Genomic DNA, 230686 nt, shown 5'->3' on the forward strand with positions numbered 1-230686 from the left:
TGCGCACCAGACGCGCAGAGGCTCAACAGCGCCCGCCCACCGCGGGTTTGTTATGCGGTGAACGTAACGTTCACCGGGTGTTGCGGGCCGGTCTCCGGGCTCACGAGGGGGCAGGCTGTCGCCTGGACCTGTAAGCGTCACCTTCCCATGCCGAACTGCAGGCACAGTGGATCTGACGCTTCGCTCGCTTACCGTTGCGGGGGCAGCACCGGACTGACATGGCCTTGAGTAAAGCACATGATTCACCGGTTTCCCGTTTCACCCTGTGAAGGGCACCCGTAACAAGGCGTGTAGGAGAGCATGGGCGGGGGTTGGGCGTCAATTGGCAGGGGTTCTCATTCGAGACCGAGGCGCTCCATTCGCGGGCGAGCCTCGCTCCTACAGGTCGGCGGCGCTCTTGTAGGAGCGAGCGGTGCGGCGATCCGACTTGCCCGCGAAGGTGTCCTGACGGCTGACCACAAGACATTGACCCGCCCCCACACCATGCGTAGCCTTGCGCTTTCGAGGTTCTTCGGCATCTGCCGAAGCTAAGAAGGGAACGCGGTCGATGCCGCGGCTGCCCCCGCAACTGTGAACGGTGATGTTCGCTGCCACGCCACTGCAAACCCTGATCCGTCAGGTTCGCGGGAAGGCGCAGCAAACGCCAGTCGAACGACTGGCACACCGTCAGCCAGGAGACCTGCCTCGTTACAGATTCTCACTACAACCGGGCGGGGTGATCCGGTGGCGGAACTCTTGCGCGCGTGCACCTGCACGCTGCGATTGTCGTCCCGTATGCCCGCCACCTTGCCAAAGGGCATCCAATGAAAACACTGGCCAAACTCCCCGTCACCATCGTTACCGGCTTCCTCGGCTCGGGCAAGACCACCTTGCTGCGGCACATGCTCGACAACGCCCAGGGCCGTCGCATCGCGGTGATCGTCAACGAGTTTGGCGAACTGGGCATCGACGGTGAAATCCTCAAGCAGTGCACCATCGGCTGCACCGAGGAAGAAGCCAGCGGCCGTGTCTACGAACTGGCCAACGGCTGCCTGTGCTGCACCGTCCAGGAAGAATTCTTCCCGGTGATGCGCGAACTGGTGGCCCGTCGTGGCGACCTCGATCACATTCTCATCGAAACCTCGGGCCTGGCCCTGCCAAAACCACTGGTGCAAGCCTTCCAGTGGCCGGAAATCCGCAGCGCCTGCACCGTTGACGCGGTGATCACCGTAGTCGACAGCCCGGCCGTCGCTGCCGGCACCTTCGCCGCCTTCCCGGACCAGGTCGACGCCATGCGCAAACTCGACCCGAACCTGGACCACGAATCGCCGCTGCACGAACTGTTCGCCGACCAACTGGCCAGCGCCGACCTGGTGATCCTCAACAAGGCCGATCTGATCAGCCCTGAAGATCTGGCCCGGGTGCGCCTGGAAGTCGCCGAAGAACTGCCGCCCGCGGTGAAAGTCATCGAAGCCAGCAGCGGCCGCCTGCCACTGGACGTACTGATCGGCCTCGGTGCCGGTTCCGAAGAACACATCGACAGCCGTCACAGCCATCATGATCATCACCACGAAGGCGAGGACGACCACGACCACGACGCCTTCGATTCGATTTCCATCGAACTGCCGCAAGCCGACGAAAGCCTGCTGCTGGATGCCTTGACCCAACTGGTGGTCCAGCACGGCATCCTGCGCGTCAAGGGTTTCGCCGCGATCCCGGGCAAGCCGATGCGCCTGTTGATCCAGGGCGTGGGCACGCGCTTCGACAAGCATTTCGACCGTCAGTGGGGTGCCGATGAAGCTCGCACCACGCGCCTGGTGTTGATTGGCCAGGAACTGGACGCGGCACTGCTCGAAGCGCAATTGCGCGCCGCACTCAGCGTTTAAGCCATGCACCTGCTCAGGACCCAGCCCGGCGGTTTCGTGTCGGATGACAACATCGCCGACCTTGGACAGACCCCCGCCGAGCTGGTGATCCTGTGCAGCGGCGACTCCAGCCTGGCGCTGCTCGCCGAAGCGGCGCAGCAATTGCCGGACGATTACCCGAGCGTGCGCCTGGCCAATCCGATGCAGGTGCAGAATCACGCCTCGGTCGACCTGTATGTCGACGAAGTGCTGCGTCACGCCAAGGTCATCCTGATTTCACTGCACGGCGGCATTGCCTATTGGCGCTATGGCGTCGAGCAGTTGGTGGCGCTGTCCGAGCGCGGTGTGCAGCTGATCCTGGTGCCCGGCGATGATCGTCCGGATCCGGAACTCAGCGACCTGAGCACCGTGGATGCGCAAGACCGCGACCGGCTCTGGCATTACCTGCGTCAGGGCGGCATGGCCAACGCACTCGACCTGTTTCGCTGCCTCGCCAATCGTTGGCTGGATCGCGACTACGCCTGGGCCGAGCCGCAGACCTTGCCGCGCACCGCGATCTATCACCCACAAAAAAGCCCCGCCGCACTGCAGGATTGGCAAGCCGACTGGCAAGCCGGTCAACCGGTAGCGGCCGTGCTGTTTTACCGCTCGCACCTGCAGGCGGCGAACACCGCTTTCATCGACGTTTTCTGCCAGCGGTTGCAGGCGACGGGGCTTAACCCGCTGCCGATTGCCGTGGCCAGTTTGAAAGAGCCCGGCTGCCTGGCCGTGGTCGAAGACCTGCTGGATGAAGTCGCTGCCGAGGTGATTCTCAACACCACCGGTTTCGCCCAGTCGAGCCCCGAAGCGCCGCAGCTGCGACCGTTTCGCCGCAACATTCCGGTGATCCAGGCCATTTGCGCCCAAGACAACGAACCCGGTTGGCGCGCCAGCGAGCAGGGCCTCGGTCCGCGTGACCTGGCGATGCACATCGCGCTGCCGGAACTGGACGGGCGGATCATCAGCCGGCCGATCAGTTTCAAGGACCTGGCCTGGCGCAGTGAGCGCAGCCAGTCGGACGTGGTGTGTTATCGACCACAACCGGAACGCATGGATTTCGTCGCCGAACTGGCCCGACGCTGGATCGATCTGGGGCGGGTACCCAATGGCGAGAAACGCATTGCGCTGATCCTGGCCAACTACCCGACTCGCGACGGTCGCATCGGCAACGGGGTCGGTCTCGACACACCTGCCGCGGCGCTGAACATCCTGCGTGCGCTGCATAAAGAAGGTTATCCGCTACCGGCCGAACTGCCGGACAGCGGCACCGCGTTGATCCAGCAGTTGCTCGGCGGCGTCAGCAACGACCTCGACACCCTGGACCAGCGACCGTGCCATCAAAGCCTGGCACTGGACGACTACCGTCTGATGTTCGACGCGCTCCCCGAAACCAACCGTCAGGCCGTGCTGGAACGCTGGGGCAGCCCCGAAACCGATCCAATGTTCCGCGGCGGGCGGATGATGATTGCCGGGTTGCGTTTCGGCCTGACCTTCGTCGGCATTCAACCGGCCCGGGGTTATCAGGTCGATCCGAGCGCGGTCTACCATGACCCGGACCTGGTGCCGCCGCACGGCTATCTCGCGTTCTATTTCTGGCTGCGCAACACCTATGGCGCCCACGGGGTGATTCATGTCGGCAAGCACGGCAACCTCGAATGGCTGCCGGGCAAGGGCGTCGGTCTGTCGGAGAATTGCTGGCCGGATGCACTGCTCGGCCCACTGCCGAACATCTATCCGTTTATCGTCAACGATCCGGGCGAGGGCGCCCAGGCCAAGCGTCGTACCCAGGCGGTGATCATCGATCACCTGATGCCACCGCTGACCCGCGCAGAAACCTACGGGCCGCTGCGCAACCTCGAGCTGCTGGCCGACGAATATTACGACGCGCAATTGCTCGATCCGCGGCGCGCCCGGGAGTTGCAGCGGGACATTCTGCAACTGGTACGCGACAGCCACATCGACCACGAACTGCAACTGGATGAACACCTCGACAGCGATGCCGATGCGGCGATCTGGCTGCCGCGCCTGGACACCTATTTGTGTGACTTGAAAGAGTCGCAAATCCGCGATGGCCTGCACATCTTCGGCGAGTCGCCGACCGGGCGTCTGCGTATCGATACCTTGCTGGCCCTGCTGCGAATTCCTCGTGGCGATGGGCGAGGGGCGCAATCGAGTGTGTTGCGGGCCTTGGCCAAGGCCTTCGAACTGGGTTTCGATCCGCTGGATTGTGCGCTGGCGGAACCCTGGACCGGGCCCCGTCCGATTGAACTGCAATCCCTCACCGATGAAGTCTGGCGCACGGCGGGCGACACCCGCGAACGCCTGGAATTGTTCGCCGCTCAACTGATCTCGCAGACAGTAAATCCTCCTCAAGCCAACCCCGAACCCTGTGGGAGCGGGCTTGCTCGCGAAAGCGGTGTATCAGGCAAATCAATGTCGACTGAACTCTGTGGGAGCGAGCTTGCTCGCGATAGCGGTGTGTCAGGTAAAGCAATGTCGACTGACACTCCGCTATCGCGAGCAAGCTCGCTCCCACAGGGTCCAGGTTGGTCTGAGGTCAGCGCCATCATCGACAATCTGCGCGAAGTCGTCGCGCCGCGCCTGGATGCCTGCGGCCCGGCGGAAATGCGCGGATTGCTCGATGCCTTGAGCGGTCGTTTCGTCATGGCCGGGCCCAGCGGTGCACCCAGCCGCGGGCGCCTGGACGTGCTGCCGACCGGGCGCAACTTCTATTCGGTGGACGTGCGCAACCTGCCTACTACCACCGCCTGGCGCATCGGTTTCCAGTCGGCGAACCTGATACTGGAACGACATCTGCAGGATCACGGCGACCACCTGCGCCAGCTCGGCCTGTCGGTCTGGGGTACCGCGACCATGCGCACCGGTGGCGACGACATCGCCCAGGCCATGGCGCTGATGGGCGTGCGCCCGGTCTGGGCCACCGGCAGCCAGCGGGTCGACGATTTCGAAATTTTGCCACTTGGCCTGCTCGACCGGCCGCGGGTGGACGTGACCCTGCGCGTGTCCGGCTTCTTCCGGGATGCCTTCGCCAACCTGATCCGCCTGTTCGACGCGGCCGTGCAAGCGGTTGCCGCCCTCGACGAGCCGGACGACCTCAACCCGTTGGCCGCCAAGGTCCGCGCCGAGCGTGAAACGCTACTTCGATCAGGTCTGGATGAAGAGTCGGCTCGCCGTCAGGCCGGTTGGCGCATCTTTGGTGCCAAACCCGGTGCATACGGCGCGGGCGTGCAAGGCGCGATCGACGGTCGGCTGTGGCAAAGCCGCGACGACCTGGCCGAGGTTTACCTGAATTGGGGCGGTTACGCCTACGGCGGTTCCGACGAAGGCACCGCCGCCCGAGAACAGTTCGCCCAGCGCTTGAGCCAGGTGCAAGCAGTGCTGCAAAACCAGGACAACCGCGAGCACGACTTGCTCGATTCCAACGACTATTACCAATTCCAGGGCGGCATGCTCGCCGCCGTGGAAAGCCTTAGCGGCGAAGCGGCGGCCAGTTACCATGGCGATCACAGCCAGCCGGACCTGCCGAAGATCCGCACCTTGAAAGAAGAATTGAACCGGGTAATCCGCTCCCGGGCGGCCAACCCCAAGTGGATCGACGGCGTGAAGCGTCACGGCTATAAAGGCGCGTTCGAACTGGCGGCTACGGTCGACAATCTGTTTGCTTTCGACGCGACGACGCAGTTGATTGACGATCACCAGTACGCATTGCTGGCGGACGCTTATCTGCTGGACCCGGCGACCCGGGATTTTGTTCGCGAGCACAATCCCCATGCACTGCGCGACATGACCGAGCGCATGCTCGAAGCGCAGCAACGGGGCATGTGGCAGGAGCCGGGCGAGTATCGCGAGGCGCTGGAGAATTTGTTGCTGGACATAGAAGAAGATAGCTAATGCGCCGCAAAACCCTGTGGGAGCGAGCTTGCTCGCGATAGCGGTGGATCATTCAATATTAATTTTGGCTGACACACCGCCATCGCGAGCAAGCTCGCTCCCACAGGGATTAAGGTGCTGCTGATGGATCACCGACCATGACCGAGTATTAAAGATGACCGACACCCCGCATTTCCCCCTCTCCGCCGTGGTCGGCGCCGACGACTTGAAACTCGCCCTCTACCTCACCGCCATTGACCCGAAAATCGGCGGTGTGCTGATCGAAGGCCCGCGCGGCATGGCCAAATCAACCCTGGCCCGAGGCCTGGCGGACCTGCTCGCCAGCGGCCAATTCGTCACCTTGCCCCTGGGGGCTACCGAAGAACGACTGGTCGGTACCCTCGATCTTGACGCCGCGCTGAGCGAAGGTCGCGCGCAATTCTCCCCTGGCGTGCTGGCCAAGGCGGACGGCGGCGTGCTGTATGTCGATGAGGTCAACCTGCTGCCCGATCATCTGGTGGATCTGCTGCTCGACGTCGCCGCCAGCGGCACCAACCTGATCGAACGCGATGGCATTTCCCATCGGCATTCGGCGAAGTTCGTGCTGATCGGCACCATGAACCCGGAGGAGGGCGAGCTGCGGCCGCAATTGCTCGACCGCTTTGGTTTGAACGTCGCCCTCAGCGGTCACACAGTGCCGGCTGAACGCGGCCAGATCATTCGCCGGCGACTGGATTTCGACAGCGATCCGCAACTCTTTTGCGTCGAGTGGGAAAGCCGGCAGCAGTCACTGCGTGAACGTTGTCAGACAGCGCGCAGCACACTGGCGAGCATCCCCCTCGACGATCAGGCACTGGCGCAGATTACCGAGCGTTGTTTTGCCGCCGGTGTCGATGGCCTGCGCGCCGATCTGGTGTGGTTACGCGCGGCCCGGGCCCACGCTGCCTGGCGCGGTGCGAGTGCCATCGCCGAGGAAGATATCGACGCCGTCGCCGAGTTCGCCCTGCGCCACCGCCGTCGCGAACAGGCGCCACCTGCGCCGCAACACAATCAACCCCAGGCTGGCCAGCATGCCAACCCTGGGGAAAGCCAGGGCCAATGGGGCGAAATGCCCGCCCAGGCCTTGCCGGTCGGCGCCCGACGAGAAGTGCCGAGCTGGCCAAAAAAGCCCTAGGCATTCGCCCTCGATCTGACGCGGGGGCGAATGCCAGGCCCCGCGCCGGACGGTTGGACAATGGCAGGCAAGGCAAGCGTCACGCCGCGCGCAACGGCTCGATCAATTGGCCCGGCACGTTGCTGGGTGGCCGCCCCCGGCAGCGCGACGATGTGCTGTTTCACCTGCGCACCCGTTCCCCCCATGAACTGTGGCTGGTGATCGTCGATGCCTCGGCTTCGACTCGGCGTCATCAGGCGTTGAGCGATGCGAAGGGGCTGTTGGCACAATTGTTCGATGACGCCTACCGCCAGCGCGCGCGCCTGGCCTTGCTGACCGCCAGCGGTCATGTGCCGAAATGGCAGGTGCAGGGGTTGAAGGCGTCCGCCGGTTTGCGTACCTGGCTGGATGGCCTCGGAGCCGGCGGCGGCACGCCCTTGCTGGCAGCGCTGGGTGAGGCGGGACACTGGTTGGCCGCTCGTCGGAAGCGTTTCCCGGCGGAGCGACAGCGACTGTTGCTGGTGACCGATGGCCGATTGAAAGACTTCACGATGTTGCCGACCCTTGATTGTCCGGGGCTGTTGATTGACATTGAGCGAGGGCCGATTCGGCTGGGGCGGGCCAAGGTGTTGGCGAGCGGGTTGGGTGCAGATTATCGGCATATCGACGAGCTGATTCCAGGCTGACCTATGCCCAATCAGCAACCCCATCACAGGAGTGAACCGTGCGCGTACTAGCCGCCAACCATCAGGACGATTTCCGCGTCAAAGCCTACGCCGGCACCAACGGCGTGTTGTTGGCCATGGACCTGGCCGAACCCCGGCGCAAAGGTCTGCTGGGATTCGCCATCGAAAAGCAGCAAGGCAGCAAGCCCTGGCTGTTTCTGTTCAACAGCCTGACCTTCCCCGGCAAGGTTCACACCTTTGCCCATTTTCGCGCCACTCCGAGCAATATTGCGCCGCTGCAGAAATTTCGCTGGGCCGATTACGCGGTCAATCCGGGGATGACCATCCACTATCGAGTCCACCTGGCCTACGGCAGCGCCGATGCGCCGCAATTGGGTGAATACCTGGAACTGACGGTCACCTCCGACAACGGCCAGCCGCAGAACCAGAGCGTGATTTTCAACCGCGCAGTGGCCGCCAGCCAGGCGTTCCAGCGCAAGTTTCCCGACCTCGACGCGATGATCAGCGCCAACAAGAACCTGCCCATCGAAGCCTGGCCCGACGCCCCGCGACAATGGTTGGAAAACGGGCTGCTGGGGCGTTTGCTGGGGTTTATCGAGCGTGCCGTGGACGATCAGTGGGCACTGGACATCGCCATTTACGAATACGAGTTGCGGGTCATTGTCGACGCCATCGACGCAGCCTTCGAGCGTGGTGTGAAGGTGCGGGTGCTGTATCACGCAAAATCCGGTGATAAAGGCACCGCCAGGAACGAAGAAAGCCTGGAAAAAATCCCGCAAACGAGCAAGCGCGGGCGAGTCACCCACAAGATTTTCCACAACAAGTTCATGGTCCTGAGCCGGCTCGACGACACAGGACAGCATCAGCCCGAAGCGGTACTGAGTGGCAGCACCAATTTCACCGCCAATGGCGTTTACCGACAGGCCAACGTGGTGCATGTGCTGGACGACGCGCAAGTCAGCGCCAGCTATCTGCAGACCTTCGAGCAGGTCTGGGCCACACCGGAAAATGTCGGCGCCACCCGAAAATGGCTGACGCACCATAACCCTATGGACTCGCTGCAACCCTTGTTCAGCGGGTTTTCTCCGCGTTCGGGTCGGGGTGATCTGCAAGCGTTTGTCGATATCATCGACGCGGCGAAAAAGGATGTGCTGTTCGTGACCGCATTCGCCTTGCCTGACGACATCCTCAACGCCTTGCTGGGCCAGCCCGAGGACGACATCTTGCGTTACGGCCTGCAAAACACCACCAGCCGCATCACCGGTTTCCATGCCGACCGCACCGCCGAGTTCGCCGCCACCGCCTTGCTCAATACCGGGCTGGAAGGCTGGCTCAGGGAGAACATGAAAGGCCAGAAGGGCAACCTGCTGGTGCATACCAAAGCCGTGGTCACCGACTTCACCAGCGACGCGCCGACGATCATCAGCGGCAGCCACAACCTCAGCGCGTCGGCCAGCAATGGCAATGACGAAAATTACCTGATCATTCGCGGCAATACCGACCTGGCAGACCGTTATGGGCTGGAGTTGCTGCGGTTCTACGAGCATTACCGTTTTCGCTACTTCGCGAAGAAGCTGGCGCTCAAGCAGGTCCAGCCGTTGGCGGCGGATGACAGCTGGACCGATGATTACTACCGCGCGGGGGATTTGCGCAGGTTGTCGCGGTTGCGCTTTTCCGGACGCTGAACAGGCTCGCTCCCACATTGATCACCTCGTCTCCATGGCCTGCGATGCGAATACCGAGCGGGTGCTGGCATCGTTCACGCAGGAGTCCTGTGGGACGCGGCCGAGACTGAAGCGTTCGCCGCCGGAATCGGATGGCGCATCAGCGTGCCCACCACCAGTGCCCCGAGCAAGGCCAGCAAACCCGCGACCCACAGCAACAGACTGAAGCCGCCGACGAACGCCTGGCGGGCCAGCGGCTCAACCAGCGAGCGCGCGGTGTCCGGCACCAGGCCCATGGCGGCGCTCATGTCGCCGGCCACTACCCGCGAGGCGATGCCCTGGGTCTGGTCGAGCCATGGCGCACCCTGGGCCGACAGGCTGCTGCGCAGTAACAGCTCGGTATGGCTGGACAGCAACGCGCCGAACACGCCGATGGCCAGCACAATCGCGCTGAAACGCATGGTGGTGCTCATGCCCGAAGCCATGCCGGTACGCGCCCGTGGCACGCAGGCCATGATGTTCTTTTGCGTGTCGCCGTTGAGCAGCCCGGCACCGGCACCGGTCACGGCAATCGCCAGGGCGAAGGGCAGGTAGCCGCCGCTGCCGACGGCCCAGGCACTGAGCAGATTGCCGCTGCCGACCAGGGTCAAACCGGCGGCCATCATGGTCGCGGGCGCAAATCGACTGGCCAGGCGCACGCCGATACGTGGGCAAATCAGCATGGTCAGGGCGAAGGGCAACATCCCCAGGCCCGATGCAATGGCCGAGAAGCCCAGGCCGTTTTGCAGGTAAAACGGCAGGAGGGTCATCATCACCTGGGCGCAACCGGCGTAGGCGAACATACCCAGCAGCGCGCCGATGAAGCGCGGATGCTTGAACAATTGCAGATCGACCATCGGTCGCTGCTGCAGCCGTTCGATCACCACGAACAGCCCCAGCAGCAGGGCGCCGCCGATCAGTCGGGCGTAGGTCAATGGGTTGCTCCAGCCGATGCGGTTGGCTTCGATCAGGCCCCAGATCAGGCACAGCAAACTTGCGCTAAAGGCCAGGCTGCCCCAAGGGTCCAGGCGTGCGGACTGGGTGTCGCGAGATTCCGGCACGGCCCGCCAGACCATCGCCATCAGGAACAGGCCCACCGGCAAATTCAAGTAGAAGATCCAGCGCCAGCCCATGTACTCGGTGATCAGCCCGCCGACCGTCGGCGCGGCGGTCATGGCCACGCCCATGCAGGCGCCCCAGAACGCCCAAGCCTTGGCCCGTTCCACTTCGTCGTGAAAGGTATGGCCGATGGAGGCCAGGGCCGAGGTCAGCAGTAACGCGGCGCCGACACCCTTGATTGCCCGGGCGATGTCGAGCAACAACGCGTTGGGCGCCGCGCCGCAGCCGATGGACGCGAGGATGAAGATGCCCAGGCCCCAGAGCAGGGTTTTCTGCCGGCCGAAGCGATCGGCGATGCTTCCGGCGGGCAATAGCAGCGCGGCGAAGGCCAGCATGTAAGCGCTGACCACCCATTCGATGTCGGCAAAGTTCGCCCCCAGGTCCCTTGCGATCGTGGGGAGGGTGACGGCAACGATGTTGGTGTCGAGGACAATCAGCGAACAAACGCCGGAGGCCGTCAGCAACGTGAGGCGAGGGCTTACCCGGCTCATGACAGGATTGCCTTTTGCGCAAGATGATGGCGAAGGAGCGCGATAAGGGGTTTGACGTACATGGCGTGGGCTCTCTACTGTGATTGCCAGGGGAGCTTAACGCGCCCGAATGCAGGCTTCGTTAGCCGTAAAACGGGTTTTCATTACCTTTGAGCTAATACACCGATGGACATACGGCATTTCCGCTATTTCCTGGCCGTCGCCCGGCAAGGCAACTTCACCCGCGCCGCCGAACAACTCGGTATCGCACCGCCGACCTTGACTCGACAGATCCAGGACATGGAGAACGAACTCGGCACGCGATTGTTCGTGCGCCAGACCCGGGAGGTCAGCCTGACCGAGGCCGGCACCGCGTTGCTGATCGAGGCCGAGGCGACGGTGCGGCAATTCGAATACGCCCAGCACAACGCCCAGCGGGCCGGGCGCGGCGATATTGGTCATATCGAACTGGGTTACGTGGCGTCGGCGGTGTACTCGGGCTTGCTGCAGAAACAGGTGCAAGCCTTCAGCCGCGAGTGTCCGGACGTCAGCCTGAACGTACGGGAAAGCCCCATGGCGTCATTGCCGATGATGGTGGTGGAGGGGCGTTTCGATATTGGCTATGTGCGCTCACCCATGACCTTCCCAGAAGGCCTGGAGGCCATTCGCCTGGATGCAGAAGGCTTCGTGCTGGCGCTGCCGTCCGAGTCCTGGTTGTGTCGTTTGCCGGAAATCGCCCCGGAGCATTTGCAAAACGAGACGTTCATCCTGCCGGAGCAAATCAGCGGCACCCTGCAAGTCGCCGCCGAGGGTGGCTTTGCGCCGAAGCTGGGGGCACAGCCAGGCGGGCTGGTGGCGGTGATTGCCCTGGTGTCTCTGGGGCAGGGCGTGGCGGTGGTGCCGGAATCGGTGGTCGGGCATGTCGGTTTGCCGGGTGTGTTGTATCGGTCGATCAAGGGGTGTGAGGCGAGTTCGTGGTTGTCGTTGATTCATCGGCGGTTCGAGAAGTCGGCGGCGGTGGCGAGGTATATCGAGCAGGTTAAAAACCGCTAAGAGCAAGAGCAAGAGCTTCGCGAGCAAGCCCGCACACATTGGACCGCGTCCGTCCGGACAACTCGGTCAACTGTGGGAGCGGCGGTGCGACGATTCGACTTGCTCGCGAAGGCGGCCGACGGAACAACGAAAATCCAGAGGCTTACAGATTTTGTAATGATTTCCGGCTGTAGGAAAAGTCCCATCTACCTGTACGCTCCAAGGCCTTCTTTCTTTCAGGACCTGCATGAACACCCTCTTGGAGCCCCCCGGTTATCCTTACTCCTCGCGCTACCACGCGTTCTTGATGCACGCGAAACACCCGGTCTTCCGAATCCCGAACGTCCTTGCCTCTGCAACCCCACGGCCTCCGCGCCGCACCTTGCCGTGCCCGGCATTCTGACAATCACTGAAGAGAGCGAGACGTTTTCATGGAATGGATAGCTGACCCCACCGCCTGGCTGGGCTTGTTGACCCTGATCGTGCTGGAGCTGGTGCTGGGCATCGACAACCTGGTGTTTATCGCCATCCTCGCCGACAAACTGCCGCCCGAGCAGCGCGACCGTGCGCGAATCATCGGCCTGTCCCTGGCCTTGTTGATGCGCCTGGGCCTGCTGGCGAGTATTTCCTGGCTGGTCACCCTGACTCAGCCGCTGTTCGAGGTGTTCGACAAGAGTTTCTCCGGCCGCGACCTGATCATGCTGTTCGGTGGTGTGTTCCTGTTGTTCAAGGCCACCATGGAATTGCACGAACGTCTCGAAGGCCATGTCGGCGAGCGCTCGTCCAACACGGCTTACGCCCTGTTCTGGCCGATCGTGGCGCAGATCGTGGTCCTCGATGCCGTGTTCTCCCTGGACGCGGTGATTACCGCCGTGGGCATGGTCGATGAGTTGGCGGTGATGATGATCGCGGTGATCATCTCCATTGGCCTGATGATCGTTGCCAGCAAACCGTTGACCCGATTCGTCAATGCGCACCCGACGGTGATCATGCTCTGTCTGGGCTTCCTGATGATGATCGGCTTCGCCCTGACCGCCGAAGGCCTGGGCTTTCACATACCCAAGGGCTACCTGTACGCGGCCATCGGCTTCTCGATCCTGATCGAAGTCTTCAACCAGATCGCCCGGGCCCGGCGCAAGCGCTCCATGCAGGGCCTGCGGCCAATGCGTGAACGCACGGCCCACGCGGTGATGCGTTTGCTCGGTGGTCGCAAGCTGGCGGCAGAGGAAGTCGGCGAGGAAATCGCCGATATGCTGGACAACGGTGAAGTGCCCGGCGGCGAGCTGTTCGACCGTCGTGAACGGGTGATGATCAGCGGCGTGTTGCAACTGGCCGAGCGACCGATCCGTACCCTGATGACCGTGCGCGCCGACGTCGATCATATCGACCTGGCCGACGATGCCGAGACCATTCGCACACGGCTGATGCATTCGTCCTACTCGCGCCTGCCGCTGATCCGCGACGGGGCGGTGGATGAGCCATTGGGTTTCGTGCATAAAAAGGAACTGCTCAAGGAATACCTGGCCGGCAACGAACCCGGCCTGGAGGACCTGGCGCGCAAGACCATCAACTTGCTGGACAGCTACTCGATCCTCAATGCCCTGGAACAGATGCGCAAGGCCTCGACCCACATTGCCTTCGTGGTCAATGAGTTCGGCGACTTCGTCGGCGTGCTGACCATGACCGACATTCTCGAATCGATCGCTGGCGAACTGCCCGATGCTAGCGAAATCGAAGGTCCGGATGTGGTCGAAGAGCAGGGCGGGTTTGTGGTCAGCGGTGCGTTGAACCTGGCGCGGGTGCGCCAGCGCACCGGCTTTGCGGCAGAACCGACCGACGACTACCAGACCCTTGCGGGACTGGTGGTGAGCGTGCTGGATCGGCTGCCGATGATCGGTGACAGCCATGAATGGGAAGGCTGGCGATTGACGGTGATGGCGGTTGAAGAGCGGCGGGTGACAAGGGTGTTGCTGGCACCTGTCGGCGGGTAAATCTGCGCCGCTTGTGAAGGCCCCTTCGCGAGCAAGCCCCCTCCCACATATGACCGAGTCTTACTGGCGAACGCGGTCAAATGTGGGAGCGGGCTTGCTCGCGAATGCGACCTTTCAAACGACGCATGCCGCAGGTCAGAGCGCCAAATGTGAACCTGATACCCGCCCTGCGTAGCCATCGGTAGCGTTTCCAGATTGTGGTTTCGTAACATCCTTTTCCTCGTTTCTATCCATCACCCTGTTTCCCAACACTTTTCAATCTCCCCAACATTCCCCGCACATCCTATGGCACACTTTCTGCTGCTTATTCCGTTGTTACATACCATGTTCCGGCATAGCGGAATACACATCATCCTGGAGTGCTTGCCATGCATCGTCGACCTTCCTTGTTCAAAGCATGTGTTTTTCTCTTCGCGGCTTCGGCTGCTGCCGTTGGGGTTGCCCAGGCTGCAGATAACAAGCTCGACAGTGTGCTGGCCCGCGGGAAGTTGATCGTCGGTACGGGCAGTACCAATGCGCCGTGGCACTTCCAGGGCGCGGACGGCAAGTTGCAGGGGTTCGATATCGATATCGCGCGGATGGTCGCCAAGGGCTTGTTCAACGATCCGAGCAAGGTTGAGTTCGTGGTGCAGTCGTCCGATGCGCGGATTCCGAATCTGCTGACTGACAAGGTCGACATGAGTTGCCAGTTCATTACCGTGACCGCCAGCCGGGCGCAGCAAGTGGCGTTTACACTTCCGTACTACCGCGAAGGTGTCGGCTTGTTGTTGCCCGCCAACAGCAAGTACAAGGAGATTGAAGACCTCCGGGCCGCCGGCGACGACGTGACCGTAGCGGTGCTGCAGAACGTGTATGCCGAAGAATTGGTGCACCAGGCGTTGCCCAAGGCCAAGGTCGATCAGTACGACAGCGTGGACTTGATGTACCAGGCGGTAAATTCCGGCCGTGCCGATGCTGCGGCGACCGATCAGTCGTCGGTCAAATACCTGATGGTGCAGAACCAGGGGCGCTATCGCACCCCGGCGTACGCATGGAGCCCGCAAACCTACGCCTGTGCAGTCAAGCGCGGCGATCAGGACTGGTTGAATTTCGTCAACACCGCCTTGCATGAAGCCATGACCGGCGTTGAATTCCCGACCTACGCGGCGTCGTTCAAGCAATGGTTTGGTGTCGATCTGCCCACCCCGGCCATTGGTTTTCCCGCCGAATATAAATGATCCCGTGGGAGTGGGGCGCCCATGACGCGCCCCGCTCAAGGTATTGCTGACCATGAACTATCAGTTGAATTTTGCCGCCGTGTGGCGCGATTTCGATACCTTGCTGGTGGGGCTCGGCCTGGGTCTGCAGCTGGCGCTGGTGTCGATCGCCATCGGCTGCGTGATCGGCCTGTTGATGGCGTTTGCCTTGCTGTCCAGGCATCGCGCGTTGCGGGTGCTGGCGTCGGTGTATGTGACGGTGGTTCGCAATACGCCGATCCTGGTGTTGATTCTGTTGATCTACTTCGCCTTGCCGAGCCTGGGCATTCGCCTGGACAAGATCCCGTCGTTCATTATCACCCTGTCGCTGTATGCCGGGGCTTACCTGACCGAAGTGTTCCGCGGCGGGCTGTTGAGCATTCCCAAGGGGCAGCGCGAAGCCGGGTTGGCCATCGGACTCGGTGAGTGGCAGGTCAAGGCCTATGTCACGGTGCCGGTGATGTTGCGCAATGTGCTGCCGGCGCTGTCGAACAATTTCATTTCGCTGTTCAAGGACACCTCGCTGGCGGCGGCGATTGCCGTGCCGGAGCTGACCTATTACGCGCGCAAGATCAATGTCGAGAGCTACCGGGTGATCGAGACCTGGCTGGTGACCACGGCGCTCTATGTGGCGGCCTGTTACCTCATTGCCATGCTGCTGCGTTACTTCGAGCAACGCCTGGCGATTCGCCGATAGGAGGTCCCATGTACGAATCCCCCAGTTGGTTGCATGAGTTGTGGGTGGCGCGGGAAGTGCTGTGGCAGGGCTTTTTGACCAGTGTGCAGGTGTCGGCCCTGGCGATTGTGCTGGGCACGATGGTCGGCATCGTTACCGGTCTGGTGCTGACCTACGGCAAGTTCTGGATGCGCGCACCGTTTCGGTTTTACGTCGACGTCATTCGCGGCACGCCGGTGTTCGTTCTGGTGCTGGCCTGCTTCTACGTGGCGCCGGCGCTGGGTTGGCAGATCAGTGCATTCCAGGCGGGTGCGTTGGGGTTGACGCTGTTCTGCGGCTCTCACGTGGCCGAGATCGTGCGCGGCGCCTTGCAAGCGTTGCCCAGCGGCCAGATGGAAGCGAGCAAGGCCATCGGCCTGACGTTCTTTCAATCTCTCGGTTACGTGCTGTTGCCTCAGGCGCTGCGGCAGATCTTGCCGACCTGGGTCAACTCGTCCACCGAGATCGTCAAAGCCTCGACCTTGCTGTCGGTGATCGGCGTGGCCGAGTTGCTGCTCAGCACCCAGCAGATCATCGCCCGTACCTTCATGACCCTGGAGTTTTACCTGTTCGCCGGTTTGCTGTTTTTCGTCATCAACTACGGCATCGAATTACTCGGCCGGCACATTGAAAAGCGGGTGGCCCTGCCATGACTCAAACTCAACGCTCCAATGCAACAGACCCCAGGGCGCAAAACGGCCAGCCCCTGCTGGACATTCGTGGCTTGCACAAACAATACGGCCAACTCGAAGTGCTCAAGGGCGTCGACCTGACCATGCAGCGCGGCAACGTCGTGACGCTGATCGGCTCCAGCGGCTCGGGCAAGACCACGCTGCTGCGCTGCGTGAACATGCTCGAAGAGTTCCAGGGCGGACAGATCCTGCTCGACGGCGAATCCATCGGTTATGACGAAGTCAACGGCAAGCGCGTGCGCCATCCAGAGAAAGTCATCGCCCGTCATCGGGCCATGACCGGCATGGCGTTCCAGCAGTTCAACCTGTTTCCGCACCTCACGGCGTTGCAGAACGTTACCCTCGGGTTGCTCAAGGTCAAGAAGCTGCACAAGGACGAGGCGGTGACCCTGGCGGAAAAATGGCTGGAGCGGGTCGGGCTGCTGGACCGCCGTGACCACTACCCCGGTCAGTTGTCCGGCGGCCAGCAACAGCGCGTGGCGATTGCCCGGGCGATTGCGATGAACCCGAGCCTGATGTTGTTCGACGAAGTGACCTCGGCCCTCGATCCGGAACTGGTGGGCGAAGTGTTGAACGTGATCAAGGGCCTGGCCGAAGACGGCATGACCATGCTGCTGGTGACCCACGAAATGCGCTTCGCCTTCGAGGTGTCGGACAAGATCGTGTTCATGAATCAGGGGCGGATCGAGGAGCAAGGGCCACCGAAGGAATTGTTCGAGCGCCCGCAATCACCACGCCTGGCGGAATTTCTCAAGAACACGCGGTTCTGATTTTTTTTAAAAACACCTTCACTTGCAAATCAGGAGAAACACTCATGAGCATTACTCGTTACGGCACCGGTAGCACCGCCGCTGGCGGTCAGCCTCGCCCTTTCGCCCGCGCCGTTGAAGCCGATGGCTGGTTGCACGTTTCCGGGCAGGTGCCGGCGGTGGACGGCGAGATCATTACTGGCGGCATCGCCGAGCAGACGCACCAGACCATGAAGAACCTGGTCGCGATTCTCGAAGAGGCCGGTTATGGCTTGGAAGATGTGGTGCGTGCAGGCGTGTGGCTGGAGGATCCGCGGGATTTCACGAGTTTCAACAAGGTCTTCTCTGAATACTTCAAACCGGAACACGCCCCGGCTCGTGCCTGCGTGCAGGCGAACATGATGGTCGACTGCAAGGTCGAGATCGACTGCATCGCCTACAAGAAAAAGGCCTGAGATCTGCGGTGAGTTCTTCGCGGGCAAGCCTCGCTCCTACAAACGACGATTACCTGTAGGAGCGAGGCTTGCCCGCGATGGCGGCCTCACGGTCGCCGCTACACCCTGGGTAAACTCCCGGCCAAATTGAATGGGAACCTGAAGACATGATCGAAGACACCATCAAGCGCCGGGCGCGCGGTCTGGACCGGGCGTTCGATATCCTCGATTTCCTCAAGGAGATCGGCCAGCCCCTGCGCCCGAATGAAATCGCCAGTGGCATCGGCAGTCCGAAATCCACGGTGTACGAGCTGGTCGCCTCACTGCTCGAACGGCGCATCCTCGAGCCCGTGGGCAAGGACGGGCACGTCTACCTTGGCCGTCAGCTGTACTTCCTAGGGCAGGCTCATTTGCGTCATTTCGACCTGACCCGCGAGGCTGATCACGCCCTTCAGGAGATCGTCAGCCAGACCCATGAAACCGCGCAGATGTGCCTGCTTAACGGGCGCAAATACACGGTGGCGCTGATGAAGGAGGGCGAGCGGCATTTTCGCATTTCCTCGGACATCGGCGAAAACGCGCCGATCCCCTGGACCGCTTCCGGGCGCTTGCTGCTGGCGCACCTGAGTGACCAGGCCATCGTCGACCTGATCGACCCTGACGACTTCATCCTGCCCAACGGCGAGCGTTTGCCGCTGGAACAATTTTTCAAGGAAATTCGTCAGGCCGGCATCGATGGGTTCTTCTCCTTCGACAGCGTCGCCGACACCTTCACCCATTGCTTCGCCGCCCCGGTCAAAGACCCCGCCGGCGTGGCCATCGCGACCCTGTGCATCGTCGCCCCCCGGGCCGATGCCAGGAACAACTACCATGACTATCGCCGGGTGCTGATCGCCAGCGCCAACAGCCTGGCCCGTCGCATCAACGAATAACCGAGGCTGCTCGCGGCCGCGAATGTGAGGAGTTCGACCATGTATTCTGCCAAAAATACTGCCGCCGTGGAGAAGGGCTTTGCCCATACGGGTGCCAACCTTGTGCGCGACGTCAGCCTGCCGGCGCTGGTGCTGCATCGCGAGGCGCTGGAACACAACATTCGCTGGATGCAGGCGTTTGTCAGCGACAGCGGCGCGGAACTGGCGCCCCACGGTAAAACCAGCATGACGCCTGCGCTGTTCCGCCGCCAACTCGACGCCGGTGCCTGGGGCATCACACTGGCCAGCGCCACTCAGACCCGTGCGGCTTACGCCCACGGAGTGCATCGGGTGTTGATGGCCAACCAGTTGGTCGGCACGCCGAACATGGCGCTGATCGCCGACCTGCTGGCGGACCCGGCGTTCGACTTTTATTGCATGGTCGATCACCCGGACAACGTCGCTGACCTGGGCGCGTATTTCGCCTCCCGCGGCGTGCGCCTGAATGTAATGATCGAGTACGGCGTGGTCGGTGGTCGTTGTGGTTGCCGCAGCGAAGGGGAAGTACTCGCGCTGGCCAAGGCCATCGCCGCGCAACCGGCCCTGGCGCTGACCGGGATCGAAGGTTACGAAGGGGTGATTCACGGTGATCATGCAGTGACGGGCATCCGTGAGTTCGCCGCTTCCCTGGTGCGTCTGGCGGTGCAACTGCAGGACAGCGGCGCGTTTGCCATCGCCAAGCCGATCATCACCGCCTCGGGCTCGGCCTGGTACGACCTGATCGCCGAATCCTTCGAAGCCCAGAATGCCGGCGGACGTTTCCTCAGCGTGCTGCGTCCCGGCAGCTATGTGGCGCACGACCACGGTATCTATAAAGAAGCGCAGTGCTGCGTGCTCGACCGTCGCAGCGACCTGCACGAAGGCCTGCGTCCGGCGCTGGAAGTCTGGGCGCATGTGCAGTCGCTACCGGAACCGGGGTTCGCGGTGATCGCCCTGGGCAAGCGCGACGTGGCCTACGACGCCGGCCTGCCGGTGCCGCTGTTGCGCTATAAGGCCGGTGTGTTGCCGGCGACGGGCGATGACGTCAGCGCCTGCAAGGTGACGGCGGTGATGGACCAGCATGCGTTCATGACGGTGGCGTCGGGGGTCGAGTTGCGGGTGGGGGATATTATTTCCTTTGGTACTTCCCATCCGTGCCTGACGTTCGACAAGTGGCGTATCGGGTGTCTGGTGGATGAGCAGTTGCATGTCATCGAGACCATGGAAACCTGTTTTTAAGGCTCCAGACCGAGGCGCGGCCATCGTCGGAATGCCGCCCAGACCAAGCCCGCTCCCACAGGTTCAGTGTTCTGCGCAAATTCGCGGACAAACACAAACCCTGTGGGAGCGTGCTTGGTCTGGGCGGCATTCCGACGATGGCGTTCTGACAGACAACAACGAACCCCCAGAGACCCCACAACATGAGCACCATCAACACCCTCGGCCCCCACACTCCACGCATCGCCCTGATCGGCGAATGCATGATCGAATTGCAGCAACGCGCCGACGGCAGCCTGCAACAAAGCTTCGGCGGTGACACCTTGAATGCGGCGGTCTATCTGGCCCGGGAACTGGGGGAGGGCGGCGCGGTGGATTACGTCACGGCCTTGGGCGACGACAGTTTCAGCGACGCCATGTGTCAGGGCTGGGCTGACGAAAACATCGGCCTGGGAATGGTCCAGCGCTTGCCCGGGCGCTTGCCCGGCCTGTATTGCATCCAGACCGATGCGGCCGGCGAGCGACGATTTCTGTATTGGCGCAACGAGGCGGCCGTGCGCGATTGCTTCACCACCCCGGCCGCGGCACCGATCCTGGCGGCGCTACCGGATTACGATATTCTGTATTTCAGCGGCATCACCCTGGCGGTACTCGGTGCGCAGGGGCGGGAAAAGCTGCTGGCCACCTTGATCGAGGCCCGGCAACGGGACGCGCGGATCGTGTTCGACAACAACTACCGGCCGCGCTTGTGGGCCTCGGTCGAGGACGCGCGCGTGGCCTATCGCAGCGTGCTGCCGTATGTCGACCTGGCGTTGCTCACTGTCGACGATGAGCAGGCGTTGTTTGGTTTTGCCGATTGTGCGGCGGTGTTTGCCGCTTACGAGCAGGTCGGCACGCCGGAGGTGGTGCTCAAGCGCGGTGCCGAAGCGTGTCTGATTCGCTGTGGTGGCGAGTCGTTTGAAGTGCCGGCGCAGCAGGTCGAGCGGGTGGTGGATACCACGGCGGCGGGGGATTCGTTCAGTGCGGCGTATTTGGCCAGTCGGCTCAAGGGTGGGAGCCCGGCCGAGGCAGCCGAGGCCGGGCATCGGTTGGCGAGTCGGGTGATTCAGGTGCCGGGGGCGCTTATCCCGAAGTAAAGGGTGAATGGCCGCTGGCTGCGCCATCGGTTCGCGAGCAAGCCCGCTCCCACACTCGATCGTCAGTGGACACAGCATTTGTGACACCACCGAACCCATGTGGGAGCGGGCTTGCTCGCGAAGGGGCCCTCAAGCCAACCAATCAATCCCGATAAAACACCTGCACCAGATGATACCCAAACTTGCTCTTGACCGGCCCATGCACCACCCGCAGCGGTTTTTTGAAGATCACCGCATCGATCACGCCGACCATCTGCCCGGGCCGCACTTCACCCAGGTCGCCGCCGCGCTTGCCGGACGGGCAGGTCGAGTACTTCTTGGCCAGCACATCGAACGCTTCACCCTTGGCGATGCGTTGTTTGAGCTGTTCGGCTTCTTCCGAGGTTTTCACCAGAATATGGCGGGCTTGAGCTTTCATTGGAGGTACCTTGTAACGGTGATGGCTATGTTGATGCCAGCGGGGGGGCGCGCGATTATGCCTGATCTCACTCGGGTCGACCGATCATCGTGCGAATCTTGTTGGCCAGCAATTCGATGGAAAAGGGCTTGGCCACCATGTCCATGCCTTCTTCAAGGAAACCCTGGCGTTCGGCAGCCTTCTCCGCATATCCGGTCATGAACAGCACTTTGAGATCAGGCCGGTGCTGACGGGCGATTTCCGCCAGTTGCCGTCCATTCATGCCCGGCAGCCCGACATCGGTCACCAGCAGATCGACCCGCAGGTCGGATTCGAGCAAGGGCAGTGCGGTATTCGCGTCTTCGGCTTCATGGGCGTCATAACCCAACTCGTTGAGCAGGTCGAGCACCAACATGCGCACCGCCGGATCGTCTTCCACCAACACCACGGTTTCACCGGCAATCGCCGCTGGCGCCTCGCTGGTGACCGGCGACACGTCAGGGTCCGGCACTGCGAGGTGCAACCGCGGCAAGTACAGGCGAACACTGGTGCCCTGGCCCGGCAGGCTGAACAGGCTGACATGGCCGCCGGACTGCTGGGCGAAACCGTAGATCATCGACAGCCCGAGACCGGTGCCCTGGCCGATGGGCTTGGTGGTGAAAAACGGATCGAAAGCCTTGGCCAGGACCGACGGCGTCATGCCGGTACCGTTGTCGCTGACGGCGATCATCAGGTAATCCCCGGCCTTGACCGGCTCCAGGGTGGTGAGGTCGCTGCTGTCGAGGTATACGTTGGCGGTTTCGATCAGTAATTGGCCGCCATCGGGCATCGCGTCCCGGGCGTTGATCACCAGGTTGAGCAAGGCGTTTTCCAACTGACTGACGTCGGTGCTGACCCGCCAGATTTCCTCGGCCAGTTGCAGTTTGAGCTCGATATGGTCGCCTTTGGTGCGGCTGAGCAGGTCTTCCAGGGAATGGATCAGCTCATTGGCATCGAGCGGTTTGCGGTCCAGCGACTGGCGCCGGGAAAACGCCAGCAACCGATGGGTCAAGGCGGCGGCGCGGTGAGCCGAAGACACCGCCGCCTCGGTGAAACGGCCGATTTCCGCGGCGCGCCCTTCGGCGATGTAACGCTGCATCAGGTCGAGGCTGCCGATGATCCCGGTGAGCATATTATTGAAGTCATGGGCGATGCCGCCGGTGAGCTGGCCCACCGCTTCCATTTTCTGCGCATGGCGTAGCGCCTCTTCGGCGCGTTCGCGTTCGAACATCTCGTTGAGCAGTTTCTCATTGGCTTCGGCCAGTTGCCGGGTGCGGGCGCTGACGCGTTCTTCGAGGGTTTCATTGAGATTGCGCAGGGCTTCTTCGGTCTGTTTGCGCTCGGTTTCGTCGATCACGAAGATGTAGAAGCCATTTACCGCGCCATCCGGACCGTGACGTGGCAGGTAATTCATCAACGCCTGACGGATGCTGCCATCGCGATGGGCGGCGCTGATGCTGAAGCAGCAGGCTTTTCCCGACAGTGCCTCGGCGATGTATACGGCACGCAGTTTGTAGGCTTCTTCGCCCAGTACCTCGCGAATCGTCCGACCATAGAGTTCCTGGGGTGTCAGACCGTACCAGTCGAGGTAAGCGGCGTTGTTCAGGCGAAAGCGCTCGCTGCTGTCGACGTAACTGATCAGGATCGGCATCGCGTTGATGATCAGTTGCAGCTCGGTCTGGCTCTGGCGCAAGGCCTGCTCGGTGAGTTTGCGTTCGGTCAGGTCCAGGGCGGCACCCAGGAAACGGATCGGCCGGCCATGGTGGTCCTTGTAGCAACGACCCCGGGCGAACACCCAGCGCAACTGGCCGTCTGGCTGCAGCAGGCGGTATTCCTCGGCATATTCGGTGCCGTGGGTAATGGAATGCTTGATGCTGCGGGTGACCATGGCGCGGTCTTCCGGGTGTACCGCATGCAGATAGTCACTGATGGGCAACTGGCTGGCGAGCAAGGGGTCGACGCCGTGCAACTGAGCGAAATGGGTGTCGGCAATGAAACGGTCTTCGCTGATGTCCCAGTCCCAGGTGCCGACGGCATCGGTGGCGGCCAGGGCCAGTTGCAGGCGCTCCTCGGTTTCATGCTGGGCCTTGAGGCTGGCCGCCGAGCGCTGTTCCAGTTCCAGCGCGATGCGTCGACGCTCGTTGGTTTCGATGGCGGTGACCAGAATCCCGGCCACCTGGGCGCTTTCATCACGGATGGGGCTGTAGGTCAGGTCCAGCCAGAAGTCGGAATCATGGCCATCGCGTTGTAAGGTGAAGCGCTGCTCGCTGTAGGTGCGCACTTGTCCTTGTAGGACAGCGCTGTAAATCGGGTCGGTAAAGTCTTTGAGTTCCGGCCAGATCTGGTGCGTGGGTTGTCCGAAAGCGTGTGGATGCTTGCTGCCGGCCAGCAGGGCGAAGCCATCGTTGTAGATCTGCGTGAGTTGCGGCCCCCACAGCAACAGCATGGGCATCGGCGAATGAATTACGATGTCCACGGCGGTGCGCAGGCTCTGTGGCCAGGTACTGGCGGTGCCCAGCGGCGTGCATGTCCAGTCCAGCCTGGCGATCAAGGCCTGGGCATCGCTGCCGGTCGGTGATGGGTTCATCAAATTGTCCTGCACTAAGTCGGTGAGGCGGCGTCTACTATCCTTGCATGGCGGTAGACGCTGTATGACCTGTTTTGGGTCATTTTTATCCATTGAATGCTTCGCGGATGCTTTTTGCCATGGAAATCGATGCATTGTTGAAGGTCCTGGCCCACCAGGATGGCTCCGATCTTTACCTGTCCACGGGCGCGCCACCCTGTGCACGGTTCGATGGCGTGCTCAAGCCCCTGTCCGATCAGCCGTTCAAACCCGGGGAAATTGCCGCCATTGCCGCGTCCATCATGGACGCCGAACAGCGTCTGGAGTTTGATCGGGAACTGGAGATGAACCTGGCGATCTCGTTGGCGGGTATCGGGCGCTTTCGGGTCAATATCTTCAAGCAGCGCAACGATGTGTCCATCGTGGTGCGCAACGTCAAACTCGACATTCCGCGCTTCGAAGACCTCAAGTTGCCTTCGGTATTGCTCGAAGCGGTGATGCTCAAGCAAGGCCTGATGCTGTTCGTCGGTGCGACGGGCTCGGGCAAATCAACTTCGCTGGCGGCACTGATCGACTATCGCAACCGCCACAGCAGCGGCCATATCATCACCATCGAAGACCCGGTCGAGTACATCCATCGGCACAAGAAGTCGATCATCAACCAGCGTGAGGTCGGCGTCGATACCCGCAGTTTCCATGCCGCACTGAAAAATACCCTGCGCCAGGCGCCGGACGTGGTGCTGATCGGCGAAATCCGCGACCGCGAAACCATGGAGCATGCGCTGGCGTTTGCCGATACCGGCCATCTGGTGATCTCGACGCTGCATGCGCACAACGCCAATCAGGCACTGGACCGGATTATTAATTTCTTCCCCGAAGAACGTCGCGCGCAACTGCTCAATGACCTGGGGAATAACCTCAAGGCCTTCGTTTCCCAGCGGCTGGTGCCGACCCGCGACGGCCACCGCCGGGCTGCGGTGGAGGTGATGCTGGGCTCGCCGACGATCGGCGACCTGATCCGGCGCAACGAGTTTTCCGAACTCAAGGGGATCATGGAAAAGTCGCAGGACGCGGGGATGCAGACCTTCGATGGTGCGCTTTATGCGTTGGTCATCGAAGGAGCGATCGATGAGGAGGAGGCGCTCAAGCATGCGGATTCGGTGAACAACTTGCGATTGCGCTTGAAGTTGCACGCCGAAGCGTCACCGGGGCTCCATGCCCCTCCCGGCGAATGGGGACTGATGGACTGACCCGTACCCTGTAGGAGCCAGGCTCCTACAGGGCCCCTTCGCCGGCAAGCCTGGCTTCCTACAGGGCCCCTTCGCCGGCAAGCCTGGCTCCTACAGGGACGGGTTTCAGTCTTTGAGTTCGCGGCGATCGCGAAATTGCTCCAGCGCCTCGGGATTGGCCAGGGCATCGGTGTTCTTCACCGGTTGCCCATGCACCACATTGCGCACCGCCAGCTCGACCACCTTGCCGCTGATCGTCCGTGGAATGTCCGTCACCGCCACAATCTTCGCCGGCACATGCCGTGGCGTGGTGTTGGCGCGGATGACTTGGCGAATCTGCTGTTGCAGGGCATCGTCCAGCTCGACGTCGTCGCGCAACCGTACGAACAGCACCACCCGCACATCATCCTGCCACTGTTGGCCGATGGCCACGCTGTCGAGCACCTGGGGGACTTTTTCCACCTGACGGTAGATTTCCGCCGTGCCAATGCGCACGCCGCCCGGATTGAGCACCGCGTCCGAGCGCCCATGGATCAGCATCCCGCCGTGGGCCAGCTGTTCGGCGTAATCGCCCTGGGCCCAGACCCCGGGGAACTGGCTGAAGTACGACGCGCGCAGCTTTTCCCCGGTGGGGTCATTCCACAGACCGATCGGCATGGCCGGGAAATGCCGGGTGCAGACCAGCTCGCCTTTTTGCCCGATGACAGCGATCCCCGCATCATTCCAGACCTCGACGGCCATGCCCAGGCTCTTGCCCTGGATTTCCCCGCGACGAACCGGGAGCAGCGGGTTGCCGTTAACAAAGCACGAAACGATGTCGGTTCCGCCGGACATCGACGCCAGGCACAGGTCGCGCTTGAAGTCGCGGTAAACATAGTCGTAGCTCTGGGGCGACAGCGCGGAACCGGTGCACAGCAGGGTTTTCAGACTGCCCAGGTCATGGCTCTGCCGCGGCTTCACGCCGTTGCTTTCCAGGGTCGCCAGGTACTTGGGGCTGGTGCCGAAGACGCTGATGCGCTCGTCGTCGATCAGGTCGACCAGACGCTCCGGCCCGGGATGAAAGGGTGAGCCGTCATACAGCACCACGGCACTGTCCACGGCCAGGGCCGAGACCAGCCAGTTCCACATCATCCAGCCGCAGGTGGTGTAGTAGAACAACCGGTCGCCGGGACCCAGGTCGCAATGCAGCCCATGTTCCTTGACGTGTTGCAGCAGCACACCGCCGGTGCTGTGGATGATGCATTTGGGGATGCCGGTGGTGCCGCTGGAATAAAGGATGTACAGCGGATGAGCGAAGGGCACGGGCACGAAATCCGGCTCGCCGCCAGGTTCGTAGAAATCATCCCAGAGCGTGACGTTGGCCGGGGTATGGAATGCTTCGATTCGTGCCTGTGGCCGCGCGTAAGGGACGACGACCAGCTGCTGCAGGGAGGGCAGTTGAGCGAGTATTTCGTTGATCTTGGCCGTCTGGTCGATCTCCTTGCCGGCATAGCGATAGCCGGCGCAGGTGACCAGTACTTTCGGTTCGATCTGGCCGAAGCGATCCACCACCCCCTGGGTGCCGAAGTCCGGCGACGAACAGGACCAGATTGCCCCGAGGCTGGTGGTGGCGAGCATGGCCACCAGGGTTTGCCAGGTGTTCGGCATGCACGCGGCCACGCGGTCGCCGAGGCCGACACCGGCGGCGATCAACCCGTACTGAAAACCGGCGACGTGTTCCGCCAGCTCGGCCCAGGTCAACTGTTCACGCTGACCGTTTTCACCGATGGCCACCACCGCCACGGCATCGTCGCGACGCCGTAGCAGGTGTTCGGCGAAGTTCAGGGTAGCGCCGGGAAACCACTGGGCGCTGGGCATTTGCACGCCTTCGACCAGCACCGCGTCGGGTTGGTCGTGAAAGCGGATGTCGAAGAAATCGACGATGGCCTGCCAGAAGTCGACCCGCTGCTCGATGGACCATTGATGCAGGGCGGGGTAGTCGGCGACGTCGAGGTGATGGCGTTTATTGATGAAGCGCCGGAAGGCGTCCATGCGGGTCTTGCCAATGCGCTCGGCGCCGGGTTGCCAGAGGATGTCGGACATGGTTTGCCTCTTTTTCTATCTTCAGATCCCCTTCGCCGGCAAGCCGGTCTCGCTCCCACATAAAAATGCGATCCCCCTGTGGGAGCGTGGCTTGCCCGCGAAGAACGATAACGCGGTCTAACGGCTGGTTACTGCGCCAACCACCCACCATCGATATTCCACGCCGCGCCCCTTACCTGGCTACCGGCTTCGCTGCATAGAAACAGCACCAGCTCTCCCAATTGCGGCGGTGTCACGAACTCGCCGGACGGCTGCTTCTCGGCCAGCAAATCATGCTGCGCCTGTTGTGGCTCGATCCCGGTCGCGATGCGGGCGTCGATCTGTTTCTGCACCAGCGGCGTCAACACCCAGCCGGGGCAGATGGCGTTGCACGTCACATTCGACCGGGCCGTTTCCAGGCCGACCACCTTGGTCAGGCCGATCACCCCATGCTTGGCCGCCACATACGCCGCCTTGCCCACCGAGCCGACCTGACCGTGCACCGAAGCGATGTTGATGATCCGCCCCCAACCCTTGGCGCGCATGCCCGGCAGGCTCAAACGGGTGCCGTGGAACACCGACGACAGGTTGATCGCAATGATCGAATCCCAGCGCTCCACGGGGAAGTCCTCCACCGCAGCCACATGCTGGATGCCGGCGTTGTTGACCAGAATGTCCACGCCGCCGAACTCGCGCTCGGCGTAGGCAATCATTTCGGCAATCTGTGCCGGGTCGCTCACGTCAGCCGGGTGATGCCCGACCTTGCCACCGAATTGCTCTACTTCGGCAATCACCGTGGAGGCATCGCCGAATCCATTGAGGATCAGGTTGGCGCCAGCCTTGGCCAGGCTCAGGGCGATGCCCAGGCCAATGCCGCTGGTGGAACCGGTGACCAGTGCAGTCTTGCCCGAAAGAGTTGTCATGAATACCTCACACAATGCCAGTGGCGTAGAAAGTACCGATCACTACGAAGACCGCCAGGGTCTTGATCAGCGTAATACAGAAAATGTCTTTGTAAGCTTCGCGGTGGGTCAGGCCGGTGACGGCCAGCAAGGTAATCACCGCGCCGTTGTGCGGCAGGGTGTCCATGCCGCCGCTGGCCATCGCAGCCACCCGGTGCAGCACTTCCAGGGGAATGTCGGCCGCATGGGCCGCCGCGATGAAGTCATTGGCCATGGCCGCCAGGGCAATGCTCATGCCGCCCGAGGCCGAACCGGTGATGCCCGCCAGCAGGGTCACGGTGATCGCTTCATTGACCAGCGGGTTGGGAATGCTCTTGAGCCAGTCGGCCAGTACCAGGAAGCCCGGCAAGGAAGCGATCACCGCCCCGAAGCCGTACTCCGATGCGGTGTTCATCGCCGCCAGCAACGAACCGCCGACCGCACTGCGACTGCCTTCGGCCAACTTGCCGCGAATCGCCTGGAAGCCGAACACCAACACCATGATGATACCGACCAGCAAGGCGGCCTGGACCGCCCAGATCGCCGTGAGCTTGGCGATTTCGGTGGTCACCGGTGCGGCCATGCCCGGCAGCGCGAGGCTGTGGGTCTTGCCGTACCACTGCGGAATCCACTGGGTAAACAACAGGTTCATGATGCCGACGGCCAGCAATGGCGACAGCGCGATCCACGGATTGGGCAGCTTGATATCGGCAGCGGTTTCCGGCTCGTTGCGCAGTTCGGTGCCATAGCCTTCACCGGCCACTTGGGCCTTGTTGCGCTGGCGCTGCAGGAACAGCATGCCGGCGCAGACCACGAAGATCGAGCCGATCAGGCCCAGCCAGGGCGCGGCCCAGGCGGTGGTGTTGAAGAAGGTGCTGGGGATGATGTTCTGGATCTGCGGGGTGCCGGGCAGGGCGTCCATGGTGAACGAGAACGCGCCGAGGGCAATGGTCGCCGGGATCAGGCGCTTGGGGATATTGCTCTGGCGGAACATCTCGGCCGCAAACGGATAGACCGCAAACACCACCACAAACAGCGATACGCCACCGTAGGTGAGCAACGCGCAGACCAGCACGATCACCAGCATCGCCTGGCGAGTGCCAAGCAGACGAATGGCCGCCGCTACGATGGAACGCGAGAAGCCCGACAGCTCGATCAGCTTGCCGAACACCGCGCCAAGCAGGAACACCGGGAAGTACAGTTTGATGAAGCCGACCATTTTTTCCATGAATACCCCGGTGAAGGCAGGGGCGACGGCGGAAGGGTCGGTGAGCAGAACGGCGCCGAGGGCGGCAATCGGGGCAAAGAGGATAACGCTGTAGCCACGGTAGGCCGCGAGCATCAGCAGCGCGAGGGCTGCCAAGGCAATGATCACACTCATGGTGTGTCTCCTGGATTGTTATTTTTTTTAGGTGGATCTGTTGTGGGAGAGGGCTATAGCGAGTTTCGTGCCAGACACGCAAGCTATTGAAATATAAGGATATATGTAGAGTGTTTGAGTTGAGTTTCAGTTAGGTGTCTCTAGTTAGAGACTTATGTCGGTAATGCCGGCCTCATCGCGAGCAAGCTCGCTCCCACAGGTTGACCGAATTACCCGCAAGAATGCGGTCAAATGTGGGAGCGAGCTTGCTCGCGAAGTTCTGTCTATAAATGGAGATTTGTGTCTCATTATGAAGACTCTGCAATCCCCAAAGCCACCATCTTCTTGTACAGCGTCGATCGCCCCAGCCCAAGCCGCGCCGCCGCTTCAATCACTTTCCCTCCGCACTGCGCCAGGGCCGATTCAATCAACTGCCGGTCAAACCGCTGCCGAGCCGCGCTAAAGGTCTCCTGGGCAACCACCTCGGGATTCAACGGCGCCACCCGTTCCACCGGCACGAACGTACCGATCGCCGCGCGGATATCCGTGGCATTGAGCATCAAGTCATCACTGAGCAAGGCCGCCCGCTCCAGCACATTGCGCAATTCACGGATGTTCCCCGGCCAGGCGTGTTGCGCCAATAATTCAAGCGCCTCGCGGTTCAGTTCATGCTGGCTGCGCAGTTCTTCCAGGATCGCTTCGCTGAGCGCCGGTAGATCGTCAAGGCGATCGCGCAAGGGCGGGACCTGAATCGGCAGCACATTGAGGCGATAATACAAATCGGCCCGGAACTCGCCGCGTCGGATCGCCGCTTCCAGATCCGTCGACGTGGCGGCGATCACCCGCACATCGCTCTGGATCACTTCGTTGGAGCCCACCGGTTCGAATTCCTTTTCCTGCAACACCCGCAGCAGCTTGCTTTGCAGGGGTAGCGGCATGTCGCCGATTTCATCGAGGAACAGCGTGCCGCCCTGGGCGATCTGCAATTTGCCGGCGCGGCCCTTGCGCTCGGCGCCGGTAAACGCGCCGGGGGCGGTGCCGAAGAATTCGGCCTCCAGCAGCGACTCGGGAATCGCCGCGCTGTTGATGCTGACGAAGGCTTTGTGCGCGCGGGGCGACGCACCGTGGATTGCCTGGGCCAGCAATTCCTTGCCGGTCCCGGTTTCGCCAAGCAGCAGCACCGGCGAGTCGGTGCTGGCGCTGCGCCGGGCACGACGCTTGACTTCCAGGCTGGCGGCGCTGGTGCCGATGAAGTGGGCGAAGTTGTATTTGGTCTGCCGCGCCCGCAACAGTGAACGCGTGGAAGCAAGCTCTTCCTGCATGCTCATGTAGCGCTTGAGCATCGGCGACAGGCTGCGTAATTCGTCGAACAGGGCAAAGCCGATGGCGCCGATCACCACGCCCGCATCGTCGTGAATCGGCAGGCGCATCACCACCAGCGGTTCCTTGGGGGTGTCCTGCATGTCGAGCAAAATCGGCCGGCCGCTGCGTACCACTTCACGCAGCAGGCTGCCGGGGATCACACTTTCGCAGGCTTTGCCGATGGCGACTTGCGCCGACTCCAGGCCAAAACGCTTGGCGTAGCGTTCGTTCATCCAGACGATATTGGCGTCGCGATCGACGATCACCGTGCCTTCACTCGACTGCTCGATGATTTCGAACAATGAACGGATCGCCAGCAGGCGGACCTGCTGGTAGTCCTTGAGGCTTTCGGTGGTGTTCATGGGTGCTGATCCTGATAATTTATCGCCTGTGCCGGCCTCTTCGCGGGCAAGCCTCGCTCCTACAGGTCATGCATCGATCATAAAAACACCGATAACCTGTAGGAGCGAGGCTTGCCCGCGAAGGCCGCGACGCGGTCCTGTGCCAAGCACCGAATTATGCCCACCCCAACTGCGCCGCCGCCAACAGCTCTTTGGTATAGGCATGCTGTGGCGACTCGAATACCTCGTGGCTGGCACCGCTTTCCACCACTTTGCCGTCCTTGATCACGATCATGTCGTGGGCCAGTGCGCGCACGACTGCCAGGTCGTGACTGATGAACAGGTAGGTCAGCCCGTGCTTTTCCTGAAGCTGGCGGAGCAGGGCGACCACTTGTTTTTGCACGGTGCGGTCCAGCGCCGAGGTCGGTTCGTCCAGCAGGATCAGCGCCGGTTTCAGCACCAGCGCCCGGGCGATGGCGATGCGCTGGCGTTGGCCGCCGGAGAACTCGTGAGGGTAACGATCGCGGCTTTGCGGGTCGAGGCCGACTTCTTCCAGCGCCCGAATCACCTCGGCATTGCATTCGTCCGCGGTCAAGCGGCTATGCACTTCCAGGCCTTCACTGATGATCTGCGCCACCGACATCCGCGGACTGAGGCTGCCGAAAGGGTCCTGGAACACCACCTGCATTTTCTTGCGCCAAGGCCGCAGCTGCTTTTGCGACAAGCCATCCAGCGGCTCACCCTGGAAGCGAATGCTGCCGTCGGAATCGAGCAGGCGCAGGATCGCCTGGCCCAGGGTCGATTTGCCGGAACCGGATTCACCGACGATGCCCAGGGTCTTGCCGCGCTGGACATTCAGGCTGATGCCGTCCACCGCGTGCAAATACGTCTTGCGTTGGAACAGTCCGCCGCCGAGGGCAAACCGCACGGACAGGTTGGCCACTTCCAGCACATTCTCGCGCTCGTCCCGGGGCAGGGCTTCACCTTCGGGTTCAGCGTTGAGCAGCACGCAGCTGTAGGGATGTTTCGGCTCGGTGAACAGCGTCTCGCAGGGCGCTTGCTCGACGATTTCCCCGGCCTTCATCACGCACACGCGCTGGGCGATGCTGCGCACCAGATTCAGGTCGTGACTGATCAACAGCAGCGACATGCCGAGCCGCTTCTGCAAGGATTTGAGCAGCAGCAGAATCTTGCGCTGTACGGTCACATCCAGCGCGGTGGTAGGTTCGTCGGCGATCAGCAGTTCCGGCTCGCAGGCCAGGGCCATGGCGATCATCACCCGTTGTCGCTGGCCGCCGGACAATTGATGGGGATAAGCCTTGAGCCGCTCCTGGGGTTTCTGGATGCCCACCAGGTGCAGCAACTCGAGAGTCCGCGCCTGCGCCGCCTTGCCGGTCAGGCCCTTGTGCAGCAGCAGGGTTTCACCGATCTGTTTTTCGACGCTGTGCAGCGGGTTGAGGGACGACATCGGCTCCTGGAAGATCATCGCGATCCGGTTGCCGCGCAACTCGCGCAATGCAGTGGAGGACGCGCCGAGCAGTTCCTTGCCGCGATAGCGAATGCTGCCGCGGGTGTCGGTGCCGGTCTCGGGGAGCAGTTGCAGGATCGAGTGCGCGGTCACCGACTTGCCGGAGCCCGACTCGCCCACCAGGGCCAGGCACTCGCCGGGGCGGATGTCCAGGCACAGGTTACGGACTACGGTCTGGCCGCTGAAGGCCACACAGAGGTCACGGATTTCGATCAGGTTGCCACTCATATCAACTTCCGCCGTGGATCAAGATCGTGGATCAAAGGCGTCACGCAACGCCTCACCGATAAACACCAGTAAAGAAAGAATCAACGCCAGGGTGAAGAATGCAGTCAGTCCCAGCCACGGCGCTTGCAGGTTCTGTTTGCCCTGACCGATCAACTCGCCCAGGGACGCACTGCCCGCCGGCATGCCGAAACCGAGGAAATCCAGGGCCGTGAGGGTCGAGATCGCCCCGGTCAAAATGAAGGGCAGATAACTGAGGGTCGCATTCATCGCGTTCGGCAGGATGTGCCGCACGATGACCTTGCGGTCGCTCAGGCCCAGGGCTCGGGCCGCCTTGACGTATTCCAGGTTACGCCCGCGCAGGAACTCGGCGCGCACCACGTCGACCAGGGCCAGCCAGGAAAACAGCGCCATGATCCCCAGCAGCCACCAGAAATTCGGCTCGACGAACCCCGAGAGAATGATCAGCAGGTACAACACCGGCAAACCGGACCAGACCTCCAGCAGCCGCTGGCCCAAAAGGTCGACCCAGCCGCCGTAATAGCCTTGCAGTGCGCCGGCCGCGATACCGATCAACGCGCTGACCAGGGTCAGCATCAAGGCGAACAGGATCGACACCCGGGCACCGAAAATCACCCGGGCCATCACGTCCCGGGCCTGGTCGTCGGTGCCCAGCCAGTTGACCTTCGACGGCGGGCTCGGTGCCGGTTTGGCCAGATCATAGTTGGGCGTATCGTCACTGAACGGGATCGGCGGAAACAGCAGCCAGCCGCCGTCCTTCTTGATCAGGTTCTGCACATAGTCGCTGCGGTAATCCGCCTGGAACGGCAGCTGTCCGCCGAACTCTTGCTCGGTGTAGCGTTTGAAGGCAGGGAAGTACAACGAACCCTGGTAGCCGACCACCAGCGGTTTGTCGTTGGCGATCAGTTCGCCGCCGAGGGTCAGCAGGAACAGGCCGATAAACAGCCACAGCGACCACCAGCCACGGCGGTTTTTCTTAAACCGTTCGAAACGGCGACGGCCCAGCGGCGAGAGCTTGAACATCAGGCGTTCCTCGCGGCGAAGTCGATACGCGGGTCGACCAAGGTGTAGCACAGGTCGCCTACCAGTTTTATCAGCAGCCCGAACAGGGTAAAGATGAACAGCGAGCCGAACACCACCGGATAGTCCCGCGACACCGCGGCTTCGTAACTCATGCGGCCCAGGCCATCGAGGGAGAAAATCACTTCGATCAGCAGGGAGCCTGCAAAAAATACGCTGATAAAGGCCTGGGGTATCCCCGACACCACCAGCAACATGGCGTTGCGAAACACATGGCCGTACAGCACCCGGCGTTCGCTCATGCCCTTGGCGCGGGCGGTGACCACGTATTGGCGGGTGATTTCATTGAGGAAGGAGTTCTTGGTCAGGATGGTCAGGGTGGCGAAGCCGCCGATCACCAGCGAGGTGACCGGCAACACCAGGTGCCAGAAGTAATCGGCGATCTTGCCCAGGGTCGACAGCGACTCGAAGTCGTCCGAGACCAGGCCTCGCACCGGAAACCAGTTCAACGAAGTGCCCCCGGCGAACACCACGATCAGGAACATGGCGAACAGGAACGCCGGCATGGCGTAGCCGATGACGATCGCGGTACTGCTCCAGACATCGAAATGGCTGCCGTGATGCACGGCCTTGCGGATGCCCAGGGGAATCGACACCAGGTAGGTGATCAGCGTGGCCCAGAGCCCGAGGGAAATGGTCACCGGCATTTTTTCCAGGATCAGGTCGGTGACCGTGGCGCCGCGGAAGAAACTCTTGCCGAAGTCCAGTTGCGCATAGCTCTTGAGCATCAGCCACAGGCGTTCAGGGGCCGGCTTGTCGAAGCCGTACTGTTTTTCGATCTCCTTGATCAGCTGCGGGTCGAGGCCGCGGCTGGCCCGGGAACCGCCATGACTGATGGCGTCGCTTGCGCCACCGCCGACACTGGCGCCGCCGATGCCTTGCAGGTTCGCGATCGCCTGTTCCACCGGACCGCCCGGCGCCGCCTGGACGATGACGAAGTTGACCAGCAGGATGATCACCAGCGTCGGAATGATCAGCAGCAGGCGCCGCAGGATGTAAGCCCACATCAGTGCGGCCCTCCGGGTGCGCCGCGCTTGATGAGTTCGGCAGTCATCTGCTGGTTGGTCAGGGGTATGGAGCTCACCTCCCACCAACTCTCGATGGCTTCGTCATTGCTGGCCTGCACACTGGGAATGCCGAAGCGGTTCCACCACACGGTCGAACTGCCTGGCGGGTAATAGTTGGGAATCCAGTAATAATTCCATTGCAATACCCGGTCCAGGGCATGGGCATGGCGCAACATGTCGGCCTGGGTGTTGGCGCGAACCAGACCGTTGAGCAGCGTATCGACCGCCGGGTTCTTCAATACCATGTAATTGTTGGAACCCGGATCGTTGGCCGCCACCGAGCCGAAGTAGTTGTATAGCTCATTGCCCGGCGAGGTGGTGACCGGGTAGCCGGTCACTATCATGTCGTAGTCCCGGGACATCAGGCGATTGACGTACTGCGACGAGTCGATGCGGCGGATGTTCAAATCGATGCCGATCTGTTTCAGCGTGCGCTTGTAGGGCAGGAGCAAGCGGTCCATGCCGTTCTGGCTGACCAGGAAGGTAAAGCTCAGCGCCTTGCCTTCGGCGTTCACCAGTTGATCGCCATCCGGCTTCCAGCCTGACGCTTCCAGCAGCGCCAGGGCCTGCAACTGTTTGTCGCGAATCACGCCGCTGCCGTCGGTTTTCGGCGCTTCGAAGACTTTAGTGAACACCTCGTCCGGGATCTGCCCGCGCAGGGGCTCGAGAATCGCCAGCTCGGCGGCATCGGGCAGGTTGCGCGCGGCGAGGTCGGTGTTGGAGAAGAAGCTCTGCTGACGGATATAGAGGTCGCGCATCATCTGCCGGTTGCTCCACTCGAAATCCCAGAGCATGGCCAGGGCCTGGCGGACGCGCCGGTCCTGGAACAGCGGATTTTGCAGATTGAATACGAAGCCTTGCGCCGTTTGCGGGGCGTTTTGAGCCAGGTGGGCCTTTTGCAGGCGTCCGTCACTCAGCGCCGGGCTGTCGTAGCCGATCGAATAGGCGGTGGCGGAAAATTCACGGTTGTAGTCGTAGGCACCGCCGCGCAGCACCTGGCGCGCCACGTCGGTGTCGCCAAAGTACTCGATGCTGAAATGGTCGAAATTATACAGGCCGCGGCTGACCGGCAGGTCCTTGCCCCACCAGTCGGGGTTGCGCTTGAAGGTGATGCTGCGCCCGGAGTCGACCTTGGCGACCTTGTACGGGCCGCTGCCCAGCGGCGGCTCGTAACCGCCGCCACCGGCGAAGTCGCGGGTCTTCCACCAGTGCTCGGGAAATACCGGCAAGGTCGCAATGTCCAGGGGCAGGGTACGGTTCTGGTTGTTCTTGAAGTCGAAACGCACGGTGCGTGGCGACTCCACTTCGACGCCCTTGACGTCGGCGAATTGCGTGCGATAACGCAGGCTGCCCTGGGTCATCAGCAGGTCGAAGGTGTAGCGCACGTCTTCGGCGGTGATCGGCTGGCCATCGGCAAACCGGGCCTTGGGGTTGAGGTTGAAACGCAGGGACAGGCCGTCATCGGCGCGCTCCATCGTCTGCGCCACCAGGCCGTAGACGGTGTAAGGCTCGTCCAGCGAGCGCTGGGCGAGGGGCGAATAGATCAAGCCGTCGACCTGCGTCACGCCGATGCCCTTGTCGATGTACGGCAGGATATGGTCGAAATGGCCGATTTCAACCGCCGAACGACGCATGGCGCCGCCCTTGGGGGCTTGCAGGTTGGTGTAGGCAAAATGACTGAAGTCGGCGGGATACTTCGCCGGTTCGCCATACACGGTCAGCGCATGTTGCGGCGTTGCATTCACCTCGGCAGCACCCGTTAGCAGGGTCACGGCAGTGAACAACAAAGTAGGGAAAGCCAATCGCATTGTCAGCCTTTGAGCCGGGTGGTCGATAACCGCAATTTGTACGCTAGCGGCGCGTCCCTCGCCAGCCGTATCACGTAACCGAAACATAACGGCCCACCAAATGGCGGGCCGTTATGTTGCAAACTGCGGATCGATCAGTCCTGACGACTGGTCACTTCCAGCAAGTGGTAACCGAATTGGGTCTTTACCGGGCCTTGCACCACGTTGATCGGTGCGCTGAAGACCACGGTGTCGAATTCCTTGACCATCTGGCCCGGACCGAACGAGCCCAGGTCGCCGCCCTGACGGCTGGACGGGCACGTGGAGTTGGCTTTGGCGACTTCGGCGAAATCGGCGCCAGCCTCGATTTGGGCCTTGAGCTCGTTGCACTTGGCTTCGCTGGCAACCAGGATGTGGCGGGCAGTGGCTTTAGCCATGGGAAAATACTCCTTTCAATATTCATAAAAGTGGTGAGCCTACCGGATTCAGTAGCCTTTTTCTTCCCAAAGTTCCCTTCGTGGGGCGCCGGGCGGGCGGCAATGCTCACAGGCCGGCCTTTTTCAAGCGTTCGGCATGCTCTACGTAAAGCTCGACCGGGTCGATGCCTGTGCGGACCCGACCGGCCATCTGACTGATGCTGTCGAAGTGATCCAGCGGATAGTCGGAGCGGATCACTGTGCCCAGATGAGAGCTGTAGCGCCCGACCAGGCCGTCGTTCTGCCTGGCTTCGGTGGTGAAATAACGGGAGAAACCCCGGCAAAATCCGTGCAGCGGGTCCAGTGCGTTGCGCCCTTGATCGAGCAGGCTCCCTTGCAGCGTGCCGCTCCAGGAGTAATAGCGAACTCCGTTGACCAGTTCCCGGCCCTTGCCACCCCAGGTGTGCGGCAGCCCTTGAGGGTATTTGGCATTGAATGCGCCCACACCCTCGGTGGTCAGCGCATTCAGCGCGGCAATGGCGTCTTTGGGCAACTGGCGGTTGCCGGTGAGCAAGGATAGAAAGTCGGTGAACAGGCCGGCGACGGTCTCGGCGACCTGCTCTGACAGGCGTCCGGGCGTCAGGGCCTTGCGCAGGACGTCGGCCAGCTCCGAACCGTGGTTCGGTCCGCTGACGGAGGTCACCGACGCGACGGCCCCGGGTGCAATCGCCGCCGCATAACGCGCGGCCAGCGCACCCTGGCTGTGACCGATGAGGTTGACCTTGTTCGCACCGGTGCCTTCCAGCACCCGCTCGATCTGCGCCAGAAGCTGGTCACCGCGGACTTCGTTGCTATGGGCGGCCGACAGGTGTGGGACAAACACCCTGGCGCCCGCGTTTCTGAGGGCTTGCTTGATGTCATGGAAGAGCTCGAACTGGCCGATTCGATCGAAACCGAAGAGCCCATGGACCAGCAGAATCGGGTAGAGAGTCGTTGCATTCCGTTGCATTGTTCATACCTTTTTCACAGGAGATTGTGGGGTGCCTGCGCCTCACTCTAAAGCACTCCAACGCGTGCGCGATGTATGAAAAAGCCGCGGGCGCCTGGTGAAAACGGAATAGGGGAAGTACGAATGCTCAAAGGGATATGAGGTCTTTGTCGCAATGTCTGGACAGACTTGCGCCGGAGGCAGTGCACAGGTGCGCAATGGCCTACCTCCGGCGTGTCATGAGTCGGTCAGTCGCGTTGAGCCCGCAACCGGATTGCCGCCTGGCGCAACAGGTCTTCGGTCCCGTCCCATCCCAGGCAGCCGTCGGTGACCGACACCCCGTAGCGCAGCGACGGGCTCAACGCCTGGCAACCGTCGAACAGATGGCTCTCGAGCATCATGCCGATCAGCGATCGATCACCTTGCAGGCGCTGTTCGAGCACGTCGTTGAACACCGCCGGCTGGCGCAACGGATCCTTGCCACTGTTGGCATGGCTGCAGTCGACCATGATTCGCGCCGGAATTTTCAGTCTGGTCAAATCGCTGTGCACCCGGGCGACGCTCTGGCGGTCGTAGTTCGGCCCGCCATGCCCGCCGCGCAACACCAGGTGGGTGTCCGCATTGCCCGGGGTCTGAATGATCGCCGGATGGCCCTGACTGTCGACGCCGAAGTGACGATGGGGATGGGCCGCCGAGCGCATGGCATCGCTGGCCACGGTCACACCGCCATCGGTGCCGTTCTTGAAACCGACCGGCATGCCCAGGCCGCTGGCCATTTCCCGGTGGATCTGCGACTCGGTGGTGCGGGCGCCGATCGCCACCCAACTGAGCAGGTCGTCGAAGTAACCGGCGGCCATCGGTTGCAGCAGTTCGGTGGCAATCGGCAAGCCCAGCTGAAGCATGTCGCGCATCAACTCGCGAGACAGGGTCAGGCCGCCCGCCATGTCGTCGCTGCCATCCAGGTGCGGATCGTAGGCCAGGCCTTTCCAGCCGACTGTGGTGCGGGGTTTTTCGACATAGGCGCGCATCACCAGCAGCATCTCATCGCTGACTTCAATGGCCAGGCGAGCAAGGTGAGTGGCGTATTCGAGGGCTGAGCGGGGATCGTGAATCGAACAAGGGCCGACGATGACCAGCAGGCGGGAGTCTTCGCCATTGAGGATCGCGCGAACTGCCTGGCGCTGGGCAGCGACTTGCCGGGTCAGGGTGTTGGTCAGGGGTAATTGTTGCTTGAGTTGCAACGAGCTGGGCAGACGCAGGGTCAGCGCTTCATTGGCAGGGCTCAGGGTGGACAGCGGCAGAGCGGAGACGGACGAGTTCATGTTCAGGCTTCCTGGGCAGGTGGCGGGTTCGGTCCCGCGCACTCGGCCCTACTGGGGTGTTCGACAATTGGCCGGATTGGCTGCGTGTGTGTGCTTGCCACCTGTGGGTGACCGATCGGAGGCGGCAGGCTGTCCCGAGCGGAGGCTGCTAAATCGCCAGGCGGTAAAACTGTCGTAACGGTAATAAGTGGCGTAGTTCATGTTCGTAATCCTCGAGTTGTCGGCTGTATCGCTGAAAATGTGCAGCGCTGAAAAAACAAAACCCCCGGTCGGGAAGCCGGCCGGGGGTTGAGAATTCTCTGGTGGCGACCCGTTCAAAGTGGGCGCCGTGTGGGTATCAGGCGCGCCAGTGGCTAAACCAATACCCAAAATAAAAGTTGACCGGAGCACAGACGTCGTTCACCCGGGCAGCCGCGATCGAGCGCAGGGCGCTGGCGATCTGAAGCGGTGAGAGGGTGTCGGGCATGATCTGTCTCCAATGAATGCGTCGAGCTTACTAGAGGCCGGTAGGCAGATTCAATCAGAAAATGCTATCGGTGGCCGACAATGTTCTCTATCGCTCGAGTGCGTCAAAGGAAGAACTATTGATACTGTTTATATAGCGCGTGCCGCTAGGTCTGCCAGTCGCTTTTTGCTAAGGTGTCGGGCAATCCAATAAGTCCATGTCGCGAGGTGTCTGCTTGATTAGGGTGCTAGTAGTCGATGACCATGATCTCGTTCGTACAGGCATTACACGAATGCTGGCTGACATCGATGGCCTGCAAGTGGTCGGCCAGGCTGAATCAGGTGAAGAATCCCTGCTCAAGGCGCGTGAGTTGAAACCCGATGTGGTACTGATGGACGTCAAGATGCCGGGAATCGGTGGTCTTGAAGCCACGCGTAAACTATTGCGCAGTCATCCGGATATCAAAGTTGTCGCAGTCACCGTGTGTGAAGAGGATCCGTTTCCTACCCGGCTGCTGCAGGCCGGTGCCGCGGGATACCTGACCAAGGGCGCCGGGTTGCCGGAAATGGTCCAGGCGATCCGCCTGGTGTTTGCCGGGCAACGCTACATCAGCCCGCAGATTGCCCAGCAATTGGCGATCAAGTCCTTCCAGCCGACCAACGATTCGCCCTTCGATGCATTGTCGGAGCGGGAAATCCAGATCGCGTTGATGATTGTCGGCTGCCAGAAAGTCCAGATCATTTCCGACAAGCTATGCCTGTCGCCAAAAACCGTGAACACCTACCGTTACCGCATTTTCGAAAAGCTTTCGATCAGCAGTGATGTCGAGTTGACGCTGTTGGCGGTTCGTCACGGCATGGTCGATGCCAGCCTCTGAAAATGACTGAAGCCTTTGATCCAGGCGCTTTTCTCTCGACGGTCAGTGGGCGCCCAGGTGTGTATCGCATGTTCGACAGCGATGCGCGCCTGCTCTACGTCGGCAAGGCCAAGAACCTCAAGAGTCGTCTGTCGAGCTACTTCCGCAAGTCCGGGCTCGCCCCCAAGACCGCAGCGCTGGTAGCGCGTATCGCCCAGGTCGAAACGACGATCACCGCCAATGAAACCGAAGCCCTGTTGCTCGAGCAGACGCTGATCAAGGAGTGGCGCCCGCCCTACAACATCCTGCTGCGCGACGACAAATCCTACCCCTACGTGTTTCTCTCCGATGGCCAGTTCCCGCGCTTGAGCATCCATCGCGGCGCGAAGAAAGCCAAGGGTAAGTATTTCGGTCCTTACCCCAGCGCCGGGGCCATTCGCGAAAGCCTCAGCCTGCTGCAGAAGACCTTTTTCGTGCGCCAGTGCGAGGACAGTTACTACAAGAACCGCACGCGACCCTGCCTGCAATACCAGATCAAACGCTGCAAGGCGCCCTGCGTCGGCCTTGTGGAGCCCGAGGTCTACGCCGAAGACGTACGGCACTCGGTGATGTTCCTCGAGGGGCGCAGCAATGCATTGACGGACGAATTGTCCGTTGCCATGGAGGAGGCGGCGATCAACCTCGAATTCGAGCGGGCCGCCGAATTGCGCGACCAGATCTCGTTGCTGCGCCGGGTCCAGGACCAGCAGAGCATGGAAGGCGGCTCGGGCGATGTCGACGTGATCGCCGCGTTCGTCAACCCGGGCGGTGCCTGCGTGCACTTGATCAGCGTACGCGGGGGGCGGGTGCTGGGCAGCAAGAACTTCTTCCCGCAGGTAGGCATTGAAGAGGACGTGTCCGAGGTCATGGCGGCGTTCCTCGGCCAATATTACGTCAGCAGCCCCGAACGCGACTTGCCGAGCGAACTGATCGTCAACGTGGTTCATGAAGACTTCCCGGCCCTGATCGCGGCCATCGACAAGCTGCGCGGTCGCGAACTGACCATCAGTCACAGGGTCCGTGGTACCCGGGCGCGCTGGCAGCAATTGGCTGTCACCAATGCCGAACAGGCCCTGGGCGCGCGGCTGGCCAACCGGCAGCATGTTGCAGCACGTTTCGATGCCTTGGCCGAAGTGCTGAACCTTGACGAGCCACCCCAGCGGCTGGAGTGTTACGACATCAGCCACTCCAGCGGCGAAGCGACCGTGGCCTCCTGTGTGGTGTTCGGCCCGGAAGGCCCGATCAAGTCCGACTACCGACGCTACAACATCGAAGGCGTCACCCCCGGCGACGACTACGCCGCGATGCACCAGGCCCTGACCCGACGCTTCAGCAAACTGAAGGACGGGGAGGGCAAGCTGCCGGACATTCTGCTGGTGGACGGCGGCAAGGGCCAGCTGTCCATGGCCCGGGATGTGCTCAACGAGCTGGCGGTGCCCGACCTGATCCTGCTGGGCGTGGCCAAGGGCGCGACACGCAAGGCCGGTTTCGAAACTTTGTACCTGAATGATGCCGCCCACGAATTCACCTTGCGCGGCGATTCCCCCGCGCTGCACTTGATTCAGCAGATACGCGACGAAGCTCACCGTTTCGCGATTACTGGGCACCGCGCCCGTCGCGGCAAAACCCGCCGTACGTCTACGCTTGAGGGCGTAGCCGGCGTCGGCCCGACACGTCGGCGCGATTTGTTGAAACATTTTGGTGGATTGCAGGAGCTGTCTCGTGCCAGCATCGAAGAGATCGCCAAAGCACCCGGGATCAGTAAAAAGCTCGCAGAGTTGATTTATGCAAATCTGCACAGCGAGTAGAATGCCACCTCACCTCGTAGCCAGTTGTGCCGATGAATATCCCTAATCTGATTACCGTTCTACGCGTCCTGCTCATTCCGATCTTTATTTTGCTGTTTTACCTGCCTTACCATTGGAGCTACCTGGCGTCCGCCTCGGTATTCGCCTTTGCTGCGGCCACAGACTGGCTGGACGGGTACCTGGCCCGCCGTCTGGAACAAAGCACGCCATTCGGGGCGTTCCTCGATCCGGTGGCCGACAAGCTGATGGTCGCCGTGGCACTGGTGCTGCTGGTGCAGGAACACGGTAACCTGTGGCTCACGCTGCCGGCCGCCGTCATCATCGGTCGCGAGATCGTGGTCTCGGCGCTGCGCGAGTGGATGGCCGAACTCGGCGCCCGGGCGCACGTCGCGGTATCGAACCTGGGCAAATGGAAAACCGCCGCGCAGATGGTGGCGCTGGTGATCCTGCTGGCCAACCCGTCGGACTTCTCGTTCTGGGTGCTGGTGGGTTACGCCTTGCTGCTGGTCTCCGCCGCCCTGACATTGTGGTCGATGATCCAGTACCTGCGGGCTGCCTGGCCGCATCTGAAGACCGATGCAGAAAAGAAATAAAACTTTTTTGAATCAAAGGCTTGACGGCGCTTCTGAATTCTATAGAATGCGCCACACCAAGACGCGGGAATAGCTCAGTTGGTAGAGCACGACCTTGCCAAGGTCGGGGTCGCGAGTTCGAGTCTCGTTTCCCGCTCCAAATATAGCGCTGCAGAGTTCCACTGAATTCTGTAAGTGATTGAAATCAGGACCTTCGGGTCCTTTTTTCGTTCCGGCGGGAACCACTGAAATCCACGCCCGAATCATCGGTATTGACTACACGCAACTTGGCGCTGCCTGGTTTTCGCGAGGCTGGCAGGCAAATCCCGCGATCAGATCAATCGCGATATCAAGTCTCGACGTCTTCTGTCCCTGAGCTTGGGGAATCGACAATATCATTGCGCAGTCGAAATCCAGCCCTGAATATCCGCAACAGTCGGAATCTTCCCGCTGCTTACAACCTTCTCGTTGATCACCAGAGCCGGCGTGGCGAGGATGTCATAAGTCATCATCTTGCCCATGTCGGTGATCTTTTCGAATTCGGCCTGGATATTCAGATTCTGCGTGGCTTGACGGGCTACGGCCTCCAGTTTTTTGCAGTTGGCGCACCCTGAACCGAGGATTTTGATGTTCAGCATTGGAAGCTCCTTGGTGTGAAAGTCAGCTTGCTGTTTGTTTACGTTGATAACGGCTCAATTGGTAAATTGCACCGGTTATGGCCAGCGAGGCCGCCATTCCTGCACCAAGGGTAAGCCAGCCGGTGCCATCGACCCAGGCACCATAGAGCAGGCCTGCCACGATGCTGAACGAAGCGACTAACCCAACATAGGCAGCGGTCTTCTTCCGACCAATCACAGCCGCCACCATCAGCATGCTCTGCAAGCTAAGTTCAGGATCCGCCATCAGGTACGCCAAGAGCGGGCCAGGATGCATACCTAGATCAAGGAACATGCGGGCGACGGGCACTTCGACCAAGGTTGGGAAGTACATGAACACGCCGAACCCTACTGCTATGGCATTGGCGGGCAATGAGTTGCTGCCTGCAAGGCTTTCAATCCACTCGGGTTGAATAACCTGGCGAACCATACCGACGATGAATACACCCACCACCAGCACAACAAATATCTGCTTGACGAAGCGCCAGGCTTCCCATAACCAGCCTTGCCAGTCTTCGGCTGGCAGTTTTCGGGCAAAGTACCAAACAGACAGTATGGTCAATGCGACCCCGAATAAACGACCCGTGAAGGTGAAGGCTAATGTGCCAGGTTCTGGCGTCAGGCGCATCGAGGCGATCAGCAAAGTGCTTGCGGTCAGACCCAGCGCAACCCATGTCCAGCCATTGGCACCTTCGGTGATGTTATCCAGACCACGCTTGGCCGTGGCGGCAATCATCAGGAGCAGGATGATGAGTACAGACCCTTGGAAGCTCACGCCTTCTTCCCCTTTGCTGACGTCGTATGGAACCCAGTCAAACAGGGTGTCCTGCCACGCTTGGGCCCAGAAAAGCGGGACTTTGATACTGATCAGGTCTGCAGTCAGGGGCCACAGTTTCAAGGTGCCCGCAATCAGCAAGGCCAGCAAAGATAGAAGTACGCCCAGTGCGGGCCCGGAAACGCTGGCCTTCTCTGCGAACAGGGCATCCGCCTGTGCGTCGTGGGTCAGGTCGTCTTTCCAGAATAGGGTAGCCATCAGCAAGCCAATACCGATGCCAAAGACCAGGCAGAGGATCAAACGGGCGATTGCAAACTCCGCTCCCAGAATGCTGCCGGTATAGGCGAGTGCCATGATATTTCCTGCCGGAGCAAAAAACAGAAAGGTGATCGCCGGGCCGATACCCGCGCCTTTGCGGTAAACGCCCGCGAACAAAGGAACAATCGTGCATGAGCAGACGGCAATCAGTGATCCCGCCAGTGCCGCCGCCGGGAAGGAAACATAGACAGGTGCATGTCGACCTAGCCAGTGAGTGATGCTGGCTTTAGGAATAAGTGCTGCCATGGCCCCGGCAATGAAAAACGCTGGCAACAGGCAAAGCAGGACGTGGGCCGCCAAGTAGGAAGCCAGACTGCCAGCTCCACCATTGATTAACTTAAGTACGAGGTCCATGGCGACCCTTGGAATATTATCATTAAAGGTTAGGATTTAAGGTATTTGCTGTGCGTTGAACGGAGTTGACGTAGATCAGTTGTAGGCAGAAAAATTTTACGTAATTCGCTAGACGACAGCGTGGCGTTGCAGCAGCGAACCGTCGAAGTTACCCGTCAGGCCGCCCCATTTCCCGGAGTGCACCATCAGGTAATAAACCAGCGCGAAGCACCAGACCTCTATCGCGTGTGCGAAAAGAGCTGCTGATTAGTTGATAAAAGTCAGATCCCCCACGGCAAAACACCAAATAATCGAGCTGCAATTTCTCCACTCGCAACACGTTGACGGGACGATTTTAAAGACGCACTTGTACTTTGATTGCCGGATATTTTGCTGGCCGCGGCCGCAGCCGCGGCCATGAGCATGATCGCAGTCAGCAAGTCGACGTAACAAGCGTTTGACTCAAGGCCCCTGACAAGGAGTCGGGCTTGCACACGGGCAGGAAGGTTTCAGGGCGAGGTATGTGATGCTCAAGCTCAAACGCATTCTATTGATAGCCTCCAGCGAAATGGCCCTGACTCCGGCGTTTGCGCGTGCGCGTGCCTTGGCGTGTGCAACCGGTGCCTTGTTGCACATTGTCGCGTTCGATTATGTCCAGGCCCTGGCGGTAGCTGGTCTGCTTGACCATGATGCGATGGCTCAGGCGCGGGAAGGTTATCTGCGGGTACACCGTCATTGGCTGGAGCAGCAGGCCCGATTTTACCGATGTGGCGGCATGCTGGTGAGCACCGAAGTGGTCTGGGCCAAGTCGAGCTTGACCAACCTGCTTGAGTACGTGAATGACTTTCATCCGGACCTGGTCATCAAGGATACCCATTACGTGCCGGCACTTGACCGTGCCTTTCACAGGCCTCTGGACTGGCGACTGCTGCGCGAGTGTCCGACCCACCTGCATCTGGTGACCAGTGTCAGAAACCCCAAGCCATTGAACATTCTTGCGGCGATCGATCTGTCCCATCTGGAAGAGATGACGCAGGGTTTAAATGACCGAATACTCGATCTGGCCTCGACTCTGGCAGCCAGCTGCGATGCGGCGCTGCACTTGCTTAATGTCTGTCGTTGGTCAGAGATTAGCGATGCGCCGATGAGTGTGCCAACAGGCAGTCTTTATGAAAGTTTTAGAGACGCGGTTGAAGATGCCCAGCAAGAGGCTTTCGATGTGCTTGCCGAACGCTATTGCATCAAGAATACCCGCCGACACTCACTGACGGGCATCCCCCACAAGGTCATCGGCCTTTTCGCTCAACAAAATGCCTTCGACATCGTGGTGCTGGGCACGGTTTATCACCATAGGCCTGACCGGTTTATCGGGGATACCGCCGAGAGCGTGTTAAACCGGGCACCGTGCAGTTTGATGATCGTTAAACCCTTACCCCCCACCCGGTTGAACGAGGCACCATCGAGCCTGCAGTTGATAAAAATCAACTGACCTTGAGCCAAAAAGAGCGATCAATAGCGTTCCTCTGAATGTTCAAGGAAAATGGCCATGCGAATCACATTTCTTGGTGCCGCGGGCACGGTCACGGGCAGCAAGTACTTGCTGGAACACCGTAACCAACATGTGCTGATCGATTGCGGTCTGTTCCAGGGCTATAAGCAACTGCGATTACACAATCGGGACCCGTTCCAGCTTCCGGTCAGCGACCTCAATGCCATTGTCCTGACCCATGCCCATCTCGATCACAGCGGATATTTACCCGTATTGGTGCGCAATGGTTATCGCGGCCCGGTGTACGCCACGCCCGCCACCTGTGAGTTGGTAAAAATTCTGCTGTTGGACAGTGGCCGCTTGCAGGAAGAGGAGGCTGAGTTCGCCAATCGGCACGGCTTCTCAAAGCACAGCCCGGCGTTGCCGCTTTATACTGAACAAGATGCCGAGCGAGCACTGAAACTGTTGCGGCCGGTGGAGTTGCACCACAAGGTGGAAATCGCCGCGGACATGACGATCCTGCTTCGTGGCGCCGGGCATATTCTGGGTGCCGCTACGGTGGAAGTGAATGCCGACGGCCTGGCCCTGGTGTTTTCAGGGGATTTGGGGCGGCCGGACGATCCTTTGATGTTCGCTCCGGAACCTGTCGAGCAGGCGGATTACCTGTTGGTGGAGTCGACCTATGGTGATCGTCAACATCCGGGCGAGGCGCCACAGGCGCAATTGGCCGAGGTCATCACCCGCACGGCGCTGCGCCGAGGGATTACCCTCGTGCCATCCTTCGCGGTTGGGCGCGCTCAACTGCTGATGTATCACCTGTATCAGTTGAAGCGCAAACGGGCAATTCCCGATATTCCAATCTACCTCAACAGCCCCATGGCCACCGATGTCACGCTTTTGTACCAGCGTTTTCGCAGCGAGCACAGATTATCGCTGGAGGAGTGCGAAGGCATGTGCCATGTGGCGCAATTCGTACGCACCGTCGATGACTCGAGAGAACTTGATCAGCAACGCACCCCAGCGGTGATCATAGCTGCCAGCGGCATGGCGACAGGAGGGCGAGTGGTACATCACCTCAAGGCACTGGCTCCCAATCCAATTAACACGCTGCTGATGCCTGGTTTCCAGGCCGGTGGCACCCGTGGCGCGCAAATTGTTGCGGGAGCGCCTTCAGTGCGTATCCATGGTAAAGACGTGCCGATCCGGGCTGAAGTCGTGCCGATGGAAACCTTGTCCGCGCACGCCGATGCCGATGAAATCATGCAGTGGCTGCGCGGGTTCAAGCAGCCGCCAAAACATACATTTGTCGTCCACGGGGAGCCTAACGCGTCGGATGTGCTGCGCCGACGCATCAGCCAGGAGTTGGGGTGGTCGGTTTCGGTGCCGGAGTATCGCGATAGCGTTGAACTCTCCAGCATTGATCTCACTGCAAGCTCATCCAGGTAACAAAAAAACCACCGCCGTTTGAGACATGGTTCCTTGCAGGTCAAGAAGACGGACCAGTTGCATCTGGGTTGATCCAGATCAAACGGCATTTTTCGGGCCGCGCCATTATTTTGATAAAGACGGCGAGAGTCCAGTCATGGCAAACAACAAGCTTTTCGGCGGGTATCACGCGGTTCAGGACAGGAGCAGAGTTGCGGTGCACAGGTACCTGCACTGGACGGGCACAGGTTCCTGGAGGCGGGAAGCGACCATCCTGCTGTCGGTCTTGGTGGCGCTGATGGCGGGATATTTCACGGTGTTTCACTTCGCCTCTCTCGCGGTGCAGGACTTGGTAGACACGTGCACAGCGCGTTTAGAGATCGAGCTTGAGAATGCCGATACAGATCCCCTCACAAAAGCCCTGGCTCGGCCATTGTGTGAATGTGTGGCACATTCCTTCCTCGACAAAAACGGTATCGTGCGTCTGGCCATGGTCAACATGCGCATGCTTGATTCGATGGCTCTTGAACCCGTGACGGAAAAGGACGAGGAGGCCTGCATCAGCGCCCTGTGGCTGCCCAATGTCGAACTGGCCAAGCGCCTGACCCTTGAAGGAGGGGGGCGCTAGCACTTGCCCGCGATCTGTTCCAACGCATTCTTGGGTGCCATAGGGGTCATGGCTTCAGGCTTTTTAGGCAGCGAGATGCCCAGTTACTGTTGCAGGTTGGCTGGCTCGGTCAGGCGGAGGGCATCGAGCGCTGTGACCCATTCTTCGTTGGTGGGCTCGACCACCACCTTGACTCGGCTGGCCGGGGTCGAGATCACTGAGGCATTGGCCTGGTTCGCCGTTTCGTTCAGTTCGACGCCCAGATACTGCAGGCCAGCGCACATACGAGAGCGAATCGCCGCGTTGTGTTCGCCAATACCTGCCGTGAACACCAGCATGTCCAGACCACCCAGTGCCGCGACAAGGGCGCCGGCTTCGTGGATGAAGCGGCGCAGGTACAACGCAAGGGCCATGGCCGCGCGAGGCTCAGTGGTTTCGACTTTGAGCAATTCGCGCGGGTCGCTGGATATGCCGGAAATTCCCAGCAGACCAGACTCGTGATACAGAATATGGCTGACCCGCTCGAGGCTCAGCTTCCAGATTTCCATCAGGAAAATCACCGCACCAGGGTCCATCGCCCCGCAGCGGGAGCCCATCATCAAACCGTCCAGCGCTGAGAAACCCATGGTGGTGGCGACGCTTTTCAAGTCTTGCATGCCGCACAGGCTGGCACCGCTGCCCAAGTGCGCGACCAGCGTCCGGCCACGCGCCTGATCGCCATAGCGCTCGGCCAGCGCAATGGATTGGTAGCAATAGGAAAGCCCGTGAAACCCGTAACGACGCAGGCCGTTTTCCCAGGCCGACCAAGGCAGCGGCAGGATTTTCTCCACGTCTGGCAGGGTTTGGTGGAATGCGGTATCGAAACACACCACTTGTGGCAGGTCGGGGCGGGTTTGCAGCAGTATTTCGATGGACTCCAGCGCGAAGGGCTGATGCAGAGGGGCTAGCGGGATGTAGCTTTTAAGGTCGGCCAGCACTTGCGTGTCGATCAATACCGGTTTTGAGTATTTAATCCCTCCATGCACGACGCGGTGGGCGATAGCCCTGATCGAACGGCCTACCAGCTGAGTTCGCAGCCGTTCACGAATATACCCAAGGGCATCGTGATAAGGATGGCTTTCATCGAGGGTCAGTGGCTGATCGTCGCCGCCGTTTTCGCTGACCACCGAGTTTGGCCCCGTGATGCCGTCGACCTTCCCGCGCCACAGCGGTGTGCGAGCCAAAGGGCTGCAGGTGGCGTCGAACAAGGCGAACTTGATGCTCGACGACCCCGCATTAAGGACCAGAATCACTTCACCGTTCTCCGTGTCGTTCATGGCGGGGTTACCCGATAGTGATGGGCGACCAGCGCGGCGATGGCACAGGACGCGATGCGCGATTCGACGGAGTCGGCGCGGCTGGTCAGGACAATCGGCACTTTGGCACCAAGCACGATACCCGCGCTGGCGGCACCGCCCAGGTATTCCAGTTGTTTGACGAGCATATTGCCGCTTTCCAGATCAGGCACTACGAGAATGTCGGCTTTACCGGAAACAGCTGAGTGAATGCCCTTGATACGCGCCGCCGCCAGGGAGATGGCGTTGTCGAACGCCAGCGGCCCGTCAAGGACCGCACCAGTGATCTGGCCGCGATCAGCCATCTTGCACAGCGCTGCGGCATCAAGGGTGGCGGGCATGTTGGCATTCACCGTTTCCACGGCAGCGAGGATCGCCACATGGGGATTACTGACGCCGAGGATATGCGCCAGATCGATGGCGTTACGCACGATGTCCAGTTTGTCGAGCAGGGCTGGCACGATATTGATCGCTGCATCGGTGATGATGAAGGGGCGCGGATAAAAAGGCGTCTGCATCACGAAACAGTGGGTGATGCGCCGCTTGGTACGCAATAGGGCCGCGGACGGCACCACGGCGGACATCAATTCGTCGGTGTGCAGGCTGCCTTTCATCAAGGCTTCGACTTGACCGTCACGGGCCATTTGCGCACCACGCAGGGCGGCAGCGTGGCTGTGGGGCACGTCTTCGATGGTGAGACCGCAAAGGTCGTGGCCGCCCTTGGCCGCCAATGCTTCGAGTTTGGCTCTTGGGCCAATCAGGATCGGGTCGATCAACCCTGCATTGCGGGCATCAAGGACCGCCTTGATACTCACGTCGTCGCAAGGATGTACCACCGCAACGCGAATCGGCTCCAGCGTCTGGCAGGCTTGCAACAAACGATTCAGACCGTCGGCGCTGTGGCGCAGTTCTATGCCCGGCAGGCTGGCTCGACGCACATCGATATGCTCGCCGGCCGCGTGGACCAGGGATTCACCTTCCAGCACTACCACGCCTTCCTGATTGATGCCGGTACAGGCCAGTGTGAGCAGATATCGCGCCGCGTCGCGAGCAGTAACCGTCACCGAGACCGTCAGTGTGTCACCGATGCGTACCGGGGCAAGGAACTTGAGGGTTTGCCCCAAGGGCACCGAACCGGGTCCTGGCAACCGCGTACCAATCAGCGCCGAAATCAACGCGCCCCCCCACATGCCATGGGCGAAAACAGTGTTGAAGTGGGTGGTGGCGGCAAATTCCGGATCGACGTACAGCGGGTTCACATCGCCGGAAACCAGTGCGAACAGCTGAATGTCTTGAGCTGTCAGGGTGCGCTCCAGAGAGGCCGACTCGCCGATAATGATTTCCTCGAACGATCGATTATGTATTCGCTCCAGATCGTCGGTGTTTACAGGAATAGAACGGGTCATGGGTTTGATCCTGGACAGGATTGCGGATGGCGTGGGTTTTAGCTGCTGTAAACGCTGCTCCAGAGGCGTCTCCCGTCGGGAACCGATGGGTTAACCATGTCAGCATAATCCTTCTCGGCCCGTCCCTATTGATATTGATCAAGCGCAATGAACTGAAAATTCAATCGTGTTTTGCGAAAGCACCCCCTGGCGACTTGAGCTGGGTTGGCGCAGGGATTTGATATAAATCAACGCCAGGGCGACATCAACAGAGGACTCTGGATAAACGCTGGTGCCTGATCCGGCGCAGGCGTTACCGCCGGCCTCGGCAATGGGGCGGCGGTGGACGTCGAGTTCCATCTGTCTGGAGTCAGATCATGAGCCAATATCAACGCTTGTTACTCATCATCAACCCGACCCTGCATTCTGTACCAGGTGCCATCCAGCGTTCTGGGTCTGGATCGGACAAGGCCTTGTTGTAACGAAACGCCAGGCGTCATCGCCTGAGGAGGTTTTTCATGAGTCAAAGCCCCTCATTGCATACCACCTTGAAGGACCGGGCAGAAGCCGGTCGTCGTCTGGTGGAACCGTTGCTCAAATACGCGCATCGAAACGATGTCATCGTCCTGGCCTTGCCCCGTGGCGGCGTACCGGTCGCCTATCAAGTGGTCAAGGCCCTGAACGTGCGCCTGGACCTGATGCTGGTGCGCAAACTGGGCGTGCCATCCAACCCGGAGTTCGCCATGGGCGCCATTGCCAGTGGCGGTATCCAGATCCGAAATGAAGAAGCGCTGCGTACTCATCCGATTTCTGCGGCCGCATTCGAGGCGGTGGTCGAGCGCGAAACACGGGAATTGCAGCGGCGCGAGCAGCTCTACCGGGGCGCCCGGCCACCCGTGCAGCTCAAGGGGCAGGTGGTGATACTGGTCGATGACGGTCTGGCGACGGGCGCCTCGATGATGGCGGCAATCCGCGCGGTGCGCATGCAAGCACCTGCTCGCATCGTCGTTGCCGTGCCGGTTGCGCCACTGGAAACGGTGGAGACGCTGAGCTTCGAAGTCGATGAGGTGATTTGCCCACTCATGCCTGAATGGATGATGTCGATCGGTTATTGGTACTTGCACTTCCCCCAGACCTCGGATGAAGAAGTGAATGATTTGTTGCAGCGGGCCTGGCTACGAGAGGCCCACGGCGATTCCTCCTCTCAGGAGCCTCTCGATGATTGAGCCTCAATCTCGACAGCTGGAATTGCAAGACGTCGAGTTATCCGCCGATTTACGGCTGCCGCTCCATGCTGACGGTCTGGTGATCTTCGTACATGGCAGCGGCAGTGGCCGTTTGAGTCCGCGTAATCAGTTTGTCGCGCAGACGCTGGCCAGACGGGGATTGGGGTCGCTGTTGTTCGACCTGCTTACGGAGCCAGAGCAACGCCTGGATAACCTCACCGGCGAGCTACGGTTCGATATCGACTTGCTTGCCGGGCGGCTGGTGGAGGTGATCGATTGGGTAGGCCGGGACGCGGATTTGCGCTCGCCGACTGTTCACAGGGCATCAGGCCGGCGCGTTTGACGAAGTGACCGTACAGCGCCGGGTCATCCTGCCAATCTGCATCGTGGCTGCAGGATGATTACAGGTACAGGAGGTGAACGACCTTGCGGGTTTCGAAGGGATCGTCGCGCGTCTCGAAGCCCAGGGATCTGGCCAGGGCGCGCATGGGCGCATTGCTGGATTCGTCAACCGCGTAAATGTGGTGGAAAGCATTCTTGCGCGCGGCCGTGATCAAATGTTCCATCAGTAGCGTACCCAATTCCAGCTGCTTCCATTCTTCGGCGACTGTCACGGTACATTCACATTTGTGCTCGTCCGTGGCGCCATAGCGGCTGACGCCAATCTCGATCAGTTGGCCATCCTCGTGAACCAGTGCGATGTACGCCGTGCGCTGTTTGCTATCGATGTCCAACCTGGGGCCAGCCATGGCTTTTTGAGGTTCGTTGACCCGCGAGAGAAAGCGCATGTGCCGGGACTCGGGGGACAGAAGTTTGATGAAGGCGTATTCACGCTCGCGGTCTTTATCCGTCAACTGCCGGATCAACACGTGACCGCCATCCTGAAGGGTTTCGATCCAGTATTGGCCTTTGACTTTGGCACAGGCTTCAGCAGCCCGATAATGATGATTTTTGACAGTGAACATCGGGCGATCCTCCGTCCGGTATCAAGGGTGGGCGCGCAGTGATGAACGACGCGGTTCACTTGTTTCTACACTGTTGGCCGCTGGCGAACATGATCTGGATCAGAACTGAACACCACAAACAGGATGTCTGGACCGGTAGCCGTACTCTGTGTTCGATGCCACCGCCAGCGTGAGCAGCCTGATCGCGGCGCTGATCAATCATCCAGTCGCCTCGTGCTCATCTGATCGCGGCTCACCGATAACTGACAAATATCAAGTCGGCTGAAGGTGACGCGCTCATTCTGAAGGCGTGTTCCATGCCATTGTCCGCATGCCGAGGTGTTCCATGTCGCAACTCCAGCGCTTACTGTTGATTGCTCCCCAAGCCATGACCCGTACACCGGCATTCGACCGGGCTGCCGCATTGGCACATGCCCTGCAATTACCCTTGCACATTGTGGCGTTTGATTATGTCCAGGCCCTGGCGGTGGCCGGCTTCTTTGCCCCCGAGCAGATCAGCCAGGCCCTTGAAGGCTACCTGCAAGCCCATCGGCAATGGTTGACGGAGCAAACCGGGTCGATGAGTAAACTCGGCATCCAGGTCACCAGCGAAGTGGTGTGGGTCCAGCATCCCTACGAGGAGATTGTGCAATTCGTCAATGAGATGCCGCTGGCGCTGATCATCAAGGATGCGCAGGAAGAACCGGCCTTGAAACGGGTGTTCTTCACGCCGCTGGATTGGCAACTGTTGCGCGACTGTCCGGTACCGGTGCATTTGGTGACCCATGCGCTCAACCCGCGTCCACGCAATGTGTTGGCGATCATCGATGTGCTGCGCAGTGAAGAGCAGGATCATGAATTCAACGACCAGATCATCGACGCCGCCGTGAAGTTGGCCGAGGTCTGCGATGCCCGGCTGGAACTGCTGCATGTGTTTGACTGGACGTCCTTGTATGCCCAGGACATAGGCTTTGGCGCACTGCCGCTGGCCACCGGAATTTATGAAGCGTTGGGAGTGGCTCAGAATGAGGCGTTTGCGGCCATCGCCGAACGTCACGGCGTGCCACCCGAATGTCGCCACTTCAAGGAGGGCATGCCGGTACCGAGCATTTGTGAGTTCGCCGCCGAGCACCACTGCGATGTCATTGTCATGGGCACGGTACAAAACAAGGGCCTGGACAAGTTACTGGGGACCACGGCCGAACAGTTGTTGCATCGGGCGCCGTGCAGCGTGTTGGCGATCAAGCCGGGCCAGATGTTGCAATCCTGAGCAATGGGGCACGAAGACGTCTATCAGTGGGTTGGGCTGCGGCGGAGAAGGACATGAGCGATTTTCTGAATGCTGAGCAACTGGAGGGGTTGGATGCCTATTGGCGGGCCTCCAATTATCTGGCCGTGGGGCAGATTTACCTCAAGGACAACCCGCTGCTGAAGCTGCCGTTGTCCCTGGAGCACATCAAGCCGCGCCTGCTCGGCCATTGGGGCACGACGCCCGGGTTGAACCTGATCTACACACACCTCAATCGCTTGATCAAACAGCACGATCTGAACATGATTTTCATCGCCGGTCCCGGTCATGGCGGCCCGGCGGTGGTCGCCCAGACCTACCTCGAAGGCACGTACACCGAGTTCTGTCCGTCGGTGGAGTGCAACAGCAACGGCCTGGTTCGCCTGTTTCGGCAGTTTTCCTGGCCTTATGGCATTTCCAGCCATGTATCGGCACAGATTCCCGGATCGATCCATGAAGGTGGCGAACTTGGCTATAGCCTGGCCCATGCCTATGGTGCCGCGTTTGACAATCCGGAGCTGATCGTCGCCTGCGTTATCGGTGACGGTGAGGCGGAAACAGGCACGCTGGCCGCCAGTTGGCATTCCAACAAGTTCCTGAATCCGGTGCGTGACGGTGCGGTATTGCCGATCCTGCACCTTAACGGCTACAAGATCGCCAACCCCACCGTACTGTCCAGAATCAGTGAGGATGAACTGTCAGCCCTGCTGTATGGCTATGGCTACGATCCCTATTTCGTCGAAGGCGACGACCCGATGCAAGTGCATCAGGCCCTGGCCCAGACGCTGGACACCATGGTCGTGAAGATTCGAGGCATTCAGCTCGACGCGCGCCGCTCCTCGCGATCCGCGCCGCCGGAACGGCCCCTGTGGCCAATGCTGGTGTTACGAACCCCCAAAGGTTGGACCGGTCCGAAATTCGTCGATGGCCATCGAGTCGAGGGCACCTGGCGTGCGCATCAGGTGCCGCTGGCCGATTTCCAGCAACCGGCTCATCTGTGCCAGCTGGAAGAATGGCTCAACAGCTATCGCCCCGACGAACTGTTCGATGCCGATGGAGCGTTGTTGCCCGAAATTGCCGCGCTGGCACCGACCGGTCATCGACGCATGAGCGCCAACCCCAATGCCAACGGTGGCGTACTGTTGCGAGCGCTGGATCTGCCGCGCTTTACCGACTATGCCGTGCCGTTCGAAGTGCCTGGCAGCCAGCGGGCGGAGGCCACACGGGTGATGGGCACGTATTTGCGCGACGTGATGAAAAACAACCTGAGCGCCAGCAATTTTCGCCTGTTCGGCCCGGATGAAACCGCCTCGAACCGGCTGGATGCCGTCTATGAGGTCAGCGCCAAGGCCTGGATGGAGCCGCTGGAGCCGGACGACCTCAACCTGGCGGCCGATGGCCGGGTGATGGAGATCCTCAGTGAACAGGTGTGCGAAGGCTGGCTGGAGGGCTATTTGCTGACCGGACGCCATGGTCTGCTGTCCTGTTACGAGGCCTTTATCCATATCGTCGATTCGATGGTCAACCAGCATGCCAAATGGCTGAAGACCGCCGCCGAGGTGCCGTGGCGCAAACCGGTCGCTTCGCTCAATTACTTGCTGACCTCCCATGTCTGGCGTCAGGACCATAACGGGTTCTCCCACCAGGACCCGGGGTTCATCGATCTGGTGGCCAATAAAAAGTCGGACGTGGTACGCATCTACTTGCCACCCGATGCCAATTGCCTGCTGTCCGTGACTGACCACTGCCTGCGAAGCCGCAACTACATCAATGTCATCGTCGCCGGCAAGCAACCGGAATGGCAATGGCTGGATATTGATGCCGCCATCCGCCACTGCCAGACGGGTATCGGTCGCTGGAGCTGGGCGTGTCGTGATGATGGCGACCCGGACGTGGTGATGGCCTGCGCTGGTGACGTGCCGACTCTGGAAACACTGGCCGCCGTGACCCTGTTGCGCGAGTACGTGCCGGACTTGCGGGTGCGGGTGGTCAATGTCGTGGACTTGATGGTTTTGCAATCCTCGTTCCAGCACCCCCATGGTCTGCCGGACCGCACTTTCGATGAGTTGTTTACGTGCGACAAGCCGGTGATTTTTGCCTTCCACGGCTACCCGGCACTGATCCATCGACTGATCTACAAGCGCACCAATCATGAGAATTTTCACGTGCGCGGGTTCAACGAGGAGGGCGCGACCACCACGCCGTTCGATATGGCGGTGCTCAACAACCTGGATCGTTATCAGTTGGCACTGGACGTCATCGAACGCGTACCCCGGCTGCACGATCAGGTGCAAAGCGCGCGGTCGCGCTACTGGTCGACCATGGAGAAACACAAGCTCTACCTCATAGAAAATGGGCAGGACATGCCGGAAGTACTGAACTGGCAGTGGACGCCCGTGGCAGCCCGCAATTGATTGTTCACCTGGCTGACACCGGGCACCGCCAAGGCCACCCGGTCCGCGATCTGATGACAAAATTCAGAGTGCGCAGGCGCTGACGCCCGATACTCGGTTCAGAGGTCCGAGACTTTTCAGCCGCATTCAACCGAGGGAATAACCATGAACAAGTATGTGTCCGTTGCATTGCTGAGTGTTTTGATGGCCGCGACGGCCGGGTGCAGCAATAAGCACGCCCAGGAAATCGATGCCCGGCTGGAGTCCGCCGAAAACAATGCCGCTACCGCACGGCTCAGGGCCGATGAGGCCTACAACAAGGCCGAACAGGCAGCGCAAGCGGCCAGCCAGGCGCAACGCACAGCCGATGAGGCGAATATGCGCGCCAGCCGGATGCTGCAGAAGGCTACGCGCAAGTGATGAGTGATTGCCCCTGGACCCGACAGGACATCGGGTGGGCATTACACCCGGTTTCAGGGGCAGGGTGAGGACTGCGATGGTGAAAATTAAACGTATTCTGTTGAATGCCCCCTAGAGATGGTTCGTACCCCGGCATGCGAATGACATTTCTTGGCGTGGCGGGCACGGTCACCGGCTCGCTGGAACATCGTGAGCAACAAGTACTGATGCACACAAGGTGCGCATCGATGGGGGAGACATGATCAATCCATCCGCTCAGACGCAATCAAATGCTCCATTTTCTGCCAGAAAGGTGGCAATCAGGGCGGTACTGTCCAGTACCTGCAACTGACGCGTTACGCAGTCAGGGGGCAGGCGAAACGGCGGCACGGTGTCTGTGATCGCGATGTGTTCAAAGATCGGCGGGTCGAACAGTTGACTGCCAGTGGTAAATAACCCATGGGTGGCGGCTGCGAACAAGCGTCCGGCGCCAGCCTTCCGACAGGCATTGCCGGCATGCTTGAGCGTTTCCCCCGTGCTGATCAGGTCGTCGAAAACGATGGCTATCTTGTTGCAGACATCGCCGACCAGGAGGGTGCCCGTCAGCGTGGTATCGGCACGGTGCTTTTCCATCAAAGCGCTGCCGACAGAACGTCCCAGTTGTCGCTCCAGGGCCTGACGAAACTGCTCGGTTCGCTTGATGCCCCCTGAGTCCGGGGAAACCGCAACCAATTCGGCGTCCCCGACCAGAGGGGCGAAATGCTCGGCGAACAGTTCCGCACACTGCAGATTCCACGCAGGCATGCGAAACGCGTTGTCGAACGCCGCCGGATTATGCACCTCCAGGGTGATCAGGCGATCTACGCCACTGGCTTCAAAAAAGGCCGCTACATAGCGCGTAATGGTCGGATCCTGAGGCTGACTGCGGCGATCCTTGCGCCCGTAGCAGAGGTAGGGTGCCACCACCACCACCTGGCGAGCGCCGGCATCCTTGAGTGCACCGCAGAAAAACAACAGACGACATAGCTTATCGTTGGCGCTCTGTCGGCCATCTCCATACAAGGCGTGGAACACCACGACTTCGCGGCCGTTTACCGGATCCAGCGGACGGCATTTATGCTCACCGTCTTCATAGTCTCGCTCTTCATGGCGTGCCAATTGGCAGCCAAGCCGCTGCGCCACGCGTACGGCATAGGACTCGCTGCCTTGCAGGGCAAAAAGAAGCGGGGGCAGGGTGAGCATGCAGGGCTCCTGGGAGGCCGTTGGTAAATGTGCTTCATCGCAGTGGCACGTGTCGCTGACCTTTTGCCGCGTTGCCGACCTGAAGCCCGAGAGACAAGGCTACGCCTTGAGCGGTTACACCGTCAGCTGGCGGCGCCATGCCGCACAACTTCAATGCAAAACTCCGGTTCAAAGGGCGGTACGTTACATTCGACGATGTCGGTGGCAGCGACTTGCAGATGCACACCGACAATGTCGGCGCGGATCGGCTGCTGACAGGTATGCCGGTCGACCAGAACTGCAGTGTAGACCCGACGTGCCCCCAGTTGTGCCAGATACGCGCAAGTACGCAACAGTGAATGGCCTTCGAACAGCACGTCATCGACCACCAGCAAAGTGGTATTGGCCAGGTCCAGACTGCCCAGAGCCGGGTTTTCGGTCAATTGCGGGTAACGATGCAGCACTTGCAGGTCGTCGGCGTAGCGCTTGACCTTCAGAGGGTAAAGAGGCAGTTCCGGCTGGCCGGTTAGATGCGCAATGTGCTGGCGCAACCGTTGAGCCAGAGGTTCGCCGCGTCGTTGGATGCCAATCAGTGCCGCATGAGCGGGGGGCAGCAGGGTGGCGGCTTTGCGCGCCATCGCCTGCAGCACATCATCAAGCTCATTGCTGTCATACAGGCGCACCCGCTGGCTTGCCAATAGGATCGTCATTGCCTTCTCCTGGCACCGCACCTTACGCGTGCGTTTTCGGTCAATGTAGACCGCTTGGCTCCGGCGCGATTGATATTGATCAATAATCAAATCAAACGTCGTTTGCTTAGCGAATGCGTTTCACCGATTACTTCTGATGGGCATGAGCCGCAACTGCCCCGGGTGAATGTCTTGCGCAATCTGGGCGATATGGGCCCGCGTAATCAATGTGTGGCCGATGCCCTGGCTCGGCGTGGACAGGGCTCGCAGTTGTTCGACCAGCTCACGGAATCGGAGCCGCGTCTGGACAACCCGACCCAGGAACTGCGTTACGATATCCCCCGGTTGGCCAGGCGACTTATCCTGCACGTGGACTTACACGCCAAACGGATAGGTTTCGTCTTCCGGCTCCAGCTGCTGGCTTTTCGGCAGGGGCAGCGCGGTGACCGGCGTGGTTTGCTCGATCCAGATCATGGCATCGAATTGTTCGGCCAGCATCGACTCGAAGTAGTGACTGAACCGCTCGCTTTCGGGGCGGTAAATCACTCCGATGGCCCGTTCCAGCAAGGGCGCGGACAGAACGCTGCGCAGTACTTTGCGCTGCGGGTCTCGCCAGTCGGTCAGAGACGCCGCCACCCCGGCCTTGAGAAACTGATGCTCCCAGCTGTCGGGTAGGGAGGGGCGGACGTCTTTGATCAACATCTCGCCGTCCCAGTCATCGGCGGCAGCCACTTGGCCTCGGTCGGTGGCCATGCCAATCAGCACGACATCGCGCCCAAAGGCGCTTCGGCACAGTTGACCGATATTAAACTGACCCTTCCAGCCCATTTCCGTGGCGCCCGCATTGCCGATATGGGAGTTATGGGCCCAGACCACAGCCTTGGCTTGGGGCCCCCGGTGTTCGAGCAATGCACGCAAGGTATCGAACATGTGCCGATCACGCAGGTTCCAGGAAGCCGTCGACCCTCGATAAATCGCCCGGTAATACTGTTCCGCCGCCATCACCACCCGTGCATTCTGCGTCGCATTGAAGAACGCTTCGTCGTCGCGGATGAGCCCGGCCAATTGTTCAGTCAGCATGGCATTGAGCTGCTCGACCACCGGCTGTTCACAGGGCATCACACCGGCACGTTCGACGAAGTGGCCGTACAGCGCCGGATCATCCTGCCACGGCGTCAAACAGCCATAGCGTCGCCGGGCTTCATGGGCCAGACGCGGGTCGACCCGGTCCAGATAGCCCAGCACTTCATGAATGGAGTTGCGCAAGCTGTAGACGTCCAGGCCGCGAAACTCGACGCGCTGGTCAGGGACCTGTTGGTGATTGTACTGATGCAGCCAGTGGGCGAATGCCTTCACCTCGCTGTTGCGCCACATCCAGGTCGGGAAGCGGCTGAAGATGTGGCGCTTCCAGGCTGAATGCGCCACCCCCCGGACATACTGGTCGACATGACCGGCGTCCGGCCAGTCGGCCTCCACTGCCACGATATTGAACCCGTGCCGCTCGATCAGCCCCTGGGTGATCGCCGCCCGGGTTCGATAGAAATCGCGGGTTCCATGGCTCGCTTCGCCGATCATCACCACACGTGCATCGGCGTAGCGATCGAACAGCTTGGCAAAATCGGGGGAGTCCAGCTCTGGCAGGGGTTCAGCGTATTGGCGTAACACTGGGGCTATGTGCGCCGTGTCAACGTGATGTTGTTGGCCGTAGGGCTTTTCCGGAAATTTCTGCGAAGGTGAGTTCATGAGCTCATCCCCCAAAAGGTGGGTTGCTGGCGGCGGCAGGGCGCTCGGGTTGTACCAGACGCTCACCCGCCCGAGATCATTGCGCAGGTTCTCGACACAGGTCATCAACGCTTCGAAGCCCCTGTGTCCTTCTGTCTGATTATTCATACACCGCGACCAAGAGGATTGGTTGAGGTTTATCAATAAAGAGCGCAATTCCTCAGGCGAAGATAGTGATCCGCCAACGCCAGGGATAACAGCCATGAACGTATCCAGCATGCGACCTACCAATAGCCGGACACCTCATGTTCTGGCCCTTTGCCTGGCTACGCTAATGGGTTGTTCGGGTACAAGCGAAGAGGCGCTCCAGCAAACGTCCACCCTGTCGGGGATCGCCATGGCGGACAGCGTTTGTTCGCTGTGCCATGGGCTGACGGGGGAGTCTGTCTCGCCCATGTTTCCCAAGTTGGCGGGCCAGCAAAACGAGTATTTGCAGTTGCAACTGACCGATTTCAAAAACCATGGACGTAGCGCTGCAACTGACAGCCGGTACATGGGAGGATTGTCCCATTTGACCAAGACTCAGATTGCCGAACTGGCCGACTATTTTGCGAGTCAGCGAGCCATGCAGGCTGACACCGGGACGTCAGATGCGCGAGGTGAAGTGATCTTTCGCCAGGGCTTGCCTGAGAGGGGCGTCCCACCGTGCAGCGCTTGCCACGGGACGGACGGCGGGGGCAATGGGGTGATTCCACGGGTGGCGGGCCAGCATGCCAGCTATATGAGCCAGCAGATCATGGTGCTTCAGCAGACCGGGCAACGCCCCAACGGTGCTCCGATGTTGCCGGTGGATCATGCACTTTCCCAGGCCGATGCCGAATCCGTCGCCCGATACATGGCGGCACTCCGGACAAAGCAATGATTGCCCTGCGGGGGATCCGTCATGGTCCGTACGCACATGGCTCGCATCATGATGTCCGGTTCACCGGGATCAACAGACAGGAGGGCGATGGCAGCCGGCAATCAACTGCTTGAGGCCTTCCAGATTAAGGATTTTGACGTCACGGCCTGAAACTTCCACGAGTGCTTGATCCCGCAGATGTGCGATGCCACGACAAATGGTTTCCAGGCGCAGTCCCAGGTAGGAGCCGATTTCCTCACGGCGCATTTTCAACACGAAATCTGTCGATGAATATCCACGGATATTCAAGCGTTGCGACAGATTCAGTAAAAAGGCTGCCAGACGTTCGTCCGAGTTCATGTTGCCCAGCATCATCAGCATGTCGTGATCGCGCACGATTTCGCGGCTGAGAATTTTGTTCAGATTGTGCTGCAGGGATGGCAGCTCATGGGCAAGTTCTTCCAGGTGAGCAAAGTGGATGGGGCAGACCTCGCTATCTTCAAGGGCAATCGCATTGCACGCATGTAGGTCCGTGCTAATAGCGTCAAGGCCGAGCATTTCACCAGGAATCTGAAAGCCAGTGACCTGCTCGCGACCATCGACCGAGAGAACGCTGGTCTTGAAGGAACCGATTCGCACCGCATAAAGCGAGCGCAGCGGATCGCCTGCACGGTAAAGCGTCGCGCCTTTTTTGACCTTGAAGCGTTGCACGATCAACGTGTCCAGACGCTCGACTTCCTGGCCGGTCATGCCGATGGGCAGGCATAACTCCATCACACTGCAGCTTGAGCACGCAGCTTTCAGGAAATGGACTTGCTGAGCGCGGACGTCTGGCATCAGAAGTGAGGTCAATTGGGAGGTCTCACTAAGGATAGGCGGCGTGGGGACTGACACGCGCCGGATTCTCAGGATTGCGGGTTGTAATAGACGAACGGAACATCCTTTGCACTCCCTCAGTACACATCATCTTGCCTGACAGGGTCGGTGCGGGTAGGCGACTGAACGGCTAATATCGATTAGCTATTGGTCTATGTATTTTCCTCAAACCTCTGATCAAGAGGTCATCAATCTATTGCAGCGCGCTTGGTGGAAGGATAGGTGCCGACCGGGCTCCACCGTTGATTTCTCTTCATGGCCTTGGCTCGTGAGAAGGCAATGTAGAGGGGGCAACGTCAAGAATACAGGGTCAGTAACAGGAACAGTTGAATGCAGCCGTTGCCGATCCAGGCGCTGATCCAATAGCCCCAAGCTGAATTGAAGCTGAGGTATTCGCCACCCAGGGCGCGGGCGTAGGCGAACACGCCGTTGTCCAGCGCCGGTTGGCGGTTGGACAAGGTCTGATAGACCAGTGCCAGAGACAGCATGCCGACACCGGTGATCAGCCAGCCAATCAGGATCGCCCCGGCACCCGCACTGGCTGCCATGTTCTGCGGCAGGCTGAAAATGCCGCTGCCGATCATCGAACCGACCACCAGGGCAATCAGCAGGCTCAAGGACAGGCGCTTGGGTTCCACCTTTCGCAAACTGCCTGCAAGTGGATGGGCAGCCGGCGGGACTACCGGCTGGGTGCCTTGCAGGTGCGTAGCCATGGGAGCCTCCACGAAACGAGCGTTTCTGCACTCATCGAATGCGATGGTGCGAATGCTGACTGTAATTTCTGCGTGAACGTCCAACGCCTGGTTGATTTAGATCAGAAAGAGCGAAAACAGCCGATTTATCCGGGCACAGCCATGACCTCTGTTGTGTCCAACGCCTCAATTGCTGCGTTTCGGCGGACACGAAAGACATTCGAGTCCTAAGCTCTACCTCGATGAGCGGCAGATGTTTTTATAGCGAGCCATGCAAATCGCTTTTTTAGGAACTTACTTCGATGCTCAGTAAGTGGCTGGACCCCCTACTATTGCTGCTCACCGCACTGACGCTGCTGGCCGGGGGCGTTGCGCATGTCGCGCACAAACCCGATTGGGCATCGATGTGCTGGGCCGCGGGCAGTCTGGTGATGTCCGCGGTGCTGCTCATCGAGATCGTCAGGCGTCTGGCCCGGCGCGAGGCCGGTGTGGACCTGATCGCCCTGTTGTCGATTACCGCCGCTCTGGTCTTTGAGCAGACACTGGTGGCGGCGGTGATTGCCTTGATGCTGGCGACCGGACGAACCCTGGAGTTTTTCACCAGGCAACGCGCTGACCGTGAGCTTCGTGCGCTCATCGACCGGGCGCCACGTTTTGCCTGGCTGCAGGAGGAGGGCGGCTTACGCAAGATCCCCGTTGAGCAGGTCCAGCTGCATCAAACTTTGCTGGTGCGGCTGGGGGAGGTGATACCGGTCGATGGTCGCCTGCTGAGTCCTGCGGCCATTCTCGACGAATCTGCGCTCAGCGGTGAGTCGTTGCCCGTAACCCGTCGAGAAGGTGAGCAAGTGCACAGCGGCGTTTCCAACGTCGGTGCGCCCATCCTGCTAATCGCCACGCGAACGGCCGCGCAGAGTACCTATGCGGGCATAGTGCGGCTGGCCGAGGCGGCACGCCGTTCACGCGCACCTTTCGTGCGCCTGGCCGACCGCTATGCAGTGTTCTTCATCCCGCTGACGTTGCTGATTGCCGGATTGGCCTGGCAGTTAAGTGGTGATCCCTTGCGAGCGCTGGCGGTTCTGGTGGTGGCCACGCCTTGCCCTTTGATTCTGGCGGTACCGATTGCCTTCATGTCAGGTATTTCGAGGGCAGCGCGGCGCGGGATCCTGATCAAGGACGGCGCGACCCTGGAAGCACTGGCCGGGGTCAAGCAGGTATTCCTCGACAAGACCGGCACTCTGACCAGCGGCCACGCCCGCCTGCAGTCGATAGAGGTCAATGGAATGGGCGATCCGCAGTGCCTGCTTGGCCTGGCCGCTTCGCTGGCGCAGGCCTCGACGCACCCCATCTCCCAGGCAATTGTTGAAGCGGCGCATCAGCGTCAGTTGCCGCTCAGCGTTCCGCAGGAAGTAGAAGAAATCCCGGGCTCTGGACTTTGTGGGCGGGTCGATGGTGTGCGGGTGCGTTTCGGCACGTTGTCTTTTGCTCACAAAGAAGCCCCAGTTGCCGACTGGGTCGCCGCCATGCTGCGCCACATGGACTACCTGGCGTGCAGTGGAAGCTTCATCGACGTGGATGGGAAACTCGCTGGCCTGCTGGTTTTCTCGGACAACGTTCGGCGCGAAACTCCGCAGACGCTACGTCGACTGCGTGTTAGAGGTATCGAAAAGATCGTCATGCTCACCGGCGATCGCCTGGAAACCGCGGAGATGATCGCGCTGTCTGCCGGGATTGACGAGCTGCGAGCCGGGTTGACCCCCGAGGATAAAGTGCGTGCCGTACAGCAAGGTTGCCTGCGCACTAGCACACTGATGGTCGGTGACGGCATCAACGACGCCCCCGCGCTGGCGGCGGCGAATGTCGGCGTGGCCATGGGGGCCAGCGGTGCCACTGCTTCTGCACAAGCCGCTGGTGTCGTGCTGCTGGTGGATCGGCTGGATCGTCTGGTGGAGGCGCTGGACATTGCCCGACGCACCCGTTACATCGCGCGCCAGGGTGTGCTGGTCGGCATGGGGCTGTCGTTGCTGGCCATGGCGGTGGCGGCCTTCGGTTACCTGCCGCCGCTGATTGGCGCTGTGGTGCAGGAGGGCATCGATGTGGTGATCATCCTTAACGCCTTGCGGGCACTGGGGCCGTTGTGGGGGCTGAGGAAACGAAGGCTTACCGCAGAGCATATCGATCGCCTGCAAGACGAACACCAGCAACTCTCCACCGTACTGAGCGATCTGCACCAACTGGCCAGCGACTTTGCCCAGCGCCCACTTGCGCAAGCACAGACCGACTTGGTGGAGCTGGTCAACAAGCTTCAAACATCACTGGCGCAGCATGAGCACGAAGATGAAAACACACTGTACCCGCTGCTGACGCTAAGCATGCCGGGCGAGGACCCGATGTCGGCCATGAGCCACGCTCACCGGGAGATTTTTCGCCTTATCCATTTACTGGCGCGCATGAGTAGCGACTTCAGTTCCGACCCCGCGACGGCATCAGCTGATGAGATTCAGCATCAGCTGATACGTCTGGATACCCTCGTGCGACTGCACTTTGATCAGGAGGAGGAACTGTTTCGTTATCTGGATTGGCGCTAGGAAATCAAGTCCGGAAAAAGGGGATGAAATGAGTAAGATTGATGGGAGTGGTAAGCGTTGTATCGCCGCTGCATACCTCGAAGACGTCGAAACGATTGTCCGTGAGCTGGATTCTGACACCCGCGCAGGCTTGTCCAGTGCACAGGCTCAACTGCGTCTGAGCCGTGACGGGGCCAATGAATTGCGTACTCAACCGGTCAAACCCGCCTGGCATTACTTGCTGGCGCAATTTCGGGATCCGCTGGTTTATCTGCTGCTTGTCGCAGTGGCCATTACCTTGGTCACCTGGTTACTTGTAGAGGGTCGTGAATGGCCTGTTGATGCCGTGGTCATCACACTGATTGTGCTGGCTAATGCGCTGTTGGGGTTCATCCAGGAAACCCGCTCGCAACGAGCGGTTGCGGCCTTGGCCAAACTGACTCAAACCACCTCCTCAATCATCCGCGATGGAGTGTTGTCGCGCATCCCCAGTCACCAACTGGTGATCGGTGATCTGCTGGTGTTGTCCGAGGGCGATTCTGTGGGCGCCGATGCTCGACTTATTCAGGCCAATGCCTTACGCGTACTGGAAGCATCGCTGACCGGAGAAAGTGAAGCGGTCTCAAAAAATGCAGTGCGTTTGCGCATCGAAGTGCCTTTGGCAGAGCGCTCCAATATGGTGTTCAAAGGCACTGCCATCGCCCAGGGTTCGGGGCTCGGCGTCATAACTGCAATCGGTATGGCGACTGAACTCGGGGCAATCGCTCATCTGCTGGATGTGACGCCTGAAGAGGTAACGCCGCTGCAAAAGGAAGTGCGCGAAATAGGGCGGATGCTCGCCATTGCCGTTCTGGTTATCGCTTCGTTTGTTGTCGTGGCTGTGCTGATGCTCACACAGATTCACAGTGTAGACGATGTATTACGGGTGCTCCTCTTGGGGGTGTCGCTGGCGGTGGCCGCGGTGCCTGAAGGGCTGCCCGCCGTTCTGTCACTGGTGCTCGCGTTCGGCGTGCAGCGGATGGCTCGCAACAAAGCCATCATCAAGCAGCTTTCTTCCGTCGAAACCCTGGGGTCGGCATCAGTCATCTGCACCGACAAGACTGGCACGCTGACGCGTTCCGAAATGACCATCCAGCAAACCAGGACGGCATCCGGCAACGTGGCGGTCAGCGGTGTCGGTTACGCCCCGCAGGGCCAGATACATCACCAGGATCAGCCCATGACCTGCGGCCCGGTGCACAGCGAAAATGTTCTGTTGTTACGTGGCGGAAGCCTGGCCGGCAATGCCGCGCTTGCGCAGCAGGAAGATGGCACCTGGGTGATTCAGGGAGATCCTACCGAGGGTGCCTTTCTGGTGGCAGAGCGCAAACTTGATGCACCCCCACGCAGCATCGAACGCTTCGAACGCGTGGCGGAAATACCGTTTACTTCCGATCGAAAAATGATGTCGGCACTGGTCATCGATCATGAACACAACGATGAGCGACTGCTGATCAGCAAGGGGGCGCCGGATGTACTCCTTCAACATTGCACACAGGTTCAAGTCGGGATGGATGTCGTGCCACTGACCGATGACCTTCGCGCAAAGGCCGTGGCTGATGTGAACGAGTTGTCGGGTGCCGCGTTGCGCACACTTTCCGTGGCGTACCGCCCTTTGGCGACCAGTGAAGATGGTGCAGCCGGTGAAGCCCTTGAGACAGGGCTTATTTTCATCGGTACGGTCGGCATCATCGACCCACCGCGCAAAGAAGTCGCCCCGGCCATTACCGAGGCCCATCGAGCAGGCATCCGCATCATTATGATTACGGGCGACCATCCGCGAACGGCGACCCGCATTGCCGAGGATCTGGGCATCATCCAGGCGGGTGCCGGTGCGTTGACCGGTGCCGATCTGGATAAGCTGGACGATGCGGCGTTGGCCGAGGCGGTTAAATCGAACTCGGTTTATGCACGTGTTGCGCCCTCGCATAAGCTGAGGATTGTCGACGCGCTTCAGGCGCAGGGGCATGTGGTGGCGATGACCGGCGATGGGGTGAATGACGCACCGGCATTGAAGTCAGCCAATATCGGCATTGCGATGGGCATAACCGGAACGGAGGTAACCAAGCAGGCGGGAAAAATGATCCTGGCAGACGATAATTTCGCGACCATTGTGTTGGCCATTCGCGAAGGGCGCGGGATTCTTGACAATATCCGCAAGTTTCTTCGTTACTTGCTGTCTTCCAATATGGGTGAAGTACTGACGGTCTTTCTGGCCGTTGTCGGGGCTGGTGTCATCGGCCTGGTGGATGAAAAGGGCGGGATCATCCTGCCGCTACTGGCTACCCAGATTCTGTGGATCAACTTGATCACGGATGCGGCGCCTGCCATCGCCATGGGCATTGACCCGCACAGCGAGGATCTGATGACGCGCAGCCCGCGCAGGCCTACGGATCGAATCATCGACGCACGCATGTGGGGCGGCGTGCTGCAGGTGGGGCTGGTCATGGCGTTGGCGAGTTTATTGACGGTCGACTGGATGTTGCCGGGAGGGTTGATTGCGGGTAATGAGTCGCTGGTCGAGGCACGTACTGCCGGTTTTACGGTCCTTGTATTGGCTCAGCTGTTTAATGCCCTATGTGCTCGCTCGGAGTCGGCCAGTGCGCTCGTCGGGCTGTTCGCCAATCGATGGCTGTGGGGGGCAATTGCCTTGGCGACGGCCTTGCAGATTGCAGTGGTGCACTGGTCGCCACTCAACAAGGCTTTCGACACGAGTGCATTGACGCTGAGCCAGTGGGGACTTTGTTTGGCAATGGCCAGCGCAGTCTTCTGGTTTAGCGAGCTGCGCAAGCTGGGTATGCGTTTGCATCAGGGAAAAGCCATCCGGCACCAGAAGCTGAGGTTCTTCTAACCGCCAGTGTTAAAAGTGTCTTGGTTGCAACCAAGCGGCTGCGCCAAAATTGGCCTCGGCCAGAAGCGGTCATAGACATGAGCGCGGATCGGCTAGCGTAACCTTCAGCCACTTGCGAACGACATTGGTGTTGATGCCGTGGGCAATGGCAAACGAATGGCGAAATTTTGATACTACACGTCGAGTTGGCGGGAGCGACGAAGCCCTGACGACGATTATTGTTTTCCCACAAAAGCAGGAAACAATAATCATGCTGCCGTCGATCAAAAGAATAGACAGTCACGTTCATTTTTATACTTCGCAAGATCTGCGTCGGGTGGCCGGTTCGCTGCCCTTTTGATTCGCGGTGGCGTTGAAGTCGCCCGGTTTGATCATGACTGTCCGGGCCAGCTGAATATCGCTGGCCTCTTTTTATCCTGCTTAGGTGTGACGCTCATCCCGATCGTTTGGGGCGTGAGCTCATTGACTGACCGCCCACCGGCGGTTATGGCTATCAGAAAAGGCTGATGTTATAGCTGAGGATCAGCCGGTTCTCGTCAATGTCGCTACGGTAGTTGGAGCGTGCAGTCACATTGCGGATGCGGATGCCCACTCCGCGCAGCGATCCACTCTGGACAACGTAGCCAATATCCAGGTCGCGCTCCCAGTCCTTGCCTTCGAAGCCCTGTCCAGTGCTGACGTTATCCCCAGTCACGTAGCGCAGGGTGGTGGTCAGGCCGGGAATGCCGAGGGCGGCGAAGTCGTAGTCGTGACGCACCTGCCAGGAGCGTTCGTCCGGTGCGGCGAACTCGTAGGTGGGCAGGGTGTTGCCAAGCGGGTTGGTGTTGGCGCCGATCTGGATGAAGCCGTCGTCACCCCCGATCTGCTGGTAGCCCAGGTAGAAGGTATGGCCGCCGTGTTTCGCGGAAAGCAGGTTGGACAGTGCGTGGTTGTCGAGTTTGCCCGCGATGCTCTGGCCATCGTCGCTGGCGTCGAAGTAGCCGAGACTCACACCGAGTGTCCAGTCTCCCACAGGTTCGGCGTGCTTGAAGCTGTAGTAGCGCTGCTGGTAGATGTCCTCCAGTTGCGCCTGCCAGAGGCCGACGCTGGTGCGGTTCGAGTTGAAGCTGTAATCGGCGCCCAGGTAGTTGAAGCGGTCACTGGTGAACCTGGCGATACGCGCCGGGTTGATCGGGTCGTTGATCAGCGCATACATGTCCTGGGTGTTGGTCGAGTCGCGCAGGCTGGTGGAGTGCAGCTGGCCGGCGTTGATGGTCAGGCCTGTCCACTCCTTGGATACCAGCGAGGCGCCCTGGTAGGTCGGCGGCAGCAGGCGCAGGTCGCTGTGCACCAGTACCGGCAGGTTGGGCCGCAATTCGCCAATCTTCAACTCGGTGCTGGAGGCCTTGAATTTGACTGCTGCACCCAGGCGGCCGTATTCATCGGCGGACTTGCCGTCGTCGTGTGTCGGCAGCAGTCCGCTCCTGGCCCGGCTCGGGCTGCTGTCGAGCTTGACGCCGTAGAGGCCGAGCACGTCCACGCCGACACCGATACTGCTCTGGGTGTAGCCTGAACGGACATCGAGGATAAAGCCCTGGGCCCATTCCTCGGCCTTGGATTGCTTGTTGGGGCCGACGATGTCGGAGAAGTCGCGGCTAAAGTAATAGTTGCGCAGTTGCAGGTTGGCCGTCGCGCCTTCGATGAAGCCGGCTTCTTCGGCCAGCAGTGGCGAGGCCAGGCCCAGTGTCAGGCAGCCGCCGAGGGTGCCGCTGATTGCATGGGCTTTGCGCAGTGCAGGAGTGTGCATGCTGGTGATCTCTGGAATGAGGACAAAGCGCCTCCCGTCAGACGAGGTCGAGGCCTGTCCGCAGGAGGGGGCTTGAACATGGGGTTTTTACTGATGGCTCGCGGGCCTGGCTTGAGCTGCTCGCGTCGGTGGCATCAGCCGCAAGGGGGCTGTATGAGATCCCCTTGCGACTTACACCAGGACACGCAGTCGCCTGGCTGACGTGTCTCAGCGATTGACCAGCTTGGCCGGCAGGGCGATCACCAGGAAGCTGCTGAGAATCAGGCAGCCGGCGAAGAACCACAGTGCGCCGGCACTGCTGCCGGTGACGTCGATGGCCACGCCCATCAGCGAGTTGCTGACCAGCCCGGCGATGTTCGCCACCGAGCAGGCGAGGGCGAAGCCGGTGGCCGCCGCGGTGCCTTTGAGAAAGGTTGCCGGCAGGCTGAAGAACACCGGCACCGCGCCGATGATCGCCGCCGACGCAACAGCGAACAGCGCCACGGTCGCCACCACATTGTCGACAAAGAAGGGCGCACTGGCCATGGCTGCCGCGCCCACCAGGAAGGGCACGATGATGTGCCAGCGGCGTTCGCGGTGTTTGTCGGAGCTGGCGCCGATCAACAGCATGCCCAGCAACGCGGCGATGCTCGGCAGCGCGGTGAGCACGCCGATGTGGAAGGTATCGACCACGCCGGCGTTGCGGATGAAGGTCGGCATCCAGAACCCCATGGCGTAGGCGCTGAGCAAGATCGAGAAGTCGATGCCGCCGAGCATCCACACCTTCAGGTTGAAGAAACCGTCGCGAAAGCTGTGCTTGCTGCCGGTGGAGTCGGCGTCGTCGGCGCGCAGTTCCTGTTCCAGCAGGTTTTTCTCGTCATCGTTGAGCCATTTGGCCTGGCGGTAGTTGTTCGGCAAGGCCCAGAAGGTCAGCACACCGAGCAGTACGCTGGGTATCGCTTCGAGGAGGAACAGCCACTGCCAGCCGCGCAGGCCGCCAGCGTTATCGAAATGCCCCATGATCCAGCCGGACAGCGGGCCGCCGAGCACGCTGGACAACGGCAGGCCGATCATGAACAAGGCGATGATGCGGCCGCGGCGATAGGTCGGGAACCAGGTGGTCAGGTAATACAGCACCCCCGGCAGAAAGCCCGCTTCGGCGGCGCCGAGCAGGAAGCGCAGGATGTAGAACTGCGTGGTGGAAGTGACGAGCATGGTGCAGGCCGAGAGCAGGCCCCAGGTGATCATGATGCGGGCGATCCAGATCTTCGCCCCGACTTTTTCCAGGACCAGATTGCTCGGAACCTCGAAAATGATATAGCCGACGAAAAACAGACCGGCGCCCAGGCCGAAAGCGGTTTCGCTGAACTGCAGATGCTCGAGCATTTGCAGTTTGGCGAAGCCGACGTTGATCCGGTCCAGATAAGAGGCCAGATAGCAGAAGCAGAGGAAGGGGATAAGCTTCCAGGTGATCTTGCGGTAAAGCGCCTGGACTGGGTCGGCGACGGTGGTCGCAGTGGGTGTACTTACATTTGCAGAGGGCATCGGGGTGTCTCCTGGCGGTGACTTTGTGATTGTTGTTTAGCCGCGGATCAATGCTTTGGCAGCACCGGTCGGCGGCTTCCAAAGGCAGTGTCAGAAGACTGGGCAGGGTGTGATGTCGACCCTTGCTCAGTATTTGGCGACCAGTGCTCTACGGCCTGGTTCGACGGCAGATATCCATTTCTGCCGGTTATTCGGTAAAAGCGTGAATCTGTGGAGGTTGCAGGCTTGCCCGGAGGACGCTGTGCCAGCCCGGGAAAACCAATGGCCCTCTCATTTCCTGAACTGCTTCATGGCCTCCTGTTTACTCACCACATCGCCATACTTGCTATCAATGTCGAACAGGTTGGCTTCGTGTGGCGCGGGGTGTCGATCGCCGACGCATTCGCGAACAACGATGGTCCGGAATCCATGCTGCACGGCATCTACCGCCGTCGCGCGAATACAGCCACTGGTCGAGCAGCCAGCCAGTACCACGGTGTCGATGCCTTGGGCGTGCAACATCGACGCCAGGCTGGTGCCGAAAAACGAGCTGGCGTATTGCTTGCTGATCACCACTTCATCGGGGTTGGGCAGCACCGGCTCGCAGAAGGCTGCCAGTGGGTTGCCCTCGACCATGTCTTTCATCACGGGGGCTTTTTTGACCCATATACCGCCGTCGGCAAAGTGCCCTGGGTGGTAGCGAATGTTGGTATGCACGACCAGGATTTCATGTTGGCGGGCGCAGGCCAGCAGTTCGACGCTCTCGGCGACAGCGCTGACCACGCCTGGCGCGTACAGCGGTGCGCCTTCTTGGGTATAGCCCTGCATGAAATCGATCATCAGCAGCGCAGGCTTGTTGCCAAAGCCGATGCGCTGGCCCCACACACCCTGATAGTTGGCGTCGGCGCTTTGTTCTTGGCTCATGATACGCTCCTATTTATAAGCGCCAGACAGCAACGCGCCCGCACCCGGAACGATGGGCTCCAGGTCCAGTGCCTTGAGCATGGCGTAGGTGGTGGCGATGGCGGCGGTGAGTACCGGTTTGCCGGTTTCGGCCTCGACTTGCGAGACCACTCCCAGCGATTGCATCTGCACGCAGGCCGACAGGACGATCACATCCACGCCTTCAAGGTTCATGTCGCGCACAATGGCGGGCAGGTTGGACGGATCGTGGCGGGCGACGGCCAGATTGTCGGGAATTTCCAGGGCGCGCCAGTCCACCACCTCGAAACCTTCTTCGCGAATGTAATCCACCACCAGTTCGGTCAGCGGCTTCATGTACGGCGCGACAATGGCAATGCGTTTGGCGCCCATGACTTTCAAGCCTTCGATCAAGGCGCCGGCGCTGGTGATGACCGGCGCATTGGCGTCGTTGTCGGCGGTGGCCTTGCGCAGCCGCTGCTCGGACTGGCGGTGATAACCCAGGCCCATGGCCATGATCGCCACCAGGCACGCATAACCCAGCACGTCGACCTTGGCGTCAGACAGCTCGACCGCGCAGCGATCGGATTCGCCATCCATTGCCGCCAGCTCTTCCTTGCGCACCTGCTTCATGCGCATGCGGCTGGAGTGAAAGGTGAAACGTTCGGGGCGGATCAGTTGGCGTGCTGCCAGCATCGCCGGGATCTCGGTTTCCATGGTGGTGTTGGAACTTGGCACAATCTGGCCGATACGATAAGGCTTGATCACAAAATGTCTCCTTTGCAACGTGCGTTGAATTCAGGTCAGGGGCTGGCCGAGGAAATCGCCGAAAGCCGCGAAAAAACCTTCGAGGTCATCCCACGGAATCATGTGTCCCGCGTTTTCAACGCGAGCAATCTGGATGCCGGGTTGCAGATCGCGAATTTCTGCTTCGTCCCCGGCCTGAATCACGCCGCCGCGGCCGGCAACGATCAGCAGGGCAGGGACAGGCAGGTGCGGCAGATCTTGATGAAAGTCCACCTCGTGGAAATCGTTGAAGGCGCGGACGACGGCAGGTTCGTAGCAGGTGTGCAGCCACTCGGCGCGGACTTGCAGCTGCTCCTCGGTCCAGGTCGGGCAGAAGGTGCGCATGGCGGTAGCGTCCATCCCGGTCAGTGACTGGCGGATCGAGTCCACGTACCACGCCAGCTTGCTCGGGTACTCGCGCCGACCCGGGCCGGAAACGGGCGGATCGATCAGTGCCAGGCTTTGCAGGCCTGCCGGATTACGCACGGCGCTGCGTACGGCAAAGCGCGCGCCCATGGAGTGGCCCACCAAGTGATAGGCATTGATGCCCAAGGCCTTGGCAAATGCGCCGATGTCATCGGCGCAGGCGTCGGTGCCGTAATCCAGGCCCGGTCCGGTGGAGGACAGGCCGCGGCCACGAGCGTCCAGTACGTAGGTATCGAAATGCTGACCCAGGCGCTCGGCGACGAACCCCCAGGTGATGGCCGGGCTGGTGATGCCGGGAATCAGCAGCAGGACTGGTTTGCCGGTGCTGCCCTGGCCGCCATAACGCAGGTAATGCTGGCGGATACCATTGGCTTGAACGTTGCCGCCATGAATGAACGTGCTCATGCGGCCACTTCCGATTTCAGTGGGTGACTGTAGAGGTCATAACCGTAGACCCAGGCCGGATCTTCCTGGGTGCGCAGCCAGGTGTTGGCATTGGACACGGCCTGTACTCGCGAGGCGCGGTCCTTGCGGTTGGCTTCGTACAGCTTGAACGCGGTGCGGTAATCGGTGAGGCCGGTTTCCTGCAGGCAGCGGGTCAGCATGGCGGCATCTTCGATGGCCATGCCCGCGCCTTGCGCCATGTGCGGCTTCATCGGGTGACAGGCATCGCCCAGCAACACCATCCGGCCACGGCTCCAGAGCGGCAGTGGATTGCGATTGAGCAGCGGCCATTTGGTCACGCTTTCACTGGATTCTATCAACGCTTGAACGGTGGGGTGATAGCCCTGGAAGGCGTCGTACATTTCGTCGCGGCTGCTATCGACAAAGCTGCCCTGGAAGTCCCAGGCCGGGTGCGGTACGCCGGTGACGTAGTAGTACTCATCGCGCTTGCTGGTGGTGTGGTAGACCATCATGTGACGATCTTCGCTCCACCACTTCACGCAGTTTTCAAAGTCCATGTCGTACTTGGCCAGCGCCTCGCTGCGAATCAAGGCGCGATGCGCAACCCAGCCGCTGTACAGCGGTCTTTCCGCTCCGAGCAACTCTTCGCGAATTCTGGAGTTGATGCCATCGGCACCGATGACGATGTCGACCTCGGTGGTGGTGCCGTCGCTGAAGCGCAGGCGCACCAGTTCATCGGTTTCCTCTATCCCGGTCAGGCGCTTGTTGAAGTGCACAGTGCCCGGCGCAATGGTCGACATTTGCAGGGCATGCAGGTCCCCGCGGTGCACGGTGATGTAAGCCGCGCCGTATTCCTTGCGAGCGAATTCACCCAGGGGGATGCGGGACAGGTAGTCACCGCTGGCGCCGTCGCGGCTGAACCAGAAGTCGGGGTGCGAACCCATGTCGCTCAGCTTCTGCTCAATGCCCATGCGGCGGAAGATTTTCATGATGTTCGGGCCCATATGAATGCCCGCACCAATACGGGAAAACTCTGGCGCCTGTTCATAAATATCGACCTCGAACCCGGCTTTCTGTAACAGCGTGGCAGCAGCAGCGCCACCTAGACCGGCGCCGACGATTGCGATTTTTTGTTTGTTTCGCATGGGGCTTTTCCTTCGATTTGAATATGTGGCCGGTGAGATCAGGTTGTCGTCTCGCCGTGATTTGCAGTGTATACGCTATTCTTTTTCAATTGGAATAGCACAATTGAAAAATAAAAAATCAACGATAAACGGCGCGCGTAACGCTTTGTAACCATTGGTTATTGGGGTTGTGTTGCTTTGTAACGTTTAGCCCCCTCTCATCAAGCGCCCGTCAATTTGATGTTTTATCGTTAATAAATAGCGTATACACTTCAAATTCGTGCAGGCGCCAGGCTCGTTGCCTTGCTTTGGTGCACAGGGCGCGAGGCGTCGAACCAACTCAACAGGTTAAGAGGAAGACAAAAAAATGCCGGTAAGCGATTGCGAACTGACCCAGATGTTTGAACACGTGTTGCAACTGTCGAAAGTGGACTCGACCCAAAGCGTTGCGGTGCTGAAAAGCCACTACTCCGACCCGCGGACCGTGCGGGCAGCCATGGACGCCGCCCAGCGTCTTGGGGCCAAGGTCTATGCGGTCGAGTTGCCGTCGTTCAACCACCCTATGGCCATGGGCAATGACATGACCGCTTACTGCGGCGACACCGCGCTGACCGGCAATATCGCCGCGCAACGGGCGTTGGAAGCGGCGGACCTGGTGATCGACACCATGATGTTGCTGCACTCGCCGGAGCAGGAGCAGATCCTCAAGACCGGGACGCGCATACTATTGGCGGTCGAACCACCGGAAGTGCTGGCGCGGATGCTGCCTACGCTGGCGGACAAAGAACGGGTGATGGCGGCCGAGAAGCTGCTGAAGCAGGCGCGCTCGATCCACGTGAAGTCCAGGGCCGGCAGCGATTTCAAGGCGTTGCTCGGGCAATACCCTGCGGTCACCGAGTACGGTTTTGCCGATGAGCCGGGGCGTTGGGATCATTGGCCCAGCGGGTTTCTATTCTCCTGGCCAAACGAGGAAACCGCCGAGGGCGTACTGGTGATCGACGTCGGCGATATCCTGTTGCCGTTCAAGAATTACTCGCGAGAGAAGATCACCCTGGAAATCGAAAAGGGCTTCATTACCTCGATCCATGGTGGCTTCGAGGCCGAATACCTGCGCGACTACATGAAGTACTTCAACGACCCCGAGGTGTACGGCATCTCCCATATCGGCTGGGGTTTGCAACCGCGTGCGCAGTGGACCGCCATGGGCTTGCATGACAAAAACGACGGCATGTGCATGGATGCCCGGGCGTTCTACGGCAACTTCCTGTTCTCCACCGGGCCCAATACCGAGGTGGGCGGCACCCGAAAAACCCCGTGCCACCTGGACATCCCGCTGCGCCATTGCGATATCTACCTCGATGATCAGGCGGTGGTCCTGGGCGGTGATGTGGTCGCGCCGCAGGCCTCTATCGCGCGGTGATATAAAAGAGGGGGGCCGGGACAGTGACCCACCACGATTGAGTTACCTTGATCCCCCTCGCAGGTTAATGTAAACGCCACTTACTTTTTTTTGATAGAGCCCGCCGTGCCGGATACGACAGACAACACCCCACAGACAACCGCGCCCTATGCCTTTTCCGAGCAGGTCGGTCATTTGCTGCGCAAGGCTTACCAGCGCAATATGGCGATCTTCCAGCAGAACATCGACGATTCGCAGCTGACCGCCGTGCAGTTCATCACGCTGTGCGCCGTGCGTGACAGCGGGCCGAGCTCATTGACCGAGCTGGTCAAGGCCACTGCGGTGGATCAGGCGACCATTCGAGGCATCGTCGAGCGGCTCAAGGCGCGCGACCTGATCACCCTGGAACCAGACCCTCAAGATCGGCGCAAAGTCATCGTTGGCCTGTCCGACAGTGGTCATCAATTGGTGCGTGACACCGAGCCCCATGCTGCCCGCGTCAGCGAACTGACCATGGGTAACCTCAACCCGGCCGAGCGCGTCGCGATGCTGTATCTGCTGCGCAAAATGATCGATGACGCCGACGATTAACGACTGACAAGCCGCCCCTGGCATTCTTCTTGCCTCTGATTCATGAAGTGGTCACTTCATGAAAAAATGTAGTCAGGGGTAACGTGAAGAGTCGGTAGCCAACCCCCTCTTCAAGCTCTGTAACCCGCAATGGCACTGCGCTCGATCTGCGCAGTACGCACATGCGGCCCCGGTCACGCCTTTTTCATGTAGTGGTTACTTAATAAAAAAAGCCGCACCTAAAGAGGGCGGACGGTAACACCCAGGGAGTGCGACATGAGTGAGCAAGCACGAGTGCCGGAAAAGACCGTGACGCTGCGAGTCAATGGCCAGACCACTACGGTCTGTGCCATGGCCGATACGCCGCTGTTACTGGTACTGCGTAACGATTTACAGCTCAACGGCCCGAAATACGGTTGTGGCCTGGGCGAGTGCGGTGCCTGCACGGTGATCATCGATGGCGTTGCGGCGCGGGCGTGTGTGTTCCCGTTGTCCGGCGCCGAAGGCAGGGAAATCACCACCCTCGAAGGCATCGGTACCCGCGAGCACCCGCACCCGGTGCAGCAGGCCTTCATTGATGAGCAGGCGGCGCAGTGTGGCTACTGCATGAACGGCATGATCATGACGGCCAAGGCCTTGCTCGACCGCAATCCGCACCCCAGCGAGGCGCAGATTCGCAACGAGTTGTCGGCCAATCTCTGCCGCTGCGGCACTCATATCGAAATTCTTCGTGCGGTACTGCGTGCCGCCCGTCAAACGTCTTGAACGGATCGATGACCATGACCCATGCAACGCTCACCCGTGCTCAGCTGTTGACCAAGTCCGGCGTCTTGTTGATCGTCGATCAGATCCAGCCACCGTCCGGCCCCCTGGCCAAAGGTGGCGTGCCCGTGATCAAACCCCAGGAGCTGGCGTTGTTCATTGCGGTCAACGACGACGGCAAAGTCTATGGGTTCAACGGCCACGTGGATCTGGGCACCGGGATTCGTACTTCGCTGGCACAAATCGTCGCTGAAGAGCTGGACCTGGCGCTGGATCAAGTCTGTATGGTCCTTGGCGATACCGACAGCGCGCCGAACCAGGGCGCAACCATCGCCAGTGCGACCATCCAGATTTCGGCCATCCCCTTGCGTAACGCGGCAGCTGAAGCCCGGCGATTTTTGCTGGCTCGGGCGGCCCAGCGTTTAGCCGTTGCGGCTGACACCTTGCGTATAAACAGCGGGGTCGTCAGCAGCGAAGACGGTCGCCAGTTCACGTTTGCCGAATTGGTGGAAGGCGAGCGTGACCAGTTGACGATTTCTGGCGATGCGCCACTCAAGCGTCTGGAAGATTATCGGCTGGTGGGCAAGGGCGCAGCGCGGGTGGACATTCCCGGCAAAGCCACCGGTGAGCTCACCTACGTGCATGACATGCGGCTGCCGGACATGCTTCATGGCCGGGTGATTCGCCCGCCTTATGCCGGGCTCGACAGCGGTGATTTCGTCGGCAACAGCCTGCTGGAGGTGGACGAGTCCTCCATCGCGCACATTCCCGGCATCGTGCGGGTGGTGGTGATTCGCGATTTTGTCGGCGTGGTCGCCCTGCGTGAAGAACAGGCCGCCAAGGCCGCCCAGGCGCTGAAAGTCACCTGGAAAGCCTGGAACCACAAACTGCCGGACATGGGTGACATCGCGCAGGCCATTCGCGACAACCCCCGGGTGCAGCGCGTCGTGCTGGACAAGGGCAATGTTGATCAAGCGCTGGAGCAGGCCAGCGAGCGCATGGCCCGCACCTACCTGTGGCCGTACCAGCTTCACGCCTCCATTGGTCCGTCCTGCGGGCTGGCGGACTATCACGAGGACGGCATTCGTGTCTGGTCCGGCACGCAAAACCCGCATTTGCTGCGCGCTGACCTGGCGTGGCTGCTGGAGTATCCGGAAGAGCGGATCGAGATCATCCGCATGGAAGCGGCCGGTTGTTACGGGCGCAACTGCGCCGACGACGTGTGTGCCGATGCGGTGTTGCTGTCCCGGGCCGTCGGCCTTCCCGTACGGGTGCAACTGACCCGCGAACAGGAGCATGTCTGGGAGCCCAAGGGCACGGCGCAACTGATGGAAGTCGATGGCGGCATCAATGCCGAGGGTGGTGTGGCCGGTTACGATTTCCAGACCAGCTACCCGTCCAACGGTGCGCCGACCTTGGCACTGCTGCTGACAGGGCGGGTCGAACCGGTAGCGGCGATGTTCGAGATGGGTGACCGCACCTCGATCCCACCCTACGACTTCGAACACATGCGCGTGAGCGTTAATGACATGGCGCCCATCGTTCGGGCGTCGTGGATGCGGGGCGTGTCGGCGCTGCCCAATACCTTCGCCCATGAGTCGTATATCGATGAGTTGGCCTTTGCCGCGGGCGTCGACCCTGTCGAGTACCGCCTGCGCTATCTGAATGATGAACGCGCCTCGGATCTGGTCAAGGCCACGGCTGCCCGCGCCGAATGGACGCCGCGTACGCAGCCGATGCAAATCCCGGAACAAGACAACATCCTGCGTGGCCGTGGATTTGCCTATGCCCGTTACATTCACAGCAAATTTCCAGGCTTCGGCGCTGCGTGGGCGGCGTGGGTCGCGGACGTGGCGGTGGACAAGCGCAGCGGCGAAGTGTCCGTCACCCGGGTCGTGATCGGTCATGACGCCGGGATGATGATCAACCCGGCCGGCGTGCAGCATCAGATTCACGGTAATGTGATTCAGTCCACCAGTCGCGTGCTCAAGGAGCGCGTGACCTTTGAAGAGTCCGCCGTTGCCAGCAAGGAATGGGGCGGTTACCCGATCCTGACATTCCCCCAGGTGCCGGAAATCGACGTGCTGATGATGCCGCGCCAGAATGAAGCACCCATGGGCGCGGGTGAGTCGGCGGCAGTGCCGAGCGCGGCAGCCATAGCTAATGCGATCTACGACGCCACCGGGATTCGCTTTCGTGAACTGCCGATCACCGCTGAGCGTGTGCTGGCCGCGCTCAAAGGCTCGGCGGACGAAGCGAATGCCAATCCCCCGGATTCGCCAAAGGCCAACCGCTCGAAATGGTTATTCGGCTCATTGTTCGCCGCATTCGGCGCGATACTGGGCGTGGCTGCCACGGCTTTGCCCTGGCGTGCGGAAATCGCACCGATCACGCCACCCGGCGCGGGCACCTGGTCTGCGGCGACCCTGGAGCGAGGGCGTTTGCTGGCGGCAGTCGGCGATTGCGCGGTATGCCATACAGCGCCAGGCGGCGCGACCAATGCGGGCGGGTTGCCCATGCAGACGCCTTTCGGAACGCTGTACAGCAGCAACATCACACCTGACCCGACAACCGGGATTGGCAATTGGTCCTACCCCGCATTCGAGCGGGCGATGCGCGATGGCATCAGTCGCGATGGCAAGAATCTGTATCCGGCATTTCCTTATACGGCCTTCAGAAATATCAACGACGCCGATATGCAGGCACTGTACGCGTACCTGATGTCCCAGGCCCCGGTGAGCCAGCCCGCCAAGGTCAACGACATGCAGTTCCCGTTCAACATGCGCCCGCTCATGGCGGGCTGGAACGCGTTGTTCCTGCGCAAGGGTGAAATCCAGGTGCAGCCGCAACGCAGCGAGCAGTGGAATCGCGGCGCCTACCTGGTCAATGGCCTGGGTCACTGCGCGGCCTGTCATTCACCGCGCAACCTGATGGGGGCGGAGAAGGGCGGCAAAAATTTCCTCGCGGGCGGCATGGTCGATGGCTGGGAAGCCCCTGCGCTCAATGGCTTATCCAAGTCGCCTACGCCGTGGACTGAAGATCAATTGTTTACCTACCTGAGCAGCGGTTATTCCGATGCCCACGGTGTCGCTGCGGGACCGATGGGGCCAGTGGTGAGTGAATTGGCGAAGTTGCCGAAGACAGACATACGGGCGATGGCGGTGTACCTCGCGTCGCTCGATGGCACGGCGCAAGCACAGACTCGCTCAAGCACCCAGACCGTAGCGCAACCCAGTGTCACAGCCGTGTCGTTGAGCAATGGTCGGCGGGTGTTCGAAGGTTCCTGCCAGGGCTGTCACGCCGATGGCCTTGGGCCGAAACTCTTTGGTGTCAGCCCGTCGCTGGCAACCAATACCAACCTTCACAGCACACTGCCAGACAATCTGCTGAAGGTCATTTTGCAAGGCATCTCCAACCCGGCGACGCCGGACCTTGGTTATATGCCCGGCTTCAAGGACAGCCTGTCCAACCGGCAGATCGCCGAACTGACGGCCTACCTGCGCAATCGCTTCGCCTCGGCTGAACCTGCGTGGCAAGGGCTGGAGCAGAAGGTCGCGCACTTGCGAGCCAACCCCGGCACTCATTGATCAGAGGGTAACTGAGGCGCAGGTAGTGTCAGCACACCGCGCACCACCAGATCGCTGATGAACGCCAGCCAGCCCTGCTGCTGGCCTTGATCCGCCAGGTCTTGACCCAGGAATGAGGTGAGGGTGTGCCGGTTGGAATTATAGAAATAGCAGAGCGAGGCGATCATCAGGTAAACGTGATTGATGTCGATGTCCTGGCGAAACACCCCCTGGCGCTGACCCGCTTCGATGATCGGTTTGATCACGCCCAGCGTGGTGCCGGACAAGCGACGAAGCTCACTGGACTGCCTGGCGTGCGTGCCCTCGTGCAGGTTTTCGATATTGAGGATAGCGACGAATTCCGGATGCTTTACGTAGTAATGCCAGACGAATGCTACCCGATCACGCAGGGCCTGCACGGGGTTCGAAAGGTCCGGGCGCAGCATGCTTTCGGCTTGGTTGAAGGCTTCATAAGTGTGTTCAAGCACCCGGACAAAGAGGTTTTCCTTGCTGCCGAAATAGTAATAGATCATCCGGTCGTTGGATTCGGCCTCGCTGGAAATCTGTTCGATCCGCCCGCCCGCATAACCATCACGGGTGAAGACCTTGACTGCGGCCTTGAGAATCCGAGCCTTGGTCTGGTCGGCCTGCTGGGCTCTGATACCTGTTTTTTTGTTCACGCTGTTGTCCTTGAGGATGATGCGTAGCGCTGAATGCAAGGGGATGAATAGTACTCCCGTTCAATGCATTGAGCGGGTTGTTGGTAACCCTGGTGTTTGCCCCGCAAACGCGTGGCAGATCCAGAGCCTGTTGCTCGATGTGCTGCAACGGGTAAAGGCGAGCCCGCTCTGGCAAGCAATTGCTCTGCACATCTCCTATCGCGTCTTTGATCAATTCGCGTAGCCAGGTAACGGCCGGGTCGGCGTGATTTCGGGGATGCCAGGCCAGACGCAGGGTGAAGTCTGGCGCTAAAAGCGGCAGCTCGAAGGTGTCCAGCACGTTCCGGCGGGGGCTAATCCACCTGGCCGCAGGTAGAACTCGGTAGCCTTCGAGGCGAGCAGGATTGAGCAGCGCAAGGCGTTCGTCATGCTGCTGCTTTCGTCCGCCTTACAATGTTTTCAGGTATTCCACCAGGGCGTCCTTGTCTTGCGCCGGCAGCCCGGTGCCGAACGTGTGGCCCTGGTTGCCGCCGCCCTTCGCACTGACCTCGTGGCGGGTGCCGATGCGCTGGGCCTCCGGGCTCTGGGTTACGAAGCCTACGCGGATCGGATCGTAGACGTCATAGCCGCGCCAGAACACGGCGGGGCGTTGCTCCGGCGGCTCGAGCAGGTCGCGCAGTGTCGGCACGGAGCCGTTGTGCAGGTAGGGCGCGCGCAGCCAGATGCCGTCCAGGAAGGCGGCGATGTAACCGCGCAGCGGCTCCTCGACCAGACCGGGGCGCTCGATGCCCATCTCCCTCACCACCTTGTTGGCTTCGATGGCAGCCTTATCGCTCCAGGTATCGAGGCGGTCGCGGTTGGTGCCGACCTCTGCCAGCGGCACTATGGTGCCGGTACGGGCCGAGGCGTGGCAGGCGGCGCAGGTGCTGTCGAACACCGCCTTGCCGCGCCCGGCCTTCGTTGCATCCACCGGGAAAGGATATTCCGGTGCCGGCTTGTTCGAGACGTAGTCCTGCAGCCAGCGCACCTGGGCGAGAAACGCGTCGTTGTCCTTCGGTGCGGCGCCGAGAAGCCCCAGCGCCGAGTCGATGATCACCGAATACGGATCGTGGCTGTCTCCTGCGAAGTTCATGCGCATGCCTTGTTCCGGCCGATATTTCTTCAGGTTCCACAGCGAGGGCATGTCGGTGGGACCGAAACTGTTGTCCATTGGCCAGCGGATCATGAAGTATTTGGTCAGGTTCATGGCGTCGTCGCGCCCGCGCCCCCAGGGCGGAAAGTCTTCGCGGTAGAGCCAGGCGAACTGCTCTTCGCGCTCAAGCAGGGTCTTTTTCGTGATCGGGATGAGCAGGAAACGGTAGATCACGCGATCGATGAAGGACAGATCCGTGACCAGCCGGATCTCGGCCATCAGGTTGTCGGCGTTGAAGCGCGGGTCCTTCGCGCAGTCGACCAGGAAGCGGAAGAAAGCCCACAGGTTGAGTGTATGGTTCGGTCCGGTTGGCACGAAGACCGGCGTGGAATCGGCATCAGTGCGATAGCTGGCGGTGTGGCAGGCGGCGCAGTTGTTGGCGACACGCGCAAAACCGACCACCTTCTTCGAGAAGCCCACCGGCAACTCCTGGCCTTCCTCCCACGCCACGCCGAGTGAAGCATAGCCGCCGGGGCCAGGCAGCTTGTCGGGGAAGATGCGCGGCAGCACGTAGAAGATCCAGTAGGGGATGCCGGCGTCGCGCTCCGCGCCGATCGAGCCGTACTTGAAGCGCATGTCCGGATCGTTGGTAACCCATTCGGGTTGCGGCTCCTCGCGGAAGAACTTGTACCAGGTGAAGACCCCACCGCCGGCACCCAGTACCAGCAGCACGACGAGCACCGCGAGCAGGCTGCGGCCGAGGTTGCGCGCGAAGCCGGGACCGCCGTGGCGGCCCGGGTCACGCGTACGGAAGGTAGGTTGCATGATCAGTCTCCTATGGCGCTCAGAAGGTCTTCAGATGCTCGATCAGGGCGTCCTTGTCGGCCGCCGGCAGTTCGGTGCCGTAATCGTGTCCCTCATGACCGGCATTGCTGTTACCCGGTTGACGGGTGTCGAACAGGAGCAGGCGCGGGCCATCGGCCAACGCGGGTGCCGACGGCGTGGCCGCCGGAAGGTCGGCGAAGAAGCCCACCCGCTGCGGCTCGTACACATCGTTGCCGCGAATGAAAGTGATCGGCCGGGCGGCAGACGGCTCGAGCAGGTCGCGCAGGGTCGGAACGGAACCATTGTGCAGGTAGGGCGCGCGCAGCCAGAGGCCGTCCAGAGGCATGTTGGCGTAGCCCCAGGTCTTGCGGAAATGACGGAAGCGGTGCGGATAGCCGGCGTACAGCGTGGCCTGGTTGACGGCAAGATCGCGGGTGTAGGAATCGAGCCGCGCGCGGTCGGTGCCGATCTGTGCGAGCGCAGTCACATGGCCGACCTTCGCGCCCTTGAAGTCCTGCCCGCTGGCTCCGTGACAGCCGGCGCAGTACTGCGTATAGAGCGGTGCCCCGCGTGCCGCCAGCGCGTGGTCGATGGGGTAGGGGTAGGGCGGTGGCGCCAGATCCAACAGCCAGTCTTCCACCCGCCCGATGGCGGCGAGGTCGATCGTCGGCGGCGTGGTGCCTGTGCCGAAGGCAGCGCTCTTGTTGCGTTCCTCAGTATGGGAATTGTTGCCGTCCCAGTGCAGCTCCATACGCCCGCCGTCGTCGCGCGTCATGCGCTTGCGCTGGTTCCAGATTGACGGAAAGTCGGACGCGCCGAGCCGTTCCTGCGGTGGCAACTGCATCATTGGGAAGTTGAACAGCACCTTCGCTGAGTTGAAGGTATCGACCCGGCCCGGGCCCCATTCGGGTTGGTCGAAGACGAACTCGAAGCGCCCGCGCAGCATCAGCAAGCGCTCGCGCATCAGCGCGATGGCCACCGGATAGACCACGTAGCGGTCGAGAGGGTTGAGGCCGCCGGCGAGGCGGTCGATCTCCGGTACGATGAATTCCCTGGTGAACTTCGGCCCGGCGGCGCAGTTGAAGAAGAAAATTTCGAAGGCGCGGATGTCGAAGCGGTGAGCCGGCATGCCGACGATCAGTCGCGGTTCGCCGTTGACTGCATCGCGCACCGTGCTGGTGTGACACGCCGCGCAGTTCAGAAATACGCGGTCCAGCCCGAGATTGCGTCGCTTTGACACGCCGACCGGCAGGTCGCGGCCGGGTTCGTAGATCAGGCCGAGCGAGGCGTAGCCGCCAGGCAGATCGTCGGCGCAGACCTGAGGCAGGGCCTGCCAGATCCAATAGGGAAAGCCGGATTCACGCTCGCCGCCCGTGGAGCCGTATTTGAAGTGCTCTACGGGGTCGCTGTACTGCACCGCAACATCAGGCAGGAAGCGCACTGCGGCGTAGAGACCGCCGAGCACCAGGAGAATCCAGGGCAACAGCAGGAGGGCTCGGCCTGACCAGCGCAGCAGGGCCGGGTGGCGGGATGGGTCGGTCACCTGCGTTCTCCTTGGTCCGGGTCAATGGGTGGGGCGCAAGGTGCCAAGCTTGGGTAAGGGCGCTCGAGTACAGCGTCGCCGCCCAGGCCACCGCGCGCGCGCGTCAGGGTTTCCAGTGTGCTCAGCATCGCCGGGAGATCGGCGGACTGGGCGAAGCCGGGAGCATGGGCGGCGGCCGGTGGCGGCATCGGCGTTTTCAGCTGCGCGGCGGCCGTCAGGTGGTTCATCTGCAGGCGGTACAGGATGCGTTCCGCGCAGTCGGCCAGGTTGGCGCGCACGCGGCTATCGTCGCCGTGCAGGAATCCTGGCGGAAATCTGCTCGCTGCGCTGTGGCATAAACCGCACTGCCGAACGAAAGGCAGCAGGTCCGCTGCCATCGCCATGTCGCGACCGGACGCGACATCGGCCAGCCGCGCCGGCGGCAGCGGGGGCCGTTGGCCTGCCGGTAAAGGAACGCCGAGCCGGGCAAACAGGGGTGTCAGCAGCGCGTCCCGGCGTAGCGCTTGCGCATCGAAGGCATCGCTGTCACCTGCCAGGGTGGTCTGCGCCAGCGCATCGATAGCGGCGTCCAGCGGGGCGAGATCCGCCACGAGCTCGAGCCTGGCGGTCGCTGGCGTATCGCCGCGCGCGCGGGTCAGCCACAGCCTGCGGATGCCTTCGCCACGGGCACTGCGCACACCGTCGGCGTGCTCTGCGAGGGTGAAGCCGATCTCCGCGGCGTCTGCGCGCGGCGTGCCATGACTGAGTGTGATAGGGCCGCTATGGTCAGCACCTGGCAGGCTCAGGCGGTCGATGCTGCCCGCGGCAATGAGTCCACCTTGCAGGTTGAGCCGTGCCAGCAGGCGGCTGCCCTCGGCACCGTCGCAGTCGAGATCGAGCCGGGCAGTGCCCACGCGCTCGCGACAGATCAAGGTGACACTGTGTCGCGGCGCATCGGGTGCTGCGGCGAGTTGCCGGCCCAGCAGGCCGATATCGGTTTGCGAGAAGAACAGTGACAGAGCGTGGACGAAGCGGGCAACGTCGGCGCTATCTTGCCCGCGCCAGATCGCCAATGGCGGGCGCAGCGTCAACGGGTCGAACGCGGCGCCGATGTCGGCGATGCTGCGGGCGGCCAGGCCGCTCGGTAGAGCAGCAGTGACTGTGCCGGAAAGGTCGATGGCAGAGAACGGCTGACGGTTGGGCAGTTGAGGGTCGGGTAAGGGCAGGCCGGACGGCCAGCGTGCACGCCAATGGGTCAGTAGGGGTTCGACCAGATCGCGCCGGGCGGTCGGCGTGTCGAGCGTCATCGTGCGGCCGCCGCCGAGTCGGTAGCGCAGCGCCACGCGTAGAGCCTCGGCGCGGCAGGCGATGGCCTTCGCGCGCGTTGTCACGGCACAGCCCTCGCGCCACAGACGCTGGGCAAGGGTGAACTGGTTGGAGCGGGCAGTCGCGGCGTCGATCGCATCAGGCAAGTCCACACCGTGGCGCCAGGCGATGCCGTAATAGGGTTGGCCGGTGGCTGCGAGGCGCGCAGCCACTGCCGGGCTGGCGGAGGTTTCGTCCCAGGAGGGGCGCGAGAAGATCGGCGCGGCATTCTGATGACAGGCCAGGCACAGCGCACGGTTGGCGTAGCGCAGCGTGGGACGATTGTCCGCGCGGTAGTTGTGCACGACCTGGAACTCGAAGCGGCCAGCGGTTTCATTGTAGCTGATCACCTCTAGCGCAGCCGCGCCTTCGTGGTAGCCGATATACAGGCGGTCCTTCAGGTAGAGGTGGCCGGCCGCTGCAGCGGCGGGTGGTTCGCCCGTGACGGCGGCGACTACGCGCGGCTGGTGAAACGCCTGTATGTCCGCCACGGCAGGGCGCTGCAACGATCGGCCAAGCGGAATCAGCACCACGGTCAATCCTCCCGAAGCCTGGTTCGCATCCAGCTCGGCACGGATACGCCCGAGCAGGGCCGCGAACGGAAAGGGCACCACTGCCTCCCCCATCGGCCCAGGCGGGCCGAGCAGGATATCGAACAACGAGCGCCCGGCCGACGGCAGGGGGTCGCCCGGCGCTTCGACCGCCTCCAGCGGCGTGGAGGCCGGCGTTTCACCGGCCATGACCGATAGCGTCGCCAGCCAGCCGAGCAGCGCCAGCATTGTCATCTGCCATGCTGTCTGGACCATCATCCGCTTCGGGTTACTGGCCACCGGGAGCGCGAGCGACTTGCGTGCCAGTCCAGCAATCTTGCTGTGCCTGGCCACTTTCCATGAACGCATCGCGGGCGCGCTCGGCGATCTCCTTGTTGTACAGCACAAAATTCACCACGAAGCTGCGGTCCATGTAGGCGCGGCCTAAATAGAAACCGGGATGCACCATACGGATCTCGTCGCGGATCGCGAAGCCGTCGCGCCCGGCCATCATGTCTGGCAGACGACGGTAACCTGGCAGCTCGTCGGTGAAGGCGTAGTCGATGATGATCGACTCGCGCCGGCTGTCGAGCAGGCTTTGCCCGCAGTGCAGCTTGGCCGGGAACAGCAGCCATTGATCCTTGCCGTTAAACTTGATGGATTGCAGCGGTTGGTCGGCGCTTTCCTCGACCAGTCCCAGCTTCTTCAGCGTACCGAGATCCTCGATGCGATTGCGCAGCAGGCGCTCGTCGCGATAGAACACCTTGCCCTTCCACAGCGTTTCACCGACCAGGTCGAGTTTGTGCCCGGCCATATTCACCAATAGCTCCCGCAGCCCGCCGCCGGCGATTTCCGACAGGCGCAGCTTGCCGCTGCCACCGCGCGCAAAGAACAGGTCGCCTTCGAAAGGCCCGTCCGGAATCGGCCCGGCTGACAGCCGGGCATAGATCTGGTCGACCTGCTCCTGATCGAGGAAAGACAGGTTCTTCGGTGTGATCTTGTAGAGATCCTTCGGCGACAGCGGGTACTGGTACTCCAGCTGGGCGAAATCCGGTTTCTCGGAATAGCCTTCGCCATAGGGGGCGAAGCTGATGTCCGGGGGCTTTTTGTCGGAATCGAAGAACCCGCAACCGGATCCGCCGAGGGCGATGACGGCACAGATGGCGAAGGTGGCGATCCTCATGGCGGCTCCCCTTGCACTTAGAAGGTGGCAAGGAAGGCGATCAGCGCCTTCTTGTCTGCTTCGGACAGATCCTCGCCGAAGCGGTGACCGTCGTTTTCGATCTCGGCGGTGCAGCTGCTGTAGATCTGCTTGATCAGATAGGGGCGTGCCTTCAGTGCCGCCACCAACGCATTCGGCTTGCCGACCAGTTCGCCGGTGATGACCTTCAGGTCGGCGAGCACCTTGGCGCCGGTGTCCTTGCCGAAACGTTGGGTCAGACTCGCCTCGAGCTCCTGTGGCGCGGTCTTGGCGCGCACCAGATCGACGATGAAGCGTTTGTGCTGGAAGTTACCGATGGTGCCGGCGGTGACGCCGCGGCCGTCGATTTCGCTCGGGATGGTGAGTTCGAAGCCAAGCAGCCTTTCCTTCGCAGTGCCGTCCCACAGGCGTGGGCCGATGCGCAGGGTGACATCCTCGCTCAGCAAGGTAACTTTCGGGATGCGCTGCGCCGGGTTCAGCAACTCCTGCATCGACATCTTGTACAGTCGGTAGCGGCCCTCGACGCTGGGGTCGTATTCGAAGCAGGCCGGTTGCTGCCCGGCGGGCAGCAGCTTCACGCTGCTGCCGTCCACGTAGCGCGGGCGCATCGCATAGAAGTCGTTCGCGGCGTGCTGCGGCTTGCCGCACAGCTCGGGGCCGAGCGCGTTGTTGTGCAGGAAGGGGGCGTGTGCCCACAGGTTGAGCAGTGAGATGTTGCGATAGTGGCCGCGTCCGCCGTCTCCGGGCTCTCTGACGTTGGGGTCGGGCGGCTGCGCCCGCAGGGTCTCGGAGCCGTATTCCTGCCAGATGTGGCCGGTCATGTGGTTGGAGTGCAGGGCGCGGCAGCGGAAGGTGCCGACTTCGGAGACCGGGGTGCTGCGGTCGTTGCCCAGCCAATCCTCGCGCATGCCGCTGCCGAGGTCGATTTTGTGGAAGTCGAGGCTGGCGAACTGCCCAGCCGCCGCTTCCGGCTGGCTGGAATGGCAGCGTGCGCAGGTGTTGGCGAAGATCTCCCTGCCACGCGCCACCGCATTGTCGCCGAATTCGTGTTCAAGGGTGTCGATCAGGTCCTGCTCGGTATAGCGGGCGTCCGGTGTCGTGGCGCGCAACTGGTTTTCGCGCGCGGCACGCAGATCGGTGACGTGTGCTTCGGCCGACATGAAAAAATCGAGGATGTTCGGCAGCCGGTCCTCGATGGCGCGGAAGTTGGGACAGTCGCGCCGGCACTGGCCGATGTTGAACGGCGTCTGGCCGAAGCCACGCTGCTGAGGGTCGATCTGGCGCAGGTCGGAGAGGTGGTTCATCCAGCATTGTTCCGAGCATGAACCGATGTTGAAATACACGCGCTGGATCGCTTCGAGCGCGCCGATCGAGTCTTCGCCGCCCTTCAGGATGTGGTGTACGGTTTCCGGAGCGAGGGACTTCTTCCAGCACTTGCCGTCGCGTCCCGGTTCGCACCAGCAACGGGTTTCGTCGCGGTCGTCGCCGCAAGCGTCAACCTTGCGCCATTTCAGCACCTGCTCGTCGGCGAAGGTCGGCCGTTTGGCGATGTTGATCAGAGCGTTGATCGTGCCCGGGTTGTTCAGCTGGTCGGTCGGAATCGCCGAGGTGTCGCTGGCGCCGGGTCGCGCATGGGCGAACATCTGCCATTCCAGTGTGTTTGAGGGCATGCCCGAGACCATGATTTCGGAGATGCGCGAGTACTGGTTACCGACCAGGCCCTTGATGTTTTCCCACTTGGGGTTCGCAGGGTCGGCGGGTGGGTTGAGCGGATCGAAGGCGATGTGGCAGGAGCCGCAGGCGGTGCCTATCAGAAAGGGCGGCTCGATGGCGCCATCCTGCAGGTGCGAGCGCGCCGCCTCGCCTGCGCCGGCGGCCGCAATCGGCCGGTTGTAGCCTTCCCAGCTGCCGGGGTTGCCATTGAGCCGCTGCCAGGCCGCCTTGTCGAAGCGCGGGTTGGGAAACTTGCGAATGCCGAGCGCGCCGGTGGAAGTGCCGAATTTCAGATCGCAGGCCGATTGGCGCTGGTCGGCTGGCCCATGCACGTCGTCTTCCTTCAGGAGCGCGTCGCGAAAGTCGCATGCCGGATCGGTATACCCGCTGCGTCCGACGTAGCCGAGCATCTCCTCGTCGCCCGGGCACCAGTCCATGCCGTAGGTCTCATCCAGGTTCTTCGCCGGGCAGTCCGGCGAGCCCGGTGTGCAGCAGGCCGGATCATTGATAATGCCCCAAGCGCGGAAGCGGTCGCCACGCTGGTCGCTGCGCAGTACGCGGTACCAGTCGATCAGTACGCCGACGCGCTGCTGGAAGACGGAGGTGTGGAAACGGTCGTTGCCTGCCGTGGCCTTGAACCAGATCAGGCGGCCGGCGCATTCCGATTCGTTCAGCCCTTCGCGTGCACAAGCCGCAAAATAGGGCGCATCCTGCGCGTGCACACGGCGTGTTTCGGTCGTCGTCTGCGCGACCGCGGTCAGCGGGATGGCAATGAGGAGAGACACCAGGAAGGAAATGAGAACGAGCAGCGCACGTTTCACGGGGCGACCTCCTTGCGGTCGGACCAACATCAAGACACGACGGGAAGCCCCGAAGCACTGCTGGTGACAACGTTTGGGTCATCGACTGCACCCGGCGAGAGGAGAGATGCAGGAAGGCATACTGTCGATCCGCAAGGCGCATCGCACCCAGGGGCGATTCGCCGTTCAATATGTCCAATTAAGGCTTAGCAGGCCGCAGCCCATTTGCAAGAATTTTTACATTGCTAATTACCTGACCCATCCAGAATGCGTACGAATCGAAACGGCCTGCGCCCGTTTCGGCACTTCCCGCGCCAGGAAATCCCGGGAGTCCTGGACTACGTCAACTTCTTGCGTGCAACCCGGATGTGCACCAATGACGTTGGAGAGAAAGCCATCGCGTTCGAGCGTGCATCAGGTTTCAGCTTTTCACCAGAGGCTGCCGAGGATGTGGACTTGGAAATGCCCGTTCATAGGCCCGGCATACGCGCAGCACCTGATCATCGGCAAAGCGCGCACCGACCACGTGCAAGCCGACGGGCAACCCGTCCTGTGCGAAGCCGCACGGCACTGACGCTGCCGGTTGTTGGGTCAGGTTGAAGGGGTAACTGAAGGGTGTCCACTCCATCCATTCGCCCAGGCCAGAGTCCGGTGGAACGTTGTGCCCGGCGGCGAAGGCGGTGATCGGCAACATGGGTGACACCAGCACGTCGTAGCGGCTATGGAACTCAGCCATATGCGCCACCAGCGCCGCGCGGGCTTCCAGCGCTAGCGTGTAGTCGTGCAGGCTGATGCGTTCGCCCTGTTCGGCAATGCGCAGCAGGCCCGGGTCGAGTTGTGCCCGTTGCGCCGGGCTCAGTTGTCCGGCCAGTCGTGCGGCACCGGCGAACCACAGGGTGTTGAACAGTTCCAGCGGATCGCTGAAACCCGGGTCGACCTGTTCGACGTGGGCACCCAGTTGCGCCAGGCGCTCCACTGCCTGGGCCACCACCCGGGCCACCTGCGGATCGACCTTCACGTAGCCGAAATCCGGGCTGTAGGCGATGCGCAGGCCTCTGAGATCAGTGCTCTCAGCTAACCAGGGCGTGCTGCGTGGTGCTCCGGCCAAGCCGTCCCGGCTATCCGGTCGCGCGACGGTTTGCAGCATCAATACCGCATCGTCGACGGTGCGGGTCATCGGCCCCAGGTGCGAGAGCAGGGTCATGGCGCTGGCCGGCCACTGGGGGACGTAACCGAAGGTCGGCTTGATCCCGAAGGTGCCGGTGAAGGCGCAGGGGATGCGAATCGAACCGCCGGCATCGCTGCCCTGGTGCAGCACCCCGAGGTTCAGCGAAGCCGCCGCGGCCGCACCGCCGGAGGAACCGCCGGCCGTCATGCGCGTGTCCCAGGGGTTGCGGGTGATGCCGTAGAGCGGGTTGTCGGTCACACCTTTCCAGCCGAATTCCGGGGTGGTGGTCTTGCCGAGCAGCACCGCGCCGGCGTTGCGCATAAAGGCCGGGAAGGGCGCATCCACTTCCCAGGGGCCCGTGGCAGAGGTGGTTCTGGAACCCTTGCGCGTGGGCATGCCACGGGTCAGGGTCAGGTCCTTGATCGACGCCGGCACACCGTCCAGTGCGCCGCACGGCTGGCCCTTGAGCCAGCGCTGTTCGGAGGCCCGCGCCGCGTCGAGCGCGCCTTGCTGATCAACATGGCAATAGGCGTTGACCTGCGGGTTGAAGCGCTCGATGCGCGCCAGGGCGTCCTCGGTCACCTCCACCGGTGACAGGCGCTTGTCGCGGTAACGGGCCAGTAGCTCGACGCCGCTCATCTCGGCGATTTCGGTAGGTTGCTTCATGCCGCGTGTCCTCCTTGGCCTTGTGCCGCATTGACCATGGCGCGCAACAATACGGCGCAACCGTCAGCCAGGTCCTGGGGCGCGGCGTTTTCAATTTCGTTGTGGCTGATCCCCCCCTCGCAGGGTACGAAGATCATCCCGGCCGGGCCCAGTTCGGCGACGAAGATCGCGTCGTGTCCGGCACCGCTGACGATGTCCATGTGGCTCAGGCCCAACTGCTCGGCGCCCTGGCGCACGGCGGCGACACAGGCGGGGTCGAAGTCCAGCGGCGGGAAGTCGGCGGTAGGGGTCAGCTCGTAGCTCAGACCGTGCTGCAGACAAGTGTCTTCGATCACCTGGCGCACCTCATCGACCATGGCTTGCAGCTTGTCGGCATGCAAGTGGCGCAGATCGATGGTCATCTGCACTTGACCTGGAATCACATTACGCGAGCCAGGGTGCAGGGTCAGGCAGCCGACGGTACCGCAAGCGTGAGGCTGTTGCGCATGGGCGATGCGGTTGACCGCGCTGACGACTTGCGCGGCGCCGACCAGGGCGTCCTTGCGCAAGTGCATCGGCGTCGGCCCGGCATGGGCCTCCACCCCGGTCAGGGTCAGGTCGAACCATTTCTGCCCAAGGCAACCCATGACCACGCCGATGGTGGTCTCACGGTCTTCCAGAACCGGGCCCTGTTCGATGTGTGCCTCGAAATAGGCACCCACCGGATGGCCAAGCACCGCCCGCGACCCGGCATAGCCGATGCGCTGCAACTCGCTGCCCACCGACAGCCCGTGTTCATCCTGCTTGCACAGGGTGTCCTCGAGGTCGAACTTACCGGCGAACACTCCCGAGCCCATCATGCACGGCGGGAATCGTGAGCCTTCTTCGTTGGTCCAGACCACCACCTCGATCGGCGCCTCGGTCTGCACGCCGAGGTCATTGAGGGTACGGATCACCTCCAGTCCGGCCATTACCCCGTAGCAGCCATCGAACTTGCCGCCGGTGGGCTGGGTGTCGATATGGCTACCGGTCATCACCGGTGCTCGCTCGGGGTTTCGTCCGGCGCGGCGGGCAAAAATGTTACCGATGCCGTCGATGCTGACGGTGCAACCGGCCTCTTCGCACCAGCGCACGAACAGGTCGCGGGCCTGCCGGTCCAGGTCGGTCAGGGCCAGGCGACAGACGCCGCCCTTGGCGGTGGCGCCCAGCTGCGCAAGGTCCATCAGCGATTGCCAGAGACGTTCGCAGTTGATCAGGGGGGCGCTGTTTTGCAACTGGGGTGCAGACACTATCGGGTTGTTCATTGCATCTCTCCAGTCAGGCGCTCAGGGCCAGGTAGCGGTTCTTGATGGTCGGGTCGGCACGGAAGTCAGCGGCGCTGCCTTCGTAAACCACACGGCCCTGTTCGAGGACGTAATGGCGGTCGGCGAGCTTGTCGCAGACCATCAGGTTCTGCTCCACCAGCAGTACCGGCAGACCGTCGTCCTTGATCTTGCGCAGGATCTTCACCAGCTCATCGACGATCACTGGCGCCAGGCCTTCGGTGGGCTCATCGAGGATCAGCAGCTTGGGGTCGTTGAGCAGGGCGCGGGCGATGGCCAGCATTTGCTGTTCGCCGCCGGACAGCGCGTGGCCGGCGTTTTTGCGCCGTTCCTTGAGGCGCGGAAACATGGTGTAGACATCCTCCAGCTGCCAGCGGCTGGTCTTGCGCTGGGCAATACGCAGGTTTTCCTCGACGCTGAGCAAGCGGAAGATGCCACGGTGTTCCGGCACCAGCGCCAGCCCCTGACGGGCGATCTCGAAGATCTTCTGGCCAACCAGTTGCTTGCCATTGAAACGGATCTGTCCCTGGCGTGGGCAAATGATCCCCAGGATGCTGCGCAGGGTCGTGGTCTTGCCCGCACCGTTGCGTCCCAGCAGGGTCACCAGTTCACCGGCGTTGACCTGCAGCGAGACGCCTTCGAGGACGTGGCTCTTGTCATAGTAGGAATGGATATTCTCGACGGTCAGCATCAGGCGGCTTCTCCCAGGTAGGCGATACGCACGCGCTCATCGGCGCGGACGAATTCCGGTGTGCCCTCGACCAGGATCTGGCCGTGGCTCATGACGGTGATGCGTTGGCTGATGGACATGACGATGCTCATGTTGTGCTCGATCAGCAACACGGTGTGATCGCGGCCCAGGTCGCTGATCAGTTGAGTCATGATCGGGATGTCATCGATGCCCATGCCGGACGTGGGCTCATCGAGCATCAGCAGTTTTGGTCTGGAGCAGATCGACATGCCGACTTCCAGCACCCGCTGCTGGCCGTGGGACAGTTCGCCGGCGAGGGTGTCGGCGCGTGTCGTCAGTTGCAGGCGTTCGAGTACCTGATCAGCCATCTCCAGATGTTCGCGGCGACTGTCGACGTGACGCCAGAAGTTCAGCGCCGCCAGCCCATCGCGACCCTGGGCGGCCAGGCGCAGGTTTTCCCGTACGCTGAGGTTCTGGAACAGGCTGGTCAACTGGAACGAGCGAGCCATGCCCAGGCCGACCCGGCCGTGCGCCGGTTTCTTGATGATGTTTTTGCCGTTGAACAGGATGGCCCCGGCGGTGGCCTGGCGTTCACCGGTCAGGCAGTGGAACAGGCTGGTCTTACCGGCGCCGTTGGGGCCGATGATGGTGTGAATGGTGCCGGCCTCGACCTTCAGGTTGACGCCATTGACCGCGCGGAAGGCGCCATAGGCCAGTTCCAGGTCGCGGGTTTCCAGCAGGTACTGAGGGTTGGTCATGACAATTTCTCCTCGGTCGGCGCGGCCGTCTTGCGTTGACCCTTGAGGCGTTCGAACAGACTCGACAACCCGCCCCACAACCCGCCGCGCATGAACACCACTACCAGGATCAGGATGATCCCCAAGAGCATCAGCCAGCGTGGCCAGAGATCGGAGAGGAACTCGCCGAGCAGGACGATGGAGCCGGCGCCCAGCAAGGAGCCGAACAGCGAACCGGTGCCGCCGACAATGGTCATGATCAGGATGTTTTCCGACATCGCCAGGTCAATGTTCGACAGCGGTACGAAATGCAGGAGCATGGCGTACAGCGCCCCGGCGATCCCGGTCACTGCGCCGGACAACATGAACACCAGGATCTTGAAATGCCGGGTGTCGTAGCCGATGGCGGCGGCGCGGGTTTCGTTCTCGCGGATCGCCATCAGCGTACTGCCGAATGGCGAGGCGATTACCCGGCGGGCGCCGATGAAGATCAGCAGGAACAGCACCGCGACGAACCCGTAGAAGTAACGGGCGTCGCTCAGCGACAGCAGCACGGTGTCGCCGATGCGGATTTCCGGGCGCGGCACGCTGAGCAGGCCATTGTCGCCGCCGGTCCAGTCGCTCAGGGTGTAGGCGATGAAGTAGGCCATCTGGCTGAACGCGAGGGTCAGCATCACGAAATAGATGCCGGTGCGACGAATCGCCAGGGCGCCTACCAGCAACGCCAGCACTGCGCCGGCCAATGCGGCACCGAGCAGGGCGCTTATCAACCCCAGTTCCAGGTGGATCATCAACAACGCGGCGCAGTAGGCGCCCGCACCGAAGAAGATGCCCTGGCCGAATGACAGCAGCCCGGTGTAGCCCAGCAGCAGGTTACAGGCCAGCGCCGCCAGGGCGAAAATCAGGATTTCCGTGGCCAGGGTCGCCGATGGCAGCACCAGCGGCAGGCCAATCAATACCGCAATCACCAACAGCAGCATGGAGCGCGACTGAGTCTTGGCGAAGGGCAGGGGGTTTTTTTCGCTCATGATCATGCTCTCCCGAACAGGCCGTAGGGACGGACCAGAATGACCGCCGCCATGGCGCCGTAAATCATCAGGCTGGCGCCTTGGGGCCAGATGGTGGTCATCAGGCTTTGCACCACACCGACCAGCAAACCGCCGACCAGCGCACCGCTGAAGGAACCCATGCCGCCGATCACCACCACCACGAACGCGACCCCGAGAATCTCCGGGCCGACAAAGGGTTGGGCGCCGCGCAAGGGTGCAAACAGCACACCGGCGATACCCGCCAGGGCGACACCGAGGGCGAAAGTCATGGAGAACAGCCGGAAGATGTTGGTGCCCAGCAGCGACACCGTTTCAGTGCTTTCACTGCCGGCACGTACCAACGCACCGAAACGCGTGCATTCCAATAGCAGCCACAATGTCAGCCCGATCAGTCCGGAAAAGACGATCAGGAACAAGCGGTAGTAGGGATACACGAAGTCGCCGATGATCAATACGCCGCGCAGCAGTTCCGGCACCGCGACGCTCTTGCCCACCGGACCCCAGATCAGCACGCTGGCTTCCTGGATAATCAGCGCGATGCCAAGGGTCACCAGAATCTGGAAGGTGTGGGGTAAGTGGTAGATCCTCTGGATCAATAATCGCTCGATGGCCCAGGCCAGGGCGGCTACCACCAACGGCGCCAGGAGCAGTGCCAGCCAGAAGCTTCCGCTCAGGCTGACCACGGTGTAGCAGATGTAGGCGCCGAGCACGAAAAACGCGCCGTGGGCGAAGTTGACGAAGTTCAGCAGGCCGAAAATGATCGTCAAGCCGACGGCGATCAGGAAGTAGATCATCCCCAGGCCAAGGCCATTGAGGATCTGGAACAGGTAAAGATTGAGCATGCAGGTACCCTCTGCAGGAGGCCGGCCGACTGAGGCGTCACCCGGCCCGCTGCCTGCGGCAAGCGGTAGAAAGGTTTCTGGTGTCAGCCCAGGACGCAGCCGGTCGCGTCTGCCGGCGGGAACGAGCGGCCGGAACTGACGACCTGCGCCAGGTCATCCTTGTCGCGCATGTCGGCGGTGGCCTTGCCCACTAACAGGTAGTAATCCTTGATCACCTGATGATCGTCGGCGCGGATCGACTCCTGGCCAGTCGGGCCTTCGTAGCTCAAGCCCTGCATGGCCTTGGACACGGTAGGGCCGTCGAAGCTGCCGGTGGCGATGATGCTCTCGAGCATGATCCGGGTGCCGATGTAATCGGCCGCCAGCGGGTAGGTGGGATTGATCCCGTATTTAGCCTGGGTGATCTTCACCAGCTCGCGGTTGAGCGGGGTATCGACCTGGTGCCAGTACTGGGCGCCGAGGTAGACGCCTTCGAGCACATCGCTGCCCAGCTCCTGGAACTGGTCGAGCCCGGCGGACCACACCAGCAGCACTTTCATGCGCTCCTTGATGCCGAAATTCACGGCCTGGCGCAGGGCGTTGGAGGACTGGCTGCCGAAGTTGAGCAGCACCAGCACGTCAGGTTGCGCGGCGATGGCGTTGGTCAGGTAGCCGGAGAATTCCTGTTCCTGCAATGAGTGATAACTGTTGCCGATGTGTTCGATGCCATGCTCGGCGCACACCTGCTTCGCACCGGCGAGCAGCGCTTCGCCGAACACGTATTGCGGGGTGATGGTGTACCAGCGTTTGGCGTTGGGCAGCAGCTTGATCAGCGGCACCATGGTTTCGCGAATGGCGCCGTAGGTCGGCACCGACCAGCGAAAGGTCGAGGCGTTGCAGTCCTTGCCGGTGACCTCATCGGCGCCCACCGGCGTCATGAACACTCCACCCACCTTGCCCACTTCCTTGGACACCGCCAGCGCTGAAGACGATAGGGTGCAACCCTGGAAAAATCGCGCGCCATCCTGGGCAATTGCCTCCTGGACTTTGCGCACTGCCTTGCCGGCGTTGCCTTCGGTGTCGATTACCTTGTAGTTCAGCGGTCGGCCGAGCAAGGTCGGATGTTGCTCTACTGCCAGGCGCGAGCCCATGTCGGCGAACTTGCCGTAACTGGCGAACGCACCGGACATCGATTTGAGCCCATAAAAGGTAAAGGGCTCGGCGGCAAACGCATGACGTACACCCAGCGGAAGGCTGAGGGCTCCGGCTACGGTCAGACTGGCTTTCAACAACGTACGACGCTGCATGGGGTAACTCCCTGGTTTAATTATTGGCAGGAGTGGCAATGGCAAAACGGCGCATCACGGCCTGTGGGCAGGCCTTTTATTGGAGGTCGGAGCGGACTTCAGTGGGTGTGATCGAACTCCAGTAAAAAGTGGCGGGTGACTTCCCCTTCGAGGGCGCTCATGTGGTGCTCGGCATCGCACATGTGTTCATGCATCAGTGTGCGCACGCTGTTTTCGTCCTCGGCTTGCAGGGCGTTCAGCAGGCGTTTGTGGTAGTCGAGGTTGGCGGCGTCGAACTGCTTGCGTTTGGGTTTGTAGGCTTTCTTCAACACCACCAGGTCGCGCAGCAGGTCGTTGAGAAACTGCGCCATGAACGCGAGCAACGGGTTGGGACAGGCACGGGCCAGCAGGTTGTGGAACTCCAGTTCGGCCAGGCGCTGTTCGCGCTGGCCGGCTTCGCTGTCTTCCGGTGCGCTGCAGAAATCGACGTTGTCTTGCAGGGCTTTGAAGTCAGTCGCGCTGAGGCGGCCGATCACCGATACCGCCAGTTCCACCTCGATGACCTTGCGCAGTTGGTACACCTGCTCGCCATCCAGGTGCTGGAAGTGCAGGTAGTTGCGCAAGGCGCGGCTGGCCGGTTCGGTGCCGGCCTCATTCAGGTACGCACCGCCGCTGGGGCCGGTGCGGGTGTTGACCAGGCCTTCGACCTCAAGGGCCTTGAGCGCTTCACGCGCCGAGCCCTTGGAGCACTGGAAGCTTTCCATCAGCTCGCGCTCGGTTGGCAAACGGTCGCCAGGGCGCAGCGCGTCGGTGACGATGGAGCGCTTGACCGACTCGACAATCACATCGGAAAGCTTCTGGCGTTTGCGGCGGATCGGGCGACTGAGCATGCTGTTCTATTGATCCTATTAATGCGGATAAATAGTACTTAATAGGACATGGCCTGGTGCGTCAATCGCCCAGCGGACGAGGTGTCGCTTTCGGTGTCCAAGGGTCGTAATCAGATACAGGCACTCAGGGTTTTTCCGCCACCCGCCCTGGATAATTCAACACAAACTGCACATGCGCCTTCACCCCTGTAGCCAGGGTCGCATCGTCCGCGGTGAAGTAGGGGCTGTGATTGTTCGGGACCTTCTGCATGTCCTGGTCTGCAGGCGTTGCCCCCAGGAACACGAACAGCCCCGGCACCTTCTCGGCGTAGAAGGAAAAATCCTCGCTCGGCGACAGCGATGATTCCAGCCGCTCGACCTTGCCCGGCGCCGCCAGCTCCAGCGCCGGGACCATGGCTTCGGTCAGCGCAGGATTGTTGATGGTGACCGGGGCGATGTTCACCAGTAGCAGGTTGGCCTTGGTTTCATAGGCGCTGGCAATGCCGTTCACCAGCGGCGGCATCTTCTGCAGGATGGTGTCGCGGATCGAGGCGTTGTTGGTGCGGATGGTGCCAGTGAGCTCGGCAGTCTCGGGAATGATATTGCTTGCCGCGCCGGCATTCATTGTGCCGACACTGATGACGCCCATGCCCTTTGTCATGTCTATCCGCCGGCTGACCAGGGTCTGCAGGCCGCCGACGATGTTCTCGCTGGCGATGATCGGGTCCACGCCGCTCCACGGCGCCGACCCGTGGGTCTGCTGGCCTTTGACGGTGATGCGGAAGGCGTCGTTGCTGTTGAGCACCGTCCCGGATTTGTAATACAGGTGGCCGGTCGGGTAGCCGGCCATGACGTGTACCCCGAATATGGCTTCGACCTTCGGCGAGTCCAATGCTCCGTCGCGGATCATTGCCCGCGCGCCGATCACTGCGTCTGCCTCGAACTCGTCCACGTCGGCGGCGCCTTCTTCGGCCGGCTGGAACAGGAAGACCACCGTTCCCGCAACTTCGTTGCGATGCTCGGCAAGCACCTTGGCTGCGCCCAGGAGCATCGCCGTGTGCGTGTCATGCCCGCAGGCATGCATGACCGGCACCGTTTTGCCCCGGCGCACGCCGGTTGCCGTGCTGGCGAACGGCAAGCCGGTCATTTCCTTGACGGGCAGGGCATCCATGTCGGCGCGCAAGGCCACCACGGGGCCGGGTTTGCCGCCCTTGAGGACGCCGACCACGCCGGTCTTGCCGATGTGGGTGCGCACCTCCATTCCCAGTGCCTTGAGCTGCTGCGCGACCAGTTCCGAGGTTTTCACCTCCATGTTTCCCAGTTCGGGATTCTGGTGAATGGTGTGGCGCAGCTCGATAACGTCCTGGCTGACCGAGGCGACGGCGGGGTCGACCCAACTGAAGTCGGAAGCCTGGCAGAAGGCTGTCGAGAAGGTGCTTAGGAGAGCAATACCCAAAGGCAAGGATGATATACGCATGAGGAATTTTCCTTGTGGCCGGATGGTGGTCGGAAGACTTGGTGTTGTGCGTCTGACGAAGACGTTGAGCGATGCGCGATCAATGGCTCATGTGCCGGGTCACGGCGAACCGATTGAGAAATCCATGGGTCACGAATACCAGCGTCAGGGTCAGGACGACCGAGACCGATACAGAGGTGAGTCTATAAAAGATATCGAACATGATGTCGTGGGAGGGCGTCAGGTATTGGCCGAATAAAATGGCCAGTGTGGTGATCGCACCAAATCCTATTCCCGGCAGCCCTTTTTCCATGGAGTGCCAACGGGCGCAAATCATCAGGGCCACCCAGAACATCACGAGCACCAGGGGCAGGATGTCGTGATGGTTGTAGAGCAACAACTGCATGACAAAGCCCACGGCGCAGCCCATGAGCGTGCCTATCGCACGTATCCGCCCGGCGAAATGCGCGCCTTTCCAGTGCATGGGAAACAGGATCAGGATGCTTGCCACTTGTGCGGACAATGAGTCTTTCAGGTCCAGGCATTGAAAGGCGACAAACGACGCGGTAGCCACCGTTGCCCCCAGCAGGGCTTCATGGCGCTGGCTGGGAAGGTCTTTGTCCATCGGTTGCCTGGGGCTGCGGGGTGCGGCATCTGGAAACAGGTAAAACATCAGGCCGGCGATCCCCGCCGAGAGCCAGATCGCCGCGCCATTGCACCACAGCAGATCGATGACATCGGTTTGCGGATAGCTGGAAAAGTGCAGCAGAATCGAGAGGAACACCGCGCTCAGGGCGCTGAAGAAAAACAACGGGCCTCTGGCCATCAGCGCAAAGCGATAGAGGAACAACAGGAAGACGATGGGCACCGCCAACACCGGTCGATCACCGAACAACCCGTAAAGCACCCCGACCTCCACGCTGACGACCACGCCCTGTGCCAGGAACTGGCGCACCAGATGGGCATTCAAGGTCGGGACCAGGCCCAGGACCAACATCGGGTAGACACAAAAAAAAGCGCCGTACTCCAGGTTGAACACCTTGCAGATAAACAGCCCCAACGTTCCACCGCCGGCAATGCGCAGGCATTGGCGCAGGTCGTTTTCGCTCAGTCGATGGGGGCCGGACTCAGTAGACATAATGGATAATGCTGACGAGGCGGATTTGCAGCGCACCCATGAGGCGCGCCACGGCATTGTCGCTGGAAAACAGCTGCACGGTCGCCTTCGCCCCCGAAGGTAACGTGGGCGGAAGATCGGTATTGAACACCAGGTGAATACGTTGGCGTTGCGCATCCCTTACCCAGCGATCCGATTGCAGGGGGGCGGCCAGATCGCCGTTTGCATCGATCTGTCCTTCTTTCACCCCCGAGTCCAGGTGGCTGACTTTCGCCGGGAAAATTTCCCCTGGGCGGGCATCGAACACCACTGAGGCCGCCGTGCCTGGCTGGGCATAACGCAAGGCCTTTTCCCTGAAGTCGGCCGTGACATCGGCATTGTCTTCCACCAGCGCCATGACGGATGCGCCGGCCTGGAGGTAAGCCCCGGGACTGAGCTGCAAGTTGCCGACCACGCCGGCACGTTCAGCCCGGACTTCGCTGTAGTCCAGTTGCAGGCGGGCCTGTTCCAACGCGTTATGCGCCTGGCGGACGTGAACATTGTCGTCGCCGGGGCCACCTCTGCGTGCCCTGATTTCCTCGATGGTGCTGGACGCCGCCCTGACTTGCGACTGGGCGATCGTCAGGCTGGCGTTGATCTGATCCCGCAGCTGGGTGGAGACGAAGTTTCGGTCATGCAAGGTTCGAATCCGTGCCGCCTGCGCCGATAGCTCCTGAACCTTGGCCTTGGCGGCTGACAAGTCGGCCTGTGCGGCGCCGAGATTGGCATCACGCTCGGAGTAATCCTGGCGGGCGCGCTCGATCATCAGCTGCGCTTCCTTGACCTTTAAAACAAAAGGGCGGGGATCGAGCCGGAACAGCAACTGCCCGGCCTCGACATGCTGATTATTGGCCACGGTCACTTCTATCACCTGGCCAGACACGCGAGGCGCGATACGCACAACGGAACGGGTTAACTGCGCCTGGGGGGTGAGCGGCATGTACAGGTCTGCTGCCAGGAAATAGACGAACAAGGCGGTCAAAATCAAAATGGCGAAACGCACGTGACGGGCAAATCGTTGGTCAGGGGTCATGGCAACTTGCGTAAAGCGTTCATGGGCAATCCGTTGATTGATAGTCGAGCCAGTCTCGTCGTGTTGATTCAAGTGCGAGCGGCCACGCGACCATCAAGCATGCAACGAACAGGGGGAGGGCATGGCGACGGATGTTACCCAGTGCAGGCAGAACGGCAATATTGAAAATCCTGATAGTCCCAATCCATGCAAGCGATAGTCTGGGCTTGGTACACGCGGATAGCCTGGCGCCCGGTACCTTCGCGGCGAGTCAGGGGCCAGACACGTTGCTGGCCCGTGCTTCGACGCTGGCCGACCAGGCGCGGAGCCTGGGGTATCGGGCAACCAGCGTGATCCCGGCTTACTTCGTTCCTGCACCGATCTGCCAGACATAGGGCGGTTCGGTGCCGTTGATTTCCCAGTCGCCGATGATGCGTTCCTTGTAGATCAGCGGGTTGTGTGAGGCCGCGGTGCGCGCGTTGCGCCAGTGCCGATCGAAGGCCTTGCCGGTGCTGGTGGCGACAACGAGAATGTGCAGGGAGAAAGTCAATAAAATGTACTTTTGTGTACATATTAAGGGCGTCAGCGTACATTTAAGTTACGCATTTTGAGAAAGGCAGTGAGATGTCCCAGTTAGGGAAAGCACGTGGCAAGGCCCAGGATTCAGGTTGGCGCGGGTCGCCGGAGGGCTGGCTGGAAGCGGCCTATGATGCGCTGAAGGAGTCGGGCATCGATGCCGTGCGAGTCATGCCGCTCGCCAAGCGTCTTGGGCTTTCCCGCACCAGTTTCTACTGGTTCTTCGAGGACCGCGAACAGTTGCTCGCCGCCTTGCTTTCCCGCTGGCGAGACACCAATACGGGTGGGTTGATCCGCCAGTGTGAAAGCTATGCGGAAAGCATTTCCGAGGCGATCCTGAATGTCTTCGAATGCTGGCTCAATCCACAGCTGTTCGACTCGCAATTCGAATTTGCGGTGCGTAGCTGGGCGCTCCAGTCGGCCGAGGTTGCTGCCGAAGTCGCTATCGTCGACGAGCAACGAATGAGCGCGCTGGCCAGCATGTTCAAGCGCTTCGGCTATGACAGCAAAGGCGCTGATGCGCGGTCCAGGACGATTTACCTGACTCAAATCGGCTACATCACCATGAACGCCAGAGAAGAGATCACCGTGCGTTTCGAACGCATACCGCACTACGTCAGCATTTTCACCGGGAAGGTACCCAAACAACGCGAGCTGGATCGTTTTTACGGCAAGTTCGGTTATGCCGAAACGGCTCCCGGGGTGTTTGTTCCCTTGACGGACACCTTCGGCGAGACGGCAGAAAATGTGTAATGTTGGTGTCCGCCGGCAACCTGGTCATTTCCAACCGGGCCGGTAGCCACCCGAGCCGAACACCCTACCTTCAGGCAATCCCCCCTGTAGGAGCTAGCTTGCTGGCGATGGTCTCCAGGGCTACGCGTTCATTCAGAAAAAACGCGTTATCGTTGACGTCCATCGCGAGCAAGCTCGCTCCTGCAGGGGCATGGCTTCAAATGTCTTTCAGCAGCCGCAATGCATCGTAAATGGCGGCATGGGTGTTACGTGCCGAGACCGCGTCGCCGATCCGGAACAACTGGAAACGGCCGTCAGGGTTGGTCACGATATTCTGCACATTCCCGGCGATCAGATTGTGCTGTTCGACCGCACCGTTGTTGCTCGAATGGGGGCGCAGGTCGAAGTACAGATCGTCCAGGGGGAGGGTGCCATGGTTGATCACGACCTGGTCGACCACTCTGTGCTTGTTCACCCGGCCATAATCGCTGCCGAAGTGGGCAATCAATTTGCCGTCACGCTGTTCTACCGAGTCGACCCGATACGTGACAGTAAAGGTAACGGCCAGGTCTTGCAGGCTGCGCATGTAAGGCACCAGGTTCATCGCCATCACCTCCGGCGAAAACGACCGGTCGGGGGTGACGATTTCCAGTGTTGCGCCGCTGTTGGCGATGACCTCGGCCGCCTGTAACGCCGCATGGTCGCCAGCGTCGTCGAAGATCAGCACATTCTTGCCGGGCTTGACGTCGCCGGAAATGATGTCCCAGGTCGATACCACCAGTTCGTTGCCCCGGTTGAGTATCTCGGTGTGCGGCAAGCCGCCGGTGGCGACTATCACCACGTCCGGTTCTTGAGCCAGCACCGTCTCGGCATCGGCCCAGGTGTTGAAGTGGAACTTCACCCCCAGGCGTGCGCATTGCGCCATGCGCCAGTCGATGATGCTGATCATCTCGCGGCGACGCTCGCTCAGCGCGGTCAAGCGGATCTGCCCGCCGGGCTGGTCAGCCACCTCGAATACCGTGACGTCATGGCCGCGTTCACCGGCGACGCGTGCTGCCTCCAGGCCCGCCGGGCCGGTGCCGATCACCACCACCTTGCGTTTGGCCGGTGCCTTGGGGATTTCGTGGGGCATGGTGGTTTCGCGCCCGGTCGCGGCGTTGTGGATGCAGTACGCGGCGCCGCCCTGATAGATGCGATCCAGGCAGTAGTTGGCGCCCACACAGGGGCGGATCTCTTCTTCGCGCTTTTCGATGATCTTGCGCACGATGTGCGGATCGGTCATGTGCGCCCGGGTCATCCCCACCATGTCGATCTTGCCGGAGGCGATGGCATGCCGGGCAGTGGCGACGTCGGGAATCTTGGCCGCATGGAAGGTCGGGAAACCCGTCGCCGCGCGGATTTCGCCAGCAAAATCCAGATGAGGAGAGTTGCGCATGCCCTGGATCGGTATCACATCGGTCAGGCCGGCATCGGTGTCGATGTGTCCGCGCACCACGTTGAGAAAATCGACCAGGCCGCTGTCCTTGAGCATGTGCGAGATCGTGAGGCCTTCCTGCGCGTCGAAGCCACCGGGCAAATCCTCATCGCCGGTGTAGCGCACCCCCAGCAGAAAATCCTCACCGCATTGCTTGCGGATGCCTCGCAGGATATCGAAGGTAAACCGCAGACGATTTTCCAGGGAGCCGCCGTAAGGGCCCTCGAGATCGTTGGTCAACGGCGACCAGAATTGATCCATCAAATGCCCGTAGGCCTGCAGTTCCAGACCGTCGAGGCCCGCCGCTTTCATGCGTTCGGCGGCATCCACGTAATCCTTGATGATCCGCTCGATGTCCCACTCTTCCATCTTCTTGGGGAAGGAGCGGTGCGACGCCTCGCGGCGGTGGGACGGCGATACCACGGGCAGCCAGTCGGCTTTATCCCAGCGGGTGCGACGACCCAGGTGGGTCAGCTGGATCATCACCGCAGCGCCATGTTCGTGGCACTCGTCCGTCAGGTCTTTCATCCATCCGACCACCTCGTCCTTGTACGCCAGGATGTTGTTGAAAACCGGCGGGCTGTCGCGCGACACCGCGGCGGAACCGGCAGTCATGGTCAAGGCTACGCCCGCCTTGGCTCGCTCGACGTGATAGGCCCGATAAAGCTCCTTCGGCATGCCATCGACCGGATAAGCCGGTTCGTGGGAGGTGGTCATGATGCGATTTCGAAGCGTCAGGTTTTTGATTTTATAAGGTTGCAGCAAGGGATCGCTGGACATGTGTTGCGCTCCTGGATCAGAACATCAGGCTGGGTTCTGACACAACGGTATGTCGAGTGTTCATGCGTGTCAACTGATGGGACACAGGTGTACATTTTACTTGCGCAGCAAAAAAACCGGGTTTAACATCCGTCGAACAAGGACTGATCTGCTTCTACTTCTGCTGCCCTGCCTATAACCATTAAAACAGTACGCGGAGATGCACCATGATGAGGAATACGTTATCGGGTAAAACCTTTGTCGGCTGGCTTGCGGGCGTGGCGATGGCCTCGTGCAGTCTGATGGCTCACGCCGAAGAACCCGCGCCGATCCGTATCGGCTGGGTTAACTGGTCGGATACCGAGATCGCGGTAAAGCTGGCAAATACCGTACTTCAAGACCAATTGAAGCAACCGGTAAAACTGGTGCTGGCAGACATCGGCATCCAGTTTCAAGCGCTGGCCAACGGCAATATCGACCTGATCCCGATGGTCTGGCTGCCCAGCACTCACAAGGCGTTCTACGACAAATACCGCGACAAGCTGGAAGATCTTGGCGTGCTGTATGAAGGGCGGATCGGCATGGCGGTGCCGACTTCGATACCGGTCAGCGAAATCGCCAGCGTCGAAGACCTCAACAAGCCAGAGGTGAGGGAGAAACTCGGCGGCAAGATCCTGACGTCCGAAGTCGGCAACGGCCAGTACAAGCTGACGGAAAAGGCTATCAAGGAGTACAAGCTCGATGGCTACAAGATGGTTGCGTCTTCAGAGTCCGGCATGTTGAGTGAGCTGGATCGCAATCTGAAACGTGACAAATGGTCGTTGATCAACGCCTGGAGCCCGCACTGGATGTTCTCCAAGTGGCCGCTGCGCTATCTGGACGATCCGAAGCAGATTTTCGGTGGTGCGGAGAAAATCCATGCTGTAGCCCGCAAGGGCTTTAGCGCGGAGCATCCCGACGTGGCCCGCTTCTTTGCCAATTTCACGATTCCTCAAGCTGACCTTGAAAAACTGATGTTTACCGCGCGTGAAAGCTCGGCAGACAAGGTGGTTGCTGACTATTACGCGGCCAACAAGCCCCGTTTTGCGGCCATGTTCAACGGCACGACCGCTGCCACAACTGCGGGGCAGTAATTGCCGCCGCTGAGAGAAAGACCCGCCAGGGCGGCGGGTCCGGAAGAGGATCAGAGCTTCGGCAACTGCCCGATGCGCCCCAGCATCTCGGTCACGATCTGCAGGTCCAGCAGGAACTGGTCGACCGTCTTGAACTCGTTGTCGGTGTGGCCGGTGTACTTCAACTCGGGCCTGGCCAGGCCGAACTGCACGCCATTGGGCAGGTCATGGACCGAAGTGGCGCCGGCGGAGGTGCCGTACTTGTGCTCCATGCCCAGGTTTTCGCTGGCCACGGACAGCAGGGCCTTGACCCATTCACCCTCGGGGTTGCGGTACATCGGCTCGGCGATCGAATAGTCGAAGGCCGGCGCGATGTGGCTGTGCTTGCTCCAGGCGTCCAGCTTGTCGGCGATTTCAGCCTTTAGCACGTCCGGCGACTTGCCCTTCGGCACCCGCAGGTTGACCGCGAGCTTGAAGGCTTTTTCATCCATCCCGACAAAGGTCAGGGAAGCTGTAAGCGGCCCCATGAAGGCATCGGAAAAGCCCACCCCCAATTTGCCGCCCAGGTAATCCAGGCCCCAGTTGTCGGCGGCGTAGCGCGCGGCATCGGTGATGTGGTTGTGCTTGAACGCGACCTTGCCGTCGAGGCTGTTGAGCAAGTCCAGCATCCTGGCCACCGGGTTGACGCCGGATTCGGGCTCGGAGGAGTGGGCGGAAACGCCGGTGACCGTCAGCTGCACGTCCTGGCCGACGACCTTGGCGGACACCTCGAAGTTGCCGCCATTGCGCCGGGCATAATCGGCGCCGGCCTGCTGCAGGCTGGCGGCCAGCTCGGCGGGTTGGTCGGTCAACAGGGTGGCGACCGAGGTCGACGGAATCTGGTTGGTGGCCAGCCCGCCCGTCATCGCCGTGATTTCGGCGCCTTTGCCCTCTGCGGCCCGCCGGGTAAAGCTGGCCATGACAGTGCCGTAGCCTTTCTCGGCGATCACCACCGGGTAGCTGCCATCGAGTGCCAGGTTGTAGTTGGGCGTCGGGTTGCGTTCGAAGTAGTACGGGATCGCGTCGCCGGTGGTTTCCTCTGTGGTGTCCACCAGCAGCTTGAAATTCCTCGCCAGCGGCAGCTTTTCTTCCTTGATGACCTTCATCGCGTAGAGCGCGACCACGATGCCGTTCTTGTCATCCTCGGTGCCCCGGCCATACATGCGATCGCCGATCAGGGTGACCTTGAACGGATCAAGCCGGGTGCCGTCTTTGAGCACCCAGTTTTCCGGCGTCACGGGCACCACATCGGCATGCGCGTGAATGCCCACGACTTCATCGCCACGGCCTTCGAGGGTGATCTCATAGACCCGGTTGTCAATGTTGCGAAAGGTCAGGTTGAACGCCTGGGCCAGGCCCTTGAGCTTGTCGGCGATCCTGATGAACTCGGGGTTGTCGTGCTGGGCCACGCCTTCCACGCGGAAAGTCGGGATGGCCACCAGTTCGCGCAGGGTCTCGTTGGCAGCGTTGCCGTATTTCACCCGTGCATAAATGCCCAACAGGCGATGGATGTCGTTCTGCTGTTCAGGGGCAAGGGTCTTGTTGCCGAGGAAGGCGTTGATGGCCGCGCCGAGGTCGGCGGTTTTGGCCAGGTCGCTCTTGGCCAGGCCGCCCAGGAACTGTCGGAAATCCGTGACCGGTGCGTCACTGAAGGTCTTGAGGATCGCCGTGCTCTGCTGCGGGGTGATGTTGGCGTACGCTGGGGTGGTGAATGACGAAAGGCTGGCGAGTATCAGGGTGGCTGCGGCCAGGTGCTTGAGTGAACAATTCATTGCTGGGCATTCCTTTGCAGGCTGGTTGGGAAGTCTGATCGAAGTAACAGAACATTTCCAAAATTAACACCATTCGTCAGTCCGAAGGGCACCAGGGCTGCATTTTCGATTCAAACAACCGGGTAGCCGCCACCCGACAATCGGCAAACTGCGCATTCTGCTCTTTCGATATGGAATAAGTGAAGGCACAATGCGCATCCTTTTTTGGCTGGCCTTGCCGGAGGCGCCTCGAAATGATCAAAACGCCGTATTACCTCATCGATAAACAGAAGCTGCTGGCGAACATGCAGAAGATCGCCTATGTGCGCGAACAGTCCGGGGCCAAGGCCCTGCTGGCGCTCAAGTGCTTCGCCACCTGGTCGGTGTTCGACCTGATGCAGCAGTACATGGACGGCACCACCTCGTCGTCGCTCTACGAACTCAAGCTCGGTCGCCAGAAGTTCGCCGGCGAGACCCATGCCTACAGCGTGGCCTGGGCCGACGACGAGATCGAGGAGATGCTCGAGAACTGCGACAAGATCATCTTCAACTCCATCGGCCAGCTGCAGCGCTACACCGAAGCGTCGGCGGGCAAGGTCCGCGGGCTGCGGGTCAATCCGCAGGTGAGCAGCTCGGATTATCTGCTGGCCGACCCGGCGCGTCCGTTCAGCCGCCTGGGCGAATGGGACCCGGTGAAGATCGAACAGGTCATCGGGCAGATCTCCGGTTTCATGTTCCACAACAACTGCGAGAACGGCGACTTCGGCCTGTTCGACCAGATGCTGTGCACCATCGAAGAACGCTTCGGTCATCTGCTGCACAAGGTCGAGTGGGTCAGCCTCGGTGGCGGCATTCACTTCACCGGTGAAGGCTATGCGCTGGACGAATTCTGCGCGCGCCTCAAGGCCTTCTCGCAGAAGTACGGCGTGCAGGTCTACCTGGAGCCGGGCGAAGCCGCCATCACCCAGAGTGCGTCGCTGGAAGTCACCGTGCTCGACACCCTCTACAACGGCAAGCACCTGGCGGTCGTGGACAGCTCCATCGAAGCGCACATGCTCGACCTGCTGATCTATCGCCTGAACGCCAAGCTGGCACCCAGCGAGGGCGAGCACACCTACATGGTGTGCGGCAAATCCTGCCTGGCCGGGGATATTTTCGGCGAGTATCAATTTGCTCGGCCGCTGGCCATTGGCGATCGGCTGTCGTTCGTCGATGCAGCGGGATACACCATGGTCAAGAAGAACTGGTTCAATGGCTTGAAAATGCCGTCCATCGTAGTGAAACAACTCGACGGTAGTATCGAGGTGGTTCGCGAATTTGGTTACAACGACTACATGTCCAGCCTTTCGTAAGCTGGCGCAGAGGAGAGTTAGATAAATTGAAGAAGAACGTACTTATCATTGGTGCAGGAGGTGTCGCCAAGGTGGTGGCCCACAAGTGCGCGCAGCACAACGATGAACTCGGTCGTATTGCTATCGCGTCGCGCAACATCTCCAAATGCCAGGCCATCATCGACAGCGTCAAGGCCAAGGGCAGCCTCAAAGTGCCCGCCGACATCCAGGCCTTCGAGCTGAACGCTCTGGATGTGGAAGCGACCAAGGCGCTGATCCGCGACACCGGATCGCAGATCGTCATCAACGTCGGCTCCGCGTTCCTCAACATGTCGGTGCTGCGTGCCTGCATCGATACCGGCGTGGCCTACCTGGACACCGCCATCCACGAAGAGCCGGGCAAAGTCTGCGAGACGCCGCCCTGGTATGGCAACTACGAGTGGAACCACCTGGAGGAATGCAAAGAGAAGAACATCACCGCCATTCTCGGTGTGGGCTTCGACCCGGGTGTGGTCAACGCCTATGCGGCGCTGGCGCAACAACAGTATTTCGACCGCATTGATTCGATCGACATTCTCGACGTCAATGCCGGTTCCCATGGCAAGTATTTCGCCACCAATTTCGACCCGGAAATCAACTTCCGTGAGTTCACCGGACAGGTGTGGAGCTGGCAGGACAGCCAGTGGACCAGCAACACCATGTTCGAAGTCAAGCGCACCGACGACCTGCCGGTGGTAGGCGAGCAGAACCTGTACCTGACCGGTCACGACGAGGTGCACTCGCTGTCGAAAAATCTCGACGTGCCCAACGTGCGTTTCTGGATGAGCTTCGGCGAGCACTACATCAATGTGTTCACGGTTCTGCGCAACCTTGGCCTGCTGTCCGAGCAACCGGTCAAAACCGCCGAAGGCCTGGAAGTGGTGCCGTTGAAAGTGGTCAAGGCCGTGCTGCCTGATCCGAGCTCGCTGGCGCCGGGCTACACCGGCAAGACCTGCATCGGCGATCTGGTCAAGGGCACCAAGGACGGCCAGCCGCGCGAGGTGTTCATCTACAACGTGGCCGACCACGAAGACGCCTACGCCGAAACCGACAGCCAGGGCATTTCCTATACCGCTGGCGTGCCACCGGTGGCAGCAGCCCTGCTGGTCGCCCGCGGCGAGTGGGATGTGCAGCGTATGGCCAACGTCGAAGAGCTGCCGGCCGAGCCGTTCCTCAAGGCGCTGGACGTGATGGGCCTGCCGACCCGCATCAAGGACGAGCATGGCGATCGTCCCCTGGAGCTGTAACGCCTGACACTCCCCCCGACACAAGGTGCGCCAGGGCAGGTGCACCTTGCTGTTTCGTTCATCCCCCCCTTGTAAGAACCTCTGAGCCGCTGACCCCCTTATGGATCAGCTCACGGCACGGGTTTGCCTTGTGCGATATAGATAGCGACGGGTCGCTGGAAGTTTGTATTAGCAAGGCTTACCGCCGACGACTGGCGGGCTTTTCAAGCATTGGCCGCTGTTGAATACCGCCTGTCGCGTCTCAAAAATCTTTTTAAAATTTTCAAACGGGCAAGCGCTTCAGATAACTGTGGGCGGCGCATTCGGTGGATACGCACGCTATTGAGGCGTGCGGTGCCTTTTTGTTACTAAGATGAATACGGGGTGAACGACATGGCTTCGAATTTCAATAGGGGATCCGGGGATAACCACCTGGACCTGTCCGGTTTGTTCAACGCCACCGCGCGGGCCTTCGAGCGAGATGCGCAACGCATCTCCAGGCAGTTGCTACCGGCCACGTCCGGGGCGAACCGCAAGCGAGCGAACAATCGATAGGAGGTGGTATGGCAGATCCAGCGTCGTCGGGTGCAAATGCATCACGCTCATGGCTTGAACTGGCTCGCAGCAGCGGGTGGCAGGGCGCCTGCTTCTGGTTGACCCTGACCATCGTCACCTTCCTGCTGCTGTTCAGCGGCTATAGCGCGCTGATCGGGGCCGACCCGAAGATACTGCATTACGCGATGCTGGGCGGTACTGCCGGTTTCGCCGCGACAGCCCTGGGTGCCGTGATGGCCCTGGTGCTGCGTGAAGTGGCGGTACGCACCCAGGACATGATGCTCGGCTTTGCCGCCGGGATGATGCTGGCCGCCAGCTCCTTTTCGCTGATCCTGCCCGGCATCGACGCCGCGCAGTCCATCACGGGCAACCAGATGGCGGCTGCCGCCGTTGTCGTGTTCGGGATGGGCTTGGGCGCGGCGCTGATGGTCGGGCTGGATCGCTTCGTGCCCCATGAACACCAGAAGATCGGCAGAAAAGGGCCCGAGGTGCAACGGATCAACCGGGTCTGGCTGTTCGTCCTCGCCATCACCCTGCACAACCTGCCCGAAGGCATGGCCATCGGCGTCAGCTTCGCCGACGGCGACATGACCGTGGGGCTGCCGTTGACCACCGCCATCGCGCTGCAGGATATACCCGAAGGTCTCGCGATCGCGCTGGCGCTGCGGGTGACCGGCATCTCGGCACTGCGGGCGGCCATGGTGGCGATCGGTTCCGGCCTGATGGAACCCCTGGGCGCGGTGATCGGCCTCGGGGTGTCTTCCGGGTTTGCCTTGGGGTATCCGATCGCCCTGGGGCTCGCGGCGGGTGCGATGATCTTCGTGGTCTCCCATGAAGTGATTCCGGAGACGCACCGCAACGGGCATGAAACGCCTGCCACGTTGGGGTTGATGCTGGGGTTTGGGGTGATGATGTTTTTGGATACGGCGTTGGGTTAGTGGATCAATACCCAGAAGATCTTAAACGTCACAGTGCCTTTACATGTGGAGACACCATGCTGATTGCATAGCCGTTACATGAAGCGTTATTACGGATCGATTTATGGTATTTGCCATTTTTGAAATGCAACGCGATGTTGTCATCTACAGCATAGGCAGGCTGAATGCCTTTAAGACGGATAAACTCAATAAAGGATGCCTCTCGCTCTGCTTCTGAACTGAAATGCGGGCACAGGGCGCCGGAGATTAAACCCATGCCGCTGATCAAGGCGAATGCTCCACCTGAATCCGAGTGACCGTAGTCGAACCAGCAAATGGCTCCAGCGCTGACACCACAAAGAATTTTGCCTTTCGCCCACGCCTCCTTCAAAAGGTTGATGACGCCGAACTCGCGCCAAATAGCCAGCATCGCTCGGGTGTTTCCGCCAGCGATATAGATGATTTCAGCTTGGTCAATCAGTGATGAAATATGTTCTGAGCGTGGGAAAGGTGGTGTGAAGAATGTCAGTTGGGTGACAACACAACCTGCACTCTCATATTTGCCAATGAAGTCGGAAACTTTCAATGGGTCATCACCATTGGCGGTGGAGATGTAAAGGATCGTCGGGTGCGCTTTGTCCGTTAGTGATCGTATGTATTCGTCAATGGGCGTCATGCACTTCATGTCCTCAGTGGACTCACCACCAATGACAACAATATTTTTATTCGTCTTTGTCATGCTCATCCCCTTTGCAATAAATTATCCATACAAGGGGATTACTATTCACTTTCGTAAAGAAATTGTTAAGTCGGATTGATCCTGCGTTTTCAGTCCGTTTTCCTTTTAACGTGAGAGATGATTCCTACAGGACAATTGCCCGATTCAACTATTTTGGCTGGAGGTTTTGCAACCGCCTTAGCTACTGATCGCCTTGGGGCTGGCAACTGGCGCGATGATTTTTGTGGTCTCCCACGTGGCTCATCCCCAGCAACGGCAATCCCACAAGCGTCAGCGCCACACCCACCATTGCACTGCTCGCCAACGGATCGCCGAACTGCAGCCATGCCCAGATCATGGTCACCGGTGGTGTCAGGAACAGCGCGCCACTGATGCGCTGGATGCTGAACCGCTGCAGGCACAGCCAGTAAAAGCCGTAGCCACCCAGCGTCGCAAAGGCCACCAGCCACACCACGCCCACTGCAAAGCCTGTCCTCATCGGCGGCCTTATTTCACCTTCAAGACGCGCCAGCACGGCAAACACCGGAATCACCGCGCAGACCTGAATGAACAGCGCGGTCAGGGCGGACATCGACGCTCCGGGCAGTGCTTTCTGGTACAGCGTCGCCGCCGCCAGGGACAGGACCGCCAGCAGTGGCAAGCTATAAACCCAGAGGTCAGTGGCGTCCCATTCGACACTGGCGGCGCTGGCCACCAGCATGCCGCTCAGACACAGCGCCAATCCCAACCACTGCCATCCTCGGGTGCGCTGCCCGGGCACGCTGCCGCCCAGCACCACAATCGTCAGTGGCAACAGATTGGCGATCAGTGAGGCCGTGCCTGGCGCTACACCCAACTGAATGGAGGCGGCAATCGGCCCGATATAGCCGCCGATGGCGAACAGCCCCAGCAGCCCGTGATGCACCAGATCGCGGCCGCGCAAGGCGCGCAGACCCGGCCAGGCGAACGGCAGCAACACAACGGCCGCGAGGATGAAACGCCAGAGCGTGGCCAGGTACACGCTGCCCTGGTCTGCCACATACCGGTAGCCGATGAAACCGGAACTCCAGCTGATGACCATGGCCAACAGCAACAAGCCGTTGGCCAGCAGTGACAAGCGAGTGTGCATGACGTTCATCGAATGGCACCTGACAATGGGCTGAGTTCGATGGTAAGAATGAAGGTGTGATGCAATCAAACGATACGATCAGCACCAGTGATGCAGGATAACTAAACCATGGCCGAGACCATCGATATTGAGCTGCTGCGCACCTTTCACGCCATCGTGCGCTTCGGGCAATTCCTGGCGGCCTCGAGCTTTTTGAACAAAAGCCCGTCGGCGGTCAGCCTGCATGTGCGGCGCCTGGAAGCCCTGGCAGGGGGGCGCTTGCTGGAGCGTGACAACCAGACCGTCAACCTGACGCCCCTGGGCCGTCGCTTCGCCCTGCAAAGCGCCGAGTTGCTGTTGTTGCACGACCGCATGCTCGCCAGTTTCAGCACACCGGTGGCCAGTGGCCGGGTCAGGCTGGGCATTTCCGAGGAGTACGCGGGTGCGGTCCTGGGCTGTACGCTGCCGCACCTGAGCGCGGATTTTCCTCACATTGAACTGGAGGTCGAAACCGGTTCCAGCGGGCGCCTGAACACCCGCCTGCAGCGCGGCCAACTGGATCTGGCGTTGCTGGTGGAGCCGGTTGAGGTGACTGCACTCGATGCGCGTTGCATCAAGACCTTGGGCATCACCCAACCCGTCTGGGTCGCCGCCCATGACTACCGGCTGGACCTCGCCAGGCCGGTGCCCCTCGCTTTGCATGGCAAGGGCTGCCCGTATCGAAGCGTGGCGGTCGACGCGCTTACCCGGCTGGGCCGGCGCTGGCGGGTGGTCATCATGAGCGCCGGGGTCACCGCCCTGGAAACCGCGATCGAAGCCGGCCTGGCCATCGGCATCGCCGACCGCGCCCAAGTGCGGCCAGGCATGCGCATACTGACTACCGCAGACGGCTTGCCGGAGCTGCCGATGCATGAACTGCGACTGATGCTGGCCCCGGGAAAATCGAGTGAAGCGGGTGAGGTCGTGGCGGGATTGATCGGGCACGGCTTTCAGCTTTGACGGGCTTTTTTTGCGCAGCCATCGCAACCCACCTTGCGCCTACAGCAACACCCCCAAACGTGATTTAATACCCGCCTTTCACATTTCCGGGACAGGGAAGCGGTACTTTCGCGGCCAAAAGTCGCCCGCCATCCACCCCCATAACCCTTAAGTATTATTCGCATAAGGCTGTCATGGACACGGGCTCACGACTCAAACTAGTACGCGAAAGCTACAAACTCTCCCAGCGCGAGCTGGCCCGGCGTAGCGGCGTCACCAATGCCACCATCTCCCTGATCGAACAGAATCGCGTCAGCCCCTCCGTCAGCTCCCTGAAAAAACTGCTTGAAGGCATACCGATGTCTTTGGCGGACTTCTTCACCTTTGATCAGCCGCCGCGTGAGCATCAGTACGTATTTCGGGCTAATGAACAGCCGGACCTGGGCCGTCATGGGCTGCGGTTGCTGCTGATTGGCGCCTCGGTACCGAGCCGGCAGATGCGCTTGTTGCGCGAGCAGTACGCGCCTGGGGCGAGCTCGGGGGAAGAGCCGATTGTGCATTCGGAAGGGGAGGAGTGTGGGCTGGTTACGCGGGGGACTGTCGAGCTGACGGTTGATGGGCAGATCAGTGTGCTGAATGCCGGGGATGGGTATTACTTTCCGACAACGCTGCCGCATCGGTTTCGCAATATCGGAGCGGATGAGGCGGAAATTATTAGTGCGAATACGCCCGCAAACTTCTGATGAATAAAGTACGTCAGTGTTTCCCTGTTGTGGATGCAGAGTTCTGAAAATTTTGAACGTGTTTTCCATCGTTTCCAGCCTTTACCACGTTTCAAGAGAGTTCTCATGAGTTCAGGGATTAGTCAAAAACTGCAGGGTAGCCGCAAGGAACTGCTCGATATCGGCCTTCGCAACACCATGCTGAACTTCCGCGCGTCGGCCAAGACATTGGCTGTCGTTGATGAGCTTTCAGAGTTGGTGTTCCACCTGCTTTATCGGCAAGGCAAGGCGATGAGCTTTGCGCCAATGGCGCGCCAGACATTGGCGGCCTTGGCGAAACCCCTCCAGGTCGATGTTGAAGACGCGCAGGATGCAGCGACCGATGAGTTGTTGTTGCAAGAGCTCGACGGTCTAGGCGAATCAGGTTTTGTAGACGATGAACTGGACGAGTCGGGTCGAGCGCGTCGGCATACGGATGCGCGCCTGCAGACCGCACTGGATGAGGAGCGCTTGTTCCTGCAGTTGTTGAGGATTCACAGTGAGGCGCGAGCCTTCGTCGAGGAGCAGGGCGTCAACACGCTGTTCCTGGCGTTGGGCTTTCTTCATTGGTACGAAGCCGACAACTCAGAAACCCTTCGCAAGGCGCCCTTGATGTTATTGCCGGTGACCCTTGAACGCAGCGGCGCCAAGGACGCGTTTAAACTGAGGTATTCCGGCGACGAGTTGATGCCTAATTTGTCGTTGATCGCCAAGCTCAAGACCGATTTTGGTCTCGACCTTGCGGCCTGCGAGTTCAGTGAAGATCGCTTCGATGCTGCCGAAGGCAGTCTCGACAGTTTTTACGCCGAAGTCACGGAGCTGATCAGCAAGCAATCGCGCTGGAAAGTTTCAACGAACGAGGCCGCCCTCGGGTTCTTTTCCTTCGGCAAGTTCCTGATGTTCAAGGATCTGGATCCGAAGAGCTGGCCGCAAGACCAGCAGCCCGATGCCCACCCGGTCATCACCCGGCTCCTTGGGTCAGGTTTCGGTGACCAGCATCCTGCCTATGCCGAGGATGTGAACATCGACTCGGTGCTCCAGCCTGGGGAAGTGCGATTCGTCAAAGATGCCGACAGTAGCCAGACCGAAGCGATCCTCGAAGTGCGTGAGGGCGCCAACCTGGTTATCCAGGGACCACCGGGTACCGGCAAGTCGCAGACCATCACCAACATCATCGCGGAACTGATTGCCCAGAAAAAAACGGTGTTGTTCGTGGCCGAAAAGATGGCCGCCCTGGAAGTGGTCAAGCGTCGACTCGATGAATGCCATCTGGGTGATGCAGTGCTTGAATTGCACAGCCACAAGTCGACTAAAACGTCGGTGCTCAAAGAGCTCGGACGTACACTTGAACAAGGCCGGCCACTGACCAAAGTGGGGGAAGACGATCTGGCCAACCTGGCGGAGCTGCAAGGCAACCTGAACCGGTATTGCTCTGCCGTGAGTGCGCCTGTGGGGGCCAGCGGCATGGACTTTGTCGAGGTGCTGGGGCGATACCTCAAACTCAAGCACAGCAACGGCGAGTTACCTGCGATTGCGTTCGCGCCAATGGCGTCATGGACCCAGGCTGATCAGCTGAAACGCCGCGAACTGGTTGAAGTACTGACGCTCCATCTCAAGGAAATGGGCCGCCCGGACCAAAACCCGTTCTGGGGAAGCAAACGAACGTTCTTCTCCCCCATTGAAAAGGACAATGCGAGCAACGCATTGCAGCAGGCAAGTGCACACTTGGCCGCTTTGGAAGCCGCCGCCAAGGCGCTGTCGATTCGGCTGATGCTGACTCAGCCCGCCACGCTCGCGGACGTAGTCGTCATATGCCGCGGCGCAAGGCGGGCGGCCGAAGCGCCTCGTCTGCACGGGGTTGAGCTGAATACGGGCGACTGGCAGCTACGCCGCGACGCCATACGTGAATTGCTGGATGCGGGCCAGCGCATGAGCCTGTGCAAAGCCAGGCATGGCGCCCTGTTGATCGAGGCCGCGTGGGAACAGGATCTGTTGGAAGTCCGGCAGAATCTGCTGGCCTACGGTGACAAATGGTGGAAGGTGTTTTCGGGCCGCTATCGCGCTTCAAAGGCTCGTTTGCAAGGGCTTGCACAAGGTGTGCTGCCTGGCGGCAATGCCGAACAACTCGCCATGGTCGATTCGGTCCTGACCTATCAACAAAGCCGGAAGGTTTACGACCGGCACGAGGCCCTGGGAAGTGACCTGTTCGGTGCTCAATGGCAGCGTCAGCAGTCCGACTGGGCGGCACTTGAGCGCATCAGTACCTGGGTAGACCAGCTCTACGAAGACCTCGGTAAAGGCCATTTACCCGAAGGGATCATTGCGTTTCTCGCCGGACCCACGGACACCCGCGGGCTTGGGGAAACGGTCAGTGACATCGAGGCCCATCTCGCCGGCCTTGACCAGGCATTACTGGCCGGCCTGGAAGTCATCGGTATGCAGGATGACACTGCGCAAACGCTGCGCAACCTGGATCTGCCTGCCCTGGGCGCGCGCTTGCAGCTATGGCAGACCAGCCTGAGCGCGCTTTACCAGATGGCGCGTTTCAATGTGCTGGCGGACGAGATGCATCAGGCACAACTGGGCGAACTGTTGAACATTGCCCTGAGCAGCGAAACGCCGGATCAGCTTCCCGCCATCCTCGACTTTTCCTGGTATTCGGGGCTTGTGCAAAAGGCCTACGCGGAAAAACCGGCGCTACAGCAATTTGACCGCATCAAGCACGAACATCAGATTGCCAGGTTCAAGGCACTTGATGCAGCCTCGTTGAACCATGCTCAAACCTGGTTGGCACGCCAGGTATGGGAGCAGATGCCCAATGTGAACCAGCCGGGTGAAATGGCAACGCTGCGTGCAGAGCTGAACAAGAAGCGCCGGCATATTCCGATTCGCCAGCTGATCGACAAGGCGGGTCGGGCGATTCAGCAAATCAAGCCGGTATTCATGATGAGCCCCATGTCGATCGCCAACTTTTTGCCTCCAGGCAAGCTGGCGTTCGACGTCGTGGTGTTCGACGAAGCCTCTCAGGTCAAGGCCGTCGACGCGTTTGGCGCGATATTGCGCGGCAAGCAAGTGGTGGTCGTGGGTGACACACGGCAGATGCCGCCTAGCGATCTGTTCAGTCGCGACATCGCCCCCGACGACGAGAACGACGCCACCGCAGACATCGAAAGCATCCTCAGTCTGTTCAAGGCGGCGGGTAGCCTGGAACGTTACCTGCGCTGGCACTACCGCAGCCGCCACGAATCACTGATCGCGGTCTCCAATGTCGAATTCTACGACAGCAAACTGGTGGTGTTTCCCTCTGCCGGACAGCATCTCCACGCCAAGGGTGTGAGCTTCGATTATCTGCCCCACGCGGTGTATGACCGTGGTCGTACTCGCACCAACAAGGAAGAAGCCAAGGCGGTCGCCCAAGCGGTGATGAAGCATGCGTTGGAGACGCCGCAACTTTCCTTGGGAGTGGCTGCATTCAGTGTCCCCCAGCGGGATTTGATCAGTGTCGAGGTCGAGTTATTGCGGCGTAAGACACCTCAGGCCGAAGTGTTTTTCACCGCACAGGGCAGCGAACCGTTCTTCGTAAAAAACCTCGAAAACATTCAAGGTGATGAGCGCGACGTGATCTTCATCAGCATTGGTTACGGCCGAAATGAATCCGGTCGTATCGCCCGTGAATTTGGCCCGCTCAACAAAGATGGCGGGCATCGTCGACTCAACGTTTTGATCACGCGGGCCAAGTTGGCGATGCGCGTGTTCAGTAACTTCCGCGGTGATGAGCTGGACATCGATGCCACGGCGAAACACGGCGTACGAGCCTTGAAAAACTTCCTCAAGTACGCGGAAACAGGCGAACTGGAAGTCGCCAAAGAAACCGGCAAGGCTCCAGACTCGCCTTTTGAGGACCAGGTTATCCGGGCCTTGCGTGATCTCGACTACCAGATAGAGCCCCAAGTCGGCACCGCCGGTTACTTCATTGACCTCGCCGTGAAAGACCCGGAGTTCCCGGGCCGCTACGTGCTGGCCGTCGAATGCGATGGCGCGGCCTACCACAGCTCGCGCTCGGCCCGTGATCGCGATCGGTTGCGCCAAGGTGTGCTGGAAGGGCTGGGATGGAATTTCCATCGTATCTGGAGCACCGATTGGTTCCGCAATCCCGAGCAGGAAATCAGCCGGACAGTGGCGGCGATCGAAGCGGCACGCGAACGTATAGCCAACCGTCGTAACGTTCCGGTTGCAGAGACTTTGATCGAACCCCTGCATGAAATTCTCCGGGATGAAACGGTTGATGAAGTCGAGCCGCTCGCCAGTACGCCCTATGAGAAAGCACGACTCGCTGCGGTAACCAACCAGCTGGAACTGCATCAACATCAACCGGAACACCTGCTGCAGCTGATCCGGACCGTGGTGGATGTTGAATCTCCGGTGCATTCGGTGGAGGTCACCCGACGCCTCATGGATGCGTTCGGGGTGACACGGCAAGGGTCAAGAATCACAGCCGCTGTTGAACAGGCCATTGGTATCGGCATTCAACAAAGGCACTTCTTGCGTCGGGGCGAGTTTCTTCATTTGGCCGACAACCGCCCCGTCGTCATCCGCAGCCGGGCGCATTGGGAGTCTTCCGAGCGTAGGTTGGAGTGGGTCGCGCCTGAAGAGCTCGACCGGGCGTTGATAGACATCATCGTCTCGGGATTTTCCATGAGTCATGACGATGCGATTTCTGGGGCTTTGAGATTGCTGGGCTTTGGTCGTGCTACTGCCAAGGTGACAGCGGTGTTGGAAGAGAGAATTGACCAGTTGATCAGTGACAGGCGGTTGGAGTTGAGGGAGGGGCGGCTGGTGGTGGGTGTCTGATCTGGGATGCCGAAGAAACCGCTGATAACGGCCCGACGCTTGTCGGACCTAGGCAGGTGTGACGGGTAGCAGTGGCGGTGCGGGTGTTGGTAATTAGGTTGTCCGGGAAGATCTGGCTCTAAGGTGGTCGATTAACAAAAATGCCTGTATTGCGAGATACGGGCATTTATTTTGCGTATTACCACCGTGACAGAGAGTCGCCCGCGACGCTTTTAGCAACTTCATCCAGAGCATGAGCCAGCGTCGTGTCTCCGGCCTTCATACTTTCAGCAATGTAAGCCGCTTTAATTTCCGGGCTGTCGAGAAAATTGGAAGCTTCGTATCTACTGGTGCCAGAAGTGTCGAGATTGAGGATGGGCATACTCTCGGGATTGAAAATCGTTTTTTTCATCTAGGTACGTCCCGATGCCGCTTGAGCTTCGACACGGCGAACGGTGATTACCTCGCCGACCTTGACCTTACGGCGAGGCTTCGCTTTGGCCACAAAGGTTTTGCTGCCATCAAGTGACATCCGGACCAAATCACCAGAATCGACACGAAGCACGCTACCGCTCACTGACAATGCACGAGCATAAGCGGACATTGTAGCCATTTTGGCTAAATCAGGAATCTGACGCTCCAGAGCGTCCATTTCCTTATCCGAGTGCTTCTTCGCTTTTATACTCATCGGGAAACTCCCCATCCGCGTGCACTCTGGCACTTCTTGCCTGGATAAAATATTGAATATGTTCAAGCAAGGAAAACCCGCAACAATGCGGGTTCTCCTTCGGTTCAGATCTGGTCAGTAACCCTTGGAGCCTCAAACCCCCGTTGCTCAATCACCCGAAACACATCGCTCACATCCTGAACCATGATCCGGGCGATATTCGTGACGGTATTGATGTCGTTTTCGGCGTAGTCGGGGAGGCTGGTGCAGGCCATGAGGTGCAGGTATTGGAGGACGGCGTTGAGGCGTTCGCTGACGCAGTTGTGGAGTTCGCGGAGTGGGGCGTCGCTGTCGATGAGCAGGACAGGGTAGTCGGTGGCGAATTGGGACATGGGGGTGAAGCGGCGGGGCGGATGGCTCATTGTCATAAGTAAATCTTCCTCGTATTTGAAAGAAGAGCTACTGCCGTTCGCTGCGATTCGAATGGGTGGTAGCTGTGTGTGGGTTCGCAGACCGAGGATACGAGGAACCCGGCAGACCCTAGGATCTCCCACACACAGCCACCATAAAGCGATTCCGGTCACTGATGCGACCGTCATTCAGATTATGGTGCTGGGTTCTACACGTATCTTGAGGGCTGCGAAACCCCATCGCTGCCAAATGTCAGCGACGGGTCGAATATAGGCGTCGATTTTGGTGTCTGCAAACGGGGCTGTAGGACGGAAAATCGGGTTTGGGGGTGATGTCGAAGCAACATCCCGCTGCGTAGCCGGCGTGGAAACCAGAGTGTGTTTAATGTCCGGTGGACCGTGTGTGCCGGATCTGCGGCTACTGCGCATCAGACCGCGGGCTTCGGCAGCTGCTACAGGATGTGGGTGTTTAAACATGTGGCAGGGATTGGGTCGGATTCGCCGCCCGGTAGGAGCAAGCTCCCTCGCCACAAGCGGTAAATTCCTACACGATTTTCGGACGTCAATATCAAAAAATCGCAGCCTTCGGCGTTTTCTACTTCACTCCGGTATCAGCAATGACAAAGCCCCGAAACATCGGGGCTCTGTCGTTTTGAAGGGTGCAATTTCCAAATCGCTATCGCACACCCTCCGCCATCATTGCCGAGCCTGCGGTGAATGGGGATTGTGTTCAGTATGTTTCGGCCCAGCCAATGCCCACGCCACTACCCCAAGCAGCGGCACAAACACGATAAACACGATCCACAAGAGCTTGTTGCTCGATTTTCCTTGGGCTTTGCGCACCCGGTTGATCGCCCACAACTCAACCAGCAAAAGCACTGCCGCGAGCACGATCCACATTGTTTCGATTGGCATTAGTCACCTCCTGATAGTCATTCAGTTAGGTTCGCGCTGGCGGGCAGGGTTCATTTTTATTGGGTATTTTCGGCTTCGCGGGAAATGTCCTACAGCTCAAGGCCGGAACAGAATAGGACGGGTCTGATTCTGCATTCTGACGGTATTTCAGCTGGCGATGACTGAGTTAAACCGCCGTACATTCACTTCTGAAAAAAGAAAAAGCGATTTATCACTTGGGAGAGAACGCATGGCATTTGACGCATTTGTCAAAATCGAAGGCATTCCCGGCGAAGCCCTGGATGAACAGTACCGCGACTGGATCGAGGTCAGCGGATACAGCTTTGGGACTCATCAAAGCACGTCGGCAACGGCCAGTTCCAATGGCGGCGCGAGCTCCGGGCGTACGACGCTGAGCAACTTCACGTTCACCAAAGTATTGGACAAAGCGAGCTGCAAGCTGATGGAGGCCAGCTGTGCCGGTCAGCATCTGAAAGAGGTCAGCCTGGTACTGAGCCGGGCTGGGGGTGAGAAGCTCAAATACTTCGAGATTATTCTCGAAGAGGTCATTATTTCCGACTACGCACAAAACGCTGCCGCCGGCATTCCGGTGGAAATCGTGCAGTTGAATTATGGCCGCATCAAAACCATCTACACCCAGCAAAAGCGCAGCGATGGTGCCGGTGGCGGCAATATCGCGGGCGGCTGGGATCGCATCAACAACAAAAAATATTCGTGAGGCTGAAATGGCAGAGCCTCTAGCGTTCATCAATACTCGAACCCAGACTTACGAGTCGCTCAAGGCTCAATTGGGTCTGACGGGTGTCTCCAAAAGCAAGTTCGATGCGCTCAACGGCCACATCGCCAACACGGTGGTGCTGGCCGGTGAGCTGGTTATCGTCGGTGACGTGACCACTTCATCCAGTACGAGCCAAGAGGCGTACCTCATGGCCAAGGCACGCGACATCCATATTGGTTTGTTGACAAACCAGGTCGACGCTGACGACTTTTTCCTGGACAACTTCGACCTGCTGAAGGAGGTGCTCTCCTATAGTTCTATTGGCGCCGGTGTGGTCAGTGACGGGTGGAGCAAGCACATGGCGGCGATCGGTAAGACTCTGGAAGAAATCGAGCAGTTGCATAAGGAGTTTCTGCGCACAGGATCAGAAACCGCCAGGAAAAAGTTCTTGGCCGAACGAGCCATCGTGTTCAGCAAGCTGGAGGGGCAGCTTGCAAGGGCGGCCTCTTATGGCTCGGGGCTACGTCACCAAGGGTCGATAAAAAGAATGCTTGGGATATCTACCAAGAGCTATTTGCATACGGGTGAGATTGTAGGGTATGCGGAAAAAGTCGATGGCGTTGCCAAGGCTGCAAAATTGATCAAGAGCGGCACGTATATAGGTACGGCGCTGACGGTTGCTTCGTCCGGGCTGGCAATCAGGAACGCGTGTGCGCTGGGGCGGGAGGAGGAATGCACGAGGGCCAAGTATGTGGAAGGTTTTTCATTAGCTGGGAGCTTGGGAGGAAGTGCTGTATTTGGGTCTTTAGGGGGCTTTTCAGCAACTTACGGTTGCATACTAGTGCTGGGCATTGCTACTGGAGGCCCTGGGGCGCTGGTTTGCGGCGTAGTAGGCGGCGCATTAGCGGGGTATGTGGGGGGAAAGGTTGTCGAAGACGAGGGCAGAAATTTTGGTGAGTATCTGTATGGAAGAATGGCGCAATGAGCCATGAGTCACTCGGTCTGATATCGCTAATGTTATTCCCGCCCTTTTTGCTATTGGCGATTTGGCTAATTTACATGGTTCATGTCTATACAGAGAGAGCCGAGGCCTTGATGATCAATAGTAGTTTCATAGAGGCTAACAGGTCGCTATTTTCTCAGATGGGTTTGATTGGGAAAGCCATGCGCAATGGTTTGCTCACTTTGGCCTTGCTAACGCCGACACTCGCTGCAAAGCGCGGGCTAGTGAATGTCGCTGATGTGAAAAATTTCCCGATCGGCTTGAGGCGAATATTGTTTTTGTCTTGGGGGTCCAGTTTTGTATTCTCAGTCGCACTCGTCGTGCTAAATGTTTTTCGCCGATATTCATATTGAATAATTGGTTGGAGATGAGAGGGTTTAACTGGTGAGTTAAACGCTGCTCTATTCAGAGATTCGTATGCGGTCGTAAAGCGGGTGCGTATGACATGGAGTGGAAATGAGTCCGGTGGAGCCAGGATTGATTGTTATATTAATATTTATACCAATGATATTGTCGTTGCGGACCGGAATGTAGGAGCGAGCTTGGTCCGGGCGACGTTCCGACGATGGTCGCCAACGATAACGCTGCTAACCTGCCACCGCGCGGCGTTCTTGGGTTTTTCGCGAGCAAGCTCGCTCCTACAGGGGATTTGCAGACTAGGGATCACACTGGTATTGGCAAATATTATTGAGCTGGCATTTGAGTATAAATATCTGATGCAGAGGCTTGGGGCCCGCGTATATGCTCGGGGCGACTTAGAAACTTATGCTCGGGTTGAACTGATAATGGACAGGTGGACGCTGCACTGGCTGGAAGCCTCAGGGAGCCTTGATGAATATCGCGCCGAGGTGATCGGCGAATTCGACACCGCCTGCAAGACGGTCTCGCGATTGCTCACCCCACCGCGACTTGATGTGCTGATCCAGCGCGTGCCTGGCGAGACCATCCCCGAGCTGGGGCTGATGGGGCGAGCGTATCGAAGCACCCTGTTCTCGATGACCCTCGATCCGGATAACCCCAATTGGTTGCCCAGCCTGCGCAGCGGCGCGTTGCATCGGCAGATCGTGCATGAGGTCCATCATTGTTTGCGCATGGCGGGTCCGGGTTATGGCTGGACACTGGGTGAAGCCTTGGTCAGCGAGGGACTGGCCGGGCAATTTGTCCGCCATTTGCTCGGCAGCGATCCAGAGCCTTGGGAAAATGCCGTCAGTAACGCCGATCTTCTGTGCAATCCAGTAGATCTGCAGGCGCTTGAGTCGGGGTACTACAACCACAGCGAGTGGTTCTTCGGTTCCGGCGCTCACCCCAAATGGCTCGGTTATACGCTCGGTTATCAGATGGTCGGACGCTGGCTGGCGTCGGTTGGCGACATCGACGGGGCCACATGGATCAACGTACCCGCCGCCGACATTATCGCCTCGGCGCTTGAGGAAGGCATTGTGGTGCTCAAGCCCTGAGTCAAACTGATCAAGTCGGGAAAGGGTCCAACGACCTCAGCTTCATTCAGGCATTCAAACCGGGGAACCGCAAGATGACTCAAACACTGGAACGCGCCATTGCCATCGCTGCCAACGCCCATCAAGGGCAAGTCGACAAGGGCGGATCACCTTACATCCTGCATCCGCTGAGGGTCATGTTGCGGGTCAACACCCTCGAAGAGCGCATCGTTGCGGTACTGCATGACGTGGTCGAAGACTGCGGCATCAGCCTGGAGGACCTGCGCCAGGAAGGCTTCAGCGAAACGGTGCTGGAGGCTATCGCGTCGGTGACCAAGGTGCCGGGCGAGTCCTATGAGGCATTCGTCGAACGCGCGGCCCTGAACCCGGTCGGCCGCGTAGTCAAATTGGCGGACCTCGAAGAAAACAGCGATTTATCGCGGATTGAACAGCCGTCCTGGGACGATCTGGAGCGCATTGAAAAGTATCGGCGGGCGATTGGCGTATTGCGCTCGTAACGTCGCGCAATTACAAGACGTGCTTGGCCAGAGTCGCCATTAGCGCCTCGGTGACCAGAGCAATCAGGATGGGTTTTGACCTCGCCTGCATATCGCCACCGATAGCGGCTTGCTGTGCCTTTACTTTGCCCATGTATTTCGATGAGGTACCTTCAGCCGCGAGCGAGGACAACTCTTTTGCAGAGAATGACTTTCCATAGGCGTGCGCAAGATTCTCGTCCCAGTCAGGCTGATACTTCGGCAGCAATGCGTTGATTTGCTCAGCTATGGCACTGCTTGCTCCGGAGCTTCCCAGCTTTGAAGCGATCATCGCGTAGGTGACCGTTCTCTGCGCTGCCAATAGTGCAAGGGCACGGAGATTACTGCCCATGTGTGCCTTGGCTACGAGCGTGCGAGCGGCATCAAGAGAGGGTGTTTCAGCCGACACCGGGCTTGCGAGCGCGAACATGGTCAACGCGAGAGCAGCAAAATAAATCCTTTTCACAGTTTGGCTCCATAGGAGGGTTCGTCGTGGTTCGGCAGGCTTGCGCACGATAATGTCCAATATTGCCAATGACTGCCACTGATGGTGAAGCAACCGCTCAGCTTCGACCCGCTCCCCGATAGCCTGCCAACTGCAAGAGTGGTACTGACGAACACTTTGAGGTCGAAATCTGACACGCCTCGAGGATCCCTGACGCCGACAATTCGCCTGGGTGCAACAACCTTGAAAGCGGCGCGCGGGGATCAACCATGGTTAGCAGTGTTTTTGACAAGTTCAAGCCAGGAGAGGATGCCTTTAGCGCCCATCCTGGCGAATCTGACCGACCACAACCATCGCCGCTGCGTATCGGCTTCTGGCTGATGGAAGCGTTCGATTTGTACACCCTGGCCAATGCGCTGGAGCCACTGCGCCTGGCCAACCAGGTGGCCGGGCGCACGCTTTGCCAATGGCAGATGCTCAGTCTGCATGGAGGGCAACTGCACGCCAGCAACGGCATCGCCACTGCCACGGTGCAACTGGATCAGGCCCAGGCACTGGACGTGTTGATCCTCTGTGGTGGCGATAGCGTGCACGCCGGCGCGGATCAACCGGACGTTCGCCAGCAGCTGGGTTACTGGGCGCAGCAGCCGATCAGCCTGGGGGCCTTGGGCAAGGCTGGTTGGCTGCTGGCGCAGATCGGGGCGCTGGACGGCTATCGCTGCAGCTTGCCCGAGCCCGACGCGCGTGAGTCCCAGGGCGCCTTCAAGGAGTTGAACCCGGTGGCTGCGCCGTTTTGCGTTGACCGTCATCGCCTGACCTGTGTCGGGCCGCAGGCTGTTCAAGGGTTGATGCACGAACTGCTCTCCCGCAACCACGGACGTGCTCTGGTGCTGCGCATGGAGAAACACGCCGCGCGCCAGGCCAGGCCGCTACAGGCCATGCATAACGCCCCGGCAAGGCTGCAAGCGGCGCTGGCGTTGATGGGCGATCACTTGAGCCGCACCTTGGGTATCGACGAACTGGCGGAGAAGATGGGCATGTCGCGCCGACACCTGGAGCGGTTGTTCAAGCGCAGTCTGGGGTGTTCGCCGTCTCGGCATTATCTGGATTTGCGTCTGCAGCGGGCGCGTCAGTTACTGCAGGCCGGGGGGCAATCGATGGTGGAGGTTGTCCAGGCGTGCGGGTTTGTTTCGGTGCAACATTTTGCCCGCTGCTATCGCCAGTACTTCGGTGCGCATCCGCGGGAGGATGAGGGTGGGGATTTGCTAGGGATTGCGGGGTGTCAGTCAGCCTCTATTTTGAATGTGCCGGCCTCTTCGCTGCGGTGCGGCGATCCGACAAGCCAGCTCCCACACTGAGCTGGCGTCGAGCCCCGATCCTGCGATCGACATAGCCCCACTGTGGGAGCGGGCTTGCCCGCGAAGAGGCCCTTTCAGCCAACATCAATGTTGAATTTAAGTCCGCCTTTGCGAGCAAGCTCGCTCCTGCATTGACCGAGTGAATTTCTGTCCCAATGCCTCCGTCCGACGGGGGCATTGTTGTTTTTGGCGTATGGGTTGGAGGGGCGTTTGCCAAAGAGCGGATCTGACCAACTACAGGTCGGATTCGCACAAAAAACCTCGCTTTGCATCTGTTCGAATGATCTTCAGCGGCCCGACCAGAGTGGCGCCTTCTGTTGCAATCACTGACAAGGATAAATGACATGCAAATGCCCAAAACCATCCAGATCATGAACGGCGAAAAAGTGACGCCGACCTTTTCGGCCCAGGAATATGCCAATCGCCAGGCGAAATTACGGGCTTACCTGGCGCAGAACAATATCGACGCGGCGGTCTTCACCTCGTATCACAACATCAACTACTACAGCGATTTCCTGTATTGCTCCTTCGGCCGTCAGTACGCACTGGTGGTGACCCAGGACAGCGCCGTCACCATCAGCGCCAACATCGATGGCGGCCAGCCTTGGCGCCGGACTGTCGGCACGGAAAACATCGTCTACACCGACTGGCAGCGTGACAACTATTTCGTCGCGATCCAGCAAGCCTTGCCCAAGGCCGGGCGGATCGGCATCGAATTCGACCACCTGAACCTGCTCAATCGCGACAAGCTCGCCAGCCGTTACCCGCAGGCCGAACTGGTGGACGTCGCGGCACCCTGCATGCGCATGCGCATGATCAAGTCCGCCGAAGAGCATGCGATCATCCGTCACGGCGCACGCGTAGCGGACATCGGTGGTGCGGCCATCGTCGAAGCCTTGCGTGACCAGGTGCCGGAATATGAAGTGGCGCTGCATGCGACCCAGGCGATGGTGCGCGAAATTGCCCGCACCTTCCCCGACTCCGAACTGATGGACACCTGGACCTGGTTCCAGTCCGGCATCAACACCGACGGCGCGCATAACCCGGTGACCTCGCGCAAGGTCAACAAGGGCGACATCCTCAGCCTCAATTGCTTCCCGATGATCGCCGGGTACTACACGGCGCTGGAACGCACCTTGTTCCTGGATCACTGTTCCGACGAGCATCTGCGCTTGTGGGAGGTCAACGTCAAGGTGCACGAGGCCGGTCTGAAGCTGATCAAGCCGGGCATGCGCTGCTGCGATATCGCGCTGCAACTGAACGAGATCTTCCTGGAGCACGATCTGCTGCAGTACCGCACCTTCGGCTACGGCCACTCGTTCGGCACGTTGAGCCATTACTACGGCCGCGAAGCCGGGCTGGAACTGCGCGAAGACATCGACACGGTGCTGGAGCCGGGGATGGTGGTGTCCATCGAGCCGATGATCATGCTGCCCGAAGGCCTGCCGGGCGCCGGTGGTTATCGTGAGCACGACATCCTGATCGTCAACGAGCAGGGCGGGGAAAACATCACCCATTTCCCGTATGGTCCGGAACACAACATCATCAAGAAGTAAGACGAGCGCCGCACAGTGAGCCTGTGCGGCGTTTTTTGTTGCAACTGATGCATGCGCGCCCAAGAACGCGCAGCATCTACAAACCCATAACCCTGCCAAGTAAAACAATAGAGGGGTTTTGCCATGATCCGCGTCCCGACTTTCCATATCCAAAACCGCACCTTTACCACCGGAGGTGCGCAATGAGCACCCAGAGCGCGAGCCTGACACCCACCCTGGAACAGCAACGTGAACTGACGTCCGAGCGCAAGGCCTTGCGCCGCGCGGCCAGTGCCAGCTTCATGGGCAACTTCGTCGAGTGGTTCGACTATGCAGCCTATGGCTACCTGGCAACGGTCATCGCCCTGACGTTTTTTCCGCAGACCGACAAGGCGACGGCGTTGTTGGCGACGTTCGCGGTGTTCGCGTTGTCGTTTATCGTGCGTCCCCTGGGCGGGCTGGTCTGGGGTCACTTCGGTGACAAGTACGGGCGGCGCAGTGCGTTGTCCTGGTCGATCCTGATCATGTCGGTGTCGACCTTCTGCATCGGCATTCTGCCCACTTACAACCATATCGGTCTGTGGGCACCGGCCTTGTTGTTGCTGATCCGCCTGTTCCAGGGTTTTTCCGCTTCCGGCGAATACGCTGGGGCGTCAGCCTTTCTCGCCGAGTACGCCCCTGAAGGCAAGCGCGGGTTGTATACCAGCATCGTTCCGGCGAGCACCGCGGCCGGCCTGCTGTTCGGCGCGGTGTTCGTGGCCGGACTGCATGCCTGGATGAGTGTCGAGGACCTGCACAGCTGGGGCTGGCGCCTGCCGTTTCTGTTGGCGGCGCCGTTTGGTCTAGTGGGGCGTTATATCCGCATGAGCCTGCAGGACACGCCCAAATTCCTGGAAATGGAAAAACGCCTGGAAGCCAAGGAGTGCGCGACCCATTCGCCGGTTCGCGAGTTGCTGACTGTGCACCGGCGCAGCGTGATGATCGGGATCGGCGTGACCTGCCTGAACGCGGTGGCCTTCTACCTGCTGCTCAGCTACATGCCCACCTATCTGTCCACCGAGATGGGCATGAGCGAGAGCGATTCGTTCCTGGCGTCGACGGTGTCGCTGGCGACCTATATCGGGTTGATTTTCCTGATGGGCAAGCTGTCGGACCGCTTTGGCCGCAAGACCATGTTGCTGACGGCTTCGGTGTTGTTCCTGGTGCTGACGTTTCCGCTGTTCGGCATGCTGGAGAACCAGCCGCTGATCGTGATCCTGATGATCCAGATCGCCTTCGGCGCGATCCTGGCGATGAACGACGGCACCTTGCCGTGTTTCCTCGCCGAGATCTTCCCGACCCGGGTGCGTTTCAGTGGCTTTGCTTTCAGTTTCAATATCGCCAATGCGGTGTTCGGCGGTACCGCGCCGTTTATCGCGACCTGGCTGATTCAACTGACCGGCAACAAAATGGCGCCTGCCTGGTATCTGCTGGCGGCCGCGGCGGTGGCACTGGTGGCGATGCTGGCGAGTCGGGAGACGGCGCATAAGGCCTTGCAGGACTGAGTCAATCTTCCCGCTGTGGACACAGCTTGCCTGCGATGGGGATCTCAAGGATGCCTTCGCGGGCAAGCTCCGCTCCTACAGGTTTCGATTCGTACACAAAATTTTGGTACAACACCCATCTAATGTGGGAGCGGCGGTGCGGCGATCCGACTTGCCCGCGAAGGGGCCAGTCCAGCCAACATCCCTGTTGAATGTCAGTCCGCCATCGCGGTCAACCAATCAATGCACCGCAGCCACCTGCTTGCGCTCTCCAATAGGCGATACGCCGAAAAACCGGCTGTAGCATTTGGAGAAGTGCGCTGGCGAGACAAAGCCGCACGCCAGGGCGATATCGCGCACTTGCGACTCGCTGCGCAGCAGCAATTGCCGCGCCCGTGACAGGCGCAGTTCCAGGTAGTACTGGCTCGGCGTACGCTGCAGGTGCTTGTGAAACAGTCGCTCCAGTTGCCGCACCGACACCTCGTTCAACCGCGCCAGTTCTTCCAGGCCCACCGGCTCCTCCAGATTAGCCTCCATGATTGCCACCATCTGGCTCAGCTTGGGCTGCGAGGTGCCCAGTTTCTGCCGCAGCGGCACACGCTGTTGCTCCCGCGCGCCCCGTACCCGGTCACACAGCAGCAACTCGGCCGCATGGGCGGCGATGTCCCGGCCGCCCGGTTCGCGGGCGATCAACTGCAGGGTCATGTCCATCGAAGCCACGCCGCCGGAACAGGTGTAGCGGTCGCGATCGAGTTCGAACAGCTGGTTGGAAATGATGATCCCGGGGAAACGCTCCTTCAGCGCTTCGATGTCTTCCCAGTGAATGGTGCAGCGGTAGCCCTTGAGCAGATCGGCCCGTGCCAGCAAGTGGCTGCCTGTGCAAATCCCGCCGAGCGGCACCTGATCGTGCGCCAGTTTGCGCAGCCAATTGAGCAGAGGTCGGCTGCTGTGATTGGAGACGATCGGGTTGGAGCCAACCACGAACAGCATGTCGAGCCTGGGTGCCTCGGTGATGGCATAGTCGGGCAGGATACGCATGCCGTTGCTGGCCGTGACCGGGTCCAGGCTGGCGGCGATGATCACTGTGCGGAACATCGGTTCGCGCGCCGCCATGTTGGCCATGCGCAGGGTCTCCACGGCGGAGGCGAAGCCGATGGTAGTGAAGTTGGGGATGACCAGGAAACCCACGGTTTTCACCGGCCGTTGTTCTTTTGCCGAACGTCCTGCGGCGGGTTTCGCCACCTGGAGTTTCGCCATCGTTACCGCTCCTCAACTGTAATAGTGACGCGCTTTGCGGCAAGCTGCCGACAGGTGGCAACGTCATCTCGATTTTATGGTGATTAGCCCTGTATTCGGGTTACTGGATATTACACCCAGAGCCTGATCAATAGGCATTTCGAGATCTGCTACCGGTGTTCAGGAGGGCGAGGCAGGGGGAAAGGGAAGGCGGCCTACCAACCCTTGACCCCACTCATATCCGGCAACTTGTGCGCGATGCCCTTGTGGCAATCGATGCAGGTGGCTTCACCCTTGGCCAGGGACGTCGAGTGCATGGCAGCGGCGCGTTTGCCCTGGCGGGTGAAGTCCATGAACTCGAAGTTGTGGCAGTTGCGGCATTCGCGAGAGTCGTTGGCCTTGAGCCTGGCCCATTCATGTTCGGCCAGCTCGCGGCGCAGGGCGACAAACTTGTCGCGGGTGTCGATGGTGCCGAAGATTTTGCCCCAGACCTCCTTCGAGGCTTGCATCTTGCGCGCGATTTTATGGGTCCATTCGTGGGGCACGTGACAGTCCGGGCAACTGGCGCGCACACCGGAACGGTTGGTGTAGTGGATCGTGTCCTTGAGCTCGACGAAAACGTTGTCGCGCATTTCATGGCAGGAGATGCAGAATTTCTCTGTGTTGCTCAACTCGAGCGCCGTATTGAAACCGCCCCAGAAAATGATCCCGGCGATAAAGCCCCCCAGCGTCAGAAAGCCCAGGCTGTAATAGAGGCTCGGCCGACGCAGGATGCCCCAGTAGTCCTTGAGCAGGGCGAACAGTGCTTTCATCTTGCCTCCTCAGGGTTTCTGCGCGGCGTTGGCGTCGTCTTGCAATATTTTGTCGATGGTCTCGAAGTTGTTGCCTACCAGGGGCAGCACCTCCATTTGCGGCACATGGCACTGGTTACAGAAGTACCGACGCGGTGACACCGCCGCCAGCGCCTGGCCGTCGCGGTCCATGTAGTGGGTGATGCTGATCATCGTCGCCTGGCTGCGCGCGCTATTGGCACGGCTGTGACAAGACAGGCACTTGTTGCCGTTGATGTCGATTTGATAACCGCGAATGCTGTGGGGGATGGTGGGCGGCTGGTCCGGGTAGTTGCGTTCGCGCTTGAGGTCTTTGTTTTCTTCGATGGCGATGGGCGGGGCCGGCATGCTCTGGGTCAAGGTGCCACCTGGCCGGCGCCCGTCCGGCCCGGAGGCATCGAGCGGGTAGTCGACGTCTGCAGCCATCACCACGCCGATCGCAGCGAGCAGGAGCAACGGCAGGATTCGAAAAGGCATGACGGTTCTCCTCAGGCCACGCTGATCAACTCGATGCGTATCGCGCATTTTTTGTAGTCGGTTTGCTTGGAGATCGGGTCGGTGGCGTCGAGCGTGACCTTGTTGATCAGCTTATTGGCATCGAAAAACGGCACGAACACCAGCCCCTGCGGCGGTTTGTTGCGCCCGCGGGTTTCGATGCGCGCGCGGATTTCACCGCGCCGGCTGATCAGCTTCACTTCACTGCCGCGCCTTGCCTTCAATGCCTTGGCATCGTCGGGGTGCATGTACACCAGGGCGTCCGGCACCGCTTTGTACAGCTCTTCGACACGCTGGGTCATGGTGCCGGTGTGCCAGTGCTCGAGCACGCGTCCGGTGCTCAGCCAGAACGGGTAATCGGCATCCGGGGCTTCGGCCGGGGGCTCGTAGGGGAGGGCGAAGATGATCGCCTTCTTGTCCGGGTAACCGTAGAACTGCACCTCGCTGCCTTTCTCCACGTAGGGGTCCAGCCCCTCGCGATAGCGCCAGCGGGTTTCCTTGCCGTCGACCACCGGCCAGCGCAGGCCTCGTTCGCTGTGGTAACGGTCGAACGTGGCCAGGTCATGGCCGTGGCCGCGGCCGAATTGGGCGTACTCTTCGAACAAACCTTTTTGCAGGTAGAAACCGAAGGCCTTGGCTTCATCGTTCTTGTAGCCGGCTTCCAGTTGCTCGACGGGGAACTGGTCTACCTGGCCATTTTTGAACAGCACCTCGAACAGGGTCTTGCCCTTGTACTCAGGCGCCTTGGCCAGCAACTCGGCAGGCCAGGTTTCGTCGGTGGTGAAACGCTTGGAAAACTCCAGCAACTGCCACAGGTCGGACTTGGCGTCCCCCGGGGCGGTCACCAATTGATGCCAGAATTGCGTCCGTCGTTCGGCATTGCCAAACGCACCTTCCTTTTCCACCCACATGGCGCTGGGCAGGATCAGGTCGGCGGCCTGGGCGGAAACGGTGGGGTAGACGTCGGAGACAATCACGAAGTTTTGCGGGTTACGCCAGCCCGGCAGCACTTCCTGCATGATGTTCGGCCCGGCGTGCATGTTGTTGCTGGCCTGGGTCCAGTAGACGTTGAGCACGCCGTCCTTGAGCATGCGGCTCTGTTCCACCGCATGAAAACCGGGTTTCTCCTGAATGGTGCCGGCGGGCAGCTTCCAGATTTTTTCGGCGATGGCGCGGTGCTTGGGGTTGGTCACGACCAGGTCGGCAGGCAAGCGGTGGGAGAAGGTCCCGACCTCGCGCGCGGTACCGCAGGCCGACGGCTGGCCCGTCAACGAGAAGGGGCTGTTGCCCGGCTCGCTGATCTTGCCCGTGAGCAAGTGGATGTTGTAGATCAGGTTGTTGGCCCAGACGCCGCGGGTATGCTGGTTGAAACCCATGGTCCAGAACGACACGACCTTGCGCTTGGGGTCGGCATACAACTCGGCCAGGCTTTTGAGTCGTTCAGCCGGGACACCGGTCTCCCTGGCGGTTCGCTCCAGGGTGTAGGGTTTGACGAACGTTGCGTACTGTTCGAAGGAAATGTCCGTCCAGGTGTTGGCCTTGGCCGCGTTTTTCGCTTTCATTTCCCGTGGATCGTCAGGGCGCAGGCCGTAGCCGATGTCATCGGCGCCTTGGGCAAACCGGGTGTGCTTGCTGATGAAATCCTGGTTCACCGAGCCGCTTTCAATGATGTGGTTGGCGATGTAGTTGAGGATCATCAGGTCGGTTTGCGGCTTGAACACCATGGGGATGTCGGCCAGTTCGAAGCTGCGATGCTCGAAGGTCGACAGTACGGCGACTTTCACGTGAGGCTGGCTCAGGCGCCGATCGGTGACCCGGCTCCAGAGCACCGGGTGCATCTCGGCCATGTTCGAACCCCAGAGCACGAAGGCATCGGTGGCTTCGATGTCGTCGTAGCACCCCATCGGCTCATCCATGCCGAAGGTGCGCATGAAGCCCATCACCGCCGAGGCCATGCAATGCCGGGCGTTGGGGTCGATGTTATTGCTGCGAAAGCCTGCTTTCATCAGCTTGTTGGCGGCATAACCTTCCCACACCGTCCATTGCCCGGAACCGAACATGCCGACTGATCCGGGCCCTTTGCTCTTCAAGGCTTCCTTGAACTTGAGCTCCATGATGTCGAAGGCTTTTTCCCAACTGATCGGCTGGAATTCGCCCTGCTTGTCGTACTGGCCATTGCTCATGCGCAACAGCGGTTGGGTCAGGCGATCGACGCCATACATGATTTTCGACAGGAAATAGCCCTTCACGCAGTTCAGCCCACGATTGACCTCGGCCTTGACGTCGCCATGGGTGGCGACCACCCGGTTGTCCCGGGTCGCGACCATCACGCTGCAGCCGGTGCCGCAGAAGCGGCAGGGTGCCTTGTTCCAGTCCAGGGTCACCATGTCCGCTTCGGTCACCAGATTACTGGCGGAGGTCACGATCGGCAGGCCGGCAGCGGCGGCGGCAATGGCGGCGGCCTGGGCCTTGACGAATGCTCGGCGGCTCATGCTCATTCGATGTCTCCTTCGGGTTCGAGGAGTTCATGGTAGATCAACGCGGCGTTGAGCACGCCCGGCAGGTTGTTGATCTGTTCGATGCGTTGCAGAATCTGGTTTTCGTGCACGGCCTCAAGGACCACCACCAGTTTTCCGGCCGCACTTTCCTGATGCAGTTCCAGGCCGTCCAGCAGGCGCAGGTTGGCTTTCACGGCGTCGAACAATTCGGGCCGGGCGAGTACGACAAGACTGGCAATATGCAGAGCTTCGTCCATGTGCTGGCTCCAATAGGCCTTGAGCGATGGCTATTAGTTGGGAGGGCCGGGTGGTCCATACAGCATCTGGAAAAACCAGACGAGAAAGCCGTAGCCGCCAACGATGGCGACCGACAGCAGCGGGAAGAGGCAGACGACAAGAAAGAGGAACAGCCGGGTTTCCTTGCGACGCTCGGGTTTGCGTTCTTCAGCCAATGGCATCGAGCAATCTCCAGCCGAACTTTGCAATCAGACTAGATCACCAAGTTTTCGCCGGTTTCCTGGCATGGGCATTTAGCGACCGGCGGTGCATTATCGAGGCTGCGGTGTTTCAACCGCTATAAAGGGTCAACCCATTACTTCGTTTGGTTTCGGTAAACGGGATGATCTCTGTCATCTCGACACGCGATCACACACGGCCTGCCTGGTCGCCAACCGAAAAAAGTAATCCTGATACCAGCGTTTGTAACTTTCCTGCGCTTCGGGATCTGCCTGTTGCAGGACTTCCATCAGCCTCGCCTCGGGGACTTCTTCCCAGCGGATTGTTGGCTGGTAAGGGACGAAGCTGCGTGTGGCGCTCTCCAGCGCTATCAGCTGAATGATTGGAAAGTCTTGCCCAAGGCCACCTGCCAGCGCCTTACGAAAGAAGCGCTGCAGTAGCACGAAGTCTTCCAGCGGCGCCATGAAGTCGTCGTACGAAGGGCTGTACAATTGATCTTTCAGGTAACCTGGCAGACGGCTCGATATTCGCTGGCGCAATTGCTGGAGGCCCCGCGCAGGGAAATCCATCGCGATGGTGCTCGCCCCACCGTTCACCTTATCGGGAGCCTGCCCGCGCCCAAGGGCAAAGGTGGTGTGGACCCAGATGTCGATATTTCCAAGACGGTCAGGGGAGCGTTTCATCCAGGCCCAGTCCGGTCCTGTCGCGACGCGTCGCTCCCGAAACTGCGGAGTGTGATCTTCAGCCAGCCGGTACTGATCCGGCAGGCCTGGACCCGCGACATCGGGTAGGGTGCCGGGGGAGGCGTAGGCGCCGGTGAGCGTATCGAGCAGCCGGTCTGCCTCTGCCACCCTGCAGCCCAGCGGCGTATCGATCAGCACGGGATGCGTGTAAGTCGCGCGGCTGATCAACTTCCCGTCACCGGGCGCACTCGTCACGGCCACCACTCGACCCTCCGCTGCATAGCGCAATGCCTGGTTGACGATGGCCGCATCATAGACGCCAAGATTGATCCATTGATCCTTCGACATGATCTCCAGGGTGACTTTGGTGGTGGCGGCTGTTGCCGGTAGCAGGGTCCAGCGAATCCGGGTGGCATCGATCCCTTGAGCGTCGGTGTCCTGGCCGATCAATACTTCCCGGATGCGCAAGCCACTGGAAACCACTTCGAAGTCAGGGGCCCCGGGGAACAGTCGATCATCGCCACCCGGACGCTCTTGCGATGCTGTATCCATCGGGGGCGGGTGGAGTTCGGCGACCTTGGTGCTGACCGCCTCGGCGATTTTCGCTTCTCGCAGGGCTTGGGGGCTTGGTGTCCAACCCTGGCCCTCGGCCGCCATCAGCGATCTGACCAGGCTACGAGCTTCGTTTGTGGCTTCAAAGGAAGCCTGACGCGCCGCCACGGCAGGCACTCCGGGCCGGGCAGAACTCATGAGTGCTTCGGTCACCCAGTTCTTCGCCCAGGTGTGCGTCCAGGTTCTGACGGCGTTCCTGCCCAGGTCCTTGACCAGTGTTTTAGCTTGCCTGCCCAACGCTGTCGTGGGTATGGCATTGACGGGTCCAAAGGCCTGGTCCAGCACCTGTGCAACCAGTTTTTCCCGGGCATCCAGAGGGGCGAGCGGGGTGCCATAGCGCTGCTCGAGCACTGCGGTCAAATGGGCGAAGCTCTTCGGGTTTTGCTGTTCAAGGCGCGCGACAAAGGGGGTTATTGCCTGCTCGATCTGTTGTTGTGCTTTGACAATGCCTGGCTTGTCCTCAATCACATCGCCGAGCGTCGCTGCGACTTCTCGCCGGACGTTCGTCGCGCTGTCGGCAGAGTCGGACACGTCGATGCGCCGACCGGTCAGGGCTGCACGGACAAATTCAGACTCGCTGCGGTTTGACGGCGTGACCTGCACCCATTGCACGAAGACAGGGCTGCGGGTCATGTCACTGAGGGCTGCCCGGACGAAAAGCCGGGTGGCGGCCTGGACCGCTGGGGCAGCAGTCTTTGGATTGGCGGGTTTGGCATTGGCCTGCTTCAGCGGGGGAAGGGCGGACAGTGCGTCTTCCATGTCCCGCTGCGCTTGTTGATCTGCCGCATTCATCCGAAGGTTGTTGACCATCAGCTGCATGTTGTAGGCCAGGGGTTCGGCGCTCCAGCCAATCAGGGAAAGAATGAGCAGAGCGGTGGTGACATAAGGCGCAGGCGTTCTCACCGGGCCGGGGTCGTTGCCCGATTCTTCGCTGGACAGCCCGTGTGCCTGGCGCGCTGCAAAGTACAACGAAAGGCCGACGCCGAGTAAGCCGAGGATGCCCAGGAATGTGCCGTATTGGCCGATTTCTCTGGTCACCCAAAGGACCGACTGTGCCGGGTCAATGGCCGCCTGGGGTACGACGCGGGTGCTTGAAGACAGGAAACGGCATGCCAGCATGAGCAGGATCACGGTGCCAATGATGATGGCCCCTGTCCCCGCCAGGTGTCGCAGGCGCTTCAGTACTGTCAGGCTGCCTGTACGCGTCTTGCTTTCTGGACGATCGACTGTCTTGCGTCGAAATTTGCCGAGAACCTTCAGCCAGACATGACACACGGCCCACAGTGCAACAAGCAGTGTCAGGATTGCGTACGGGCGCATGGCGTTCTCCGGCAGACACGGCGCTTGCTTTCACAGCCTTGACCGCAGAACGCGACTGCCGTGCCGATCTTCCTCGATGCACAGAAAATCGAACCCCCACGTTGCTGTGCACGGCTGTCTGTACAGGGGCGCCGAAATCCTGATGCCGCCGTGCCACCCTAGCAGTAAGGTTGCGAAATATTGACAGTGCAACCCGATGAGACGAACGGGCTGCCCGGCGCATCGCTGATGGGTCTGCTCAATGCATGGCCTTGCGCGAACGTTTCAACGCAGCCGGTTCAGCTCAGCCTTGACTCAATGCAATGGCAAACGAGACCACGATCATGCAGGCAAATGCAAAATTGAGATTCATGAAGTTTTTCATCCTGACTATTCGAATGGGCGGCATTTTGCACAGTTCAAGGACAAATTAAAAATTCGGCTTCATGATTTGAATGATCGATCCCATTGATGGCCGGGGCGGCGAGTGCAGGTCTGCGCAAACCAGCCGTCCTGCTGTTCGGGTCGCGACTTCAGCGCAACACATAATCCACCGGCTCCAGGACCGGGGGAAGTTGCGTCGCCCCCAGCGCAGCCAGCACTTCCCGTTCGATGGTGCGCACCATGGCATCGGTGGACAGGTCGTTTTCGTCGCGGCCGAACGGGTCCTCCAGCTCATCGCCGATCGCATCCAGGCCGAAGAAGGTGTAACTGACGATCGCGGTGAACACCGGCGCCAGCCAGCCCAGCGGTTCAGCCATGGCGAAGGGCAGCAAGATGCAGAAGAGGTAGGTGGTTCTGTGCAGCAGCAGGGTATAGGCGAAGGGCAGGGGCGTGTGTTTGATGCGTTCACAGATGGCCTGAGACCGGGTCAGGTCGGTCAGGTGGTTGGCCATCAATGTATAGCGCCACTCACTGATTGCCCCCGACTCGCCGAGTGCCGAACACTGCCGGCCGACCTCGATCAGGATGCGTCCGCTGATATCCGGCACGTTGCCCGCGGGCATGGGGTCCAGCCAGTCACACGCGGCATCCAGTTCCTTTTCCGAGCGCAGTCTGGCGTTGAGCGCATGGGCGAAACCGCACAGGTTACGCAAGATGACCTGGCGCTCGTTCGCGTTCTTGATGACCTGGGTTTCACGAATCAGCGAGCGGATCCCGACGATCATTTCGCCCCAGGCTTTTCGCGCTTCGTACCAGCGGTCATAGCAGGCGTTGTTGCGAAAGCTCATGAAAATCGACAGGGACAAGCCCAGCAAGGTGAACGGCGTGGCGTTGACCTTGGCAAAAAAACTGGGGTGCAGGGTTTCGACGAGCACGATGACGCAGGCCAGCAACGTGACCATCAGGCTGCGCAAGGCAATCCGCTTGGCGATCGAGCCCTTGAGCGCACTGAGGATGTTGATCAGGTTGGGTTTGGGTCTGACGATCATGGTGGTCTACCTGCGCAGGTGTTCACCTTGAGGGGGGCTGCGCTGTTCACGGATGTTGAGTGTGCAGGCTAAATGCAACGTGGCAGGGCGTCCAATCACTGGTTATGACCGGTTGATCGACAGCATCTATGACGCGCACTCGTTGAAAGGCGGGCCCCGTTTCCCTGTAGGAGCGAGCTTGCTCCGGGCGGCGTTCCGACGATGGACGACAACGATGACGCGAGCTGTCTGGAAGAACGCGTCGCTCTTGAGTCCATCGTCGGAACGCCGCCCGGAGCAAGCTCGCTCCTACAGAGGGGGATTAGTATCCGGGCGTTTTATGGGGTACCAAACATCGCCGTCCAGTAGATCCCCGAATCACTCTTCGGATCCACCGCATACGCCGCGCCCAACTCCTGGAACCCGGGGTTCATCAGGTTTGCGCAATGCCCGGGACTGGACACCCAGCCATCCACCACCCTGCGCACGGTGTCTTGCCCGGCGGCAATGTTTTCGCCGATCTGCTGACCGCTGTAACCCGCCAGTTCGGCCCGGTCACCCGGCGTGCGGCCATCGCGGTCCTTGTGATCGAAGTAGTTGTTGTTGGCCATCGAGCGCGAGTGAGTCTCGGCCGCCGTCGCCAGCGTGGTGTTCCAGGTCAGCGGCGTGGTGGCGGCAAAGGCTTGCGTGCCGCACTGGCGCGGCCGGCTGCGGGCGACATTGAGTTCGGCCAGCAGCTTCTGGCCTTCCGCCTGCCAATCGCCGAGGCGCCCGCTCAACAGCGGACGGGCGAGCACGATGCGCCATTCACGGTCCTGGCGGCTGACGCCGATGTCGACGAATTGCGGGTCGAGCACCACCTGGCAAAAACTCTCGCGAATCGCGGTCATGGCGGACTGTGCGTCACGGGGGCCGGACAGGCTGATCGCCTGCACGTTGACCATCGGATAACCCGCCGTCGCCAAGGCCTGCTGCAGGTTACCGATGCTGGTGGCTGACAACGCCAGCCGTGGATCGCCCGCCAGCGGTGGCAGCTCTGGTGAGGCCTGGCCCTCGCACGGCTGCGACTGGCTGCGGTAGCTGTTGATCGAGTCGATCAGCTGTTTCTCGTCGGCTGCCCGCGCATTCACGGCGCACAACAGGCCCAGTGTTAACGTGGCAAGACAGCTGACGGATGAAATGAAGCGCATGAAAATCCTCCTTGAACGGACTGCGGCCATAATGCGCGAAGTTGCCCCCTCGAAGGCAATGGATTTTTCAGTTTACCGTGGCGTGATTGCTATCATTTCACTACTACACTGAAGCGACACTGCCCACCGAGTCATTTCGATCATGCGCCTCCACTGGATAGCCACCTGCGTTGCCATGATGCTGCTCGCCGGTCCCGCCATCGCCGCGGATCAACAGCAAAAACAACAAGCGGCCGAGAACAAGGCCGAGGTGCTCGAGCAAAAAGCCGCCGAGAACAGCAGCCCCGCACCCGCGCGCAAAGCCGAAGCCATTACTAAGTCTGAAGTCCAGGCTGTCGACCCCGCAGGCGCCGCACCGCTGGACGACGCGATCACGTGCCTGGCCCGTTCCATTTATTGGGAAGCCAAGGGCAAGGATTCCGTCGACATGGAAGCGGTGGCCAATGTCGTCATGAACCGACTGGGCCACGGGGGGTTCCCGGATACGGTGTGCGGTGTGGTCAAGCAAGGCTCCGAAACCGGGAGTTGCCAGTTTTCGTGGTGGTGTGACGGGCGCCCTGACTCGGTCCAGGAAGAGGTGCCTTACGCCCTCGCCAAGGAAATCGCGCGCAAGGCGTTGAACAAGCAATTGCCGGATCGCACCCGCGGCGCGCTGTATTTCCATGACCGCACGGTGAAGCCGGGTTGGGCCAGGGAGTACATCAGGACGGCGGATATCGGCTTGTTCCGGTTTTACAAGCCCCATGGAAAGTCGGCGAAGTAGCGCCACGCTTTTAGCCGGGCATTGCCATTGCCACGCGGGTCTTGTTGTTGACGAGATGCCCGCACTGTCACTCAGAATTTGTAGCCAATTTGCCGCAACAGGTTTTTGCGCCCCAGGATGTCGTCTTCGCTTTCAATGCCCTTGGCACAGAACCCATCGACGACGCCCAGAATCGCGCGTCCCTGGTCCGTCTCGGCGAGTATCACTTCGGTCGGATTGGCCGTAGCGCAAAAAATCCGGCACACCTCCGGCACCATCTTGAGCGTGTTCAAGACGTTCAGCGGATAGAACCCGTCCCCGAGAAAAATGATGAAACTGTGGCCCGCGGCGATAGCCAGTGCATTCTTTTGGGCCAGTTCGATCATGGCCGGATCGGTGCCGGACCAGCGCACCAGGCATTGGCCGGAGGCTTCGCAGAACGCCACGCCAAACTGGATGCCGGGCACGGTATTGACCAGCGCTTCGTGGATGTCTTCGACGGACTTGATGAAGTGCGTCTGACCGAAAATGAAATTCGTCGCTTCGGGTTTGTCGATGTTCACGGTGATGAGTTGCATGTCAAACGCCTCCTTTCACGGTGTTGCTGCAGGCTGTCGGCTACAGATCAAGCATAGCTATTCACAGCCCGCTATCGTACTGGGGCCCAGGTGTCACGGCTGTGGATACGTGAACATACAAACGCCCCGTGGGCTGACACATTGCAGATACAAAACTGCGGTTTCATGGGGCCGTCCCAACACTGCATAGAGAGATTTGCCATGTACCGCAGACTGCAGCAGGTCGCCAGGCTGTTTAGCCAGAGTGCGCGTTTAATGGTCGGGGTTCCCGATTACGACAACTACGTCGCGCAAATGGCGATCAATCATCCCGGCGAGCCGGTCATGACCTACCCGGCGTTTTTCCGCGAGCGTCAGGAAGCCCGCTTCGGCCGTGGCAAATGCAATACCCGCTGCTGCTAGAACTTCGCGTAGTTCAATGCATCGACAATGGCCGAGCCACCGATCCCGGTCAGCGACAGCAGCAGTGCCCTGATCAGCGGATCTTCGGAGTAGCGTGAGAACGAGCCGGTAGCGAGCGTCGCCACCCGCTCGCGGATCATCTTGAACTTGGCGTAGCCAGGCGTCGTTTCGGGTGTTTCCAGCAGGTAGGTGTCGAGCCGTTGCAAGGCCAGCGTACGGGTCTTTTCCGCTGCACGGCGCAGCGACAGCGCGGAGACCAGCAAAATCAGCGCCGTCAGCAGGTATGAAAGGATCAGGCTTGGCGGAGTCGGCCAGTTATCGAACAGGCTGCTGCGCGAGGCGAACAGGATCAACAGGACCACCGTCGGCGCATAGATGAGGCGGCTGACAGCTGAGGTGCGCTTGGCGATCAGTTGCAAATCCACCCATTCGTCGATGCACGGATGCTTGAGCAGGCCAAAGGTTTTCTTGTGCTGCAGCTGCAGGGAGCCGGGCCAGATCGCATGATGCTCGCTGAGATGGCGGATGAATCGCGTCAGCAGCAGGTTGGCGTCCACCACCCAGAACACCAGGAGCTGGAACACCAGGGTGGGAATCAGCCAGGTCATCATCCACCCCATCGAGTCACCTCGTATGGGCATGCCCTGCATGGGCCAGACGACAAACAGCACGCTGGTGACCACTACATAAACCCAAGTGGCGAGCATGGCCCGCAGCATCCGCGCACCGAAGGAGCCACAGACGCAGTGCTCCCCCCAGAAGCGGGCAACCACGATCGTCTTGCGCCCGTCCGTGCACGCGGCCTGTGCCGGTGCGCAGGACTTTGACCATTCCTCGCTCGCGTTCTGCAGCGGGAAGAAAATCAGCATGAGGAAATGGCCCAGCTCGTTGCTCCAGCGCCGACACTTCCAGTCTTTGCCTCGGCGAATCAAGCCTCGAACCTGGCCCCACAAGGTCATCTCGTATTGGCGCATGTGCAGGCGCAAATGGTACGCGGCTTCGATCTCGGCCCGGTTGATGCGCAGGTTGCGCCAGCCCCATGCCAGCGCCGAGAGGGAGATCAATACCGCCAGCAGCCGCAGGGCCATGGTGGGCCAGGCACTGATGCCTTCGAACAGGAACATCGGCTCGCCGAGCCCGTTGTCGGTCAAGGTGCTGCGCATCTGGTACGCCAGCATCAGGGCGAGGATGAACATGACAAGCGGGACCACGATGTACCAGGCCCGGGCGTTGTACAAGTCAGTGCCTGCGGTAGTCGTCGTTGCCTGGGTCAACGCCAGTTGCCTGGCCGAGCGCCGGGTCAGATTCGATGAGACGATACCCAGCAGGATCAGTACGAAGGTGAACCAGAGGAACTCCGCGTGCCAGAACCGCGTGGCGATGAAGGCGCAGACAGCCGCCACCATGAACAGCGTGATCGGCACGCCGCGGACCCAAGCCAGCCGCGCATCGTGATTAGCGTGCGGGCCCTCGATCCGCCACCAGACGATAAACCCGCCGAGTAACAGCAGGGTAAGCGTCAGCGGCCCGGCCCAGAAGAATGACTGGGACTGCTTGAATCGATCGCGAATCGATTGGCCGGGCTCGGGGTAGGGCGGTGGCGACCGGTCCTGCAGGCAACGCAGGGCCATAAGGTCGTGGGGCCGGACGCCTCGATCGGACTGCGATTGGGCCGGAGCTTCACAGGTTGCCGGGCGCGAGGCGGTAAGCCGGCTGGCCAAGGGAATGAAGCCGCTGATGCCCACTTCATAGATGCCTGGCGACAGCAGCTCCGATTTCGAATAGTCGAATTTCGCGCGTTTGGCATCGAAGGGTTGCGGTGCCAGTGCGGCCAGCACCGAGATGAATACCGCACTTTGCAGGCTGTCGCGAAACGGCGGCACGTCCTGTTGCAAGGCGCGGGTCAGCGTCAGGCCATAAGGTGCGGCGAGTATCAGGTTACGCGTGGTTTGCGCCTGGCCCCGTTGCAGCATGCGGGCATCGAGGTCAGTGGAAAAGTACAGTTTATACGGCATCCGGCTCTTGAGCGCCTGCAGCACCAACAGCTTGTCGTAGGCGTCGACACCCAGCACACCGATCGCGCCGATGCCGCTTTCGCCGTTGCGTTGGTAGGCTTCGTCCTCCCGGGCAATGTGGTCGGCGAGCCGCCGCAAGTAATCGAGCTGGGAGTTGCCGTCGGATTTTTCCAGGGGGCTGAGATCGATTTGCGTGGCGTCTTTATTTTTACCGGGATCGGCACCGGCGCTTTTATCATTGCTCGCGGACTCATCCGGCAGGCGTCCGTCCAGGCCACGCAAATAGCTGAAGCGCAGAATCCACTGATCGACCACGTCCCTGTGGTTGTTTTCGTCACTGCCCAGGCGCGCATCTTTGGTGACCTGCGTCTTGAAGCTTTCGATCAGGGCGCGGCTGTAGAAACTGTCCCATTCGGCAATCAAGGCAATGCGATTGCCACTGCGGCGAAGGTCGCGGGTACAGGGCGAGCCGATCCGCTGCAGCGTGCCCTGGCTACAACGCAAACCGGTGGCCGGATCGACACGGCGCAACTTCAGTTCCTCGAGCATCAGCTGCGTCATGGTGCCGTCGTCGCTGACGGTGCGCAGCAACTTCATGGGGGCCCGGTTTTCCAGCGCTGGCGACAGTTTCCGGTAACCGCGCTCCAGGGTATCGTTATCGGCCGTGGCCAGCGGTGAGTAGATTTCCACGGTGGACGTGGCCTTGCCGATGTCCTGGTCCTGGTACATGTCGCGCAGGACGGTCGAGGTAGAAGGGCCGATGACCTTCAGGACGGCGTTGGCGGGTGGTTCGGAACATCGAGGCGTGCAGGCTGTACTGATTTTGCTGGTCAGGGTCTGGCGCAGTTGCTCCAGTTGCTGCAACGGCGTTGAACCGAGCGCGTCCTGTTTCAACCAGAACACGATCGTTCGGTCAGGAGGCGGTGGCGCGCCTTCGAGTGCCGTTGGCGGATCGAATGGATTGGAAACGAATATTTCATAGGGCACGTCGACGTAACCGGATTTGGGCGGGACCTCAGGCGACAGGCTGGCGGCGAGTCGCAAGCAATGGATGTACTGTTCCTGATCCGGTACCCGGTGAGCGTTCTTGAACCCCGCCAGCAGGGCGTAACGCATGCGCCGGCGCCGTTCGACTTCATCGGCGTAAGGGCCGCCTTCGACCAGCGCCACCATGATGTCGGGGGCCGCTTTTGCTCCGGCCAACGCTGATATGCCGGGGCTGCAGACGCTCTCGGCATCCGGGTTCTTGCTGTCCGCGAGTTTCTTGCGATAACGCTCGACCGCATCGAACGGGTCTTGCCACAGCCGCGCTTCGATGGGCAGTTGTGCCTGGAACTGGGCGCCGATGGGGCGCGGCTCAAGGAAGGGTTCGCGGTTGAGGGCGAACATCGACACCACCAGACTGAGGATAACCGCACTGCCTGGCAGCCAGAAGGCCAGATTAGTGCCAGAACCATTGCTGTTCATGGCCTGTGCCTCGTGTTTTCGGGCAACTGTTAACAGTTAGGTATAGACCTGATTGGCGCGTACAGTGCAAAGTTGATGGCCTGGAAGTAGGCATTGCCACATTTTCAGTCAAGCGAGACAACGCCATGCTCCCCATCGGACTCATCGTCTACCCCGGTTTTCAAGTGCTCGGTCTGGCCATGTGCGCCACCTTCGAGTTGGCCAATACCGCCACCGATGAACCGGTCTACAGTATTTCCCTGGTGTCCGAGCACGGCGGCACGGTGCAGACCTCCGCCGGTTTTGGCGTGGAAACCACGGCGTTCGACCAGCGCTCGTTCGATACGCTGCTGGTGATGGGCGATAACCTGATCCGTCCGGTTTCCCCCGCCATGGTGCAATTCCTGCGCAGTGCCAGCCAGACCACTCGGCGCCTGGGGTCTATCTGTACCGGTGCGATCGCACTGGCCGAAGCCGGTTTGCTCGATGGCCGACGCGCGACCACGCACTGGTGTCATGCCCCGGCGCTGCAGAAGGCGTACCCCAAGGTGAAGGTCGAAGAAGACCGGATCTTCATCAACGACGGCAATGTCTGGACTGCCGCCGGGATGAGCGCCTGTGTCGATCTGGCGCTGGCCCTGGTGGAAAAGGATCTGGGCGCGCAAGTCGCCCGGCGGGTGGCTCGGCAATTGGTGGTCTACCACCGACGTGCAGGCGGGCAGTCGCAGTTTTCGGTGATGCTGGAACTGGAGCCCAAGACCGATCGTATCCAGGCTGCGTTGACCTATGCCAAGCAGAACCTGAAGTCCGCGTTATCGGTCGAGGAGCTGGCCGGCGCGGCCAATCTCAGCCCTCGGCAGTTCAGTCGAGTGTTCCATGCCGAAACCGGGCAATCGCCGGCCAAGGCCATCGAAAACCTGCGGGTGGAGGCGGCGCGGTTGATGATGGAAACCGGTCGTCACCCTATCGACGTGGTAGCGACCGATACCGGTTTTGGCGATCGGGAGCGGATGCGGCGGGCGTTTATCCGGGCGTTCGGGCAGCCGCCGCAGGTGATTCAGCGGGCTAATCGCGGGTGATCTCCTGCCTATCCCTTGTGGGAGCGAGCTTGCTCCGGGCGGCGTTCCGACGATGGTCGCCAACGATAACGCGCATTTGCTGGATACACGCGGTGTTCTGGAATCCATCGCGAGCAAGCTCGCTCCTACAGGGTAGCAGTGTCCTGAAAAGTGGTGTATTTGACATTTCGGCCTGAATATTATTAGCGTAATTTTAATCTCGTTGGAGTCCACTTCCTTAATGAGATTACTGCCATGACCCTCGTAAAAGCCGCCGCCGTACAAATCAGCCCCGTTCTTTACAGCCGGGAGGGCACCGTCGACAAAGTGGTGCAGAAGATTCTCGAACTCGGCCACCAGGGCGTGCAGTTCGCCGTGTTCCCGGAAACCATCGTGCCTTACTACCCGTACTTCTCGTTCGTGCAGTCGCCGTTCCAGATGGGCGCCGAGCATCTCAAGCTGCTGGATCAGGCCGTCACAGTTCCTTCGGCTACCACCGAGGCCATCGGTGCCGCCGCCAGACAGGCCGGCATGGTGGTGTCCATCGGGGTCAACGAACGTGATGGCGGCACCCTATACAACGCGCAGTTGCTGTTCGATGCCGACGGCACGTTGATCCAGCATCGGCGCAAGATTTCTCCGACTTATCACGAACGCATGATCTGGGGCATGGGCGACGGCTCGGGTTTGCGCGCCACCGACAGCGCGGTGGGGCGCATCGGCCAACTGGCGTGCTGGGAGCATTACAATCCGCTGGCCCGATATGCCTTGATGGCCGATGGCGAACAGATCCATGCGGCGATGTATCCGGGGTCGTTTGCAGGGGAGCTGTTCACTTCGCAAATGGAAGTCAACATCCGTCAGCATGCGCTGGAATCGGCATGTTTCGTGGTCAACTCCACGGCCTGGCTGAACCCTGAGCAACAGGCGCAGATCATGGCCGACACGGGGTGTCCCCTCGGTCCGATTTCCGGTGGTTGTTTCAGCGCCATCATCAGCCCGGATGGGGTGGTGCTGGGGTCGTTGACCGAAGGTGAGGGCGAGGTGATCGTCGACCTCGACATGGGGCTGATCGATAAGCGCAAACGGATGATGGATTCCCGTGGGCACTACAGCCGGCCCGAGCTGTTGAGCCTGTTGATCGATCGTACGCCGACTGCACATGTGCATGAGCGCAGTGCACATCCGAAACTGGCCGTCACTCAATTGGAAGAGGTGTGATCAGCGCCGGCTAATGAAGCGGCCTGATTCTGCGGATGTACCCGGCCGCCTGTAGGCGCTGGCTTGTCGGATCGCCGCACCGCAGCGAAGAGGCCGTGTCAGTCGACATCGATGTTAACTGTGCTGCCCTCATCGCGGGCAAGCCCGCTCCCACAGGGTTTTGCGCCGGGCACAATATTGTGTCCAACACAGACCTCTGTGGGAGCTGGTTTGTCGGATCGCCGCACCGCAGCGAAAACGATGTCACCGACACCATCGCCGGCAAGCCGTGCACCTCAGAATCAATCCACCCGCCGGCTCTTACAATTCCTGACCCAAAAAGATCAACGTATTGCCATGGGCCTCAGCCGCCGCCCGCTGGTTGTAGCTATCACGATGCGAGCAGTTGAAGCCATGTTCGGCCTCCGGGTACACGACGATTTCCACGTTGTCGTTATTCTCGAAACGTTCGGCAATTTTCTCCACGGCGTCCAGCGGAATGTGGCTGTCCTCTTCACCGAAATGCATCAGCAGCGGCACTTCGATCTCATCGGCGCGCTCCAGTTGGTTCTGGATGCCGCCGCCATAATAGGCAACGGCCACGTCCACCAGCCCGTTCGCGGCAGTGTGGTAGGACAGCAGGCCGCCAAAGCAGTAGCCGATGGAGGCGATCCCTCCCTCCAGGCCCGGCTGGGCTTTCAATGCATCGATCGCCAGTTCGATGTCTTTCTGGGCCTGGCCGACGTCGGTGGCGTTCATCAACTCGACGGCGCGTTTCCAGCCGGCTTCGTCGTAATCCAGTTCGATGCGCTGGCCGTTGCGCCAGAACAGGTCCGGTGCGATGACCAGGTAGCCGTCGGCCGCGTATTGTTCGGCGACCGAGCGGATGTGTTCATTCACGCCGAAGATCTCCTGGATCAGCACGATCCCCGGGCCCTTGCGGGTATGCGGGATGGCCAGGTAAGCGCCGAATTTACCGTCGGCGCTGTCGATCTCGATCCATTGGGTGGTCACGCTCATGATGGCTCCTGTCTACACAAGTGAAGTGGGAAGTGAAGCTTGCCACGGTAACATTTCAACGAGAGTTGTGACGCCAGAAGAATCGAGCCAGCAGCGCATCGACGCTGAGCTTGCCGGCGCCAGAGAACAACAGCGGCATAAACGCCACCAGGTAGATCAGCGGCAGCTTGAAGTTGCCATGCCCCTTGTCGCTGATGGCGTACCCCTGGGCAAGCTCACTCAATGTAGACCAATCGGCCGGCCAGTGAACGGCGGCGGTCGCGACGAGGGTCACCACGATCAGAATGAATGCCGAGACCCGCGTCCCCAGGCCGATCAGCAGGGCGAGTGCGCATATCAGTTCGGCCCACATCGACAATTCCCAGTTCAAGTTGGCCGACACGTGGTTGAACGGAAACGGGAAGCGGTCCTGGATATCGGCGAACCAGTTCTGGCCATTGAATTTTTCCAGGCCGGATTCGAAGAACTCCCAGGCGAGGAACACCCGCAAGGTCAGGGGCGCAATCCAGCTACCGGCACGGTCGAGGTTCAGGTGCAGGCCTTTGACGGCCGAAGTGAGTGAAGTGCTCATGGACGTAATCTCCATTCAGTCAGGGAGGTGGGGCAATGGCCGGCGTGGCCGATCGAAGGGCACATTTCATCAAGCAGGTGTGTCTGCGGTGTGTCTTTTGCGGCGGGTTATAGGGGCGTGGTGTGTCGGGAGGGGGGCTGTACACAGACTGATACACAGGAGGCGCAAATCAAAAAATGTGGAGCAGGGTTCAAGGCATCGATAATGACGCTCTATGGATTTTGCTATACATTTTCCAACCGCCCATTTCATGGTGTAACCGATTCATGTCTCTTGCGCTCGAACGTCTGGTTGCTGGTACCCCGATCCCTTTCGCCGGTAACCGTGTCACGGTGGTCAGCCCCGAATTGGCAGCGCGCTTCCAGCCCGGTGATCACTTGCTGGTGGAACAGCTCAGCGGTGAATTGTTGCTGATTCCGGTGGCGGACCAACAAGCGGCGAGTGTCGCTATCGAACGGGCGCAGGCGGCATTCAAGGCGATGTCCGCAGTGTCGGACCAGGCGATCAGTGCGTTCTTCGACCTGTTCGCCCAGCGTCTGGAAACCCCGCAGTGCTGGGCCTTGATCGAAGCCGCCAACCTTGCGGACATCCAACGGGCCAAGGCGCGCGGGCGTTCCACCACGCGCCTGCTGGCCGATGAGCGCATGCGCCGCGACATGATCGCGGGCCTCAGGGCCTGGCGCGATGCGGCGGCCACCCGGGGCAAAGTGATCAGTTGCGTCGAGCATGACGGCTGGAAGGTCGAGCAAGTGGTGTCGCCCCTGGGCATCGTCGCTTTTGTCTTCGAGGGCCGCCCGAACGTCTTCGCCGATGCGGCGGGGGTGCTGCGTACCGGCAACACCGCGGTACTGCGCATTGGCAGCGATGCGTTGGGCACCGCGCAGGCGATCGTCGCCCACGCGCTGAACCCGGCACTGAGCGACGCCGGGTTGCCGAGCGGCGCCGTGTCGCTGGTGGAAAGCGTCAATCACGCCGCCGGTTGGGCAATGTTCGCCGATCGACGCCTGTCGCTGGCGGTGGCCCGTGGATCGGGCCGGGCGGTCAGCCAGTTGGGCAGCATCGCGCAACAGGCCGGCACGGCTGTCAGCTTGCACGGTACCGGCGGCGCCTGGTTGATCGCGAACCAAGACGCCGATGCCACCCGCTTTGCCGCCGTGGTGCGCAATTCCCTGGACCGCAAAGTCTGCAACACCCTGAACGTTTGCCTGATCCACCGCGACCGCGCCACTGAGCTGGTGCCGCTGTTTCTCGAAGCGCTGCAACAGGCCGGTGCCGCACGAGGCCAGGGCTGCAAGCTGCACATCGTCGAAGGCAGCGAGGCGTATTTGCCGAAAGACTGGCTGAGCGCGAGCGTCGAGGTGTATCGCGCCGAAGGTTATCAATCCGAACCCATGGCCGAACCGTTGCCCGAAGAGCAGTTGGGCCGCGAGTGGGAGTGGGAAGAAACCCCGGAAGTCAGCCTGAAGATTGTCGAGGACCTGGACCGGTCCATCGCCTTGTTCAATCGCTACAGCCCGCAGTTCACCGTGTCGTTGATCAGTGACGATGCCCAGGCACAGGAGCGCTTCTACAACGGGGTCAACGCGCCCTTTGTCGGCAACGGCATTACCCGCTGGGTCGACGGTCAGTACGCGCTGAACAAGCCGGAACTGGGTCTTTCGAACTGGGAGAGCGGTCGACTGTTCGCGCGCAGCGCCATTCTCTCCGGTGATGGGGTATTCACCATTCGCAGCCGCATGACGCAGACCGATCTATCGGTCAAGCGCTGAGAAGGCAAGGGCGGCACTATACTAAAGGTATGTTTGTGTGACGGAGGGTTGCACCATGAAACGTCATTCCTTTGAGCATTACTCTCATAACCTGGAAATGGTCGCTCACGATGCGTGGATTACCACCCGGGTGAAGTCTGCCCTGGCAATGGCCAAATCAGGCCTGGGCCTGCATATCCATGTCAAGACCCTGGCCGGCAAGGTGCTGTTGAGTGGCCTCGTCGACACCCATAGAGAGTGCGAGCAGGCTGTGGCGCTGGCCCGCTCGATCAATGGTGTCGTCGACGTCGATGCCAGCGGCCTACAGACTCACGTGTTTACGCCAGGCAGTGTGCCAGGCGCACCCGATGCCGAAGAGCACTCTGAGTATCGGGCACCATCATCAAGGAAGATGGACGACAAATAACCACCTGTGAGTGCAGCGCTCCCGTGAGCCGGGGTGCTGCACTGCTCGTTCCGGACTGCGCTCGCTCAAGCCGCTTCAACCGCCTTGCCATAAACCGCACAGAGGGTCGGATGCCCGGCCAGCGACACGAACGTGCGGCTGCTGCCATCCAGGGCATCGATCGAACCGGTTTCGATGTCGTAGACCCAGCCATGCAGGTTCAGCAGGCCTTTTTCCTGGGCCAGTCGTACGCTGGGATGGGTCTGGATATTGGCCAGTTGAGCGATCACATTCTCCCGCACCATGGCACTGACTTTCGCCGCATCACTGGCGTGAGCGCGCGATTCGTTGATGACTTTTGCCGATTCGGCATGTTGCAACCAGCCGCTCACGGCCGGCAGGTGATCCATGCAGGTGCAGGTGGCAACGGCGGTCATGGCGCCGCAATCCGAGTGCCCGCAGATCACGATGTCAGTGACGCCCAGCACCGCGACCGCATATTCGACCGTGGCCGATACACCGCCTGGGTGCGGGCTATAGGAGGGCACGATGTTGCCGGCATTGCGGATCACGAACAGTTCACCGGGTTCTTGTTGGGTCAGCAGTTCCGGCACGACACGGCTGTCGGAACAGGTGATGAACAAGGTGCCTGGATGTTGGGTGGTGGCCAAGTGCTTGAACAGGTCGGTCCGTTGCGGAAAGACCTCGTTCTGGAACTTTAAAAAACCTTCGATGAGCGCTTTCATACGGATGTTCTCCTGTGTGGCTCGGGGTCAGCCCGCACATCGGGTGCGGGCCGGTATCCACTTAGAAAGGACGCAGGGGCAGGAACTTGCCGTCGAGGGTAATCACCGCACGGGAGCCGCCTTCAGGGTCTTCGACTTTCTTCATGTCGAGCTTGAAGTTGATCGCGCTGATGATGCCGTCGCCGAATTGTTCATGCACCAGGGCTTTCAAGGTGGTGCCGTAGATCTGGATCATTTCGTGGAAGCGGTAGATGGTCGGATCGGTCGGGATGCCCGAGAGGCTGCCGCGCAGGGGAATGATCTGCAGGCGGGCCACGGCGTCGGCGTCCAGGTCAAGCTTCTCGCCGATCACTTTGGCGGCGCCTTCCGGCAGCGGATGCTGGCCGAGCAGGGCGGCGGTGACGTAGGCCAGGCCGAGGCCGGTGCCCTCGGCCAGTGCCTGCCAGGACAGGTTTTTGCGCGCTTTGGCATCGAGGACCGAGGTAGTCAGGGCCAGACTTGGGTCGTTATAAGCGTGGGACTGTTGCATGGGAGATCTCCTGTCGGCGTTGTGTTGCTTGGGTGTGGAGCAATCTTCGGCGGATTGATCCATAGCGTCCAAGACCGATATACAATGCAATGCATAAGTACTGCCTATAGATAGGACTGCCCATGCTGCTGCGACATCTGCGCTATTTGCTGGCGGTCGCCGACCACGGTGGCTTCACCCGTGCCGCCGAGGCGCTGCACGTCTCCCAGCCGACCCTGTCGCAACAGATCCGGCAACTGGAAGAAACCCTGGGGGTGAGCCTGTTCGACCGAACCTCGCGCACGGTCAAGCCGACCGACGCGGGCGAGGCCTACATCGAGAGCGCACGTCGGGTATTGGTGGAGCTGGAGGCGGGCAAACGAGCGCTGCACGACGTCAAGGATTTATCCCGCGGCACCTTGCGCCTGGCGATGACGCCGACCTTCATGGCGTACCTGGTGGGGCCGTTGGTACGCGACTACGTGGCGCGGTATCCGAACATCCATCTGCAGATTTTCGAGTTGTCGATGGACGATATCGAGGCCGGGCTGCTGGATGACTCGCTGGATATCGCTATCGCGTTCACCCAGGTCAGGCATGCCGACATCGAGTCGATCCCGGCGTTTACCGAAACCCTGGGGGTGATGGTGGGACGCGATCATCCCCTGTACGAAAGCCAGGATCCGTTACCTGCCGAGGAGGTTGCGCGGTTGGAGTTTGCGTTACTGACCACGGGTTTCGTCACCCGTAACCGCATCGATGAGTACTTCGCCCTGGAGCGGATCACGCCGAAGGTGGTGATCGAGGTCAATTCGGTGAGCACTTTGCTGGAAGTGATCCGGCACACGGCCATCGCCACCATCCTGCCGGAACCGATTGCCACCCAGGACCGTGCGTTGCGCAAAATCCCGTTGCTGGGGGAGGCGCCCAAGCGAGGGGCCGCGCTGCTGCGGCGCAAAAACAATTATCACAGTGCGGCGTCGGTGGCTTTTATGGAGCTGGTGTCGGCTGCGGTTGCGGATGAGTCGGCGAAATCAATCATCCACTGACTGGCACACGCCGTTGGGGGCCTTGCCGGTCGAGGACACGGTCACGGAGTCGTCATCGGCGAGGACGATAGTAATCGTGACGCCTGAACCCCTGGCTTCGAAGCGGCGGTCGCTGATGGCTTTGGTGGTGGCTTCCTTCTCGTTGATCAATACGGGGCCGTCCTGATCGGCGTGGACGATAATCGTACCGGGACAGTCGACATCGAAAGAGGGAATGCCAGCGATGCTGTTGGCCTGGGCAACATGGGTCATTACCAGCAACACCAGGACAGTCAGGGTACTTTTCATCGCACGTCTCCAGGGGCCAACAGCGTAGGGTTAACGATAGCGTTGTTTAGCTGTGCACGAGACAAACAAAAAGGCCCCGCTCGATTTGACGAGCGGGGCCTTTTTCATGGATGGGGTGTCCCCCGGGAGGAATCAGTAGAACCGGTCAATCACCCGAACTTCGTTCTGGTTCTGCATCGAGGCCCACGCCTGTTTCAGCGTTTGCAGGACGTTACCGATGAAGTCCTTGTCGGCCGCGGCTTTCTTGCCGACATAACCCTGGCCGCGACGGTACATCTTCAGTCGGGCGAGCAGGTTCTGGTTGTTCCGGTCGAACTCGGCTTCATGGGTATGGGGCGACAGGCAGTCGATATGCACCTGGCCCGACTTGCTGATCCACAGGATATGGCTGTCGTGGCTATCTTTTTGCGCCGCGAACATACGAGCCAGTTCATCGATGGTGGGTTGATTGTTCAGATTCATAATAAAGCCCCTTGACCATTTGGTGATCTTTCAAAGTTGATTCGCTAATACAGGTAGCCCATCGGTTAGTTGATCCCTGGCACCGAAACCAGGACGTCAGCGGTCGACCGACAAAAATGACGGGGTCCGCGTCTGTTGCATGTAGTCGTGTTGAATAACTGCTACGCAATAGCGTCACAACGAAGAGAAGCAGCGAAAACCTTCAAGCCACTACCGACGTTTTCAGGGTCGGCCACAAGCTTCATGAGGATTGATCGCCAGCGCTTCTCGCCCTTGTACTGGACGTTCAGGCCAGGTCAGCTTCTTCAATCTGCCTTGTGGGCAGCGTGCATCCGGGAAAAACAGCTCGGCGGTCAGACGAGCTTGCTCAAACGTGTTGCCTGTACTCCCGATCGGGGAGACATCTGCATCATGCAAGGGCAAAGCGGAGGCGTCAACGGTTTTGTAGTGATTATTTTTGCTCACTACATATTGTCGGACAAAGCTGTTTGGAATTAGATAAGCGGCAGCAAAAGCGCCATTCAGGGAGAGGCTACGAGCGCTGGAAACGGTGAAAGGTACAAGGGTAACCGTCCACCGATCTTTGATGCAGCGTGAACTCGCCTCCGGTGAGTTGGGGGATTACCCTCGCCCAAAACGCCCGCGCCGGCTGGTTCGCGTCGATGTGAAAAATCTGCCATTGACCGGGGAATTGGTTCAAGAGGGTGGAAACGACAAACCTCGCGACGCCTTGGCCACGAAAACGTCGACTGACGAAAAGGTAGCCGATGTTGAAGTGGGCGCCCGGTAGATGGACCACGTCATCCACGGTCACGAATCCGGCCAGTTCGTCGTCGACCTTGATCAGGAATGGGCGGGTCGCGGGATTGCGCCAGTATTCCAGCAGGGGCTGGAAATTGAAGAAGCCATGCCCACCGAGTTTCAGCGGCAGCCACTCGCTGAAGTCATACAGGTAGAACTGCATCAGGTTTTCAATGGTCTCCAGGTCATCGCGCTGGGCGGCGTGCAGCTCTATCGACGGCATGAGGGCAGGTTCCTGATGCGGGGTTATGGGAACACTAGACCATTACCTTCAGCATGAACGGTTTTCAAGCCTTGCTCGCCGGTTTCGCCGCGCGTCTGGTGCCCGTGGAGGTTTTGCGCTTGGCAGGCTTGCGTTTGTTCTTCCACGGCGTGGCGCCACGACCGGCCGGGCTTGCCGGCCCGCTGATGGTCAGGCTCAGGCCGGCGCAGCGGGCGACCTGCTTGCTCATCCAGGCGGCCTGCTTGGTGACGAACTCTTCCAGGCTCATTTCCCCGCTTTGCACCATGTCCAGCGCCTGTTCCCAGATCGCCGTGGTCCCGGGATCGGCAATGGCGCGCGGCACCGCATCGATCAGGCTGAACGCGGCCGGGGTCGCGGCCAGGGCCTTGCCGTTCTTGATCAGGTAACCGCGGTCGAGCAGACCCTGAATGATCGAGGCCCGGGTCGCCTCGGTGCCGATGCCGGTGGTGTCCTTGAGCTTTTGCTTGAGCAGCGGATCTTCCACCAGTTTGGCGACGTTTTTCATGGCCTTGATCAGATCGCCTTCGGTAAATGGCTTGGGCGGTTGCGTCCAGAGGTCCTTGAGCTTCACCTCGGCTACCGCGCATTCGCGTCCTTCGGCCAAGGCCGGCAAGGTTTGCGGTACCGGCGCCTCGCGACCCTTGGCCGGCGCAAGAGCCTCGGGCAGGGCGCGTTTCCAGCCGGGCTCGACAATCTGCTTCCCCACGGCGCGCAAGGCTTCACCGGCACAGTCGAAGTCGGCCTGGGTGCGGTCGTATTCGTGGTTGGGCAGGAACTGCGCCAGGTATCGCGCGCGAATCAGCGTGTACACCGCCCGCTGCTTGCCCACCAGCCGCTCGAGGTTTTTTGCCGCCGCGGTGGGGATGATGCCGTGGTGAGCGCTGACCTTGGCATCGTTCCAGGCCCGGGAGCGCCGCTGAGGCTCCAGGTGGTCGTTCAAGGCGTTCAGCGTCGGGTCGGCCTGCCTCAGCGCCGCCAGGATGCCCGGGGCTTCGCTGTGCTGGCTCAGCGGCAGGTAGCCGCAGTCGCTGCGCGGGTAGGTGATGACCTTGTGGGTTTCGTAGAGCGCCTGGGCGATATCGAGGGTTTCCTGGGCGCCGAGGCCCAGCTTCTTCGAGCAGACCTCCTGCAAGGTGCCCAGGTCGAACGGCAGGGGTGCCACTTCACGCATCCGCTCGGTCCGCAGCTTGATCACCCGGGCACTCGCCGCGCTGCTCAGCGCCGCCGCCGCTTTTTGCGCCAGCGCCTGATTCAGGCAGCGGTCCTGATCGTCGCACGCGTCGGAGGCCGCCCGCCATTGCGCAGTGAAGGCGGTGCCGTCGTGCAGCAGTTGCACGTCGATGGCCCAATAGGCGACCGGGACGAAATCGGCAATGCTGCGGTCACGATCCACCACCAGGCGCAGGGTCGGCGTCTGCACCCGGCCGACAGGCAATACGCCCTGGTAACCGGATTGACGCCCCAACAGCGTGAACAGCCGGCTCATGTTCATCCCGATCAGCCAGTCGGCCCGTGAGCGTCCCAGTGCCGAATGATAAAGACTGAAGGTCTCGGCCCCCGGCTTGAGCGCCGCCAGCGCCTTGCGGATTGACGCATCGTCCAGCGCCGACAGCCACAGTCGCCGGATCGGTCCGCGATACCGGCAATGCTCCACCAGCTCCCGGGCAATCATTTCGCCCTCACGGTCGGCGTCGGTGGCGATCACCAGCTCGGTGGCCTCGCCGAGCAAGCGTTTGACGGCCTTGTACTGGCTGGCCGTACGTGGCTTGACCGTCATTTTCCACTTCTCTGGAATGATCGGCAGGTCCGCCAGCACCCAGCGCTTGTAACGCGCGTCATAGGCATCCGGTGGCGCGGTTTCCAGCAGATGGCCGATGCACCAGGTCACCGTGACATTCGTTCCCAGCCAACAGCCGTCGCCGCGACGCCTGGCGCCGAGTACGGCCGCGATGTCTTTGGCCTGGGAAGGTTTTTCACAGAGGTACAGCTGCATGGCCACCGTCGTCGATCAGTGTTCGAGAGGTGCACAGAATGGCTTGTGATGAGCGTTGGGGCAATCTTTATCTGTATGGATGTACAGTTTTTTGCGCTACTTTTATTTCATGGTGTCGGCGTATTGCCAAGCGGCAGCGAGGAGGCGCGTCTGCCCGTTGATTGACCGGGATATATAGTTCAGGGTGATTTCTACCCCGAATCAGGGTGTATTTGACCCATGACTCATGGGTCTGAATGACCCTGATAATCCGACAGCGTTGATTAGTCACCAGTTTTTCCTGGCATGTTTAATGAGTGCATAAGGTTGAACGATCCATCGGCAAACCTCCTTGCGCCGAGGGTCACACTCAGTGGGGCGAACCTGATGTTAGAAGTCTTCGGTGGCAACCTTGAGCAAAATGCCGAGCGTTTTGCTGGACTGCTCGCTGTTTCCAAACACCCGGTCGCGGGGGATGATGCCCGTTCAGGATCGCGACGGCGTTGGTCGATCGCCGGCCTGTTGTGGGCAGGCCTTGTGGGGTGTCTGCTGGTTCAGACATGATGATTCGGACGGTACGGACGGCGTTATTCTGGCGAGCGCGATTGTCGGAACGCCGCACTGTCCCGTTCGGCTGCGAATGAGCCGCCATGGCGAAACATGAGGTATACCTGTTACATCAAGGTGGCGAAACATGAGGCGGCGGCGTGGCCGACAGCGCGATGCGGCGTTCCGGCAAGCCCCTCGCCACAGCAATGCATCTTCCCATGCTCCAGGAGATAGTGATGAAAAGCGCCGGTCCCAGTCCCGTCATCACCATTGCAGAACAGCCAGGCTGCCTCCTGGTGAAGTTTCATGGCATTCAGGTGGCCGCGTCCGCACGAGCGCTGGTGCTGCTGGAGGCCAATTATCCTCCGGTGTACTACGTGCCCCGGGAGGACATCGACGAAAAATATTTCGCCCGCACCGACCACACCAGCTATTGCCCCTACAAAGGCGACGCCAGCTATTTCAGCCTGCAGATCCCGGGGCATGAAGGCGCCAATGCGGTATGGAGCTATGAAAATCCGAAAGTGTCTGTCGAGCAGATTCGCGATTACGTAGCGTTCTATCCCGATCAAGTGACGTTCGAGATTTTGAAAGACGTCGAGTGATGGTCGCTTCCCGGGATATAAAAACGCCCTGCATTGACGTAATGCTGTTCACTCGAGCATTGGTTCGATCGTACTCGATCCAGCTGATGGTCGGGCATCCGCTTACCGAACTTGTCCCCGCGCCGCGCTGTCCGAGCCCCTGCTAGCCTAATGGCTTTAATCTACGGAGCGCAGAACATGCAGATGCACGAAGCGGCGAAGGTGGTTCAAGTTGTCGGCGACGAGAATGCCAACGAAAAGCTGGCCGATGGATGGCGCTTACTGGCAGTGCTGCCCGGCCCGCCGCTCGGCTCGAGCAGCAGTACGTCGGTCGTCTACGTCCTGGGCAAGCGCAAGCCGGTCAGCGAATCGAGCATCAGTTAGTCGATAGGGGAGGCGGGGCGGCTATGAGGCCGCCTTCTTCTTGCGGCAGCGATCAACTGGGGGCAATTTATCGCACGGCATCTACCAGCGTGGACTCATCAATTTGACCAATTGAAGTCACCCCGGTCAGGGTCATCGCCACGCGCATTTCCTTGGCAAAGATATCCAGCATGTTTTCGACGCCACGTTGACCGTCGACAGCCAATGCATAAGCCATGGAACGCCCCAGCATGACGCCTTTTGCGCCCAGTGCCAGCATCCGTACGACATCGAGCCCCGAGCGGATCCCGGAGTCGACCAGCACCGACAGATCATTGCCGATGGCCTGCATGATCGGCGGCAAGGCCTTGGTGGTGGAGAGCACGCCGTCCAGCTGTCTTCCGCCATGGTTCGACACGACGATACCATCGGCGCCAAAGCTGACCGCGTCCCTGGCATCCTGGGGATCGAGAATGCCTTTGATGATCATCGGGCCTTTCCAGTACTCGCGAATCCACTCCAGGTCGCTCCAGCTGATCGAAGGGTCGAAGTTGTTGGCCAGCCAGCCCATGTAGTCTTCCAGCGTGACCGCTTTGCCAAGGTACTTCGACACATTCCCCAGGTCGTGGGGACGGCCCATGACGCCGACGTCGAAGGCCCAGGCGGGGCGGGTCATGGCCTGGAGAATTCGCCGCGAGGCGGCAAAAGGCCCTGACATGCCCGAGTGTGCATCCCTGTAGCGGGCGCCGGGCGTGGGCATGTCCACGGTAAACACCAGGTTCTGCACCCCGGCGGCCTTTGCCCGTTCCAGCGCGTTCCTCATGAACCCCCGGTCTTTCAACACATAAAGCTGAAACCAGAGGGGTTGTTGGCTTTGACCGGCGACTTCCTCGATCGAGCACACCGACACCGTGGACAGGCATAGCGGGATGCCTTTGTTTTGCGCGGCTTTCGCGGCCTGTACTTCCCCCCGACGGGCAAACATGCCCGTCAGGCCAACCGGCGCCAATATGATCGGCATTGCCAGCGGTTGGTCGAAGAGGGTGGTTTCCAGGCTCAGGGTTTCGACGTTTTTCAGAATGCGCTGACGCAGGCTGATGTCGGCCAGGTCGGCGCTGTTGGCCCGCAGCGTATGCTCTGCATAAGCGCCGCCATCGATGTAGTCGAATAAAAAACGCGGGAGTTTGCGGCGGGCTGCCTCGCGATAGTCGGATGCGGATGAAATGATCATGGTGCCTCGGTCTGGGGAGTGGCGGGGCGATGGTTGCGTCGAGCGATCAGATTAACGAAAACGCCCCGGGATGCGGGGCGTTTTTTTTTTGCACTGGCTGTCAGTTGGTGTCCAGATCCACGTTCTTGGTCTCGCGCAGGCAGATCATCCCCACCACCAGGCTCACCCCGGTAATCAGCACCGGGTACCACAGCCCGTAAAAGATGTCTCCGGTGTACACCACCAGGGCAAACGACACGGTCGGCAGGAAACCGCCGAACCAGCCGTTACCGATGTGGTAGGGCAGGGACATCGAGGTGTAGCGGATGCGGGTCGGGAACAGTTCGACCATCAGCGCCGCCAGCGGGCCGTAGCACATGGCGGAGATGATGATCAGCACCACCATCAGCGCCACGATCATGGACTTGTTGACCTGTTGCGTATCGGCTTGTGACGGATACCCCGCCAATGTCACTGCGCCACGCAGGGCCGCTTCGTCGTAACCGTCGATTTTCACGTCGCCGACGCTGACCTGCACGTCGCTGCCCGCCGGGGCCGCTGCGCTGGTGTAGGGCAGGCCCTGTTTGACCAGGAAGGTCTTGACCTTGTCGCACGGGCTGTCGAATTTCGCCTTGCCCACCGGGTCGAACTGGAAGGTGCAGGTGGCCGGGTCGGCCAGTACGGTGATCGGTGCTTGACGGCTGGCCAGGTCGATCGCCGGGTTGGCGTAGTGGGCGATGGACTTGAAGATCGGGAAGTACAGCGCGGTGGCCAGCAGCAGGCCGATCATCAGCACCGGTTTGCGCCCGACCTTGTCCGACAGCCAACCGAAAAAGATGAAGAACGGCGCGCCGATGATCACGCTGACGATCAGCAGGCTGTTGGCCAGGGCCGGGTCCATTTTAAGGAATTGGGTCAGGAAGAACAGCACGTAGAACTGCGCGGCGTAGAAGGTCACTGCTTGCCCGGCGTTGATGCTGAACAGGGCGATCAAGACGACTTTGAGGTTTTCCCATTTACCGAAGGAATCGCGCAGCGGCGACTTGCAGAGTTTGCCTTCCTCTTTCATTTTCACGAAGGCCGGCGACTCGTGCAGGCTCATGCGAATCCAGGTCGAGATGCCCAGCAGGATGATCGAAAACAGAAACGGAATCCGCCAGCCCCAGACTTCGAACTGGTCACCGGTGAAGTAGCGGCAGGCCAGGACCACCAGCAGTGATAGCAGCAAGCCGAGGGTCGCAGTGGACTGAATCCAGCTGGTGTGGAAACCGCGTTTGCCCATCGGCGCGTGTTCCGCGACGTAAGTGGCAGCGCCGCCGTATTCGCCGCCCAGGGCCAGGCCCTGAAGCATGCGCAGCACCACCAGAATGATCGGCGCGGCGATGCCGATGCTGGCGTAGGTCGGCAGCAGCCCGACGCAGAAGGTCGCCACGCCCATGAGAATGATGGTGGCGAGGAAGGTGTATTTACGCCCGATCATGTCTCCGAGCCGGCCGAACACCAGTGCACCGAAGGGCCGCACGATGAAGCCGGCGGCGAACGCCATGAGCGCAAAGATGAAGGCGGTGGTGTCGTTGACCCCGGCGAAAAACTGTTTGCTGATGACCGCCGCGAGGGCGCCGTAGAGGAAAAAGTCGTACCACTCGAACACCGTCCCGAGCGATGAAGCGAAGATGACTTTCTGGGTCTCGCGGCTGGTCCCCGCACTGCGTACGGCTTCCAGTGGCTGAACATGTTCTGACATTTCGTATCCCTCACAGTGATTGTTTTTGTTGTTCCACTGTCGGCACCGGCTTGGTGCCGCTACTGTCGATGTATCGGGTGTATCGGGTGTACTCGTTTCTGTAGGAGCAAGCTTGCTCGCGATGGTCGTCAACGATAACGCGTGAAGCCTGACACCCCGTGGTGTTCTCAGGTTCTTCGCGAGCAAGCTCGCTCCTACAGGGATGGCGTCAACGATAACGCGTGAAGCCTGACACCCCGTGGTGTTCTCAGGTTCTTCGCGAGCAATCGAGCGTCGACCGGCTGCTCCTGCAGTGTCCGTGCAGGGTTCACGGGTGTGTGACCAGTTCCTTTGGCGGTGCGATGCTCCTTGTGTCGGGGTTGAGGATGAGTTGCGCGGCTTTTTCGGCAATCATCAGCGTAGGCGAGCAAGTGTTGCCCGAAGTGATGCGCGGCATGATCGAGGCGTCGGCGATGCGCAGGCCGGGAATGCCGTGAACGCGCAGCTCGGCGTCGACCACCGCGTCCGTGTCGTTGCCCATGCGGCAGGTGCCGACCGGATGGAAAATCGTGGTGCCAATGCGCGCGGCGGCTTCGTGCAATTCTTCTTCACTCTGCAAGCTGTCGCCGGGCAGGTACTCGACCGGTTTGAAGGCTTGCAAGGCGGGAGCCGACACGATGCGCCGGGTCAGGCGAATCGCATCGGCCGCGACCCGCAAATCTTCTGGATGACTTAAATAATTGGGCTGGATCAGCGGCGCTTCCTGCGGGTCGGCGGAGCGAATCTCAATGCGACCCCGACTTTGCGGCCGCAGATCGCAGACCGATGCGGTGAACGCGGGGAAAGCGTGCAGGGGTTCGCCGAAGCGTTCCAGGGACAGCGGCTGCACATGGTATTCAAGATTGGCCGAGGTCTGTTCCGGTCCCGACCGGGCAAAGGCGCCGAGCTGGCTTGGCGCCATGGACAGCGGGCCGCTGCGGTCATACAGATAGCGCAGGCCCATGCCCATCTTGCCCCACAGGCTGCCGGCAATCTGGTTCAGGGTGCGGGCGTTCTGCAGTTTGTAGATCATCCGCAGTTGCAGGTGATCCTGCAGGTTGCCGCCGACCCCGGGCAGCTCATGGGCGATGCCGATGCCCAGGCGTTGCAGCAGCGGGCGCGGGCCGATCCCGGAGCGCTGGAGGATGCCTGGCGAACCGACGGCGCCGGCGCACAGGACGATTTCCTTGCGCGCCTTGAAGATTTTCGCCTGGCCTTGCCAGCGCGCACTGACTGCAGAGGCGCGACCCTTGTCCAGCTGCACACGGTCGACTTCGACACCTGTCAGTACGGTGAGATTTGGCCGCTGGCGAATCGGTTTGAGAAAGGCCTTGGCCGCATTCCAGCGGATCCCGGCCTTCTGATTGACCTGGAAGTAGCCACAGCCTTCGTTGTCGCCCTGGTTGAAGTCTTCGATGCTGGCGATGCCGCTTTGCTCGGCTGCGCGTTGGAAGGCATCCAGAATCGGCCACGACAGCCGTTGACGCTCGATCCGCCATTCCCCGGCTGCACCGTGATATTGCGAGTCGCCGGCAAAGTGGTTTTCGCTTTTCTTGAACAGCGGCAACACCTCGTTCCAGCTCCAGCCCGGATTGCCGTCGGCGGCCCAGCCATCGTAGTCGCCGGCCTGGCCGCGCATGTAGATCATGCCGTTGATCGAGGAGCAGCCACCCAGCACCTTGCCCCGCGGGTAGCTCAGGGCGCGGCCTTGCAGCCCGGGTTGCGCTTCGGTCTTGAAGCACCAGTCGGTGCGTGGGTTGCCGATGCAGAACAGGTAACCCACGGGAATGTGAATCCACGCATAGTTGTCGCGACCGCCGGCTTCGAGCAGCAGCACCCGGTGTTGCGGGTTGGCCGACAACCGATTGGCCAGCAAACAACCGGCCGGCCCGGCACCGACCACGATGTAGTCGAATTCATCAAGGGAAGTCTGCATCCTTGACCTCGTAGTGTTGTTCTTGTCGTCAGTCATCCTAGTTGTTAGCTTTCGTCAAAAGAATGTTAGTTTTTGCGCAGCCGCTGTGCGTTTTTAGACAGCGCCTTTAACAGCGAAGCTTCAAGGATGATTCATGTTCGACTGGAATGACCTGCGGTTTTTTCTCGAATTGCAACGCAGCGGGCGTTTGCTCACTGCGGCCCGCCGTTTGAACACCACCCACGCCACCGTGGCCAGGCACATCGAGGCCATTGAAAAGAGCCTCGGCACCGCGCTGTTTGTCCAGCACGCCCAGGGTTATGAACTGACCCCGGCCGGCGAAGCGCTGCTCAAGCATGCCGAAGCCATGGAAAACGTCGCCTTGCTGGCCCAGGAAGAAATCACCCAATCCACGGCGCCCCTGGGCAAGATTCGCGTCGGGGTCACCGAAGGCCTGGGCATCATGTTCCTCGCCAGCCGCATGAACGGCCTGTTCGAGCGGTATCCGGGGCTGGAAGTGGAGCTGGTGGCGGTGCCGCGCTTCGTCAGCATCCTCAACCGCGAAGCCGAGATCAGCATCCACCTGGAACGCCCGGCCGCCGACATGCTGGTCACCCGCAAACTCACTGATTATCGCCTGGCGCTCTATGCCAGCCAGGACTATCTGGACCGCTCGCCAGCGCTGCATAGCCGCGAAGATCTGGGGCGCCATGCCTGGATTGGCTATGTCGATGACCTGCTGTTCAGCCAGGAATTGATGTTTCTCAACAGTTTCTGCCGCAACCCGCGGGTGGTCTTCCACAGCACCAGCGTCATCGCCCAGCAACAGGCCGCGCGCTCGGGGTTGGGGATCGCCGTGTTGCCGTGCTACATGGCCAGCGCCGATTCCGGTCTGGTGCCGTTGTTGCCGCAGGAAAGCATCCAGCGTAGCTACTGGATCAGCACGCGGCGGGAGTTGCACAAGTCGGTGCGGCTGCGGGTGTTGTGGGATTACGTGGTGCAGCTGTGTGAAAGCGAACAGGATCTGTTGCTGGGCCCCGATCCCCTGTAGGCGCTGGCTTGTCGGACCGCCGCACCGCAGCGAAGACGTCATATCAGCCAATACATATGTCGACTGACACGCCGCTTTCGCTGGCAAGCCAGCTCCCACAGGGGCGAGTTTCAATGGGGGACTTCAGCTATTTGTCCGGAATCGACAGGGTCGCCCGCAAGCCGCCTTCAGGCCGGTTGACCAGGGTGATCCGTCCTCCCAGCCGAGTGGCGATGGTGTTGACGATCGTCAGCCCCAGTCCAGCCCCTTGCGCGTTCCCGCGACTGTAGAAGCGTTCGAACAAGCGCTCGCGATCCGCTTCGTCGATGCCCGGTCCCTGGTCCTCGACGCTCAAGTGATAGAACCCGTCGGCCTGGCTCAATTGCACCCTGATCACGCCATGCGCGGGTGAAAAGTTCGCGGCATTGCTGATCAGATTGTTCAGGGCAATGTCGATGGCAGCGGCGTCGGCGACCACTTTGATCGGGCGCTCATTGGCGTCGAAGGCCAACTCCAGGTTTTTACTCAGCAGCCAGGGGGTGAGCTGAACCAGGCTGGCGCGTACGGTTTCGGTCAGGTCGATGGGGTGCAACACCGGTGTCACGGTGTTCGGTTCCAGGCGGGCCATGGTCAGCAGTTGGTTGACCAGGCGGCTGGTCCGGTCGACCCCTGCGATCAGAAATTCCAGGGATTCGCGGCGTTCCTGTTCGGTGCCGGCTTCCAGCAGGTTTTGTGCGTGTACCCGTAGTACGGCCAGGGGCGTGCGCATTTCATGGGCGGCGTCGGCGATGAAGCGCCGCTCGCGGCCGAGCACTTCCTGGATCTGCGCGAGCATGCGATTGAGCGCCGCCTGCATCGGTTCCAGTTCGCTGGGCAGCGGGGTCAGTTGCAGCGGCTCCAGCGACCCGCTGTGCCGCGCCCGCAGTGTCGCGGCCATATCCGCCAGAGGCTTGAGGCCCCAGCCGATCGCCATCCAGACCATGGCCGCGAGAATCAGGCTGCCCAGCACATTGGGCCACAGGGTATGACTTACGATCCGCTCCACCAGGTCCGAACGCACGTCGTCTCGCTCGCCGACCCAGATCCGCAAATCATTGTGTTTGTCCTCGAGCATGAACGCGCGCCAATGGCGATCATGCAGATCCACCACGTCGCTGAAGCCGGGTTTCGTCGGGGGCGCGGAGAAGGAGGGCGCGCTGGCCGTATGCACCAGCACCTCGCCCTTGGGATTCCACACCTGAAAGGCAAGCTTGCTCTCATAGGGATGGCCATCGACCCCGGGAACCGCTTCGCTCAAGGCCTTGTTGAACGCCTGATACAACTCGGCGTGTTCCTTGCTCGCCATGGGCATGCGCATCACACCCTGCAGCAACCGGGCATTCTGGGCCAATTGGGCATCGTAGACTTCGGCGATTTCGTGGTTGCTGTCATGCAGATTGAACACGCTGATCACCCCCAGGCCAGCGAGCATCAGGCCGATGATCAGGGTCAGGGTGCGACGCCGGATCGAGGTCATCGACGCTCCTCGACCAGGTAACCGACACCCCGGACGGTACGGATCAGGTCGCTGGAAAATTTCTTGCGCAGATGGTGGATGTGCACCTCCAGGGTGTTGCTTTCCGCTTCCTCGTTCCAGCCGTAGAGCAATTGCATCAGGTGGTCGCGGGTCATGACCCGGCCCGGAGGCGAGAGCAGTTCATGCAGCAGTTGATACTCCTTGGGCGTCAGGGCCACCGGCTCACCCTGATAGCTGACCTGCTGGGTACCGGGGTTCAGGCTGATGCCGGCATGTTCGATCAGCGCGTGGGCGCGGCCGGCGCTGCGCCGTAACAAGGCCCGCAGACGGGCCTTGAGTTCCGCCAGGTCGAAAGGTTTTATCAGGTAATCGTCAGCCCCGGCATCCAGTCCGGCGATGCGGTCTTCGGTGGCATCCCGGGCGGTGAGGATCAGTACCGGCAGGTTGGAACCACTGTCGCGCAAGCGACGCAGCACTTCGAGCCCGTCCATGCGCGGCAGACCGAGGTCCAGCACCGCCAGGTCAAAGGTTTCACTGAGCAGTGAATGCAAGGCGCTGCTCCCGTCCTGCAACCAGTCGACCGTGTAGCCTTCGCGGCCCAGGGCTTGATGGATGCCTTCGCCCAGGGCTATATCGTCCTCGATCAGTAATAAGCGCACACGGACTCCTGTCAGTTGAGTTTCTTGTTCACATCCACCAGCAAGGCCTGGATCTCTTTACGGCGCCCGGCGTCGGCGGTTTCGCGGCCTGGCCGTGGATCTGCCTGCAGGGCTTTTTGCAGGGCGCCCCTGGCTTCGCTGTAGCGTTTCTGACGGTAGAGGTGATCGCCCCAGAAGTACAGACTATCGATGCCGTTCGGGTTGAGTTGCAAGGCTTGTTTGAGCAATTGCTCGGCCTTGTCGGCGTCGCCGAAACCGATGGGCCAGCCCGGTACGCGGTCGTACAGTGCGCCGAGGCTGGTGTAGGCCGAACCTTGCAGGGCTTTAGGGTCCAGGTTCAGGGCAGTTTCCAGATCGACCTTGGCGTCCTTGACCTTGCTCAGCGCCCCGAGCCCGCCCTGGGCTCCGGCCCAACTGCTGGTGACGATGCCGGACCAGATCCACGCCTCGGCCACCGACTGGCGCTCCCGGGTAAAGGCCGACGCCTGGGTGGCGAGTTTTTCGAAGGCGGCGGTGCGTTGCTCGGCGGGCAGTTCGTATTGGATATGCGCCCAGCTTTGCTGGATGCCGGCGAGACGTTGCTGGTCGGCAGCGTCCAGGGCCCAGACGCTTTGGCTCAGGGTCCCCAGCAGCAGGCAAAAGGTCAGTTTTTTCATGGTTTCATATGCTCGTTTTCAGGTTTTTGACTGAGGCGGCGGATCAGTGGCAATTGCTTGCGCAAGCCCCGGTCCACCAGGTTCGGCAATAAGCTGTTGAGGCGCACGAAGAAGCGTTCCGGCCAGCCAAGGTACAAGTCGCGGCGATCACCGGCGATGGCGTGCATCACCGCCGAGGCGACGTGTTGCGGATCATCGACGTTGGATTTGAGTGCGTCATTCAATGCCTGCGCCGCCGGGCTGTTCATGCTCGTGCGAGTCGCACGGGGTGCGACATAAAGAACACCGACGCGGGTGTCCGCCAGTTCCCGGCGCAAGGCTTCGGAAAAACCGCGCAACGCGAATTTGCTGGCGCAGTAGCTGGCATATCCGGGGTAGCCGATCGAGCCGTAGGTCGAGCCGACGTTCACCACCATCGCGCTCTCGGCTTGCTTGAGCAGGGGCAGCAAGGTTTTGGTCAGGCAAATCGGCGCGCTGATGTTCACCGCCAGCATGGCGTCAACGTCAGTGTCTGCCAGTTGTTCGAGCATGGCGAAGTGATTGACTCCGGCGGCATTGATCAGCAGGTTGATGCCGCCAACGATTTCGGCCGCCGCCAGCACTTTGTGCCGGTCCGCAGCCAGGGTCAGGTCGGCGCCAAGCCAGCACAAGTGTTGCGGATAGCGCTCGAGCAACGGCTCCAGCGGTTCCCGATGCCGGGCTACCGCCAGCACCCGGGCGCCACTGGCACACAGCGCGGTGGCGATGGCCAGGCCGATGCCGCCGCTGGCACCGGTCAGTACCACCCGCGCTTCAGACAGGCGCATGCAGGTATTCCTCATCGCGTGGCAAGCCCCGGAACATATCGGCGTAGAGCCGGTATACCACCCTGGACGCATGGATAACGGCCGCCTGGTCGGCCGGATCCTCCAGTTTGTTCATCAGCTGGCGATAGGTCTGCATATGCTCGATATCCAGCGAACCGTGGGAGCTGAGGTAACTGAAGGCGCTCTCCGGCAGATCCAGGCGTTCGCGAATGCTGCCGGCGGCATGGGTGGCCAGGGCGATGCTGGTGCCCTCCAATACATTGACCATGCCGAACAGGCCGACCGGGTTGTCCCGGGCGATCAAGTCGTAGAGGAAGCTGACCATCAGTTCGATGGGCAAGGACGGCCGGCCATCGCGCACCGCGTCCTTGTCGCCGCCGCACGCCGCGATGTCATTGAGCACCCATTGTTCGTGGCCGTATTCTTCGTCGATGTACTCGCACACGGCTTCACGCAGCCATTCAAGACGCGACGGCAGGCGCGCCCCGCACGCCATCATCAATGGCACGGTGTGGCGCACGTGATAGTAGGCTTGCGCCAGGAAGGCCCGGTAACTTTCCAGGCTGACCTGGCCCGCGAGGGCGTCACGGATGATGGGCAGATTGAACAGCTCATGGCGTTCGTGCCGGGTCGCTTCTTGTAGCCTGTCAAAAAAACTCATGATGCGGATTCCTCGCAAAGGGCGGGTTCGGTCAGCTGCGCCCGGTACTGCTCGACGATGGCATCCCGGCGCGGTCGGCCGTTGGCGGTCAGCAGGCCATTGGCGGCTGTGAAGGGTTGATCCAGGCGGCTCCAGTGATGGACCCGGGCGTAATCGGGCAAGGCCTCGTTGGCCTCGGCCACGGCGGCTGCCAGTTGTTCGTCGGTGCAATCAAGGCGATGGGGCCAGAGCAGCGCATGGTTGCGGGGCAAGGCTTCGCCATGGACGAAGGCCTGGGCGATATGACGGCGCTGAGTCAACTCGGCCTCGACCCACTCCGGGTTCACGTTGCGCCCGAAACTGGTGACAAATTGATGCTTCTTGCGTCCCTTGAGGTAGAGGAAACCCTCGGCATCGAACTCGCCCAGATCGCCGCTGGGCCACCATTCACCGGTGTGCGGCGCTTCTCCCAGATAACCGAGCAGGGTCGAACCCTTGATCAGCACTTCGCCGTCGTCGGCGAGGCGAATCTGCACCGTCGGCAGGGGCCGGCCGACACTGCCAGGGCGTCGCGCTTCAGGTCGATTGAGGCACACCACCGATGAGCACTCAGACAAGCCGTAACCCTCATAGACCGGCAGGCCGACACGTTGCGCGCGATGCAACAATTGCTCGGCGACCCGTGCGCCCCCCACCGCGACAAAACGCAACGAGTAGGGGAAGAAGGCTTTTTGCTCGGCGGCGCTGACCAGCAACAGGAGCAATTGCGGCACCAGGATCAGGCTCTCGGGGGCGCGGGTGGCCAGGCAGCCGAGCAATCGCGGCACGTCAACGCCACTGGCACCCTCGATGCCCAGGGTTTTCTGACTCGGCACGCTCAGAGTGGCCCCTGCGTATAACGCGGCATAACAGCCGATATTTTCCAGCAGGATCGCCAGGGGCAGCAGAGCCAGATGATGCTGCGCCTGAGCAGGTTTACTGGCCTGATCCAGTTCGCGGGCGACTTGCAGAATGCTCTCGGCACTCAGGCACACGCCTTTCGGAGTGCCCGTGGTACCGGAGGTGAAGGTCAGTTTGGCGGTGCCTTCGGGCATCCGCTTCGGGCCGCTGAAGCTGCGACGCCAGAACTCACCGCCTTTCTCATACCCGGCGCTTTGCAGTTCGGTGTCCAGCTCCGGCTCGGCAATCACCAGCTCGGCCTGGCTCTGCGCCAGGCAATGGCGGCGTTGAGCCGGGCTGAAAAAGGCCGGTAACGTCAGGCAGGTCAGGCCTTCGAACAGCGTGGCCAGGTCCCAGAGCATGGCTTCGACGCCATTATCCAGCGCCAGTGCGACCACCTTGACGTTTTCATCACGCAACCGCTGCTGGCGATACACCACTTCGGCGTATAGCGTGGCGTAGTCCACTTTCAGTTGATCGCCCCACAGGGCGATGGCATTGGTCTTGCGTTCGGCATGGCGGCGCAGGGTCTGTCTGAAATGCTCCATTTCAGGCGACATGGCTGGACTCCTCGATGGACGATGGCAATCCCAGGCTGTTGAACAGCCCGATGTTGCGCAAATGGATGAAGCCGGCGCGGATGTTGCCGACATGCACCCAGGGCTTGCTCTCGTAATAACTGCCCCAGCTGTGGCGGTCGTCGCCCAGCCGCGCGGGATCGGCAGCGCAAAGGCTCACGGGGTTCAAACCCAGGCGATGAAAGCTGTTCACCAGGCCGATGTTGCCGGTGAACGCCACCCATTCCAGGCCACCCATGGCCAGCAGGTAAGTGATGGCAATGATGCTCATGCGCGCACTGCCGGTGTCGCTGGCAGCCAGATTGCCCACCTCGACGATATCGGCCCGGTCCACCGGGCAGTCGGCCGCGACACTGATCAGCGGCTCGATCGGTTCATCCAGGTAACGCTCCAGAAACAGTGGTCCGCTGCTGGCCAGACGCACGCCGGCCACCGCACAAAGTTCGCCTGAGGCGGTGTGCATACCGAACAGTTCCGGCATGAAATGACGAATGTCGGCCCCGTGAGCCTTGCGGAAACGTTGCTGGATAAAGGCTTCGAAAAGGGGACGTTGAGGGTCGCCTGGCAGGGCTCTGGCCAGACTCGTTTTCGGGGTTTCGGCTTGGCCGAACCACAAGGGCAGAGGGATGTTCCAGTCAAAATCGGGCATTGGAAGACGCCTCCCGGGGTCAGTGTGGGAGGAGTATCGGAGGCAAATCTTAACGAAGTCTGAAGGTGGCGAAATAATGGTCGACGCTTTCTTCAGATTGTCTTAAGACTGGCCGGGCAAAGTGTCGTCAGTCGATTTCGGTGCTGGACCGGATCCGGGTTGCGCGAATGAATCGGCAGCCGGACATGACGTTAACGAGGCTCACGATGACCCGCAATTCAACGACTCAGCGGTATGGAACACTGTCGATCACCTTGCACTGGCTGATGCTGGCGCTGTTTGTCGGCCTCTATGCCTGCATCGAAATCAAGGGCCTGCTGCCCAAGGGGCACGCGTTAAGAGGATTGTTTCTCGGCTTGCATGGCCTGTTCGGGCTGAGCATTTTCGGATTGGTCTGGGTGCGATTGCTCGGGCGCCTGACACCTCGGCCGCCGATCACGCCGGCCTTGCCCAGCTGGCAGACCGGCATCGCGCACATGATGCATCTGGCGCTGTATGGGCTGATGATCGCCACCCCCCTGTTGGCTTGGCTGATGCTGTCGGCGGCGGGCAAGCCTGTGGCTTATTTCGGCTTTTTCCTGCCGTCGCCGCTTGCCGTCGATCCAGCCCTGGCCAAGCAGTTCAAGTACTGGCACGAACTGCTCGGCAGTACCGGTTACTGGTTGATCGGTGCGCATGCGGCGGCGGGATTGTTCCATCACTACTGGGTTCGCGATAACACGCTGATCCGCATGTTGCCCGGTCGATCCGGCAATGCGGTCAATCCACGTCAGCGATAATCTCGAACCCTGTGCTGGCCAGGCGCTCGCCATTTACCAGAATATGCACGGCGTGCCTGCCTGCGTAATGCCGGCGGGTGGTGAGTTCCTTGATGTGCTGGCCTCGGGCAATGAACTCGGTGCCTTTGCCTGGCAGTGTCAGGGCCTTGAGCTTGAACACCTTCGCCGAGCTGCTGCCGTTGGCTTTGACGTAATCGATGGCATAGTCGATCACCAGTCGCTGGCTGTCCGGTACCGTGGATTTCACGGTGAAGGACAGGCTGATTTTTTCGCCCAGCCGGATCTCCGCGGGCTCCACCTTCACGCCGATGATCTCGACCTCGGGTTTGCCGCCCGCGCCAATGATTGCCAGCGCCCTCTGGTTGCCTTGCTTGATCAGGCTGCGCAGGGCATGCCTGGCGATCCAGGCGGTGTGTTTGTTTTCCAGTGGCCAGCCCTCGATCAGGTCGAGCACCCAGTCGGGATGGTCCTTGGTGATGTCGTTGAGGTGATTGGCCACCGACTTGCGCACATACGGGCTGGCGTCGGCCTTGAGATTGTCGAGAATGGCGGCGGCGAGTGTAGGGTCGGCCTGGATTCGTTCCAGGCGAAATGACCACGGTAGACGCGGTCGGCTGCCTTCGCTGGCCAGGCGCCGGACATGTTCGTTGGCATCCTGGGACCAGTGGTGCATCTGCGCCAGCGTGGGTTCAAGATCGCTGCGTAGAAAATGGCGGACCGCGAACTCCGATGAACCGAACGTCGTGAAGTATTTGAGAGCGTCCATGGACCGCTCGAACCTGTCGGCACCGTAGGTCGCGACATAGTGCGGCAAGGAGATGCTGACGAAGCCGCTGTTCAGCCGCGGGGCGAGGGCGTAAAGCACCTCAAGTGACTCCTCAAAACTCAATGACAGCACCGCATGCAGGCATTCGCTGACCCTGGCCATGCGCTGCATGATCGACAATTGCGCGAGGCCTTCGTTGGCCATTGTCAGGAAGGCCTCGGCGTTGAAAGCGGGGTAGACCGCGGTCATTTCGGTGGCGATGTGGGTGAGGCGCTCGGCGTTGAAGATTTCTTTCAGGGCGGGGGAGGGTTGATCAGCAGCCATTGTGGATTCCTTTAAGCATGTGATTTATCCCAAAACACTGTGGGAGCGAGCCTGCTCGCGAAGGTCGTCAACGATAACGCTGGAAGCCTGACACCCAGCCGGCACATCCACCTCAATTTTTAGCCGATTGCTCTTCCAACTGATCCGACTCAAACAACCGTGCCAATTCCGCCCGCGCTTCCTGCGCCGTCTGCAAGACCTTCGCCGCATCGTCATACACCGCATGCTGCGCTTCCAGCACCTGTTCATCATGATGCTTGAAGCGCTTGATCCGCGCATCCGCCTGGGCCTGGCTCAACCCCAGCCCGACCAGCGTTCGCCGACTCATTTCCAGGCTTGAGTAATAGGTTTCGCGAATGGCCTCGGCGCCTACGTCCATCAGGCGATGCACATGCTGGCGGTTGCGGGCCCGAGCGATGATTTTCATGTGCGGATAGAGTTTGTGGACCAGTTCGGCAGTCTTGATGTTGGTGTCTGGATCATCCGTGGCAATGACGAAATACTCCGCCTCGCCGACCTTGGCCGCTTTAAGGATTTCCGGGCGCATCGGGTCACCATAGAACACCGGCACGCCGCCGAAGCTGCGCGACAGTTCGATGGTCTCCACCGAAGTGTCCAGGGCCACGAACTTGATGTTCTGCGCCCGCAGGATCCGCGCCACGATCTGCCCCATGCGGCCCATGCCAGCGATCACCACGCGCGGCGCGTCGGTATCGATCTCGCGGAATTTCTCCGGTACCACCACCGGTTGCACCTTGGGGCTGACCAGTCGTGCGCACAACAGCAACAGTAGCGGCGTGACAGCCATGGACAAGGTGATCGTCAGCACCAGCAAGTCGTACAGGCGTGGCTCGAACAAGCCCTGATCGCGGCCGATCTTGAACACCACGAAGGCAAATTCACCGCCCGCTGCCAGCACGATGCCAAGGCGAATCGCATTGACCTTGCCCAGGCCACCAGCCAGCCGGCCGACGACAAACAGCAGCGGCAGTTTGATTGCGATCAGCAGCAGGGTCAGGCCAAGTACCGCGATCGGAGCGCTGAGCAGCAGGCTCAGGTTGGCACCCATGCCGACGCTGATGAAAAACAGCCCCAGCAGCAAGCCTTTGAACGGCTCGATCTGCGCTTCCAGTTCGTGGCGGTATTCGGAATCCGCCAGCAGCAATCCGGCGAGGAAAGCGCCGAGGGCCATCGAAACGCCGACCAGATCCATCAGCCACGCCGTGCCGATGACCACCAGCAACGCGGTGGCGGTGGAAACCTCGGGCAGACCGGTCTTGGCCACTACCCGGAACACCGGGCGCAGCAGGTAACGCCCGCCGATCACCACCACCGCGATGCTGCCCAGCACCCGCAAGCCGTGGTTCAAATTTTCATCAGCCGTGGTGGTGTGATCACCGCCCGCCAACAGCGGCACCATGGCGATCAACGGGATCGCGGCGATGTCCTGGAACAGCAGGATCGCGAACGCCAGCCGCCCGTGGGGGCTGGTCAGCTCCTTGCGTTCAGCCAGGCTCTGCAGCCCGAACGCGGTGGAAGACAGGGCCAGGCCCAGCCCCAGGACGATGGCGCTGTTCAACGGTTGGCCGAAAACGTACAGCGCGCACACGCCTATCACCGAGCCCGTCAACAACACCTGCGCCAGGCCGACGCCGAACACCGATTTACGCATCACCCATAAGCGTCGCGGCGACAATTCCAGGCCGATGATGAACAGCAGCAACACCACCCCGAGTTCGGAAATGTGGCTGACGCTTTGCGGGTTGCCGATCAACCCCAGCACCGACGGCCCGATGATGACGCCGGCAAACAGATACCCCAGCACCGCCCCCAGTTGCAGGCGCTTGGCCAAGGGCACGGTGAGCACCGCCGCGAACAGAAACACGACAGCGGCTTGCAACAGGTTGCCTTCATGGGGCATGGCGAACTCCAACGGATGCGGTACGGCGGGGGCGACAAGGATAATGGCAGGACTTGCCGCAGATCCAGTGCGGGAACGGTTCGATCACCGATGTCGCGTGCACCGCAAATACCTGTGGGAGCGAGATCGGCTTGCCCGCGAAGGCTATCTCAGGTTCACTTCGCCCGAAGCAGCCAATTCATAACACCTCGCCTTTATCCCACAAATGCACCAATTCCCCCGGCGCCCGATCTTCAGGCACTTTCATCACCATCCGGTCATCCTGCTCACCAATGCGATAGCACACTTCAATTTCATAAAAACGCTGGTCACCTCGCCCCGAGGCCGGGTCTTCGATTGCCAGGCAACCTTCCAGCACAGAGCAAATCCGTGTGCGTTGATCGATGTTGCATTGCGCAAACGCGATTTCACGAGGACGAGTCAGCGTATGGATCGCCGCCACGCCGCCCTGGCGGGACAGACGTACCACGGCATCATCGCCCAGAGGGGGCAGGCTTTTCATGATTGCTCCTGAGTCGGGACGACACCTGTTTCAGACCAGGCATGCCGCACCACTTGCGCCTCATCGGCGCCGAAACGCTGCCGGGCATGCTCGATGGTCAGCGCCGCGAAGTCACTGAAGGATGCCTCGTTGTTCAAGCCTTGGTCGCACAGGGTGTCATACCAGATACGACCGGTTTTCTCCCAGGCAAAGCCGCCGAACGCCTTGGCCGCGATATAAAACGCCCGGTTGGGGATACCGGAATTGATGTGCACGCCACCGTTGTCCTCCTGGGTGATCACGAACTTGCGCATGTGATCCGGTTGCGGGTCCTTGCCCAGCAGCGGGTCGTCATAGGCCGTGCCGGGATGAGCCATCGAACGCAAGCCGACGCCTTTTATCCGCGGTGTCAGCAAGTCGGCGCCGATCAGCCAGTCCGCCTCGTCGGCACTCTGGCCCAGGACATGTTGCTTGATCAGCACCCCGAACACGTCCGATAGCGACTCATTCAAGGCCCCGGACTGATTGGCGTAAACCAGGCCGGCCTCGCTTTCGATCACGCCGTGGGTCAATTCGTGCCCGATCACATCCAGCGAGCGGGTGAAACGCTCGAAAATTTCGCCGTCACCGTCGCCGAAGACCATCTGCGCGCCGTTCCAGAAGGCATTCTCGTAGTCCTGGCCATAATGCACGCTACCGATCAGCGCAAAACCCTTGTTATCGATGGAGTCGCGGCCGAGCACCTTCCAGAAGAAATCATGGCTGGCGCCCAGTGCGTCGTAGGCCTCATCGACCGCCGGATCGCCCGTCGCCGGCTGCCCTTCAAGCCGGGCAGGCATTCCCGGCAGGAGCATTTTCCCCTGAGCGTCATGAATGCTGCGCCGGACCTGACCGGGTTGCGCGGAAGGCGGCAGGAGGGTCGCCGCCGCAGAACGCACCGGTGGCAGCGGCGTATGCCGAAGGGTGCGCACATGGCTCAGGGTACTCAGGGCACTGGAGCGCTGCCGCTCGGAGCCATGGGCAATAATGCGGTTGAGGATGTAAGGCGGAATGAAACTGCGCAGTGATCGTGAGTCGGTCATCAGAGCATCCTTTCCTGAGTACGATGTCGATACACATGTGAGCGGCAGGCGGCGTTTCGGTTCCATGGATTGCCAACAGCGGCGGATTCTGCGAAAACCTGCGCCTGCGCCCCCATGACCCGGGCGACAACGAACGAGTATCCAGTATGAATGAAGCATTACAAATCATCGATCTGCAGCCGGGCGACGGCAAAGCCGCCGTCAAGGGCGCGTTGATCACCACGCAATACCGCGGCTGGCTGGAAGACGGCACTGAATTCGATTCCTCCTACAGCCGGGGCAAGCCGTTCCAGTGCGTGATCGGCACCGGTCGGGTGATCAAGGGCTGGGACCAGGGCATCATCGGCATGCAGGTGGGCGGCAAGCGCAAGTTGCTGGTGCCGGCGCACCTGGCCTATGGCGAGCGGAGCATGGGCAAGATCCTGCCGAATTCGAATCTGATCTTCGAGATCGAGTTGCTGGAAGTGTTGACCCGGGATGATTGATTGTTTGGTTCTTGATGGAGATCAAAAAATCGCAGCCTGCCGGGTTCCTGCGGACAATCGTATTTAGGAGGACGTTCTGATTGTTTTTGCCTTCGATCCAGTTTCATTAATATGCTGCAGTCGAGGCAGGTTACCTATTCTGGTTATCGCCAGTTCCGGGCGGTTCAATAAGGCCTCCTGGTTTCCCACAGTGATTGAGTCGGGCGTCGGGCGTGCCAGGACGGGCGATTGTGCTCGTGTGGCGTTATGAGTGGGTACCGGGGGCCGGGGGCTCGGAGGTGAATATGGCGGGGGCAGGCTCAGGCTGGAGAAAGAAGGGGGCAGTGTTTCTGGCGCAGCTAACGACAGTGTCGAATATCGAGGAGGCCTGTCCATAGTTCGAGCAACCCTCTGAAACCATTGAGCACTTCTTGCCGTCGCAGCTCTCGCCGCTCTGTACGCCAGCGTCATGCTGGCAGCCCCAGCGACCACGCTCGAGCTCGCCAGAATCGGTGCTATTACCAAAGCAGCGTTTGCAGAGGCAGCTGTACCAAGTAATACGCCAAGCGCCCCTGTCCCCAGAGCCAAAATGCCTTGTGCAGCAAAACGACCGCTACTGGACAATGCAACGCCCATACCTCCTAACGAAGATGCCACGCCCCCAGCATCCACTAGGTGGATCAGGACCGTCGGAATAACAAAATGCCCTGTGGGATCACGATAGTTGATGGGATCGCCCATGCAGAACATGTACGGGTTCAACCCACCCGCCCTAAACGGGCTCAAATTGTCAGGGCTGTGAAAGCGCATCAGAACCGGATTATAGGCTCGATAACCCTTACCCGGCAGGTACCAATGAGTATGCCTCTCTCGAAGTTCTCCATTGAAACCCAGGCAGGACGAAGGTTGGCGATCTGGCGATTGGTGACCGTAGGCAGAGTACGCCCTCCGGTTGATATTACCTTGAACAACTTCCGCTAGCACGGATTGGCTCCGGTCGGTAGCCAGCAGAACGATCAGGGTATTGTTCCGGGAGCGAGTGGACGTGACCATCGGTATCGTGCCTCAGGGAATGGAGGGCGGTTTTTTGTTTTTACAGTAGTGGCCGTGCTCCTTGTACTAGCAGAACTGATAGGGGACTTGAGAGCGTCCGCAAAGGATGCTTCCAGGCCAGGGGATTTCTCTGTTTTTTTCTAGAGTTAAAAGTGTCGGTCCCCTATCCCGTTCGCCATGTTTGCCAAATCTGATTGTCGAGATCGAGTTGCTGGAAGTGCTGCCCCGGGATGATTGATTCTCAGGGCTGAAAGGTGTCCCGGTAGGCATAAAGGCCCGGTGTGCCGCCGGTCATCACGAACAATACGTTGTCCCCGGAACCGAAGCGTCCTTGCCCGAGATCGGCCAACAGCCCGGCGAAGGCTTTGCCGGAATACACCGGGTCGATCAGCAGGCCTTCGGCACGCGCCATCAGGCGTACGGCGTCTTGCATGGCTTGCGTTGGCAGGCCGTAGCCGTCGCCCAGTTGACTGCCGTCGATGACAATTTCTTCAGGCTGCACGATGGCGCTGCTGCCCAACAGTGTCAGCGCGTCCCGGGTCAATTGCAGGGTCCGGGCCGCCGACGTATCTCGATCGGATAATACCGAATAGGACTTGACGATCGAGGTGCCGCGATTCAGCAACCGGAAGCCGGCCGCGAGCCCGGCATGGGTACCGGCGCTGCCGTTGGGCACGACTACCTGATTGAAGGTGAGACCGAGTTCGGCCTCCTGCTGCGCGATCTCTGCCGCACAGCGCGCATAACCGAGACTGCCCAGGGGTGTTGAACCGCCCGTGGGAATCACCAGCACCTTGCGACCCGAATCCCGAAGTTGCGCGGCGCGTATCTCGGCCGTCGCGACTGAATCGCTGCCCCCGGCCAGCACCTGCAGGTGTGCGCCGAACAACTGATCGAGCAGAACGTTGCCGTTGCGTTCGTAATCCACATCGGTCTTGGGCACCGATCGGGTAAGGATCAATTCGCAGGCGATGCCCAGGCGAGCACACACGGCTGCGGTCAGGCGCGCATGGTTGGACTGAAGACCGCCCACGGTAATGACCGTGTCGACCCCGACCTGCTGCGCTGCGCCGATATGAAACTCGAGCTTGCGCAGTTTGTTGCCGCCACCGCCGATCAACATGTGATCGTCGCGCTTGAGAAACAGGCCAATGCCCTGCGCCTTGAGGCCCAACAGCTGTTCAAGGCGTTCAGCCCGCTGAATCGGGGTGGGACCTTGCAACAGGTCTGCTCGCGCAAACGAACTCAGCAACTTGTCCAGTAGGGTATGCATCAATAGGGCCTCGTTGTTCGCATTTTATTCATGGGACTGTATGAACAAAGGCCTTCGGTGATAAACCCATCGCCAGTTATTACTCTTCTTACATGATGTAATTAATAGCGAGTGGCTTGATCGCTATGACGGCGGATTTTTCCGGCCGGTTTCGATAGGCTAAGCGGCCTCGGATATTCATGCTTTTGCAGGGGAGGGCGAGTGTCGCCAATCAATGAATACATCGCTTATGTGCAATTGCTGGACGACGCTTATCGGCACTGGACCGGTGAAAGCCTGCCGGCTCCCCGGGCGCTGACAGGACTTGAGCGCTTGCACTGGTTGCACGCGCATGCGCCTTACAGCCTGCTGGCCCATGGTACGGAAGACGACCCTTGTTTCTTCTACGCCAATGAACAGGCGCTGGCCTGCTTCAAATACCCGCGCTCCGCGTTCCTGGGCATGCCGTCACGGTTCAGCGCTTCGCCGCTGGATCGCGCCATGCGCCAGTCGCTGCTGGAGCAGGTCACGGCCAACGGCATTGCCCATGGTTACAGTGGTTATCGGGTGGACCGGGACGGCGAAGCGTTCATGATTCACGAAGGCAAGGTCTGGACGCTGATTGATCAGCGCGGCGAAAACCGTGGCCAGGCGGCGTTGTTCTGGCCGGATGAGCGGAGTATTGGCCGGGTCGATTGAGGCGTGGGCAGGACCGCTTCGCCTCGCGAAGAGGCCATCACATTCAATATCAATGTCGACTGACCCACCGCCATCGCGAGCAAGCTCGCTCCCACAGGGATTCATGCGAGTTTGGATATTTTGTATCCACCACAAATCACTGTGGGAGCGGGCTTGCCCGCGAAGGGGCCGTTACATTCAATATCAATGGCGACTGCCCCAGCGCTTTCGCGGGCAAGCCCACTCCCACAGGGCATCGTCATGCGAGGGAGCGAGGTAGCTATTCAGTGCTGCGCACGAATCTGCATGTGCGGGTTCATGCGTCACCTTGCGCTTGAGCGGCGTGCAGGCCGTCGATGGAAGCCTGGACCAGTGAGCGTGCGGTGCCGAGCATCTGGGAACTGGCCCAGCGTAATGAAGCCGTGTATTCGGGACGGGTTGCGTTGGGGGCTTGGAGGGCCAGGTCTTCGGCGCAGCTGAGGTAGACCGCGGCGTGTTCGAGAGCGTCGAGTAACGGGATATCGGGCTGAACGGCGAACAGGTGATGGTCGACGTGATCGCAGCGGGCGAAGAGGGTGGATTTTGTGGTTGGTTCGGTCATGTGCATCTCCCAGAAAGTGGAGTTGCCACGAATCGCCGTCAAACGATTTGGGTGGCAACTGTACGCAGGTTGACGGACCGGTCCTAGGAACCCGGCGCACTCGAAAGCGCCCCACGCACAGCTGCCATAGCACTGAGCAAGGACCTAGGAAAAAACGGAGCCGTCAAACCCCATCACGAATGAGTCGTGACAGGCGCGAGGATAGGGAGTGAGGCTGGAGCAGTCAACCGGCGGCGCCTGTGGTGCAGAGCATTGCGCAGCTGATTGCAGGAATATGAGCGCTTACATTCCTGTGGCGAGAAAATCGACAAGCGGTAGCCTTTCGCTCTACGTTCCCGGGCCGTACTGTCAAACCTGACAGTAGTCACTTCCCTCACTTGCGCGTTTCAATGTCTCCCTGCAGTCAAGCCGAGGTGGCATGAACTGGTGCAGGGAGAGCAGAAATGAAAGAGCCCGTCACTCCAATAATCAGAATGGGTACGATCAGCGCGTTGACCGTGGTCGAGGTCGGAGCGATCCCGACGACCTTTGCCATGGTCACTACCGAGGGGTGCTCTTCCAGGTTGGCAGTCCGGATAGGTGCCAATTGCACTGCTGGAGGCGAGGTCTGTTTTTCCGTCGGGGACGAAGTGGAATATACGTTGGTCGAGGGCGCGGCCGGGGAACCGCCAAGAGCCCGGGACCTGATGAAGTCAGGGAACCATCGCGACGCCATTGTCGATGAGTACTGCCAGCCGATCCGCAACAACTTTGCATAGTTACCCTTGTACTCATGCACTGAGTCGGGTTCGCAACAACCTGGCCATGTCCTCCAGTTCCGCCGCCGGGTTACGCCCGATCAGCATCCACGCGTGTTCCAGGTCAGCCCAGTAGACGACGTTGAGCCCACGCCGCCGTTCGTGCGCAAAGGGTCGACTGCCGCTGCTGGACCGGGTCACGCACAGCGCAAGCGGGCCGTGCGCCGGGTCCAGCCAGGTCATTTGGGCGATGGGCACGCCGTCGTATTCGAGGATTTGCGCGCGCTTGAATTGCGCGGGCGGCAAGTTCAGTTTGGCCGCCGTCAGATTGAGCCCCAGACGCGCGTCGATGGTTCGCAGTTGCGCACGCTGGGCGGCTTCGTCACCCGGCAGATGGTCCAGGGTCTGCGGTACGTAGAGCGCCATGTAGTCCGCGAGCCGTGCACGCCAGTTGGTTTTCTGCAGGCTCGACTGCCAGTTGAGGAACAGCCGGTCCGCCACCACACTGCTGACCACCAGCCCGGCTGCTGCGGCAAGGAACCAGCGCCGATTCATCGCCGGGCGCTCAGGGCTGGGCAAGCTGTCGAGCATGGACTGCAAACGTTCCACGGGCGCTTGTCGGCCTGCTTGATCGTAGGCGTCCTTGAACGGCAGGCTGCTGCGGGCCAGCCATTGCAGGCGCAGGTTGAGCAGCGAGTCTTCGGCGATGGCGGCATCGATGCGGCTGCGTTGTTCGGTGTCGAGCTGGTCGTCGAGGTAGGCCACCAGTTGCTCGTCCGAAGGGATCCCGTGATCGTTCATCGACGTTCTTCTGTGGAGGGGCTCGGCACGGCGTGCAACGGCGGGTACTCGGCAAGCTTCACCCGTGCGGTGGCCAGGCGGCTCGTCACCGTGCCGAGAGGTACTTGCAGCACCTCGGCGACCTCGTGATAGGACAAGCCTTCGACATAGGCGAGAAAGACGCATTCACGCTGGGTTTCGGGCAGCGCGTCGACGCGCCGAATCACCTGAGTGGCGAAGACATTGGGTTGCGCCGCATGTTCTCCGTCGAACGACAAGGCGTTGTCGGCCCCCACCAGGGCCTGACCCTGGCGCACCCGGCGCGAGCGGACCTCGTTGAGCCAGATCGAATGCAAAATGCTCAGCAGCCAACAATCCATGCGGGTGCCCGGAGCCAACTGCCGGACACGCTCGAGCGCCCGTACGCAGGTGGCCTGCACAAGTTCTTCGGCGACATGCCGTTGCCGGGACAGCAGCAGGCCGTAGCGCCATAGACGCGCCAGATGCTGGCCGAGTTCGGCCCGTAATGCCTGATCGCTGGCGATGGCGACCTCCGTTCGCTTTGGGGTGTCAGGTTTTCGACGAATCGTTGATGGCCGCGGCCAGGTCCTGGTATTCCTCGCAACTGCTGCCACAGATCGATTTGATCTGCTGCAATTGCTCCTGCGCCAGGTCCAGCCGACCCTTGATCACATAGGCTTCGCCCAGGTACTCACGCACCTGCGCGTACTGCGGGTCGAGTTTGACCGCTTGCAGGTAATACCCGATGCCTTCGTCGGTGCGCCCCAGTTTACGCGTAGCGTAACCGCGATAGTTCAAGGCTTTGGCGGTGTTCGGCTGTTGCAGCGTGTCGAGCAGCGCGAGGGCTTCTGCATAGCGACCGTCTTTGGCCAGGCGATAGGCGTAATCGGTGCGGTCGGCGTCCGGGACCAGGCTGCTGTCCTGCATCAGGCATTTCTGTTGCTTGCTGTCCCAGACCTGGCCTTTGGGGCATTCGGGTTTTTGGACAGGTTCCTCCTCATCACCCTCGGCGAATGCAAGTGAGCCGGACAGCGCGAAAGCCAGCAGCAGTGGGGTAGCGAAAGCAGCAAGACGGATGTTCATTGGCGATGCTCCACGGGTTGATGCGTTTCAATTCGAACCAGTCAAGATTGAGACATCGAGCAGGCCAACATCGTTGAATGTTCAGCTCAGCAGACGAATCGGAGCGCCCGCCGACCAGGCCTGGATGTCCTCGATCATCTGCGAAAAGAACTGCTGGTAGTTCTGCCGGCTGACGTACCCGACATGCGGCGTGGCCAGTACATTCTCCAGGGTGCGCCATGGATGAAGCGCGGGCAACGGTTCCTGCTCGAACACGTCCAGCGCCGCGCCGGCCAGTCGTTGTTTTTGCAGTGCCTTGATCAACGCCGCTTCATCGACGATCGGCCCGCGGGCGGTGTTGACCAGTAGCGCGGTGGGCTTCATCCAGTCCAGCGCTTCGGTGTCGACCATGCCACGGGTGCGCTCGCTGAGCACCAGGTGCACCGACAGCACATCGGCTTGTTCGAACAATTCCTGCTTGCTGACATAGGTGACGTCGACTTCGGCCGCGCGTTCGGCGGTCAGGTTCTCGCTCCAGGCAATCACCCGCATGCCGAACACCTGGCCGAACCGGGCGACACGCCGCCCGATGCTGCCCAGGCCGAGAATCCCCAGGGTCTTGCCGTGCAGGTCGCCACCCAGGCCTTGTTGCCAACCGCCTGCGCGTAAGGCGTTGGCTTCCCCCACAAGGTTACGCGTGGCGGCCATGATCAGCGCCCAGGTCAATTCTGGCGCGGCGTGTTTATAGCTGTCGGTGCCGCACACCTGAATGCCCAGTGCGGCGGCGGCCTTAAGGTCCAGGGCGGCGTTGCGCATGCCCCCGGTGACCAGCAGTTTGAGTTTTGGCAAACGCTGCAACAGATCCTGGTCGAATCGGGTGCGCTCGCGCATCACACAGATCACCTCGAACTCACCCAGGCGCTGCGCCAGGGTTGCGTTGTCGGCGGGGTAGTCATGAATAAAATTCACCTGGCCGATGGGGTCCAGCGCCGACCAGTCCACCACGTCCCGGGCCACATCCTGCCAGTCATCGATTACCGCAATCTGCAACGCCATCAGCCTTACCTCATCAACGAAGGGTATCGGTTTTGTTCAGCCAGGCCAGCAGCGCCTGGTGGAATTTCGCCGGTTCTTCCATCTGCGGCGCATGGCCCATGCCGGGAAATTCGACCAGGGTCGACTGGGGAATCAGTTTCGCCACTTGCTTGCCGAGCACCGGGTAATGGCCGATTTTCGCCTTGACCTCGGGCGGCGCAAGGTCCTTGCCGATGGCCGTGGTGTCGGAAGTGCCGATCAGCAGCAGCGTCGGCATCTTCAAGTCCTTGAACTCGTAGTACACCGGTTGAGTGAAGATCATGTCGTAGATCAACGCCGAATTCCACGCCACCTGAGTCTTGCCCGGCCCTTTGCTCAGGCCCGCGAGCATGTCCACCCAGCGGTCGAACTCGGGCTTCCAGCGGCCGTCATAGTAGGTGCTGCGCTCGTAGTCGCGGATGCCTTTGGCCGTGACCTTCAGTTCTCGCTCATACCATTGATCCACCGTGCGGTAGGGCACGCCGAGGGCTTTCCAGTCTTCCAGGCCGATGGGGTTGACCAGTGCCAATTGTTCGACCTGGTCGGGATACAGCAGCGCATAGCGGGTGGCGAGCATGCCTCCGGTGGAATGCCCGAGCAAGGTGGCCTTCTGGATGCCGAGGGCCTTGAGCAGTTGCTGGGTATTGGTCGCCAGTTGCTGGAAGCTGTATTGGTAGTTGTCCGGCTTGCTGGACGTACAGAAACCGATCTGGTCCGGGGCGATGACCCGGTAGCCGGCGTCGCTCAGGGTCTTGATCGAAGTGTCCCAGGTCGCGCCGCAGAAATTCTTGCCGTGAAGCAACACGATGCTGCGCCCGTTGGCCTTGCCGTTGGCGGCGACGTCCATGTATCCCATCTGCAGGGTTTTGCCTTGGGACTGGAAGTCGAAGTGCTTGACGGTGTAGGGGTACTCGAAGCCTTGCAACTGTGGACCGTATTCCGGGCCTTCGGCATAAGCGATGACCGGCAGTGCGGCGGTCAGCATCAGGCTGGGCAGCCAGCGCGAGCGTCTCTGGGGCATGGGTAAACTCCATTGGAAATCCGCCGATGCTGGATCGGCATGATTAGGGCGACATTAAACACAGGCAATCACGGCGCAAGATCGTTCAACCCATCCAGCCCAATGTGGCCAGGGCCAGTACGCCATAGCGGGCGCCCTTGGCGAGGGTCACGATCAGCAGGAATCGCCCCAGCGGCTCGCGCATCACCCCGGCCACCAGGGTCAGCGGATCACCGATGACGGGCACCCAACTTAGCAGCAAGGACCAGTGACCGAAGCGCTGATAATGGATTCGGGCTTTATCCAGATGGCGGGGACTGACCGGAAACCAGCGCCGATCCCGGAATCGCTCGATCCCACGGCCCAGCCACCAGTTCACCAGCGACCCCAGGACATTGCCCAGCGTGGCCACCGCCAGCAACAACCAGAGCCAGTACCGGTCGCTGACCAGCAAGCCCACCAGCAGCGCTTCGGACTGTAGCGGCAGCAGCGTCGCGGCACCGAACGCGGCAAAGAACAGCCCGATGTACGCACCGGACATCAATGGGCAGGGTAGTCCGCCACCACCACGTCAGTGCCGTCCTTTTTCAGGCCGATCACCTGATAGGCATCGCTCATGCCGTCCATTTCCATGCCAGGCGAACCCATGGGCATGCCGGGGGTGGCGACACCCAGCAGATCGTCGCGCTTGCTCAAGGCCAGTACCTGATCGGCGGGCACATGGCCTTCAACGAATTTGCCATTGATCAGGCCGGTATGGCACGACGACAGACGCGGCGGCACGCCGTGCTGTTGCTTGAATTCGCTCATGTTGGTTTCGACGCGATCATCGACCTTGAAGCCGTTGGCTTCCAGATGGCTGATCCACTTCTTGCAGCAGCCGCAGTTGGCGTCGCGGTGGACTTCGATCGGGATCAGGTCGGCGGCCTGGGCCAGGGAGGAAATGAACAGGGCGCTCAGGGCGGCCAGACGCAGATGGGTTCGCATGGGGAGTCTCGTTTCGGGTTGCGGCCAGAAAAATGCATTCTGACCATTCTAAACAACTACGAGGCACGAGACTGTTTCGAATTAATACTGATTCGACGCATTGTAGGAAAATTCCCATGGTGATCGCCGCAAGAAGCCAAAACGCTTCATCGGCATGTAACATGAGACCCCGTTTGCAGCCCCCATCCCGATAAACACCAGGGGCCTGGCTTGCATGCGTACACAACATTTTTCAGCTTCACGCACACATTCAGGAAATGGCAATGACTCAGTCGCAACGTTTGAAATACTCGATTCTGATCTCCCTGGTCGTGCTGGGCATCATGTTCGGCCTTTCTTATCTGCAGAACACCGGCGTCATCGACGAAAAGCTGTTCCAGTACATCGCCATTGGCGTAGCGGTGCTGGTGGTGGTGATCAATGGCGTGATGCGCCGCAAGGTCAAGCCCTGAGCGACGCCCATCGGCCGGGTTACTCGTGGTGGAGAACGGCGGCGGCCTGTGGATGCAGGCTGTAGCTCTTGTCTGGATTGAGGGTGATCACGCCTTCGCCGCACAGACGCTTCAACACTTCCCGCACACTGAGAAATGACAGCGGGATGTCCAGGTCCAGCAAGTGACTGTGCACGCCTCGCACCCCCAGGCTGCGGTCGCTGTCGGCGGCGGTGAGCAAGGCGTCGATGACCTTCAGGCGAATCAGGCTGGTGCGCAGGCCAAAGCTCTTGAGCAGGAACCTGATCCGCTCGTTGCCGTGGCGCTCGGTGCGTTGATCGAAAACGCCGGAGCCCATGGCGGTGCTCTTTGGCGCAGTACTACCGTCCGTTGGCAGTTGCGAGTTGTACATGCAAAAACTCCTTATCAGAGCCTGAACCGGAAAATGTGATGGGTGCTCTCAATCAATAAGACGGATGAGCCGGGCAAATCATGAAGGCTCGAATGTAGAAATTTTGTCGGCATCGCGTCGGCGCTAAGTCCGACGCCCTGATGGCGGGGGTCAACGCCCTAAATTTTTTTCGTTCGCTTCGTCTTTAGGGGGAGGCACAATGCGTGCAACGACGCAGGGTGTGACCTTCGTTTTTACGATCAGGAGCGAGCGTGATTATTTCCAGGCAGTTAACCAGGTTGAGCCTTGCCGCGGTGTTGGTGGGCTTGAGTCTTGCGGCAAACGCGCGCAGTCAACCGGAGCAGGCGACTGCCGATATCCGCCGCACCAGTTTTGGCGTACCGCATATCCGCGCCGAGAACGAGCGTGGCCTCGGCTATGGCATCGGCTATGCCTACGCCCAGGACAACCTGTGCCTGCTGGCCAATGAAATCACCACGGTAAATGGCGAACGATCCCGCTATTTCGGCCCGGATCAATTCACCGTTGAAGAACGGGAGAACCGGGTCAGCGATGTGTTTTTCAGCTGGTTGAACACCCCTAAGGCCGTCGATGCATTCTGGCAGGCGCAACCCCCGGAAATCCGTCAGCTCATGGACGGGTATGTGGCCGGTTACAACCGCGCCCTGAAAGAGCGTCGGTCCCAGGGTTTGCCGCAGCAATGCCAGGGCGACTGGGTGCGGGAGATCACGCCCCAGGACCTGGTCAAGTTGACCCGTCGCCTGCTGGTCGAAGGCGGGGTCGGGCAATTCGCCGAAGCCTTGGCCGGGGCCACCCCACCCCAAGCCACGGCTCAGACAGCCGCCCCTGGGTCGTTCCAGGTCGCCGATTCGCGTATGCAGCGCTTTGCCCTGGATCGGGGCAGCAACGCGGTGGCGGTGGGCAGCGAGCGCTCTTTCAATGGCCGCGGCATGTTGCTGGCCAATCCGCATTTCCCCTGGGTCGGCGGGATGCGCTTCTACCAGATGCACCTGACCATTCCCGGCAAGCTGGACGTCATGGGCGCCGCGTTGCCCGGGCTGCCGATGATCAACATCGGTTTCAACCAGCACCTGGCCTGGACCCACACCGTGGACTCGTCCAGGCATTTCACCCTGTATCGTCTGCAGCTCGATCCCAAGGATGCAACCCGCTACCTGCTCGATGGCAAGTCGTTGCCGATGCAGCAGCAGACGGTGACCGTGAACGTGAAGCAGCCGGACGGCCAGACCCGGGCGGTGTCCCATGTGGTCTACAGTTCGCAATTCGGCCCGATCGTGCAGTGGCCGGGGAAGCTCGACTGGGACCGTCAGTTCGCCTATAGCTTGCGCGACGCCAACCTGGATAACGATCGGGTGCTGCAGCAGTGGTACGCGATGAACCGTGCCGACAGCCTCAAGGCATTGCAGGCCTCGGTCCACAAGATCCAGGGCATCCCCTGGGTCAACACCCTGGCGGCGGACGATCAGGGGCAGACGCTGTACATGAACCTGTCGGTGGTGCCGAACGTCAATGCCGACAAACTGGCCAAGTGCAGTGATCCCCGGGCCGGGTTGCAGATGATCGTGCTCGACGGGTCCAACAGTGCCTGCGCCTGGGACATCGATCCGCAGGCTGCGCAACAAGGCATTTATGCGGCTGACCGATTGCCGCAACTGTTGCGCAAGGACTTCGTGCAGCACGCCAACGATTCGGCGTGGATGGCCAACCCGGCACAACCGCTCACCGGTTTCTCGCCGCTGATCAGCCAGGACAGCCAGCCTTTGGGCCTGCGTTCACGCTTTGCCCTGGAGCGCCTGGCGACCTTGAGCAAGGCCGGCCCGATTGCAGCGGCGGACCTGCAGCGAATGGTCCTGGACGACCAGGTGTATCAGGCCACTCAAGTGATGCCGGACCTGTTGCAATTCTGCGCGGCAGGCTTGGGAACCGATGCGCCAACGCTGGCAGCGTTATGTGACAGCCTCAAGACCTGGGACCTCCGTGCGAATCTCGACAGCGGCGTAGGGTTTGTGCATTTCCAGAACATTATGGAGGTGCTCCAGCAATTACCGGATGTCTGGCGTGTCGGGTTCGATCCAGAAGATCCGCAACACACCCCGCGCGGCCTGGCGGTCGATCACCCGGACGTCGCCAAAGCGCTGCGCGAGGCGATGCTGGTATCGGTAGAGCAGGTCAATCAGGCGGGTCTCAAGGCTGACAGTCGCTGGGGTGATATTCAGGTGGTCAGCAGTGGCGGCCAGCAGACACCGATTCACGGCGGCCCCGGTACCCTGGGGGTCTACAACGCCATCCAGAGCGTGCCGAGAACTGACGGTAAACGCGAAGTCGTCAGCGGCACCAGCTATTTGCAAGTGGTGACCTTCGATGACCAGGGGCCACAGGCTCAGGGACTGCTGGCCTTCTCGCTGTCCAGTGACCCGGAGTCGAAGTACTCCCGGGACCAGACCCTGGCGTTCTCGAAGAAACAGTTGAGTGTGTTGCCGTTCACCGAGCAGCAGATCACGGCGGACCCGCAGTATCAGACCCTGACCCTTCGCGAGCAGGATGAAAAAGCCGGGAAGATGGCCAAACAGTAAAACGATTGGTACTGGAGTGAAGAATGGAGGCCGCACCCCCGCAAGGGCTGCGGCCTTCAGCTTTTCGGAGGCTGTTGCGGAATGGCGTTGAGGACCGGGTTGCCGTCCTTGTTGCGGGTCAGGTAGACCGGCAGCACCTTGGGCAGGGACGCCACCAGGCTATTGAGTTCCTTGATGTTGTAGATGCCGCCGAGGCGGATCGAGCCGGTACTGTTGTCGGCCAGCATCAGCGGCTTGTCCAGGTAGCGATTGATCAAGGGCAGGGCATCGGACAGCGCCAGATCATCGAGCACCAGTTTGCCGCTGCGCCAGGCCAATGAATTATCGTTGGCGTAGGTCTGGCTGATCTGCGGGGTGAAGTCGCCGTGTTTATAACGCGCCTGCATCGCGGGTCCGAGACGCAAGCCATCGCCCGGAAGATCATCGTTGCTGGTTACCAAAACCGAACCCTCAATCAGGTTGACTCGCACCTGATCCTCATACATCCAGACGTTGAATTGAGTGCCGGTGACCCGAATCCTGCCATCCGCTGCCCTGACGATGAAGGGGTGAGCGGTGTCGTGACTGACGCTGAAAAAAGCTTCGCCCTTATCCAGCGTGACCCGACGATGATCCTTGTAGTTGCTGAACGTCAGCTCACTGCCCAGGTTCAGCTCCACCCGACTGCCATCGCTCAGGGTGACCTGACGAACCGTATCGCCGGCTTCGAAGTGCTGGTAGGCATCGGGAAGCCAACCGAGGTTCCAGCCGCTATAGGCGGCCAGTGGCAACGCCAGGGCACACACGGCGGCGGCGATGCCGACCGTGCGCCAAGGCGTTGCAGGTTTGATCCGGACCGCGGGCACGATGGCGTCGGGACGAGGCAAATCCCCAGCGACTTCCCAAATGTCCAGCATGGCCTCGTACTCGACCGCATGAAGCGGATGAGCATCACGCCATTGTTCGAACGCCAGGCGCTCTTGCGCAGTGCAGTCGCTGGCGTGCAGACGCATGCACCAGTGCGCAGCGGCATCGGTGATGGCGTCATATTGGGCTTGCGAGAGAGGGCTTTCGGTCATTGACTCATCCTGATTTCCTGCATTCTAACCTTGAGCGAAGTCGGCGAGAACAACCGTCATGGCAATTACCCATCAAACAGGAATGTTTTTTACTTAAACATCCTGAAAAACCGGTAGTTGCCATGCAGCGTCCATAAAAAGAGTGAAAAAATAATCAAAAACTTTTGGTTTTCAAGGCAAGACTGCCGGTGTAACCGGTACGGGATCCAGTTGCCGGCCCATTTCACAGATGAGCATCGCAACCGAGTCCGCATTGCTCAGAATCGTATCTATCCGTAAATGCGGTTTCACACGGTCCAGGAAGGCGGTTCGGGCGTCTTTCAATGTTTTGGTACCGGTAATTTTCATTGTCTGCTTGGCGATATGAGCGGTTTCGGGAATGGAATCCAGGCTTTCCCATAAGCCCGTAGACTTGTTCTTTCGGGCAAATAACGCTCCACGGGGCGTTGCCATCGACAAGGCGTCACGCTGGATTCGTTCAGATTTTGCTTTCAACTTCGATCCGGCTTGCGTGGCAGTGTCGATGAGATCGGTGAAGGGGAGTCTTGCCTCCAGATAGGCGATGTCGATCGTCTTGGCGAAATGGTGTGAAAACTCATGGATAAACGTCACTGCCTGGGCATGCGCATCGACCTCGAAATGTTGCGGCACAAAGAACTTGTAGTCATCGAGTTCCGGATCGAAGAAGGCATCTGAGAAGTACACTCTTTTTTGCATGTCGGTTTGGATGGTAAATGCAATCACATTGTCTTCCGGTGAAGTGTTGAAACCGACGACGAACCTTTTGGTATCGAGATCGTCCAGCCCCGGATCCACCAGCGCCTGGCAGATTGGCACGATAACTTTTTTGATTTTGTCCAGAATTGAGGTGTCGATTGTGCTCACGTCAAAAAACTTTTTCAGATAGGTGTCAAGTCGGGTGCCTGGAGCGGCGGTACGCAACTGTGTGAAGTTGTGAAGGCAATTAAAGGCGTAGTACCTGGCCAAATCCATTGCTTGCACGATAGTCTGGGCTTTGGCGGGATATTTACGACGTATTTCATCCATCCCTTGTGCTTCGATGTTGAACGATGCCGTTGCAATCCAACGGGTTGTGACATTGTTCGCGAAACGGGATATTGCCTTGCCATAGTGAATGGATTGCGGGTCCGCAGCGAGTACCAGATGAGGACCAGGGGCTTTTTCCAGAAAGGGGCCCTTTTGCGTGTCGTTCATCATGCGCCAGGCTCCACCGTGTTTTGCGACGCGATAGACTTTGCCCAGAACAGGGGCGAAGTGATGGGTTGTCGTAGGGTCGCGATAGGTGCCCTCCGTTGCATCTTTCTGAAACTTTTCCAGATCGACAGTCGGCGATTCATACGCTTGCGCTGTTGTCCGGCTCGCGGAGGTGGTGTTGATGGATGACCACTGCGGCGCAACGACAGGTTGTTCTGCGGGGGGGGCTGTCAGGATGACTGGCGCAGGGGTAGAGGCTGGATTTTCCTGCATCATCCGCCCAAGGGTGATCATCTGCGCCGCACCAGAGACGAAGGATTTGAATGCGTGTTTCCAGTGTTGGTCTTGCAGCGCCTCTGCCGAGTCCTTGAAATCCTTGTAGGCTTGCCACAGAAACAGACCACAGGACAATTTGCCAGGCAAGAATCCAGACAGCAGCTTGATTCCGGAACTGAACAGCTCCTTGGCTTTTTCCCAATCGGTTCGCGCGGTAACCGTGGATTGACTGCCCAGCATCTGCTTGAGCAGCAGGATGTTGTCTTGGAATAGACGCTCCAGCACATTCCCGGTAATGGGATTTGAAGCGAGGGTCATTTCCGTGGTTTCGCCCACGGTGGATTCAAGCAGATTTTGAAACGTCGCCCGGGACGATTCGGGCAGGCGCCGGATCAACAGGTCCTGCAATGGCCCTGGGGTATTGAGTGCGCCAAGCAGTCCGGTCTCGGTCTCGAACTCGGTGAAGGGTGGCCCGACAAAATAGGGCGCGTAGAGCACCTGCCGACCGGCCACGTCTTTGCCCGGGCTGATCAGGTACATCCCCAGTGCGTCGACGGCTGTGGCACCGGCCGTGGAGATCAACTGCAGCGGGCGGATGATAGCGTCTGCCCCTTTAACCGCGGCCCGTGCCGTGGCATTGGGCATGTCCAATAGCTGCTCGATTGCGTCGAACGCCTGCTCCGACAGTTGCTCTTGCAGTTTAAGCGCGTGGGCCTCTTGCAACAGGTGCCAGGGCAACTGCTGGAAGTAGCGCAGTTTTCGCGCTTTGGCAGCGTCGCTATCACCCGACAATTGTTCCGAGAGCAACTGCTCATACACTGACTTGATGTTCAGCTGTAACAGCAGCTGCTTGACAGCCTCGGTATCCATCTCGTTCGGAAGCGGTTTTGAGGTCGTCGAGGCGATGGTAAAACCTGTTCCCTGGAGCACATTGACGTGATTCAGGGCAAATTCGGTCAATGTTTGTGCAGGGCCGGCGATGGCTAACCCAGGAGTGACCTTGACATGATCGGGGTCAATGAAATTGCCCTGGAAGCGGGTTTTTTGCAGGGACACCAGTTGCTCGTGGACATAGATAGCCAGGGTTTTTATGCCATGTAGATAATCTTTACACTCCGACAGGCTATGGCGGTGTTGCTCCATAATTTCGACATGTTTTTGCTGTTCCCCCAGCGATGCCATTCCCAGCCAGGCCGGCAAAGTCTGGCGGGTTGCAATGGCCTTGCCAATATCCTTGGCTCGCTGCAGATTGGTGCAGATGGGTTGCTGCTTAAGTGCGTTCAGGGCTTTTGTCTGTTTCGTTTCTGTCAGTTTCAGCGCGCGAACCTGGTCGCAAACCGCCAGAAAGTGATCGATGGCCGTCTGCTGACGATGGAGCAGCAGATTATTTTCGATCTGACGAAAATTACCCAATTCGTACGTTTTATGGAACATGCGCTCGGCAGGCAGGAGATTTTCAAGCAGCATCAGCCGCTTGATCGGGTCAAGCAGGCGTCGTTGCAGCTCGGTCCTGGCCGTGGCGACCGATTCAAAGGCCTCCAACCCAAGCGCCGGGGTCCAGAGAATCGCCCGGCCGGAATTCTGTGTATCCAGGCCGCCGCGTTCGGTGAGCATGAAACAATGGTGCACGGCCAGCGACGATGTATGGCCCGCGGTTTCAAGGCTGAACCAGTAGGCATCCGGGCGAAATCCATTCAGCGCTTTACGCTGGCGGCGGGTGGGGCGGTCGGGGTCGAGTACCGTATGGACAATGGCGCTATCGACTTGCGACAATGTGCGGTTAAGTCGACGAAGGTTGGCCTCGCCACGAATACCCACCGACAGGGCATTGGCCAGTGCGGGTTTCATGGCTTCCAGGCTGGTTCTCTGCAGCGCACCGGTCTCGACAGGTTGCGCCTGCCACTGCGCTTCGAGAGCTGATTTCACGCTATCGAAGGTTTTCGACAGCGTTGTCGCCTTGTCGGCCAGAACAATTGACGGACGCGATTGCCCCGTAATGACCTGCTGGGTACTCCACCGACCCTGCGTCGGCATTTCCAACAGCTGATTGTCGATCATGCTGCGCACGTCCAGTGCCTTGTCGAACAACGCCGCAATACTCACGTCACCATCGCTGTGACGGAACACCCCCAGCGCGTATTCGACGTTATGCAGCTGTTTGTCGATGATTGAGTCAAACAGCGACTCGAAAACTGAACCTGCAATCGCTTCGCCGGAAACCTGAGCATCCTTGAAGCCGAGAAAGCGATGGCGATCTTCTTGTGTCAACAATTCGTACAGCTCATCGTCATGCCCTTTGGCAACGACCTTGGCGCGCACGGTGTCATGTAAGTCTTCAGGGCTCTCAAGCACCTGCAATCCGCTGGCGGGGGTAAAGAGATAGGCATCCGGTTGAGCAATCATGAATGAGCCGGCCAGCTCAACGAAATTCGCTGCGTGTTCCCACAGGCGCACGGCTTCAGGAACCAGCGGCGATGGTGCGGTTCGAGTGGTACTGCGGTCGAATAAAACCTCCAGTGCCCGACTCTGTTCAGGACTGATGATCTTGTCCTGTCGCTTGAACAGGATGTCCGCCCGAGCCTTGTCGCTGATGGCCTGGATAAACAGCTTGCGCCGGGATTGCCCATTCGGCAGAACATGATTCCAATACGCCCGCAGTTTTTCGCCGAGCAACCAGGTCAGCCCGGCGGACGCGGTCTTGACTGCCTTTTTCCATATCTCATTGTCGCGCTCGGCCTGGGCCTTATCGTCAGGTACCAACGTTCGGTCCGGGTGGTTGAACGCCAGGGTCTGGTCTGATGGCCAGCCTTGGTGGCGATAGAAAAGCATGAGGGCGTCACTGAGGGGCATCGATATTCCCGATGCGGAGTTCACACTCGAATCGATCCCGAAGTCGACCCGGGTGTCCCGTTGCTTCAGTCCTGCAAAAGAGCGGCCTAACAAACCGTCAAGAATCTCATTCAGCGAATCTGTCAACGGTGGCAGTTGAATCAACGCCTCCAGCAACCGCTGTGCATTCTGTTGCTGATTGCTCTTGATGACTGTTTTCTGGTCGTCGAATACCTCGCCCGTGATGATTTCGCGAGTGATCTCGGTGACTGTTTCGCCTTCCAGTTCGATGCGTTGGGCTATCGAGGCAAAACGCAACAGTTCATCGCGCTTGGACTCGTTGGTCAGTCGCAGAATCAGCTCTGCGGTGAGTGAGTCGACGTCATCGAACTTCTCGATCCCCCCGTAGGGCGTATACAGAATCGCATCGTTGTCGTCGGGCGTGGATGACAACATGAAACATCCGGCCAATGGCACCGGCACCTTGTCCTTAACCTTCAAAAACAGTTTTTCGGCAGACATGGGAGGCGTCTGCTTTTGTCGAAGTTCATCGCTCGCCAACTCGATATGGCTGAGCCAGGAAAAGTCCTTGCTTGAAAGGGAATGGGTTTTTCGGAGTTCTTCGTGCGTACCCGGTTCATCCAGCACTTGCGGAAAAAACAATGGAGAGGGAGAAGTGGTCATGGAGGTCTCGATGGGATCGCCACGTGGCGAATAATGAATGGGCCTCCAACCTAGGTGATGCCCGCGCGGGCAAGGTGGTAAATAGTTATCGCAGTGTGCCGTACCGGGTCGGTTACATTGAGCCGGTTGAGCGGCATTCAATCAAAAGATTGACAGCCGGCTCGGGTCGCGTTGTTAATCGGTTTGCATAACCCTCGTACGCTGTTGCCCCCTCCAATAATTAGTCTGGAGCTTCAGATGTCTGCGCCACACGATCAAGTGTCTACGGCTGTCTCGCAAAACCTGTCCCTCGAAGCGCTGACGGGATTGCTTGAAAAGATCTTCCTGCGCCAGGGCACCTCGGCTGACGTCGCTCGCGTACTGGCGCAAAACTGCGCCAGCGCCGAACGCGATGGCGCCCATAGCCATGGCGTGTTTCGCATCCCCGGGTACGTATCGACATTGCAAAGCGGCTGGGTCAATGGCCAGGCCGTGCCAGTGGTCGAGGATGTCGCCTCGGGTTTCGTCCGGGTCGACGCCGGCAACGGTTTCGCCCAACCGGCGCTCGCGGCGGCCCGTGCGTTACTGGTGGAAAAGGCCCGCAGTGCCGGGATCGCGGTGCTGGCCATTCGTAACTCTCACCATTTCGCCGCCTTGTGGCCGGATGTCGAACCCTTTGCCTATGAAGGGCTGGTGGCGCTGAGTGTGGTCAACAGCATGACCTGTGTCGTGCCGCACGGCGCCGATCGTCCCTTGTTCGGGACCAACCCGATTGCTTTCGCCGCGCCGCGGGCCGATGGCGAGCCGATCGTCTTCGACCTGGCCACCAGCGCCATTGCCCATGGCGATGTGCAGATCGCCGCGCGCAAGGGCGAACGGTTGCCCGAGGGCATGGGCGTGGACAGCCTCGGCCAGCCGACCCAGGATCCGAAAGCGATTCTGGAAGGAGGCGCGTTGCTGCCGTTTGGCGGGCACAAGGGCTCGGCACTGTCGATGATGGTGGAGCTGTTGGCGGCGGCGTTGACCGGGGGGAATTTTTCGTTCGAGTTCGATTGGTCGAACCATCCGGGCGCCAGGACGCCCTGGACCGGCCAGTTGCTGATTGTCATCGACCCGAGCAAGGCGGCTGGACAGAGCTTTGCCGAGCGCAGCCAGGAACTCGTGCGGCAGATGCACGGTGTGGGGCTCAAGCGTTTGCCGGGGGATCGACGCCACCAGCAGCGGGCCAAAGCCGCTACCGATGGCATCCAGCTTGATGCTCAGACGTTGGCGGATCTGCGAGAACTGGCTGGACTCTGAAATCTGCTGTTCATACTGGAACGGCGAGCCCGATGGTTAACGCCGGCCAATGTAGGAGCGAGCCTGCTCGCGAAGATCTCAAGGACACCGCGTTTGTTCAGAAAAAACGCGTCATCGTTAACGTCCATCGCGAGCAAGCTTGCTCCTACAGCTTACCGCCTACCCAGCAGCAACCCGACCACCAGGCCGAAACCGGCGGAGATGGCCACGGTCTGCCACGGATGACCACCAATGTAGGTCTCGGTGGCTTCGACCGCAGGCAGGGTCCTGTCGCGTACGCTGGTCACCGAGTCACGCGCCTGCTGAAGTTTCTGGGCGATTTGCCCACGAAGGGTATCCGCTTCCTCACCGACCAGTGAGGCACTGCTTTTGAGCAGTTTTTCCGACTCTTCGATCAGAGCCTGAAGTTCGCTGAACGCTTGATCCTTGATTTGATCTTCGGCGACTTGTGCGGCGGTTTTCCGAGCCATTGAGGTACTCCTTGCAGTGAATGGGCAGTAAATAATGGAGTCTGCGACCGTGGAAAAAGTTGCAGCGAATTTGCCTGCCGACCTCATCCTGATGAAAAATCCGGCGCAGGAAATTTCTTTCTACAGTGTAAGATGTCGCCTATTTTACGCAGCAGGTATTTCCCATGAGCTTCAATCTGGCCGACAGACCCCTTGCCGAGCGCGCCGCGCTTGAAGATGAGAAATCCCGTCTGTTCGAGCTCTGGCAAAACAACCTGGGCAAAGCCAAGGGCGAGGCGGCACGGTTGTTCGGCGAACGCGCCAAGCGCAAAGGCAAATGGGCCGAGTGGGTGCGTGCCGAGCTCGACGGCATGTCGCCACCGGAATTCGCAAACATGGTGCGCAGTGAAGTCAATCGGCTGATGGCTGCGAAATAGATGTCCATCTGACACTACCCCTTTAGGCTATTTCGACAGCTGCAATATGGTCATTGCGCGCGCGCAAAGCTCGCGACAATGGCTTCTCGCACTTTCAAAACCACCGGATCCAACTGGGTGCTGGTGCGCCAGCCCAGTTCGATCGGGTAACGCGGCAGGTCCAGCGGGCAGGGCAGCAGCGCCAGGCCGCTGAGCGCCGCAATGCTTTGGGCAGCGTGGGCCGGAATCGTCGCCACCGCCTGACTGCCCTTGAGCAAGTACGGCAACGCCGCAAAGTGCGTGGTCGAGGCGCTCACCCGTCGACTCAAGCCCAGCGCCGCCAAGCCTGCATCGGTGATCCCGATAAAACCGCCGGACGACACCAGTATGTGCTCGCGGGCGACGAACTCTTCCAGGCTGATGCTGTGTTGTCCCTCAGCCAGGCTCGCAGGATCGACCAGGCACTGATAAATGCCCTCGCCGAGCACCTGGCGGCTGAGCAAGCGTTCGGCGAAACCGCCGGCGGTGATCGCCAGATCGATGCTGCGCTCCATTAGCGCCTGGGCAACGATCTGACTGTGGGTCTGGCGGAAGATCAGCCGCAGCCCTGGCGCGCAGAGGGCGATTTCTTCGATCAATCTGCGCCCGTAGGCGATCTCGAAATCATCCGACAAACCCAGTGTGACCGAGCGCCCGTCGTAGTGATCGGCGTCAGGATCGACCATCGCCAGGCTCTGCCGGCATTTGTTCAGCGCCTCGCTGACCACCGGCTTCAATTGATTGGCCTTGAGTGTCGGCGCCAGGCCGCGACCGGTGCGCACGAACAATTGATCGCCATACAGCTCGCGCAAGCGGCGCAATGCGGCGCTGACTGCCGATTGCGTCACGCCCAGCCGTAACGCGGCACGGCTCGCGCTGGACTCCTCATGCAGGGCTTCAAAGACTTTAAGCAGATTGAGATCGACGGTTGCGATATTCATCGTGTTCATATCATTCAGCAGTGAATCGGTCTTTATTCATGATCCGGCGACGGCCGAGAATGAGCAACACCTCATTACCTTTCGGAGACTGCCATGCCCAAGTCAATTGTTGCTGCGCTGCAAATCGGCGCCTTGCCGGGCGGCAAGGACGAGACCCTGGAACAAATACTGTCGTATGAAAACGCTATTGTTGAGTCCGGTGCCGCGCTGGTGGTAATGCCCGAAGCGCTGCTCGGCGGTTACCCCAAGGGCGAGGGTTTTGGCACGCAACTGGGCTATCGACTGCCGGAAGGTCGTGAAGCCTTTGCCCGGTACTTCGCCAACGCCATCGACGTGCCCGGTGTGGAAACCGAGGCGTTGGCTGGCTTGTCGGCACGTACCGGGGCCACGCTGGTGATCGGTGTCATCGAGCGCGCTGGCAGCACTTTGTATTGCACCGCGTTGTACTTCGATCCGCAGGCGGGGCTGGTGGCCAGACACCGCAAGTTGATGCCGACGGGTACTGAACGGCTCATCTGGGGCAAGGGTGATGGTTCGACCTTGCCCGTGATCGACAGTCAGGTCGGGCGGATCGGTGCGCTGGTGTGCTGGGAAAACATGATGCCGCTGTTGCGCACCGCGATGTACGCCAAGGGCGTGGAGGTCTGGTGCGCGCCAACGGTGGATGAGCGGGAGATGTGGCAAGTGAGCATGCGCCACATCGCCCACGAAGGACGCTGCTTCGTGGTCAGCGCCTGCCAGGTTCAGGATTCACCGCAGGCCCTGGGCGTGGACATCGCCAACTGGCCGGCGGACCGGCCGCTGATTGCCGGCGGCAGTGTAATCGTCGGGCCGATGGGCGACATTCTGGCTGGGCCTCTGCGCGGCGGGCCCGGGTTGTTGACCGCCGAGATCGACACCGATGATCTGGTTCGCGCCCGTTACGACTTCGACGTGGTCGGGCACTATGCGCGCCCGGATGTGTTTGAACTGACGGTGGATGAGCGGGCTAAACCCGGCGTGCGCTTCACTGCATGACTTCCCTTTGGGGTGGGCTTGCTCGCGAATGCGGTAGGGCAGTCAAGTTATTTGCTGGATGTGCCAGCGTCTTCGCGGGCAAGCCCGCTCCCACAGTTGATCGGTGTTGTCCGGAAGTTTTGTGGTCGACACCGGCCCTTTGTGGCGTGAGGTTCAGCGCTGCTGCAGCCACTCTTCGCGGGTGATTTCCCATATTTCTCTCGGCAATCGCCCACTGACGAAATCCCCCTCGTCGGTGCCGATCAAGCGCATGCCCGTGCGTTGCGAGAGTTTGCGCGAGCCGATATTGAGCGCCGCTTTCGGCACACGCAGCACTGAACGACCGAGGGTCTTGAACCAGTACCCGGTCACGGCGGCACTGGCTTCGCTCATCAAGCCCTGGCCTTGCCACTTCGGTGCGAGCCAGAAGCCGCGGTTGTTGTCCTGTTCATTCATCAGGCTGATATTGCCGATCAGTTGCCCGGGTGCCGACTTCAAGCGGATCGACCAGTGCCATTCCTCGCCGCGGGCCATCGCCGGCAGGGCGTTATCGCGCAGATAAGTCAGCGCACCATCGGCGGGATAGGGCCAGGGCACCAAGGCGTTCAGATAGCGCACCACCTCCCAGTGCGGGAACAGTCGCTGGATCGCCTCGGCGTCGGTCAGTTCCAGCGGGCGCAGGATCAGGCGTTCGGTGTAGAGCGTGGGGGTGTCCATGTGTATTGCCTCCTTGTCTGTCCCTATTGAACGTGATCGCCAGCGCCGGATTTACCTGGGTGTGAAAGTCGGCCCCGGCAGGCTGAGCTTGCCACTGTCGACAAAACGCAGGGTACCAAACAGGCCACCAGCCAGCTTGCCGCGCAGCACGTACGGCATGTTGTTCAGGGTCTGCGTCTGACTCAGGCCCAATGTCTGGCGCAGTACAGAGAACGCCGAGACGCTCACCGGCACGGTCAGGACGGTGTCGGAGAAGCGTGCAATCGTGCCCATCTGATCACTGACCCCCGAGGCCAGTGGCTGACCGTTGACCTCCAGGTCCAGGGCCACGCCGTTGTAGTCGATCGCGGTTTCATTGGGGTTTTGCACGCGTATCTTCACGGCAAAACGCACTTCCATGTCCTGGCTCGGCAGCGGTTCGAAACCGACCACGTTGACGTTCAGCGGATCGCGATTGGGCAGCAGGGCACAGGCGTTCAGGGAGAGGAGCAGCAACGAGAGGGATAAAGCGATGAGTCTGCGCATTGAGGGGCTCTCGACAGAAAAGGGACCGAACCCCCGATGGCTCGATCCTTGAGCGCTGTTCGGCGGTTCAACCTGTGCGACCACGTTCACTGTGAGGAGTTCGCTGCGGACTGTCACCTGTGGTTCGGCACCGCCGAGCACGGGCTTGGGCATCAGTTGCAGCGACGGTGCGACGATTCGACCTGCTCGCGAAGGCGGCGTGTCAGTCGATAGCAATGTTGGATGTGCCTGCCTCTTCGCCGGCAAGCCGGTCTCGCTCCCACAGGGGCATCGCTGCCCCTCAGGCAAACGCCGCGAGCAAATCTTCCTCAAACGCCTTCTGCGCATCCCCCGCCACCTGCGCGCGATGGCGGGCCAGATGAAAGGCCACATCGAAACTCATGTCGCCACGGCGCACGCTCCTGAGCAAACCCTTGTCCTCCCAGCTCCTGGCAAAGTGACTGGGCAGATGCCCCACATGCTTGCCAGAGAGAATGAAGGCGAGGGTGCCTTCGACCTGCTCCGAGCGCGCCGAACACAGCTTGCCCTGGAACGGCTCGTCGTTGCGCAGGAAGCGGTACGGGTGATCGACCCGGTCGCAGGCCTGGAGCGCCTGATCGTCCGGCGCGTCGTCTGTGAACAGCGGATGGCCGGGGGCGCAATACAGGTGCTGGGTTTCGGTGAACAGTTCGCGGTAGTCAAACGCGCTTTGCACCTGTGAGAAATAGCCGATCGCCAGGTCCAGCCGCTGTTGCAACAGCAAGCGCTCCATTTCGCCGGGCATCGCGCTGATCAATTCGAGGCGTACCGATTCGTCCCGCTCGCGAAAGCGCCGGATGGCCCCGGCCACCCGTTGCAGCACCGATTGATCGAGCGCCTCGGACAACCCCAGCCGTACTTCGCCGATCAATCGACCCGCCACGCCGTTGGATTGATGGCGGAATGCTTCGATGGATTCGAACAACCCCCTTGTCGCCGTCAACAGTCGTTCACCCTTGGGCGTGACCTTGAATCCGCCCTTGCCGCGACTGCACAACCGATAGCCGAGCCGGGTTTCAAGCCTGGCCATTTGCTGGCTGATACTCGACTGGCTCAAACCCAGCTCACCCTGGGCCGCGCTGAAGCCGCCGCATTCGACCACGCTGACGAACAGCCGTAGCAGGTGCAGATCGAGATCGTGCAGTTGGCCGAGCATCAAACATTACTCCAGGATAAAGTCAGGTTAACAATCTTTATATTTTTCCAATGTATCCGACTCGGCATCCTGCAACCACTTCCTCCGGTCAGGTGTTCGTCATGGCTCCGCTATCAAGGCTGTGTTTACCCGCGTTGTTCCTCGCCATGGCCGTCCCGGTGCAGGCCGGGGACAAGGTTGTCAATCTGTACAGTTGGGCCGATTACGTGGCGCCGGAAACGCTGCAGCGGTTCGAGCAGGAAACCGGTATCCACGTGCGTTACGACACCTTCGATTCTTCCGAAGTCCTGGAAACGAAATTGCTCACCGGTGGCAGCGGATATGACGTGGTGGTGCCTTCGTCGAGTGTGCTGGCCCGTGGTCTGGCGGCCGGTGCGCTGAGGGAAATTCCCCACGAGGGCCTCAAGGGCTACGCCAATCTCGACCCGGACTTGCTGGAGAAGCTCGCCGCCGTCGATCCCGGCAACCGTTATGGCGTGCCCTACACCTGGGGCACCCTGGGTCTGGGGATGAATGTCGAAGCGGTGAAACAACGCTTGCCGAATGTGCCGCTCAACAGCCTCGATCTGCTGTTCAAACCCGAGTACGCCGGCAAACTCAAAGATTGCGGCATCGCCATTCTCGATTCGCCCCAGGAAGTGTTTGGCCTGGCGCTGCATTACCTGGGTAAAGATCCCTATAGCACTGACAAGGCTGCTCTGTCAGCCGCCGAGGCGTTATTGCGTCAGCTGCAACCGAACGTCCTGTACGTTGCCACCGGACGCCAGATCAGCGATCTGGCCAACGGCGACGTCTGCCTGGCATTGACCTACAACGGTGACGCCAGCATGGCCGCCGATCAGGCGCGCAAGGCCAACAAACCGTTCGAGGTGGCGTACCGGATTCCGCAGGAGGGCACGCTGATCTGGCAGGACAACCTGGCGATTCCCAAGGATGCGCCTCACCCAGAGGCCGCCCGTGCCTTTATCGAATTCATGCTGCGCCCGGAATCCGTCGCGGCGCTGACCAATACGCTGTTTTTTGCCACGGCCAACCAGGCGGCAACCCCGCTGGTGGATGAAGCGGTGCGCAGCGATCCGGACATTTACCCACTGGCCGACGTGCGAGCGCGGCTGTACGCCGACCAGACCATGAGCCTCAAGGACATGCGCCAGCGCACTCGCCTGTGGACCACATTCCGTAGCCGCCAATAATAAGGAGCCTTCAATGGACGTCCCTGTGCAGAACGATCAAGCCCTCACCCGTGACAGCCTTTACGGAACAGCCGCCGAAAGTACCTACGCCGGTATCACCAGTTTCATGCGTCGTCGCTACAGCCGCGACTTGCGCGGCGTCGACGTGGCGGTCAGCGGGGTGCCGTTCGACACGGCGACCAGCAACCGCCCCGGCGCACGTTTCGGACCGCGGGGCATTCGGGCCGCATCCACCGGGATTGCCTGGGAGCGCCACTGGCCGTGGACGTTCGATCCGTTCGACCATCTGGCGGTGGTCGACTACGGTGATTGCGCCTTCGATTACGGCACGCCGCAGTCGGTGCCGGAAAGCATCGAGGCCCATGCCGAGCACATCCTCACTGCCGGCAGCGCGATGCTGACCTTCGGTGGCGATCACTTCATCACCTATCCGTTGCTCAAGGCCCATGCCCGCAAACATGGTGCGTTGTCGCTGATCCACTTCGATGCCCACAGCGATACCTGGCCGGACGAGGGCGGCAAGCGCGTCGATCACGGCACCATGTTCTGGCACGCGGCCAGGGAAGGCCTGGTCGATCCGTCGCGGTCGGTGCAGATCGGTTTGCGCACCACCAATGACGATCATCAGGGTTTCGAGGTGCTGGATGCGCGACAAGTGCATCGGCGCGGGGTCGATGCGATTGTCGAGGCGATTCGGGCGCGGGTCGGGGATAACCCGGTGTACTTGACGTTCGACATCGACTGCCTCGACCCCGCTTTTGCCCCGGGTACCGGGACCCCGGTGTGTGGTGGCTTGAGCACGGTGCAGGCCCTGGAAATCCTCGGCGGCCTGCGGGGGATCAATCTGGTGGGGATGGACGTGGTGGAAGTGGCGCCGGCCTATGACAGTGCGGACATCACGTCATTGGCGGCCGCGACCCTGGCGATGGAGATGCTGTGCCTTTATGCGGCCAGGCACAAGGTCGATAGGTAAAACGCAACCCTTTGTGGGGTTTGCTCGCGAAAGGGGGCTGACATTCAACATTTACATTGACGGAACCTTTTCGCGAGCAAGCTCGCTCCTACATTTGATCTATGTCAGACCACTGGATCGGCGCTCGGATCTTCCGCCTGGATATCTCCCTGCCTTGGACATGGCATACTGCCGCGCATGAATCTCGACTCCCCCCTCAGCACCTGGCAGCACGCCATCGAACACAAGGGCTTCGTCCAGGACGAGGCTCAGGAACATGCGGTCTGGGCTTTGCAGAAATGTTACGAAGCCCTCCATGACGGGCAAGCGCCGATCACCGGGGTCTACCTGTGGGGCCCGGTCGGGCGCGGCAAGACCTGGTTGATGGACCAGTTCTACCAGAGCCTGCAGGTTCCGGCCCGGCGTCAGCATTTTCATCACTTCATGGGCTGGGTGCATCAGCGCTCCTTCCAGCTGACCGGCACTGCCGACCCGTTGCAGGCACTGGCCCGTGAACTGAGCCAGGACGTGCGGGTGTTGTGCTTCGATGAGCTGTTCGTCAATGACATCGGTGACGCGATCATTCTCGGGCGCCTGTTCCAGGTGATGTTCGAGCAGGGTGTGGTGGTGGTCTGCACCTCCAACCAGCCGCCGGACCAGCTCTACGCGGATGGCTTCAACCGTGACCGGTTCATGCCTGCCATCGCGGCGATCAAGCGGCACATGCAAGTGATAGCGGTCAATGGCAGCGAAGATCATCGCCTGCACCCGGGTACCGGTTTGCAACGTTACTGGGTAGCATCGCCCGGGCAGACAGGCGCCTTGGCAGACGTGTTCCATGCCCTGGCTGTCGGCCAGTCGGTATCCAGCGCACCGATCAAGGTCGGCTACCGTTTTCTCGAGGTGGTGCAGTCCAGTGAAACCGTGCTCTGGAGCCGTTACTCCGACCTCTGTGAACAGCCCTTTGCCGCCATGGATTTCATGGCGCTGTGCGACACCTTCAAGGCTATCCTGTTAAGTGAGGTCCCCAACCTCAGTGCGCAGAGACGCGCAGGTCGCATCGCTCGCGGTACCGAAGATGGTGTCGAGCGGGTGGTGGCGGGCGATCGCGAGTTGCCGCAATTGTCTGTGAATGACGACGGTGTGCGTCGTTTCATTGCCCTGGTGGACGAGTGCTACGACCGTAAAGTACCGCTGTACCTCGAAGCGCAGGTGCCGATGGAATCGCTGTACACCGAGGGTTATCTGGAATTTCCGTTTCGCCGCACCCTCAGCCGTCTACAGGAAATGCAGTTGCAACGTTTCGCCGACGCTTGATATCGGGAGGAGCGAAGATGAATCAGCCGCTGTCTCACCATTTGTTGACCATGGCCTATCAGAATGCCTGGGCTAATTATCGACTCGCCGGAGCCTGGAGCCAGTTAAGCCAGGATGAGCTGACTGCGCCCAGAGTCAGCTTCTTCCCCAGCCTGCGCGGAACGCTCAATCACATCCTGACCTGTGACTGGTTCTACGTGGATGCACTGGAGCGGGAACTGCGCGGCGATGACCCGCATCCTGACTGCAACATATTTTTCAGGCACGACGAGCCCTGTTCAACGGCCGCTGAACTCAAGCACGAGCAAACCCTGGTAGACCGCCGGCTGATTGCCTACTGCGAGCAAATGCGTGACGCAGACCTCAGTAAAATCGTGACCATCGACCGTGACACACCTCAGCATGACAGCCGTTTGCGCTTGCTGTCGCATCTGTTCGAGCACCAGATTCATCATCGCGGGCAGGTGCATGCCATGCTCAGCGGCACCCCGGTCAAGCCGCCGCAACTGGACGAGTTTTTCTGCGCCGGCGAGTCGGGGTTGCGGGCGGTGGATTTTGCCGAGCTCGGGTGGACGGAAGCCTTGATCTGGGGGTCGTAGGAGCGAGCTCGCTCGCGATGGACTTAAGAGCGCCGCGTTTAATCAGCAAACACGCGTTATCGTTAACGGCCAGCGTCGGAACGCCGCCCGGAGCAAGCTCGCTCCTACAGTGGACCGCACCGCTTAACTGACCGGCAATGCGGCAACCCTGGCTCCTACAATCGGTCATTTCGTCTTGTAGGACTCGGTCACTTGCGCGGTCTGATCGTCCGGGACCCGGACCTCGGAACCTTTGTTCTCCTGGGCCTGCTGTTGAACGGGTCGCAGGCTGTCGAAGTAATACCGCATCCGTTCTGCCCCGCCTTCGGCCAAGGCGGTGGCCGAGACAAACGTCATCAGGCCGGCGATGATCAGGGGTGTGCGTTTCATGGTGTGCCTCCCATCAGGAATGTCGGGTGCCTTTCGTCCATGCTCCAAGGCGATGTCGAAGGTCCATTATCTGCCGATTCCGTTAATTGGGCGTTAAAACGCTAGAGTTTCCAGTCCAGGCTCAGGGTGACTGTGCGCGGGTCGCCCCAGAACACGCCGTTGTAGAAGCCGACGTTGTCGTAATACTTCTCGTCGAACAGGTTGTCGACATTCAGCGAAGCGGACAGGTGCCGGTCGAACTCATACCGCGACATCAGTTTGACCACGGTGTAGGCCTTCTGACGGATCTTCGCGTTTTCGGTGATGATCTCGCCTGCCGCGTTACGCCCGACCGGACGCCTGGAGTTCCCGAAGACATCACTCTGCCAGTTCACCGCGCCCCCCACCGTCAGCGCCTGCCAATCACCCGGCAGGCGATAGGCCGTGGAAAGCCGTAGCATATTCAGTGGCTGGTTGGTCATGGTCCGCTGCTTTTCGCCGTTGACCGAGTGGGTATAGGTGTAGCCGGCCGTCATGTTCCAGCCGGCCATGACCTCACCCGAAACCTCGGCTTCGAAGCCCTGGACCTTGTTGCCTTTTCCGCCTGACTTGAAGAACTCCTCGCCGGTCACCGGGTCTGGGGGCACCGAATCGTCAAGCTCCGCAACGTTGTCCTGTTTGCTCCAGAACAGCGCGGTGGCCAGGTTCAGGCGTTCTTCCAGGAGGCTGCCCTTGAGCCCCAACTCATAGTTGCTGCCCACCACCGGTTCGAGGTATTTGCGGTTGCTGTCGCGATTGGACTGCGGTTTGAAAATGTCGGTGTAGCTGACGTACAGGGTGTATTCGGGTGTGAGGTCGTAAAGCAGCCCGGCGTAAGGCGTCCAGATGTCGTTATGTTGCTGGCGGGTGGCATCGACGCTTTCCAGCTGCAGGTTATCGTCATAACTGTTGGTCTTGCTCGAGGCCTTCCAGCTGCCATAACGACTCCCGAGCACCGCGTGCAGCTCATCCGTCAGGCTCAGGCGAGTGGCCAGGTAACCGGCCTTCTGGCGAGTGCTGTCTTTTGATCCTGCAAGGCTGGTGACGGTATCGGGGTACTTGGCGATGTTGCCCATGTATTTCCAGTCGGGAATGCTCAAGTAGTCCGGCGGCAGTGCACCTTCAATCAGGTAGGGGCTTTCTTCACTGCGCTCGGCTTCGCCATACCCGAGCATCATTTCGTGTTCCCGTCCGAACAGCGAGTAGGGCCCCGCCACGTTGAAGTCATAAGCCTTCATTTTCTGCGTCCCGAGCATGTGGCCCAGGTAGGCGGTCATGCCGCTGCGGTCCTCGTTCGGGAAGCCGCCACCGCCGTAATACAGCTTGCCGTCGGTATCGCTTTCGCGGTGGGTGTAGGCCGCTTTGAAATGCCAGCCCGCGCCCAGTTGTTGCTCCAGCGTGGCGAATGCAGTCTTGTCCTTGATCGGCCAGGAACTCCAGGACGTGGCCATATTGGTGGAGCGTCCCAGGTTTGCTTTGCCTCCGTCGGAATTCCAGTACGGCAAGGTGCCATAGGAGGAGCCCTGCACGTGTTTATTCTGATAGTCGTAACCCACGGCCAGCAGGGTGTCGTCGGTCAAATCGGCTTCGAGAATGCCGTAACCGACTTCCCGTTGTTGCTGATACTTGTCGCGGAACGATTCGGCATCGCGATAGGCCAGCACGCCGCGACCTCGCAGCCGGCCGTCAAAGGCCAGCGGGCCACCGACATCCAGGTAACTGTAGTAGTCGTCATAACTGCCACCGCTGACACCGGTCTGGACTTGCCACTGCGCTGTCGGTCGCTTGCGCACCATGTTGATGGTGGCCGACGGGTCGCCCGCACCCGTGGTCAGGCCGGTCGCACCGCGAACCACTTCGATGCGGTCGTAGATGATGGTGTCCGAGTCGGACTTCATGTAGCTGAAGGTATTGAGCATGCCATCGACCTGGAAATTGCTGATCGTGTAGCCGCGGGAGGAATAGCTGACCCGGTCCGAGTCGTTGTGCTGGACCACTATGCCGGTGGTCTGGCCCATGGCTTCGGACAGCGAGCCGAGCTTGAAGTCGTCCATCTGCTGGCGAGTGACCACGGACACCGATTGCGGCGTTTCCTTGATCGACAGGTTCAGGCGGGTGGCGGTGCTCATGGCGCCGGTGGTGTAGGACTCGGTGTTTTCGGTGGTGTTGCCCAGACTTTGGGCGACGACATCGGTGGCGTCCAGTTCGAGGGTGTGACCGGGCGCTTGGTCGGCGTCGGTTTCAGCCAGCAGATCCGGGCACAGGGCGGCACTGCACAGGCCCAGGGTAAACGTCATGGAACGGGTGATAGGCGCGAACATCGCAGCCGACTCCTTGTCTTCGAGGGAAAAATTCCGTTTGCTCAAAGACGAAGGGGAGGGCGGGGATTTAGCGATAAACGAGAATAATTATTATCTTTGGGGTGTTTCTGTCAGATTAATCCCTGGTCAGGGCGCTCCGATGGGTTCTTTGTAGGAGCGAGCTTGCTCCGGGCGGCGTTCCGACGATGGATGGTAACGATGACGCGTTTTAACTGACTGAACGCGGCGCTCTTGAATCCATCGTCGGAACGCCGCCCGGAGCAAGCTCGCTCCTACAGGGGGATCTACTTCTGTACAAGCTCCGGGGCAGGTGGCAAGGCCTTTGGCTTCATCAGGCTGAAGTCGATCAGCGGCCGCTGCTGGCGCTCGTAGGGGTTGCCAATCATCAAGGGCCGGGGCTTGAAGCTGTCGCTGACCAGGCTCTTGCTGCGATCGAGTTCATCGAAGCTGAGCCCTGCGAGATCGGCCCAGGTATGAATCAGGTGCGAGCTGCTGTACGGCCGCTCCAGATCGCCGGCAAAATTCCAGTCATGGGTTTCGCGCCATTTCGGCGAGGCCCAGGCCATGAACGGAATGGTGTACATCGGCGCTGTCGGTTTGCTTTCGTTGCGCCCCAGGGTGCCATGGCCAGGGGAATCGAACACATCTTCGCCATGGTCGGAAAGGTACATCAGGAACCCGTTCGGATCGGATTTGGCGAAGCCCTTGATCAGGCTCGAGACCACAAAGTCGTTGTACAGCACTGCATTGTCGTAGCTGTTGTAGGTCGGCACCTGGTCATCGCGCACGCCTGGCGGAACGCCTTGGCGGTCCTTGAACTTGTCGAAGGTCGATGGATAACGGTATTGGTAGCTCATGTGCGTGCCGAGCAGATGCACGACGATCAGCTTGCGCGGCGCAGCGTCGGTCAGGGCCTTGTTGAACGGTTCGATCACATCGCCATCGTACTGGGCGGCGTTCTGGTTGCGGTTGTTGTTCAGGTACACCTGCTCGTCGGCCTGCTGGGAGAAGGTGGTCAACATGGTGTTGCGCTTGGTCATGGTCTGCTGGTTGGTGATCCAGAAGGTCTTGTAGCCCGCCTGTTTCATCATGCTCACCAGCGACGGGGTCGACAGGTACAGGTCCGGATTGTCTTCGTCGGCGAAGGTCAGCACCTGTTGCAACGCCTCGATGGTGTAGGGGCGCGGAGTGATGACGTTATCGAAGACCGCCAACTGGTCCTTGAGCTTGTCCAGCTCCGGCGTGGTTTCCCGTGGGTAGCCATACAGGCTCATACGCTGACGGTTGGTGGATTCACCGATCACCAACACCAGGGTCGACGGCTGCCCGGCCGCCGAATCCTTGAGGTTGTGCAGCGGCGGGATCTTGCTCGCGCTGGTGAGCATGTCCTGCATGCCGGCCAGCGTGTCGAGGTAACGGTGATAGGCCACGGCCATCTGCCAGGGCACGGCGGGCTCGATGCGGGTCTCGAATTTCTCGAAACCACTCGCCAGGCTGCCGGTGCGGACGGTGTGTTTGATCAGCGGATAACCGATCACCGCCACCAGAATGGCCGTTGCCGCGACCAGTGCCCGCCCGCGGGGCATGTACACCGGACGCAAACGCGTCCACAGGAACCAGGCGAACAGCGTGTGGGCGAGGAAGGCCGCCACCATCCACCAGGCAAAATACTGGGTCATGTACTCGCCCGCTTCAGACACGTTCGACTCGAACATGATGAAGATGACGCTTTGGGAAAATTCCTGCTGGTAGATGAAGAAATAGCCCAGGCTCGCCATGGAACAGGCCCACAGCACCACGCCGATCAGCGCAGCCATTACCCGGGTCTGTTTCGGGTACAGCAGCATTGGCGCCAGCCAGATGGCGCTCATGATAAACGCCTGGCGAAAGCCCGTGAAACCGGAGGTGCCCGTCAGCTGGATCAGTAGTTGGGTAATGCCGGAAAAATACCAGAAGAACAGAAACAGCCAGAGCAATCCTGCCCAATCGAAACCATTCGCAGACGTGGTGCTGCGTTTAAACAAAGCCATTCATCGCTCCAACCTGAAATCACTGTCCTCCGTCGAGACGTGAATGTCAGCGACGAACGGGAGGGCACGCGTATACCGAGCGGCCACAATGCGCCGGAGTATCGGCAGGTGGGTGTGAAAAAAATGTGATTGGCAGACAGGGGAGTGGGGGTGATGTATCTGGAAGCAGCAGGGGGCTGCTTCCGGTTCAAGCGAAGGGATCAGGCGTGGGGAGCACGCTGTGCGACGGGCCAGGACTGAGCCTGAGCATCTTGCGTAAGCAGGCGCAGTTGCGCGACTTCCTGCCTCAACTGGTCGCGCTCGTCTTTCAACTGGCGCAATTCATCGCGACGGATCGTGACGTAAAGGGTTTGTGCTGGCCGTGCTGCTAGTAATGTGCCCATTGCTCACCTCGCAAATGGCTGATTCAACTGTAAATTAGCTCCGACGTCGGATGCTAACTTACTATCGGCGCCGATTTTGATTTCTTTTGCACAAGAATGGAACTTTTTTATTTTTCATGGTCGTTGTGTCTTCGGCACGATTTCTGACGTTGTGAGTCTGGATCGGGCACAATGCCCGGAAACTTCGTCTCGCCGCTCTGGACTAACCCACATTAGTCGCGTTGGGCTATAACCTTTGACACACTTTATTTGTAGTAGGGAGCATCGGAACATGCAACTCGGGATTATCGGACTGGGCCGCATGGGCGGCAATATTGCACGGCGCCTGATGCTCAACGGGCACACCACCGTTGTTTACGACCGCAATACCGCCTTCGTCGAAAACCTGAGCGAAGCGGGCGCCACGGGCGTTGCCGACCTCCCGGCCCTGGTTGCCGGCCTGGCCAGGCCACGGGCGGTCTGGGTCATGTTGCCGGCCGGCGCACCGACCGAAGACACCATCGACACCCTTAGCACTTTGCTCGAAGCCGGCGACACCATCATCGACGGCGGCAACACCTTCTACAAGGACGACATCCGCCGGGCGAAAACCTTGTCGGAAAAAGGCCTGCACTACATCGATGTCGGCACCTCGGGCGGCGTCTGGGGCCTGGAGCGCGGTTACTGCATGATGATCGGTGGCGATGCCGACACCGTTACGCGTCTCGATCCGCTGTTCGAAAGCCTGGCACCGGGCCTGGGCGACATTCCGCGTACCAAGGACCGCAAGTCTGATGACGATCGCGCTGAACGTGGTTATATCCATGCCGGGCCGGCCGGTTCCGGGCATTTCGTGAAGATGATCCACAACGGCATCGAATACGGGATGATGCAGGCCTTCGCCGAAGGCTTCGACATTCTCAAGACCAAGGCCAGCACCAACCTGCCGGAAGACCAGCGTTTCGACTTGAACGTCGCCGACATCGCCGAAGTCTGGCGCCGTGGCAGCGTTGTCTCGTCCTGGCTGCTCGACCTGACCGCCGACGCGCTGGCCAGCGATCCGAAGCTCGACGGGTACGAAGGCGCCGTGGCGGACAGCGGTGAAGGTCGCTGGACCATCGAAGCCGCCATGGAGCAATCGGTGCCCGTGCCGGTGTTGTCGAACTCGCTGTTCTCCCGCTACCGCTCGCGCGGGCAAGGCACCTTTGGCGACAAGATTCTCTCGGCCCAGCGCTTCGGCTTCGGCGGCCATGTGGAGACTGCGAAAAAATGACCCGCCTGATCCGCAATAAATCCAAGGCAGAACCCGCACCACCGACCACGCTGTTCCTGTTCGGTGCCCATGGTGACCTGGTCAAGCGCCTGCTGATGCCGGCGCTGTACAACCTGAGTCGCGACGGTCTGCTCGGCGATGGATTGCGGATCATCGGCGTTGACCACAACGCCATCAGCGACGAGGCTTTCGCGAAAAAACTCGAAGACTTCATTCGCGTGGAGGTGGCTTCCAAGGTCGGGAAGGGCGATACAGCCCTGGATCCGGACTTGTGGGCCAAGTTGGCCAAAGGCATCAGCTACGTCCAGGGCGATTTCCTGGACGACAGCACCTATCAGGCCCTGGAGGCAAAAATTGCCGCCAGCGGCACCGGCAACGCCGTCTTCTATCTGGCCACCGCGCCACGTTTTTTCAGTGAAGTGGCGCGCCGTCTTGGCGCTGCCGGCCTGCTGCAAGAAACCCCCGAGGCCTTCAGGAGGGTGGTGATCGAAAAACCCTTCGGCTCCGATCTACACACTGCCGAAGCCTTGAACGCGTGCCTGCTCAAGGTGATGACGGAAAACCAGATCTACCGGATCGATCACTATCTGGGCAAGGAAACCGTACAGAACATTCTGATCAGCCGGTTCTCCAACAGCCTGTTCGAAGCGTTCTGGAACAATCATTACATCGACCACGTGCAGATCACCGCCGCCGAGACCGTCGGCGTGGAAACCCGTGGCAGTTTTTATGAACACACCGGCGCCCTGCGGGACATGGTGCCCAATCACCTGTTCCAGTTGTTGGCGATGGTGGCCATGGAACCGCCGGCAGCCTTCGGTGCCGATGCGGTTCGCGGCGAGAAAGCCAAGGTGGTCGGCGCGATTCGCCCCTGGTCGGTCGAGGAGGCACGGGTCAACTCGGTCCGCGGCCAATATGCACCCGGAGAAATCGATGGCAAGCCGTTGCCGGGGTATCGCCAGGAAAACAACGTCGCGCCCGACAGCAACACTGAAACCTACGTGGCACTCAAGGTCATGATCGACAACTGGCGCTGGGTCGGCGTGCCGTTCTACCTGCGCACCGGCAAGCGCATGAGCGTGCGCGACACCGAGATCGTCATCTGTTTCAAGCCGGCGCCCTACGCGCAGTTCCGCGATACCGAGGTCGATGAGTTGCAGCCGACCTATCTGCGGATCCAGATCCAGCCTAAAGAAGGCATGTGGTTTGATCTGCTGGCCAAACGGCCTGGCCCTGCGCTGAAGATGGCCAATATCGAACTGGGTTTTGCCTACAAGGATTTCTTTGAAATGCAGCCGTCCACCGGCTACGAGACTCTGATCTACGATTGCCTGACGGGCGATCAGACGCTGTTCCAGCGCGCCGATAACATCGAGAATGGCTGGCGCGCCGTGCAGCCGTTCCTCGATGCCTGGCAGCAGGACGCGAGCGTGCAGGGCTACGCGGCTGGCGATGACGGGCCGCAGGCCGCAGAAGATCTGCTGACTCGCGATGGTCGCGTCTGGCACGGCCTTGGATGAGTGAGCCGACGCAACACCCCATCCGGTTTTTGCTCAGTGACATGGACGGCACGTTGCTGCTGCCCGATCACAGCCTCAGCCAGCGCACCCTCGAAGCGGTCCGATCGTTGCGCGAGGCGGGCGTGCTGTTCAGCCTGGCCACCGGTCGTCCGCCCAAAGCCATGCTCCAGCAGATCGAAGCCCTGGGCGTCGACCTGCCGACGGCGGCGTTCAATGGCGGCACCCTGGTCCATCCCGACGGCAGTATCCTGGTCGCGCATTACTTGCCGGCCACGGCCGCGTTGACCACCTTGACGCTGTTTGCCGATCTGCCGGATATCGAAGTCTGGGTATTCAGCGGCGGCGACTGGCTGGCGAAAGACCCCTCCGGGCCCATGGTGCCGCGCGAGCAGCACGGCCTGGGATATCCGCCGGTGACGGTGGAGAGCTTCGAGCCGTATCTGGAGCAGATCGACAAGATCGTCGCCGCCAGTCACAACACCGAACTGTTGATCGAACTGGAAGCGCAATTGCTGGCCAAGGTCGAGGGGCAGGCTCAGGTTTCACGTTCACAACCGGTGTACCTGGATGTGACTGCAATGAAAGCGAACAAGGGCGAAGCGCTGGCGACACTGGCCGAGTTCCTCGGTGTGCCCCTGGAGCAGACGGCAGCCCTGGGCGATGGCGGCAACGATCCGGCGATGTTTCATCGCGCCGGGTTGTCGATCGCCATGGGGCAGGCGGAAGAGGCGGTGCAGCGCCAGGCGCACGTGGTGACCGGGACCAACACCGAAGAGGGTGCCGCCCAGGCGATCGAGCGGTACATACTCCCTCGTTAGTTCACTATAAAACCTGTGGGAGCGGGCTTGCCCGCGATAGCGGTCTGACAGGCAACATCGATGTTGAATGTGCTGGCCTCATCGCGGGCAAGCCCGCTCCCACAGGGTCGTGTTCTCCCACAGGGTCGTGTTATAGCCAGTAACTCACCGCATACCAGCCAAGCACCCCCATCACCACCGTATACGGCAACGCCATCCACACCATCCGCCCATACGACAGGCGAATCAGCGGTGCAATCGCCGACGTCAGTAGAAACAGGAACGCCGCCTGACCATTGGGTGTCGCCACGCTCGGCAGGTTGGTGCCGGTGTTGATGGCTATCGCCAACGTCTCGAAATGCTCACGGCTCATATCGCCGGCGATGAAGGCCCGTTTCACTTCCGTGATGTAGATGGTCGCGACGAACACGTTGTCGCTGATGGCCGACAGCAAGCCGTTGGCAATGAACAGCATGCCTGGCTGTTGTTCCGTTGGCAGTGCCAGCACCCACTGGATCAGCGGAGTGAACAGTTGCTGGTCGTGAATCACCGCCACCACCGCAAAGAACACCACCAGCAGCGCCGTGAACGGCATGGCGTCCTTGAACGCGTTACCGATGCGGTGCTCGTCGGTGATGCCGGTGAATGAAGTGATCAGCACGATCACCATCAGACCGATCAGGCCGACCTCGGCGATGTGAAACCCCAGCCCCGCAATCAGGATCAGCGCCGCCAGCCCCTGCACGATCAGCGCGGCGCGCTGGCGTGTGGTGCGTGCGGCGTTGTCTTCGGCGGCGTAGTTGGCCAGCACGACACGCACGTTGTCCGGCAGCAGCGTGCCATAACCGAACCAGCGCAGTTTCTCCAGCAACACGCAGGTCGCCAGGCCCGCCACCAGTACCGGCAAGGAAACCGGGGCGACTTTCAGAAAAAACTCGGCGAAGTGCCAGCCCATTTCATGGCCGATCAGCAGGTTCTGCGGCTCGCCGACCAAGGTGCAGACGCCACCCAGCGCCGTACCCACAGCGCCGTGCATCAGCAGGCTGCGCAAAAAGGCGCGGAATTGCTCGAGGTCTGCGTGATGCAGTCTGGGCAGATTCTGGTCGTTACCGATCGGGGTGTCCTGCCGCGGATCGTCGCCCGAGGCGACACGGTGATACACCGAGTAGAACCCCACCGCGGCACTGATGATCACGGCCGTCACGGTCAGGGCATCGAGAAACGCCGACAGGAACGCCGACAGAAAGCAGAACATCAGCGCCAGCAGGGTCTTGGAGCGAACCCCGAGCAGCAGTCGCGAGAACAGGAACAACAACAGGTCTTTCATGAAGTAGATGCCGGCCACCATGAACATCAGCAGCAGGATCACCGGGAAGTTGTGCACCAGTTCGTCATAGAGTGCCTGGGGCGTGGTCATCTTCAACAGCAGGGCTTCAACCAGCAGCAGGCCGCCGGGCATCAACGGATAACACTTGAGTGCCATGGCCAGGGTGAAGATGAATTCCAGCACCAGCAGCCAGCCCGCCACCACCGGCCCGACCGTCCACAACACCAGGGCGTTGAGGATCAGGAAGCCGACAATGCTGGCCTTGTACCAACGGGGGGAATGCCCGAGAAAATTGTGCGCGAACGCCTGGGCCATTGAGCCGGACATTGGCTACTCCTTGTAATAAGAAGCGCGCAAGTTGCCGTAAGTGAAAGGGAAGATCAAGTGTAGGAAAAATCCTTTGGATTAACCCAGGTAACGTGCGACGACGGCCCGATAGTTGTCGTCCAGTGAAGAGCCCGCCACCACGATGCTTGCGTTCGTTTGCACGGCCAATGAAGTGGCAATATCCCGGGTGCGTCCCAGGCGGGTGCGAACCCAGCCGGTACCATTGCCAAAACGGCAATCGAGCTGTCCGTCGGGCATGTAGCGGGCCAGAATGAAATCGCCTTCGCTGCCGCCGAGGGTGGCGCCTGCCGTCAGCACGCAGCCGTCCGGCAAGGCCAGGGCGGCATTCCATTGGCAGCCACTGTGACCGATTTCCTGCAGTTGCGGATGGCCGCCGTTGCAATGGATGTCCGGACGGCCGTTGCTGTGGACTTTCAGTGAAAGACAGTGCATCGGGTCGCGACTGTTGCCAAAACACTGCAAGTCGCCATTGTCGTGCTGGATGATCTGGCTGACCTGAGCGCTGCGCTCTTGTGCCTTGAAACTCATGAAGCCGTCGACGGCGAAACTATCGTCGAGCCGGCCGTCGGTGTGATAGCGGGCCAACAGGCCTTCCTGGGGGAAATTGATCGAGCCGCCCACCAGAATCCGCATGTCTCGTTGAACCATCAGGCTGCTGATGCAGGTGTTCATCAGCAAATGCCTTACGATCACGAAGCCACGACCATTGAATGTGCTATCGAGTGAGCCGTCGGCATCGAGTCGTATCAGCAGGCCGACATGATCGGCCAGTTCAAAGTGATGATTGGCCAGCAGCAGGATGCGCCCGTCCTCCTGCACCCGGACGTCACAGGCTTCGGAGCCTGGTACACCAGGGGGCAGCCAGCCGTCGCGCGCACCCAGGGAAAGATTGCCCGGCAGGCGCACCACGCAGCGACCATTGTCGCCAAAGCCTTGAGCCGGACGGCCATCCTGATCGAACAGGGCGAGGGCAGGCAGCGTCCGGTGCGCATTCTCGTAATGCAGCCCGGCCAGTAGAATGCGCCCATCGGCCAGGACATGGACTTTTCCTCCCATGGCCTCGAAGCCGTGTTCGAACTGGCCGATGACGCTGCCTTGATGGCCGAATACCAGATCGGCCGAGCCATCCTCCAGCAGGCGAGCCAGGCCGAAGCGGCTACCGCCTGGCGTGCCGACCTTTGCCGCTATCAGTAACCGGCCCTGTGAATCGATGGCCACCCCGTTGGCCATGCTCCAATTGCTGCCGGCGAAATACACTTGGGTCGTGCCAGTTCCGGCGAAGGATAAATCGAGTGCTCCGGCGTTGTAAGTTGTTGTAGTCAAGGCAAAAGCGGTCTGAATCGACATGCACGCATCTCCTTGCGAGTCGTCCTGATCCAGAAGTTGGCTGGCGACTTTATTTAAGAGAATCATTCAATCCCTGAATGCACGGATGCACAACAGTGAGAACGAACAGGCGGAGGGTCGTATTGTGCCAGAACAGTGTCTTTTCGACCCATTGCCTAGCCTGCCAAACAACTGGAGGCGCCAGGTTGGAAAAACAGCGGTCAGCAATGCGAATGACATGCAGAATCAGCAGGTTGCCGATTGGGGGAAGGGTGCGGGTTACCCTGAAGTAACCCGCGAAATGCTTAGTGCGGCATGGACCACGACTGGAGTTGGTAACCTTCCTTGCTCAGCTCTTCACGAACTTCTTCCAGCAAGTGCTCGAGTTGCGCGGGATCGGTATAGGCACTGCTCGGGATTTGCTTGCGACCGATGCGGTCGGTACGGTCGATGACGCTCAGGCTAAGTTCGCCATTGCCATCCTGTGGGGCCCAGGCCACGCATTTGAAGGGTTGGAATGCGCGGCCGGCGATCAAAAGAGCTTCGTTGATACGGAGCGGGGCGTTCATGGGATCGTCTCTCTATATGCCCAATCAAGTGAAGTGCCGGCGGTTGGGCTTACCGTTCGGCTCGTTACTTGTACTGATGCCCGCAACCGGGGGGTGGGTCACATGCAATTCAAAGATATTTCAACTTTCTTTCATTGGCCGAGGATCGCCCGGGTTTTGAAAGCTGAATGAAAGATTAAAGTCGTTAGGAAACTAACAAAGCAACTTCTTATAACTATTTACGCATCGTTCATATAGACAAATGGTACAAGGACCCGTCAAAAATCTTGCTAGTGTTACAACCGAGACCGCCAAATGACTGTTTTTAATAATATTTCATATATTTGGCGCCAAGGAACAGTCATGAGCGAAGCGCCTGCCTTACGACGTCTATTAGTAGTGGACCCCTGTGACGACTGCCATCGGCTATTGCCGGGTTTACGCTCTGTGGGATGGGATGTGGACAGCTGTACCCTGGAAAACGCCGCAGACAAAACCTGCGACGTCGGCTTGTTGCGATTGCAGCCTTTTCACCTCGAGCGACCGGACTTGGTCAAGGAACTGATCAGCCGCAGCGGCACCGAGTGGATTGCCGTACTCAATCAGGAAGTCCTGCGCCTGCAGAATGTCGGCGACTTCGTTTGCGAATGGTTTTTCGATTTCCACACCTTACCGTTCGATGTGTCCCGGGTTCAAGTGACGCTGGGCCGGGCATTCGGCATGGCGCGCCTGCGCGGCCAGGGCACGGTTCATATCGATCAGCCCGAGCATGAACTGCTTGGCGACAGCAAGCCGATTCGCGAACTGCGCAAGCTGCTCAGCAAACTGGCACCCACCGAGTCTCCGGTATTGATTCGCGGCGAAAGCGGGACCGGTAAAGAGCTGGTCGCCCGCACCCTGCATCGACAATCACAGCGACACAGCCAACCCTTTGTCGCCATCAATTGCGGCGCGATTCCCGAACACTTGATTCAGTCCGAACTCTTTGGTCATGAGAAGGGGGCCTTTACCGGCGCCCATCAACGCAAGATCGGGCGGATCGAAGCGGCTCATGGCGGAACGCTGTTTCTCGACGAAATCGGTGACCTGCCCCTGGAGTTGCAAGCCAACCTGCTGCGCTTCCTCCAGGAAAAACACATCGAGCGTGTCGGCGGCAGCAAGCCGATTCCAGTGGATGTGAGGGTGTTGGCGGCAACGCACGTCGACCTTGAGGCCGCCATAGAGAAAAAACGTTTTCGCGAAGATTTGTACTACCGCCTGAACGTACTGCAAGTCGTCACCGCTCCCTTGCGCGAGCGTCACGGCGATCTGTCGATGCTGGCCAATCATTTTTCCCATTTCTACAGTCATGAAACCGGCCGCCGCCCGCGCAGTTTCAGCGAAGACGCGCTGGTTGCGATGGGCAAACATGACTGGCCGGGCAATGTTCGCGAGTTGGCCAACCGGGTGCGCCGCGGGCTGGTGCTGGCTGAAGGACGGCAGATCGAGGCGCGGGACCTGGGGCTGATCAGCCAGCATGCGATCGCCACACCGATGGGCACCCTCGAAGACTACAAGACCCGTGCCGAGCGCCAGGCGTTGTGCGATGTATTGAACCGCCACAGCGACAATCTCAGCGTCGCTGCCCGGGTATTGGGGGTGTCGCGGCCGACCTTTTACCGATTGCTGCACAAGCACCAGATCCGCTAGGCGCTACAACAACAAGCCCCGCTGCGATGGAAGTCGCAGCGGGGCTTTTCGGTTGTGGGTCAGAAGTAATACGGGAATTTCAGGCTGAAGGTAAAGTCCGGCGCATCGTCCGTCATGCCGATGGACAGGTTGGGGACGATGGTCAGGTTGTCGGTGGCCGCAATGGTCATGCCGATGTTGAAGTAACCGGCGTTGGCATCGCTTGAAGTGACCGATTGCCAATCGCCGCCATCTTCCCTGATCTTGCTTTTACGTTGCACCAGGTCAGACACCGAGAACGACATACTCATCTTTTCGTTCAACGCAAACGCGATACCGGCACCGATCTGGAAGCTGTCGCCGATACGCACCTTGCCCGGGGTTTTCTGGTTGACGGTTGAACTGATGTCGTCGAAAGATTCCTCGAAGTTGTGGGTGTAGGAGAGGCTACCGAACAACACGGCCGGGTCGAAGGTCTTGACCAGCGAGATGCCAGGGGTGATCGACCAGACGCCGTTGCCGGTCGGCAGGGACTCAGGGACGAACAGATTGGTGTTGGAACTATCCTGAACCAGCTTTATACCGAACGGATCCTCGCCGGTAGGTGCCTTGACCCGCAAGGTGACCACCGCATCCGGGGTGTTGACCGACTCGTCGAGGAACTTGTAGGCAATACCGAAGTTGACGTCGCCAATGGTTGGATCGCGGTCGACGGTGCTTTCGGTGGTGACGCCTGCGGACCCCTCGTTCCCGCCGCCGGACTGGTAGGTCGATTCGCGGTAGATCACCGGCACGTTCAGGTCGAACTGCCAGCGGTTGTCGAAGTTGTAGCGGCCGGTGAGGTCGAGTGTCCAGGTATCGGCCTTGATCCGGTCCAGGTTGATGTTGCCCAGAAAGATCGAGTCCAGCGCGAGAAAGCCGTTGAGGATCAACTGGCGCGTATCGTACCGCGAATAGGTCAGCCCGGTTTCCAGGCTGAACTTGCCGCCGCCGAAGAACCCGCTGGCCTCGTCGTACAGGTTGGAAACGCTTTGTGCCGGCTGTGAATCATCGGCCAACGATTGCCCATAGGAACTGCCGCCGCCCCCGGCTGCACCCCCTGAAGCCGCCGCGGCACCGGTACCGGTCGCGACTTGTGAATTGCCTCTGAGGTCGGCTGGCGACTTGGCCAGGCGTTTGGGTTGCTCGGTTGCCGGTTGATCTTCGACCTGGCGGACCCGTTGTTCGAGGATCGCCAGTGCTTTTTGTTGTACTTCGTATCGTTGCTTCAGCTCCAGAAGCTCCTGTTTCAGAATCTCCACATCCGATGCGGGTGCTGCTTGCAAAATCGCCGCGGGAAATAAAGTGCTCAAACATACTACTGCACGCAGTGATACTGATCGATACATGAAATAAGCCGTCCCTTAATGCCCAATGATCGAGACTCAGCGTAGTTCAATATCCCAGACTGCGTAGTGCGTTAAGTTGAGTCAGGTTGCAGTCCAGTGCGCCTGCGCTCGGGCCATTATTGTTCAGCACTACATTAAGCTGAGTCAGGTTATTGACCATATTGCTGCTACCCAGTAACCGCGTGTTCTGCAGCAGGCCACCCTGGGCAACTTGCTGCATGGCCGAGCCCTGGTTGTTGTTGGCCTGAATGGCCATCTGGATGCCGCCACCGGTGGCGGAAATCGCCACGGTGCCGGCAGCACTGCTGCCGGTAATGGTTTGCCCGCCCATCAACACCTGGCCCTGGCCAGGGTTGAGGGCCGGTGCATGCCTGGCCTCTTTGACGTCGATGGCGACGTTATTGTAGGCCGTGTTGCCATCGCCGGCGGCGCGCACGCTTTGGGTGATCCCTTGCGCGCTGTTCAAGCCGGCGCCGCCGATGACGCTGCCGGTGCCTTGCCCGGGCGTACTGCCGTCACCGGACTGGCCAAAGGTTGAAACGTAGAATTCGGGTTTTATGGTGGCTGCCTGAATCTGCATCGAAGTGGTTGCCCCGATCAAATCGCCACTGGCATTACGCCAGGTACTGCTCATGACTACACCGAAACTGATGATCCGTCCCGGCATGACATAACGGCCGCGCAACTCACTGAGCTCATGGTCGTTGATTTCGATGGGTTTGAAGCCGTTGGCATGACCTGAAGCGCTCGCTGCCAGACAGGCAGCGGCCAGCCAGTATGAGGTTTTCATCTGCTGCTCCCGGAGCATCCTGCCCCACTATCATCTTGGGCGATTAAAAAAAGTCGCTCTGTATGAAACCAAAATCCATCAATTCGGCATCTTTGACCGGATTGAAGTTATCCAGCTTGTTCTTGGCTGTCAGGGGTTCCGGTGGACTGCGCAGTGCATTGGTTTTGTCATAACCGGGACCTACGATAGCGAAGACAATACCGTTCCAGCCTTTGATAAAGTCATCATGGGCGTAGCGTTTGTGACCCAGGACAGGGTCGCCGATGTAGACCCAATCCTTGTCTGCCCGCTGCATCACCACGAAGTGCTTGTAGCCGCGGATGTCCATCAGTACCACCACCGGAATCGTCACTGCATCCAGCTTTTCAGGTGGGATCTTGTAACCCCTGGCGCGCATGCCGATGCTTTCTATGTAGCGCTTCATGTCCAGCATGGAAAAACCTTGGGTACGAACAAGGTCCTGGTCAGCGTTGACCAGCATGCCTTTGACGATGTGCTCTTCATCGACGTCGAGCCAATAGGCTTGGCGTAACACCGTTGCCAGTGCGGCAGCGCCACAACTGAAGTCGGTTTTTTGTTCGACGATGTCGCTGAACTTGCGCTCACGCAAACTCTGGACTTCCTTGTAGACCAGTACGCCGCCAGGTAGCGCGGCAACCGGCATCTGTGCGGCCTGAGTCAGGCCAGACAGGCAGAGCAGGGCGAAAAGGGCAGTCTTACGCATGATCGATACGCCTTTGCGGACTGTGGAAAAGCCCCGTTGCCGGGGCTTTTATTTCGATCGCGATTACAGGCAGACGTTGCAGCCGGCAGCGATGGACAGCGAGTTGCTTTGTTGGTTGCCTACACCCGATGCTACGTTGGCGCCGCCGTTGCCGGAGAAGCCGTTCATCGAGCCCGACATGGTGGCAGTGTTGGTTACAGGGGCTTTCCAGCCATTTGGGGTCAGTTTTTGTTCAGTGGTTACGCCAGCCAGGCCGAATACGCCGACAGCGACGAAATCAGACTTGGTGACATCGTCATCGCCACGACCACCTCTGTTGCCATAACCATGGCCGTTGCCGTGATGGTCATCCTCTCTGGACACAGCTTTGCCAGCTGCGACAAACGCACCCCCAGCGGTAAAGGTGCCTGTGAGCGTGTCTTTCTTGTAAACCTGGGTGCCATGGTTTTCGACATTCATCCCAGTGGAGCTTTGGTTAGCCGCCGCCGCCGCGGTTGCTACACGGCCGCCCGATACAGCGATGGCCAGGTTGTTTTTCTGTTGGTTGAAGCTGCCGGAAGCCACGTTCATGCCAATGTTGCCGGAACCGTTGTTGCCTGCGTTGTTGAGGGTCGAGGAGTTGCTACTGGAGTAGTTTTTTGCAGAGTTGCCGGTGTTGTATTGAGTCGCGGCAGAAAGGGCGGTTGCGGAGCCGAAGATGAAGCTTTCGTCGGAAGTGGCCAGTGCGGCGGCGTTGTCTTGCTGGTTACCGTCACCGGCTGCAACGTTGGCGCCCATGTTGCCGTTGGAACCATTGAGCGAGTTGTTGCCTTTGGCGTCGTTCTCGGTGCCTGAGTTGGATGTTGTATTGCCATAGCTTTTTTGCACGTCCAGCACGGCAGCCTTGGCGCCAGAGCTGAGTGACAGCAGAGTGTCAAAGCTTGGGCCGCGATCATGCCCGTTGTTGCCGTGACCATTGCCGTGGCCATTGCCATGACCGCGATCATCATCGCGACCGCCTGCTTGTGCCGCGATTGCCATTACTGCTGCCAGTGCGAAAACCAGTGGTTTGAGAGCCATTGTAGGTTTCATGGTGTTTCTCCGTGCTTATTAGTTGGTTAAGTGTTTGCTTTCTAATTGCACTGCGTTTGGTCTCAGTCAGAGACCCGGATGCTCAGGGTGTTAGCCATGCGGTTCCCCACCCCGGCACTCTGGTTCACCTGAATCACTCCTCGGCTGCCGGTGAAGGCCTGGTCGCTGATAGCGACCTGGCGACTACCGATTGGAATGCCAGTTGCTCCTGAGTTTGGTTGCAACGCCACGTTCTGTTGAGAAAGGGCGCTATCGTCGACGCTTTGCGGTCCGGCACTGATGCTGATGCGCATTGCGTTGGCCATTTGGTTGTTGGCCCCGGCACTCTGGTTGACGCCCAGTACACCGTTGCCATTGCTGAAAGAGCTGCCACTTATCGTTGCTTTCGCGTTCATCGACGGGTTGGCGGCCGTGTCGATTGCCTGGATGACCCTGGTCGTCGCTCCCGCATCGGTGCCGATGGCGATGGCACGCACGTTGGTTTGCTGCTGTTGATCACCGGCTGCCTGGTTGACGTTGAAGTTGCCTTTGTACTGAGTGCCGGAGTTGTGAATGTCGGCGTTGTTAACCACGCGAACACCGGAATCAGCCATGGCGCTGGTGCAGCCCAGCAGAGCAAGTACGATCAGGGAGCGCGTCATGTCATTGGCCTCCGGCCATTTTGCTCAGGGGGGCGAGGCCGGAAGTCATTGCCCGATTGATGGTTCCCGAAATCGCGCCGCCACTGCCGCCACCATTAGCTGCTCGCATGCCAGGCATGCCGTTGGGGCTGGTGATGACGTTGAGGCCTTGCATGCCTGAGCCATTTGGGGGGATGTTGTTGCCAATGGAGGAGCCGCTGGCGACGTTGGCGAAGTCGCCATCGCTGAGCTCGGAATTGCTGAGGCTTCGGGTGACTCGTTCAGAAGGATTGACGTTGACAGCAGTAGGGTTGGGATCCTTGCCTCCGTCGCGGCCGATGTGCACCGGCTGAACGTCACGTCTGACCACGATGACCCCATTGCCTTCTGCTTGAACATTGAAGCTGAATATCGAGGTGGCGAATCCGACCAGCAGGAGGTGGGTTATTCCGTTGTTGAAAGTTCCCATGGCAACTGTTCCTTCTTCTGCGAGCTGGATCTGTCAGCGTTATGAAGGAGAGAGCGAAAGCTGTGCCGCTTTTTGATAGTCTTGGTAATTCAATAGCTTGCGAATTATGCCGCCAGGGGGCGTGTTAGGCACTGTTTCAAATCTGAGACAGTGCAAAGTGCCTGTATCAGGCCAAAGCGGTTGCGATGCTCTAGATCAAGGGTTGACGGCGATGTGTTTCATTTTCTTAACAGTGCTGGTGTAAAGAATATGAAGCCGTTCAAATGGCGAGTTTGAGCTCGGAGGGGTGTTTCAAAAATGGACACTTTCCCCCCAAAACAGGGGAATGCCGCGTCCGGATTCGCGAAAAACAGTCAGGAATCGAGTAGGAGTTCAACCGCCTTCAGGGCCTGGATGCGACGGGCTACCCAATCGCCCTGCAGCACCTGAACCGGTTGTCGATGG

197 protein-coding genes, 1 tRNA gene, 6 pseudogenes and 2 riboswitches (1 of these 206 cut by a window edge) are annotated in these 230686 nt (G+C 60.3%); of the genes and pseudogenes, 79 read left to right on the plus strand and 125 right to left on the minus strand.

Features of this window, described 5'->3' with window-relative positions; genetic code table 11:
• Positions 1–68 precede the first annotated feature (68 nt).
• A riboswitch (cobalamin riboswitch) is annotated at positions 69–295 on the minus strand.
• A gap of 192 nt (positions 296–487) precedes the next feature.
• Positions 488–701, plus strand: a riboswitch (cobalamin riboswitch).
• A 102-nt stretch (positions 702–803) separates the two neighbouring features.
• From cobW to PMA3_RS12290, 5 genes are all read left to right on the plus strand, one after another.
• Positions 804–1865, plus strand: a complete 1062-nt coding sequence (cobW, locus tag PMA3_RS12270; RefSeq protein WP_064677398.1) for a cobalamin biosynthesis protein CobW — start codon at positions 804–806, stop codon at positions 1863–1865.
• A gap of 3 nt (positions 1866–1868) precedes the next feature.
• A complete protein-coding gene (cobN, locus tag PMA3_RS12275) occupies positions 1869–5795 on the plus strand; it encodes a cobaltochelatase subunit CobN (protein WP_064677399.1) in 3927 nt (1308 codons plus the stop codon).
• Between the two features lie 154 nt (positions 5796–5949).
• Positions 5950–6948, plus strand: a complete 999-nt coding sequence (locus PMA3_RS12280; RefSeq protein WP_064677400.1) for a magnesium chelatase ATPase subunit I — start codon at positions 5950–5952, stop codon at positions 6946–6948.
• A gap of 53 nt (positions 6949–7001) precedes the next feature.
• Positions 7002–7613 (plus strand): vWA domain-containing protein, encoded by a 612-nt coding sequence (locus PMA3_RS12285; protein WP_064677401.1) that lies wholly within the window; start codon positions 7002–7004, stop codon positions 7611–7613.
• Between the two features lie 38 nt (positions 7614–7651).
• Positions 7652–9298: a phospholipase D-like domain-containing protein gene (locus tag PMA3_RS12290; RefSeq protein WP_064677402.1), complete on the plus strand. Its 1647-nt coding sequence runs from the start codon at positions 7652–7654 to the stop codon at positions 9296–9298.
• 74 nt (positions 9299–9372) lie between these two features.
• On the opposite strand, the gene PMA3_RS12295 is transcribed toward PMA3_RS12290, so the two are convergent.
• Positions 9373–10926 (minus strand): MFS transporter, encoded by a 1554-nt coding sequence (locus PMA3_RS12295; protein WP_064677403.1) that lies wholly within the window; start codon positions 10924–10926, stop codon positions 9373–9375.
• Between the two features lie 165 nt (positions 10927–11091).
• On the opposite strand from PMA3_RS12295, the gene PMA3_RS12300 reads away from it, so the two are divergent.
• From PMA3_RS12300 to PMA3_RS12345, 10 genes are all read left to right on the plus strand, one after another.
• Positions 11092–11958 (plus strand): LysR family transcriptional regulator, encoded by an 867-nt coding sequence (locus PMA3_RS12300; protein WP_064677404.1) that lies wholly within the window; start codon positions 11092–11094, stop codon positions 11956–11958.
• Positions 11959–12368: 410 nt separating this feature from the next.
• Positions 12369–13928 carry a TerC family protein gene (locus PMA3_RS12305; protein WP_064677405.1) on the plus strand — a complete coding sequence of 520 codons (1560 nt, stop codon included), beginning with the start codon at positions 12369–12371 and terminating at the stop codon, positions 13926–13928.
• Between the two features lie 368 nt (positions 13929–14296).
• A complete protein-coding gene (locus PMA3_RS12310) occupies positions 14297–15145 on the plus strand; it encodes a transporter substrate-binding domain-containing protein (protein ID WP_064677406.1) in 849 nt (282 codons plus the stop codon).
• A 52-nt stretch (positions 15146–15197) separates the two neighbouring features.
• Positions 15198–15860, plus strand: coding sequence for an amino acid ABC transporter permease (locus PMA3_RS12315; RefSeq protein ID WP_064677407.1), 663 nt, complete (start codon positions 15198–15200; stop codon positions 15858–15860).
• Positions 15861–15868: 8 nt separating this feature from the next.
• The gene (locus PMA3_RS12320; protein ID WP_064677408.1) at positions 15869–16531 is read left to right on the plus strand and encodes an amino acid ABC transporter permease; all 663 of its coding nucleotides are present in this window, start codon (positions 15869–15871) and stop codon (positions 16529–16531) included.
• Complete coding sequence (locus tag PMA3_RS12325) at positions 16528–17340, plus strand: amino acid ABC transporter ATP-binding protein (RefSeq protein ID WP_064677409.1); 813 nt, start codon at positions 16528–16530, stop codon at positions 17338–17340. The genes PMA3_RS12320 and PMA3_RS12325 overlap by 4 nt, the downstream gene beginning before the upstream one ends.
• Before the next feature lie 44 nt (positions 17341–17384).
• Complete coding sequence (locus PMA3_RS12330; protein ID WP_064677410.1) at positions 17385–17774, plus strand: RidA family protein; 390 nt, start codon at positions 17385–17387, stop codon at positions 17772–17774.
• 146 nt (positions 17775–17920) lie between these two features.
• Complete coding sequence (locus tag PMA3_RS12335) at positions 17921–18685, plus strand: IclR family transcriptional regulator (RefSeq protein WP_064677411.1); 765 nt, start codon at positions 17921–17923, stop codon at positions 18683–18685.
• Between the two features lie 39 nt (positions 18686–18724).
• Complete coding sequence (locus tag PMA3_RS12340; RefSeq protein ID WP_064677412.1) at positions 18725–19942, plus strand: amino acid deaminase; 1218 nt, start codon at positions 18725–18727, stop codon at positions 19940–19942.
• A 182-nt stretch (positions 19943–20124) separates the two neighbouring features.
• Positions 20125–21057, plus strand: a complete 933-nt coding sequence (locus PMA3_RS12345) for a sugar kinase (RefSeq protein WP_064677413.1) — start codon at positions 20125–20127, stop codon at positions 21055–21057.
• A 142-nt stretch (positions 21058–21199) separates the two neighbouring features.
• On the opposite strand, the gene PMA3_RS12350 is transcribed toward PMA3_RS12345, so the two are convergent.
• Complete coding sequence (locus PMA3_RS12350; protein ID WP_028622750.1) at positions 21200–21475, minus strand: peptidylprolyl isomerase; 276 nt, start codon at positions 21473–21475, stop codon at positions 21200–21202.
• A 67-nt stretch (positions 21476–21542) separates the two neighbouring features.
• Complete coding sequence (locus tag PMA3_RS12355) at positions 21543–24080, minus strand: PAS domain-containing hybrid sensor histidine kinase/response regulator (protein WP_064677414.1); 2538 nt, start codon at positions 24078–24080, stop codon at positions 21543–21545.
• Between the two features lie 119 nt (positions 24081–24199).
• Between PMA3_RS12355 and PMA3_RS12360 the strand changes: the two genes are divergently transcribed.
• A complete protein-coding gene (locus PMA3_RS12360) occupies positions 24200–25309 on the plus strand; it encodes a PilT/PilU family type 4a pilus ATPase (RefSeq protein WP_064680686.1) in 1110 nt (369 codons plus the stop codon).
• Between the two features lie 105 nt (positions 25310–25414).
• Here PMA3_RS12360 and PMA3_RS12365 read toward each other — a convergent pair whose 3' ends face one another.
• The 12 genes from PMA3_RS12365 to PMA3_RS33415 all read right to left on the minus strand — a co-directional run bounded on the left by PMA3_RS12365 (position 25415) and on the right by PMA3_RS33415 (position 40253).
• On the minus strand, positions 25415–27370 hold the full coding sequence (locus PMA3_RS12365; RefSeq protein WP_064677415.1) for an acetoacetate--CoA ligase: 1956 nt from the start codon (positions 27368–27370) through the stop codon (positions 25415–25417).
• 128 nt (positions 27371–27498) lie between these two features.
• A complete protein-coding gene (locus tag PMA3_RS12370) occupies positions 27499–28272 on the minus strand; it encodes a 3-hydroxybutyrate dehydrogenase (RefSeq protein ID WP_064677416.1) in 774 nt (257 codons plus the stop codon).
• A 7-nt stretch (positions 28273–28279) separates the two neighbouring features.
• The gene (locus tag PMA3_RS12375) at positions 28280–29671 is read right to left on the minus strand and encodes a GntP family permease (RefSeq protein ID WP_064677417.1); all 1392 of its coding nucleotides are present in this window, start codon (positions 29669–29671) and stop codon (positions 28280–28282) included.
• Between the two features lie 287 nt (positions 29672–29958).
• A complete protein-coding gene (locus PMA3_RS12380; RefSeq protein ID WP_064677418.1) occupies positions 29959–31374 on the minus strand; it encodes a sigma-54 interaction domain-containing protein in 1416 nt (471 codons plus the stop codon).
• A 154-nt stretch (positions 31375–31528) separates the two neighbouring features.
• A complete protein-coding gene (locus PMA3_RS12385) occupies positions 31529–33109 on the minus strand; it encodes an ABC transporter ATP-binding protein (protein ID WP_064677419.1) in 1581 nt (526 codons plus the stop codon).
• A gap of 18 nt (positions 33110–33127) precedes the next feature.
• Positions 33128–34150, minus strand: a complete 1023-nt coding sequence (locus tag PMA3_RS12390) for an ABC transporter permease (RefSeq protein ID WP_064677420.1) — start codon at positions 34148–34150, stop codon at positions 33128–33130.
• Positions 34150–35214, minus strand: a complete 1065-nt coding sequence (locus tag PMA3_RS12395) for a microcin C ABC transporter permease YejB (protein WP_064677421.1) — start codon at positions 35212–35214, stop codon at positions 34150–34152. Before PMA3_RS12395 ends, PMA3_RS12390 begins: the two co-directional genes overlap by 1 nt.
• Positions 35214–37082, minus strand: a complete 1869-nt coding sequence (locus PMA3_RS12400) for an extracellular solute-binding protein (protein WP_064677422.1) — start codon at positions 37080–37082, stop codon at positions 35214–35216. Before PMA3_RS12400 ends, PMA3_RS12395 begins: the two co-directional genes overlap by 1 nt.
• 134 nt (positions 37083–37216) lie before the next feature.
• On the minus strand, positions 37217–37498 hold the full coding sequence (locus PMA3_RS12405) for a peptidylprolyl isomerase (protein ID WP_007984657.1): 282 nt from the start codon (positions 37496–37498) through the stop codon (positions 37217–37219).
• A 106-nt stretch (positions 37499–37604) separates the two neighbouring features.
• On the minus strand, positions 37605–38486 hold the full coding sequence (locus PMA3_RS12410; RefSeq protein WP_064677423.1) for a lipase family alpha/beta hydrolase: 882 nt from the start codon (positions 38484–38486) through the stop codon (positions 37605–37607).
• 227 nt (positions 38487–38713) lie between these two features.
• Positions 38714–39787: a 3-deoxy-7-phosphoheptulonate synthase gene (locus PMA3_RS12415; protein ID WP_064677424.1), complete on the minus strand. Its 1074-nt coding sequence runs from the start codon at positions 39785–39787 to the stop codon at positions 38714–38716.
• 337 nt (positions 39788–40124) lie between these two features.
• Positions 40125–40253, minus strand: coding sequence for a hypothetical protein (locus PMA3_RS33415; protein ID WP_257784583.1), 129 nt, complete (start codon positions 40251–40253; stop codon positions 40125–40127).
• A gap of 214 nt (positions 40254–40467) precedes the next feature.
• Here PMA3_RS33415 and gacA point away from each other — a divergent pair, with 214 nt between their 5' ends.
• The 4 genes from gacA to PMA3_RS12435 all read left to right on the plus strand — a co-directional run bounded on the left by gacA (position 40468) and on the right by PMA3_RS12435 (position 43667).
• A complete protein-coding gene (gene gacA, locus PMA3_RS12420; RefSeq protein ID WP_008015884.1) occupies positions 40468–41109 on the plus strand; it encodes a response regulator transcription factor GacA in 642 nt (213 codons plus the stop codon).
• Between the two features lie 2 nt (positions 41110–41111).
• A complete protein-coding gene (gene uvrC / locus PMA3_RS12425; RefSeq protein ID WP_064677425.1) occupies positions 41112–42935 on the plus strand; it encodes an excinuclease ABC subunit UvrC in 1824 nt (607 codons plus the stop codon).
• Positions 42936–42967: 32 nt separating this feature from the next.
• A complete protein-coding gene (pgsA, locus tag PMA3_RS12430) occupies positions 42968–43528 on the plus strand; it encodes a CDP-diacylglycerol--glycerol-3-phosphate 3-phosphatidyltransferase (protein WP_064677426.1) in 561 nt (186 codons plus the stop codon).
• A gap of 63 nt (positions 43529–43591) precedes the next feature.
• Positions 43592–43667: transfer RNA gene (locus tag PMA3_RS12435), tRNA-Gly, on the plus strand.
• A gap of 235 nt (positions 43668–43902) precedes the next feature.
• Here the strand turns inward: PMA3_RS12435 and PMA3_RS12440 are convergent.
• From PMA3_RS12440 to PMA3_RS30705, 3 genes and pseudogenes are all read right to left on the minus strand, one after another.
• Complete coding sequence (locus PMA3_RS12440) at positions 43903–44145, minus strand: thioredoxin family protein (RefSeq protein ID WP_010455847.1); 243 nt, start codon at positions 44143–44145, stop codon at positions 43903–43905.
• Positions 44146–44167: 22 nt separating this feature from the next.
• Entirely contained in the window at positions 44168–45610 is a 1443-nt protein-coding gene (locus PMA3_RS12445) for a permease (RefSeq protein WP_064677427.1), read from the minus strand.
• A gap of 129 nt (positions 45611–45739) precedes the next feature.
• A pseudogene (locus tag PMA3_RS30705) lies at positions 45740–45850 on the minus strand (two pore domain potassium channel family protein); the annotation flags it as partial.
• A 265-nt stretch (positions 45851–46115) separates the two neighbouring features.
• Here PMA3_RS30705 and PMA3_RS12450 point away from each other — a divergent pair.
• From PMA3_RS12450 to PMA3_RS12460, 3 genes are all read left to right on the plus strand, one after another.
• Complete coding sequence (locus tag PMA3_RS12450) at positions 46116–47078, plus strand: universal stress protein (RefSeq protein WP_064677428.1); 963 nt, start codon at positions 46116–46118, stop codon at positions 47076–47078.
• Positions 47079–47135: 57 nt separating this feature from the next.
• Positions 47136–48524, plus strand: a complete 1389-nt coding sequence (locus tag PMA3_RS12455; protein ID WP_064677429.1) for an MBL fold metallo-hydrolase RNA specificity domain-containing protein — start codon at positions 47136–47138, stop codon at positions 48522–48524.
• Positions 48525–48660: 136 nt separating this feature from the next.
• Positions 48661–49131: a hypothetical protein gene (locus tag PMA3_RS12460; protein WP_064677430.1), complete on the plus strand. Its 471-nt coding sequence runs from the start codon at positions 48661–48663 to the stop codon at positions 49129–49131.
• Between the two features lie 83 nt (positions 49132–49214).
• Here the strand turns inward: PMA3_RS12460 and PMA3_RS12465 are convergent, their stop codons facing one another.
• The 3 genes from PMA3_RS12465 to PMA3_RS32480 form a co-directional block, all read right to left on the minus strand.
• On the minus strand, positions 49215–50426 hold the full coding sequence (locus PMA3_RS12465) for an acetate/propionate family kinase (protein WP_064677431.1): 1212 nt from the start codon (positions 50424–50426) through the stop codon (positions 49215–49217).
• Positions 50423–51850 (minus strand): bifunctional enoyl-CoA hydratase/phosphate acetyltransferase, encoded by a 1428-nt coding sequence (locus PMA3_RS12470; RefSeq protein ID WP_064677432.1) that lies wholly within the window; start codon positions 51848–51850, stop codon positions 50423–50425. The genes PMA3_RS12465 and PMA3_RS12470 overlap by 4 nt, the downstream gene beginning before the upstream one ends.
• A gap of 138 nt (positions 51851–51988) precedes the next feature.
• Positions 51989–52189 carry a hypothetical protein gene (locus tag PMA3_RS32480; protein ID WP_152032257.1) on the minus strand — a complete coding sequence of 67 codons (201 nt, stop codon included), beginning with the start codon at positions 52187–52189 and terminating at the stop codon, positions 51989–51991.
• A gap of 158 nt (positions 52190–52347) precedes the next feature.
• On the opposite strand from PMA3_RS32480, the gene PMA3_RS12475 reads away from it, so the two are divergent.
• Together PMA3_RS12475 and PMA3_RS12480 are read left to right on the plus strand one after the other, a co-directional pair.
• A complete protein-coding gene (locus tag PMA3_RS12475; RefSeq protein WP_064677433.1) occupies positions 52348–53055 on the plus strand; it encodes a phosphoribosyltransferase in 708 nt (235 codons plus the stop codon).
• Positions 53048–53359, plus strand: a pseudogene (locus PMA3_RS12480) (dienelactone hydrolase family protein); the annotation flags it as partial. The gene PMA3_RS12475 and the pseudogene PMA3_RS12480, both read left to right, overlap by 8 nt.
• A gap of 97 nt (positions 53360–53456) precedes the next feature.
• On the opposite strand, the gene PMA3_RS12485 reads toward PMA3_RS12480, so the two are convergent.
• Positions 53457–54020, minus strand: coding sequence for a GNAT family N-acetyltransferase (locus PMA3_RS12485; RefSeq protein WP_064677434.1), 564 nt, complete (start codon positions 54018–54020; stop codon positions 53457–53459).
• 325 nt (positions 54021–54345) lie between these two features.
• On the opposite strand from PMA3_RS12485, the gene PMA3_RS12490 reads away from it, so the two are divergent.
• From PMA3_RS12490 to PMA3_RS12500, 3 genes are all read left to right on the plus strand, one after another.
• On the plus strand, positions 54346–55269 hold the full coding sequence (locus PMA3_RS12490; protein ID WP_064677435.1) for a universal stress protein: 924 nt from the start codon (positions 54346–54348) through the stop codon (positions 55267–55269).
• A 53-nt stretch (positions 55270–55322) separates the two neighbouring features.
• Positions 55323–57701, plus strand: a complete 2379-nt coding sequence (locus tag PMA3_RS12495) for a phosphoketolase family protein (RefSeq protein WP_064677436.1) — start codon at positions 55323–55325, stop codon at positions 57699–57701.
• Positions 57702–57845: 144 nt separating this feature from the next.
• A complete protein-coding gene (locus PMA3_RS12500) occupies positions 57846–58100 on the plus strand; it encodes an Lpp/OprI family alanine-zipper lipoprotein (protein ID WP_064677437.1) in 255 nt (84 codons plus the stop codon).
• 255 nt (positions 58101–58355) lie between these two features.
• Here PMA3_RS12500 and PMA3_RS12505 read toward each other — a convergent pair whose 3' ends face one another.
• The 3 genes from PMA3_RS12505 to PMA3_RS12520 all read right to left on the minus strand — a co-directional run bounded on the left by PMA3_RS12505 (position 58356) and on the right by PMA3_RS12520 (position 61732).
• Positions 58356–59321 carry a ribose-phosphate diphosphokinase gene (locus tag PMA3_RS12505; protein WP_064677438.1) on the minus strand — a complete coding sequence of 322 codons (966 nt, stop codon included), beginning with the start codon at positions 59319–59321 and terminating at the stop codon, positions 58356–58358.
• A 122-nt stretch (positions 59322–59443) separates the two neighbouring features.
• Entirely contained in the window at positions 59444–60010 is a 567-nt protein-coding gene (locus tag PMA3_RS12510; RefSeq protein ID WP_064677439.1) for a phosphoribosyltransferase family protein, read from the minus strand.
• Positions 60011–60364: 354 nt separating this feature from the next.
• On the minus strand, positions 60365–61732 hold the full coding sequence (locus PMA3_RS12520; RefSeq protein ID WP_064680687.1) for an erythromycin esterase family protein: 1368 nt from the start codon (positions 61730–61732) through the stop codon (positions 60365–60367).
• A gap of 241 nt (positions 61733–61973) precedes the next feature.
• On the opposite strand from PMA3_RS12520, the gene PMA3_RS12525 reads away from it, so the two are divergent.
• Complete coding sequence (locus PMA3_RS12525) at positions 61974–62633, plus strand: c-type cytochrome (RefSeq protein ID WP_082930309.1); 660 nt, start codon at positions 61974–61976, stop codon at positions 62631–62633.
• A 69-nt stretch (positions 62634–62702) separates the two neighbouring features.
• Here PMA3_RS12525 and fnr read toward each other — a convergent pair whose 3' ends face one another.
• A complete protein-coding gene (gene fnr, locus PMA3_RS12530; RefSeq protein WP_064677441.1) occupies positions 62703–63449 on the minus strand; it encodes a fumarate/nitrate reduction transcriptional regulator Fnr in 747 nt (248 codons plus the stop codon).
• Positions 63450–63793: 344 nt separating this feature from the next.
• A pseudogene (locus tag PMA3_RS12535) lies at positions 63794–64201 on the minus strand (amino acid permease); the annotation flags it as partial.
• A gap of 281 nt (positions 64202–64482) precedes the next feature.
• On the opposite strand from PMA3_RS12535, the gene PMA3_RS12540 reads away from it, so the two are divergent.
• The 3 genes from PMA3_RS12540 (at position 64483) to PMA3_RS32485 (ending at position 69974) form a co-directional block, all read left to right on the plus strand.
• Positions 64483–66765 (plus strand): heavy metal translocating P-type ATPase, encoded by a 2283-nt coding sequence (locus PMA3_RS12540; RefSeq protein ID WP_064677443.1) that lies wholly within the window; start codon positions 64483–64485, stop codon positions 66763–66765.
• 28 nt (positions 66766–66793) lie between these two features.
• Positions 66794–69634 (plus strand): cation-translocating P-type ATPase, encoded by a 2841-nt coding sequence (locus tag PMA3_RS12545; protein WP_064677444.1) that lies wholly within the window; start codon positions 66794–66796, stop codon positions 69632–69634.
• 145 nt (positions 69635–69779) lie between these two features.
• Positions 69780–69974, plus strand: a complete 195-nt coding sequence (locus tag PMA3_RS32485) for a hypothetical protein (protein WP_152032258.1) — start codon at positions 69780–69782, stop codon at positions 69972–69974.
• Positions 69975–70127: 153 nt separating this feature from the next.
• Here PMA3_RS32485 and PMA3_RS12550 read toward each other — a convergent pair whose 3' ends face one another.
• The 6 genes from PMA3_RS12550 to PMA3_RS12575 all read right to left on the minus strand — a co-directional run bounded on the left by PMA3_RS12550 (position 70128) and on the right by PMA3_RS12575 (position 76606).
• Positions 70128–71420, minus strand: a complete 1293-nt coding sequence (locus tag PMA3_RS12550; protein WP_064677445.1) for an OprD family porin — start codon at positions 71418–71420, stop codon at positions 70128–70130.
• Positions 71421–71627: 207 nt separating this feature from the next.
• Positions 71628–72944 (minus strand): MFS transporter, encoded by a 1317-nt coding sequence (locus tag PMA3_RS12555; protein ID WP_064677446.1) that lies wholly within the window; start codon positions 72942–72944, stop codon positions 71628–71630.
• A gap of 270 nt (positions 72945–73214) precedes the next feature.
• Complete coding sequence (locus PMA3_RS12560; protein ID WP_064677447.1) at positions 73215–73847, minus strand: N-carbamoylsarcosine amidohydrolase; 633 nt, start codon at positions 73845–73847, stop codon at positions 73215–73217.
• Between the two features lie 9 nt (positions 73848–73856).
• Positions 73857–74612 (minus strand): maleate cis-trans isomerase family protein, encoded by a 756-nt coding sequence (locus PMA3_RS12565; protein WP_064677448.1) that lies wholly within the window; start codon positions 74610–74612, stop codon positions 73857–73859.
• 30 nt (positions 74613–74642) lie between these two features.
• The gene (locus tag PMA3_RS12570; RefSeq protein ID WP_064677449.1) at positions 74643–75461 is read right to left on the minus strand and encodes an alpha/beta fold hydrolase; all 819 of its coding nucleotides are present in this window, start codon (positions 75459–75461) and stop codon (positions 74643–74645) included.
• Positions 75458–76606 carry an FAD-dependent monooxygenase gene (locus PMA3_RS12575; protein ID WP_064677450.1) on the minus strand — a complete coding sequence of 383 codons (1149 nt, stop codon included), beginning with the start codon at positions 76604–76606 and terminating at the stop codon, positions 75458–75460. The genes PMA3_RS12570 and PMA3_RS12575 overlap by 4 nt, the downstream gene beginning before the upstream one ends.
• 346 nt (positions 76607–76952) lie before the next feature.
• On the opposite strand from PMA3_RS12575, the gene PMA3_RS12580 reads away from it, so the two are divergent.
• The 4 genes from PMA3_RS12580 to PMA3_RS12595 all read left to right on the plus strand — a co-directional run bounded on the left by PMA3_RS12580 (position 76953) and on the right by PMA3_RS12595 (position 82903).
• Positions 76953–78005 (plus strand): 2,5-dihydroxypyridine 5,6-dioxygenase, encoded by a 1053-nt coding sequence (locus PMA3_RS12580; protein ID WP_064677451.1) that lies wholly within the window; start codon positions 76953–76955, stop codon positions 78003–78005.
• A gap of 105 nt (positions 78006–78110) precedes the next feature.
• The gene (locus tag PMA3_RS12585; protein ID WP_064677452.1) at positions 78111–78575 is read left to right on the plus strand and encodes a MarR family winged helix-turn-helix transcriptional regulator; all 465 of its coding nucleotides are present in this window, start codon (positions 78111–78113) and stop codon (positions 78573–78575) included.
• A gap of 255 nt (positions 78576–78830) precedes the next feature.
• Positions 78831–79319, plus strand: a complete 489-nt coding sequence (locus tag PMA3_RS12590; RefSeq protein WP_064677453.1) for a (2Fe-2S)-binding protein — start codon at positions 78831–78833, stop codon at positions 79317–79319.
• Positions 79320–79333: 14 nt separating this feature from the next.
• Positions 79334–82903, plus strand: coding sequence for a molybdopterin cofactor-binding domain-containing protein (locus tag PMA3_RS12595; RefSeq protein WP_064680689.1), 3570 nt, complete (start codon positions 79334–79336; stop codon positions 82901–82903).
• Here PMA3_RS12595 and PMA3_RS12600 read toward each other — a convergent pair.
• The 6 genes from PMA3_RS12600 to PMA3_RS12625 all read right to left on the minus strand — a co-directional run bounded on the left by PMA3_RS12600 (position 82897) and on the right by PMA3_RS12625 (position 92650).
• A complete protein-coding gene (locus tag PMA3_RS12600; RefSeq protein ID WP_064677454.1) occupies positions 82897–83562 on the minus strand; it encodes a TetR/AcrR family transcriptional regulator in 666 nt (221 codons plus the stop codon). The genes PMA3_RS12595 and PMA3_RS12600 overlap by 7 nt on opposite strands.
• Positions 83563–83989: 427 nt before the next feature.
• Positions 83990–85498 (minus strand): c-type cytochrome, encoded by a 1509-nt coding sequence (locus PMA3_RS33445; RefSeq protein WP_102136413.1) that lies wholly within the window; start codon positions 85496–85498, stop codon positions 83990–83992.
• Positions 85499–85517: 19 nt separating this feature from the next.
• Positions 85518–87041, minus strand: coding sequence for a c-type cytochrome (locus tag PMA3_RS12610; protein WP_064677455.1), 1524 nt, complete (start codon positions 87039–87041; stop codon positions 85518–85520).
• Positions 87038–89164 (minus strand): hypothetical protein, encoded by a 2127-nt coding sequence (locus tag PMA3_RS12615; RefSeq protein WP_064677456.1) that lies wholly within the window; start codon positions 89162–89164, stop codon positions 87038–87040. Before PMA3_RS12615 ends, PMA3_RS12610 begins: the two co-directional genes overlap by 4 nt.
• Positions 89165–89204: 40 nt before the next feature.
• On the minus strand, positions 89205–90098 hold the full coding sequence (locus PMA3_RS12620) for a hypothetical protein (RefSeq protein ID WP_064677457.1): 894 nt from the start codon (positions 90096–90098) through the stop codon (positions 89205–89207).
• Between the two features lie 17 nt (positions 90099–90115).
• Positions 90116–92650 carry a c-type cytochrome gene (locus PMA3_RS12625; protein ID WP_202970128.1) on the minus strand — a complete coding sequence of 845 codons (2535 nt, stop codon included), beginning with the start codon at positions 92648–92650 and terminating at the stop codon, positions 90116–90118.
• Positions 92651–92953: 303 nt separating this feature from the next.
• Here PMA3_RS12625 and PMA3_RS32935 point away from each other — a divergent pair.
• Positions 92954–93043, plus strand: a pseudogene (locus PMA3_RS32935) (phosphatidylinositol kinase); the annotation flags it as partial.
• 7 nt (positions 93044–93050) lie between these two features.
• On the opposite strand, the gene PMA3_RS12630 reads toward PMA3_RS32935, so the two are convergent.
• The 12 genes and pseudogenes from PMA3_RS12630 to PMA3_RS12685 form a co-directional block, all read right to left on the minus strand.
• Positions 93051–94463, minus strand: a complete 1413-nt coding sequence (locus PMA3_RS12630; protein ID WP_064677458.1) for an amidase — start codon at positions 94461–94463, stop codon at positions 93051–93053.
• Positions 94460–95746 (minus strand): Zn-dependent hydrolase, encoded by a 1287-nt coding sequence (locus tag PMA3_RS12635; RefSeq protein WP_064677459.1) that lies wholly within the window; start codon positions 95744–95746, stop codon positions 94460–94462. The genes PMA3_RS12630 and PMA3_RS12635 overlap by 4 nt, the downstream gene beginning before the upstream one ends.
• Positions 95747–95759: 13 nt before the next feature.
• Positions 95760–96455 carry an ABC transporter ATP-binding protein gene (locus PMA3_RS12640; RefSeq protein WP_064677460.1) on the minus strand — a complete coding sequence of 232 codons (696 nt, stop codon included), beginning with the start codon at positions 96453–96455 and terminating at the stop codon, positions 95760–95762.
• The gene (locus PMA3_RS12645) at positions 96455–97213 is read right to left on the minus strand and encodes an ABC transporter ATP-binding protein (RefSeq protein WP_064677461.1); all 759 of its coding nucleotides are present in this window, start codon (positions 97211–97213) and stop codon (positions 96455–96457) included. Before PMA3_RS12645 ends, PMA3_RS12640 begins: the two co-directional genes overlap by 1 nt.
• The gene (locus PMA3_RS12650) at positions 97210–98220 is read right to left on the minus strand and encodes a branched-chain amino acid ABC transporter permease (protein ID WP_064677462.1); all 1011 of its coding nucleotides are present in this window, start codon (positions 98218–98220) and stop codon (positions 97210–97212) included. Before PMA3_RS12650 ends, PMA3_RS12645 begins: the two co-directional genes overlap by 4 nt.
• Positions 98221–98222: 2 nt before the next feature.
• Positions 98223–99083, minus strand: a complete 861-nt coding sequence (locus PMA3_RS12655; protein ID WP_064677463.1) for a branched-chain amino acid ABC transporter permease — start codon at positions 99081–99083, stop codon at positions 98223–98225.
• Between the two features lie 83 nt (positions 99084–99166).
• Entirely contained in the window at positions 99167–100369 is a 1203-nt protein-coding gene (locus tag PMA3_RS12660) for an ABC transporter substrate-binding protein (protein WP_064677464.1), read from the minus strand.
• Positions 100370–100467: 98 nt separating this feature from the next.
• Positions 100468–101238 carry a FadR/GntR family transcriptional regulator gene (locus tag PMA3_RS12665; RefSeq protein WP_064677465.1) on the minus strand — a complete coding sequence of 257 codons (771 nt, stop codon included), beginning with the start codon at positions 101236–101238 and terminating at the stop codon, positions 100468–100470.
• Between the two features lie 124 nt (positions 101239–101362).
• On the minus strand, positions 101363–102694 hold the full coding sequence (locus PMA3_RS12670; RefSeq protein WP_064677466.1) for an amidohydrolase: 1332 nt from the start codon (positions 102692–102694) through the stop codon (positions 101363–101365).
• 79 nt (positions 102695–102773) lie between these two features.
• Entirely contained in the window at positions 102774–103811 is a 1038-nt protein-coding gene (locus tag PMA3_RS12675; RefSeq protein WP_064677467.1) for a DUF2955 domain-containing protein, read from the minus strand.
• Positions 103801–104862 (minus strand): HlyD family secretion protein, encoded by a 1062-nt coding sequence (locus PMA3_RS12680; protein WP_064677468.1) that lies wholly within the window; start codon positions 104860–104862, stop codon positions 103801–103803. The genes PMA3_RS12675 and PMA3_RS12680 overlap by 11 nt, the downstream gene beginning before the upstream one ends.
• A gap of 340 nt (positions 104863–105202) precedes the next feature.
• A pseudogene (locus tag PMA3_RS12685) lies at positions 105203–105349 on the minus strand (acyl-CoA dehydrogenase family protein); the annotation flags it as partial.
• A 116-nt stretch (positions 105350–105465) separates the two neighbouring features.
• On the opposite strand from PMA3_RS12685, the gene PMA3_RS12690 reads away from it, so the two are divergent.
• Positions 105466–106170 (plus strand): TetR/AcrR family transcriptional regulator, encoded by a 705-nt coding sequence (locus tag PMA3_RS12690; protein WP_064677470.1) that lies wholly within the window; start codon positions 105466–105468, stop codon positions 106168–106170.
• A gap of 196 nt (positions 106171–106366) precedes the next feature.
• On the opposite strand, the gene PMA3_RS12695 is transcribed toward PMA3_RS12690, so the two are convergent.
• Positions 106367–108403: an NADH:flavin oxidoreductase gene (locus PMA3_RS12695; protein ID WP_064677471.1), complete on the minus strand. Its 2037-nt coding sequence runs from the start codon at positions 108401–108403 to the stop codon at positions 106367–106369.
• Between the two features lie 263 nt (positions 108404–108666).
• Here PMA3_RS12695 and PMA3_RS12700 point away from each other — a divergent pair, with 263 nt between their 5' ends.
• Positions 108667–109515, plus strand: coding sequence for a glycine betaine ABC transporter substrate-binding protein (locus tag PMA3_RS12700; protein ID WP_420848691.1), 849 nt, complete (start codon positions 108667–108669; stop codon positions 109513–109515).
• 50 nt (positions 109516–109565) lie between these two features.
• Here PMA3_RS12700 and PMA3_RS12705 read toward each other — a convergent pair whose 3' ends face one another.
• Positions 109566–111305 carry a dipeptidase gene (locus PMA3_RS12705; RefSeq protein WP_064677472.1) on the minus strand — a complete coding sequence of 580 codons (1740 nt, stop codon included), beginning with the start codon at positions 111303–111305 and terminating at the stop codon, positions 109566–109568.
• Positions 111306–111538: 233 nt separating this feature from the next.
• Between PMA3_RS12705 and PMA3_RS12710 the strand changes: the two genes are divergently transcribed.
• The 3 genes from PMA3_RS12710 to PMA3_RS12720 all read left to right on the plus strand — a co-directional run bounded on the left by PMA3_RS12710 (position 111539) and on the right by PMA3_RS12720 (position 115373).
• Positions 111539–112636 carry a carboxynorspermidine decarboxylase gene (locus PMA3_RS12710; RefSeq protein ID WP_064677473.1) on the plus strand — a complete coding sequence of 366 codons (1098 nt, stop codon included), beginning with the start codon at positions 111539–111541 and terminating at the stop codon, positions 112634–112636.
• A 26-nt stretch (positions 112637–112662) separates the two neighbouring features.
• Complete coding sequence (locus tag PMA3_RS12715; RefSeq protein WP_064677474.1) at positions 112663–113901, plus strand: saccharopine dehydrogenase family protein; 1239 nt, start codon at positions 112663–112665, stop codon at positions 113899–113901.
• A 542-nt stretch (positions 113902–114443) separates the two neighbouring features.
• Positions 114444–115373 carry a ZIP family metal transporter gene (locus PMA3_RS12720; protein ID WP_064677475.1) on the plus strand — a complete coding sequence of 310 codons (930 nt, stop codon included), beginning with the start codon at positions 114444–114446 and terminating at the stop codon, positions 115371–115373.
• A gap of 28 nt (positions 115374–115401) precedes the next feature.
• On the opposite strand, the gene PMA3_RS12725 is transcribed toward PMA3_RS12720, so the two are convergent.
• Positions 115402–116091, minus strand: coding sequence for a Type 1 glutamine amidotransferase-like domain-containing protein (locus PMA3_RS12725; RefSeq protein ID WP_082930472.1), 690 nt, complete (start codon positions 116089–116091; stop codon positions 115402–115404).
• 181 nt (positions 116092–116272) lie between these two features.
• Positions 116273–117208: a DMT family transporter gene (locus PMA3_RS12730; protein WP_064677477.1), complete on the minus strand. Its 936-nt coding sequence runs from the start codon at positions 117206–117208 to the stop codon at positions 116273–116275.
• A gap of 99 nt (positions 117209–117307) precedes the next feature.
• Here PMA3_RS12730 and PMA3_RS12735 point away from each other — a divergent pair, with 99 nt between their 5' ends.
• The 3 genes from PMA3_RS12735 to PMA3_RS12745 all read left to right on the plus strand — a co-directional run bounded on the left by PMA3_RS12735 (position 117308) and on the right by PMA3_RS12745 (position 123768).
• A complete protein-coding gene (locus PMA3_RS12735; RefSeq protein ID WP_064677478.1) occupies positions 117308–118177 on the plus strand; it encodes a LysR substrate-binding domain-containing protein in 870 nt (289 codons plus the stop codon).
• Between the two features lie 173 nt (positions 118178–118350).
• A complete protein-coding gene (locus tag PMA3_RS12740; protein ID WP_007895886.1) occupies positions 118351–118899 on the plus strand; it encodes a cupin domain-containing protein in 549 nt (182 codons plus the stop codon).
• Between the two features lie 105 nt (positions 118900–119004).
• Positions 119005–123768, plus strand: coding sequence for a DUF3320 domain-containing protein (locus tag PMA3_RS12745; protein WP_064677479.1), 4764 nt, complete (start codon positions 119005–119007; stop codon positions 123766–123768).
• Between the two features lie 208 nt (positions 123769–123976).
• Here the strand turns inward: PMA3_RS12745 and PMA3_RS12750 are convergent.
• From PMA3_RS12750 to PMA3_RS12765, 4 genes and pseudogenes are all read right to left on the minus strand, one after another.
• Positions 123977–124159: pseudogene (locus PMA3_RS12750) on the minus strand (addiction module antidote protein); the annotation flags it as partial.
• Positions 124160–124435, minus strand: coding sequence for a hypothetical protein (locus tag PMA3_RS12755; protein WP_064680693.1), 276 nt, complete (start codon positions 124433–124435; stop codon positions 124160–124162). It abuts the pseudogene before it with no gap.
• A 104-nt stretch (positions 124436–124539) separates the two neighbouring features.
• Entirely contained in the window at positions 124540–124842 is a 303-nt protein-coding gene (locus PMA3_RS12760; protein WP_064677480.1) for a hypothetical protein, read from the minus strand.
• A gap of 678 nt (positions 124843–125520) precedes the next feature.
• Entirely contained in the window at positions 125521–125739 is a 219-nt protein-coding gene (locus PMA3_RS12765; RefSeq protein WP_064677481.1) for a PLD nuclease N-terminal domain-containing protein, read from the minus strand.
• 229 nt (positions 125740–125968) lie between these two features.
• Between PMA3_RS12765 and PMA3_RS12770 the strand changes: the two genes are divergently transcribed.
• The 4 genes from PMA3_RS12770 to PMA3_RS12790 all read left to right on the plus strand — a co-directional run bounded on the left by PMA3_RS12770 (position 125969) and on the right by PMA3_RS12790 (position 129414).
• A complete protein-coding gene (locus tag PMA3_RS12770) occupies positions 125969–126457 on the plus strand; it encodes an Hcp family type VI secretion system effector (RefSeq protein ID WP_064677482.1) in 489 nt (162 codons plus the stop codon).
• Between the two features lie 7 nt (positions 126458–126464).
• Entirely contained in the window at positions 126465–127442 is a 978-nt protein-coding gene (locus tag PMA3_RS12775) for a hypothetical protein (RefSeq protein ID WP_064677483.1), read from the plus strand.
• Between the two features lie 803 nt (positions 127443–128245).
• The gene (locus PMA3_RS12785) at positions 128246–128917 is read left to right on the plus strand and encodes a DUF2268 domain-containing putative Zn-dependent protease (protein WP_064677485.1); all 672 of its coding nucleotides are present in this window, start codon (positions 128246–128248) and stop codon (positions 128915–128917) included.
• Positions 128918–128991: 74 nt separating this feature from the next.
• A complete protein-coding gene (locus PMA3_RS12790) occupies positions 128992–129414 on the plus strand; it encodes an HD domain-containing protein (protein ID WP_064677486.1) in 423 nt (140 codons plus the stop codon).
• Positions 129415–129424: 10 nt separating this feature from the next.
• Here the strand turns inward: PMA3_RS12790 and PMA3_RS12795 are convergent, their stop codons facing one another.
• Positions 129425–129898: a DUF2059 domain-containing protein gene (locus PMA3_RS12795; RefSeq protein ID WP_237140714.1), complete on the minus strand. Its 474-nt coding sequence runs from the start codon at positions 129896–129898 to the stop codon at positions 129425–129427.
• 248 nt (positions 129899–130146) lie between these two features.
• On the opposite strand from PMA3_RS12795, the gene PMA3_RS12800 reads away from it, so the two are divergent.
• The 3 genes from PMA3_RS12800 (at position 130147) to PMA3_RS12810 (ending at position 134314) form a co-directional block, all read left to right on the plus strand.
• A complete protein-coding gene (locus PMA3_RS12800) occupies positions 130147–131235 on the plus strand; it encodes a GlxA family transcriptional regulator (protein ID WP_082930312.1) in 1089 nt (362 codons plus the stop codon).
• 344 nt (positions 131236–131579) lie between these two features.
• Positions 131580–132791: a M24 family metallopeptidase gene (locus tag PMA3_RS12805; protein WP_064677487.1), complete on the plus strand. Its 1212-nt coding sequence runs from the start codon at positions 131580–131582 to the stop codon at positions 132789–132791.
• Between the two features lie 182 nt (positions 132792–132973).
• Complete coding sequence (locus PMA3_RS12810) at positions 132974–134314, plus strand: MFS transporter (RefSeq protein WP_064677488.1); 1341 nt, start codon at positions 132974–132976, stop codon at positions 134312–134314.
• Between the two features lie 219 nt (positions 134315–134533).
• Here the strand turns inward: PMA3_RS12810 and PMA3_RS12815 are convergent, their stop codons facing one another.
• The 9 genes from PMA3_RS12815 to PMA3_RS12855 form a co-directional block, all read right to left on the minus strand.
• Complete coding sequence (locus PMA3_RS12815) at positions 134534–135550, minus strand: GlxA family transcriptional regulator (protein WP_064677489.1); 1017 nt, start codon at positions 135548–135550, stop codon at positions 134534–134536.
• A gap of 194 nt (positions 135551–135744) precedes the next feature.
• Positions 135745–136341 carry a cytochrome c3 family protein gene (locus PMA3_RS12820; RefSeq protein WP_064677490.1) on the minus strand — a complete coding sequence of 199 codons (597 nt, stop codon included), beginning with the start codon at positions 136339–136341 and terminating at the stop codon, positions 135745–135747.
• Between the two features lie 9 nt (positions 136342–136350).
• Positions 136351–136836 (minus strand): nitrate reductase cytochrome c-type subunit, encoded by a 486-nt coding sequence (locus PMA3_RS12825; RefSeq protein WP_064677491.1) that lies wholly within the window; start codon positions 136834–136836, stop codon positions 136351–136353.
• An 11-nt stretch (positions 136837–136847) separates the two neighbouring features.
• On the minus strand, positions 136848–139352 hold the full coding sequence (gene napA / locus PMA3_RS12830) for a nitrate reductase catalytic subunit NapA (protein ID WP_064677492.1): 2505 nt from the start codon (positions 139350–139352) through the stop codon (positions 136848–136850).
• Positions 139349–139609, minus strand: a complete 261-nt coding sequence (locus PMA3_RS12835; protein ID WP_064677493.1) for a chaperone NapD — start codon at positions 139607–139609, stop codon at positions 139349–139351. Before PMA3_RS12835 ends, napA begins: the two co-directional genes overlap by 4 nt.
• A gap of 33 nt (positions 139610–139642) precedes the next feature.
• Positions 139643–139810, minus strand: a complete 168-nt coding sequence (gene napE / locus PMA3_RS12840) for a periplasmic nitrate reductase, NapE protein (RefSeq protein WP_064677494.1) — start codon at positions 139808–139810, stop codon at positions 139643–139645.
• 171 nt (positions 139811–139981) lie between these two features.
• Positions 139982–142423 (minus strand): hypothetical protein, encoded by a 2442-nt coding sequence (locus PMA3_RS12845; RefSeq protein WP_064677495.1) that lies wholly within the window; start codon positions 142421–142423, stop codon positions 139982–139984.
• Between the two features lie 512 nt (positions 142424–142935).
• Complete coding sequence (locus PMA3_RS12850; RefSeq protein WP_064677496.1) at positions 142936–143835, minus strand: bestrophin family protein; 900 nt, start codon at positions 143833–143835, stop codon at positions 142936–142938.
• 317 nt (positions 143836–144152) lie between these two features.
• A complete protein-coding gene (locus tag PMA3_RS12855; RefSeq protein ID WP_064677497.1) occupies positions 144153–145004 on the minus strand; it encodes a CAP domain-containing protein in 852 nt (283 codons plus the stop codon).
• A 142-nt stretch (positions 145005–145146) separates the two neighbouring features.
• Here PMA3_RS12855 and PMA3_RS12860 point away from each other — a divergent pair, with 142 nt between their 5' ends.
• Positions 145147–145767 carry a cell wall hydrolase gene (locus PMA3_RS12860; RefSeq protein WP_064677498.1) on the plus strand — a complete coding sequence of 207 codons (621 nt, stop codon included), beginning with the start codon at positions 145147–145149 and terminating at the stop codon, positions 145765–145767.
• Between the two features lie 71 nt (positions 145768–145838).
• Here PMA3_RS12860 and PMA3_RS12865 read toward each other — a convergent pair whose 3' ends face one another.
• Positions 145839–146324 carry an adenosine-specific kinase gene (locus PMA3_RS12865; protein WP_064677499.1) on the minus strand — a complete coding sequence of 162 codons (486 nt, stop codon included), beginning with the start codon at positions 146322–146324 and terminating at the stop codon, positions 145839–145841.
• Between the two features lie 201 nt (positions 146325–146525).
• On the opposite strand from PMA3_RS12865, the gene PMA3_RS12870 reads away from it, so the two are divergent.
• The gene (locus tag PMA3_RS12870) at positions 146526–146726 is read left to right on the plus strand and encodes a YbdD/YjiX family protein (protein WP_064677500.1); all 201 of its coding nucleotides are present in this window, start codon (positions 146526–146528) and stop codon (positions 146724–146726) included.
• On the opposite strand, the gene PMA3_RS12875 is transcribed toward PMA3_RS12870, so the two are convergent.
• Positions 146723–150208, minus strand: coding sequence for a hypothetical protein (locus PMA3_RS12875; protein WP_064677501.1), 3486 nt, complete (start codon positions 150206–150208; stop codon positions 146723–146725). The genes PMA3_RS12870 and PMA3_RS12875 overlap by 4 nt on opposite strands.
• A gap of 125 nt (positions 150209–150333) precedes the next feature.
• On the opposite strand from PMA3_RS12875, the gene PMA3_RS12880 reads away from it, so the two are divergent.
• Together PMA3_RS12880 and PMA3_RS12885 are read left to right on the plus strand one after the other, a co-directional pair.
• Positions 150334–151266: a GlxA family transcriptional regulator gene (locus tag PMA3_RS12880; RefSeq protein ID WP_064677502.1), complete on the plus strand. Its 933-nt coding sequence runs from the start codon at positions 150334–150336 to the stop codon at positions 151264–151266.
• A gap of 234 nt (positions 151267–151500) precedes the next feature.
• Positions 151501–152466, plus strand: coding sequence for a nitrilase-related carbon-nitrogen hydrolase (locus PMA3_RS12885; RefSeq protein ID WP_064677503.1), 966 nt, complete (start codon positions 151501–151503; stop codon positions 152464–152466).
• A 300-nt stretch (positions 152467–152766) separates the two neighbouring features.
• Here PMA3_RS12885 and PMA3_RS12890 read toward each other — a convergent pair whose 3' ends face one another.
• Complete coding sequence (locus tag PMA3_RS12890; protein WP_064677504.1) at positions 152767–153465, minus strand: dienelactone hydrolase family protein; 699 nt, start codon at positions 153463–153465, stop codon at positions 152767–152769.
• A gap of 55 nt (positions 153466–153520) precedes the next feature.
• Entirely contained in the window at positions 153521–154036 is a 516-nt protein-coding gene (locus tag PMA3_RS12895) for an HvfX family Cu-binding RiPP maturation protein (RefSeq protein ID WP_064677505.1), read from the minus strand.
• Between the two features lie 266 nt (positions 154037–154302).
• Here PMA3_RS12895 and PMA3_RS12900 point away from each other — a divergent pair, with 266 nt between their 5' ends.
• Entirely contained in the window at positions 154303–155805 is a 1503-nt protein-coding gene (locus tag PMA3_RS12900; RefSeq protein WP_064677506.1) for an aldehyde dehydrogenase family protein, read from the plus strand.
• Between the two features lie 55 nt (positions 155806–155860).
• The gene (locus PMA3_RS12905) at positions 155861–156211 is read left to right on the plus strand and encodes a BON domain-containing protein (RefSeq protein ID WP_064677507.1); all 351 of its coding nucleotides are present in this window, start codon (positions 155861–155863) and stop codon (positions 156209–156211) included.
• Positions 156212–156276: 65 nt separating this feature from the next.
• Here the strand turns inward: PMA3_RS12905 and PMA3_RS12910 are convergent, their stop codons facing one another.
• Positions 156277–156936: a carbonic anhydrase gene (locus tag PMA3_RS12910; protein ID WP_064677508.1), complete on the minus strand. Its 660-nt coding sequence runs from the start codon at positions 156934–156936 to the stop codon at positions 156277–156279.
• 61 nt (positions 156937–156997) lie between these two features.
• Positions 156998–157465: a cyanase gene (gene cynS, locus PMA3_RS12915; RefSeq protein WP_064677509.1), complete on the minus strand. Its 468-nt coding sequence runs from the start codon at positions 157463–157465 to the stop codon at positions 156998–157000.
• A gap of 122 nt (positions 157466–157587) precedes the next feature.
• On the opposite strand from cynS, the gene cynR reads away from it, so the two are divergent.
• Positions 157588–158493, plus strand: coding sequence for a transcriptional regulator CynR (gene cynR, locus PMA3_RS12920; RefSeq protein WP_064677510.1), 906 nt, complete (start codon positions 157588–157590; stop codon positions 158491–158493).
• Here the strand turns inward: cynR and PMA3_RS12925 are convergent.
• The 4 genes from PMA3_RS12925 to PMA3_RS12940 all read right to left on the minus strand — a co-directional run bounded on the left by PMA3_RS12925 (position 158479) and on the right by PMA3_RS12940 (position 162281).
• The gene (locus tag PMA3_RS12925) at positions 158479–158781 is read right to left on the minus strand and encodes a hypothetical protein (protein WP_064677511.1); all 303 of its coding nucleotides are present in this window, start codon (positions 158779–158781) and stop codon (positions 158479–158481) included. The genes cynR and PMA3_RS12925 overlap by 15 nt on opposite strands.
• Before the next feature lie 132 nt (positions 158782–158913).
• The gene (locus PMA3_RS12930) at positions 158914–159243 is read right to left on the minus strand and encodes a hypothetical protein (RefSeq protein ID WP_064677512.1); all 330 of its coding nucleotides are present in this window, start codon (positions 159241–159243) and stop codon (positions 158914–158916) included.
• A 532-nt stretch (positions 159244–159775) separates the two neighbouring features.
• Entirely contained in the window at positions 159776–160267 is a 492-nt protein-coding gene (locus PMA3_RS12935) for a GNAT family N-acetyltransferase (RefSeq protein WP_064677513.1), read from the minus strand.
• A gap of 64 nt (positions 160268–160331) precedes the next feature.
• Positions 160332–162281, minus strand: coding sequence for a DNA topoisomerase III (locus PMA3_RS12940; RefSeq protein WP_064680696.1), 1950 nt, complete (start codon positions 162279–162281; stop codon positions 160332–160334).
• 764 nt (positions 162282–163045) lie between these two features.
• On the opposite strand from PMA3_RS12940, the gene PMA3_RS12945 reads away from it, so the two are divergent.
• Positions 163046–163414 carry a DUF427 domain-containing protein gene (locus tag PMA3_RS12945; protein ID WP_064677514.1) on the plus strand — a complete coding sequence of 123 codons (369 nt, stop codon included), beginning with the start codon at positions 163046–163048 and terminating at the stop codon, positions 163412–163414.
• A 177-nt stretch (positions 163415–163591) separates the two neighbouring features.
• Entirely contained in the window at positions 163592–163777 is a 186-nt protein-coding gene (locus PMA3_RS12950; RefSeq protein WP_064677515.1) for a hypothetical protein, read from the plus strand.
• Positions 163778–163844: 67 nt separating this feature from the next.
• On the opposite strand, the gene lldD is transcribed toward PMA3_RS12950, so the two are convergent.
• From lldD to PMA3_RS12965, 3 genes are all read right to left on the minus strand, one after another.
• A complete protein-coding gene (gene lldD / locus PMA3_RS12955) occupies positions 163845–164987 on the minus strand; it encodes an FMN-dependent L-lactate dehydrogenase LldD (protein ID WP_064677516.1) in 1143 nt (380 codons plus the stop codon).
• Positions 164988–165087: 100 nt separating this feature from the next.
• Positions 165088–166710 (minus strand): MFS transporter, encoded by a 1623-nt coding sequence (locus PMA3_RS12960; protein WP_064677517.1) that lies wholly within the window; start codon positions 166708–166710, stop codon positions 165088–165090.
• Between the two features lie 307 nt (positions 166711–167017).
• Positions 167018–168664: a GMC family oxidoreductase gene (locus PMA3_RS12965; RefSeq protein ID WP_064677518.1), complete on the minus strand. Its 1647-nt coding sequence runs from the start codon at positions 168662–168664 to the stop codon at positions 167018–167020.
• 133 nt (positions 168665–168797) lie between these two features.
• On the opposite strand from PMA3_RS12965, the gene PMA3_RS12970 reads away from it, so the two are divergent.
• Entirely contained in the window at positions 168798–169694 is an 897-nt protein-coding gene (locus tag PMA3_RS12970; protein ID WP_064677519.1) for a LysR family transcriptional regulator, read from the plus strand.
• 127 nt (positions 169695–169821) lie between these two features.
• Here the strand turns inward: PMA3_RS12970 and PMA3_RS12975 are convergent, their stop codons facing one another.
• Genes PMA3_RS12975 through PMA3_RS13005 form a run of 7 tightly spaced genes read right to left on the minus strand, consistent with a single transcriptional unit; the run spans position 169822 to position 176116 of the window.
• Positions 169822–171189, minus strand: a complete 1368-nt coding sequence (locus tag PMA3_RS12975; protein WP_064677520.1) for an ATP-binding protein — start codon at positions 171187–171189, stop codon at positions 169822–169824.
• Entirely contained in the window at positions 171186–171848 is a 663-nt protein-coding gene (locus PMA3_RS12980; RefSeq protein WP_064677521.1) for a response regulator, read from the minus strand. The genes PMA3_RS12975 and PMA3_RS12980 overlap by 4 nt, the downstream gene beginning before the upstream one ends.
• 11 nt (positions 171849–171859) lie before the next feature.
• Positions 171860–172504, minus strand: a complete 645-nt coding sequence (locus tag PMA3_RS12985; protein ID WP_064677522.1) for a tetratricopeptide repeat protein — start codon at positions 172502–172504, stop codon at positions 171860–171862.
• Positions 172501–173310 (minus strand): SDR family oxidoreductase, encoded by an 810-nt coding sequence (locus tag PMA3_RS12990; RefSeq protein ID WP_064677523.1) that lies wholly within the window; start codon positions 173308–173310, stop codon positions 172501–172503. The genes PMA3_RS12985 and PMA3_RS12990 overlap by 4 nt, the downstream gene beginning before the upstream one ends.
• Complete coding sequence (locus PMA3_RS12995; protein WP_064677524.1) at positions 173297–173971, minus strand: iron-containing redox enzyme family protein; 675 nt, start codon at positions 173969–173971, stop codon at positions 173297–173299. The genes PMA3_RS12990 and PMA3_RS12995 overlap by 14 nt, the downstream gene beginning before the upstream one ends.
• Positions 173968–175449: an AMP-binding protein gene (locus tag PMA3_RS13000; protein ID WP_064677525.1), complete on the minus strand. Its 1482-nt coding sequence runs from the start codon at positions 175447–175449 to the stop codon at positions 173968–173970. Before PMA3_RS13000 ends, PMA3_RS12995 begins: the two co-directional genes overlap by 4 nt.
• On the minus strand, positions 175439–176116 hold the full coding sequence (locus PMA3_RS13005) for a thermostable hemolysin (protein ID WP_064677526.1): 678 nt from the start codon (positions 176114–176116) through the stop codon (positions 175439–175441). Before PMA3_RS13005 ends, PMA3_RS13000 begins: the two co-directional genes overlap by 11 nt.
• 206 nt (positions 176117–176322) lie before the next feature.
• Between PMA3_RS13005 and PMA3_RS13010 the strand changes: the two genes are divergently transcribed.
• Positions 176323–176895: a cytochrome b gene (locus PMA3_RS13010; RefSeq protein ID WP_064677527.1), complete on the plus strand. Its 573-nt coding sequence runs from the start codon at positions 176323–176325 to the stop codon at positions 176893–176895.
• Here the strand turns inward: PMA3_RS13010 and PMA3_RS13015 are convergent.
• The 4 genes from PMA3_RS13015 to PMA3_RS13030 form a co-directional block, all read right to left on the minus strand.
• On the minus strand, positions 176876–177985 hold the full coding sequence (locus PMA3_RS13015) for a DNA alkylation repair protein (RefSeq protein WP_064677528.1): 1110 nt from the start codon (positions 177983–177985) through the stop codon (positions 176876–176878). The two genes, PMA3_RS13010 and PMA3_RS13015, sit on opposite strands and share 20 nt — an antisense overlap.
• A gap of 112 nt (positions 177986–178097) precedes the next feature.
• Positions 178098–179906, minus strand: coding sequence for a monovalent cation:proton antiporter-2 (CPA2) family protein (locus tag PMA3_RS13020; RefSeq protein WP_064677529.1), 1809 nt, complete (start codon positions 179904–179906; stop codon positions 178098–178100).
• Positions 179907–180084: 178 nt separating this feature from the next.
• Positions 180085–180408: a protealysin inhibitor emfourin gene (locus tag PMA3_RS13025; protein WP_064677530.1), complete on the minus strand. Its 324-nt coding sequence runs from the start codon at positions 180406–180408 to the stop codon at positions 180085–180087.
• Entirely contained in the window at positions 180405–181469 is a 1065-nt protein-coding gene (locus tag PMA3_RS13030; RefSeq protein ID WP_064677531.1) for a M4 family metallopeptidase, read from the minus strand. Before PMA3_RS13030 ends, PMA3_RS13025 begins: the two co-directional genes overlap by 4 nt.
• A gap of 146 nt (positions 181470–181615) precedes the next feature.
• Between PMA3_RS13030 and PMA3_RS13035 the strand changes: the two genes are divergently transcribed.
• Positions 181616–181954: an FKBP-type peptidyl-prolyl cis-trans isomerase gene (locus PMA3_RS13035; protein ID WP_064677532.1), complete on the plus strand. Its 339-nt coding sequence runs from the start codon at positions 181616–181618 to the stop codon at positions 181952–181954.
• A gap of 63 nt (positions 181955–182017) precedes the next feature.
• On the opposite strand, the gene PMA3_RS30720 is transcribed toward PMA3_RS13035, so the two are convergent.
• Together PMA3_RS30720 and PMA3_RS13040 are read right to left on the minus strand one after the other, a co-directional pair.
• Positions 182018–182986: an RHS repeat-associated core domain-containing protein gene (locus PMA3_RS30720; protein WP_082930314.1), complete on the minus strand. Its 969-nt coding sequence runs from the start codon at positions 182984–182986 to the stop codon at positions 182018–182020.
• Positions 182987–183227: 241 nt separating this feature from the next.
• Entirely contained in the window at positions 183228–184259 is a 1032-nt protein-coding gene (locus tag PMA3_RS13040) for a D-cysteine desulfhydrase family protein (protein WP_064677533.1), read from the minus strand.
• 201 nt (positions 184260–184460) lie between these two features.
• On the opposite strand from PMA3_RS13040, the gene PMA3_RS13045 reads away from it, so the two are divergent.
• Positions 184461–184937, plus strand: a complete 477-nt coding sequence (locus tag PMA3_RS13045; RefSeq protein WP_082930315.1) for an MEKHLA domain-containing protein — start codon at positions 184461–184463, stop codon at positions 184935–184937.
• Between the two features lie 295 nt (positions 184938–185232).
• Here the strand turns inward: PMA3_RS13045 and PMA3_RS13050 are convergent, their stop codons facing one another.
• A complete protein-coding gene (locus PMA3_RS13050; RefSeq protein WP_064677534.1) occupies positions 185233–185517 on the minus strand; it encodes a DUF3077 domain-containing protein in 285 nt (94 codons plus the stop codon).
• 443 nt (positions 185518–185960) lie between these two features.
• Between PMA3_RS13050 and PMA3_RS13055 the strand changes: the two genes are divergently transcribed.
• Entirely contained in the window at positions 185961–186275 is a 315-nt protein-coding gene (locus PMA3_RS13055) for a hypothetical protein (protein ID WP_064677535.1), read from the plus strand.
• 12 nt (positions 186276–186287) lie between these two features.
• Here the strand turns inward: PMA3_RS13055 and PMA3_RS13060 are convergent, their stop codons facing one another.
• From PMA3_RS13060 to PMA3_RS13090, 7 genes are all read right to left on the minus strand, one after another.
• Positions 186288–187055 (minus strand): anti-sigma factor, encoded by a 768-nt coding sequence (locus tag PMA3_RS13060; RefSeq protein ID WP_064677536.1) that lies wholly within the window; start codon positions 187053–187055, stop codon positions 186288–186290.
• A complete protein-coding gene (locus tag PMA3_RS13065; protein WP_082930473.1) occupies positions 187052–187537 on the minus strand; it encodes an RNA polymerase sigma factor in 486 nt (161 codons plus the stop codon). Before PMA3_RS13065 ends, PMA3_RS13060 begins: the two co-directional genes overlap by 4 nt.
• Before the next feature lie 67 nt (positions 187538–187604).
• The gene (locus PMA3_RS13070) at positions 187605–188138 is read right to left on the minus strand and encodes a tetratricopeptide repeat protein (protein WP_064677538.1); all 534 of its coding nucleotides are present in this window, start codon (positions 188136–188138) and stop codon (positions 187605–187607) included.
• Between the two features lie 81 nt (positions 188139–188219).
• Positions 188220–189173 (minus strand): D-2-hydroxyacid dehydrogenase family protein, encoded by a 954-nt coding sequence (locus PMA3_RS13075; RefSeq protein ID WP_064677539.1) that lies wholly within the window; start codon positions 189171–189173, stop codon positions 188220–188222.
• 13 nt (positions 189174–189186) lie between these two features.
• Positions 189187–190212, minus strand: coding sequence for an alpha/beta fold hydrolase (locus PMA3_RS13080; protein WP_064677540.1), 1026 nt, complete (start codon positions 190210–190212; stop codon positions 189187–189189).
• 85 nt (positions 190213–190297) lie between these two features.
• Entirely contained in the window at positions 190298–190732 is a 435-nt protein-coding gene (locus tag PMA3_RS13085) for a YqaA family protein (RefSeq protein WP_064677541.1), read from the minus strand.
• Complete coding sequence (locus PMA3_RS13090; RefSeq protein ID WP_064677542.1) at positions 190732–191178, minus strand: DUF411 domain-containing protein; 447 nt, start codon at positions 191176–191178, stop codon at positions 190732–190734. Before PMA3_RS13090 ends, PMA3_RS13085 begins: the two co-directional genes overlap by 1 nt.
• A gap of 263 nt (positions 191179–191441) precedes the next feature.
• Between PMA3_RS13090 and PMA3_RS13095 the strand changes: the two genes are divergently transcribed.
• Positions 191442–191630 (plus strand): hypothetical protein, encoded by a 189-nt coding sequence (locus tag PMA3_RS13095; RefSeq protein ID WP_064677543.1) that lies wholly within the window; start codon positions 191442–191444, stop codon positions 191628–191630.
• Positions 191631–191649: 19 nt separating this feature from the next.
• Here the strand turns inward: PMA3_RS13095 and PMA3_RS13100 are convergent, their stop codons facing one another.
• Positions 191650–192021 (minus strand): hypothetical protein, encoded by a 372-nt coding sequence (locus tag PMA3_RS13100; protein ID WP_064677544.1) that lies wholly within the window; start codon positions 192019–192021, stop codon positions 191650–191652.
• 251 nt (positions 192022–192272) lie between these two features.
• Between PMA3_RS13100 and pvdQ the strand changes: the two genes are divergently transcribed.
• Positions 192273–194615, plus strand: a complete 2343-nt coding sequence (gene pvdQ / locus PMA3_RS13105; RefSeq protein WP_064677545.1) for a bifunctional acylase PvdQ — start codon at positions 192273–192275, stop codon at positions 194613–194615.
• A 56-nt stretch (positions 194616–194671) separates the two neighbouring features.
• Here pvdQ and PMA3_RS13110 read toward each other — a convergent pair whose 3' ends face one another.
• Together PMA3_RS13110 and PMA3_RS13115 are read right to left on the minus strand one after the other, a co-directional pair.
• On the minus strand, positions 194672–195673 hold the full coding sequence (locus PMA3_RS13110) for a FecR family protein (RefSeq protein WP_064677546.1): 1002 nt from the start codon (positions 195671–195673) through the stop codon (positions 194672–194674).
• Between the two features lie 171 nt (positions 195674–195844).
• On the minus strand, positions 195845–200677 hold the full coding sequence (locus tag PMA3_RS13115) for a dermonecrotic toxin domain-containing protein (protein ID WP_064677547.1): 4833 nt from the start codon (positions 200675–200677) through the stop codon (positions 195845–195847).
• Between the two features lie 237 nt (positions 200678–200914).
• On the opposite strand from PMA3_RS13115, the gene PMA3_RS13120 reads away from it, so the two are divergent.
• Entirely contained in the window at positions 200915–201955 is a 1041-nt protein-coding gene (locus PMA3_RS13120; protein WP_064677548.1) for an Ldh family oxidoreductase, read from the plus strand.
• 152 nt (positions 201956–202107) lie between these two features.
• On the opposite strand, the gene PMA3_RS13125 is transcribed toward PMA3_RS13120, so the two are convergent.
• Positions 202108–202425 (minus strand): ElaB/YgaM/YqjD family protein, encoded by a 318-nt coding sequence (locus PMA3_RS13125; protein WP_064677549.1) that lies wholly within the window; start codon positions 202423–202425, stop codon positions 202108–202110.
• A 164-nt stretch (positions 202426–202589) separates the two neighbouring features.
• Here PMA3_RS13125 and PMA3_RS13130 point away from each other — a divergent pair, with 164 nt between their 5' ends.
• Positions 202590–202841: a hypothetical protein gene (locus tag PMA3_RS13130; RefSeq protein ID WP_064677550.1), complete on the plus strand. Its 252-nt coding sequence runs from the start codon at positions 202590–202592 to the stop codon at positions 202839–202841.
• A 50-nt stretch (positions 202842–202891) separates the two neighbouring features.
• On the opposite strand, the gene PMA3_RS13135 is transcribed toward PMA3_RS13130, so the two are convergent.
• Positions 202892–203809 carry a LysR family transcriptional regulator gene (locus PMA3_RS13135; protein ID WP_064677551.1) on the minus strand — a complete coding sequence of 306 codons (918 nt, stop codon included), beginning with the start codon at positions 203807–203809 and terminating at the stop codon, positions 202892–202894.
• 84 nt (positions 203810–203893) lie between these two features.
• Here PMA3_RS13135 and PMA3_RS13140 point away from each other — a divergent pair, with 84 nt between their 5' ends.
• Positions 203894–204817, plus strand: a complete 924-nt coding sequence (locus tag PMA3_RS13140) for a carbon-nitrogen hydrolase family protein (RefSeq protein ID WP_064677552.1) — start codon at positions 203894–203896, stop codon at positions 204815–204817.
• Between the two features lie 153 nt (positions 204818–204970).
• Here the strand turns inward: PMA3_RS13140 and PMA3_RS13145 are convergent, their stop codons facing one another.
• From PMA3_RS13145 to PMA3_RS13155, 3 genes are all read right to left on the minus strand, one after another.
• Entirely contained in the window at positions 204971–205513 is a 543-nt protein-coding gene (locus tag PMA3_RS13145; RefSeq protein ID WP_064677553.1) for a GNAT family N-acetyltransferase, read from the minus strand.
• 51 nt (positions 205514–205564) lie between these two features.
• Positions 205565–206038 carry an LEA/WHy family protein gene (locus PMA3_RS13150; RefSeq protein WP_064677554.1) on the minus strand — a complete coding sequence of 158 codons (474 nt, stop codon included), beginning with the start codon at positions 206036–206038 and terminating at the stop codon, positions 205565–205567.
• Between the two features lie 280 nt (positions 206039–206318).
• Positions 206319–207212 (minus strand): LysR family transcriptional regulator, encoded by an 894-nt coding sequence (locus PMA3_RS13155; protein WP_064677555.1) that lies wholly within the window; start codon positions 207210–207212, stop codon positions 206319–206321.
• 101 nt (positions 207213–207313) lie between these two features.
• On the opposite strand from PMA3_RS13155, the gene PMA3_RS13160 reads away from it, so the two are divergent.
• From PMA3_RS13160 to PMA3_RS13175, 4 genes are all read left to right on the plus strand, one after another.
• Positions 207314–208405, plus strand: coding sequence for a polyamine ABC transporter substrate-binding protein (locus PMA3_RS13160; protein WP_064677556.1), 1092 nt, complete (start codon positions 207314–207316; stop codon positions 208403–208405).
• Between the two features lie 13 nt (positions 208406–208418).
• Positions 208419–209378 (plus strand): agmatinase, encoded by a 960-nt coding sequence (gene speB, locus PMA3_RS13165; protein ID WP_064677557.1) that lies wholly within the window; start codon positions 208419–208421, stop codon positions 209376–209378.
• A gap of 177 nt (positions 209379–209555) precedes the next feature.
• Positions 209556–210674, plus strand: a complete 1119-nt coding sequence (zapE, locus tag PMA3_RS13170) for a cell division protein ZapE (protein ID WP_064677558.1) — start codon at positions 209556–209558, stop codon at positions 210672–210674.
• A 17-nt stretch (positions 210675–210691) separates the two neighbouring features.
• Entirely contained in the window at positions 210692–211273 is a 582-nt protein-coding gene (locus PMA3_RS13175; RefSeq protein ID WP_064677559.1) for a DinB family protein, read from the plus strand.
• A gap of 165 nt (positions 211274–211438) precedes the next feature.
• On the opposite strand, the gene PMA3_RS13180 is transcribed toward PMA3_RS13175, so the two are convergent.
• From PMA3_RS13180 to PMA3_RS30725, 4 genes are all read right to left on the minus strand, one after another.
• Positions 211439–211642, minus strand: a complete 204-nt coding sequence (locus PMA3_RS13180; protein ID WP_064677560.1) for a hypothetical protein — start codon at positions 211640–211642, stop codon at positions 211439–211441.
• A 101-nt stretch (positions 211643–211743) separates the two neighbouring features.
• Positions 211744–213981, minus strand: coding sequence for a TonB-dependent siderophore receptor (locus PMA3_RS13185; RefSeq protein ID WP_064677561.1), 2238 nt, complete (start codon positions 213979–213981; stop codon positions 211744–211746).
• A 284-nt stretch (positions 213982–214265) separates the two neighbouring features.
• Positions 214266–216011: a phosphoethanolamine transferase CptA gene (locus tag PMA3_RS13190; RefSeq protein WP_064677562.1), complete on the minus strand. Its 1746-nt coding sequence runs from the start codon at positions 216009–216011 to the stop codon at positions 214266–214268.
• Between the two features lie 200 nt (positions 216012–216211).
• A complete protein-coding gene (locus PMA3_RS30725; protein WP_082930316.1) occupies positions 216212–216394 on the minus strand; it encodes a DUF6026 family protein in 183 nt (60 codons plus the stop codon).
• A gap of 247 nt (positions 216395–216641) precedes the next feature.
• Between PMA3_RS30725 and gnd the strand changes: the two genes are divergently transcribed.
• From gnd to PMA3_RS13205, 3 genes are read left to right on the plus strand one after another with little or no spacing between them, the layout of a single operon-like run.
• Positions 216642–217646 (plus strand): phosphogluconate dehydrogenase (NAD(+)-dependent, decarboxylating), encoded by a 1005-nt coding sequence (gnd, locus tag PMA3_RS13195; RefSeq protein ID WP_275672288.1) that lies wholly within the window; start codon positions 216642–216644, stop codon positions 217644–217646.
• Entirely contained in the window at positions 217643–219166 is a 1524-nt protein-coding gene (gene zwf, locus PMA3_RS13200; RefSeq protein WP_064677564.1) for a glucose-6-phosphate dehydrogenase, read from the plus strand. Before gnd ends, zwf begins: the two co-directional genes overlap by 4 nt.
• Entirely contained in the window at positions 219163–219984 is an 822-nt protein-coding gene (locus PMA3_RS13205; protein ID WP_064677565.1) for a Cof-type HAD-IIB family hydrolase, read from the plus strand. The genes zwf and PMA3_RS13205 overlap by 4 nt, the downstream gene beginning before the upstream one ends.
• A gap of 130 nt (positions 219985–220114) precedes the next feature.
• Here the strand turns inward: PMA3_RS13205 and nhaB are convergent, their stop codons facing one another.
• From nhaB to PMA3_RS13220, 3 genes are all read right to left on the minus strand, one after another.
• Positions 220115–221617, minus strand: a complete 1503-nt coding sequence (nhaB, locus tag PMA3_RS13210) for a sodium/proton antiporter NhaB (RefSeq protein WP_064677566.1) — start codon at positions 221615–221617, stop codon at positions 220115–220117.
• A 78-nt stretch (positions 221618–221695) separates the two neighbouring features.
• Positions 221696–222985: an NHL repeat-containing protein gene (locus tag PMA3_RS13215; RefSeq protein WP_064677567.1), complete on the minus strand. Its 1290-nt coding sequence runs from the start codon at positions 222983–222985 to the stop codon at positions 221696–221698.
• 284 nt (positions 222986–223269) lie between these two features.
• Complete coding sequence (locus tag PMA3_RS13220) at positions 223270–223533, minus strand: hypothetical protein (RefSeq protein ID WP_064677568.1); 264 nt, start codon at positions 223531–223533, stop codon at positions 223270–223272.
• Between the two features lie 342 nt (positions 223534–223875).
• Here PMA3_RS13220 and PMA3_RS13225 point away from each other — a divergent pair, with 342 nt between their 5' ends.
• Positions 223876–225201 (plus strand): sigma-54 dependent transcriptional regulator, encoded by a 1326-nt coding sequence (locus tag PMA3_RS13225; RefSeq protein ID WP_064677569.1) that lies wholly within the window; start codon positions 223876–223878, stop codon positions 225199–225201.
• 59 nt (positions 225202–225260) lie between these two features.
• On the opposite strand, the gene PMA3_RS13230 is transcribed toward PMA3_RS13225, so the two are convergent.
• The 7 genes from PMA3_RS13230 to PMA3_RS13260 all read right to left on the minus strand — a co-directional run.
• On the minus strand, positions 225261–226568 hold the full coding sequence (locus PMA3_RS13230; RefSeq protein ID WP_064677570.1) for a transporter: 1308 nt from the start codon (positions 226566–226568) through the stop codon (positions 225261–225263).
• Positions 226569–226614: 46 nt separating this feature from the next.
• A complete protein-coding gene (locus tag PMA3_RS13235) occupies positions 226615–227358 on the minus strand; it encodes a hypothetical protein (protein WP_064677571.1) in 744 nt (247 codons plus the stop codon).
• A gap of 43 nt (positions 227359–227401) precedes the next feature.
• Positions 227402–228082, minus strand: coding sequence for a C39 family peptidase (locus PMA3_RS13240; RefSeq protein WP_064677572.1), 681 nt, complete (start codon positions 228080–228082; stop codon positions 227402–227404).
• A 63-nt stretch (positions 228083–228145) separates the two neighbouring features.
• A complete protein-coding gene (locus tag PMA3_RS13245) occupies positions 228146–229153 on the minus strand; it encodes a hypothetical protein (protein WP_064677573.1) in 1008 nt (335 codons plus the stop codon).
• 62 nt (positions 229154–229215) lie between these two features.
• A complete protein-coding gene (locus tag PMA3_RS13250; RefSeq protein ID WP_064677574.1) occupies positions 229216–229794 on the minus strand; it encodes a hypothetical protein in 579 nt (192 codons plus the stop codon).
• 1 nt (position 229795) lies between these two features.
• Positions 229796–230242, minus strand: a complete 447-nt coding sequence (locus PMA3_RS13255) for a hypothetical protein (RefSeq protein ID WP_064677575.1) — start codon at positions 230240–230242, stop codon at positions 229796–229798.
• 353 nt (positions 230243–230595) lie between these two features.
• Positions 230596–230686, minus strand: partial view of an AAA family ATPase gene (locus tag PMA3_RS13260; protein ID WP_064677576.1) — the final stretch only. Its footprint extends 434 nt past the window's final position; 91 of the gene's 525 nt are visible here — the last part of the coding sequence; its start codon lies beyond the right edge, outside the window; it ends in the stop codon at positions 230596–230598.

It is taken from the genome of Pseudomonas silesiensis, from assembly GCF_001661075.1.
Taxonomy (GTDB): domain Bacteria; phylum Pseudomonadota; class Gammaproteobacteria; order Pseudomonadales; family Pseudomonadaceae; genus Aquipseudomonas; species Aquipseudomonas silesiensis.

Excerpts from the sequence above, each read along its gene's own strand:
- cobW (WP_064677398.1), top strand. The coding sequence starts at position 804 with ATGAAAACACTGGCCAAACTCCCCGTCACCATCGTTACCGGCTTCCTC.
- cobN (WP_064677399.1), top strand. The coding sequence starts at position 1,869 with ATGCACCTGCTCAGGACCCAGCCCGGCGGTTTCGTGTCGGATGACAAC.
- PMA3_RS12280 (WP_064677400.1), top strand. The coding sequence starts at position 5,950 with ATGACCGACACCCCGCATTTCCCCCTCTCCGCCGTGGTCGGCGCCGAC.
- PMA3_RS12295 (WP_064677403.1), bottom strand. The coding sequence starts at position 10,926 with ATGAGCCGGGTAAGCCCTCGCCTCACGTTGCTGACGGCCTCCGGCGTT.
- PMA3_RS12300 (WP_064677404.1), top strand. The coding sequence starts at position 11,092 with ATGGACATACGGCATTTCCGCTATTTCCTGGCCGTCGCCCGGCAAGGC.
- PMA3_RS12305 (WP_064677405.1), top strand. The coding sequence starts at position 12,369 with ATGGAATGGATAGCTGACCCCACCGCCTGGCTGGGCTTGTTGACCCTG.
- PMA3_RS12310 (WP_064677406.1), top strand. The coding sequence starts at position 14,297 with ATGCATCGTCGACCTTCCTTGTTCAAAGCATGTGTTTTTCTCTTCGCG.
- PMA3_RS12315 (WP_064677407.1), top strand. The coding sequence starts at position 15,198 with ATGAACTATCAGTTGAATTTTGCCGCCGTGTGGCGCGATTTCGATACC.
- PMA3_RS12320 (WP_064677408.1), top strand. The coding sequence starts at position 15,869 with ATGTACGAATCCCCCAGTTGGTTGCATGAGTTGTGGGTGGCGCGGGAA.
- PMA3_RS12325 (WP_064677409.1), top strand. The coding sequence starts at position 16,528 with ATGACTCAAACTCAACGCTCCAATGCAACAGACCCCAGGGCGCAAAAC.
- PMA3_RS12330 (WP_064677410.1), top strand. The coding sequence starts at position 17,385 with ATGAGCATTACTCGTTACGGCACCGGTAGCACCGCCGCTGGCGGTCAG.
- PMA3_RS12335 (WP_064677411.1), top strand. The coding sequence starts at position 17,921 with ATGATCGAAGACACCATCAAGCGCCGGGCGCGCGGTCTGGACCGGGCG.
- PMA3_RS12340 (WP_064677412.1), top strand. The coding sequence starts at position 18,725 with ATGTATTCTGCCAAAAATACTGCCGCCGTGGAGAAGGGCTTTGCCCAT.
- PMA3_RS12345 (WP_064677413.1), top strand. The coding sequence starts at position 20,125 with ATGAGCACCATCAACACCCTCGGCCCCCACACTCCACGCATCGCCCTG.
- PMA3_RS12350 (WP_028622750.1), bottom strand. The coding sequence starts at position 21,475 with ATGAAAGCTCAAGCCCGCCATATTCTGGTGAAAACCTCGGAAGAAGCC.
- PMA3_RS12355 (WP_064677414.1), bottom strand. The coding sequence starts at position 24,080 with ATGAACCCATCACCGACCGGCAGCGATGCCCAGGCCTTGATCGCCAGG.
- PMA3_RS12360 (WP_064680686.1), top strand. The coding sequence starts at position 24,200 with ATGGAAATCGATGCATTGTTGAAGGTCCTGGCCCACCAGGATGGCTCC.
- PMA3_RS12365 (WP_064677415.1), bottom strand. The coding sequence starts at position 27,370 with ATGTCCGACATCCTCTGGCAACCCGGCGCCGAGCGCATTGGCAAGACC.
- PMA3_RS12370 (WP_064677416.1), bottom strand. The coding sequence starts at position 28,272 with ATGACAACTCTTTCGGGCAAGACTGCACTGGTCACCGGTTCCACCAGC.
- PMA3_RS12375 (WP_064677417.1), bottom strand. The coding sequence starts at position 29,671 with ATGAGTGTGATCATTGCCTTGGCAGCCCTCGCGCTGCTGATGCTCGCG.
- PMA3_RS12380 (WP_064677418.1), bottom strand. The coding sequence starts at position 31,374 with ATGAACACCACCGAAAGCCTCAAGGACTACCAGCAGGTCCGCCTGCTG.
- PMA3_RS12385 (WP_064677419.1), bottom strand. The coding sequence starts at position 33,109 with ATGAGTGGCAACCTGATCGAAATCCGTGACCTCTGTGTGGCCTTCAGC.
- PMA3_RS12390 (WP_064677420.1), bottom strand. The coding sequence starts at position 34,150 with ATGTTCAAGCTCTCGCCGCTGGGCCGTCGCCGTTTCGAACGGTTTAAG.
- PMA3_RS12395 (WP_064677421.1), bottom strand. The coding sequence starts at position 35,214 with ATGTGGGCTTACATCCTGCGGCGCCTGCTGCTGATCATTCCGACGCTG.
- PMA3_RS12400 (WP_064677422.1), bottom strand. The coding sequence starts at position 37,082 with ATGCGATTGGCTTTCCCTACTTTGTTGTTCACTGCCGTGACCCTGCTA.
- PMA3_RS12405 (WP_007984657.1), bottom strand. The coding sequence starts at position 37,498 with ATGGCTAAAGCCACTGCCCGCCACATCCTGGTTGCCAGCGAAGCCAAG.
- PMA3_RS12410 (WP_064677423.1), bottom strand. The coding sequence starts at position 38,486 with ATGCAACGGAATGCAACGACTCTCTACCCGATTCTGCTGGTCCATGGG.
- PMA3_RS12415 (WP_064677424.1), bottom strand. The coding sequence starts at position 39,787 with ATGAACTCGTCCGTCTCCGCTCTGCCGCTGTCCACCCTGAGCCCTGCC.
- PMA3_RS33415 (WP_257784583.1), bottom strand. The coding sequence starts at position 40,253 with ATGCCCGACACCCTCTCACCGCTTCAGATCGCCAGCGCCCTGCGCTCG.
- uvrC (WP_064677425.1), top strand. The coding sequence starts at position 41,112 with ATGACTGAAGCCTTTGATCCAGGCGCTTTTCTCTCGACGGTCAGTGGG.
- pgsA (WP_064677426.1), top strand. The coding sequence starts at position 42,968 with ATGAATATCCCTAATCTGATTACCGTTCTACGCGTCCTGCTCATTCCG.
- PMA3_RS12440 (WP_010455847.1), bottom strand. The coding sequence starts at position 44,145 with ATGCTGAACATCAAAATCCTCGGTTCAGGGTGCGCCAACTGCAAAAAA.
- PMA3_RS12445 (WP_064677427.1), bottom strand. The coding sequence starts at position 45,610 with ATGGACCTCGTACTTAAGTTAATCAATGGTGGAGCTGGCAGTCTGGCT.
- PMA3_RS12450 (WP_064677428.1), top strand. The coding sequence starts at position 46,116 with ATGCTCAAGCTCAAACGCATTCTATTGATAGCCTCCAGCGAAATGGCC.
- PMA3_RS12455 (WP_064677429.1), top strand. The coding sequence starts at position 47,136 with ATGCGAATCACATTTCTTGGTGCCGCGGGCACGGTCACGGGCAGCAAG.
- PMA3_RS12460 (WP_064677430.1), top strand. The coding sequence starts at position 48,661 with ATGGCAAACAACAAGCTTTTCGGCGGGTATCACGCGGTTCAGGACAGG.
- PMA3_RS12465 (WP_064677431.1), bottom strand. The coding sequence starts at position 50,426 with ATGAACGACACGGAGAACGGTGAAGTGATTCTGGTCCTTAATGCGGGG.
- PMA3_RS12470 (WP_064677432.1), bottom strand. The coding sequence starts at position 51,850 with ATGACCCGTTCTATTCCTGTAAACACCGACGATCTGGAGCGAATACAT.
- PMA3_RS32480 (WP_152032257.1), bottom strand. The coding sequence starts at position 52,189 with ATGGAACTCGACGTCCACCGCCGCCCCATTGCCGAGGCCGGCGGTAAC.
- PMA3_RS12475 (WP_064677433.1), top strand. The coding sequence starts at position 52,348 with ATGAGTCAAAGCCCCTCATTGCATACCACCTTGAAGGACCGGGCAGAA.
- PMA3_RS12485 (WP_064677434.1), bottom strand. The coding sequence starts at position 54,020 with ATGTTCACTGTCAAAAATCATCATTATCGGGCTGCTGAAGCCTGTGCC.
- PMA3_RS12490 (WP_064677435.1), top strand. The coding sequence starts at position 54,346 with ATGTCGCAACTCCAGCGCTTACTGTTGATTGCTCCCCAAGCCATGACC.
- PMA3_RS12495 (WP_064677436.1), top strand. The coding sequence starts at position 55,323 with ATGAGCGATTTTCTGAATGCTGAGCAACTGGAGGGGTTGGATGCCTAT.
- PMA3_RS12500 (WP_064677437.1), top strand. The coding sequence starts at position 57,846 with ATGAACAAGTATGTGTCCGTTGCATTGCTGAGTGTTTTGATGGCCGCG.
- PMA3_RS12505 (WP_064677438.1), bottom strand. The coding sequence starts at position 59,321 with ATGCTCACCCTGCCCCCGCTTCTTTTTGCCCTGCAAGGCAGCGAGTCC.
- PMA3_RS12510 (WP_064677439.1), bottom strand. The coding sequence starts at position 60,010 with ATGACGATCCTATTGGCAAGCCAGCGGGTGCGCCTGTATGACAGCAAT.
- PMA3_RS12520 (WP_064680687.1), bottom strand. The coding sequence starts at position 61,732 with ATGAACTCACCTTCGCAGAAATTTCCGGAAAAGCCCTACGGCCAACAA.
- PMA3_RS12525 (WP_082930309.1), top strand. The coding sequence starts at position 61,974 with ATGAACGTATCCAGCATGCGACCTACCAATAGCCGGACACCTCATGTT.
- fnr (WP_064677441.1), bottom strand. The coding sequence starts at position 63,449 with ATGCCAGACGTCCGCGCTCAGCAAGTCCATTTCCTGAAAGCTGCGTGC.
- PMA3_RS12540 (WP_064677443.1), top strand. The coding sequence starts at position 64,483 with ATGCTCAGTAAGTGGCTGGACCCCCTACTATTGCTGCTCACCGCACTG.
- PMA3_RS12545 (WP_064677444.1), top strand. The coding sequence starts at position 66,794 with ATGAGTAAGATTGATGGGAGTGGTAAGCGTTGTATCGCCGCTGCATAC.
- PMA3_RS32485 (WP_152032258.1), top strand. The coding sequence starts at position 69,780 with ATGGCAAACGAATGGCGAAATTTTGATACTACACGTCGAGTTGGCGGG.
- PMA3_RS12550 (WP_064677445.1), bottom strand. The coding sequence starts at position 71,420 with ATGCACACTCCTGCACTGCGCAAAGCCCATGCAATCAGCGGCACCCTC.
- PMA3_RS12555 (WP_064677446.1), bottom strand. The coding sequence starts at position 72,944 with ATGCCCTCTGCAAATGTAAGTACACCCACTGCGACCACCGTCGCCGAC.
- PMA3_RS12560 (WP_064677447.1), bottom strand. The coding sequence starts at position 73,847 with ATGAGCCAAGAACAAAGCGCCGACGCCAACTATCAGGGTGTGTGGGGC.
- PMA3_RS12570 (WP_064677449.1), bottom strand. The coding sequence starts at position 75,461 with ATGAGCACGTTCATTCATGGCGGCAACGTTCAAGCCAATGGTATCCGC.
- PMA3_RS12575 (WP_064677450.1), bottom strand. The coding sequence starts at position 76,606 with ATGCGAAACAAACAAAAAATCGCAATCGTCGGCGCCGGTCTAGGTGGC.
- PMA3_RS12580 (WP_064677451.1), top strand. The coding sequence starts at position 76,953 with ATGCCGGTAAGCGATTGCGAACTGACCCAGATGTTTGAACACGTGTTG.
- PMA3_RS12590 (WP_064677453.1), top strand. The coding sequence starts at position 78,831 with ATGAGTGAGCAAGCACGAGTGCCGGAAAAGACCGTGACGCTGCGAGTC.
- PMA3_RS12595 (WP_064680689.1), top strand. The coding sequence starts at position 79,334 with ATGACCCATGCAACGCTCACCCGTGCTCAGCTGTTGACCAAGTCCGGC.
- PMA3_RS33445 (WP_102136413.1), bottom strand. The coding sequence starts at position 85,498 with ATGCAACCTACCTTCCGTACGCGTGACCCGGGCCGCCACGGCGGTCCC.
- PMA3_RS12615 (WP_064677456.1), bottom strand. The coding sequence starts at position 89,164 with ATGCTGGCGCTGCTCGGCTGGCTGGCGACGCTATCGGTCATGGCCGGT.
- PMA3_RS12620 (WP_064677457.1), bottom strand. The coding sequence starts at position 90,098 with ATGAGGATCGCCACCTTCGCCATCTGTGCCGTCATCGCCCTCGGCGGA.
- PMA3_RS12630 (WP_064677458.1), bottom strand. The coding sequence starts at position 94,463 with ATGAAGCAACCTACCGAAATCGCCGAGATGAGCGGCGTCGAGCTACTG.
- PMA3_RS12635 (WP_064677459.1), bottom strand. The coding sequence starts at position 95,746 with ATGAACAACCCGATAGTGTCTGCACCCCAGTTGCAAAACAGCGCCCCC.
- PMA3_RS12640 (WP_064677460.1), bottom strand. The coding sequence starts at position 96,455 with ATGCTGACCGTCGAGAATATCCATTCCTACTATGACAAGAGCCACGTC.
- PMA3_RS12645 (WP_064677461.1), bottom strand. The coding sequence starts at position 97,213 with ATGACCAACCCTCAGTACCTGCTGGAAACCCGCGACCTGGAACTGGCC.
- PMA3_RS12650 (WP_064677462.1), bottom strand. The coding sequence starts at position 98,220 with ATGAGCGAAAAAAACCCCCTGCCCTTCGCCAAGACTCAGTCGCGCTCC.
- PMA3_RS12655 (WP_064677463.1), bottom strand. The coding sequence starts at position 99,083 with ATGCTCAATCTTTACCTGTTCCAGATCCTCAATGGCCTTGGCCTGGGG.
- PMA3_RS12660 (WP_064677464.1), bottom strand. The coding sequence starts at position 100,369 with ATGCAGCGTCGTACGTTGTTGAAAGCCAGTCTGACCGTAGCCGGAGCC.
- PMA3_RS12665 (WP_064677465.1), bottom strand. The coding sequence starts at position 101,238 with ATGCTCAGTCGCCCGATCCGCCGCAAACGCCAGAAGCTTTCCGATGTG.
- PMA3_RS12670 (WP_064677466.1), bottom strand. The coding sequence starts at position 102,694 with ATGCGTATATCATCCTTGCCTTTGGGTATTGCTCTCCTAAGCACCTTC.
- PMA3_RS12675 (WP_064677467.1), bottom strand. The coding sequence starts at position 103,811 with ATGTCTACTGAGTCCGGCCCCCATCGACTGAGCGAAAACGACCTGCGC.
- PMA3_RS12680 (WP_064677468.1), bottom strand. The coding sequence starts at position 104,862 with ATGACCCCTGACCAACGATTTGCCCGTCACGTGCGTTTCGCCATTTTG.
- PMA3_RS12690 (WP_064677470.1), top strand. The coding sequence starts at position 105,466 with ATGTCCCAGTTAGGGAAAGCACGTGGCAAGGCCCAGGATTCAGGTTGG.
- PMA3_RS12695 (WP_064677471.1), bottom strand. The coding sequence starts at position 108,403 with ATGTCCAGCGATCCCTTGCTGCAACCTTATAAAATCAAAAACCTGACG.
- PMA3_RS12700 (WP_420848691.1), top strand. The coding sequence starts at position 108,667 with ATGGCCTCGTGCAGTCTGATGGCTCACGCCGAAGAACCCGCGCCGATC.
- PMA3_RS12705 (WP_064677472.1), bottom strand. The coding sequence starts at position 111,305 with ATGAATTGTTCACTCAAGCACCTGGCCGCAGCCACCCTGATACTCGCC.
- PMA3_RS12710 (WP_064677473.1), top strand. The coding sequence starts at position 111,539 with ATGATCAAAACGCCGTATTACCTCATCGATAAACAGAAGCTGCTGGCG.
- PMA3_RS12720 (WP_064677475.1), top strand. The coding sequence starts at position 114,444 with ATGGCAGATCCAGCGTCGTCGGGTGCAAATGCATCACGCTCATGGCTT.
- PMA3_RS12725 (WP_082930472.1), bottom strand. The coding sequence starts at position 116,091 with ATGACAAAGACGAATAAAAATATTGTTGTCATTGGTGGTGAGTCCACT.
- PMA3_RS12730 (WP_064677477.1), bottom strand. The coding sequence starts at position 117,208 with ATGAACGTCATGCACACTCGCTTGTCACTGCTGGCCAACGGCTTGTTG.
- PMA3_RS12735 (WP_064677478.1), top strand. The coding sequence starts at position 117,308 with ATGGCCGAGACCATCGATATTGAGCTGCTGCGCACCTTTCACGCCATC.
- PMA3_RS12740 (WP_007895886.1), top strand. The coding sequence starts at position 118,351 with ATGGACACGGGCTCACGACTCAAACTAGTACGCGAAAGCTACAAACTC.
- PMA3_RS12745 (WP_064677479.1), top strand. The coding sequence starts at position 119,005 with ATGAGTTCAGGGATTAGTCAAAAACTGCAGGGTAGCCGCAAGGAACTG.
- PMA3_RS12755 (WP_064680693.1), bottom strand. The coding sequence starts at position 124,435 with ATGAGTATAAAAGCGAAGAAGCACTCGGATAAGGAAATGGACGCTCTG.
- PMA3_RS12760 (WP_064677480.1), bottom strand. The coding sequence starts at position 124,842 with ATGACAATGAGCCATCCGCCCCGCCGCTTCACCCCCATGTCCCAATTC.
- PMA3_RS12765 (WP_064677481.1), bottom strand. The coding sequence starts at position 125,739 with ATGCCAATCGAAACAATGTGGATCGTGCTCGCGGCAGTGCTTTTGCTG.
- PMA3_RS12770 (WP_064677482.1), top strand. The coding sequence starts at position 125,969 with ATGGCATTTGACGCATTTGTCAAAATCGAAGGCATTCCCGGCGAAGCC.
- PMA3_RS12775 (WP_064677483.1), top strand. The coding sequence starts at position 126,465 with ATGGCAGAGCCTCTAGCGTTCATCAATACTCGAACCCAGACTTACGAG.
- PMA3_RS12785 (WP_064677485.1), top strand. The coding sequence starts at position 128,246 with ATGGACAGGTGGACGCTGCACTGGCTGGAAGCCTCAGGGAGCCTTGAT.
- PMA3_RS12790 (WP_064677486.1), top strand. The coding sequence starts at position 128,992 with ATGACTCAAACACTGGAACGCGCCATTGCCATCGCTGCCAACGCCCAT.
- PMA3_RS12800 (WP_082930312.1), top strand. The coding sequence starts at position 130,147 with ATGGTTAGCAGTGTTTTTGACAAGTTCAAGCCAGGAGAGGATGCCTTT.
- PMA3_RS12805 (WP_064677487.1), top strand. The coding sequence starts at position 131,580 with ATGCAAATGCCCAAAACCATCCAGATCATGAACGGCGAAAAAGTGACG.
- PMA3_RS12810 (WP_064677488.1), top strand. The coding sequence starts at position 132,974 with ATGAGCACCCAGAGCGCGAGCCTGACACCCACCCTGGAACAGCAACGT.
- PMA3_RS12815 (WP_064677489.1), bottom strand. The coding sequence starts at position 135,550 with ATGGCGAAACTCCAGGTGGCGAAACCCGCCGCAGGACGTTCGGCAAAA.
- PMA3_RS12820 (WP_064677490.1), bottom strand. The coding sequence starts at position 136,341 with ATGAAAGCACTGTTCGCCCTGCTCAAGGACTACTGGGGCATCCTGCGT.
- PMA3_RS12825 (WP_064677491.1), bottom strand. The coding sequence starts at position 136,836 with ATGCCTTTTCGAATCCTGCCGTTGCTCCTGCTCGCTGCGATCGGCGTG.
- napA (WP_064677492.1), bottom strand. The coding sequence starts at position 139,352 with ATGAGCATGAGCCGCCGAGCATTCGTCAAGGCCCAGGCCGCCGCCATT.
- PMA3_RS12835 (WP_064677493.1), bottom strand. The coding sequence starts at position 139,609 with ATGGACGAAGCTCTGCATATTGCCAGTCTTGTCGTACTCGCCCGGCCC.
- napE (WP_064677494.1), bottom strand. The coding sequence starts at position 139,810 with ATGCCATTGGCTGAAGAACGCAAACCCGAGCGTCGCAAGGAAACCCGG.
- PMA3_RS12845 (WP_064677495.1), bottom strand. The coding sequence starts at position 142,423 with ATGCGCCCGTACGCAATCCTGACACTGCTTGTTGCACTGTGGGCCGTG.
- PMA3_RS12850 (WP_064677496.1), bottom strand. The coding sequence starts at position 143,835 with ATGATCGTCAGACCCAAACCCAACCTGATCAACATCCTCAGTGCGCTC.
- PMA3_RS12855 (WP_064677497.1), bottom strand. The coding sequence starts at position 145,004 with ATGCGCTTCATTTCATCCGTCAGCTGTCTTGCCACGTTAACACTGGGC.
- PMA3_RS12860 (WP_064677498.1), top strand. The coding sequence starts at position 145,147 with ATGCGCCTCCACTGGATAGCCACCTGCGTTGCCATGATGCTGCTCGCC.
- PMA3_RS12865 (WP_064677499.1), bottom strand. The coding sequence starts at position 146,324 with ATGCAACTCATCACCGTGAACATCGACAAACCCGAAGCGACGAATTTC.
- PMA3_RS12870 (WP_064677500.1), top strand. The coding sequence starts at position 146,526 with ATGTACCGCAGACTGCAGCAGGTCGCCAGGCTGTTTAGCCAGAGTGCG.
- PMA3_RS12875 (WP_064677501.1), bottom strand. The coding sequence starts at position 150,208 with ATGAACAGCAATGGTTCTGGCACTAATCTGGCCTTCTGGCTGCCAGGC.
- PMA3_RS12880 (WP_064677502.1), top strand. The coding sequence starts at position 150,334 with ATGCTCCCCATCGGACTCATCGTCTACCCCGGTTTTCAAGTGCTCGGT.
- PMA3_RS12885 (WP_064677503.1), top strand. The coding sequence starts at position 151,501 with ATGACCCTCGTAAAAGCCGCCGCCGTACAAATCAGCCCCGTTCTTTAC.
- PMA3_RS12890 (WP_064677504.1), bottom strand. The coding sequence starts at position 153,465 with ATGAGCGTGACCACCCAATGGATCGAGATCGACAGCGCCGACGGTAAA.
- PMA3_RS12895 (WP_064677505.1), bottom strand. The coding sequence starts at position 154,036 with ATGAGCACTTCACTCACTTCGGCCGTCAAAGGCCTGCACCTGAACCTC.
- PMA3_RS12900 (WP_064677506.1), top strand. The coding sequence starts at position 154,303 with ATGTCTCTTGCGCTCGAACGTCTGGTTGCTGGTACCCCGATCCCTTTC.
- PMA3_RS12905 (WP_064677507.1), top strand. The coding sequence starts at position 155,861 with ATGAAACGTCATTCCTTTGAGCATTACTCTCATAACCTGGAAATGGTC.
- PMA3_RS12910 (WP_064677508.1), bottom strand. The coding sequence starts at position 156,936 with ATGAAAGCGCTCATCGAAGGTTTTTTAAAGTTCCAGAACGAGGTCTTT.
- cynS (WP_064677509.1), bottom strand. The coding sequence starts at position 157,465 with ATGCAACAGTCCCACGCTTATAACGACCCAAGTCTGGCCCTGACTACC.
- cynR (WP_064677510.1), top strand. The coding sequence starts at position 157,588 with ATGCTGCTGCGACATCTGCGCTATTTGCTGGCGGTCGCCGACCACGGT.
- PMA3_RS12925 (WP_064677511.1), bottom strand. The coding sequence starts at position 158,781 with ATGAAAAGTACCCTGACTGTCCTGGTGTTGCTGGTAATGACCCATGTT.
- PMA3_RS12930 (WP_064677512.1), bottom strand. The coding sequence starts at position 159,243 with ATGAATCTGAACAATCAACCCACCATCGATGAACTGGCTCGTATGTTC.
- PMA3_RS12935 (WP_064677513.1), bottom strand. The coding sequence starts at position 160,267 with ATGCCGTCGATAGAGCTGCACGCCGCCCAGCGCGATGACCTGGAGACC.
- PMA3_RS12940 (WP_064680696.1), bottom strand. The coding sequence starts at position 162,281 with ATGCAGCTGTACCTCTGTGAAAAACCTTCCCAGGCCAAAGACATCGCG.
- PMA3_RS12945 (WP_064677514.1), top strand. The coding sequence starts at position 163,046 with ATGAAAAGCGCCGGTCCCAGTCCCGTCATCACCATTGCAGAACAGCCA.
- PMA3_RS12950 (WP_064677515.1), top strand. The coding sequence starts at position 163,592 with ATGCAGATGCACGAAGCGGCGAAGGTGGTTCAAGTTGTCGGCGACGAG.
- lldD (WP_064677516.1), bottom strand. The coding sequence starts at position 164,987 with ATGATCATTTCATCCGCATCCGACTATCGCGAGGCAGCCCGCCGCAAA.
- PMA3_RS12960 (WP_064677517.1), bottom strand. The coding sequence starts at position 166,710 with ATGTCAGAACATGTTCAGCCACTGGAAGCCGTACGCAGTGCGGGGACC.
- PMA3_RS12965 (WP_064677518.1), bottom strand. The coding sequence starts at position 168,664 with ATGCAGACTTCCCTTGATGAATTCGACTACATCGTGGTCGGTGCCGGG.
- PMA3_RS12970 (WP_064677519.1), top strand. The coding sequence starts at position 168,798 with ATGTTCGACTGGAATGACCTGCGGTTTTTTCTCGAATTGCAACGCAGC.
- PMA3_RS12975 (WP_064677520.1), bottom strand. The coding sequence starts at position 171,189 with ATGACCTCGATCCGGCGTCGCACCCTGACCCTGATCATCGGCCTGATG.
- PMA3_RS12985 (WP_064677522.1), bottom strand. The coding sequence starts at position 172,504 with ATGAAAAAACTGACCTTTTGCCTGCTGCTGGGGACCCTGAGCCAAAGC.
- PMA3_RS12990 (WP_064677523.1), bottom strand. The coding sequence starts at position 173,310 with ATGCGCCTGTCTGAAGCGCGGGTGGTACTGACCGGTGCCAGCGGCGGC.
- PMA3_RS12995 (WP_064677524.1), bottom strand. The coding sequence starts at position 173,971 with ATGAGTTTTTTTGACAGGCTACAAGAAGCGACCCGGCACGAACGCCAT.
- PMA3_RS13000 (WP_064677525.1), bottom strand. The coding sequence starts at position 175,449 with ATGTCGCCTGAAATGGAGCATTTCAGACAGACCCTGCGCCGCCATGCC.
- PMA3_RS13005 (WP_064677526.1), bottom strand. The coding sequence starts at position 176,116 with ATGCCCGATTTTGACTGGAACATCCCTCTGCCCTTGTGGTTCGGCCAA.
- PMA3_RS13010 (WP_064677527.1), top strand. The coding sequence starts at position 176,323 with ATGACCCGCAATTCAACGACTCAGCGGTATGGAACACTGTCGATCACC.
- PMA3_RS13015 (WP_064677528.1), bottom strand. The coding sequence starts at position 177,985 with ATGGCTGCTGATCAACCCTCCCCCGCCCTGAAAGAAATCTTCAACGCC.
- PMA3_RS13020 (WP_064677529.1), bottom strand. The coding sequence starts at position 179,906 with ATGCCCCATGAAGGCAACCTGTTGCAAGCCGCTGTCGTGTTTCTGTTC.
- PMA3_RS13025 (WP_064677530.1), bottom strand. The coding sequence starts at position 180,408 with ATGAAAAGCCTGCCCCCTCTGGGCGATGATGCCGTGGTACGTCTGTCC.
- PMA3_RS13030 (WP_064677531.1), bottom strand. The coding sequence starts at position 181,469 with ATGACCGACTCACGATCACTGCGCAGTTTCATTCCGCCTTACATCCTC.
- PMA3_RS13035 (WP_064677532.1), top strand. The coding sequence starts at position 181,616 with ATGAATGAAGCATTACAAATCATCGATCTGCAGCCGGGCGACGGCAAA.
- PMA3_RS30720 (WP_082930314.1), bottom strand. The coding sequence starts at position 182,986 with ATGGTCACGTCCACTCGCTCCCGGAACAATACCCTGATCGTTCTGCTG.
- PMA3_RS13040 (WP_064677533.1), bottom strand. The coding sequence starts at position 184,259 with ATGCATACCCTACTGGACAAGTTGCTGAGTTCGTTTGCGCGAGCAGAC.
- PMA3_RS13050 (WP_064677534.1), bottom strand. The coding sequence starts at position 185,517 with ATGACCGAACCAACCACAAAATCCACCCTCTTCGCCCGCTGCGATCAC.
- PMA3_RS13055 (WP_064677535.1), top strand. The coding sequence starts at position 185,961 with ATGAAAGAGCCCGTCACTCCAATAATCAGAATGGGTACGATCAGCGCG.
- PMA3_RS13060 (WP_064677536.1), bottom strand. The coding sequence starts at position 187,055 with ATGAACGATCACGGGATCCCTTCGGACGAGCAACTGGTGGCCTACCTC.
- PMA3_RS13070 (WP_064677538.1), bottom strand. The coding sequence starts at position 188,138 with ATGAACATCCGTCTTGCTGCTTTCGCTACCCCACTGCTGCTGGCTTTC.
- PMA3_RS13075 (WP_064677539.1), bottom strand. The coding sequence starts at position 189,173 with ATGGCGTTGCAGATTGCGGTAATCGATGACTGGCAGGATGTGGCCCGG.
- PMA3_RS13080 (WP_064677540.1), bottom strand. The coding sequence starts at position 190,212 with ATGCCCCAGAGACGCTCGCGCTGGCTGCCCAGCCTGATGCTGACCGCC.
- PMA3_RS13085 (WP_064677541.1), bottom strand. The coding sequence starts at position 190,732 with ATGTCCGGTGCGTACATCGGGCTGTTCTTTGCCGCGTTCGGTGCCGCG.
- PMA3_RS13090 (WP_064677542.1), bottom strand. The coding sequence starts at position 191,178 with ATGCGAACCCATCTGCGTCTGGCCGCCCTGAGCGCCCTGTTCATTTCC.
- PMA3_RS13095 (WP_064677543.1), top strand. The coding sequence starts at position 191,442 with ATGACTCAGTCGCAACGTTTGAAATACTCGATTCTGATCTCCCTGGTC.
- PMA3_RS13100 (WP_064677544.1), bottom strand. The coding sequence starts at position 192,021 with ATGTACAACTCGCAACTGCCAACGGACGGTAGTACTGCGCCAAAGAGC.
- PMA3_RS13110 (WP_064677546.1), bottom strand. The coding sequence starts at position 195,673 with ATGACCGAAAGCCCTCTCTCGCAAGCCCAATATGACGCCATCACCGAT.
- PMA3_RS13115 (WP_064677547.1), bottom strand. The coding sequence starts at position 200,677 with ATGACCACTTCTCCCTCTCCATTGTTTTTTCCGCAAGTGCTGGATGAA.
- PMA3_RS13120 (WP_064677548.1), top strand. The coding sequence starts at position 200,915 with ATGTCTGCGCCACACGATCAAGTGTCTACGGCTGTCTCGCAAAACCTG.
- PMA3_RS13125 (WP_064677549.1), bottom strand. The coding sequence starts at position 202,425 with ATGGCTCGGAAAACCGCCGCACAAGTCGCCGAAGATCAAATCAAGGAT.
- PMA3_RS13130 (WP_064677550.1), top strand. The coding sequence starts at position 202,590 with ATGAGCTTCAATCTGGCCGACAGACCCCTTGCCGAGCGCGCCGCGCTT.
- PMA3_RS13135 (WP_064677551.1), bottom strand. The coding sequence starts at position 203,809 with ATGAACACGATGAATATCGCAACCGTCGATCTCAATCTGCTTAAAGTC.
- PMA3_RS13140 (WP_064677552.1), top strand. The coding sequence starts at position 203,894 with ATGCCCAAGTCAATTGTTGCTGCGCTGCAAATCGGCGCCTTGCCGGGC.
- PMA3_RS13145 (WP_064677553.1), bottom strand. The coding sequence starts at position 205,513 with ATGGACACCCCCACGCTCTACACCGAACGCCTGATCCTGCGCCCGCTG.
- PMA3_RS13150 (WP_064677554.1), bottom strand. The coding sequence starts at position 206,038 with ATGCGCAGACTCATCGCTTTATCCCTCTCGTTGCTGCTCCTCTCCCTG.
- PMA3_RS13155 (WP_064677555.1), bottom strand. The coding sequence starts at position 207,212 with ATGCTCGGCCAACTGCACGATCTCGATCTGCACCTGCTACGGCTGTTC.
- PMA3_RS13160 (WP_064677556.1), top strand. The coding sequence starts at position 207,314 with ATGGCTCCGCTATCAAGGCTGTGTTTACCCGCGTTGTTCCTCGCCATG.
- speB (WP_064677557.1), top strand. The coding sequence starts at position 208,419 with ATGGACGTCCCTGTGCAGAACGATCAAGCCCTCACCCGTGACAGCCTT.
- zapE (WP_064677558.1), top strand. The coding sequence starts at position 209,556 with ATGAATCTCGACTCCCCCCTCAGCACCTGGCAGCACGCCATCGAACAC.
- PMA3_RS13175 (WP_064677559.1), top strand. The coding sequence starts at position 210,692 with ATGAATCAGCCGCTGTCTCACCATTTGTTGACCATGGCCTATCAGAAT.
- PMA3_RS13180 (WP_064677560.1), bottom strand. The coding sequence starts at position 211,642 with ATGAAACGCACACCCCTGATCATCGCCGGCCTGATGACGTTTGTCTCG.
- PMA3_RS13185 (WP_064677561.1), bottom strand. The coding sequence starts at position 213,981 with ATGTTCGCGCCTATCACCCGTTCCATGACGTTTACCCTGGGCCTGTGC.
- PMA3_RS13190 (WP_064677562.1), bottom strand. The coding sequence starts at position 216,011 with ATGGCTTTGTTTAAACGCAGCACCACGTCTGCGAATGGTTTCGATTGG.
- PMA3_RS30725 (WP_082930316.1), bottom strand. The coding sequence starts at position 216,394 with ATGGGCACATTACTAGCAGCACGGCCAGCACAAACCCTTTACGTCACG.
- zwf (WP_064677564.1), top strand. The coding sequence starts at position 217,643 with ATGACCCGCCTGATCCGCAATAAATCCAAGGCAGAACCCGCACCACCG.
- PMA3_RS13205 (WP_064677565.1), top strand. The coding sequence starts at position 219,163 with ATGAGTGAGCCGACGCAACACCCCATCCGGTTTTTGCTCAGTGACATG.
- nhaB (WP_064677566.1), bottom strand. The coding sequence starts at position 221,617 with ATGTCCGGCTCAATGGCCCAGGCGTTCGCGCACAATTTTCTCGGGCAT.
- PMA3_RS13215 (WP_064677567.1), bottom strand. The coding sequence starts at position 222,985 with ATGTCGATTCAGACCGCTTTTGCCTTGACTACAACAACTTACAACGCC.
- PMA3_RS13220 (WP_064677568.1), bottom strand. The coding sequence starts at position 223,533 with ATGAACGCCCCGCTCCGTATCAACGAAGCTCTTTTGATCGCCGGCCGC.
- PMA3_RS13225 (WP_064677569.1), top strand. The coding sequence starts at position 223,876 with ATGAGCGAAGCGCCTGCCTTACGACGTCTATTAGTAGTGGACCCCTGT.
- PMA3_RS13230 (WP_064677570.1), bottom strand. The coding sequence starts at position 226,568 with ATGTATCGATCAGTATCACTGCGTGCAGTAGTATGTTTGAGCACTTTA.
- PMA3_RS13235 (WP_064677571.1), bottom strand. The coding sequence starts at position 227,358 with ATGAAAACCTCATACTGGCTGGCCGCTGCCTGTCTGGCAGCGAGCGCT.
- PMA3_RS13240 (WP_064677572.1), bottom strand. The coding sequence starts at position 228,082 with ATGCGTAAGACTGCCCTTTTCGCCCTGCTCTGCCTGTCTGGCCTGACT.
- PMA3_RS13245 (WP_064677573.1), bottom strand. The coding sequence starts at position 229,153 with ATGAAACCTACAATGGCTCTCAAACCACTGGTTTTCGCACTGGCAGCA.
- PMA3_RS13250 (WP_064677574.1), bottom strand. The coding sequence starts at position 229,794 with ATGACGCGCTCCCTGATCGTACTTGCTCTGCTGGGCTGCACCAGCGCC.
- PMA3_RS13255 (WP_064677575.1), bottom strand. The coding sequence starts at position 230,242 with ATGGGAACTTTCAACAACGGAATAACCCACCTCCTGCTGGTCGGATTC.